Source organism: Klebsiella sp. 10982 (assembly GCF_048589245.1).
Taxonomy (GTDB): domain Bacteria; phylum Pseudomonadota; class Gammaproteobacteria; order Enterobacterales; family Enterobacteriaceae; genus Klebsiella; species Klebsiella quasivariicola.
On sequence record NZ_JBMAXV010000001.1, the window covers coordinates 56,376 to 287,061 of the forward strand.

The following is a 230,686-nucleotide window of genomic DNA, read 5'->3' on the forward strand; positions in this document are numbered from 1 at the left end:
GGCGGTGATGCTGGTCGGCCTGCTCGCCGGCGATCGGCGGCCTGTTAGTCCAGGCATTCAGCTGGCGCTGGGTCTTTTTCGCCAGTCTGCCTGTCGCTCTGCTAACCTTTGCGCTGGCAGTGCGATGGCTAAACGACAGCCCCGGTCCGGTTCGCCCGACTCGCTTTCTCCCGCTGTCGCTGCTGGCCGATCCCCTGCTACGCTTCGCGATGCTGATCTACCTCTGCGTACCGGGGATGTTTATTGGTGTCAATGTGGTGGGGATGTTCTACCTGCAACGCGTCACCGGGATGGCGCCGGGGGCAATCGGTGCCCTGATGGCGCCATGGTCGCTGGCCTCGTTTGCCGCCATCACCTTTACCGGCAGGTATTTCAACCGCTTCGGGCCACGGCCGCTGGTAGTCATCGGCTGCCTGCTTCAGGCGGCGGGGATCCTGTTGCTGCTGAAGATCGATGCGCACAGCCCGCTGACGCTGTTAATTCTCGCCTTTACGCTGATGGGCGGCGGCGGCAGCTTATGCAGCAGCACCGCACAAAGCAGTGCCTTCCTGCATACGCCTGCCGAAGAGATGCCTGACGCCAGCGCGCTGTGGAATCTTAACCGCCAGCTCAGCTTCTTTGCCGGCAGCGCGCTGCTCGCCCTGCTGCTGAAGGTATACCCGCCGGCCTGTGCCTGGCAGGCGGTATTTATCAGCGCCGCCGTCATTACCCTGTTGCCGCTGCCGTTTTGCCTGCGGCTGAATAATCGGGCGATTGTCCATCGCCTGCACACTACGCTGGAGAAATCATGAATCCTTATCTGCAGGAAGTCCTTGATGCCCATGTTCTTATCGAACGCTGGTTAGGTCAGGGAGAAGGAAGCGCGCAGGCGCTGATGACACGTTTTGCCGCCGAATTCACCATGATCCCCCTGAGCGGCGAGAAGATGGATCACCCGACGGTGAGCCACTTTTTCCACCACGCCGGCGGCAGCCGTCCGGGGTTACACATCGTCGTGGATCGGATGGCAATCATCAGCGAGTGGCACGACGGCGCCGCAGTGCTGTACCGTGAAAGCCAAACGCTGGCGGATGGTAGTAAAAATGTACGCTGGTCGACGGCGGTTTTTCAGCAAGCGGAAGGGAAAATTGTCTGGCGCCATCTGCAGGAGACCCGCCTCGGCTAGCGCAAAGAAAAAGGCCCCGACTTTCGAGGGGGCCTTTTTGAGAGAAAACGTCTTATTCGCGGAAGAGCGCTTCGATATTCAGCCCCTGCCCCTGCAGAATTTCCCGCAGGCGACGCAGGCCTTCCACCTGGATCTGACGCACGCGCTCGCGGGTCAGGCCAATTTCACGGCCCACATCCTCCAGCGTAGCTGCTTCATAACCCAGCAGACCAAAACGACGCGCCAGAACTTCACGCTGCTTGGCGTTCAGTTCGAACAGCCATTTAACGATGCTTTGCTTCATATCATCGTCCTGCGTGGTATCTTCCGGGCCGTTCTCTTTCTCATCGGCCAGAATGTCCAGCAGCGCTTTTTCTGAATCGCCACCCAGCGGCGTATCCACAGAGGTGATGCGTTCGTTCAGACGCAGCATACGGCTGACGTCATCGACCGGTTTGTCCAGCTGTTCGGCAATCTCTTCCGCGCTAGGCTCGTGGTCCAGCTTATGGGACAACTCGCGCGCGGTACGCAGATAGACGTTCAGCTCTTTAACAATATGGATAGGCAAACGAATGGTACGGGTTTGGTTCATAATTGCCCGTTCAATCGTCTGGCGGATCCACCAGGTCGCATAGGTCGAAAAACGGAACCCACGTTCCGGGTCAAACTTCTCAACGGCGCGGATCAGGCCGAGGTTACCTTCTTCAATCAGATCCAGCAGAGCCAGACCGCGATTGCTGTAACGACGGGCAATCTTCACCACCAGACGCAGGTTACTTTCAATCATGCGACGGCGTGAAGCGACATCACCACGCAGTGCGCGACGCGCGAAATAGACTTCCTCTTCCGCGGTCAGCAGTGGGGAATAACCAATCTCTCCAAGATAAAGCTGAGTGGCGTCAAGTACGCGTTGTGTTGCGCCTTGCGACAGTAGCTCTTCCTCAGCCAGATCGCTATCACTGGGTTCCTCTTCTACTAAGGCCTTCTCGTCGAAAACCTCAATTCCGTTCTCATCAAATTCCGCGTCTTCATTTAAATCATGAACTTTCAGCGTATTCTGACTCATAAAGGTGGCTCCTACCCGTGATCCCTGAGCAAAGCACCTTCCACGGCACATCAACAAAAGACGCCTGGACGATTTCCCCTACTCCTCTCGGTGAGAGGCGCATAGACACCGCCCTGGCGCCTGTTAGCTGATGCTTCGCTTATCCGTACTTTGCCAAATTATCGCTGCGGTAAGTACTGCAGCGGGTTGACGGATTTCCCCTTGTAACGAATTTCAAAATGTAATCTTGTTGAGCTGGTTCCGGTGCTACCCATGGTAGCGATTTTCTGCCCCGCTTTGACTTCCTGTTGCTCCCGAACCAGCATGGTATCGTTATGAGCGTAGGCACTCAGGTAATCATCGTTGTGTTTGATGATAATAAGATTACCGTAGCCGCGCAGTGCGTTACCGGCATAGACGACGCGCCCATCGGCGGTCGCGACAATAGCCTGTCCCTTACTGCCTGCAATGTCGATACCTTTATTGCCGCCTTCCGCGCCACTAAAGTTCTCGATAACTTTGCCATCAGTCGGCCAGCGCCATGATGAGATCGGCGAACTGGTTGACGTACTGCTTGCAGTCGGCTGGGTTGTGCTCACCGTTGTGGGTGCCGTTACCGGCGCGACAACCGTTGTGGTTGTGGTCGCTGGTTTATTATTAGGCAACATCTTGGTAGCACTCTGTTCACCTGAAGATTCAGAATACGTAATAGTCGGTTGTGAAGCAACCACCGCGGTGGATTTTTGTGCAGAAGTTGTGCTGGCCGTCGCACCGCCGCTCGCTCTTGCGCTGGCCTGAGAAACGGCGTTTTCACCGGTGATCGGCTGACCTGCCGCATTGCCGACCTGCAGCACCTGACCGACGTTCAACGCGTACGGGGCCGGGACGTTGTTGCGTTGCGCCAGATCGCGGAAATCGTTGCCAGTGACCCAGGCGATATAGAACAGTGTGTCACCGCGTTTTACCGTATAGGTACTGCCGCCGGTATAGCTACCTTTCGGAATATCGCCATATTTGCGGTTGTAAACAATCCGGCCATTTACCGTCTGCACGGGCTCCTGGGCCATCGGCGTCGGCTGCGGCTGAATGGTCTGGGTCTGCACCGGCTGGATCGGCTGTGCCTGTGGAGCGGACTTCACGCCGGAGGATGGCGGCGTAATCAACATGCCGGAGTTGGTGCTGGAAGAGGCGGCACCGCCGGCAGAGCTGACCGGCGCCGGCGGATTATTGGTATTGCTACATCCGGCCAGCCAGAGTGAAACCAGTGAAAGAGCCGCAATACGGCTAACGGTAAATTTGGTGCTTCCCGCGCTCATTTATCCCCCAGGAATATGTTAACTGCCAATATCTTGCTTACCGGGCGGCGCCCGGCCAGGACACTGAAAAATGTGTCCACCCTACGCCTAAAGTCAGGCAAAAAAAACCTGGAATAATCCGGGTCTCAGGCCAGCTCCCCCTTCACCAGAGGAACAAAGCGAACGGCCTCGACGGTATCAATGATAAATTCGTTGCCCCGGCGACGGATCCGTTTGAGAAACTGATGCTCTTCGCCGACCGGCAGCACCAGCACGCCGTCATCATCCAGCTGCGCCAGCAGCGCGGTCGGTATTTCCGGCGGCGCCGCCGTCACAATAATGGCATCAAACGGCGCCCGCGCCTGCCAACCCTGCCACCCATCGCCATGACGGGTTGAAACATTATGTAAATCAAGTTGTTTCAGGCGACGACGCGCCTGCCACTGTAAACTCTTAATTCGCTCTACCGAGCAAACGTGATGCACCAGGTGCGCCAGAATTGCCGTCTGGTAGCCGGAACCGGTGCCGATCTCCAGTACGCGCGATTCCGGCGTCAGCGTCAGCAGCTCGGTCATCCGCGCCACCATGTACGGCTGGGAGATGGTCTGCCCCTGGCCAATCGGCAGCGCGGTGTTTTCCCACGCTTTATGTTCAAAGGCTTCATCAACAAACTTTTCGCGCGGGACAAGCGCGATCGCCTCGAGGACACGCTCATCGACGATGCCCTGCGTGCGCAGTTGATTCAACAAACTTTCAACACGTTTACTTACCATTGCCCGTCAACCCCGACACGTTCCAACCAATCGGTGACCACCTCATGCGCCTGATGGGCGGTTAAATCGACGTGCAATGGCGTCACGGAAACATAGCCTTCATCCACTGCCGCAAAATCGGTACCCGGCCCGGCATCACGCTTATCGCCCGGCGGGCCAATCCAGTACAGGGTATTGCCGCGCGGATCTTTTTGCGGGATCACCTGGTCCGCCGGGTGACGGTTGCCGCAGCGGGTCACGCGGATGCCTTTGATCTGATCAAGGGGCAAGTCCGGGACATTGACGTTGAGGATCCGCCCGGTACGTAGCGGTTCGCGGCTGAGGCCGCGCAGGAGAGTGCAGGTTACCGCCGCCGCGGTGTCATAATGTTGGTAGCCGTTGAGCGACACGGCCAGCGCAGGGAACCCCAGATGACGCCCCTCCATCGCCGCGGCCACGGTACCGGAATAGATGACGTCATCGCCCAGGTTGGGGCCGGCATTAATTCCGGAAACGACGATGTCCGGACGCGGGCGCATCAGCGCGTTCACGCCCAGGTAGACGCAGTCCGTCGGTGTCCCCATCTGCACGGCGATGTCGCCATTTTCATAGGTAAATGTACGCAGGGATGATTCCAGCGTCAGCGAATTTGAGGCCCCGCTGCGGTTACGATCGGGTGCAACCACCTGGACCTCGGCAAACTCCCTTAAGGCCTTCGCCAGGGTCTGTATCCCCGGCGCATGGATCCCGTCATCGTTACTCAGCAATATTCGCATAGTCACCCGTTGTATTGATAAGCTCCCTGACCACGCTGGTGGCGAAGCTGCCCGCCGGCAGCCAGAAACGCAGTTCAACGGTTACGTCATCCCACCAGTTCCAGCTAAGCTGCTGTGGATAGAGGAGCATCGCCCGGCGCGCCGCCTCGACTTTCTCCCGTACCAGCAGCGCCTGCAACGCGGTTTCCTCGGCGATAGCGGCCTGCTCGAAAGCCAGCGCATCGCGCTGGCTGCCCCAGTCGCCGCTGCCCGGCAGCGCAGCCGTGATCATCAGCTCGCGGTTATGCACCCGCGCCTGCGAAACCTCTCGTTCTTCCGGTGTGACGACAAACCAGCTCCCACGCCCCGCTAATTGTAGCGCATCGCCATCAACAACCTGATTAAATTCCGTTTTTTTTAATCTAATACTGACTTGCTGATTAAACAACGCGCTGCGGGCCGCCGACAACCAAAAACTGCGCTTATTGCGATCGCGCACCGGCGCGCCGCTCTCCGCCCAGCCCAGCGCGCCCTGCAGGTTGCTGCCGCCAATGCCGAAGCGCTGCGCGCCAAAATAGTTCGGCACGCCCCGTTCAGCGATGGCCTGCAGACGCGTCTCCACGTCCTGCCGATCGCTAATCTCGCGCAGGATCACGGTAAACTGGTTGCCTTTCAGCGCGCCTAAACGCAGCTTACGCTTATGGCGGGCATATTCCAGTACCTGGCAGCCCTCGAGCTGAAATTTGCTCAGGTCCGGCATCTCTTTGCCGGGCACCCGGGCGCACAGCCACTGCTCGGTGACCGCGTGCTTATCTTTCTGCCCGGCGAAGCTCACTTCCCGCGCGTGGATCTTGAGGAATTTCGCCAGCGCGTCGGCGACAAAGCGCGTGTTGCAGCCGTTTTTCAGGATCCGCACTAGCACATGTTCGCCTTCGCCATCCGGGGCGAAGCCCAAATCTTCCACCACCAGAAAATCTTCCGGGTTGGCTTTCAGCAACCCGCTGCTCTGCGGCTTGCCGTGCAGCCAGGTCAGTTGGTCAAAAGCGATCATTTGTCGGCCTTACGCAGCAGCGCGACCGCTTCGCAGGCGATCCCTTCCCCGCGACCGGTGAAGCCGAGCTTCTCGGTGGTGGTCGCTTTTACGTTGACGTCGTCCATATGGCAGCCGAGATCTTCAGCGATAAAGACGCGCATCTGCGGAATATGCGGCAACATCTTCGGCGCCTGGGCGATAATGGTGACGTCGACGTTGCCGAGCGTATAGCCTTTGGCCTGAATGCGGCGCCATGCTTCGCGCAGCAGTTCGCGGCTATCAGCGCCTTTAAACGCCGGGTCGGTATCGGGGAACAGTTTGCCGATATCGCCGAGCGCCGCGGCGCCCAGCAGCGCGTCGGTCAGCGCATGCAGCGCGACGTCGCCGTCGGAGTGGGCCAGCAGCCCTTTTTCATAAGGAATGCGTACCCCGCCAATAATGATTGGGCCTTCACCGCCAAAAGCGTGTACGTCAAAACCATGTCCAATTCGCATTAAGCTTTCTCCTGGTGTCGGGAACGGGTGAGGTAAAATTCTGCCAGCGCCAGGTCTTCCGGGCGCGTCACTTTAATATTATCCGCGCGACCGGCGACCAACTGCGGATGGAAGCCGCAGTACTCCAGCGCCGAGGCTTCATCGGTGATGGTCGCCCCCTCGTTCAGCGCGCGGGTGAGGCAATCCACCAGCAGCTCACGAGGGAAAAACTGCGGGGTGAGCGCATGCCACAGGTCATTGCGATCGACGGTATGGGCGATGGCGGTTTTACCCGGCTCGGCGCGCTTCATGGTGTCGCGCACCGGCGCCGCGAGGATGCCGCCGACGCGGCTGGTTTCGCAGAGCGCCAGCAGGCGGCTGAGATCGTCCTGATGCAGGCAGGGGCGCGCGGCGTCATGCACCAGCACCCACTGCGCCTCCGGCAACGCCTGCAGGCCCGCGAGCACGGAATCGGCGCGCTCGGCGCCGCCATCGACGACGGTAATTTGCGGGTGCTGCGCCAGCGGTAGCTGGCTGAAGCGCCGATCGCCGGGGCTGACGGCAATGACCACGCGCTGGACGCGCGCATCCGCCAGCAGCGCGGCAACCGCGTGTTCGAGAATCGTTTTGTTACCGATTGAGAGATATTGTTTCGGGCATTCCGTTTGCATGCGGCGGCCAAAACCGGCTGCCGGCACCACGGCGCAAACGCCCGGAAAAGTGGCTGCCATGTTGTAATCCTGGGCCTGGTTATCGATTGTTCTGCTGTTGCCCCGATGCCTGATTGCGTTTAGACGCATCCGGTACCAGACGATAGAAGGTTTCGCCCGGGCGGGTCATGCTGAGTTCATTGCGCGCACGCTCCTCGATCGCCTCCTGCCCGCCGTTGAGGTCGTCAATTTCGGCAAACAGCTGATCGTTGCGTGCTTTTAGTTTGGCGTTAGTCGCCTGCTGGGCGGTGACGTCGTCGTTAACCCGCGTGTAGTCATGCAGGCCGTTTTTACCGAACCACAGCGAATACTGTAGCCAGACCAGCAAAGCTAATAATAGCAGCGTTAGTTTACCCATCCTGCCCCCTGAAAAACGGCATCATCATCCCAAAACTCGCCCGGGTACACTACCGGGGCGCGCGGACGATGCCGCGTAACGCGGGGACTGTACCATATTTTTGCTGCCGATACCCATGCTTGATTCATACCAGAAACGGGTTATCCCAACAGCCAGAGGAAGAGTAGCGCAAACATCAGCCCGACGGTCAGGATAGTCGCGCCGGCGCTGTAAAGCAGTTTGCCATTGAGCAGAGAGTGCAGCGCAATACCAACCACCACCGCCACCGGCATCAACGCGAGGAAGAATGGCCAGGTGTAAAGGAGGAAGAAGAGTGTATTACTGCCATAGAGAAGGAAGGGAATACCCAGCGCCAGCAGCCACGAAATAAAGCCCACGGCAGCGCCCGACAAAGACCAGGTGGTCTCGTCGCCGATCGCCGGAGGCGGTTCTGAACGAATAATACTGAGGTTCTGGGTATTGCGCATATCGAATCCTGTAGACCGGGCAACCGGCACCCCTCGATGCCGCTGCCGTTTCAGGATCTGATAATATCGCTCTGTTGCAGCAGGTCTAATAGTTGGTGCACCAAATTTGTTACCAATTGTTCACCATCCAGATGAATTTCCGCCTTTTCCGGAGCCTCATAGACCGAGTCTATGCCGGTGAAATTGCGTAATTCCCCTGCCCGCGCCTTCTTGTACAATCCTTTCGGATCCCGCGCCTCGCAGATGGCCAGCGGGGTATCGACGAACACTTCGATAAAGCGACCTTCCCCGAGGCGCTCGCGCACCATCTGCCGTTCCGCACGGTGCGGAGATATAAATGCCGTCAATACAACCAGCCCGGCATCGACCATCAGTCTGGCCACTTCACCAACGCGGCGAATGTTCTCTTTGCGATCCTCATCGCTGAATCCCAGGTCGCTGCACAGGCCATGGCGCACGTTGTCGCCATCCAGCAGATAGGTGCTGACGCCGCGATCATGCAGCGCCTCCTCCAGCGCCCCGGCGACGGTGGATTTACCCGACCCCGAAAGGCCGGTAAACCACAGCACCACGCCGCGATGGCCGTGATGCTGCTCCCGCTGCTGCTGGGTCACAGGGTGGGCATGCCAGACGACGTTTTCGTCATGCTGGGCCATTATTTGCCTCCCAGCAGGTCGCGGGCGTCCCAGTGCGGGAAGTGTTTGCGGATCAGCTGATTCAGCTCCAGCTCGAAGGCACTGTACTGCGATGTCGACGTCGGCGCCTGCAGGTGCGGCTCGTTGACCATCCCGGCGCCCACGGTGACGTTGGTCAGGCGATCGATAAAGATAAGCCCGCCGGTCACCGGGTTTTGCTGATACGGATCCAGCACTAAAGGTTCGTCAAAGGTTAGATCCACCAGCCCAATGCCGTTCAGCGGCAGAGACTCGACTTCACGCTGGGTCAGGTTGTTAATATCGACCTGGTAGCGGATAGCGTCGACGCGAGCGCGAGTCTTCTTGCCGGCAATTTTAATGTCGTAGCTCTGGCCCGGGGTCAGCGGCTGCTCGGCCATCCACACCACGTCGATGCTGGCGCTTTGTACCGCCGGCAGCGAGGCTTGCGCGTCAACCAGCAGGTCGCCGCGGCTGATGTCGATTTCATCTTTCAGCACAAGGGTAATGGCTTCGCCGGCAGCGGCTTCCTGCAGGTCGCCGTCGAAGGTAACGATACGCGCCACGCTCGATTCGACGCCCGACGGCAGCACCTTCAGACGCTGGCCAACGGTAACCGTACCGGAGGCGACCGTGCCGGAGAAGCCGCGGAAATCGAGGTTCGGACGGTTAACATACTGCACCGGGAAGCGCAGCGGCTGGCTCTCGACCACCCGCTGGATCTCCACGGTTTCGAGAACTTCCAGCAGCGTCGGGCCGCTGTACCACGGCATATTCTCGCTCTGGCTGGCGACGTTATCGCCTTCCAGCGCCGACAACGGCACAAAGCGGATATCAAGGTTGCCCGGCAGCTGCTCGGCGAAGGTCAGATAATCTTCCCGGATCTCGTTGAAGCGCGCTTCGCTAAACTCGACGAGATCCATTTTGTTGACCGCCACCACCAGGTGCTTAATGCCCAGCAGCGTAGAGATAAAGCTGTGACGGCGGGTCTGGTCGAGCACGCCTTTGCGCGCATCGATCAGCAGGATCGCCAGGTCGCAGGTGGACGCGCCGGTGGCCATATTGCGCGTGTACTGCTCGTGCCCCGGGGTGTCGGCGATGATAAATTTGCGTTTTTCCGTTGAGAAATAGCGGTAGGCGACATCGATAGTGATGCCCTGCTCGCGCTCGGCCTGCAGGCCGTCCACCAGCAGCGCCAGGTCCAGCTTTTCGCCCTGGGTGCCGTGACGCTTGCTGTCGTTGTGCAGCGAAGAGAGCTGATCTTCATAGATCTGACGGGTATCGTGCAGCAGGCGGCCAATTAAGGTGCTTTTGCCGTCATCGACGCTGCCGCAGGTCAGAAAACGCAGCAGGCTCTTGTGCTGTTGCGCGTGCAGGTAAGCTTCTACGCCGCCTTCGTTGGCAATTTGTTGGGCAATTGTGGTGTTCATGGCGGCTCCTTAGAAATACCCCTGACGTTTCTTCAGCTCCATCGAGCCGGCCTGGTCGCGGTCAATGACGCGCCCCTGACGTTCGCTGGTGGTCGATACCAGCATCTCTTCAATAATTTCCGGCAGCGTCTGCGCTTCAGACTCCACCGCGCCGGTCAGCGGCCAGCAGCCGAGGGTACGGAAACGCACCATCCGTTTTTCAATCACCTCGCCCGGCTGCAGATCGATACGGTCGTCATCGATCATCATCAGCATGCCGTCGCGCTCCAGCACCGGACGCTCAGCGGCCAGATACAGCGGCACGATTTCAATATTTTCCAGATAGATGTACTGCCAGATATCCAGCTCGGTCCAGTTGGAGAGCGGGAAGACGCGGATGCTTTCGCCTTTGTTAATCTGGCCGTTGTAGTTGTGCCACAGCTCCGGACGCTGATTTTTCGGGTCCCAGCGGTGGAAGCGGTCGCGGAAGGAGTAGATGCGCTCTTTCGCGCGGGATTTCTCTTCGTCGCGACGCGCGCCGCCGAACGCGGCGTCAAAGCCGTATTTGTTCAGCGCCTGCTTCAGGCCTTCGGTTTTCATGATATCGGTATGCTTGGCGCTGCCGTGAACGAACGGGTTGATGCCCATCGCCACCCCTTCCGGGTTTTTATGCACCAGCAGCTCACAGCCGTAGGCTTTGGCGGTACGGTCGCGGAACTCGTACATCTCACGGAATTTCCAGCCGGTATCGACGTGTAGCAGCGGGAACGGCAGGGTTCCCGGATAAAACGCTTTGCGCGCCAGATGCAGCATTACGCTGGAATCTTTCCCGATGGAGTACATCATCACCGGGTTAGAAAATTCGGCGGCCACCTCACGAATAATATGGATGCTTTCCGCCTCCAGTTGCCGCAGGTGAGTGAGTCGTTTTTGGTCCATAACCGTTCCTTAAGCCAGATTGACCACCGAAGCGTTAAACCCCTCGGCGGATGATGTATGTTGAAACCAGGCGAGCTGCTGATGCAGCTGCACCACTTCGCCTACCACCAGCAGGGCAGGCATGGGGGCGTCTTTCGCCAGGTGTTCGAGTTGTTGCAATGTGCCGGTTATCGTCTGCTGATCGTCGCGGGTACCGCGGGAAATCACCGCCACCGGCGTGATGCTGTCGCGGCCGTGGGCGATCAGCTGGGCGCTGATTTCCGCCGCCTTCATGGTGCCCATGTAGATCGCCAGCGTTTGTTGGCTCTTCGCCAGCAGCGCCCAGTCGAACGGCGCACTGTCGGGCTTATAGTGGCCGGTGACAAAGACGGCGCTTTGCGCATAATCGCGGTGGGTCAGCGGAATACCGGCGTAGGCCGTCGCTCCGGCGGCGGCGGTGACGCCCGGCACCACCTGAAACGGGATCCCCGCCTCGGCGGCAGCCTGCAGCTCTTCTGCGCCGCGGCCAAAAATAAACGGATCCCCGCCCTTCAGACGCACGACGGTTTTCCCCGCTTTGGCGGCATCCACCAGCAGCTGATTAGTTTCATGCTGCGGCACCGAGTGCTCGCCGGCGCGTTTGCCGACGCAGATAAGCTCGGCATCACGGCGCACCAGCTCGAGAACCGGCTGAGTCACCAGATGGTCGTGGAAAACCACGTCCGCCTGCTGGAGCGCCTGCAGACCGCGAAGGGTCAGCAGCCCGGCATCGCCCGGCCCGGCGCCGACCAGAATAATCTCTCCTGTCTCACGTTCGGGCTTATCCAGCTCATCCTGCAGCGCCTTTTCCGCCTCCGCATGATTGCCCGCCACCATCAGGCTGGCGAAGCGGCCGGTAAAGACGCGCTCCCAGAAGCGGCGACGCGCTTCGGTGGTCGTCAGGCGGGTTTTCAGATGGTTACGCCAGTAGCTCGCCGATTCCGCCAGCCGTCCGAGGTTCGTCGGCAGCAGCGCTTCGATTTTTTCGCGCAGTATGCGCGACAGTACCGGCGCTTTACCGCTGGAGGAGATCGCCACCAGCAGCGGCGAACGGTCGACGATAGAAGGGAAAACAAACGAGCACAGCGCCTGGTTATCCACCACGTTGACCAGCCGGTAGCGCGCATTAGCCGCCGCAAACACCCGCTGGTTAAGCGCCTCATCCTCCGTGGCCGCAATCACCAGAAAGACATCATCCACCAGCGAGTCGCTAAATTCCGTCGCTCGCCAGCTGAGCGCCTGGCGCGCCGCCAGGTCGGCCAGCGCCGGAGACAGCGTCCCGGCGACCACCTGCACCTGCGCCTGGGCGCGCAGCAGGAACTTAATCTTGCGTTCCGCAATCTCGCCGCCGCCGATCACCAGCACGGGCCTTTGTTTCAGTTCGGCAAAAAGAGGCAAGTAATCCACGGTGCAACAACTCTCTTACAATCAGCGATAATGCGACTATAGGGTGCGCCTTAGAGCAAATGAAATTACGAAATGGAATGAGTTGTGACGCAAAGGAATAACGCTGCGAAAATACAAATATCAAAAAGTGCTTAACGCGCTATTTTTCCGCTATTTAAGAGCGATTGAAATTGTTTAACCGCGGTCACAGTTTCATACTGTAGCCGTCAAATTGTCTCGTTCGTGTAAGGACCCGTTATGTTTTCCGCGTTGTGCCGCCGCCTGCTTCCGCTGGCGCTCGGCACCGGTTTTGTTTTCGCCGCCGCCCCCGCATTCAGCGCGCTGGGCGATACCGCCAGTAGCCAGGCCCGCCATATCGCCACCGTCTTTCCGGGAAGAATGACCGGAACGCCGCCGGAAATGCTCTCAGCTGACTATCTGCGTCAGCAGTTTGCCCAGATGGGCTATCAGAGCGACGTGCGCAGCTTCAATACCCGCTACATCTATACCGATAGCAATCAGCGTAAGAACTGGCATAACGCCACCGGCAGTACGGTGATCGCCGCCCATGAAGGCAAGGTGCGCCAGCAGATTATTATCATGGCTCACCTCGACACCTATGCGCCGCAGAGCGATAAAGACGTGGAAAACAACCTCGGCGGCCTGACGCTGCAGGGTATCGATGACAACGCGATGGGGCTCGGCGTATTGCTGGAGCTGGCGGAGCATTTACAGAACGTCCCCACCCGCTATGGCATTCGCTTTATCGCCACCAGCGGCGAAGAGGAAGGCCGTCTCGGGGCGCAAAATTTGCTGCAGCGCATGAGCGAGGCGGAAAAGAAAAATACGCTGCTGGTGATCAACCTCGATAATCTGGTGGTCGGCGATAAGCTTTACTTCAACAGCGGCCGCCGCACGCCGGCCTCGGTGCGCAAGCTGACCCGCGACCGCGCGCTGGCTATTGCCCGCAGCAAGGGCATTGCCGCCTATACCAATCCAGGACTGAATCCGGATTACCCGAAAGGCACCAGCTGCTGCAATGACGCCAGCGTCTTTGACAACGCCGGGATCCCGGTGCTGTCGGTCGAGGCGACTAACTGGTCACTCGGCAAAAAAGATGGCTATCAACAGCGGCAGAAATCCCGCGCCTTCCCGGACGGTACCAGCTGGCACAACGTGCAGCTTGATAATCAGCAGTATCTCGACAACGCGCTGCCGGGGCGCATCGAACACCGCGGACGCGAGGTAGTGAAAGTGATGCTGCCGCTGGTGAAAGAGCTGGCGAAGGTGGAGAAGCCATCGTCATTAAAATAATCGGCTAGTCAACATCGGCAACAAGGACTGTCGCCATGATCAATTTACGCTGTTCAGGCATTTTTTTTCTGCTGCTGGCTGTCTGCGCGGGCGCCCTCGCCGACAGCCAGGTCTATATCTGGCAGCGGGTCTGGAATGACCAGCATAAGACCGCGCTACAGCAAAGCCAGGCGCTGTTTTCCACCTTGCGCGTTCTGGGGATCCAGTTTCATCCTCAGGAAGGCGTCCGCCTGGCCCGCGTTAACACTTCATTATTACAGCAGGACGGCCGTCCGGTGTGGCTGGTCGTCCGTCTCGATGGCAGCCTGACGCAGCTTGATGCCGCCACAATACTGCCGCCGATCCAGCGCCTGGTGGCCCACTGGCGCGCGGCGGGCGTTAATCTCAGCGCCATTGAAATCGATTATGATGCTCCCACAGGGCGGCTCTCCGATTATCAACGTCTCCTGATGGCCATGCGCCAGGCGCTGCCTTCAGACATCACGCTCAGCATCACGGCGCTCCCGACCTGGCTCACCTCCCCCGGACTGCGTCCTCTGTTGAAAGCGGTAGATAGCTCCGTATTGCAACTTCATAGCGTGCAATCCCCGGGAACCGGCTTGTTCGACCCGACACTGGCCCGGCGCTGGAGCAGGCAATATGCGCTTATCGCTCCTCATCCTTTTTACCTTGCGCTCCCGGCCTATGGTTCCGCGCTCATCACTGCCCCGGGACAGCCCGCCAGCGTTGAAAGCGAGTCACCGCTGTGGATTGCGGCTGAAAAACAAGAACTGAGCGTTTCACCGCAGCAAATCGACACGTTTATTCGCGAACTGGAACAACAGCAGCCGCATCATTTTTCAGGTATCGTCTGGTTTCGTCTGCCTCTGGATAACGATACCCGCGCCTGGTCGCTCAGCACGCTGTCGGCCGTCATCCGCCATCAGCCGTTAACCTCCCGCTGGCAGTGGCTGGCGCTTCCCGATAAGGCCAGCGCCAGCGTAGAGTCTACGCTCTACGAACTGGCGATTAAAAACACAGGCAATATTGACTCCCCACTCCCGGCGAAAATTACGCTAACCACGGAAGATTGTCTGGCCGCCGACGGCGTCGGAAGCTACCGCTTTAGCGAACAAACGTTTTCCCTCACCGCCCCTGCGCTGTTGCGCGCCGGGCGGACGCAAGCCATTGGTTGGGCAAGATGCTCAACGCCACCACAAGGAAAGTTTCATGTTAACCCGTAAATTACCTCTGGCCGCCTTCCTGGCGGCGACGTTTGTCGCTGCCAGCAGCCACGCCTGTGGGCCGTTTTTCCCCAACTACTTGTTAGCAGATCGCCAGGCCAATCTGCTGTACCTGCCGGAGGGGAGCTTTGCTTTAGAGAGCAGCCGCCTGGTGCCTGCCGACCCACGACTTCCACAATGGCGTGATACTTCTGCCGACAAGCCTGCAGCCCCTACTGTGCGGGACCTTTTGCTCAAAGAGATCCGCGCCAGCGGTTCGTTAGCCGCCGCGGAAAAAATGGCCGCCGATCTTCCGACCGCCAGCCGCCTGTACGTGCTCGGCGCAGTGGCATTTACTGAACGCGATAGCCGGGCGCGCGACTATTTTCGCCAGCTTTTGGCCTTGCCCGTGGAACAACAGGGCGAGTGGGGGCTTAAGGCGCGTTATTCGCTCGCACGCGATTTGATGCGTGATTATCCGCTTGCTGACAGTCGTTCTTCTCACGGTAGTGAGCAGGAGTTGCGCGAAGCCTTTGACCTCTACCAGCAGATCATTGACGCCGTTCGTGAAGGTCAGCAGGATCCGGAGCTGCTCTCGCTGGCAAGTCTTGGCCAGCAGGGACGTATCAAACACTGGCAAAGCGACCCCATTGCCGCGGCCCATCTTTATGCCCGGCAAGCGGCGCAGGGCTCACCCAGTGGTAGCCTCTCCTTACGCTACACTGTCGACGTCCTCAACCACCCGGAAAACGAACAGTTCCTGCAACCCGGCCTGGACGATCCGGTTATTCAGCAACTGCTGATTGCGAGCTTTTTTACTCGTTCGTCCAATTCCTTGTACGAGCCGGAACCGCGGCCCTTTGATCCGACAGAGATCAAAAATTACCATAATGAGTTAATAGCGAAGCTGGCGCAGAAAGTCGATCGCGATATGCCCGGTAGCGACCGCCTGATCGCCCTCGCCTATCGTAACGGCCAATATCCGCTGGTGACGCTGATGTTGAAAAACGCCAAAGAAAATGGGCTCACCGCCTGGGTAAGGGCCAAAATGGCGCTGCGGGCCGGTGATGTCAACGCGGCAGCGGCATGGTACGCCAAAGCCGCGGCGTCATTCCCGCCAAATGAAACCTGGGGTTTCCAGTCCTATAGTGATGACATTGTCGGCGAGGAGTTTGTTACGCCGGTCTGCCGTATTCACGCCGAGCAGGCGATACTCGCGCTCAACCGCGACGACTATCTGCAGGCAATGCGGCTGATGTATCAGGCGAAAGAAAATTACTGGCCAGATGTGGCGCACATTGCCGAACGAGTGCTCACGCTCAATGAACTCCTTGCTTTCGTGGATAAATATGTCCCGGCACCTTCTCCTTCAGCCCCTACTACGCCGAAAAATGCCGGGCGCGATAGCGCTGACGCCAGGCTACGCAACCTGCTCGCCCGACGCCTAATGTGCACGGGCCAGTATCAAAAAGCGCTGGCCTATTTTGCGCTGAACGCGGATCGAGACGCCGCCCGGGCGTTTATCGATGCCTTGCCGACAACGGGTAACAAAACCGCCCGGGCGCAGGGCTGGTGGCGAGCAGCGCTTATCCTGCGTCATCAGGGAATGGAATTGTCTGGCTATGAGATGGCGCCCGATTTTACGCTGTATGGTGGCGGGTATTCATGGCCCTATTACAACCGGGGGCCTGAAGATGATTCGGCCGTGACATCGTGGATAAGTGATGGCGAACGACAACGCGTTCAGCGATCCCTGCCAAAACAGGACAGTCATTTCTTACACTATCGCTGGCAGGCGGTGACGCTGGCGGAAAAAGCGGCCGACCTGTTGCCATATAAATCACAGGCCTATGCTGCCGTGCTGTGTAATGCAACAGGATGGGTATGGGGGCGGGATGCTCAATTAACCAAACGCCTGTATCAGCGCTATGTTAAATACGGCGCCCCATACCCATGGGCCGAAAATTTTGGTCGGGATTGCCCGGAGCCGGATTTTAGCGCGCTCCAGGAGACGGTGAAAAAGCAGTGATATCGGCTAATTAAGGGGGCATTCCGTTAAAGAGCGGCAGGTAGTGATACTTATTTTCAGTCGTCTTTCGTCCTCACCATAAGGCTCGATGAAGTTAGTGGCAGGCTTATCCCCGCTGGCGCGGGGAACACTCGGACTACGTTGAGCAACGTCTGTCCGTTAACGGTTTATCCCCGCTGGCGCGGGGAACACTCGGACTACGTTGAGCAACGTCTGTCCGTTAACGGTTTATCCCCGCTGGCGCGGGGAACACAGCGCCAGCACCCCCTTGAATTGTGACCATTCCGGTTTATCCCCGCTGGCGCGGGGAACACACTGTGCAAGCAACACCGGGGCGAATGGAAATCGGTTTATCCCCGCTGGCGCGGGGAACACGTTAACGGTCGTGTTGGAGCCGTTGATGATTTCGGTTTATCCCCGCTGGCGCGGGGAACACTTATCGAGGAAGCCGACAAAGAGATCGTGAACCGGTTTATCCCCGCTGGCGCGGGGAACACACATCATATCCAGAAGCCCAAAATTTAGAGCGCGGTTTATCCCCGCTGGCGCGGGGAACACAAAAGGAGCAAAAGCAGCTTCAAATGTATTGACGGTTTATCCCCGCTGGCGCGGGGAACACACACTTGGCCGCATGGGTGCAACGTTTACTAACGGTTTATCCCCGCTGGCGCGGGGAACACAATTTCCTCCACGATTGGATAACAGTGCGAACCGGTTTATCCCCGCTGGCGCGGGGAACACAGATTAAAACAAATATCCTTCTGGTACGGCGACGGTTTATCCCCGCTGGCGCGGGGAACACTTTCGGGTCAAGCCCTTCAAGACCAGTTTTTTCGGTTTATCCCCGCTGGCGCGGGGAACACCGGGCTGCAACTTTAGTCGCGCGAATCATTTGCGGTTTATCCCCGCTGGCGCGGGGAACACAGATCGTCCTGGTACATTTTCTGCAGCGCCTGCGGTTTATCCCCGCTGGCGCGGGGAACACTTCTGAAACCCCGGTAATGCGTCGTTTGATTACGGTTTATCCCCGCTGGCGCGGGGAACACATATGAAAAGTGGTGCGCACCTAAATTTCATCCGGTTTATCCCCGCTGGCGCGGGGAACACGGGGGACAGTTGGCCGGCACGTGTCAGCCCCTCGGTTTATCCCCGCTGGCGCGGGGAACACTTTCAGGGAGATATCCAGCACAACGTAACCGCCGGTTTATCCCCGCTGGCGCGGGGAACACTCAGGATATCCGCCGCGGTACCGGTCTTGACTCGGTTTATCCCCGCTGGCGCGGGGAACACCATCCCCAACTGAAGATGGGGTACATCTGATCCGGTTTATCCCCGCTGACGCGGGGAACACCAACTTCAACGAGCAGCCGGTTGGAGACGAGGCGGTTTATCCCCGCTGGCGCGGGGAACACCAGAAATCGGCAGCTGAGCGGCTGGTTACTGCAGGTTTATCCCCGCTGGCGCGGGGAACACTTGTTTCACCACCGCACCGTAAACGTTGGTGCCGGTTTATCCCCGCTGGCGCGGGGAACACGGCGCGGTGCGACCGGCACGAGAGATGCCCGCCGGTTTATCCCCGCTGGCGCGGGGAACACAACTGGCCCGGCTACGGCGACAAGATCCAAACCGGTTTATCCCCGCTGGCGCGGGGAACACTCCGGCGCGCTGCGTCGAGGTTGCCCCGCCTGCGGTTTATCCCCGCTGGCGCGGGGAACACTCTGGAAGATGGCCTGTAGGCTGGTGATCTGCCGGTTTATCCCCGCTGGCGCGGGGAACACGCGTGAGAACCTGGTATCCTGGCTGATAACGGTGGTTTATCCCCGCTGGCGCGGGGAACACACCTCGCGCACCAGCACCTCGGCCGGCGCATTCGGTTTATCCCCGCTGGCGCGGGGAACACAACGTTCACGCCATTAATGCGACGAACAAACTCGGTTTATCCCCGCTGGCGCGGGGAACACCTGTCATTGCAGGTTATTGCTACTAAAAATGGCGGTTTATCCCCGCTGGCGCGGGGAACACCGTTAATTAAGGCGCAGGCCATTGCTATTGCTCGGTTTATCCCCGCTGGCGCGGGGAACACTCCGACCATTTCCCCGCGGGAGATGATCACGGCGGTTTATCCCCGCTGGCGCGGGGAACACACAGCCCCGTCGACTGCTATATCTTCAGCTTCCGGTTTATCCCCGCTGGCGCGGGGAACACCGGGTTCAATGGGCCGGAACTTGTCATCCCGGCGGTTTATCCCCGCTGGCGCGGGGAACACATAGCGTCGATATCGCCATTCGGGCTTTCGACCGGTTTATCCCCGCTGGCGCGGGGAACACGATATTCGCGAAAACGGGCTTGACGCGGTACACGGTTTATCCCCGCTGGCGCGGGGAACACGCGGGCGACGGGGGTGGCCTGGTCCGCCCGATACGGTTTATCCCCGCTGGCGCGGGGAACACGCAGCGTCGGCGCCCCGCACAAAAGAGATCGCCGGTTTATCCCCGCTGGCGCGGGGAACACAGCTTACCCCCGGAAATAGCGCGGCCAGTGACCGGTTTATCCCCGCTGGCGCGGGGAACACTGACGTCTGCGATACTATAATATTTAGAGGCGCGGTTTATCCCCGCTGGCGCGGGGAACACTGCAGCTCCGTGTCAATGCGCGGATGAAACAGCGGTTTATCCCCGCTGGCGCGGGGAACACAAGCTGCCGGAGTTGCGCCAGCACATCGCTACCGGTTTATCCCCGCTGGCGCGGGGAACACTCCCCATTAACAAAAGGTGTTTCTATCACAACCGGTTTATCCCCGCTGGCGCGGGGAACACCCGACGAGGACCTGGACGACGACCCGGTTACCCGGTTTATCCCCGCTGGCGCGGGGAACACTCAGAGTGGGACATCACACCGGAAGGGCTGGACGGTTTATCCCCGCTGGCGCGGGGAACACTGCTGGGGTATCGAGATCCCGGTAAAAAATATCGGTTTATCCCCGCTGGCGCGGGGAACACCCCGCAAGATTTACGACCAGATGGAGGCTACGCGGTTTATCCCCGCTGGCGCGGGGAACACATTCCCGCTAATAGCCTTCGGCGTCTTTATACCGGTTTATCCCCGCTGGCGCGGGGAACACATTCTTTTTCGTCTTCTCGACGAATGCCCGGACGGTTTATCCCCGCTGGCGCGGGGAACACGTGGATGGATATCGCACGCCGGGAGGCGAACACCGGTTTATCCCCGCTGGCGCGGGGAACACTCTGTAAATGTTGGTTGCAATATGAGTGGAGACGGTTTATCCCCGCTGGCGCGGGGAACACCTTTGAGGATTTAACGAAAGCGTTCGACGTTGCGGTTTATCCCCGCTGGCGCGGGGAACACAGCGACGAATCAATCCGCGCGTTTCGCGGCAACGGTTTATCCCCGCTGGCGCGGGGAACACGGCCGCAGAGAGGCCGGAAAACGTAAATCACTCGGTTTATCCCCGCTGGCGCGGGGAACACACTAAACATATATTACTGTTTTTTAATGCCTTTTTAAGGCGACAACAATCCACCAACTTTATTCCAACAATTTCACATTATTAAAGAACATCCAACTCATTGATTTTCAATGGGAAGAAATGAAACCAGTCGTAGGCCATCTAAATCTACCGGTATACGGCGGTTCTCACCCCAGGTTTGGAACTCGAAACCTGATTCACTGTTTGTCGCCCAGGCCATCACGACATTTCCACCGTCACTTAGCTGTATCACCTGCTGCCAGATCATTTCCCGGATCCGCTTTGAGGTATCGCCAACGTAGACTCCCGCTCGAACCTCCAGCAGCCAGATGGCGAGCCGCCCCCGCAGACGAGGAGGGACATTTTCCGTCACCACCATAAGCATACTCATCAGCCATGCCCTCGATGCCCGCTATCCCCCATTGATTCAGGCTCAGGGATCGCCGGCGGCAGCATATCCGGCGGTGGTTGAGGCGGTTCGATTTCGCCTGCCGACAACACCTCTTCAATCAACGGAATCAATTTTCCTGTCAGCTTTGTGCTGCGGAAAATATCGCGACAGGCCAGCCTGACTTCTTTATCCGGTTCAGCAGGATGACGCGCGGCTATCTCAAATGCCTTTGGCACCACGGCATCGAATTTAATAATGTCAGCAATATCATAAACGAACGAAAGCGGCTTACCGCTGTGGATAAAACCGATGGCGGGCGCATAGCCTGCCGCCAGTATCGCCGCCTCTGAAATGCCATACAGACACGACGTCGCCACGCTGATGCACTGGTTGACGATATCCCCTTTGGCCCAGTCTTTCGGATCATAATTGCGCCCGTGCCATTTCACGCCGTAGCGTTTCGCCAACAGAGCGTAGGTTTGGCGAACGCGGGATCCTTCAATGCCGCGCAGCTGCTCCACAGAACGACGCGCGGGCGGCGCCTCGCGAAAACGCAGTTCATACATTTTGCGCACCACCTTCAGCCGCAAATCGTCATCCAGCGCCAGCTTAGCCTGGTACAACAGTTTGTCGGCCCGCGCGCCGCCGGGCTGGCCAGAGGAGTAAACCCGCACGCCCGCTTCCCCCACCCACACCAGCAGCGTTCCGACGGTCGAGGCCAGACGCACTGCCGCATGAGAAACCCGCGTTCCCGGCTCCAGCATAATGCAGGCTACCGACCCTACCGGGATATGGGTACGGATCCCGGTTTTGTCGATCAACACAAATGCGCCATCCAGCACATCGATCTGCCCGTACTGGAGAAAGATCATCGACGTGCGATCTTTTAGCGGGATGGGATTTAGCGGCACAAAGGTCACTCGCCGTCTCCGGGTTTGATCATCATCATTCCACAGCCAAAAGCCCGGCTTTTACCGTATCCCGACGCCAGACGCTGCAAAAACAGCGCGGGATCGTTCACCACCAACATGCCGGTGTAATCCACACTGCTGAACTGAATGGTCTGGCGCGATTTTTCGCGCCGTATCTGCTGCTGACGATAAGCATCCACCACGGTCTCCGCTAAAGAAAACCCGCTTTGTTCACCTTGCCGCGTTAACCAGGCCAGCGCAGCCTGCTGCTGATGCGCCCAGATATCCCGAGGTTCAACATGCTCTTTAACCTGGCGCTTAGCATCCATCAGCAGATCGTGGCGCTTGCCGGCTTTACAAATCGTTGGATTTGCCCGCAGGCTAAAACATAATCTCTGGCCAGCCCGCAGTTCGGGATTAAACGAACGGCTTTGGATCTCAAAAGTCTCGCTCTCAGCAGGCAGCTGTGGTGACAAAACGAAAAAGCGAAATGCGCCCTGCAGCGCTTCGCGCCGATAGAGAAACTGCCGCTGTTGCCCGCCTGGAAAAAGCTGCCACAACCACTGATGCATGACATATTCACCGCGTTCCACCAGGTGCAAGAGCCGTAATGGCGAAAGCTGCGCGGTATACAACGTTATTCTTGAGAGGTACACGTTTCCTCCTTACTGAGCCAGGTTCCCTGATTCATGGAGCGCTCGCCAAACAGCCAATGCTGGCGGTTAAGCGGACAGTCGCGGCGCCGCAGTATTTTATTGGCGAATAAACCAGCATGCTCACCCTCCCACCAGCATTGATCCTGCAGCTGTCGCAGAGAAAGCCTCAGCAGGTTAAATTTATCCTGATACTGGCGATAAGCCTGGCGAAGTACCTCTGCGGCGTGGCCTTCAAGCAGCAGCGGCATTAACGGCAGCGCCAGCGGATGACTTTTGCGTCCCAGATACAGCGGAAATACCGGGTAACGTAGCGCCTCGTGCAACTGCTCCAGCGAGTAAGGCGCATCAGGCGTGACCGCCACCGCCACCATCCACCAGGCATCGGTATAATAATCGCGCCGGGAGATCAGCGCGCTGAGTAGCTCAGGATCCTGTAACTCTTCGCGGCGACTGAAATAGCGCGCCTTACGCACTTCTTTCGGCATCTGTACAGTATGATAATCCCTCGCCCAGCGCGGTTCGCTGCTGGCGCAGAGCAAAAAGGAGTAATGCTGGTTGAAGGCGTTTAACCGCTGTTCTTCTTCACGGCGGATCCCTAATGCCGCCGCCAGCAGCCCCAGCAATGCTGAACGGGAGGGTAGCTCATGGCTATGACGGACCTCGCCGGGGGCGTCCACGCCCCACGACGCCATCGGACCATGAAGCTGAAAAACCAGATATTGGCTCATAAGCCGCCCCTTACGCGCAGATGAAATCAAGCACGTCATTCATGCTTCCCTGCTTATTCATCACGTCAAAGTGCTGAAATGCCGTCTGCTGCCCGTAGACGGTATTCATATTTTCCCGCAGCGCAGTAATCCGCTGTACCGCGACATCCAGCTGATCGCCGCCATTAATGGGCTGATAAAATGCCGCCGCCAGTGAGCGCGGTTGATCGGTGCCTTTTTCCGCCAGCGCCCAGGACGCGTAGGCGCGGCTGGCGAAGCTGTTCTGTTTGCCGGTTGGAGAGACTTTTAGCGCCGCTTCGGCGAACGCGCGCAGCGTTTTGTTCGCCAGTTCTTCATTACCGTTGAGGTTGTTCACCAGCAGATCTTTATCAATGCAGATATAGGTATAAAACAGCGCCGAGCCAAAACCCGTTTCCCCTAAGTGGCCTGCGCCAGCGTCTTCAGAGGCTGCGCGTAAGTCATCCACCGCCGTGAAGAAATCGTCCTCAACAAGGGTTTCGCTAACGCCAAAAGCGTGCGCCACCTGGCAGGCAGCTTCAACGTTATAGGTCGGTTGGTCCGCCAGCATGCGGCCAAACATCGCGATATCTACCGCCATGCGGTCGTGGCGCAGCAGCGCTGCTTCTTCTTTCGTGGCCGCACGTTTTTCTTCCGCCAGGCGGTGCGCCAGCGCTTTCACGGCGTCAAACTCTGCGGGGCTAATGTGCGCCAGCTGTTCCGTTTCCGAACACTTCAGCGGATCGTTTTGATCCGCTTTAGTTTTAACTTTGCCAAAGCATTCGCCAATAGCTTTGACGTAATCCACCGCTTTCTTTGGTTCAATCCCGCTCTTCACCAGAATTTCCGCGGCTTCGCGGGCGATGCGGCCGCTGCGGATGCCAATATGGCCGGCCAGCGCTTGCTCAAAAAGTTCGGAAGTACGCCATGCGCGTTTCAGGCTCTGCGAAGAGATGCGCAAACGGGTCGCCCCTCCAAGCATCACCGTTTTCGGCGCGCCGGTATCGTCACGGTTGAGGTTAGCGGCAGGGTAAGCAGTCAGTAAGTGAAGCTGAATAAAAGTCGTCATTTGAAATTCCTTTTAACATCATTCGGCATCGCCGGCCTGGTAATAGTCCAGCGCCCAGCGGATACGGATAAATTCGATTGGCCGCTGCTGACGGCGGCGGTGATTCAGTAAATCGTCTTGCTCACGACACCAGCGAAAGATATCTTCCGCCAGCGACAAGAGATTCACTGAACCGTGGAGCAGGCTTATTGCTCGACGCAGCTGGCGCAGCAGCTCATCGGGGGTTTTGACCGCCGAAAGCCGGGCAAACCTCAGTCTCGACATCACCGGGGTATCGCCCGTTTTCTGCCCCAGCTGAGCGGCGAACGTCTGGCGGTCATCAATCGTTTTCACCTGCGCCGCCAGCGCCGCTACCAGCGCCAGCGCGGTAAAACGCCACGCCTTCCCCTGGGTGTTCCACAGAGAATGTGTTTGCACCATCAGGGAGTGAAAGCCTTCCGACAGGCAGACATCGTTCAGCGTCGCGCTACGCCGGAGGCTGGCCCGCAGACCACGCTTCTCCTGCAGCTCTTCATGCCATTGGCGCAGCGTGGCCTTATGTTCATCACTTACAACATTCATTGCGCAGCCTCCTGCTTTTTAGCCCTGGCGGCTTTTGCACTCTGCTTTTCCGCCGACGTGGCGAAATATTTTTTACGCGCGGCCATGCAGCGCGCCAGGTCGTTGTTTTCATAGGGATTGGTAAAGACACGATCGTCAAAGCAGTGACGAACGAATAACCACAACTCGCTTTGCCATTTGTCCAGCCGTTCCTGCGCGGGTTGGCCATTCTCCAGCTCGTGGATGAGGTTCAAAAAACGCGGCTGGGTCTGGTTCCAGAAATCGATATCAATAAAGCTAAAGTCGCCGCGCGCGCCTTTGGGATCGTCAAACCATGCCTCTTTTAGCGCGCTGCGCAGCAGGCTCAGCAGGCGTACGGCGGTTTGCGCGGCTTTGCGTAAATCGGGGATCGTGCTTTCATCCGTCAACAGGGGGAAATGATGTTCGTACCAGCAGCGAATCTTCATATTGTCGAAGTCGGCGCCAAATCCCCACAGCCCGGCTTTGATGTTCCTGGGACCGCGTGCGTTGAACACCTTCACGACCTGGGCCGGGTATTCGCTGTTGCTTTCCGTCTGATTATCCTGGCTTAACCCCAGCCAGTCGCGCCAGATAAGGCCGCCGGGCTGGGGTTTGACGGAAAAGAAGCCGCCGTCACCTTTCAGCGCCAGACGATACGGCGTGAGCGGGTGGCGCCAGCCGTCGTAGTTTATGCCGTAGTTTTTGACCGCCATCTGGCTAAGTAGCCCATCGCTTTCGCTGGCGCAGATGTCGCAGGTCCCTTGCTGAGTGGCGGCAAAATCCAGGCGGATACGGCGGGGCATTCCCCAGTACGCCTGCAGCTTATCCACCTGCTCCGGGGTAGTGATGGCGCTGGCTTGCTCGCTGGTGCGCGTCGGAGCAAGCCACGGGAAAACGGACTCGTCGTAAGCGGCAGGTAACGGCATATCCGCGGCATCCTGCGGCAGCACGTTGAGCCACAGCTTGCGCCATAGCGGCGTGAGGCGGTCCCCCTCATACTCCTGCAGTTCAATCAGCGTGGTCAGCGGCCCACCGCCGCGCAGTCCGGTGCGGTAGCCTTTGCCGCCTGATGGCGCATTCAGCTGTAAAGAAAACAACGCCAGCGCAGCGCAGTGCGGGCAAAAAGAGTTGGTCACGCCACGTTTGATAAAATGATCTTTATTGAATTTAGTGGTCTGCGCGCCGGGGACTTCCGGTAACAGGGAAGCAATCGACACCTTATCGCCCGCTAACGAATCGAAATCCTGCATAAACGACGGTGTATCCGGGCCAAACTGAAAGGCAGCCTCCAGCGGCGCGAATGCCGTAACGAGCGTCTCTGCGCTTAGCCCCGCGTCCCAGGTATCTTCCCAGCCATTGCGGTTTTTGGGGGCAACAGCGCACTGCAACAGCCCAATCAGAAATTGCCAGGCGGCACCCTGTAAATCTGCTCGCGTGGCGGCAATATCCACCACGTCCTCATCCGTCAGCCCAACCGGCGCCAGCTTGCCCGTTGTACCATCGCGGTAACGGACCGGAAGCCAGGCAGTAGTTAAAAGAGAGAAAGTATTCATGTAGTTAGCTGCTAGACCTCCATTGTTCCGATTAATCCTTCACTGGCCGAATAACCGCAGTCCGGCGAATCTGTAACAATAATCACCACGGCGAAATCCGGGTTTTGATGCTGTTGTACACACCACTGCTGCAGCGGCTTTTCAGCCAGAAGCGTGAATTCAGCTTTGTGTTTACGCCACCAGCTTTCCCGCACCCGCAGCATGCTCATTTCCCACGGATGCGCGCCGCTGGCGTAAGGCAGCAGCTGCCCATCGACGCTTTTCGCCAGCCACAGCGTGACCGACTCCTCTGCCAGGCGAGTAGAGAGCTTGTCAGCCAGGAAATCACTGCTATCGGGGCTATATCCCGGCTTAAAGTTCAGGAGCATTTGGTGGGCAAACGCGCGATCGCAGTAATATTTTGCCAACTGCGCTTGCTCGGCTTTGGCTAACCCATCGGGAATAGCGATATCTTCCCCGTAGACGGATTCAATCAATAATCGGGCAGATTGCGGCATCCGGATGGCCCCCTGCTGTCGCAAAACGCGCTGCGTCAGCCACAGACGGCCGTGATCGGGATAGACGTAAGCGCTGTTGTGCATTGTGCTGGTCAGCCACTCTTCTTGTGGCGCCTCATCCCATTCCGGGGCAAGGATCATTAACTGTGGCGCCGCCCGCTCGTCCTCTCCGCCGACGTTCAGCCGACCGTGACGATCGCGGATATGGCGTTGAAGCCGACCTGTGCGCTGAATCAACAGGTCGATAGGCGCTAAATCAGAGATCATGTTGTCCATATCGATATCGAGGCTCTGCTCTATGACCTGAGTGGCAATCAGCACCCTACCCGCCCGCTGCGTGCTGTCGTCCTTGCCAAAGTGCGACAGGGTTTCTTTCTCAATTCGCTGACGGTCATAAAAGGCGAAGCGGCTATGGAATAACGAAATTTTTTCGGCGGGGATCGCGCCTCGGGACAGTAGTTGGCGATAGATACGCACGGCATCGTCAATGGAATTGCGTATCCAGGCGATACAGCGCCCTTCGCTGGCGGATTGTTCGATACGGGCGAGGCAGGCTTCTTCGTTATCCAGCCAGCCGATGTTCACGCTGCGCTCGACCTCTTTGCGGGTGGCGACATAGCGGGAGATAACCTCTCGTCCCGCCACCTGCGTCAGCCAGGGGTAGTCGTCATTACCCAGAAGCGGCGCCGCAAGCGCGCAGCCGCTACCGCGACTAAAGGAAGCAACCAACTTATCGCGCTGCTGCTGCGAGAGCGTAGCGGAAAGCAAGATAACGCTGTTGCCGCTGCGCGCCTGTTGCTCAATCAGGCTTTCCAGAATCCGCGACATATAGGCATCGTAGGCGTGGATCTCATCGGCCAGCAGCACTTTATTGTCGAGTCCCAGCAACCGCAGGTTGTTATGTTTAAAGGGCATGACTGCCATCAGCGCCTGATCAAGCGTGCCCACCCCCACCTCGGCCAGCAGCGCTTTTTTATTGCTGTCGGCAAACCATGCCGCGCAGCCCTGGCTGAATGGCTGTTCGTCATCAGGCTCTTCCGAACCGGAGACAGCGCCGGGCCAGATACGCTGATTAAAACCCTCCATCAACCCGCGAGCGCTGTGCGCCAGCACCAGGCTGGGGCGCGCATCAGCCTGGTATAAAGCGAGCCATGATTGCGCCAGCCGGTCGAACATGGCATTGGCCGTCGCCATCGTCGGCAGACCAAAAAACAGCCCTTGCGCCTTTCGGGCGGACATCAAGCGGTGGGTCAGGATTAACGCCGCCTCCGTTTTGCCTGCTCCGGTAACATCTTCAAGGATAAACAGCTGCGGTCCCGGCTGGCTGATATCCAGCTCAAGTACCGCCTTCTGAAGCGGCGTTGGGTGCTGGATAAAAGGAAACAATGTCTCTATTCCCGTAAATGGCGCAACAGCCGCAGCAGGAGGAAAAACATTCACTGCCTGTTCTGCCAGCACGTTTGCCTGCCGCCAGTAGACATCAAGCGGCATTCGTTGGGCGACTCGGGGAAAAAAGCGGGTCGATGAGCCTGTCCAGTCGGCCAGTACCACCGCAGCCGAAATAAACCACGACAGCTGATTGAACAGCTCAACGCCTTCATCGTCATCCCAGCAAGCCGGGATTTCAATGTCTGAAAATAACGGTTTAATAGCCAACAGAAAATCATGCGCCGCGTTGATATCTGATGGATGAAAATTACCCACATCGCGCATCCCCACCGGTGGACGTCCGTGATGACCAGTGGTTAAGGGCATCCACATCGCAATAGTCCGTTTAAGATTACGCACTGGCAAAGATGAGGCTGGAAATAATTCAGTACAATCTCTTAAGTGGGTATTCCACAGCCAATAACCGAGCGTTGAGTGCGCTATTTTTTCATAATCTTTTCGATTATCAACAGGCGCAATAAGATCTTCATGAATATAAAGTTGTTGAAACGAACGAGAGAACTTACCAATATCATGCCAGCATAATAGCCAGGCAAAGAATTGCGCGGCGTTTTCAATATCATTAATCCCTAAACGCCTGAAATGCCCCGCCAGACCATAGATATCTCGCTTTACCATACAGTAGCCCATGGCGGCGACATCAAGGGAGTGCCAGCACAGCAGATGGTAATCATCACCCCCACCGGCTTCTCCCTGGCGAGTTTTACCCCAGTAGTTATAAATTGACACAGCATGTCCAGCGCAGAATCGACAGTGAACAGATAATCTACGCCTTTAAGATAATTTAAAAATGATATACCTCAAGACAGGTATTTATTATTAGTACATATAGAATAATGAACTTCATTCACTGAATTAATAAAGATAATGATGTGGATGTTAACTATAAAAAATCCCGGAATAACCGGGATTCAATAAGAGAGGAGACAACCGCGCTTAACCCTCGTGCAACCCGCACTCGCGTTTAAGGCCAAAGAACCGGGTCTCTTCTTCTGCCATGCCTGGCTCCCATTTGCGGGTGGTGTGGGTATCGCCTACCGACAGATAGCCCTGATCCCACAGCGGATGGTACTTCAGCCCGTGTTTTTGCAGATACTGATACACCGTCCGGTTGTCCCAGTCGATGATCGGCAGCACCTTGAACACCCCGCGCTGGACCGCCAGCACCGGAAGCGTAGCCCGGCTGCCTGACTGCTCGCGGCGCAGACCGGCGAACCAGGTCTGGGTGTTGAGCTCTTTCAGCGCCCGGTTCATCGGCTCGACTTTGTTGATCTCATTGTATTTCTCAATGCCCTCAACGCCCTGCTCCCACAGCTTGCCGTAGCGCGCCTCCTGCCAGGCCGCGCTTTCCGCCGCGCGGTAGACTTTCAGGTTCAGTTTGAGCTTGTCCGTCAGCTCGTCAATAAACTGATAGGTTTCCGGAAACAGATAGCCGGTATCGGTGAGGATCACCGGAATATCCGGGCGCAGCTGGTTGACCAGGTGCAGACTCACCGCCGCCTGAATGCCAAAGCTGGAAGATAAAGCATACTCGCCAGGCAGATTTTCCAGTGCCCACGCGACGCGTTCTTCGGCGCTGAGCTTCTCCAGCGTCGCATTGGTCTCCGCCAGCGCCAGGATGCGTTCAACTTTCGGCAATGCATTAAGCGCGTTTAGATCGAGTACGGACATATGAACCTCGTTTGCCAGTTTTGCCGGGCGGCACTACGTTTGCCCGGCCTACGGGTTTTGTCGACCCGGTTAGCGAAGCGCCACCGGGCACCAGGATGTTATTCCCAGAAATCGCGGGCTGGGTCGAGCACCGGGCGAATGATGCCCGCACGCACCGTAAAGTCGCCGAAGCCTTCACCCGCTTCACGCTCTTTCGCCCAGCGCCCTACCAGTTCGTCCAGCGAGTCGAGAATTTCCGACTCGGTAATATTCTCACGGTACATCCGCGGGATGCGGGTGCCGCTGCGGTTACCGCCAAGGTGCAGGTTGTAGCGACCCGGCGCTTTGCCCACCAGCCCCACTTCCGCCAGCATCGCGCGGCCGCAGCCGTTCGGGCAGCCGGTGACGCGGGTGACGATATGCTCATCGCTCACGCCGTGCTTGCTCATTACCTCTTCCACTTTGTCGATAAACGACGGCAGGAAACGCTCGGCTTCCGCCATCGCCAGCGGGCAGGTCGGGAAGGAGACGCAGGCCATTGAGTTTTCACGCTGCGGGGTGACGGCATTCATCAGGCCATGATCCCGCGCCAGCTTCTCGATCCGCGCCTTCTGATCTTCCGGTACGCTGGCGACGATCAGGTTCTGGTTGGCGGTGATGCGGAATTCGCCTTGATGGATCTTAGCAATCTCCAGCAGGCCAGTCTTCAGCGGGCGGCCCGGATAATCGAGGATGCGGCCGTTTTCAATAAACAGCGTCAGGTGCCATTTATCATCAATGCCCTTCACCCAACCGATGCGGTCGCCGCGGCCGGTGAATTCGTACGGGCGGATTGGCTCAAACTTAATCCCTGCCCGACGCTCCACTTCCGCCTTGAAGGTTTCGACACCGACACGCTCAAGGGTGTACTTGGTTTTCGCATTCTTACGGTCGGTACGGTTGCCCCAGTCACGCTGAGTAGTCACGACCGCTTCTGCCACCGCCAGCGTATGCTCCAGCGGCAGATAACCAAATTCGCTCGCCGTGCGGGCGTAGGTTTTCTTGTTGCCGTGTTCGATAGAGAGGCCGCCGCCCACCAGCAGGTTAAAGCCCACCAGCTTGCCGTTTTCGGCGATCGCCACAAAGTTCATGTCGTTGGCGTGCAGATCGATATCGTTCTGCGGCGGGATCACCACCGTGGTTTTAAACTTACGCGGCAGATAGGTCTGACCGAGGATCGGCTCTTCGTCGGTAGTAGCGACCTTTTTCTGATCCAGCCAGATCTCGGCATAAGCGCGGGTACGCGGCAGCAGATGCTCGGAGATCTTTTTCGCCCACTCGTAGGCCTCAGCGTGCAGCTGCGATTCGTACGGGTTGGAGGTGCACAGCACGTTACGGTTCATATCGTTGGCGGTGGCCAGCGCGTCCAGCCCCACCGAGTGCAGCATCTGATGTACCGGCTTCACGTTCTTTTTCAGAATACCGTGGAACTGGAAGGTCTGCCGGTTAGTCAGGCGAATACTGCCGTAAATGGTGTTGTCCGCGGCAAACTTATCGATCGCCTTCCACTGGGTGGTGGTGATCACTCCGCCCGGCAGACGGCAGCGCAGCAGCATCGCATGACGCGGCTCCAGCTTCTGGGCGGCGCGCTCCGCGCGGATATCGCGATCGTCCTGCTGGTACATGCCGTGGAAACGGATCAGCAGGAAGTTGTCGCCTTTAAAACCGCCGGTCAGACCGTCGTTTAAATCTTCCGCAATGGTGCCGCGCAGGTAGTTGCTCTCAAGCTTCATGCGCTCGGCATCGGTCAGTTTACCTTCGACCACTAAAGGCCCCGGATGTTTTTCGCTCATTAGTAGACATCTCGCTGATAACGGCGCTCAACGCGCAGCTCACTTAAAAATTCGTCCGCCGCTTCGGCGTCCATCGCGCCGTATTCGGCAATCACTTCCAATAACGTATGCTCCACGTCTTTCGCCATACGATTGGCGTCGCCGCAGACATAAATGTGGGCGCCATCATTAATCCAGCGCCAGAGCTCGGCCCCCTGCTCGCGCAGTTTGTCCTGTACATAGACTTTTTGTTGTTGATCGCGGGACCAGGCCAGGTCAATACGGGTCAGCAGACCTTCCTTCACATAGCTCTGCCACTCTACCTGATAGAGGAAATCTTCAGTGAAGTGCGGGTTGCCGAAGAACAACCAGTTCTTGCCTTGCGCCCCGTCCGCTGCGCGCTGCTGCATAAAGGCGCGGAACGGCGCAATGCCGGTGCCCGGGCCAATCATGATCACCGGCGTCTCCGGGTTAGCCGGCAGACGGAAGTTGTCATTGTGTTCAATAAAGACGCGGACTTCGCCATCCTCTTCCACGCGATCGGCGAGGAAGCTGGAGGCGCCGCCAGCCCGGGCGCGGCCTTCTATTTCATAGCGCACCACGCCCACGGTGACATGCACTTCGCTCTCCACTTCCGCCTGTGAGGAGGCAATGGAGTACAGGCGCGGCGTCAGCGGACGCAGCAGACCGATTAACGCCTCGGCGTCCAGCTGTGCCGGCGAGAAACGGACCATATCGACGATCGGCGTCGCGGCGGCATACTGCTGCAGCTGAGCTTTATCGCCCACCAGCGGCAGCAGCGACTCGCTGCGGGTCAGGGTGGCGTAGTTTTCGACGATAGTCGCGGTGTTAACCGTCAGCTCAAAATGCCACTCCAGCGCTTCCGCCAGCGGCAGGGTTTTGCCATCAACGGTTACCGGCTCGTCACCTTTCAGCCACAGCAGCTCCACCAGCTCTTTGACCAGCTGAGGATCGTTCTGGTACCAGACGCCCAGCGCGTCGCCCGGCTGGTAGCGCAGACCGGAATCACCAAGGTCAATCTCGATATGGCGTACATCTTTTTCTGAATCACGGCCGGTGATTTTCTGGTTGACCGACAGGGTCGCCGTCAGGGGCGCTTCTTTGGTATATGGGCTGGTGTGAATATCATTCACTGCGCCGCTGGTGGCCAGCTGCGCAGGTGCCGCAACCGGCGCACGCGCCTTCAGCACCTCAACCACGCGCGCGCGCCATTCCGCGGCCGCGGCCTGATATTCAACGTCGGCGTCGACGCGATCGAGCAGGCGTTCCGCGCCGAGCTCGGCCAGCTTGTTGTCGAAATCTTTGCCGGACTGGCAGAAGAATTCATAAGAAGTATCGCCGAGGCCAAAGACGGCGAACGCGGTCCCGTCCAGTTTCGGCGCTTTTTTCGAGAACAGGAACTTATGCAATGCGACGGCTTCTTCCGGCGGCTCGCCTTCCCCCTGAGTGGAGGTCACCACCACCAGCAGTTTTTCAGCAGCAATTTGTTTGAATTTATAATCGCCTGCATTCACCAGCTTCACGTTCAGCTTCGCTGCCAGCAGATCGTCACGCAACGCTTCGGCGACGCGGCGGGCGTTACCGGTTTGCGAGGCGGAAATCAGCGTGATCGTCGGCACTTCGGCGGCCGGGGCGGAAGCGGCTACTGCCGCGCCGGACTGCTGATTCAGCACGCCCCAGAAATAACCAGACACCCAGGCGAGCTGAGTGGGCGTGAAGTCAGTGGTGGCCGCCTGTAGGCGCGCCAGTTGCTCCGGGTTGAGCGGCAGCAAATTGGAAGGTGGGGCCTGTGTCGTCATGCGTCGTTTGTTCCAGTAAGCAAAGCTGTTATTCGCACCCTGTCAGCGCGACAAAAACAGAAGAGAATAGAAGGTTAACGGCGGGCATAGTAACAATTAAAGAAGGGATGGAAATAATAAATAACCAAATGGACTAACCTGTTTTAGTTGTAGTTATTAACAACAAAATCGATTAAATAACCATATGAAATATAAGAAGTTAATTCTCATAACCCGGATAAATGTGTCCATTTTCTGTTCAGGGCCGTTTTAGTTAATGCGAAAAAATGTACTTTCCGGTACCCTACGGCGGTTTTTTCGTCCTGTTGAGAGTCAATGATGTCCACCACGCTGTTTAAAGATTTCACCTTCGAAGCCGCCCACCACCTGCCGCACGTCCCGCAGGGACACAAATGCGGTCGCCTGCATGGCCACTCCTTTATGGTGCGTCTGGAGATCACCGGTGAAGTCGATCCCCATACCGGGTGGATCATGGATTTCGCCGAGCTGAAAGCCGCGTTTAAACCGACCTACGATCGTTTAGACCACTATTACCTGAACGATATTCCAGGACTGGAGAACCCTACCAGCGAAGTGCTGGCCAAATGGATTTGGGATCAAATGAAACCGCAGGTGCCGCTGCTGAGCGCGGTGATGGTCAAAGAGACCTGCACCGCCGGCTGCGTCTATCGCGGCGAGTGATTAAAGCGTTTGTGTTGGCGGTCAATATTCCTTAAATAACGATATGTTAGCTTATGCGTTCTGGATATCTGGGACGCAAAATGGCAGACGATTTTGATATTATAATTATCGGTGCAGGAATAGCGGGCACCGCCTGTGCTTTACGCTGCGCGCGGGCCGGGCTTTCCGTTCTGCTGCTTGAACGCGGCGAACTTCCCGGCAGTAAAAATCTATCGGGAGGGCGGCTGTATTGCCATGCGCTCGCCGAACTCCTTCCTCATTTTCAACGCTCCGCACCGCTTGAACGCCGCATCACCCACGAAAGTCTGGCCCTGTTAACCGACCATGGCGCCACGATGTACTCCAGCCTGCAGCCCAACGGCGATTCCTGGAGTGTACTACGCGCCCGCTTTGACCCATGGTTTGTCAGCCAGGCCGAAGCCGAAGGCGTCCAGTGTATTACCGGCGCGACGGTGGAGGCGCTGCATCGTGAAAATAACCGTGTTTGCGGTGTGATTTGCGATAAAGACATCCTGCGCGCCCGCTACGTGGTGGTGGCTGAAGGGGCGAACAGCGTGCTGGCCGAGCGTGAGGGTTTACTTCCCCGTCCGTCCCCCTCCGCCATGGCGTTGGGCATTAAAGCGGTCCTGTCGCTGGAGCAAAAAACGCTGGAGGATCGCTTCCATCTTACGGATAACGAAGGTGCCGCGATGCTTTTCACCGGCGGCGTTTGCGGAGATCTCCCCGGCGGCGCATTCCTCTATACCAATCAGGATACCCTCTCATTCGGTATCGTTTGCCCGCTCGCGTCGCTGGGAAAAGGGCCCATCCCGGCCGCCGATCTGCTGGAACATCTCAAAGCACACCCGGCCCTGCGGCCACTGCTGCGCGGCAGTGAAACCCTGGAGTATGGCGCACATCTGGTGCCTGAAGGCGGCCTGCATAGCATGCCCGAACAGTATGCAGGAGAAGGCTGGCTGCTGGTTGGCGACGCCCTGCGTACCTGTATAAATACCGGTTTTACCGTGCGCGGCATGGATATGGCGCTAATCGGCGCGCAGTCGGCGGCGCAAACCTTGATTCGGGCCTGCCAGCAAAGCGCGCCGCAAGACTTGTTTCCACAGTATCGCCAGGAGATTGAGCGCAGTCTGCTGTGGGAGGTTCTTCAGCGCTACCAGCACATACCCGCGCTATTACAACGCCCCGGCTGGTATCGCCGTTGGCCGGCGTTGATGGCGGATATCTCCCGCGAACTGTGGCAACAGGGTGAGCGCCCCGTTCCACCCCTGCGCCAGGTAGTCTGGCGTCATCTTCGCCGTCACGGCCTGCGCCCTCTGGCAGGCGATCTGCTCAGGAGTTTACGATGTCTGTAGCCCGCAACGTCTGGCGCCCTGCCGACAGCGCACATATTGTTCCGTCCACATCGCCGAACGAGGAAATCGCTGAACTCCTCGTCAAAGCCTGCCCCGCCGGGCTCTTTACGCGAACAGCCGAAGGCGAGTTGCGTGTCGACTACCGCGGCTGTCTGGAGTGTGGCACCTGTCGACTGCTCTGTGATGAAGCAACGCTGAAAGAATGGCGCTATCCTGAGTCTGGATTTGGTATTACATTCCGCTTTGGGTAATAAAACGACGAAGGATACACCATGCCCCTGCTCCACCTGCTAAAACAAAATCCGGTTATTGCCGCCGTGAAAGATAACGCCAGCCTGCAATTAGCCATCGATTCCGAGTGCCAGTTTATCTCCGTGCTGTATGGCAATATCTGCACCATCAGCAACATCGTAAAAAAAATCAAAAATGCCGGTAAGTACGCGTTTATTCACGTCGACCTGCTGGAGGGAGCGTCCAATAAAGAGATCGTCATTCAGTTTTTAAAGCTGGTTACCGAAGCGGACGGCATCATCAGCACCAAAGCGCCGATGCTCAAAGCGGCCAGAGCGGAAGGGTTTTTCTGCATTCATCGCCTGTTTATCGTCGACTCCATCTCTTTTCACAATATTGACAAGCAGGTGGCGCAATCGAATCCAGACTGCGTTGAAATCCTTCCCGGCTGTATGCCGAAGGTACTGGGCTGGGTCACGGAGAAAATTCGCCAGCCGCTGATCGCCGGTGGGCTGGTCTGTGACGAAGAAGATGCGCGCAATGCAATGAACGCCGGCGTGGCGGCACTGTCGACCACCAACACCGCAGTCTGGAAATTAGCGAAGCAGCTTAGTTGAGCTATACAGCGTTCTGCCCGGTGGCGGCTAACGCCTTACCGGGCCTACAAATCGCCCCCCCCCCCCGCAGGCCGGCCGCCATCCGAAATTATGTCTCTGCACAGGCGACCAGCGCTTCAAGTACTGTCGGCCAGTCATCGACAATGCCGACATCCGCCTGGGCAAATACCGGTGCGCTGGCGTCACGATTAATCGCCACAATAAACCGGCTATCTCTGACTCCCGTCATCAGCGCCGCCGCGCCTGATGCTCCCGCCACGATGCAGACATCCGGCGCCAGCAGATGACCTGATATACCAATCAGACGTTCCACATCATAACCGCCATTCATCACTCGCGCGCGGCTATAGCCAACCTCCATCCCGAGACGTCGCGCCAGCGCCGCGATGCCGTCAGCATTGATATGCGGTTCCCCCTGCCCGACAACCAGCACCTGAGTTGCTGTCTGCAGAGGATGGCCGCCAGAATGTTCGAGGTTTTCAACGCTGGCCAGCCAGTCAGGCCGGGCTGCCGGTATGAGGAGGTAGCGTACCGGCAGTTTGTTCGGAAGAGCGGCGGAGATAGTAACCCTTGGCTGGCGCGCCAGGGACAGGCAAAGTGGCCTGGCCGCCACGTCCAGCGTCGCTATTAACGCATTCCCCCAATGCGACTTTGTGACCCAACCTTCCTGCGTATTCACTGACAGCACCTGACATACGCTCCCTCCCTGCAGACGCCAGGCCAGCCGTGTCGCCAGCTCATCACCGGCCATTCCCGGAGAAAACAGCAACATATCAACCGGTGTTTGCTGCCACTGGGTGGCCAGCGCAGCAAGGACCGGTTCAGCCACCGCCGGTTCGCCATCGATAATCCAGCACTCCAGCTCTGCCGCTGCGAGGTTGGCGCTCATCAGCCAGTGATACATCGCTGCGCTATCGCCGCTCGCCATTACCATTGCTATCTTCATGGCTGCATCCTCTCCCGCAGATAGTTCTCCCATAGCGCCCTCGCTTTCGCCTGCGCCGTTGCCCCGTCGATGATCACCGCATTGCGCCGCTGTTCAGGGCGGGTCAGACGCACGCACTTGATGGCCGGCGTCGCGTCTAAAGCCACCTCCTGGCGTACTATTTCCGCCTTTGCCGCCGCCAGACGCTGGCGCATACCGGGAACCGGCAGCGCGACGTCGCCACACTGCCTGACCGCGATCACCGCCGGTAACCGAACCCGACAGCGCCGGATACCCGATGTCGTCCGCTGCTCGACAACAACAAAAGGTGGCTCAAGAGTGAATCGTTCAACCTGAGTAAAACAAGGCCAGTTCAGCATTTCCGCCAGCAAAAACGGTGTCTGGCTATTCTGTCCTTCAGCACTCTGACAGCCGGTTACAATCAGTTCATGAGCGTATTGACGCTGCCAGTCGACAATGTGTCGGGCAATAAACGCCGGTGCAAAACGTAAATCCCCCGCGGCTTCCAGCAGAACCGGCTGCTCAAACCCTAACGCGGCAAAGTAGCGTAGCCAGTGCAGCGCGCGTTCATCGCCAATGCTTAATGCGGTCAACGTCATCTCACAGCCCGCATTACGCTGGGCCAGCAGCAGCGCGGCGGCGGCCTGCTCATCGGCACCGATGGCGCAGCGCAATAGCGAAACATCTGGCCCGCAGAGATCCTGCGTAGCGGCCTGCCAGTCCTTTTCCGCCAGCATGCCAGCGTCCGGCTCGGCTTTAAACGCCAATAGAATGTTCATTGGTACCTCCTTGTCTTTTATCTCCACTTCCGGCCGCCACCAGCGGCAGCGCTTTAGTCTCTGGCGCCCATAGCCAGGTCACCGTGAAGCCCATCAGTAATATGCCCGACAAAAGCAGTAGGGTGACGGTCATCCCCCACTGCGCAAGGATCCAGGGCAGCAGGCCAGTGCTGATCGCGGCGCCGAGACGGCTCATGGCAGTGGCAAATCCCACGCCCAGCGAACGAATGTCGGTGGGGAAGCTTTCCGCCGGTAAGATCCCCACCAGATTGCTGACGGCCGAAATCGTGGTGCTGAACAGAACAAAAAGCAGCAGCGTCCAGTGACTACCAGGAGGTAAGCAAGCCATCACGAGTAAAGTCGCCGCAAGCAGCAGAAAGCTGCCTAATAAGAAATGGCGATGGGCCAGCAGATGAGTTAAAACCAGGCCCAACAGCGCACCCACGATCAGTAGCGCGTTCAGCAGCAGGCTGGCGGTAAGCGCGTCTTCGAGGCCAATGGTCTCAGCGATAGTCGGAAGCCAGGTGTAAATAACAAACCAGGGAATGACCAGACAGACAAAAAAGATGCTATTAAATGCGGTGCGCCGCCAGTAGCGCGATGAGAACAGGGTGCTGATCTGTTTATTCGTTTCTTTTGTTACTTCATCACCCAATTGTACGTGCATACCAAAACAGCGATGCACCACGGCATGCGCTTCGGCAAACCTTCCCTGACGCATTAGCCAGCGCGGCGATTCAGGCGTTCCCCAGCGCAGCAGTGTGATCAGTAGCGCCGGCAAAGCCGACGAGGCCAGCAACCATCGCCAGGCATCCGGGTTTTCGCTAATAAAATGATGACCAGCCAGACTTGCCAGCACATAACCAACGGTCCACACCACGCTGAATGCGCCGAGCAAAATCCCTCTATGTCGGCGTGGTGCAAATTCAGCCAGCAGCGTGTGGCCCACGGAGTAATCGCCCCCCAGGCCAATCCCTATCAGTATGCGTAAGCCAATGAGCTGTTCGGGTGTGGTAGCGAAAAACTGCAGAAATGAAGCGACGGTAATCAACATAAAACTAAAATTGAAAATTTTCTGCCGACCAATGTGATCCGAAACCCAGCCCAGAATGAGGCTGCCGATAAAAAGCCCCAGCAGCGCCGCACCGCCAATCATGCCCGCCATTAACGGCGTCAGCTGCATGGCGGGGGTCAGTTGAATGATGGCGTAACCAATAACGCCGAGGACATAACCATCAACCAGATGCGCGCCGAAAGTCAGCGCGGCAATACGGCAGTGAAAACCGTTGAGCGGTAAATCATCCATTCGCACCGGTGAAGTGTTCATTTCTTCCCCTTCATGGTCCGGTAAAAGAGTGGCTTCCCAATTGAGAAGCCGCTTATACGCGTCATCCTTCACGCTGCCTCTTCGTTGGCTACGTTCATAAGCCCCAGTAACGTACTTTTGTACGATCCTGGAGACTTATTCACTTGCCGCCTTGATACAACGCGAATGATTTTGCGTATAACTAGCTACTTCTCAATCGGGTAAATCGTTCCGGTATTCATGATACCGTTGGGATCGAACTGCTTTTTGAGCCCTTCCAGCAGCGGCCACGCGCTACCGTGTTCCAGCTTGCTCCAGTGAACGCGATGTTTACCAATTCCGTGGTGATGTACCATGGAGCCGCCGAGGCGAATCGTCTCTTCGCAGATGATCTTGTTCAGCGGGTTGTGATACTTATCAATTTCCTCTTCCGGCTTGCACCCGACCACGTTGTAGTCATACACAAAGTACATGTTGGTACCATTGATATAGCTGTGAGAGGAGTGGCCGCCCAGCATGGTAATGTCGTCAGCGTGCGGGAATTCGCTACGAATACGGCGGATCACACTTTCATAGATTTCGTGGATGCAGCTCCAGCAGCCCGACACTTCTGTCGTAAAGCCCATATTGCCGGTTTTCAGGATCTGCACGCGCTCGGCGGCCACTTTTTCCGGGCCCCAGTTCAGGTGATTAAACCAGTTCTCGATCAGCTTGCTGTCCACGCGCTGGCATTGGGGGTAACGCGCCACGATTTCCGCAATACCCTCCCCGGTCGCTTTGGCGATCAGCGGATTGCCCTCCGCCATAAAGATCAGTACGCATTTGCCGTCGGCAAAATGCGTAAAGTGCTGAGTGCCATCTTCTGCATCATACAGACGGGCAATTGACGGACGATACCCTTCCACCATCACTTCACGCAGGATGTTGAACCCGACCTTCATGTCGTCGAGGATATAGCCGTAGAACAGGTTATTCTCCGGGGTATATTTAAAGATTTTCACTGTCACTTCAGTGATATAGCACAGTGCGCCTTCGTTGCCGATGATGATGTGGCGAATGTCCGGCCCGGCGGCACGACGCGGGACGTTTTTGATGCGGGTGACGGTACCATCCGCCAGCACGGCCTCAAGCCCTACAACCATGTCTTCAATTGCGCCATATAGCGTGGAGAATTGACCAATGCTGCGGGTGGCCACCAGCCCCCCCATTTGCGCCAGCGGTTTGGACTGCGGCGAATGCCCGGTGGTGTAACCTTTCGCCCGCAGCGCATTTTCCAGCACTTCCAGCGGTACGCCGCACTGCGCGGTTGCCTGCATGTTTTCAATATCGATATTCAGGATTTGATTCATCCCGGCACCGTCCAGCACCACGGAATTCTCAACCACGGTTTCCAGGCCACCTTCGGTTGCCGATGCGCCAGTGCGAGGAACCCCATTGATCTTATGCTGGTTCATAAACGCCAACACGTTAGAAACGTCTTCGGTGGAACCTAACTTAACGACCGCTGCAGGCAACGGCAAAGTAAAGACGCCATGAATATCAGCATATTTACGAAAGCGGTCGATGCTGTTTCGTTTTAAAACTGTTTCATCAGTAATAACGCGGTCAACACCGACAATTTCTTTTAACTGGTCAACAATTGCTTCACGGGATAAAGACATAGTCATTCCTTCCTGATAATTAATTCGGAATAATAAAAACAGAAACCACCGGTTATAAATTAACGCACCAGATAACCACCATCGACAACTAACAGATGACCGTTAACATAATTTGATGCCTGACTGGCTAAAAATATTGCAGCCCCCATTAAGTCCTGTGTATCACCCCAACGATTAGCCGGAATATGGTCCAGCACCCGCTGATTCGTCTCAGGATTACTGCGGGTCGCTAACGTAATATCCGTTGCGTAATACCCCGGAGCAATACCATTAACCTGAATATTATATTGCCCTAACTCATCGCAATAGGCTTTGGTGAAACCGGCAAGCGCATGTTTGGTTGCTGAATAAGCCGGAGACCATTGCCCGCCGAGAAATGAAAACAAAGAACAAATGTTAATAATCTTCCCGCTCTTTTGCGGGATCATAATTTTAGCTGCTTCATAACTGAGTTCGAAAGCTGCCGTCAGGTTAACATCAATCATCGGATCCCAGTCCGCACGACCGAAGTCCAGTACTTTATTCAGTTTACAAATCCCGGCGTTATTGACCAGAATATCCACCGTACCGAAACGCTCGCAGCAGGCAGCGATAATCTTTCCAGGCGCACCTTTTTCGGTGATATCCACCTGCATGAATTCAACCTCAACACCCTGCTTTTCAATGAGTTCCCTGGTTTCTCCGTTATCCTTAACAAAACTTGGGATAAATAAGTTGGCACCTGCTTTTGCCAGCGCCATTGCAAAGGCTTGCCCTAATCCACTATTCCCCCCGGTGACTATCGCCGTTTTACCTTGTAGTGAGAAGAAATTCATTGAGAATGCATCAAGAGATTCGATCGACATAGTTTGGCTCCAAATTCCTTTAGGCAAAAAAAAAGAAAGGCAACTTCCCCTGCGAGAGGGAAGTCACCTTTCTCATTGTCTCTGGTAACTGGAGTAATTTTTAGCATAGTGCTTAAGCCTCTAATGTGATCGCAATCACAGATGACTATTTCACATCACAAATGCGCTTAAAATTATGAATCGTGATTACTCTCACACTAAAATCCACGCCGCCATGCTATTTCTAATCTCAATTACTAGAGACCAGAGAAAAGTAATCCACCTGAACAAGGCGGTTTACTTTTCTCTTTTTTTCGTCTATACCCCAAATAATTCGAGTTGCAGGACGGCGGCAAGTTAACGAATCCCAATGAGCTTACTGTAGTAAGTGATTCGGGTGAGTAAACGCAGCCAACGCATCAGCAACGTGAAGTATCAAGGGTATATTTAAAATGAGATTACGATATGCAACAGACTTCATATCGCCGTTGGATAACCCTTGCCATTATTAGCTTTAGCGGTGGTGTCAGCTTTGATCTTGCCTATTTAAGATACATCTACCAGATTCCCATGGCTAAATTTATGGGATTCAGCAATACCGAAATTGGCTTAATTATGAGCACATTTGGCATTGCCGCCATTATTCTTTACGCGCCCAGCGGCGTTATTGCTGATAAATTTTCCCATCGCAAAATGATTACTTCGGCCATGGTTATTACCGGTCTTCTCGGTTTCTTAATGGCAACTTATCCGCCGCTGTGGGTCATGCTTTGCATTCAAGTCGCCTTCGCTATCACCACGATTCTGATGCTGTGGTCGGTGTCAATTAAAGCCGCTTCGCTACTTGGCGACCATAGCGAACAGGGAAAAATCATGGGCTGGATGGAAGGACTCCGCGGCGTGGGTGTGATGTCGTTGGCGGTATTTACCATGTGGATATTTTCCCGCTTCATCCCCGACGACAGTAATAGCCTGAAGGCGGTAATCATTATCTACAGCGTGGTTTATATTCTGTTGGGAATACTGTGCTGGTTCTTCGTCAGCGATGCCCCTCAGCACAGCGACGCCGCGAAAGAAGAGAAAAAAGCGTTTCAGCTAAGCGACATTCTCGCCGTCCTGCGCATCAGTACGACCTGGTACTGCAGCATGGTGATTTTTGGCGTCTTTACCATCTATGCCATCCTCAGCTACTCCACCAACTATCTGACCGAAATGTACGGTATGTCGCTGGTGGCCGCGAGCTATATGGGGATTGTCATTAATAAAATCTTCCGTGCCATCTGTGGCCCGCTGGGCGGCATTATCACGACGTATAGCAAAGTGAAATCACCAACCCGCGTCATTCAGCTGCTGTCTATCGTTGGGGTGTTGGCGCTTATCGCGCTGCTGGCGACCAACTCTCATCCGCAATCCGTCGCTATGGGGATCGGCCTGATCCTGCTGCTGGGCTTTACCTGCTACGCCTCGCGCGGGCTTTACTGGGCGTGCCCCGGCGAAGCAAGAACCCCTAACTACATTATGGGAACCACCGTTGGTATTTGCTCGGTCATTGGTTTTCTACCCGACGTCTTTGTCTATCCGATTGTTGGCCACTGGCAGGATACCCTCCCTGCCGAAGACGCCTATCGCAATATGTGGCTGATGGGCCTGGCCGCGCTGTGCATGGTGATCCTCTTTACCTTCCTGCTGTTCAGGAAAATACGCAGCGCCGATGCCGCACCAGAAAACAAAACCTCGCTGGCCGCGGAAACGACTGGCGAGTGATGGGTAAAATTTAAAGGAGAATAACAATGTCAAATAAATACATCATTGGTATTGATGGCGGGAGCCAAAGCACCAAAGTCGTGATGTACGATCTGCAGGGCAATATAGTTTGTGAGGGAAAAGGCCTGTTGCAACCAATGCACACCCCGGATGCTAATACAGCCGAACATCCTGACGATGACTTATGGACTTCTTTATGTTTTGCCGGAAAAGATCTGATGAGTCAGTTTGCGGGCAACAGAGAAGATATTGTCGGTATCGGGCTCGGCTCCATCCGCTGCTGCCGCGCGTTGCTTAAAGCCGATGGCACGCCAGCAGAGCCGTTAATCAGCTGGCAGGACGCCCGCGTTACCCGGCCTTATGAACATACCAACCCCGATGTCGCCTGGGTCACCTCATTTTCAGGCTATCTGTCGCACCGCTTAACCGGCGAGTTTAAAGACAATATCGCCAACTACTTTGGTCAGTGGCCCGTTGATTATAAAACCTGGTCATGGAGTGACGATGACGAGGTAATGAAGAAGTTTAATATCCCGCGTCACATGCTTTTTGATGTACAGATGCCGGGAACAATCTTAGGCCATCTTACCGAACAAGCCGCTCTCGCCACCGGTTTCCCGGCTGGGTTGCCCGTGGTCTGCACCACCAGTGATAAGCCGGTCGAAGCGCTGGGCGCTGGGCTTCTGGATGACGATACAGCGGTTATCTCATTAGGCACCTATATCGCCCTGATGATGAACGATAAGCATCTGCCGAAGGATCCCGTGGCGTACTGGCCTATTATGTCCTCTATTCCGGAAACGCTGCTGTATGAAGGATACGGCATTCGTAAGGGGATGTGGACGGTCAGCTGGCTGCGGGACATGCTGGGTGAATCCCTGCTTCAGGATGCTAAAACGCAGGGGCTCTCAGCGGAAGATTTGCTCAATAAAAAAGCCTCAACGGTACCGCCGGGCTGTAACGGCCTGATGACCGTGCTGGACTGGCTAACCAACCCGTGGGAACCCTACAAGCGCGGTATTATGATCGGTTTTGATTCCAGTATGGACTATGCCTGGATTTACCGCTCCATTCTGGAGAGCGTCGCCCTGACGTTGAAAAACAACTACGACAACATGTGCAATGAAATGAACCACTTCGCTAAACACATCATCATTACCGGCGGAGGGTCGAACAGTGACCTGTTTATGCAAATCTTTGCCGATGTGTTCAACCTTCCGGCGCGGCGCAACGCTATTAACGGCTGCGCAAGTCTGGGGGCCGCGATCAACACCGCGGTAGGATTGGGTCTGTATCCTTCCTACGAGGTGGCCATCAAAAATATGGTCCGGGTAAAAGATGTATTTATGCCTGTTGCACAAAACGCAATGCGCTATGAGGCCTTAAATAAGGGGATTTTCAGAGAGTTAACGCAATATACCGATGTCATTTTGAAGAAATCATATCAAGTCATCCACGGGAATCTGGAAAACACTGATGCGATTCAAAGCTGGTCGAACGCGTAACCGCTACGCCGGGTGGCGATTGACCACCCGGCGAAACAGCTAAGCAATATTCAGATACTTGTGCGTCTGCATAGACAGGCGCCAGTTGCGAGCGATACAGGTGTCGATACACAGACGCGTCGCGTCTTCTTTCTGGCTGATCGGCTGCAGGGCGATGATCCGCGGTTTGTCATCGCTCAGCGTTTCCAATAGTTCGTCCAGCGCTTCGATGTCGCGAACGCGTCCTACCGGATGTTTGATCTCATCCGCACGCTGCAGGGCCTGAGACAGCACATCATATCCGCCGCGCATGTTGACCTTCGGGGAAACCGTCACCCAGGTGTTGTGGCTGCAAAGCACTTCATGGGTGCCGCTGGTTTCAATCTGACAGCTAAAACCGTTTTGTTCCAGAAGCGAAGTTAACGGCGTTAAATCGTGAATGCAGGGTTCACCGCCGGTGATGACCACGTGACGGGCAGTCCACCCCTGACGCCCAATAATCGCCAGTAGATCCTCGCTGCTCGCCGGGCCCCACTTGTCGCTCTCTTTGGTTTTCGCCAGGATACTGAACAACGACACTTCCCGATCGGCCAGTTTGTCCCAGGTATGCTTGGTGTCGCACCACGCGCATCCTACCGGGCATCCCTGCAGACGAATAAAAATGGCAGGCACGCCGGTGAAGTAACCCTCGCCTTGCAGGGTCTGGAACATCTCGTTAATCGGGTACTGCATAGTCATCTCTGTTTAGGGTGATAAACGCCCATTATTGCAGATTTTGCTGCCCAGGTCTTGTCATGTGCTGCGATCCGGCTTTTCCTCGCCGCCAATACCCAAGTCACAATATGATGGATTAATAGCGCCGATTTTACAGTCAGGAATATTTATTAGCGTGGTAAGCATTGAAATACTTTATCTCTGCATCGCCGTTGGAAAATATGTAACAGGAAGTGTTATTTGCGGCATTGAAATTAAAACAACAGAAATAATAGCAAAATTAAAAATGGTTAAAATTCATAGTTATACAAATTGATACACGAAAGAATGAATTATCCCCCTGGTCCTGAAGTCGAAATCAATTCGCCCGCGATAATAAGCTTAAACTGGCCTTAATAAAGGGCGAATGGCGCCCCTTTTTTATTTAATCGTTGTTTACTTTAGCCCTCCTAGAATCCCGCAGACCAACCATAATGAGATAGCGTTAATGACCACATTATTCATTACCGGCGTTACCGGGTTTCTGGGTGGCGCGGCGTTAGAGAAAATACTCCCTCAGCAAAGCCAGTCAGATCTGCTGTTGCTGGTGCGTGCCGATAGCCCCGAAGCAGGCCTTGAGCGGGTCAAAGAGAACATGCGAAAGTTCAACATTGCCGAAGAGAAACTGGCAATGCTGGGCCCGCAGCATATCCTGCTGGGCGATCTCGCCTCTCCGCAATCATTTCTAAACGATCCGCGCCTCGAGCAGGTGACGCACGTCCTCAACTGCGCCGCTGTCGCCTCGTTTGGCAATAACCCGCTCATCTGGAAGGTCAATGTTGAAGGAACGCTGCGCCTGGCGCAACGCATGGCGCAGGTGAAGGGTTTACAGCGTTTTCTACACGTCGGCACGGCGATGTCCTGCTCGCCTGAGCCCGATTCACTGGTCGCCGAAAGCGCGGAATTCCGGCAACGCGCTGAGCACCTGGTGGAATACACCCACTCGAAATCAACCATCGAGCAGTTGATGCAGCAGCACTGCCCTACGCTGCCGCTGGTCATTGCCCGCCCTTCTATCGTGGTGGGCCATACTCATCATGGCTGCCGGCCTTCCAGCAGTATTTTCTGGGTATTCAGCATGGGCCTGATGCTGCAGAAATTTTTATGTTCCATGGAGGACCGCATCGATGTCATCCCGGTGGACTACTGCGCCGACGCCCTGCTGATGCTGCTTAACCAGCCGCTGGCCCACGGCGAGGTGGTGCATATCTCTGCCGGCGAGGAGAATAGCGTGAAGTTTGCCGAAATCGATCGGGCGATGGCCCAGGCCCTGGAGCAGGCGCCGGTAGGGGATAAGTACGCTCAGGTGAGCTATGAGGCGCTGGTCAAAATGCGTCGTGAACTGAAAGGAATTTTTGGCCCCTGCAACGAACGTCTGATGCTGAAAGCCATGCGTTTATATGGCGCCTTCGCCACGCTGAATGTGCGCTTTAGCAACGACAAGCTGCTGAGTATGGGAATGCCAAAACCACCGCGTTTTACGGATTACATTGACCGCTGCGTGGAAACCACTCGCGGGCTGTCGATCCCCCAGCAAATGGCCGTCGATTTCAAATAATGGCCAACGAGGTAAAAAAAATGCCAGCCCTGAGGCTGGCATTATTATTTCACAAAGACAGGATTACGCCTGGCCTTTGATCTCTTTACGACCGTTGAACGGCGCTTGCTCACCCAGCGCTTCTTCGATACGAATCAGCTGGTTGTATTTAGCAACGCGGTCAGAACGGCTCATAGAACCAGTTTTGATCTGGCCTGCAGCGGTACCAACAGCCAGGTCAGCGATGGTTGCGTCTTCAGTTTCGCCAGAACGGTGAGAGATGACAGCGGTGTAGCCAGCGTCTTTCGCCATCTTGATTGCAGCCAGAGTTTCGGTCAGAGAACCGATCTGGTTGAATTTGATCAGGATGGAGTTAGCGATGCCTTTTTCGATGCCTTCTTTCAGGATCTTGGTGTTGGTTACGAACAGGTCGTCACCAACCAGCTGGATTTTGTCGCCCAGGACTTTGGTCTGGTATGCGAAACCGTCCCAGTCAGATTCGTCCAGGCCATCTTCGATGGAAACGATCGGATACTGTTTGGTCAGCTCTTCCAGGAAGTGAGTGAATTCTTCGGAGGTGAACGCTTTGTTGCCTTCGCCAGCCAGAACGTATTTACCGTCTTTGTAGAATTCAGATGCTGCACAGTCCATCGCCAGGGTGATGTCTTTGCCCAGCTCGTAGCCAGCAGCTTTCACCGCTTCAGCGATAACAGCCAGTGCTTCGGCGTTAGAACCCAGGTTCGGCGCGTAGCCGCCTTCGTCACCCACAGCAGTGTTCATGCCTTTGGACTTCAGCACTTTCGCCAGGTGATGGAACACTTCAGAACCCATACGTACTGCTTCTTTCAGGGTCGGCGCGCCAACCGGCTGAATCATGAATTCCTGGATGTCGACGTTGTTGTCAGCGTGCTCACCGCCGTTGATGATGTTCATCATCGGAACCGGCATGGAGTATTTGCCCGGAGTGCCGTTCAGTTCCGCGATGTGCGCGTACAGCGGCAGGCCTTTGGACGCTGCAGCTGCTTTGGCGTTCGCCAGAGAAACAGCCAGGATAGCGTTCGCACCGAAGTTAGATTTGTTTTCAGTACCGTCCAGGTCGATCATGATCTTGTCGATGCCAGCCTGATCTTTGGCATCTTTGCCCAGGATTGCCTGAGCGATCGGGCCGTTTACCGCAGCAACAGCTTTGGTTACGCCTTTACCCAGGAAACGGGATTTGTCGCCATCGCGCAGTTCCAGCGCTTCGCGGGAACCAGTAGAAGCACCTGACGGAGCAGCTGCCATACCGACGAAACCACCTTCCAGGTGTACTTCGGCTTCAACAGTCGGGTTACCACGGGAGTCGATGATTTCACGACCGATGACTTTAACGATTTTGGACATTAGGTTTTCCTCAGTACAAGTTAAACTAAAACTCCAGACAAACAATGCACCCAAATGGGTGCATTGCCGTTCTAACTCTTTTTACTTCGCCTGGCGTTTCTGGTACTCGCTCGCGGCTTTCACAAAGCCGGCAAACAGCGGGTGTCCATCACGCGGCGTCGAAGTAAACTCCGGGTGGAACTGGCAGGCCACAAACCACGGATGGTTCGGCACTTCGATGATCTCGACCAACTGATCATCCCCGGAACGGCCCGCAACGCGCAGACCGGCAGCTTCAATCGGTTTCAACAACATGTTGTTGACTTCGTAGCGGTGACGATGGCGCTCGGTGATAGTCGGCTCGCCGTACAGCTGGCGTACCAGAGAATCATCATCCAGCTGGCACTGCTGTGCGCCCAGGCGCATGGTGCCGCCCAGATCGCTCTTCTCGGAGCGGACTTCAACATTGCCATCTTCGTCACGCCATTCGGTAATCAGGGCCACAACCGGGTATTTACAGTCTGGCACAAATTCCGTCGAGTTGGCGTTTTCCATACCCGCTACGTTGCGCGCAAACTCAATCAGCGCAACCTGCATACCCAGGCAAATGCCCAGATAAGGAATATTGTTTTCACGCGCATAGCGCGCGGTGGCGATCTTACCTTCCACACCGCGGTAGCCGAAGCCGCCCGGGATAAGGATAGCATCTAAATCCTTAAGGATTTCGACGCCGCGCGTTTCCACATCTTGCGAATCGATCAGCTTGATGTTGACAGTCACGCGGTTTTTCAGACCACCGTGTTTCAGCGCTTCAATCACCGACTTGTAGGCATCCGGCAGTTCAATGTACTTACCGACCATACCGATGGTGACTTCGCCTGCCGGATTGGCTTCTTCATAGATTACCTGTTCCCATTCGGCCAGGTTTGCTTCCGGACAAGTTAAGCTGAATCGTTTACAAATATAATCGTCCAGCCCCTGAGATTTCAACAGGCCCGGAATTTTATAAATGGAATCGACGTCTTTCAGAGAAATAACAGCCTTTTCCGGAACGTTACAGAACAAAGCAATTTTCGCTCGTTCGTTGGCCGGAACCGCACGATCGGAGCGGCAGATCAGGATGTCAGGCTGGATACCGATGGAGAGCAGCTCTTTTACGGAGTGCTGAGTCGGCTTGGTTTTGACTTCGCCCGCGGCGGCCATGTACGGCACCAGCGTCAGGTGCATAAACAGAGTATGCTCACGGCCGATCTCTACCGCCATCTGACGAATGGCTTCAAGGAACGGCAGGGATTCGATATCGCCTACGGTACCGCCGATTTCCACCAGTACGACGTCATGGCCTTCGCCGCCCGCCAGTACGCGCTCTTTGATCGCGTTGGTGATGTGCGGGATAACCTGAACGGTCGCGCCCAGGTAGTCGCCACGGCGCTCTTTGCGCAGTACGTCGGAGTAGATACGGCCGGTGGTAAAGTTATTGCGGCGCGTCATCTTGGTGCGGATGAAACGCTCATAGTGGCCCAGGTCCAGATCGGTTTCTGCGCCGTCTTCAGTAACGAACACTTCCCCATGCTGGATTGGGCTCATGGTACCCGGATCGACGTTGATATACGGATCCAGTTTCATGATGGTCACGTTGAGACCACGGGCTTCAAGAATGGCTGCCAGGGAGGCTGCGGCAATGCCTTTACCCAGAGAGGATACGACCCCGCCGGTCACAAAAATATAGTTCGTTGTCATGCTGAACCTGAGAAGTTAGGGTAAAACGATGGAATAACCAGGACGGGAAAGTAGTATACCCGAACATGCGTGACGCCACAAACTTTCATTCTCCCCTCCCCTTCGTTCTTCAAGTTGCACCTGTGTTGCGACTCGAACAACTCGAAGAGGCAGGCTACATGGTGTTTCAACGACATAACGGAAAGAGAAAATAGACGCTTTTGGCGAAATGTTTTTGACGTAAATCAAGCGCTTGTTATTTATAAAATCACACAAATCGCGCTTGATCACGAAAACTCGTTAGAGATCAGTTTCCTGGCGTTTTACTTCCTGCCACACTTCTTCCATGGTATCGAGGTCGACGCCGGTCATTTCCAGGCCGCGGGCGGCGACAATGCGCTCGACTTCACGGAAGCGGCGCTCAAATTTAAGGTTCGCTTTCTGCAGCGCCACCTCGGCTTTAACGCCTAAATGGCGGGATAAATTAACCGTGGCAAACAGCAGATCGCCCACTTCCTCTTCCAGTTTTGCTTCATCCACCACCGCCTGCTGCGCCTCATGCATCACTTCATCAATTTCTTCATGCACTTTGTCGAGCACCGGTCCCAGCGAGGTCCAGTCGAAACCGACCGCCGAGCAGCGGCGCTGGATTTTATGCGCGCGCATCAGCGCCGGCAGGCTATGGGGAATATCGTCCAGTGCCGAATGCTGGGCTTTTTCCGCCCGCTCGGCGCTTTTGATTTGCTCCCAGCGCGCCAGGACTTCACTGCTGTTGCCTGCGGTAGCATCAGCGAAAATATGGGGATGGCGACGCTCCAGCTTGTCGCTGATGGCGGCGCAGATATCGTCAAAGTTAAAGCGTCCCTCTTCCTGCGCCATTTGCGCATAGAACACCACCTGGAACAGCAGATCGCCCAGCTCACCGCGCAGGTCATCAAAATCCTCTCGCGAAATGGCGTCCAGCACTTCATAGGTTTCTTCGAGGGTATACGGGGCAATGGTGGCGAAAGTCTGCTCTTTATCCCACGGGCAGCCGTTTTCCGGGTCGCGCAGGCGGCGCATGATGCCGAGCAAGCGGTCGATTTGGGTCATGTGAGGATCCTGGAAATGTAAAAAATAGTCGGCCGGATAAGGCGTTTCGACCTTATCCGACGTTGCGAAATTGCCGGATGGCGGCTTCGCCTTATCCGGCCTACAGACGAATTAACCGCCGTGCAGACGGCGCGCGTCGATCACATCCGGCACCTGGTTAAGCTTACCGAGCACCCGGCCCAGCACCTGCAGGTTGTAAATCTCGATGGTCATATCGATGGTTGCCAGCTGCTGACGGGTATCGCTGCGGCTGGCGACGCCCAGCACGTTCACCTTCTCATTGGCGAGGATAGTGGTGATATCGCGCAATAAACCGCTGCGATCGTTCGCCTCCACTCTGACCACCAGCGAGTAGCCTGCCGAGTAGCTTTCGCCCCATACCGCATCGACGATGCGCTCCGGGGCATGCGACTGCAGTTCAGCCAGCTGATCGCAGTCGGCGCGATGCACGGAAATCCCGCGCCCCTGGGTGATAAAGCCGACGATTTCGTCGCCCGGGATCGGCTGGCAGCAGCGGGCAATATGGTGCATCAGGTTGCCCACCCCTTCCACCACCACCCGGCCATTGTCCTTGGTGCGGCTCTGCGGCGCGTAGGTTTTCTGCTGCAGTTGCTTCAGCGCGGCCGCATCCTGCTCGGCGGCGCTCGGCTTGTTGAACTGCGCCTGCAGGAAATTGACCATTTGGTTGAGACGGATATCGCCGCCGCCGATGGCCGCCAGCAGTTCATCAAGCTCGTTGAAGTTATAGCGCGGCAGCAGGTGCTTTTCCGCATCCTTCAGGCTGATGCCCAGATGCTCCAGCTCGTCGTCGAGGATCTGCCGACCGGCGAGAATATTCTTGTCGCGGTCCTGTTTACGGAACCAGGCGTGGATCTTCGAGCGTCCGCGGCTGGTGGTTACGTAGCCGAGGTTAGGGTTCAGCCAGTCACGGCTCGGGTTCGGCTGCTTCTGGGTAATAATTTCGATCTGATCGCCCATCTGCAGCTGGTAGGTGAACGGCACGATGCGGCCGCCAATTTTGGCGCCAATGCAGCGATGCCCAACGTCGCTGTGAATATGGTAGGCAAAGTCGAGCGGCGTCGACCCTGCCGGCAGGTCCACCACGTCGCCTTTCGGCGTAAAGACATACACCCGGTCGTCGAAAACCTGGCTGCGCACTTCGTCGAGCATTTCGCCGGAGTCGGCCATCTCTTCCTGCCAGGCAATCAGCTTGCGCAGCCAGGCGATACGGTCCTCATAGCCGCGGCCACCGCCGGTGCCCGCTCCCGCGCCCTCTTTGTACTTCCAGTGCGCGGCCACGCCCAGCTCGGCATCTTCATGCATCTGCCGGGTGCGGATTTGAATCTCCACCGTCTTGCCGCTCGGCCCCAGCACCACGGTATGGATAGACTGGTAACCGTTAGGTTTCGGGTTGGCCACGTAGTCGTCGAACTCATCCGGCAGATGGCGGTAGTGGGTATGGACGATCCCCAGCGCGGCATAGCAATCCTGCAAACGCTCAGCCACAATACGCACCGCGCGAACGTCAAACAGTTCGTCGAAAGCGAGGTGTTTTTTCTGCATTTTGCGCCAGATGCTGTAGATGTGCTTCGGCCGGCCATAGACCTCCGCCTTGACCCCTTCGGCTTTCATCTCTGAACGCAGGTGGCCGACGAACTCGTCGATGTAATGCTCGCGGTCGATACGGCGTTCGTGGAGTAGTTTGGCGATGCGCTTATATTCCGCCGGGTGCAAATAGCGGAAGCAGTAGTCTTCCAGCTCCCACTTCAGCTGGCCAATACCTAAGCGGTTCGCCAGGGGGGCATAGATATTGGTGCACTCTTTCGCCGCCAGCACGCGCTCATCTTCCGGCGCATCCTTGACCTCGCGCAGATGCGCGATACGCTCAGCGAGTTTGATGACCACGCAGCGGAAATCGTCAACCATCGCCAGCAGCATGCGGCGAATATTATCCACCTGCTCGGAAGAGACCGAGTCGGTATGGGTGGCTTTCAGCTGGCGGATTGCGGCCATGTCCCGCACCCCGTGAATCAGGGTCACCACCGATTTCCCCACGGTATCCTGCATGACCTCTTCGCTGACGACTTCGCCGTCGGCCAGCGGGAACAGCAGCGCCGCGCGCAGCGTATCGATGTCCATACTCAGGGTGGACAGGATCTCCACCATTTCGACGCCCCGCCACAGCAGCAGGTCCGCCTGCGGGTGTCCTTGCGTTTTTTCGCGACAATAATCCCAGGTTTCGGCTAAGCGCTCACACGACTGCTGGCTGGAAATTCCCAGACTCGCGATCCATTTCTTCGGGTCAAATTCACCAGCTTTATTAAGATGTGCACTTCTTACCGCAACCATTGTCCTCTCCTTAAGGGACCGGCCTGCCGAAGTCGGCAAGCCTCAACTTTCTACATGTCATCCTGCAGGTCGCGTCAGCATTCATGGCCAGGGTGGCTCTTCTGCGACGTTGTGAATGACCTTATGTAAGCCTGCGCTCAAACAACACTATTGATTCCAGATGACCGGTATGCGGGAACATATCCAGCATCGCCAGGCGTTGAATCTGATATCCAGCCTGCAACAGGGTTTCGCTGTCTCGCGCCAGCGTCGCCGGGTTGCAGGAAACATACACCACCCGTCGCGGTGCCATTTTTATAATATGCGGCATTACGCCCGGCGCGCCGGCGCGGGCCGGGTCCAGCAGCACTTTATCAAAGCCGTGCTTCGCCCAGGCCTGACGGGTGACGTCTTCTTCCAGATTTTCATGGAAGAAGGTGACATTTGATAAACCATTGAGGGCGGCGTTTTCCCGCCCCTTTGCCACCAGCGCCGGGACCCCTTCCACCCCCACCACATGGGCGGCGCGGGTCGCCAGAGGCAGGGTAAAATTCCCCATCCCGCAGAACAGATCCAGGACCCGGTCTTCCGGCTGCAGATCCAGCCACTCCAGCGCAGTACGCACCATCTGCTGATTCACGCCGTCGTTGACCTGGATAAAATCCCGCGGACTGAACACTAAGCGTAGTCCGTCTGAGGTATACCATGGCGCTTCACCGTGAATATGTTCAAGTATCTCGCTTTGCGGCGCGAGGTACAGAGAAAGACCGTGAGTTTGCGAAAAGCGTTCCAGTTTTTCCCTGTCTGCCGCCGGCAGCACAGCGGTATGACGCAGCACCATCAGTGGGCCGTTATCCGCCTGCACCAGCTCGACGTGGCCGAGGTGGCGTAATGCGCTCAGCGCGCTTAAGCACTCGCGCACCGCGGGCAGCAATGCCTCAAGTTGGGGCGCCAAAACAGGGCATTGCACCACATCGACGATCGCTTTGGCGTTAGCCTGGCGAAAACCCATCTGCAATTGTTGGGTCTTTGGCTGATAATTCAAGCTCAAGCGCGCGCGACGGCGGTAGCCCCACGGCGCGCCGGCGATGACGTCATCCACCTCGCGCTTCATCAGTCGCGCCAGCGCAGCGCGTTTACTTTGCTGCTGAAGCGAAACGCTGGCGTGCTGCTGTTGGCAGCCGCCGCAGACGCCAAAATGCGGGCAGCGCGGCGCCTGGCGCTCGGGGCTGTCGGTTAGACGGCGTTTTACCTCGGCGCGGGCGTACTGTTTTTTGTCTTCCACCAGCACCACCTCGGCCTGCTCCTGCGGCAGCACGCCGCCGACAAACAGCGCTTTTCCCTGGTGGCGGGCAACGCCCTGACCAAAGGGATCGAGGTCATTGACTGTAACGGTTATGATCTGGCGCGTCGTCACACGCCGTTTTGCAGAGTAGAATTGCGCCATCGTAGAGAGTTGTCTCAATCAAATAAAACGAGCTCGTTCAGAGCGACAGCGCCGCGAGGCGCACCGACGCGCACCGAACGATGATGTCTATATTCTCCCATAATGGAACCGCATGACCAACTACAGCCTGCGTGCTCGCATGATGATTCTGATTCTGGCGCCAACCGTCCTGATAGGGCTGTTGCTCAGTATTTTCTTTGTTGCTCATCGTTACAACGACCTGCAACGCCAGCTGGAGGACGCCGGCGCCAGTATTATCGAACCACTGGCGGTCTCCAGCGAATATGGCATGAATTTGCAAAACCGCGAATCCATCGGCCAGCTGATCAGCGTTCTGCATCGTCGTCACTCGGAGATCGTGCGGGCCATCTCGGTGTACGATTCGCATAACCGCTTATTTGTCACCTCCAATTACCATCTGAATCCCAGCGAACTCCAGATCCCGAAAGGCGAGGCGTTCCCCCGTCATCTCAGCGTCATCCGCGATGGCGACATGATGATCCTGCGCACGCCGATCGTCTCGGAAAGCTATTCGCCGGATGAATCCCCCGAATCTGACGCCAAAATGCCGGGCAATATGCTGGGCTATGTCGCGCTGGAGCTGGATCTGAAATCGGTCCGTCTCCAGCAGTACAAAGAAATTTTCATCTCCAGTGTGATGATGCTGTTCTGCATCGGCATCGCGCTGATCTTCGGCTGGCGCCTGATGCGCGACGTCACCGGCCCTATCCGCAATATGGTCAATACCGTTGACCGCATCCGCCGCGGACAGCTGGACAGCCGCGTCGAGGGCTTTATGCTCGGCGAACTGGATATGCTGAAAAATGGCATTAACTCGATGGCCATGTCGCTGGCGGCCTACCATGAAGAGATGCAGCACAACGTCGACCAGGCGACCTCCGATCTGCGGGAAACGCTTGAGCAGATGGAGATCCAGAACGTCGAGCTGGACCTCGCGAAAAAGCGCGCCCAGGAGGCGGCGCGCATTAAATCGGAGTTCCTGGCCAATATGTCCCACGAACTGCGTACTCCGCTCAACGGGGTGATTGGCTTTACCCGTCTGACGCTGAAAACCGATCTCAACGCCACACAGCGTGACCACCTGACCACCATCGAACGTTCGGCCAACAATCTGCTGGCGATCATCAACGATGTGCTCGACTTTTCCAAACTGGAGGCCGGGAAGCTGATCCTGGAGAGCATTCCGTTCCTGCTGCGCACCTCGCTTGATGAAGTGGTCACCCTGCTGGCGCATTCCGCACACGATAAGGGGCTGGAGCTAACGCTGAACATTAAGAACAATGTGCCGGATAACGTCATCGGCGATCCGCTGCGTCTGCAGCAGATTGTGACCAACCTGGTGGGCAACGCCATCAAATTTACCGAGCACGGCAATATCGACGTGCTGGTGGAGCAGCGGGCCATCAGTAACTCGCGGGTGCAGATCGAAATTCAGATCCACGATACCGGTATCGGTATCCCCGAGCGCGACCAGTCCCGCCTGTTCCAGGCCTTCCGTCAGGCCGATGCCAGCATTTCACGCCGCCACGGCGGCACCGGACTTGGGCTGGTGATCACCCAGCGTCTGGTCAAAGAGATGGGCGGCGATATCTCATTCCACAGCCAGCCAAACCGTGGTTCCACCTTCTGGTTCCATATCAGCCTCGATCTCAACCCGAACGCCATTCCGGATATGCTGAACACCGACGGGCTGGCGGGCAAGCGTCTGGCCTATGTGGAGGCCAACGCGACGGCGGCCCAGTGTACGCTGGAAATGCTGGCCGCCACGCCGCTGGAGGTGGTTTATAGCCCTACCTTCTCCTCGCTGGCGGAAGCGCAGTACGACATTTTGCTGGTCGGTATTCCGGTCTCAATGCGCGATTTATCGCCGCACCGGGAAAAATTAGTCAAAGCCTGCGCGATGTCTGACAACGTGCTGCTCGCTCTGCCATGTCATGCCCAGGTCAGCGCGGAAGCCCTGAAGCGCGATGGCGTCGCCGCCTGCCTGTTGAAACCACTCACCACCACCCGTCTGCTACCAGCGCTGGTGGCCACCAATCATGCGCCCGCTTCCGCACCGTTGACGCAGGCCGACAGCCATAAGCTGCCGATGACCGTCATGGCCGTGGACGATAATCCGGCTAACCTGAAGCTAATTGGCGCCCTGCTGGACGACCTCGTGCAGCAGGTGATCCTCTGCGACAGCGGCCAGCAGGCCGTGGACCAGGCCAAGCGGCTGCAGATGGATCTGATCCTGATGGATATTCAGATGCCGGATATGGACGGCATCCGCGCCTGCGAGCTGATTCATCATCTGTCGCATCATCAGCAAACCCCGGTTATTGCAGTCACCGCGCACGCTCTGGAGGGCCAGCGCGAGAAGTTACTGAGCGCCGGCATGAACGATTATCTGGCGAAGCCGATTGAAGAAGAGAAACTGCACGCACTGCTGCTGCGCTATCAGCCCGGCCTGCATAACGTCATCCCGGCGACGCTACCGCCTGCCGAGCCGGTTATCGACCATAACCAGACGCTCGACTGGCAACTGGCGCTGCGTCAGGCGGCCATGAAGCCGGATCTGGCGCGGGAGATGCTGCAGATGCTGATCGCCTTTATGCCGGAGGTGCGAAATAAAGTAGAAGAGCAGCTGGTTGGCGAACAGCCGGAAGGTCTGGTGGATCTGATCCACAAACTGCACGGCAGTTGCAGCTATAGCGGCGTGCCGCGGCTGAAAAAGCTGTGCCACACTCTGGAGAGTCAGCTGCGGTCGGGCACCGCCGCCGAGGATCTGGAGCCGGAGCTGCTTGAGCTGTTAGATGAGATGGATAATGTGGCTCGCGAAGCGTGCCGAATGGGTGTGTAAACCCCGGATAGCGGCGCTACGCGCCTCATCCGGGCTACGCCCTACGGTCCGGTACTCGGTTGGTAGCCCCGGTAAGCGTAAGCGCCACCGGGGACGGTTCCCGGATCGCGGTGCTACGGTCCAGTACTCGGTTGGTAGCCCCGGCAAGCGTAAGCGCCACCGGGGAGATGGTTCCCGGATCGTAGTGTTACGGTCCGGAACTCGGTTGGTAGCCCCGGTAAGCGCAAGCGCCACCGGGGACGGTTCCCAGATCGCAGTGTTACGGTCCTGTACTCGGTTGGTAGCCCCGGTAAGCGTAAGCGCACCGGGGACGGTTCCCGGATCGCGGTGCTACGGTCCGGTACTCGGTTGGTAGCCCCGGTAAGCGCAAGCGCCACCGGGGAGATGGTTCCCGGATCGCGGTGTTACGGTCCGGAACTCGGCTGGTAGCCCCGGTAAGCGTAAGCGCCACCGGGGACGGTTCCCGGATCGCGGTGCTACGCACCTTATCCGGACTACAAATACCACTGCGCCAGCCGGGTTACCGCTTACCGCCCATCTGCAAAACCGCGGCGACGTTACGTGCCGTCATCCGCAGGTTGGCGGCGGCATTGGCCAGCGCTTCATCGAGAGTACAAATGGTATACAACACGCTAAATACCGCATCCAGCCCGTGCTGATGCACGACGCCAACATCGGCGGTAAGGCTGCCGGCAATCCCGATCACCGGAACATTAAAACGCTTCGCCACCTTCGCCACCCCCACCGGCACCTTGCCGTGGATCGTCTGGCTATCGATACGCCCTTCGCCGGTGATCACTAAATCAGCATCCGCTACCCGCGCGGCCAGCTGCAACGCATCGGTGACGATCTCAATACCCGGGCGCAGCTGAGCACCGCAAAAGGCGTACAGCGCAGCCCCCATGCCCCCCGCCGCGCCGCCGCCCTCAAGGCCCAGCACGTCGATATCCAAATCACGGGCGATGATCCGGGCATAATGCTGTAGACCGCTGTCGAGGCGGTCGATCATCTGCGTCGTCGCCCCTTTTTGCGGGCCGAACACCGCGCTGGCCCCCTGCGGGCCGGTCAACGGGTTGGTGACATCGCAGGCGACGTCAATCTGGCAATCTGTCAGCCGCGGATCGAGTTCGCTAAGGTCGATACGCGCCAGCGTCTCCAGCGCGCCGCCTCCGGAGGCGATTTGCTGCCCGTCAGCGGTCAACAGTTTCGCTCCCAGCGCCTGCACCATGCCAGCGCCGCCGTCATTCGTGGCGCTGCCGCCGATGCCAATAATGATCTGTCTTACCCCGGCGTCCAGCGCATGGCGGATCAGCTCCCCGGTGCCCCAGGAAGTAGTCAGCAACGGGTTGCGCTGCGCCGGGGGAACGCTCTCCAGCCCGCTGGCTGCCGCCATTTCGATAAAGGCGCACTGGCGATCGCCGGACAGCCCATAAAATGCCTCAACCGGCTCACCCAGCGGCCCGGTAACCGTCAGCGGAACCTGATGCCCGCCGGTCGCCGCCACCATGGCTTCCACCGTTCCTTCACCACCGTCGGCAACCGGCAGCTTGACGTATTCCGCGTCAGGATAAATCTCGCGAAAGCCTTGTTCTATGGCACTGGCCACTTCCAGCGCGCTCAGGCTCTCCTTCCAGGAATCCGGTGCGATCACTATCTTCATGTGCTGTCCTTACTCTGAGCTAACCCCTGGTGCTGTCGCGCAATGCCGGCCCCCGCAGAGGCCGGCGGCCATTTAGCGCACCATGCAGGGACGCTTGTTGTCAAAGGTCCAGCCCGGGATCAGGTACTGCATCGCCATCGCATCGTCGCGGGCGCCAAGACCATGTTTCTTATATAGCTCATTTGCCTGCATTACGCGGTCCATATCCAGCTCAACCCCCAGGCCCGGCGTGCTCGGAACCTGCACCATACCGCCTTTGATTTCAAAAGGCTGTTTGGTCAGACGCTGGTTACCCTCCTGCCAGATCCAGTGGGTATCGATAGCGGTGATCTTGCCCGGCGCCGCTGCCGCGACGTGGGTGAACATTGCCAGCGACACGTCGAAGTGGTTATTGGAGTGTGAGCCCCAGGTCAGGCCGAACTCATGGCACATCTGCGCCACACACACCGACCCCTGCATGGTCCAGAAATGCGGGTCCGCCAGCGGGATATCCACCGACTGCAGGGATAAGGTATGACCCATCTGCCGCCAGTCGGTGGCGATCATATTGGTCGCGGTCGGCAGGCCTGTCGCGCGACGGAACTCCGCCATCACTTCACGCCCGGAGAACCCCTGTTCAGCGCCGCACGGATCCTCCGCATAGGCCAGCACGCCTTTGAGCTGTTTACCAATCTGAATGGCTTCCTCCAGCAACCAGGCGCCGTTCGGGTCGAGGGTCACGCGGGCATTCGGGAAGCGCTTCGCCAGGGCGCTGATCGCCTCTGCTTCTTCAAAACCCGCCAGCACGCCGCCCTTCAGCTTAAAGTCATTGAAGCCGTATTTTTCATACGCCGCTTCCGCGAGGCGGACCACCGCATCCGGCGTCATCGCCTCTTCATGGCGCAGGCGATACCACTCACACTGCTCGTCCGGCTGGCTCTGGTAGGCCAGTGGCGTCGCGTGGCGATTACCGATAAAGAACAGATAGCCCAGCATTTCGACTTCGCTGCGCTGCTGGCCATCACCGAGCAGCGAGGCGACATTGACGCCAAGGTGCTGGCCCAGCAGGTCCAGCAGCGCGGCTTCAATCCCGGTTACCACGTGAATGGTGGTACGCAGGTCAAAGGTCTGCAGGCCGCGGCCGCCGGCGTCGCGGTCGGCAAACTGGTTGCGTACCGCGCCGAGCACGTTTTTATACTCACCCAGCGTTTTACCCACCACCAGCGGAATCGCGTCTTCCAGCGTCTGGCGAATTTTTTCGCCTCCCGGAATTTCACCGACGCCGGTATGGCCGGCGTTATCTTTGATAATTACGATATTGCGGGTGAAGTACGGCGCGTGCGCCCCGCTCAGGTTCATCAGCATGCTGTCATGGCCGGCAACCGGGATCACCTGCATAGCGGTGACAACAGGCGTTGAAGTAAAAGTCGTCATAGCATCATCCTTTTTTAATTAGTGACGGCCGAAAACGGGACGTTTGCGGTCGAAAGTCCAGCCGGGGATCAGGTACTGCATCGGGCCCGCGTCGTTGCGCGCGCCGCCCGGCAGCGCTTTATAGGCCTCATGGGCTTTACGCACCTGCTCCCAGTCAAGTTCCACGCCGAGTCCCGGCGCGTCGGGTACGGCGATATTACCGTTCACAATCTGCAGCGGATTTTTGGTCAGGCGCGCGTCGCCCTCCTGCCAGATCCAGTGGGTATCAATGGCGGTGGGGTTACCCGGCGCGGCAGCGCCGACATGGGTAAACATCGCCAGGGAAATATCAAAGTGGTTGTTGGAATGGCAGCCCCAGGTCAGCCCCCAGTCATCGCACAGCTGCGCGACCCGTACCGCCCCGGAGAGCGTCCAGAAGTGCGGGTCCGCCAGCGGGATATCGACGGCGTTGAGCATCACCGCATGGCCCATTTCGCGCCAGTTGGTGGCGATCATATTGGTGGCGACCGGCAGCCCGGTGGCGCGGCGGAACTCGGCCATCACTTCCCGACCGGAAAATCCCTGCTCGGCGCCGCACGGATCTTCGGCGTAAGTCAAAACATCCTGCAACCCTTTGCACAGCGCGATGGCCTCATCCAGCAGCCAGGCGCCGTTAGGGTCGACGGTGATACGCGCGTCCGGAAAGCGCTTTTTCAGCGCCCGGGCGGTATCGATCTCCTGCTCGCCGGGCAGCACGCCGCCCTTGAGCTTAAAATCTTTGAAGCCATAGCGATCCTGCGCGGCTTCCGCCAGACGCACCACCGCCTCGCTGCTCAGCGCCTGCTGATGGCGCAGGCGGTACCATTCATGATCGCCCGGCGTGTGGTCCAGATAGCCAAGGTCGGTTTTCTGTCGATCGCCAATATAGAACAGATAGCCCAGCACGGTGACGGCATCACGCTGCTTACCCGGCCCCAGCAGCTCGCAGACCGGCACCTTCAGCACCTGGCCGAGCAGGTCGAGCAGCGCCGCTTCCAGCGCCGCCACGGCGTTAACCTTCAGTTCGAAGGTCCACGCCCCTTTGCCAAAGGTGTCGAAATCCGCCGCCTGATTGCCTTTGTGCACCTGCTGCACCACGCGATTGAGTCGGGCAACTTCCTGCCCCACCACCTGCGGGATCGCCGCCAGCAGCGTCTGGTAAATAACCTCTCCGCCGGGGGCTTCGCCAACGCCGGTGTGACCGGCGTTATCGGTCAATACCACGATATTGCGGGTAAACCAGGCGTTATGGGCCCCACCGATGTTCAGCAGCATACTGTCCTGGCCGGCCACCGGAATGACCTTCATCTCAGTAATAATCGGGCTGGATTGGGTAGTCATGATTAACGTTCCGCTACAGGTTTCAGTTCGATACGCTTGATATCGCCCACCAGCACCAGGTAGCTCAGTACTGCCACCAGGGCATGAATGCCGACGTAAATCAGCGCGCCGTTGAACGAGCCGGTGGTGCCAACGATATAGCCGATGGCGATCGGGGTGACGATACCGGAGATATTGCCAAACATGTTGAACAGACCGCCGGACAGGCCGCTAATCTCTTTCGGCGCGGTATCCGCCATCACCGCCCAGCCGAGCGCGCCGATGCCTTTACCAAAGAAGGCCATCGCCATAAAGCCGATGATCATCCATTCCACATTCACGTAATTACACATCAGCATGGTCATGGACAACAGCATGCCCAGCACGATCGGCGTTTTGCGCGCAATATTCAGCGAGCCGGTACGGCGCATTAACCAGTCGGAAATGACCCCCCCCAACACCCCGCCGACAAAACCGCACACTGCCGGAATGGATGCGACAAAGCCCGCTTTGAGGATCGACATGCCGCGCGCCTGCACCAGGTAAACCGGGAACCAGGTGATAAAGAAGTAGGTTAAGGCGTTGATACAGTACTGACCGATATAGATCCCAACCATCATCCGCGATCCGATCAGTTGCTTGATCTGACCCATTTTGACGCTGAACGGTACTTTCTGCGCGCTACCTTTTTGATCCATGTTGATCAGCGCCCCGCCCTGGGCAATATATTCCAGCTCCTTCTTGTTCACGCCCGGATGGTTGTTCGGATCGTGGATCACCTTCAACCACACCAGGCTAATCACAATCCCCAGCCCGCCCATAAAGAAGAAGACGTGTGACCAGCCCACCTCATGCGTCAGCCAGCCCATGATCGGGGCGAAGATAACGGTGGCAAAGTACTGAGCGGAGTTAAAAATCGATACCGCCGTTCCCCTCTCCTGTGCCGGGAACCAGGCGGCGACGATCCGACTGTTGCCGGGGAATGACGGCGATTCGGCAAGGCCGACGAGGAAGCGCAGGGTAAACAGCGCAACGATAATGCCAAAGCCGCTAAAGATGTCGACGAAGCCCTGCAGCAGAGTAAACACCGACCAGATGAAGATCGACCAGAAATAGACGCGCTTGGAGCCGAAGCGGTCAAGCAACCACCCGCCCGGGATCTGGCCGATGACATAAGCCCATGAGAAGGCAGAGAACACATAACCCATGCCAACAGGATCGAGGCCAATATCTTTGGCCATTTCCGAACCGGCGATCGACAGCGTCGCCCGGTCGCCATAGTTAAAAGAGGTGACGATAAACAGCATCACCACTATCCAGTAGCGGGCGTTGGTGCGCTTTTCAGCCGCCGTCGCCGCCTGACTTAATGAACTCATTGTTGTACTCCTGAATCATAGCGTTTAGCTACGTTCATTCTGAACAGCACAACCTGTAGGGTAATCAGAATGACGTGGTCGTGTTTTGATAGTTGTCGTTATATCTGGCACTGCATTTATCACTGGCTGGAGCAGTATATGAAGAGGCACTTCGCGGCTCACCGTGCATCTACACAGCTTTTTTGCCGCCATAGCAGGCGGTTTATGGCGTATGCCTGAAAGAATGGGGGGAAGTTCACGGAAATGAAAAACCAGCGCCGCCTGCGGCCAAAAGCGCGGTAAAAAGGGCCGGAGTGTGAAATGCCTCTCTTGACCCGGTGAAACTGGCTGGCTTAGCCCATGATATTGCTAAGGATATTGTGGCGTTTGCCTAAAGGCGTGGTGCGCGGAAAGCGCTACAATTTCTGCGTCTGCGTATCTGGCCGCGACGTGTGGAAAGGGCGCCCTCTGCGTAGGGAGAGGGCAGCGCTTTTATTCAAGCAGGGTGGCCCACTGCTCAACCCATGGATTGGAAACGCCTTCCGGCTCCGGATCTTCGCTGGCGTCAATCTGCAGCATCTCGCCGATGCGTTTCGCGCCCTGCTCCTGCAGCAGTTGATCGAACTTCAGGCCACCGCCGCAAAAGTTAGCATAGGTGCTGTCGCCCAGCGCGATAATGCCGTAGCGCAGATGGGGTTGATACATATCTTTGATCCCCTCATACAGGGGAACGATGCTGTCCGGCAGGTCGCCCTGCCCGGTCGTGGAGGTGACCACCAGCACATATTTCCCCGTATAAGATTCCCAGTCTTTCACTTCCGGGTCTTCAAATACTGTCGCTTTATGCCCCAGCCCGCTCAGAATGGTTTCTGCTTCTTCCGCGACCAGCAGCGAGTTGCCATACATGGTGCCGACAAAAATTCCGACTTCCGCCATGCTATTATCTCCCTGGATTGACCTTATTCTCTTCATCCTGACCGCAGTCGTCGGCAAACTCAACCCTTTCATTTAGCGGGAGAAGCCCGCGCCAGCCAAACTGCGACAGCGCGCGCATCCAGACATCGTCAAAACCGGCGCGCAACGTCAGCGGCTCGCCGGTAAAAGGGTGGGTTAACGACAGTTCGCTGGCGTGCAGCATCAGGCGGTGACAGCCGAAATGTTCCGCGGCGCTGCGGTTTTGCCGCAGATCGCCGTGCTTGCTGTCGCCGAGGATCGGGTGCCGCAGGTGGGCCAGATGGCGGCGCAGCTGGTGCTTGCGGCCGGTTTTCGGCTCCAGTTCCACCAGCCCGTAGCGCGTGGTGGGATAACGCCCGGTCGCCACCGGCATCTCCACCGTCGCCAGGCCACGGTAGTGGGTCACCGCCGGCTGCGGATCTTTGTTCTCACGAGCAAATTTATCGGCGATTTTATCCAGCTCTTCCACCAGCGGGTAATCCAGCAGCGCTTCTTCCATCAACCAGCCGCGGACGATCGCATGGTAGCGCTTCTGGATCTGGTGCTGTTCAAACTGCTGCGCCAGCAGGCGGCCCGCCTCGCTCGACAGCCCCATCAGCAGCACGCCGGAGGTGGGCCGGTCGAGGCGGTGAGCGGTAAAAACGTGCTGGCCAATCTGGTCGCGCACAGTCTGCATCACCACCACTTTCTCGTCGCGATCGAGCCAGCTGCGATGGACCAGCCAGCCCGACGGTTTGTTGACCGCCACCAGCCAGTCGTCCTGGTAGATAATCTCCAGCATCAGGCCTGCTCACCGGCAAACAGCGCATCTAACAGCAGAAGTTCTGCCAGCATGGATTCGCGAACCGGGTGCGCCTGATCCAGCGCCATCTCGTAATAAGGCGCAACGGCAAAATTTTGCGGCAATGGCTGACCGCTCTCCAGCAGCTGGTGCATACGCGGGATCAGGACCCACTGCAGCCACTCCAGCGGCTCCAGGGTATCCAGGCAAAACGGCTTATCGCTGGCGAAGGCGCTGTTGTCCGGCGCCGTCTCCTGCCAGTGCTCTGTTTCGCGCAGCAGGGCTTCAATGGCGCGCAGACGATCGCGCACGCTATCGTGAAGAGTCATGGGGAAAACCTCGATGAGTTAAAAACCGCGCGCAGGATAGCAAATCCGCAGGAGAAATAAAAAAAGGGAGCACTGTATAAACAGTGCTCCCGGTTCGTTTTGCAGCAGTCCCGCTACATTGGTGCTCCCTGCTCGTCCTTGAAAACTTTTCCTAAGGTCTCCTGACTACGTTCATCCTTAAACAAGTGCATCCTGCTTTCACACCACCCCGATGCGAAATGACTTATCCTTAAGTTTGTCCCGATCTTCCTGATCCACCGTTCATCCTGAGCGGCTCTCTTTCTCCATCCTGGAGGTGTCCATTACGCGATCCTGCGTTATCCTTGCTTCATCCTGAAGCCTGTCCTTGCAACGCCATCCTGGCGGGTCCTGCAGAAGCGCCATCATCCTGATGTTCGCTTCATTTCGCGACTCCCTGTCGACAGACATAGGATCACTGATTCTGCCTCGTCTTACAACCCTTCTTGAGACAATCTCTTAAGATTAGTCCCCACTCAAAAGGACGAAAAAATTAAGATCTAATTCAATACCAATAACTTACTAAAAAAAGGGTGGATTAAATTTGCCTTAAATGATGACGATCTCTTACAGGTTTTGTAAGAGATCTCTCACAAATGACTAAGCAGACTGGCTTACAGAACCGGCTCAAGCTGGTTGAGGAAACTCGCAAGCGAGGGAGAAAGGGTAATGCGTTTGGCGGTGCCGAGGGTCTCTTTGATCACCTCGCCGCTGAGATTACAGACGGAAATCACATCCAGTTCACTCTCGAGGGTCGCGATAAACAGCGTCGGCGCCAGCTTCAGCCGCTTCTGTACCACCAGGTGCCCGATTAAGTTTTCCTGCACCCGCTGGAAATCCTCTTCACTCCAGGTCTGCAACAGCGTCAGCGTTTCGCCGGCAAACCGGCCGGTCATATCGCCGGCAAACTGAGTGGTATAATAAGAATGAAGCGGCTGTTGTACCACAATATCCAGGGCGCGTTCAACTGCGCTGATATTTTGCGCCAGCGTAAACGGCTGCGGCTGCCAGAAAACAGCCTCAGCCTCGGTATCGACGACGCAAGGCGACGGGATGCCGTAAAGCTCTTCGCTGCGCGGCAGACTGTTACGCTGCTGTTGCCAGGCGGCGCAATAACGTTGGGTAAAAGCGCGCAGCGCTTCTGCGGTCTGATGGTCCACCGGTTTCTCTCTTCACGTTAGACAGGATACACTGGGAAGATAGTGTACCCGCTTTACTATGGTGAAACATGTCTTCTTACGATAATCATCAGGCGCTCGCCGGCCTGACGCTCGGTAAATCAACCGATTACCGCGATACCTATGACGCCTCGCTGTTGCAGGGCGTCCCGCGTAGCCTCAATCGCGACCCGCTGGGCCTGCATGCCGATAACCTGCCCTTTCACGGCGCCGATATCTGGACGCTGTACGAACTCTCCTGGCTCAACGCCAAAGGTCTGCCGCAGGTGGCCGTCGGCCACGTCGAGCTGCCTGATACCAGCGTTAATCTGGTGGAGTCGAAAAGCTTTAAGCTCTATCTCAACAGCTTTAACCAGACCCGTTTCGCCAGCTGGCAGGACGTTGCAGAGACGCTGACTCGCGATCTGAGCGCCTGCGCGCAGGGTGAAGTCAAGGTGTCGCTGTATCGACTGGATGAACTGGAAGGCCAGCCGATCGCCCATCTGCACGGCACCTGCATCGACGATCAGGATATCGAGATCGATAACTATCAGTTCAGCGCCGACTACCTGCAGGGCGCCGCCAGCGGCAAAATCGTGGAAGAGACGCTGGTCAGCCACCTGCTGAAATCCAATTGTCTTATCACCCATCAGCCGGACTGGGGCTCGGTGCAGATCCAGTATCGAGGGGCAAAAATCGACCGCGAGCAGCTGCTGCGCTATCTGGTCTCATTCCGCCACCATAACGAATTCCATGAGCAGTGCGTCGAACGCATCTTTAACGATATTCTTCGTTTCTGCCAGCCGGAATCGCTTTCCGTTTACGCGCGCTACACGCGACGCGGCGGGCTGGATATTAACCCCTGGCGCAGCAACGGCGACTTTTCCCCTGCCACCGGCCGCCTCGCCCGACAATAATAAACAATTTCACAATTTGCGTGCGTTTAGACGCGCGCAAGGTTGTGGAAACGCGGTTCACAGGGCTATTGTAATCTCAGGAAGACGATAAGCGTCCTGTAAGGAGTTCACTTGATTACACATGTTAGCCCGCTTGGTTCAATGGATATGCTGTCGCAGCTGGAAGTGGATATGCTTAAGCGCACCGCCAGCAGTGACCTGTATCAACTCTTTCGCAACTGCTCGCTTGCGGTGCTCAACTCGGGGAGCCTGACCGATAACAGCAAGGAGCTGCTCTCCCGTTTTGAAAATTTCGATATTAACGTGCTGCGTCGCGAACGCGGCGTGAAGCTGGAACTGATCAACCCGCCGGAGGAGGCCTTCGTTGACGGGCGCATCATCCGTTCCCTGCAGGCCAACCTGTTCGCCGTGCTGCGCGATATCCTGTTCGTTTACGGCCAGATCCACAATACGGTTCGCTTCCCGAACCTCGATCTGGAAAGCTCGGTCCATATTACCAACCTGGTATTCTCGATCCTGCGCAACGCCCGCGCGCTGCACGTCGGCGAAGCGCCGAACATGATCGTCTGCTGGGGCGGCCACTCGATCAACGAGAACGAGTACCTCTACGCCCGCCGTGTCGGTACGCAGCTGGGTCTGCGGGAACTGAACATCTGCACCGGCTGCGGGCCTGGCGCGATGGAAGCGCCGATGAAAGGCGCCGCCGTTGGCCATGCGCAGCAGCGCTACAAAGACAGCCGCTTTATCGGCATGACCGAGCCGTCCATTATCGCCGCGGAACCGCCAAACCCGCTGGTCAATGAGCTGATCATCATGCCGGATATCGAAAAGCGTCTGGAAGCCTTCGTGCGCATCGCCCACGGGATCATTATCTTCCCGGGCGGCGTCGGCACCGCCGAAGAGCTGCTCTATCTGCTGGGCATTCTGATGCATCCGGAGAATAAAGCGCAGGTGCTGCCGCTGATCCTCACCGGACCGAAAGAGAGTGCCGACTATTTCCGCGTACTGGACGAGTTTATCACCCATACTCTGGGCGAATCCGCTCGTCGCCACTACCGGATCATCATCGACGATCCGGCGGAAGTGGCGCGGCAGATGAAAAAAGCGATGCCGCTGGTGAAAGAGAGCCGTCGCGAGACCGATGACGCCTACAGCTTCAACTGGTCGATTCGCATTTCGCCGGACCTGCAGATGCCGTTTGATCCGACCCACGAGAACATGGCCAATCTCAAACTCTCTCCGGACCAGCCGGTGGAAGTGCTGGCCGCCGACCTGCGTCGCGCCTTCTCCGGCATTGTCGCGGGGAACGTCAAAGAGGTGGGTATCCAGGCCATTGAGCAGTACGGTCCTTACAAACTCCACGGCGATCCGGAGATGATGCGCCGTATGGACGATCTGCTGCAGGGCTTCGTCGCCCAGCACCGCATGAAGCTCCCGGGCGGCACCGCCTATATTCCCTGCTACGAAATCATCGCCTGATCTTCTGCTTTCCCGCCGGGGCATCGCCTGATGTCTGCCCCGGCGGGCCCTCCTCCTCTGGCTTCCAGAACGCGCCAAAAAGCTTTCTGTTACCCATCAAATACCTGGAATTTTTTTACATAGCCAAACGTTTGCGTTTGTAAAAACTGCGACAATTATCACTGTAAAAAATGGTTTTAAGCGCAAAAACGTCGACTGCTTCTCTTTTTTACAGTAAATCCCTCGTTATTACGCCGCTACGCTTTTATCTCATATGCTGCAAATGGTAGCCTGCGCGCCACAAATCGCTGGCTGATCACCAAAAACAGGCTGTTGGACTAAAAATACGCACATTGAAAGTGGATTATTGCATTTGAGATCGCGATCACTGATGCATAAACCATATAAATGTATCTTTCCGGCCCAATTATTACGGAGAAAATTTCTAAAAAGACCGTAATTAAACGAATTTCGTGTTACGCAATTGTATTTATTCATTAGATTTTGTTGATTCCTCCAGGAGATACAGATGGAAACCACTCAAACCAGCACCATCGTTTCGGGCGAAACCCGCAGCGGATGGCGTAAAACCGACACCATGTGGATGCTGGGCCTGTACGGTACAGCGATTGGCGCGGGCGTCTTGTTCCTGCCGATCAACGCCGGCGTCGGCGGCATGATCCCCCTGATTATCATGGCGATTCTGGCCTTCCCGATGACCTTCTTCGCTCACCGCGGCATGACCCGTTTCGTCCTCTCCGGGAAAAACCCGGGCGAAGACATCACCGAAGTGGTGGAAGAACACTTCGGCGTGGGCGCAGGTAAGCTGATTACCCTGCTCTACTTCTTCGCTATCTACCCGATCCTGCTGGTTTACAGCGTGGCGATCACTAACACCGTCGAAACCTTCATGGCGCATCAGCTGCACATGACGCCGCCGCCGCGCGCCATTCTGTCGTTGATCCTGATCGTCGGCATGATGACCATCGTGCGTTTCGGTGAGCAGATGATTGTGAAAGCGATGAGCGTGCTGGTGTTCCCGTTCGTTATCGCGCTGATGGTGCTGGCTCTGTATCTGATCCCGCAGTGGAACGGCGCGGCGCTGGAGACGCTCTCCCTGAGCGGCGCTTCCGTTACCGGCAACGGCCTGCTGATGACCCTGTGGCTGGCGATCCCGGTGATGGTCTTCTCCTTCAACCACTCGCCGATCATCTCTTCCTTCGCGGTAGCCAAACGTGAAGAGTACGGCGAAGGCGCTGAGAAGAAATGCTCCAGCATCCTCGCTCGCGCGCACATCATGATGGTGCTGACCGTGATGTTCTTCGTCTTCAGCTGCGTCCTGAGCCTCTCTCCGGCTGACCTCGCCGCAGCGAAAGAACAGAACATCTCGATTCTGTCTTACCTGGCAAACCACTTTAACGCGCCGGTTATCGCCTGGATGGCACCGATCATCGCGATGATCGCCATCACTAAATCCTTCCTCGGCCACTATCTGGGTGCCCGCGAAGGCTTTAACGGCATGGTGATTAAATCCCTGCGCAGTAAAGGCAAATCGATTGAAATCAACAAACTGAACAAGCTGACCGCGCTGTTCATGCTGATCACCACCTGGATTGTGGCAACCCTGAACCCGAGCATCCTCGGGATGATCGAGACACTGGGCGGCCCGATTATCGCGATGATCCTGTTCCTGATGCCGATGTACGCGATTCAGAAAGTGCCGGCGATGCGTAAATACAGCGGCCATATCAGCAACGTCTTCGTGGTGATTATGGGCCTGATTGCCATCTCCGCGATTTTCTACTCGCTGTTCAGCTAATTCATTCAACGCCTCCCCCCGCGCCGCTTTACGGCGGCGCGCTTTCCGACAGCACGGGAATACATATGATCAGCGTATTCGATATCTTTAAAATCGGCATTGGCCCTTCCAGCTCCCATACCGTTGGACCGATGAAAGCGGGCAAACAATTCACTGACGACCTGATCGCGCGCGGCCTGCTGGCCGACGTCAGCAAAGTCGTCGTCGACGTCTACGGCTCCCTCTCCCTGACCGGTAAAGGCCACCATACCGATATCGCGATTATCATGGGACTCGCTGGCAACCTGCCGGATACCGTCGACATCGACGCCATTCCGGGCTTTATTCAGGACGTTAATACCCATGGCCGCCTGATGCTGGCCAACGGTCAGCACGAAGTGGACTTCCCGGTGGATCAGTGCATGAATTTCCATGCCGACAATCTGTCGCTGCATGAGAATGGCATGCGCATCACCGCCCTGGCCGGCGACAAAGTGCTCTACAGCCAGACGTATTACTCTATCGGCGGCGGCTTTATCGTCGATGAGGAGCACTTTGGCCAGACTACCGAGGCGCCGGTTGCCGTTCCTTACCCTTACAAAAACGCCGCCGACCTGCAGCGTCACTGCCGTGAAACCGGGCTGTCGCTCTCCGGCCTGATGATGCAGAACGAACTGGCGCTGCACAGCAAAGAAGCCCTTGAGCAACACTTCGCCGCAGTATGGGAAGTGATGAGCGCCGGTATTGAGCGCGGCATCACCACCGAAGGGGTCCTGCCGGGCAAACTCCGCGTCCCGCGCCGCGCCGCCGCGCTGCGCCGCATGCTGGTGAGCCAGGACACCACCAACAGCGATCCCATGGCGGTGGTCGACTGGATCAATATGTTCGCCCTGGCGGTGAATGAAGAGAACGCCGCCGGTGGCCGGGTGGTAACCGCGCCGACCAACGGCGCCTGCGGTATCGTGCCGGCGGTGCTGGCCTACTACGACAAGTTTATCCGCAAGGTGAACAGCAACTCCCTGGCCCGCTATATGCTGGTCGCCAGCGCCATCGGTTCGCTGTATAAGATGAACGCCTCCATCTCCGGTGCCGAAGTCGGCTGCCAGGGTGAAGTGGGTGTCGCCTGCTCGATGGCGGCAGCCGGTCTGGCGGAACTGCTGGGCGGTAGCCCGGGTCAGGTGTGCATCGCGGCAGAGATCGCCATGGAGCATAACCTCGGCCTGACCTGCGACCCGGTTGCCGGCCAGGTGCAGGTGCCCTGCATCGAACGCAACGCTATCGCCGCCGTGAAAGCGGTCAACGCCGCACGAATGGCGCTGCGCCGGACCAGCGAGCCGCGCGTCTGCCTCGATAAAGTGATCGAGACCATGTACGAAACCGGTAAAGACATGAACGCCAAGTACCGGGAAACCTCTCGCGGTGGCCTGGCGATGAAGATCGTCGCCTGCGATTAATCCTCGTACCCGGCACGCCTCGGCGTGTCGGGTCATCGCCCTGAACCACCACTTTGGTTATATCAATAAAATTTTAGTTATTTAATGGTTATAAGCGCTGTTTGTTACCTTACGCAAAACGCTAAGGAGAACAGACAATGTCCAACCGATTCCGCCCCGCCTGGCTGCTGGTCCTCGCCGCCCTCTCTACCTCTGCGCTGGCCAAAGCGCCGGAAACCGTCAACATCGGCTATCAAAAGGCGAATATCTTCGCGCTGCTGAAGTATCGCGGCACCCTGGATGAGAGCCTGAAAAAACAGGGCATTGCCGTACGCTGGGTCGAATTCCCCGCCGGGCCGCAAATGCTGGAGGGGCTGAACGTCGGTAGTATCGATCTGGCCGCCACCGGCGATGCGCCTCCGGCCTTTGCCCAGGCGGCGCAAGCCGATCTGGTCTACCTTGCCCATTCCCCCGCCAACCCGAAAACGGAAGCGATTGTGGTGCCTGAACAGTCGGCAATCCGCAGCGTGGCCGACCTGAAAGGCAAGCGCGTGGGATTGAACAAGGGGTCTGACGTCAACTACCTGCTGGTTGCCGCACTGGAAAAAGCGGGCCTCAGCTATAAAGACATCACCCCGGTCTACCTGCCGCCGGCGGACGCCCGCGCCGCGTTCCAGCGCGGGGCGATTGATGCATGGGTGATCTGGGATCCGTTCCTCGCAGAAGTGGAAACCAACGCGAAAGCCCGGCAGATCCGCAATGCCGAGGGGCTGGTGCCGCACTACACCTTCTATCTCGCCAGCCGTAAGTTTGCGGATACTTATCCGGAGACAGCAAAGCAGGTGGTGGATGAGCTGGGTAAACTCAGCGCGTGGGCGAACAGCCATCAGGACGAAGCCGCCGGGCTGCTGTCAACCTCAACCGGGCTGGATAAAGCCATCTGGCTGAAGACCCTGGCCAGCCTGCCCTATGGTGCCGAACGCATGACGCCGGCGGTGTATAACGAACAGCAGGCGCTGGCGGATACCTTTACGCGCATCGGCCTGCTGCCGGTAAAAGTCGACGTGCGCAGCGCCACCTGGTCGCTGGATAAACCTTAATTTTCCCGGCGGCGGGAGGCATTGCGCCCCCGCCGCCGATGGGCTTACCCCGCCGTTTTCTCACCATTGCCAATCTGCCAGATAAAGGTGGGCGCTTCACCGTTCACCAACCAGTTTCCGATATTGCGTGCCTTATAGATCACCGGATTATGCGAGGCGACCGTCCGCGCATTGCGCCAGTGGCGATCCAGCGCCAGGCGGGTTCGCGTATCCGACGCTCCGAGGGCATTAAACAGCTCCGTCGCCGCCCGCGGGATCCAGTCGCTGGCGATCACCTGCGCCTGCGCCGCTTCCACTTCCGCCAGCTGGTTACGCCGGGCGATCAGCGCGTCGTCGTCGCTGGCGTGCACTATATAGGCCTGCTGCAGCGATTCCGCGGCCTGCAGGACCGCGGCCCGGGTCGCCCATGCCCAGCTGCTGATCTGCCCAACGACCTGCAGCACCTGAGCGTCATCGCGCGGCACGGCGGCGTTACCGTGGCTGTACATCCGGGAGCGCTGTTTGACGCCCTGCGCCGCATCCCGCTCAACCGCCAGGCCAATGCCCGCGAGGGTCGCCAGCAGCACATGCTGGTAGAAGGCGGTCTGATAGCGAAAACGCCGGGCAAAATCATAAACATGTTCGGTTTCCACCCGGGCGCCGGTAAAGCGGGTGGTTCCGCTGCCGGTCAGCCGCTGGCCAAAGCCATCCCAGTCATCTTCCCGCACCACGCCGGTCTGCTGGGTGCTGACCAGGGCTATCACGTCGCCGGCGGTATCACTGCGCCGGGCAAACACATCGATCCAGTCGGCGTACAGCGCGCCGGTGCTGTAAAACTTCTCGCCATCGAGACGCCAGCCCTCCTCTGCCGGCGTCACCCGGGTGTTCACCTCTCCCAGCTTAACCGCGCCGATCTCCGTCCAGCCGCTGCCCACCAGCTCGCCGTCGAGGAAGCGACGAAACCAGCGGTCGCGCCCGGCGGAATCCGGCTGATTAAGCTGATCTTCCACAAAAGCAAAGTGCGCGCGCAGGGCCTGCGGCAGGTTAGAGTCCGCTTGCGCCAGCTCGATCAGCAGCGCGCTGAGCTGCGGCAGCGAAGCGCCCCAGCCGCCCTTCTCGCGCGGGATACGCAGCGTGCCGAAGCCCGCTTCCTTCAGCCAGCGGATCGGCTCATCGGGCAGAATGCGCTGCTGTTCGCGCTCCGCAGCGCCCTGGGCGATACGGGTGAATATCGGGCGGAAGGCGGCCGCCAGCGCGTCATAATCGGTGCCTGTGGAGAGTAAGGTCATCTTTGGTTCCTTATTCATGGATTGCGTCGATATCTTCTCGCGTCGGTTCATGACGGACCGCCAGCAGGAAGAAAATGGGAATAATGGCGGCAAGCGAGACCACCCAGAACATCTGCGTGCCAAGCGAGGCCTGCAGCAGCGGCAGAATAAACAGCGCCAGCGCGCTGCCGATCCCGGAGAGCGCCCGGCTGAAGCCGACTCCGGTGGCACGGATGGCGGTGGGATAGGAGAGCGCCGGGTAGATCATCAGCTGCGCCCCCGGGCCAAACCCTTCGGCGAACAGCCACAGCCCCAGCATCGCGATAGCCAGCACGATACCTGCCGTCGCGTGCGGTTGCCCCACCAGCGCCAGCACAATCAGCGCCACAAACTGCAGGGCGAAGCCGGCTATCGCCACATGACGCGAAGGATATTTCCACGCCAGATGCATACCGAGCAGCCCGCCGGTAAAAGCAAACAGGGCGTTCAGCCCCAGCGATGCCGAAATGGTTTCGAAGACGCCAGCCCCAAGGAACTGGGCAAGAATTGACGGCAGGAAAAAGGCAATCGCCGTGTACTCGAAGGAGATACAGATATTCATCACCCCGGCGACGATAGTCCGCTCGCGGTAGGGTTTTTCGAACAGCACGCGGAAGCTCACTTTCGGCGCTGGCGCCGGCTTCGCCGCCGGAACCTCATGGGCATGGATCCCCCAGGAGTCGCGTAAAATACGTACCGCAGAGGTCAGATCGCCCTGGTTGGCCGCCCACAGCGGGGATTCGTTCATAAACCGGCTGCGGACGGCAATAATCAGCAGTGCCGGTACGGCGCCGAACAGCAGGGAGGCGCGCCACAGCCAGTCCAGGTGCTCCTGCGGCAGCAGGAAATAGAGGCCGAAGATAATGAGAAAGCAGACGGTTGAGGCGGCGTACCACATTGGGCACCATGCCGCGAGGCGAGCCGCTTTGTTGCCTTTGCCGGCAAAGCGGGAAAACTCGGCCAGATAGGACATCGCCACCGGCAGGTCGATGCCGACGCCGATGCCCATCAGGAAGCGGGCGCCAATCAACACCCAGACGTTTGGCGCCAGCCCGGCGGCGATAGCCGAAATCACGAAAAAGAACATATCAGCCATAAAGACCGAATAGCGACCATATTTATCGGTCAGCCAGCCGCCGATAATATTGCCGACGATGGTCCCGACCATAATGGAAGAGGTTACCAGGCCGGTCAGCAGCGGTGAGAGCTGAAATTCACGCACAACGTCATCAATACCGTAGGAGAGCGTAGTTAAGTCATACGCGTCGAGAAAAACGCCCCCCAGCGCGAGGAAGACAATCATCCGCGCATATTTCGCTTGTTCCTTGCCGGAATTAATTAGCCGCGCCACATCCCCGACGCTACTGACCGGTACCGAAGCGATACCGGGATTATCCACTGGTAATGTACTCATTTTTTCACCTTATTATTTTTTGCAGGTCATTAGCGGTTATAGACCGCGCGCGGCGAGAATCAAAACAACAAATCATTCTATAAAAATCAACATAATCAATAAGTTAATAAATATTACCAGCACAAAAAGGACGCGCTTTCGCGCATCCTCAAGGGAAATAAATAACAACGAAAAGAGACGTCGTGCAGGACGCTTATTCCGCGGACACTGGAACTAACACGTCTTTTACCAGCGGGTCATCGGTGGTTTTTAACCACGTCTGGATCCGCGGGTCAGAAAAAGCCTGTTTTAATTTGACGATATTTTCCTGCGATAAATACGGTGTACCAATCACTAATTGCGAAGCAAAGGTGCGCGGCGCCGGCGGGAATAATATGCCTTTCTCACGCGGCACTTTCCCGGCGTCAAATTGCGAGACATAGCCGATGGCGGCATCCACCGAATTTAACGCCCGCGGCATGGTCAGCAGATCCAGCTCTTTAAAGACAAACTGATGCGGGTTACCGACAATATTTTTCAGCTTCGCCGTGCGCGGCTCCACCGCCGGGTCGAGCGAGATCAACCCAATGCGCTGGAGCAGCCACAGGGCCTGCCCCTGATTGGCGCCATCGTCAGGCACGACAATGGTCGCGCCGCTGGGCAACGCCTGTACCGACGAGTAGCGGTCGGAATAGATGCCAAACGCCCACTGGAACACCGGCACCGTGGTCGACAACGCAAAGCCGTTAGCGTCCACCACCTGTTTAAGCCACCACTGATGCTGATAGATCGTCCCGGCATACTGTCCTTCCGCTACCGCGCGGTCAGCCTGGACCGGATCCTGCACCCCCACCGCCTCCAGTTTCAGACCGTAATCGGGCGCAATATGCTGATTAATATACTCAATGATCCGCTGCTCGCCAGCCATCGCCGGCTCGTAGTGAATTTTTAACGTGCTGCCGAAGACCACCTGCTGGCTTTGGGTATGTCCCCGCCACCACCAGAAGGCGATGGCGAGCAGGATAATCACCGCCAGCGCCGCCAGCCAGGGCCAGCGCCGCGCTTTACGTAACTCAAATTGCTCTGTTGTCATACAAGGTTCCCCTGCGTGTGGCGTAAACGGTTGACCAGACGGTCACCCAAAAATTGAATCAACTGGATCGTGGCGATCAGGGCAACGATTGTCGCGATCATGATGTGGTTGTCGAAGCGCTGATAGCCGTACACCACGGCCAGGTAGCCGATGCCGCCGGCGCCGATGGTCCCGGCGATAGCCGAATACTCAATCATCGAGACCAGGTTCAGCGTCACCGCCGCCACCAGCGCGGGCAAGGCTTCACTGAGCTGCGCGCTGGCAATGATTTGCCAGCGCGACCCGCCGCAGACGACCCCCACTGCGGTGACCTCCGCCGGCAACTCGCGCAGCGCGTTCTCCACCAGACGGCCAAAGAACGGGACGCCGGCGGCGATCATCGGCACTACCGCGGCGGGGATGCCAATCGTGGTGCCGGTCAGCCAGTAAGTGAACGGGATAATAGCGGCCATCAGCACCAGAAACGGCAGCGAACGTCCCATATTGACCACCCAGTTCAGCAGCCGGTACAGCAGTGCGTGCGGAAATAAGCCCCGCGGCGAGGCGTTAAACAACACCACCCCCACCAGCCCCCCCAGCGTGACGACAAACAGCATCACAATGGCCACCATAAGCCAGGTTTCGCCATAGGCGGGGAGCAGCAGCGAAGGGATTTCGCCCCAGGGGGTATCCTGGCTGATGACTGTCGGTTTCATACCACCTCCCTGAGCAACGGCGCGCTGTCGAGGATCTCCGCCGTTATGCCGAGCTGCGCCAGCAGGCCCTGCAGTCGCGCGGGCGACAGGCGTTCGCCCTGAAAGCGCACTCCGGCCTGCAGGCGACCGGCCAGCCGACCATTAATCACCTCGACGTGACCGCCAAGGAGATCGATCTGCAGCGCCCACTGCTGGCTCAGGCGGCTGATCCAGTCGGTGGCCACCGGCACATCCCAGCGGTAGCTCAGACGCAGCAGCAGATCGCTGTGGGCCGCTGCCGCCGGCGTCAGCGGCAACAGCTGCTGGCCGAGCAGAGAATCGGGACGCGCCAGCAGATCTTCGATCCGCCCGTACTGGACGATCGTCCCGTCGCGGATCTCCGCTACCGCATCCGCCGCCGTGCGCACCGCGTCCATTTCATGGGTGATCAGGACGATCGCCAGCTGGTACTCGTCACGCAGCCGCTTGAGCAAAGCCAGCACCGAGGCCGTGGCCTGAGGATCGAGGCCGGAGGTGGCTTCATCCGCCAGCAGAACGGACGGGCGCAGCGCCAGCGCGCGGGCAATGCCGATCCGCTGGCGCTGGCCGCCTGAGAGCTGGGCCGGCCAGGCATCGGCTTTGTGGCTCAGGCCGACGCTCTCCAGCAGCTCGCCAACCCGCGCCTTGATATCGCGCTCCACCACACCCAGCCACGCCAGCGGCAGGGCGACATTCTCCCAGGCGGTCCTGCGGCTCAACAGCGCCGAAGACTGGAAAACGGTGCCAATCGCCCGCCGTTCCCGGCGCAGCGCCTCGCCGGACAGCGCCGACAGATCCTGGCCATTGATACGAATGCTGCCGCTGTCCGGTTGCTCCAGCAGGCTGATGCAGCGCGCCAGGGTTGATTTACCGGCGCCGCTCGGCCCCACCACCGCGGTGATGGAGCGCTCAGGCACCTGCAGCGACAGCCCTTTCAGCACCGCGCTGAGCCGGCCATCCGCCGTGCGGTAACTTTTATGCAGGTCATCGATAGCGATCATGTCACCTTCTCCTCTACCGATGCCGCCGTGCGCGCATCGCGGCGGTAGCTGGCGCCCGGGTGAGGCGCGGCCAGACGCGGGCCGGCGCCGAACAGTTTTTCGCGCAGGGTCCCCTCGCGGTACTCCTGCTTAAAGACGCCGCGCTTTTGCAGCTCAGGCACCAGCAGCTCGACGACGTCGCGGAAGGTTTCGTGAGTGACGGCATAGGCGAGGTTAAAGCCATCGACGTCCGTCTCTTCGACCCAGGACTGCAGTTCGTCCGCCACGGTTTGCGCGCTGCCGACCACCAGCGGTCCGAAGCCGCCGATCCCGGCCCAATCGGCCAGGGCCTGCACCGTCCACTGCCGGTTCGGGTCCGCAGTGGAAAAGGCCTCCACCGCCGACTGAATGGCGTTGGTGTGCAGATACTTCAGCACCTGATCCGGCTGATACTGGCCGAAATCGATCCCCGTCCAGCCGGAGAGCAGCGCCAGCGCGCCTTCATAGCTGACGTACTGCTTATATTCCTGCCACTTCGCCTGCGCCTCGCGGTCGGTGTCGCCGACGATCACCGTCTGCAGGTTGAAGATCAGGATGCTGTGCGGATCGCGCCCCGCCTCAGCCGCCCGGCGGCGAATATCCGCCACCGTCTTCTTCAGCAGCACCTTCGACGGCGCAGCGACGAAGACGCATTCGGCATGGCCGGCGGCGAACTGTTTGCCGCGGCTGGACGCCCCCGCCTGATACAGCACCGGCGTGCGCTGCGGGGATGGCTCGCAGAGGTGGATCCCCGGCACGGAAAAGAACTGGCCCTGATGGTTAATGGGATGGATTTTCCGCGGATCGCTGAAGATCTTCCGCTCTCTGTCGCGCAGCACCGCCCCGTCCTCCCAGCTTCCCTCCAGCAGTTTGTAGATCACCTGCAAATACTCATCGGCATAGTCATAGCGGGTGTCATGGTCGGTCTGGGTTTGCTGGCCGATATTGCGCGCCCCGCTCTCCAGATAGGAGGTGACGATATTCCAGCCCACCCGCCCTTTGGTCAGATGATCGAGCGTCGACAGACGACGAGCGAAGGGGTAAGGATGCTCAAACGACAACGAGGCGGTCAGGCCGAAGCCCAGATGCTCCGTCACCAGCGCCATCGGGGTGATCAGGGCCAGCGGATCGTTGACCGGGACCTGCGTCGCCTGGCGGATCGCCGCGTCGCCGCTGCCGTTCAGCACGTCGTAGATCCCCAGCACGTCGGCGATAAACAGCCCGTCGAACTTGCCGCGCTCCAGCAGCCGCGCCAGATCCACCCAGTACTCCAGATCTTTATACTGCCAGGAGCGATCCCGGGGATGCGCCCACAGGCCCGGCGACTGATGGCCGACGCAGTTCATATCGAAAGCGTTAAGACGAATTTCACGTTGTGATGACATAGCAATCTCCATAGCGCGGCCCGTCGCCGGGGTGCACGCGGCAAAATGAATCAGGGAAAATAAAGGGAGGTATTCAGTACGCTGGACATCGGGAGTCCTGCGGGATCCCGAGCGTGAGTAATGCTTGCGCAGCCACGTCAGCGGCATGGTCGGCTACCTGCGGCAGGCCCATCAGTTCGCCAAAACGCCCGCGGGCGGCCGGACCGGCCACCAGCACCGGCAGCGCTTTAACGTGCGCTTCAGCCACTGCCCGGGAACGGCTGTCCACCTCCAGGCCCATGCCGAGGGCATCGGCGCGAATCAGGCCGCGGCGGGCGAGGTCCTGTAAAAATGGCTGGCTGTCGGTCAGGGCGCGGTGTGCGGGTCCGGTGGTCAGGATCAGGTGATCGACACTCAGCGTCTGCACACCGCCGCCGCGCCGCGCCAGCGTCAGATGCAGCGTTTCGCCTTCACCGCTCATCGAAAGTAGCCTGGCCGCCTGCACCTGCAGACTGCCCGTGCGCTGGCGCGCCTCCAGCACCTCGGCAACCTGCGGCGCCACGCGGTAGCGGTGGACATCCCAGTAATGGCGCAGATGACGCAGAAAACGCTGGCGATCGGCGACGCTGAGCGCCTGCCAGATCTGCTGCCCCTGCTGACGAACCGCATCCAGCACCACCTGCCAGCTCAGCCCCTGCTGCGCCGCACAGGCGACGTCGAGGCGGATCTGACGCAGGCGCTGGCGCAGGCTGCCCTGCTGATAGTCGCCGGTCCAGGTTGCCCCCGCGCCGCTAAGGTTGCCGCGCGACAGCAGGCCGTGGCGCGAAAAGGCGACGATACTGCCGCGGTGGCCCAGCCGGTCCAGCGTCGCCACCGTATCGGCCATGGTTAATCCGGTGCCCATCACCGCCACCCGGGCATGCGGGGCGATGGCGTCGAGCGCGCCGGGCTGCCACGGGTTGGCAATCAGCGCCGGATGATGACGCCAGGCTTCGGCCTGGGCCGGCAGCGAAGGCGGTGGATGGCTGATCGCCAGCACCAGCAGGTCGGCCTTCAGCTGCAGGCCGCCGTCGGTGGTCACCGTCCCCTGATGAAAAGCGAGCGCCCGATCGCGCAGGTGGCGAAGCCGTCCGCCGCTGGACGCCGCGGCGTCGGCGAAACGTTGTGCCACATAGCGACCAAACTGGCCGCGCTGGGGATAGACGGACCCGTCCGGACGCAGGGCCTGAGCATCAGCGGCAAAAGCCGGCTGATGGCGGTACCAATGATCGAAGGCGCCCTCTTCGTCGCCGGCCAGCTGCATGCGGGCGGCCGGGACGTTAATCCGGTGCGTCGGCTCCGCGGTGGAGTAGGCCACCCCGGCGCCGGGGAACTGGCGCGGCTCCAGCAGCGTCACGCGCACCCCGTTCGGCGCCAGGCGCAGCAGCTCAATCGCCACCGCCGCGCCGCTGAAGCCGCCGCCGATAATCACGATATGCGATTCTGCACTCATCGCAGCCCTCCTCCGGTATGCTGTCTCATGGTCGCGCTCCGGGCCATCAGCTGGCGCTGACCTGGCGCACCGGGCGCTTATCGCCGCCGATGGTTTCGCCAAACGGACCGGTGTTCACGCTGCGCGCCTTCGACGAGGCCGCGTTTTCCAGCGGCAGCAGAGGCATCACCAGCTCGGCAAAGCGGTGCGCTTCTTCCAGATGCGGGTAGCCGGAGAAGATAAAGTTGCTGATGCCGAGCGCCTGATATTCGCGGATGCGTTCCGCCACCTGCTGCGGATTACCCACCAGCGCGGTCCCCGCGCCGCCGCGCACCAGCCCGACGCCAGCCCACAGATTGGGCGCAATGCGCAGATTATCGCGCGACCCCTGATGCAGGGCGCTCATTCGCGCCTGGCCGGCCGAGTCCATGCGGGCGAAGATCTTTTGCGCCTGAGCGATGGTATCGTCGTCAAGATGGGCGATCAGCCGGTCGGCGGCGGCCCATGCCTCCTCTTCCGTTTCGCGCACAATCACATGCAGACGAATGCCGTACTGCAGAGTACGTCCGCGGGCCGCGGCGCGCTCGCGCACCACCGCCAGCTTCTCCGCCACCAGTTCCGGGGGTTCGCCCCAGGTCAGATAGCTGTCGATCTGCTCGGCCGCCACATCGATGGCCGCCTCAGAAGAGCCGCCGAAATAGAGCGGCGGGCCATTCTCCTGTACCGGCGGGAACAGCACCTCAGCGCCTTCCACGTGAATATGCTCGCCGTGATAGTCCACTTTTTCCCCACGCAGCAGGCGGGTGTAAACATCGAGAAATTCGCGGGTCACCTGATAGCGCTCGCTGTGGCTGAGGAAGATACCGTCGCCTTTGTTTTCCACCGGGTCGCCGCCGGTGACGACGTTGATCAGCAGCCGACCTTCCGATAAACGGTCGAGGGTGGCCGCCATCCGCGCCGCCAGCGTCGGCGGCTGCAGGCCCGGCCTGACCGCCACCAGATAGCGCAGACGACGGGTCAACGGCGCCAGCGCCGAGGCCACCAGCCACGAATCTTCACAGCTTTTACCGGTGGGGATCAGCACGCCGTAGTAGCCCAGGCTGTCGGCCGCCAGCGCCACCTGCTGCAGATAAGGTAAATCGACCGGGCGTCCGCCCTCGGTGGTGCCCAGATAGCGGCCATCGCCATGGGTAGGTAAGAACCAGAAGACATTGATCTTGTCGGGAGCTTGCTGCGTCATTATCTATTTCCTATATAACCATATCCGATATTTATCGAAGAGATGTTTTAATTTGGTTATATGAGTGTTAGCGATATTCATGCCAATGGTGAATAAAAAATTACTCTTTTTAAATCAGGGCATTGGAAATATTCCCGTCGCGCCGCGCTGTTGCAAATCGCGCAGCCGCCGCGCATCCGCTGGCGCATTTGCAACAGCTGCGGGTCTTCCCCCTCTGGCTTCCGTCGCCGCCGCAGGATAAGTTCAGGGCGTCAATGACCGGAGGCCCGCTATGCTGAACCCAGAATCCCCATCCACCGCTCCTGCGCTGATCGACCCGGCGTCGAAGGCTTTTCAGAGCCTGCTGGACAAACTTGCGCCGACGGAGGCCACCGTCTTGATCGTGGGCGAAACCGGCACCGGCAAAGAGGTGGTGGCCCGCTATCTCCATCACCACAGCGCCCGCCGCCAGCAGCCGTTTCTGGCAGTCAACTGCGGCGCGCTAACCGAGAGCCTCGCCGAGGCTGAACTGTTCGGTCACGAGAAAGGCGCCTTCACCGGCGCGCAGCAAGGACAGCCCGGCTGGTTTGAAGCCGCGGAAGGGGGAACGCTGCTGCTGGACGAGATCGGCGAATTAAGCCTGCCGCTGCAGGTCAAGCTGCTGCGAGTGCTGCAGGAGCGTGAAATTACCCGCGTCGGCTCACGCAAAGCGATTAAAGTGAATGTCCGGGTCATTGCCGCCACCCACGTCGACCTGGCCCAGGCGATCCGCGAGCGCCGCTTTCGCGAGGATCTCTACTATCGGCTGAATATCGCGGTGGTGCCGCTGCCGCCGCTGCGCCAGCGTCGGCAGGATATCCCGCTGCTGGCGCACCACTTTTTATCGCTCTACGCCCGGCGCCTCGGGCGGCCAACCCTGCGTCTGGCGCCGGAATCACTGGCCCGGCTGATGGACTATTCGTGGCCGGGCAATATTCGCGAGCTGGAAAACACCCTGCACAACGCGGTGCTCCTCAGTAAAGAAGAGGAGATAAGCCCCGCCCAGTTGCGTCTGGCGACGCTCAATGACGCCCCGGCGCCGGCGAGCGACCACGAGCTGGACGACTTTATCCGCCACCAGCTGGCACTTCCCGGCGAGCCGGTATGGCAGCGGGTAACCAGCGCCCTGATTCGTCACGCCATGACGCATTGCGACGATAACCAGAGCCAGGCGGCCGCGCTGCTGGGGATCAGTCGGCATACCTTGCGCACCCAGCTCGCTAACCTCGGGCTGATCAAAAGCCGCCGCCGTCCCCCTTCCCCGCCGCGGGCGTTCGCCAGCGCGGCCGGGGCCGATCGCGAACTGCGCATTGGCTACCAGCGCTTCGGCAGCCTCGGGATCCTGAAAGCCCGCCAGAGTCTGGAAACCGCCTTCGCCAGCCTCGGCGTCAACGTGCTGTGGAGTGAGTTTCCTGCCGGACCGCAGCTCCTCCACGCCCTCGCCTGCAACGAAATCGACTTTGGCACCACCGGGGAAGCGCCGCCGGTGTTCGCCCAGGCCAGCAACAGCGAACTGATGTACGTGGCGTGGGAGCCGCCGGCGCCGCGCAGCGTGGCGATGGTCGTCCCGCAGGAGAGCGACATCCGCCAGCTCAGCGATCTGCGCGGCAAACGCATCGCCCTCAATAAAGGGTCGAATGTCCACTGGCTGCTGCTGCAGATCCTCGAGGACGCCGGTCTGGGGCTGAACGACGTGCGGGTGGTCTATACCCCGCCGAAATACCCGCTGACCGCCAGCGACTACCTGGCGGTTGACGCCTGGATGATGTGGGATCCGCTGCTCAGCGACGCCGAACACACTGGCGAGCTGCGGGTGGTCGCCAGCGGCGAAGGCCGGGTCAACAACCATCAGTTTTATCTCTCGCGACGGGACTATCTCGCTCAGCATGGCGATATCATGCGCCGCCTGCTGACGGAGCTGACCCACACCGGGCAGTTTATCGACTCGCATCGCGGCGAAGCGGCCCGCTTACTCTCGGCAGAGCTGGGGATCGACGCCCGGTCGCTGAGCATGGCCCTCGCCCGCCGCAGCCATCGCCCGCGGCCGATGGATCTGTCGGTGATCCGCGCCCAGCAGACCATCGCCGATCGCTTTTACGCCCTTGGACTTATCGCCAAACCGGTCCCGGTGCGCGAAGCGGTGTGGTATGGCGAACCCGCGCCGGGGGTTGTCAGCCCGCTGATGGCGGTCAGTTAGCGAAATTTGCGCGTTATCTTCCTGATTGTTCAGGCGCAGATAGCCTCGATCCGATGGCGATGTTACCCTAAAGGCGCTGAGAATAAGGGGGTATCTGTGGCTGTTCATCTGTTAATCGTCGACGCGTTAAATCTGATCCGCCGCATCCACGCGGTGCAGGGTTCGCCCTGCGTCGATACCTGCCTGCATGCGCTGGAGCAGCTGATCGTCCACAGTCAGCCCACCCATGCGGTGGCGGTGTTCGATGATGAGGATCGCGCCCACGGCTGGCGTCACCAGCGCCTGCCGGAGTACAAAGCCGGCCGCGCGCCGATGCCGGAGACGCTGGTGGCCGAGATGCCAGCGCTGCGGGTCGCTTTCGAACAGCGGGGGATCCGCTGCTGGGCCTCGCCGGGCAGCGAAGCGGACGACCTCGCCGCCACCCTGGCGGTGAAGGTGGCCCAGGCGGGCCATCAGGCCACCATCGTCTCTACCGACAAAGGCTACTGTCAGCTGCTGTCGCCCACCATCCGTATCCGCGACTACTTTCAGAAACGCTGGCTGGACGCGCCCTTCATCGCCAGCGAGTTCGGCGTCACCCCGGAGCAGCTGGCGGATTACTGGGGGCTGGCGGGGATCAGCAGCTCGAAAGTGCCGGGCGTGGCGGGCATTGGCCCCAAAAGCGCCGCCCAGCTGTTGAACGAGTTTCAGGACCTGGAAGGACTGTACGCCCGTCTGGCCGAGGTCCCGGAGAAGTGGCGCAAAAAGCTGGCCGCGCATCAGGAGATGGCGTTCACCTGCCGGGAAGTGGCCCGCCTGCAGACCGATTTACAGCTGGATGGCAATCTGCAGCAGCTGCGGCTGACGCGCTAACCCTCGCCAGGAGGTGCGCCGCTAAAGGCTAACGGCTCCGGCACTGCCTGCTTTACCCGGGCCAGGCAATCACCAGGCCGCCTGATATAACCCGACGATATCGGCCAGGCTCGCCTCGCGCGGGTTGCCGCCGGTACACACATCCTCCAGCGCCGCCTGCGCCAGCGCCGGAATATCCTCTTTCCTGACGCCCACCTCGCGCAGATGGCCGGGAATACCGACGTCCCGGTTTAGCTGGCAGACCGCCTCCACTGCCGCCTGGCGCGCGGCAGTCAGGCTTAACGCTTCCACCCTGACGCCCATCGCCCGGGCGATGTCGCGATATTTTTCCCCCGTCGCCTCAGCATTAAAGCGCATCACGTGTGGCAGCAGGATGGCATTCGCCACGCCGTGCGGCGTGTTGTAAAAAGCGCCGAGCGGATGCGCCATGCCGTGTACCAGCCCGAGGCCGACGTTGGAAAATCCCATCCCCGCCACATACTGGCCGAGCGCCATGGCTTCGCCCGCCCCGGGGTCTCCGGCAACCGAGCCGCGCAGCGCCCCGGCAATGATCTCGATGGCCTTGAGGTGCAGCGCATCGGTCAAAGCCCAGGCGCCGCGGGTGAGATAGCCTTCGATAGCGTGCGTCAGGGCGTCCACGCCGGTGGCCGCCTTCAGCGCCGGCGGCATGGCGTCCATCATATCGGCATCGATAAAGGCCACCTGCGGAATGTCATGCGGGTCGACACAGACGAACTTGCGCCGCTGTTCTTCATCGGTGATGACATAGTTAATCGTCACCTCCGCCGCGGTACCCGCGGTGGTCGGCACCGCGAAGATCGGCACGCTGGGCTGACGGGTGGGCGACAGTCCCTCGAGGCTACGGACATCGGCGAATTCCGGGTTACGCTGAATAATACCGATCGCCTTACAGGTATCCTGCGGCGAACCGCCGCCGATGGCGATCAGGTAATCCGCCCCGCTGCGCTGAAAGGCCTGCAGCCCCTGCTGGACCACGGCAATGGTCGGGTTAGGGATAACGTCGCTGAACATATCCCATGCCAGCCCGGCGGCATCCAGTTTGTCAGTGACTTTCGCCACCACGCCGCACCGGGCGAGGGTGCTGTCGGTGACGATCAATGCCTTGCGATAGCCGCGCCGCGCCACTTCATCGGTTAATGCGTTTATCGCCCCCCGGCCAAACCATGCCGTTTCGTTGAGGATCATTCTGTTTGCCATCACGTCTCTCCTGTTAGCGTTGCGGCATCACTCTTCAATACGTAATCCGTAGGTTTTGAACTTCTCCAGCACGATGGCGATCGCCTCGTCATCCAGCACCGGCACCGGGTCGCTAATCGCCAGGGTGCTGAGGTAGAGCTGGGCCAGGACTTCCACTTCGTGCGCCAGCCACAGCGCTTTTTCCAGGCTGGCCTCGCAGGCGATCAGGCCGTGATGCTGCAACAGCGTGGCTTTGCGGTGCTTCAGCGCCACCGCGACATGCTCAGACAGTTCGCGGGTGCCGAAGGTGGCATAGGGCGCGCAGGGGATCGAATTCCCGCCGGCCGCGGCGATCATATAGTGGATGGCCGGGATCGGCCGGTTGAGGATCGACACCGCGGTACAATGAACGGCGTGATTATGGACCACCGCCTGGGCATCGGGTCGCGTCTGGTAGGCCGCCTGATGAAAACGCCATTCGCTGGAGGGCAGTTTTCCCTGCTCATGCTGGCCGTCGGCATCAATAAAGACGATCTTGTCTTCCGTCAGTTTTTCATACGGGATGCCGGTAGGGGTGATCAGCATCCCCCCCTGATAGCGCACGCTGACATTGCCGGCGGTCCCCTGATTTAACCCCAGGCGGGTCATTTCCAGGCAGGTATCGATAATCTGCCGGGCCAGTCTGTTTCTTTCCATTGTTTTCCTCTTTTGGCGACTCATCATCCGTCAACGGCAGGGCAATCAAAATAGCGGCGGCTACCGTGGGATAGGTTGAATAATGCTCTCCATCTTCAGCCGGAATACTCACAGGGGAATTCTCATAGCGACAATTTGTGAACCACGTCAATAATTCCGTCATGGAAAGTTGAATTACGTCCGTTAAGAGAGCGTTTAAAATGCCCGTTCTTAATAATATTTCATCAAGCGGGCATTTTATTTTCTGGTAACATTTGCCCGTTTTCCGCGATATATATTCATTCGGTCATTAGCGTTGTGGTTTTGTGAATTTATTTACTCAAACGGTCAGTATTTTTGAAAAATTAAAGTGACAATTATCACATAAAATGGTCCACAGCACGTTAAGTGTGACCATCATCATATTAACAGGCATTTTTTATTTGAAAATGAAGCCATGAGTTCCGCCGTGACTTTCATTTCACTCACTGGCGCGTCACCTGAGCTCACTTAATTTTGCGGTCTGCTGCAGCACCAGACTGCGCCCTGCATGCTGTTGTAAATGCTTATGAACTGATGAGGACGCTATGGGAAACACAACGATACCAACGCAAAGTTACCGCGCGATGGAGAGCGGGCAGAGTAAGAGCTACATTATTCCGTTTGCTCTGCTATGCTCTCTCTTTTTCCTGTGGGCCGTGGCTAATAATCTGAATGATATTTTATTACCACAATTTCAACAGGCCTTTACCCTGACTAATTTTCAGGCTGGATTAATCCAGTCAGCTTTTTATTTTGGCTATTTTATAATTCCCATCCCCGCCGGGATGCTGATGAAGAAATTCAGCTATAAAGCCGGCATTCTTACCGGCCTGTTTTTATATGCCTGCGGCGCCGCGCTGTTCTGGCCTGCCGCCGAAGTGATGAATTACACCTTATTTCTGATTGGATTGTTTATTATCGCCGCCGGGCTTGGCTGTCTGGAAACGGCGGCCAACCCGTTTGTCACCGTCCTCGGTCCGGAAAGCGGCGGTCACTTCCGCCTTAATCTGGCCCAGACCTTTAACTCGTTTGGCGCCATTATTGCCGTGGTATTTGGCCAGAGTCTTATTTTGTCTAACGTCCCGCATCAGCCGCAGGAGGTGCTGGATAAAATGACGCCGGAACAGCTCAGCGCCTGGAAACACAGTCTGGTCCTGTCGGTACAAACCCCCTATATGATTATCGTGGCTATCGTCCTGCTGGTCGCCTTGCTGATCGTCTGCACCCGTTTCCCGTCCCTGCAAAGTGATGACCACAGCGATAGCGCGCAGAGTACTTTTTTCGCCTCGCTGACGCGCCTGATGCGCATCCGTCACTGGCGCTGGGCGGTGCTGGCCCAGTTCTGCTACGTCGGCGCGCAAACCGCCTGCTGGAGCTATCTGATTCGCTACGCTATCGAAGAGATCCCGGGCATGACGGCCGGTTTCGCCGCCAACTACCTGACCGGCACCATGGTCTGCTTCTTTATCGGCCGTTTTACCGGCACCTGGCTTATCCGCCGCTTTGCGCCGCATAACGTGCTCGCTATCTATGCGCTTATCGCCATGCTGCTCTGCTTGCTCTCCGCCTTCAGCGGCGGCCACGTCGGCCTGCTGGCCCTGACCCTGTGCAGCGCCTTTATGTCCATTCAGTACCCCACCATCTTCTCGCTGGGGATTAAGCATCTGGGCCAGGACACCAAATATGGCTCGTCATTTATCGTCATGACCATTATCGGCGGCGGGATCGTCACCCCGGTGATGGGCTTTGTCAGCGACGCCGCCGGCAATATTCCGACCGCCGAACTGGTCCCGGCGCTGTGCTTCGCCATCATCTTTATTTTTGCCCGTTTCCGTTCACAAGCGGCGACGAACTAAACCTGTTATCCGCATAACCTGAGGGATCTGTAATGAAAAAAATCAGCTTACCGAAGATCGGTATTCGTCCGGTAATCGATGGTCGTCGCATGGGAGTCCGCGAGTCGCTGGAAGCGCAAACCATGAACATGGCGAAAGCCACCGCCGCGCTTATTAGCGAGAAACTGCGCCACGCCTGCGGCGCCCGGGTGGAGTGTGTGATTGCCGATACCTGTATCGCCGGCATGGCCGAGTCGGCTGCCTGTGAAGAGAAATTCAGCAGCCAGAACGTCGGCGTCACCATCACCGTCACCCCCTGCTGGTGCTACGGCAGCGAAACCATCGACATGGATCCGCTGCGCCCGAAGGCCATCTGGGGCTTTAACGGCACCGAGCGTCCGGGGGCGGTCTATCTGGCCGCCGCGCTGGCGGCCCATAGCCAGAAAGGGATCCCGGCGTTCTCCATCTACGGGCATGACGTGCAGGATGCCGATGACACCTCGATCCCGGCGGACGTCGAAGAGAAGCTGTTGCGCTTCGCGCGCGCCGGCCTGGCGGTCGCCAGCATGAAAGGGAAAAGCTATCTGTCGCTGGGCGGCGTCTCAATGGGCATCGCCGGCTCCATCGTCGACCACAATTTCTTTGAATCCTGGCTCGGCATGAAGGTGCAGGCTGTCGACATGACGGAGCTGCGCCGGCGAATCGATCAGAAAATCTATGATGAAACCGAGCTGGAGATGGCGCTGGCGTGGGCGGATAAACACTTCCGCTATGGTGAAGATCAGAACGCCGAGCAGTATAAGCGCAATGAAACGCAGAGCCGCGCGGTGCTCAAAGAGAGCCTGCTGATGGCGATGTGCATCCGCGACATGATGCAGGGCAACCCGAAGCTGGCGGAAAAAGGGCTGGTGGAGGAGTCGCTGGGCTATAACGCCATCGCCGCCGGTTTCCAGGGTCAGCGCCACTGGACCGATCAATACCCCAATGGCGATACCGCCGAAGCGTTGCTCAACAGCTCTTTTGACTGGAACGGGGTGCGCGAGCCGTTTGTCGTCGCTACCGAAAACGACAGCCTCAACGGCGTGGCCATGCTGATGGGTCACCAGCTCACCGGCACCGCCCAGGTGTTTGCCGACGTGCGCACCTACTGGTCGCCGGATGCCGTGGAGCGGGTCACCGGGCAGCCGCTCACCGGGCGGGCGGAGCACGGCATCATTCACCTGATTAACTCTGGCTCTGCGGCGCTGGACGGCTCCTGCCAGCAGCGCGACGCGCAGGGCAACCCGACGATGAAACCTCACTGGGAGATTGAGCAGAACGAGGCGGATGCCTGCCTCGCAGCGACCGAATGGTGCCCGGCGATCCACGAATACTTCCGCGGCGGCGGCTTCTCTTCCCGCTTCCTGACCGAAGGCGGCGTGCCGTTCACCATGACCCGGGTGAACATCATCAAAGGTCTGGGGCCGGTGCTGCAAATTGCCGAAGGCTGGAGCGTGGCGCTGCCCAAAGCGATGCACGACCAGCTCGACGCCCGCACCAACTCCACCTGGCCCACCACCTGGTTTGCCCCACGCCTGACCGGCGAGGGCCCGTTCAGCGATGTGTACTCGGTGATGGCCAACTGGGGCGCCAACCACGGTGTGCTGACCATCGGCCACGTTGGCGCGGATTTCATTACCCTCGCCGCCATGCTGCGCATTCCGGTCTGCATGCACAACGTGGAAGCGGCGAAAATCTACCGCCCTTCCGCCTGGGCCGCGCACGGCATGGATATCGAAGGCCAGGACTACCGCGCCTGCCAGAACTACGGGCCGCTGTATAAGCGTTAACAGGTTGGTTTTGCCCGGAGGCGCAGGCTTACCGGTCCTACAGATGCGCGCGGTCTGTAGGCCGGATAAGCGCTGCGCCATCCGGCAATGTTGTTTCGGGAGTCACTATGAAGCAAGACGTTATCCTGGTCCTCGACTGCGGCGCCACCAACGTGCGGGCGATGGCCGTTGACCGACAGGGAAACATTATCGCCCGCGCCGCAACGGCGAACGCCAGCGACATCCCGGCGGAGAACAGCGACTGGCACCAGTGGTCGCTGGAGGCCATTATGCAGCGCTTTGCCGACTGCTGTCGGCAGATCCACGACCAGCTGGCCTCCTGCACGGTGCGCGGTATTACCGTCACGACCTTTGGCGTCGATGGCGCGCTGGTGGATGAGCAGGGTGCCCTGCTGTATCCAATCATCAGCTGGAAATGCCCGCGCACCGCGGCGGTGATGGAGAATATCCGCCAGTATATGCCCGCGCGCCAGCTGCAGCAGATTGCCGGCGTCGGCGCCTTTGCGTTCAACACCCTGTATAAGCTGATCTGGCTGAAAGAGAACCACCCGCAGCTGCTGGCGCAGGCCCATGCCTGGCTGTTTATTTCATCGCTGATCAACCACCGGCTGACCGGGGAGTTCACCACCGACCTCACCATGGCGGGCACCAGCCAGATGCTCGATCTCCGGCAGCGCGATTTCAGCGCGCCAATCCTGCAGGCGACCGGCCTGCCGCGCCGCCTGTTTCCGCGGCTGGTTGAAGCAGGCCAGCCGATCGGCGCCCTGCTGCCGGAGGCCGCTGCGCTGCTGGGCCTTCCCGTCGGGATCCCGGTTATCTCGGCCGGGCATGATACCCAGTTCGCCCTGTTTGGCGCCGGCGCCGGGCAGGATGAGCCGGTGCTCTCCTCCGGGACCTGGGAGATCCTGATGGTGCGCAGCGCGCAGGTCGACACCTCGCTGCTCTGTGACTACAGCGGCTCCACCTGCGAACTGGACAGCCAGCCGGGCCGCTATAACCCGGGGATGCAGTGGCTGGCCTCCGGCGTGCTCGAATGGGTGCGCAAACTGCTGTGGAGCGCTGACACCCCGTGGCAGACGCTGATTAACGAAGCGCAGGCGATCCCGCCCGGCGCCCAGGGCGTCAGGATGCAGTGCGACCTGCTCGCCAGCCAGCACGCCGGCTGGCAGGGCGTCACGCTCAACACCACCCGCGGCCATTTTTACCGCGCCGCGCTGGAGGGGTTAAGCGATCAGCTGGCGCAGCATCTGCAAACCCTGGAAAAAATCGGCCGTTTCCGGGCGCAAGAGCTACTGCTGGTCGGCGGCGGCAGCCGCAACGCGCTGTGGAACCAGATCAAGGCCAACCGACTCGGGATACCTGTCAAAGTCCTCGACGACGCCGAAACCACGGTAGCCGGCGCGGCGATGTTTGGCTGGTATGGCGTGGGCGAGTTCTCTTCCCCGGAACAGGCCAGAGCGCAGGTCGCGTACCGCTACCGCTATTTCTGGCCGCAAACTGAACCTGAATTAACAGAGGAAACCTGAGATGCTTAAAACCATTTCCCCGTTGATATCGCCGGAACTGCTGAAAGTGTTGGCCGAAATGGGCCATGGGGATGAAATCATTTTTTCCGATGCCCATTTCCCGGCGCACAGCATGGGGCCGCAGGTGATCCGCGCCGATGGCCTGCGGGTCAGCGATCTGCTGCAGGCGATTATCCCGCTGTTCGAGTTAGACAGCTACGCGCCGCCGCTGGTGATGATGGCCGCCGTCGAAGGCGATGCGCTCGACCCGACGGTGGAACAGCGCTATCGGCAGGCGCTCTCGGTGCAGGCGCCCTGCCCGGATATCGTGCGGATTGACCGCTTTGCCTTCTACGACCGGGCGCAAAAAGCCTTTGCGATCGTTATCACAGGAGAGTGCGCTAAGTACGGAAATATCCTTTTAAAAAAAGGAGTCACGCCGTAATCTCATGCCGGAGCGTCTGCCTGATGCAGACGCTCAATTAATGATGGGATGAGAATAAATGAAAGCAGCCCGCCAGCAGGCGATCGTCGATCTCCTGATCACCCACAGCAGCCTGACCACCGAAACCTTGTCAAAACAGCTCAACGTCAGCAGGGAAACCATTCGCCGCGATCTGAGCGAGCTGCAGGCACAGGGCAAAGTGCTGCGCAACCACGGCCGGGCCAAAGTGATCCACCAGCGCAGCCAGGACAGCGGTGACCCTTTCCACATGCGCCTGAAAAGCCATTACGCGCATAAAGCCGATATCGCCCGTGAAGCGCTGGCCTGGATTGACGAAGGGATGGTGATCGCCCTCGATGCCAGCTCCACCTGCTGGTATCTCGCCCGCCAGCTGCCGGACCGCCCGCTGCACGTCTTTACCAACAGCCAGCCCATCTGCCAGGAGCTGGCCAAACGCGACCAGATCGCGCTCACCTGCTCTGGCGGCACTCTGCAGCGGAAATATGGCTGCTACGTTAACCCGGCGCTGATTTCCCAGCTGAAATCGCTGGAGATCGATCTGTTTATTTTTTCCTGCGAAGGCATCGATTCACAGGGCGCACTGTGGGACTCCAATGCGTTCAATGCCGACTTTAAATCGATCCTGCTTAAGCGCGCGGCGCAGTCGCTGCTGCTGATCGACAAAAGCAAATTCAACCGCTCCGGCGAGGCGAGGATTGGTCATCTGGATGACGTGACGCATATTGTGTCGGATGCGCCGCAGCCTTAAGCACGCGGCGGGAAGGCCGGAGGACGCGCATGCGTCTCCGGCCTGAGGGGGGAGGGATTAGCGCTCGTCGCGACGTCCGCCGACGGCGGCCCACAGGCGACGCACGTGAACGGTCACCTCTTCACGATCGTGATACAGCTGACGCGCCTGGATCTGGGCGTTGATGCCGTGCTCGTCCAGCTGGGCCTGAATATAGGCCAGATTCTGCGACACCTCTTCATAGCGCTTTTTCATCGGCAGCTTGAGGTTGAAGATGGTCTCCCGGCACCAGCCGTTGACCAGCCACTGCGCCATCAGCGCCGCCACCTTCGCCGGTTTCTCCACCATATCGCAGACCATCCACGAGATGTTGTTGCGGTTCGGACGATAGCGGAAGCCGTCTTCGCGCAGCCAGGTCACCTGGCCGGTGTCCATCAGGCTCTGGGCCATCGGGCCGTTATCGACCGAAGAGACCCACATGTTGCGCTTCACCAGCTGATAGGTCCAGCCGCCCGGGCAGGCGCCGAGATCGACGGCATACATGCCGTTCGCCAGGCGTTCGTCCCACTCGTCCGCCGGGATAAAGACGTGGAACGCCTCTTCCAGCTTGAGGGTGGAACGGCTCGGGGCGTCGGACGGAAACTTCAGCCGCGGAATGCCCATATAGAACGGCGAGTTGTTGTTGCTATAGGAGTAGCCGGTATAGCAGCAGCCCGGGGCAATAAAGAACACATGCACCACCGGACGCTTCGGCGTTTCATAGCGGGTCAGGACGCCCGCGTCGCGCAGCGCCGCACGCAGCGGCACCGTAAACTTGCGGCAGAACTTCATCAGCTCTTTGCTTTCGTTGGTGTCCGCCACCTCGACGCGCAGATCGCCGCCCTTCTCCACCACGCCCTGCAGCATGCCGACGATCGGCGTGATGCGATCCTCCGGCGGCAGATCGCGCAGCAGTTCGCCGACCACGAACATCTGGCGGGCAAAAATCAGCGAGCTGAACGGCAGATCGCGCACCAGTTTCTCGCCGTCGTCCTGCTGGTAACCTTCAAAAATCACATAGCCAGAGTCTTCTTTGACCCGGGCAAAACCAAACACCTCAAGGCGGGCCGCCTTTTCGGTAATTTCTGCTGCGCACTCTTTCTCAAACCCAGGGCGACAATAGAGGACAACCTTATTCATGAACAACGCCCTTACGTTTCAGACGAATTGCACCAATTAACATTAAAACCCAACCGGCGAGGAAGCTTACGCCGCCCACCGGGGTCACGAACGCCCACAGGCGTAAATGAGACAGCGCCAGACAGTAGAGGCTGCCGCTGAACAGCACGGTCCCTAACGCCAGAAACACGCTGCTCCAGTAGAACCAGATACTGATCCGACGCTGCATCGCCACCGCCAGACCAAAAATCGCCAGGGTATGGAAGGCCTGATATTCCAGGCCGGTATGGATCCAGGCCATCTCCGCCGCGCCAAGCGATTGACTTAATACATGCGCGCCAAAGGCGCCCAGAGCCACAAAGATAAAGCCGCTAATCGCGGCGAATATCAGCATAAAACGGCTGGTCATGTTGTTACCCTACAAGTAATTATTGTTCATAACGAAAGCGGAATTTTTCTTGTTCACTTGCCGCTTTCGCCAGGATCCACTGCCGGAAAGCGGCTATTTTACCCAGTTCTGCCTGACTGTCATGGCAAACAAGGTAAAACGCATTCTTACTGACCAGAACATCATTAAACGGACACACCAGGCGACCGGCTTCAATTTCGGACTGCGCCATCACGTTGTTGGCCAGCGCCACGCCCTGCCCGTGAATGGCCGCCTGCAGCACCATCGCGCTGTGGCTGAAAATCGGCCCCTGCTGCACATTAATATGGCTTAGACCAAGCTGACGGGTATAAGTTTGCCAGTCGCGGCGGGACGCATCGTGAAGCAGGGTATGTTGCGCCAGATCGGCAGGCGTTTTCAATGCCTTGTCGCCGGTGAGCAGTAGCGGGGAACAGACCGGCAGCAGATATTCGGCGTACAATTTTTCCACACGCAGGCCCGGCCAGTTGCCGCGACCGTAAAAAATCGCCACATCGACATCGTCCGCCAGCTTATCCTCCTGACGGTCCACTGCCTGGATCCTGACGTCGATTCCCGGATAAGCTGAGTTAAAGCTTGTGAGTCTTGGCACCAGCCACTGAATAGCGAAACTTGGCAATAAACTGACCGTTAATGCCCCTTTGGCGCTGCGCGCCTGCAGTTTACGCGTCGCTTCCGTCAGTTGCGAAAAAATCTCTTTAATATCCTGAAAATAGCTCTGCCCTTCTTCCGTTAACAGCAGCGAACGATTGCGCCGACGGAACAGCTTAAGACCCAGAAAATCCTCGAGAGACTTGATTTGATGGCTGACTGCGGCCTGCGTCACAAAAAGCTCATCGGCTGCCCGAGTGAAGCTGAGATGACGTGCGGCTGCATCAAAAACACGTAATGCATTCAGAGGTGGTAATCGCTTCGACATGGTTATTCTGGCTTAGATGTTAACTCAATTTAACAAATAGGAAACAATGATTAACCTATTAGTTTTTTTTATCTGAGCCATTATAAATTGTCCGTTGAGGTTCTACCAGCAAATACCTATAGTGGCGGCACTTCCTGAGCCGGAACGAGAAGCTTTTTTTGGAATGCGTGTTCCATCAAGCTTTTGGCTTACGGTTGTGATGTTGTGTTGTTGTGTTTGCAATTGGTCTGTCTTTGCAGACCCTGGTAGCAAGGCTACCCCTTTTCACTTCCTGTACATTTACCCTGTCTGTCCATAGTGATTTAATGTAGCACCGCAACATGCGGTGCTTTTTTTTTGCCTTTTTACTGCCTTACTCGTCCAGCTCACCCAGCTGTTTCACGTCAGAGCGATTGATCTGCTGTTTGTTGCCCCACGCGTCTTTATACGAGATCATGCCCGTGTCATTATCGGTTTGCGGTTTCCCGTCGGTAACGATGGTGCGCCCGTCATTGGTATGCATCACATAGTTAGAGGAACAGGCGCTCAGGCCCAAAGTCAGCATACAGGCAGAGATAATCGCAGCGGCCTTAGTCATTTTCATTCTTCTCTCCTTACGGCTATTTATACTATTCGTAACTCGTTAAGTAATAGGTTAAAACACAAACCCAACACTTTTCAGCATAACCCTCTTTGACCCACCTGGAGTGACATTCGGACAATTCCACAGGGTGTAGAGACCTTGTCACGCCCGGCAAATTGCGCGACGATCGCAATATTGATACGAGGAATTCCATGAACGCATTCAACCCGGCGCACTTCCGCGCGCAGTTTCCGGCTCTGGCCGATGCCGGCGTCTATCTCGACAGCGCGGCGACAGCGCTCAAACCGCTGGCGGTAATCGACGCCAGCGACCAGTTTTATCGCCTGAGCGCCGGCAACGTCCACCGCAGCCAGTTTGCCGCCGCCCAGCGGCTGACCGAGCGCTATGAGGCGGCCCGCGAGCGTGTAGCGGCGTGGCTTAACGCCCCGTCCGGCAAAGATATCGTCTGGACGCGGGGGACCACCGAGGCCATCAATATGGTGGCGCAGAGCTACGTCCGGCCGCGCCTGCAGCCGGGGGATGAAATTATCGTTAGCGAAGCCGAGCATCATGCCAACCTCGTCCCCTGGCTGATGGTAGCCGGGCAGACCGGGGCCAGCGTGGTCAAACTGCCGCTGGGCGCCGACCGTCTGCCGGATATCGCCAGCCTCAGCGCGCTGATCACCCCGCGCAGCCGGGTGCTGGCCATCGGCCAGATGTCCAACGTTACCGGCGGCTGCCCGGACCTGGCCCAGGCTATCCGCCTTGCCCACGCCGCCGGAATGGTGGTGATGGTCGATGGCGCCCAGGGGGCGGTGCATTTCCCCGCGGACGTACAGGCGCTGGATATCGATTTTTACGCTTTCTCCGGCCATAAGCTGTATGGCCCGACCGGGATCGGCGCCCTGTACGGCAAAAGCGAGCTGCTGGCGGCGATGTCGCCCTGGCTCGGCGGCGGGAAAATGATCGCCGAGGTCAGCTTTGACGGCTTTACGCCGCAGCCGGCCCCCTATGGCCTCGAGGCCGGTACGCCGAATGTCGCCGGGGTGATCGGCCTCAGCGCCGCGCTGGAGTGGCTGGCGCTGAGCGATATCGGCCAGGCGGAAAACTGGAGCCGCAGCCTGGCAAGCCTGGCGGAAGAGGAACTGGCAAAGCGCCCGGGCTTCCGCGCTTTCCGCTGCCAGCAGTCAAGCCTGCTGGCCTTTGAATTTGAGGGTGTTCATCACAGCGATCTGGTGACGCTGCTGGCGGAGTCCGGCATTGCCCTGCGCGCCGGGCAACACTGCGCCCAGCCGCTGCTGGCGGCCTTAGGGGTCAGCGGTACCCTGCGGGCCTCTTTCGCCCCTTACAATACCCAAGACGATGTTGCGGCGCTGGTCCACGCGGTGGATCGCGCTCTGGAAATTCTGGTGGATTAATGACAACCCTGCACCCTTTCGGCACGACCATTACCGACGCTACGCTGCGTCAGACCTTCGCCCCGCTGAACCAGTGGGAGGATAAATATCGTCAGCTGATTTTATTGGGCAAAAAGCTGCCGACGCTGACCGACGAGCGCAAAGCGCAGGCCCGGGAGATTGCCGGGTGTGAGAACCGCGTCTGGCTGGGCTATGAGGAGGATGCCGGGGGCAGGCTGCACTTCTTTGGCGACAGCGAAGGACGGATTGTGCGCGGTCTGCTGGCGGTACTTTTAACCGCCGTGGAAGGAAAAACCCGCGCCGGGATCCTGGCGCAGGATCCGTTAGCGCTGTTCGACGAGCTGGGACTGCGCGGCCAGCTCAGCGCCTCGCGCAGCCAGGGCCTGAATGCGCTGAGCGAGGCGGTGCTTGCCGCCGCCCGCGAGGTTGAGGTTTAAGCTCATCCCGGGGGCGGCGTTTGACGCGCCTTGCCCGGGCTACGGGCTCATGCAGTTTTGTCGCCCGGACAGGTGCGCAGCGCCGCCTCCGGGGAATTGTTCTGTAGACCGGGTAAGGCGCCTGCGCCGCGACCCGGGAATTTACGTCGTCTGCCGCTCCGCCTTCGCCAGCATCTTCTTCAGAGCATGCGATACCGCGACGAAGCCAAAGGTCGCGGTCACCATCGTCGCCGCGCCAAAACCGGAAGCGCAGTCCATCCGCTTCGGCCCTTCCGCCGTGCTCTTCATTGCGCAGACGCTGCCGTCCGCCTGCGGGTAGACCAGCGCTTCGGTAGAGAAGACGCAGTCCACGCCGAGCTTGCCTTTGCTGTTTTTCACCACCCCAAACTGGCTTTTCAGCCGCTCGCGCAGTTTGGCCGCCAGCGGATCCTGGATGGTCTTCGCCAGGTCGGCGACCTGGATCTGCGTTGGGTCAGTCTGGCCACCCGCCCCGCCGGTAGTCACCAGCGGCACCTTGTAGCGGCGACACCAGGCGATAAGCGCCGCTTTCGGCCGGACGCTATCGATCGCGTCGATAACATAGCTAAAGCCGACGCCAAGATATTCGGCCACGTTTTCCGGGGTCACGAAATCATCCACCACCGTCACCCGACACTCCGGGTTGATAAGACGAATACGTTCCGCCATCACTTCCGCTTTCGCCAGCCCGACGTTGCCGCTGAGGGCGTGGATCTGACGATTGGTGTTGGTGACGCAGACATCGTCCATATCGATAAGGGTGATCGCCCCGATGCCGGTTCGCGCCAGCGCTTCCGCCGCCCACGAGCCGACCCCGCCGATCCCGACCACGCAGACGTGGGCGTCGGCAAAACATTGCAGCGCTTTTTCACCATATAAACGTGCCGTACCGCCAAAACGCTGGCGCCAGGCATCGCTGATTACAACAGACATAGAACCTCAGAACAAAATGACAGCGCCCGGAGGCCGCCGCAAGCGGCGTCATCCGGGCGCCCTGGTCAACAGGCACGGCCAGGGGTGTTAGCCGCTAAAAACATTCCCCGCGCCCGGGGCGTTTTTCAGCACCCAGACGCGGCCGTAGTGGTTATACCAGCCGGCACGGTGGCCTGCGTCAGGCCCAATGCCCTGATAGATGTCGAAATGCTGGCCTTTGATGGCCCCGCCGACGTCGAGGGCGACCATCAGGCGCAGCTCGTACTGGCCGTTAAACTTGCCGTTATTATCCAGCAGAGGCACCTCGGCCAGCAAGGTGGTTCCCGGCGGAATAATCGATCGGTCGGAGGCCACCGAGGCGCGGCCGATCAGCGGCACGGCGCTGGCGCCTTTCACCGGCGCGAAAGACTGCGGTTTAAAGAATACGAACGACGGGTTCTGCTCCAGCAGCTCACGCACTTCCGCTTCGCTGTGTTTTTCACCCCACTCGCGGATCGCCTGCATCGACATATCTTCTTTCTTCACTTCCCCGCGGTCGATCAGCACTTTGCCGATGCTGCGATAAGGCCAGCCGTTTTTCCCGGCATAGCTAAAGAAGTTGAGCGGCGAACCATCGCCAAAGTCGATATAACCGCTGCCCTGCACGTCCATGATAAAGTTATCCATCAGCGAATTGCTGTACGCCAGCACATAGTTATCGCTCAGCGCGCCGGCATAAATGCTGGCGCGGGACGGTAGCTTACCGCGCTTCGGCGGCATCCGGTAAATGGGGTACTGGAATTCGCCCTGACGGGTGTGGCGCGCCTGCACTACCGGCGTGTAGTAGCCGGTAAACTGGACGTTGCCATAGTTGTCGGTGCCCTGCATCTGCCAGGCGTCAATACCAAACTGGCGCAGCGTGCGCGTGTCGCCGCCGGCGCGCAGCCACTCCTGCAGCGCGTTATAGACGTTGCTCTGGCTGTTATAGAGGCGCGGCGAGGCGTTACGAATTTGATTGACCTGCTCGGAGAAGTCGCCGGCGTTGATCGGCGCTCCGACGGCATCCGGCTGGTTTACCAGTGAAAACGGCTGGGTGAACTTGCCATCGCTATATTGCTGACCGCGGTCGGTCGGTTTTGAGGAACAGGCGGCGAGCATGGCCAGCATTGCCCCCGTCGCTACATATTTTGCCCAACGTCCTTTCATGGTGTCTCATCTTTTGCTGCGAAGCCTTAGTGCGTGTTGAAGATAACAAAGCGCCGGGGCTATTGAAATGCGCGATCTCATCGATGGCACAGATCTGTGTAAAAAAACACCACAACGTGGCGTTTTATAAGCCAATTCTTACAAAAATGTCGATTTGGTCGAAAAAAGGTTGCATCATCTCGCTAGCGGAGTATAGTGCGCTTCCACGGACGCGGGGTGGAGCAGCCTGGTAGCTCGTCGGGCTCATAACCCGAAGGTCGTCGGTTCAAATCCGGCCCCCGCAACCAATTAAAATTTGATGAAGTAAAGCAGTACGGTGACGCGGGGTGGAGCAGCCTGGTAGCTCGTCGGGCTCATAACCCGAAGGTCGTCGGTTCAAATCCGGCCCCCGCAACCAATCAAATTTGACAATGTGAAGCAGTACGGTGACGCGGGGTGGAGCAGCCTGGTAGCTCGTCGGGCTCATAACCCGAAGGTCGTCGGTTCAAATCCGGCCCCCGCAACCAACATCATAAACACCCTCAAGGGTGTTTTTTTGTTTCTGTCGCCGACAAAACCTCTGCCGAAAACGGGAACGGCCATTGCCGCCCCCTCGCCGATTTGCTTTATGTCATCCGTAACAGCCCCTGAAATACAAGAAACCGCAATTTATCAACGTCTTTTTATACTTCCCTGTATCTCTCAGGAGATCCACAGATAATGCGTGGACAAATGAGTGTACGGCTAAAAGCCACTTGCTTAATCCACTCATTTTGAATTTTGCGCAATAAAAGGACTAAATTCCCGGAACTACCGTTAGCTTTGCGTTTGTAATCGGCCTCTGGCAACAAGAATGAAGATAGCAGACTTGATATAATTATTATATTTCGGTGGTTATCTTGCCAGACAGGGCACTGCAACAAACAGGATTTAATTGAGATAATGTATCTATGATAGCTTTCATTATAAGTCAACATCATACTTTCATTACTGAACAAATCATGATAATTGATGCAAATGTTATATTTTTGATACCAGAACTTCTTCTGATTGTTTTAAATTATGGTATTAATTCCATCTTTTCCCCTTCTGTACTTCACTAATCTCGCAGTAGATGGTCGAACTTTTTGCCACCAAATCATTCACAGCAAAAATATCATTTATTAAAGAAGCTTTTATTTATTCCGAAAAAGTGGCGTTGCGATATTATTACGCGATCGTTTATCGGTATTTTATGCTTATACTTATCCATAACCAAGCAGATTGCCCTTGATGGTCAATAAATTGAGAAACTTCATATAAATAAAACCATCTTAGGATACGAGCCAAAGTATTTATAGTAGTAATAATAACGATCTTTCAGACACTGGCCACATTGCACCCCGCTTTATTTAACTGTTAAATTGGATCAAGGTCAGATACTTAAACAGGGGTTAGTTAGACAGGGAGAAGCAACATGGCTAAAAAATTTCTAAACGATGTTCCAGAAACTCGCTTTAACATAAAGCCGGGCCTGAAAACAGGAAGTGCCATGAATGTGAAGTTACCTCTACATCTTCTCTCCGCCAGGGATTGTAGTGTCCACCAGACATTTATTAACTATAGCCCCAATAATTGGCCTTAATTTAAACCAAAACGACTTCACTAACGCCATGACTGAACCTGGAGCGATGGAAGAATTAACAAGAATGTCGTTACAGGAGAGGGGTTAACCTGCACGCCTGGGAAAGTCATTGGGCAAAACCGGATAAAAGTTTCAAAAGGGAAATTTTGATGTCTGCAAAGGAACATATTTCTTCATCTGCGGCTATGTCAACAATGATGGGATCAGACGGTATTTATCAGTCGTTGTTTAGAAAAATACATCTGACGGTAGCTATCCATACTCCACTTTCCTGTCTGGCGAAATCTGCGGAGGATGTGGTTATGCATCAGCCAGACGTCCAGCACGTTAAGTCACGCTGGCACGGTCTCAGGTTTCTCAAATGCCAAAAGCAAAAACCTGACCGGGCGGTGGTGTAGTATGAAAATTCATCGACCACTATGGGCTGAGGGAACGTTCCTGTCCTCACAACAGTTTCAGCAGCAGGCCCGCTGGGAAACGTACAGTAACAACAGCATTGCACAGCTGGGTATCCGTCATCCATGGGGTGTGGCGAGAGTCGAGTTTGACAGAGAAGCGCTGGCGTTAGGGAAGTTAAAATTACGTACCCTGTGCCTGCGTTTTTCCGATGGCTCGTTGATCGACTCCGACGTTTCCGATGCGCTGCCTCTGGCTTGTGATTTACATACTCTGGCGGTGGAAAATACGGCAATAGTTGTCCTGGCGTTACCGCTGGAACATGCGAATGGCGGTAATCTGGGACAGGAAAAGCATACTGAAAGACCCCTGCGTTATCGTCAGGAATGGCATAAAGTACAGGATATTTATGGCAGCGACAGTGAAGAAATGGCCGTTGAATGCCATGCGCTGTCATTGCGTTTCGCCCATGATAACAATCAGGATTACATCACCTGCCCGCTTGCACGTCTGACGCGGAATGGTCAGGGTAACTGGTCTCAGGATGAAAGCTACATCCCGCCGCTGCTTGCCCTCAGCGCACATACTGGTCTGGTGGAGCGACTGGATACGTTGCTGTTGCAGCTACAGGCGAAGTGCCGGCGTCTGATGGCCCTGCGCCGGGAAAGCAATCAGCGTATGGCGGACTTCGCGGTAGCGGATGTGTCCCTGTTCTGGTTACTCAATGCGTTGAACAGCGCTGAACCGGTTCTAAGTGATTTTTTACGGTATCCGAGCATCCATCCTGAACTCGTCTGGCGCGAACTGGCTCGTCTGGCCGGCGCGTTGCTGACCTTTTCCCTTGAACACAACGTGAGCGCCATTCCCGCATATGTCCATGATGCTCCATCCTCCGTTTTTCCGCCGCTTTTTACCCTGCTCAGCGAACTGCTCGAAGCCAGCCTGCCGTCGCGGGTGATTGCGCTCGAGCTGGAATCCCTTCCCGGCAACCGCTGGAAAGCCGAACTTCACGATCCACGCCTGCGGGAAGAGGCGGATTTTTACCTTTCTGTTCGCTCCTCGCTGCCGACGCACGTCGTTCTGCAACAGTTACCACGGCTCTGCAAAATCGGGGCGCCGGATGACGTTACGTTGTTGGTTAATGTTGCGCTGAACGGTGTGCCTGTTGTTCCGCTGACGCAGGTTCCGGCTGCATTGCCATTACGGCTGGAGAATCAGTATTTTGCGCTGGATATGCAGAGCGCTCCGGCTAAAGCCATGCTGGATGCCGGGTGCTGCATGATTTACGCGCCGGGTACGCTGGGCGATCTGAAACCCGAGCTTTTTGCGGTACTGCGGTCATGACACAGGAACGGAAAATCGACATTGACGTACTACTTCGCGACACCTTTCTGACGGTGGTGGAACTGCGTCAGGGCACTTCTGCAAGACACGGACAGGAACTATATCGCCATTGTCTGCAGCAGGTGGAAGGGGTACGCGAGCGTCTGACAGCGGCCGGATTCAGCCAGCAGGACATAGAACATATCACTTACGCTCAGTGCGCGCTGCTGGACGAAACCGTTCTCAGCCGGGACGGGATGGATGATGGCCAGATGGTCTGGCTAAAAAACCCTCTCCAGTCGCATTTTTTCAATACCCTTCAGGCCGGCGAACTACTGTATGAGCGTATGAAGCGGGTTTTACAGGAGCCAGCCCCCACGTCGGCGGTCCTGACCTGTTTTCATCGCGTGCTGTTGCTGGGGTTTCGCGGGCGCTATCAGGACCCCGAATCTGATGAACGGCAGCATCTCATTGCGATGTTCAGCAAGCGGGTTGAGCCATTCAGGGTGCAAGAAGATTCGGCAGTGCTGAATGTGCCTTTGACCAGGCGTCAGCATTACCTGTGGCAGTCTCCTTTTTGCTGGCTGCTACTGCTAATGCTTGTGCTGGTTGGCGTCTGGTGGGGGTTGCATAGCTGGCTGAATGTACTGGTGGATGAACTGCTGCCAACAGGCAAGTCTTGAAGATGAGCCGGGTGAGTAACACGCTGAAACAGGCGCTTTTGCTGTGGAGCATGCTGCTGGTGCTGGCGCTATGGCTGGGATTCAATCAGGCCTCTACGGCGATGAAATTTGGCGTGACAGTGGCGCTTATCGTCATCGCAGTAGGCCTGCTGGCGTGCTGGCGCGGAAAAAAAAGACAGACTGAGGCCGACAGCGCATGGCTGTCCCGATTGCCGCCCAAAACATATCGGCAGCCCGTAGTGCTGGTGTGCGGCGACGCGGCAGCATCGTTATTCACAGAAAACCCGCTGCGGCAGGTCGCGGGAGGGCTGTACCTGCACGTTGCGGATGAAGAGCAACTTATCAGACAGGCTGAAGTGCTGCTGGCTGACCGCCCCGCATGGGCTTCTCAGTTGTGTGTGGCCTGCACGGTCGTGCCGGTTGTTCATCTGGATATGGCTGTTCTGGCGGGACAATTGCGACGCTTTGTCGGCGGTCTGGCGACAGTGCGCCGCAGGGCGGGCATAAAAGTGCCGCTGCTGCTGTGGAGCTGGCTGCCCGGCACAGGGCGAGAGGATGATCTACCGTGGTTTATCTGCGCCGGCGGCAAGGTTCAGGTGGTGACGCCCGCCGGAGAAAGCTCTCCGACGGCATGGGCGGCACAGCCCGGAACCGATGGGAGCAGCCTGCGGCTTTGCCATCTTCTGCGGATGGAAAGCCTGATGCAGTGGCTCAATCAGATGGTGTTACCAGAGCTGAACGGGTATCCGCCGCTGGCGGCGGGCATGGGGCAGGCGCCATCGCTGCCTGCGCTGGAAGGCAATCTGTGGCAGACATGGACAACGGCAAAAACGGGACTGACGCCGGAGGCGATACCGAAGATCGGCGCATCTCCCCTGCCGTTCCCGGACATGATGCTGCCGCTGTTACCACGTCAATCAGGATTTACGCCAGTGCGCCGCGCCTGCGTGGCGGCGCTGCTGATGACCACCGTGGCAGGAGTGGCTGCGCTCTGTCTGTCAGCAACCGCAAACCGCAGCCTGCTGCTGCAGGTGAGCGACGATCTACATAAATATGATGCCGTTCCGGCAGACAACGACGCCGCTAAAGCCCACCACCTGTCGGTCCTGAAGGACGATGCAAATATTCTGGATAGCTATTTTCGCGAAGGGGAGCCATTACGTCTCAGTCTGGGCTTATATCCCGGCGAACGGCTACGCCAGCCGGTATGGCGGGTTATTCGCGATTACCGTCCACCTGAGAAAAAAAGGGATGTAGCAGACGCATTACCGGTACAGAGCGTGCGTCTCGACAGCATGGCGTTGTTTGACGTCGGACAGGCCCGTCTGAAAGACGGCTCGACAAAAGTGCTGATTAACGCGCTGGTAAATATCAGGGCAAGGCCGGGCTGGCTGATTGTGGTCACCGGATATACCGATACCACCGGCAATAAAAAAGCCAATCAGCAATTGTCGCTGCGACGCGCGGAAGCCGTGCGCGACTGGATGCTACAGACCAGCGACATTCCGGCCACCTGTTTTGCCGTACAGGGGCTGGGCGAAAGCCATCCTGCGGCAACTAACGATACGCCGGAAGGCAGGGCCGCTAACCGGCGCGTCGAAATCAGTCTGGTTCCCCGCACTGACGCCTGTCAGGACGTGAAACAGAACATGCTGCCAGAACCGGCGTTATCTCAGTTAAATCCACAAGGAGTTTCAGCCAGCTAACCATGGCTGGCAGGAAGCCTTCTGCTTTTTTGGCACGGGTTCGATATGCGGCTCGCTGAATATCGGTGGTACCGGTACCGAGCAACCGCTATTCACAATTTAGCCTGATGTAAACCTGATGGGCACGAGGTCATGGCTATGGGCGGTAGCGTGCCTGAACAGGGCCCCGCAAGAGGAAATTCTGTGGAATTTGTTACGAAATAAGGAAGCCCACGATGGATGTACAGAACTTCGACCACTCACACCACGCGTTAAAAATCCGCGGCCTGAGCAGCGGCGTGGACGTACTGTCCTTTGAAGGCAAGGAGCAATTAAGCGCCCCGTTCCGCTATGACATTCAGTTTACCAGCAGCGATAAGTCTATTGCGCCGGAGTCGGTGCTGATGCAGGACGGGGCATTCAGCCTGACCGCCCCGCCGGTGCAAGGGATACCGACGCAGACTCCCCTGCGTACGTTGTACGGGGTGATCACAGGATTTAAGCAATTGTCTTCCTCACGGGACGAGGCGCGGTATGAGGTGCGGCTGGAGCCCCGTCTGGCGCTACTGTCCCGCAGCCATCAGAACGCGATTTATCAGAACCAGACGGTGCCGCAAATCGTGGAGAAAATACTCCGCGAGCGGCATGAGATGCGCGGTCAGGACTTTGTGTTTAACCTGAAAAGCGACTACCCGTCACGCGAGCAGGTCATGCAGTACGACGAAGACGATCTGACATTCATCTCACGGTTGCTGTCGGAGGTGGGTATCTGGTTCCGGTTCAGTACCGACGCCCGACTGAAAATCGGGGTTATCGAGTTTTACGACGACCAGAGTGGCTATGAGCGCGGCCTGACGCTGCCGCTGCGTCACCCTTCGGGGATGAGCGACAGCGGAACCGAAGCAGTGTGGGGTCTGAACACGGCCTACAGCGTGGTATCGAGGTCCGTCACGACGCGGGATTACAACTACCGTGAAGCGATGGCGGAGATGACAACAGGCCAGTTTGACGTAACAGGCGGGGATAACACCACCTACGGTGAAGCCTATCATTACGCTGACAATTTTCTGAAAACGGGTGACAAAGCGACGCCGGAGAGTGGTGCATTCTATGCGCGTATCCGCCACGAACGCTACCTGAACGGACGCGCCATCCTGAAGGGACAGAGCACCAGTTCTCTGCTGATGCCGGGACTGGAGATAAAGGTCGAGGGTAATGATGCGCCAGAGGTATTCCGCAAGGGCATTCTGATAACCGGGATTACCGCCAGCGCAGCACGAGACCGCAGCTACGAACTGACATTCACCGCCATCCCCTATTCCGAACGCTACGGCTACCGCCCTCCTCTCATCCGCAGGCCTGTGATGGCAGGGACACTCCCGGCGCGGGTGACCAGCACCACGGCAAATGATATCTACGCTCATATCGACAAAGACGGGCGCTATCGAGTGAACCTGGACTTTGACCGGGATACGTGGAAGCCGGGTTTCGAGAGCCTGTGGGTACGGCAGTCACGCCCCTATGCGGGAGATACTTACGGTCTGCACCTGCCGCTGCTGGCGGGAACCGAGGTTAGCATCGCGTTTGAGGATGGCAACCCGGACAGGCCATATATCGCCGGGGTGAAACACGACTCGGCGCACACCGACCATGTGACCATCCAGAACTATAAGCGCAACGTGCTGCGCACCCCGGCGAATAACAAAATCCGGCTGGACGATGAGCGGGGTAAGGAGCACATCAAGGTTAGCACAGAGTACGGCGGAAAGAGCCAGCTGAACCTGGGACATCTGGTGGATGCTGGGAAGCAGCAGCGCGGTGAGGGTTTCGAACTGCGCACCGATATGTGGGGTGCGATAAGAGCGAAAAAAGGTGTCTTTATCAGCGCCGATGCGCAGGAAAAGGCGCAGGGGCAGGTACTGGATATGCAGGCAGCAATAACGCAACTGGAAAATGCGTTATCGATAGCAAAAAGTCTGTCACAGGCGGCGGAGGTGGCGAATGCGCATGGTGCGGATCTTGATGGGCATACGTCGCTGAACGGCGCGCTGTCGGAGCTTGTAAAGGCAGGGATAGTGCTGAGCGCGCCGGAAGGCGTGGGGATTGTAAGTCCAAAGGGCGTCAGACTGGGTTCAAGAGAGAGCAGTATAGGGCTGATGGCGGGAACAAATATTGATGCAGGGGCGATGGAGAAGGTGACTGTCTCGGCGGGAGACGCGGTGAGTGTATTTGCGCGCAAGGGAGGGATGAAGCTGTACGCAAACCAGGGAAAAGTTGAAGTGGAGGCTCAGAACGAGAGAATGCGGCTGACATCGCGCCATGGGATGAAGATAAGCAGTACGGAAGATGTGGTGGAGATAGAGGCAGAGAAGGAACTTGTGCTGAAATGCGGCAAGGCGTACATCAGGCTGAGCGGCGGCGGGGTGGAGGTAGGAGGACCGAAGAATATCCTGTTGAAATCAGCGAATGTACAGAAGATGAGTAAAGCGCAGTTGCCGGTTGAGATGCCTGTGCTGCCGGGAAAAGGTAATTACGATCTGTCGCTGGATCTGCGGGACTGGGATGGTATTCCCATTGGTGGCGCGAAGTACAAAATCGCTTTTGAGTCAGGGGCTGTATTGTCGGGCATGTTAGATGATAAAGGGTACGCACTGCATACAAATGTTCCCCCCGAATCAGCAACGGTGGAATACGAATTTCCAGAGCCGGAACCGGACAAACCTTGGGATCCCTATTCGTCCCTGCTTGCCGCAGTAGATGCTGAATTAGGGACGGATGGACAGGGAGCATAATAATGGATACAGACACTGATTTAGACAGAGCGCTGGCTTTTTATCAGCCGCCACCAGAAAGCTGGTATTCTGGCATACAGAAGAAAATTGAAGCGACCGGGCAGTGGATTTGGGAAACCATTCAGGGAGATTTTAACGATAACCAGAGTACCGGGCAGGTAGTAACAGGTACTGTTATTTCTATGATCCCTCTGGTGGATCAGATTTGCGATGTCCGTGATCTGGTTGCTAACTGCATGAAAATAAAGGAAGGAAACGATAAAAAAACAGATACCACCTGGGCATGGGTGGCAATGATCCTCACTCTGGTTGGTCTTATTCCAGTTGCGGGTTCCCTGATTAAAGGGATTTTCAAAGTGCTATTTAATTCGATAAGAAAAGCTGCTCTTTCTGGGAAGATAACCTTAAAAGCTATTGATGCTGCTGTCTCGTTATTTAACAGATTCATTGATATGACCGTAGTGCAGGCCACAATGAAATATATGAAGATTTATAACCCCTACCAATATGCCGAGAAGCAGGTCAGAGAGCTGATTGCGCAGCTAAATGTGTCCGTGCTGTTGACGAAATTTGATGAATTAATGGAAGTCACTGGAAGCCTGCTGGATAAAGCCAAATCTTGGGGGCCGGAATCTATTCGCCAGCCGATTGAGACGACCTGGAAATTGCTGGTTTCTATTCGTAGTCAGGCCAATACTATGCTGGAGAAGGCACTGGCTCCGCTGAATGAGACACTGGAAAAGCTGGCCTCGCGTCTACGACAGGAAGGCGATAATTATTATAAGGCTCATACTGGCGCTAATCCGCATCGCCCGGCTCGTCTTAAAGATGCAGAAGAGGCTGAGTTATTGGTTCATAATAAGCCGGACTGGGTGGATGTGGGGGTAACTGAGAAATATCCAGGGCTGAAACAGGCGAGCGCAGAGCAGAAGAGTCTGATGCGACTGGAAAAGGATAAGGAAGGCTGGCCTGCTTTATCGGAAGATAATATAAAAAGCTTTCATCAAATGCGTTATGTTGAGCTGCCACAGAATGAAAAATTGTACCGTGTATTGGATCCTGCCAGTAGTGATAACAGTTTTTGCTGGATGCGTGAGGCTGAGTTTATGGCTCTGAAAAGCAAATCGCAGTGGCGGCGACGTTTTGCGGTATGGAAGAGCTGGAATGAAAATGGCGAATATGTGGTGTATACCGTCCCGCCAGGCACCACAATGAAAGTCTGGGAAGGTCCCGCTGCCTCACAGTCGCGTAGAGTGACTGATAATGGTAAAAATGTGGACATAGTGTTGGAAGGTGGGGGAATTCAGATAGTGATAGACCCGGCCGATCTGAATCTGAATTATCTGGGGAAACGTCAGCACACAGGGTGGGGATATAGGGATTTTTCTGATGAAGTAGATATGTATATCGGCATTCCCCAGTTGCAAACTAAAATTTTCGTGCCTGAAGAGTGATAACCACAGGAAAGATTGATAAATAAAGAAGGAGGTAATATGGCGATATTGCACCCCCAAGAGTGCTGGCTGCTAGAGCGAGCAATGTCGGTGGAATATTATCGGAAGCGTTATGAGGCGTGGCGGACATTGGTTGAGTTATGTGAGTATCAGGTGGCTGAATGGGCAAAAAGCATGCCTCTGGATATCCGTCGGCGCCCGCTGTATGAACAGATTGATGCTGTCTGGGGGGGGCGGGTACTGCCCAATATTCGCGGTACATTAAAGTCGGTACATTATGATTTTCTACAGCGTCAGCAAAACGATCCAAATGCACTGCATTCTGGGGGAAATATCAGTAGTGATCGGCGGGGGTTGATAGATTATTTCCCGAACTGGATGCCTGATGTAGCTCAGAAGCAATATCAGAAACTACTCTGGCGGGCGGGGTTCTATGATGATCTGATAAAAGACACTTCGACGGGTTATTGGTACGAAGGTTCGCTGACTTATTACTATGAAGAGAGTCTTTATGGTCCACTGGCGCTACCTATGCAACTGCCACTCTATGAACTGGATCACAGCGTGTATCTCCGGGAAGGCGATCCGGTGACGATTGACGGTTTGTACCTGCCGGATCTACTTGATGCGGGGGCGCGCCTGATGTATCTGAGGGAGAATATTCCTGATGCATGGCAGGGACGTATGCGAACTCAGTATGTCAATGATGTTGGTCAGCAGGAGTATTACTGGGAGGAAGGGGCATGGACAAAAACCAACTGGATACGGATACGGCGGGTGAAAAACCGGTTTATCAACGTGCCGCTGGAAGGCTTTTTCCCGCGGGGAACCCCGGAGGAGCTTTACAACTGGCCGCAACGCCAGCAACAGTACATCACGGAACAGCAGCGGATAAGCGCGTCCAGCGGCGAACCCTGTCCACACGGCGGTGAATGGTCGATTTTTGTGGAGGACAAACCGGTCACGGTAACGCTGGAGCAGGGGGAACTGATGCCGGAATGGGAAGACAGAATAATGGAGGAGGAGCATAAACAAGGCGAAAAGTTTCATGTTTTGTGGTCCCTGATGGCGCGACACGACGGCGGCCCGGTGTGGGTTTCTGAAGCGGGATAACGTCCGTCAGAAAGAAATGGCAGGCGGGGATAAAAACGCAGAAAGAAATAATGTCCCCTACATTCACTGGGGACATAAAAGGGATTTTATTCTGACAGGAGAAAGCGTAATGCTGAAATCATTATTGACAGGACTGTTCTTTATATATTTTCTAGCAGGCAATGCATATGCTGAGGATTATAATGATATTTTCTGGGGCATGTTAAAAAAAGAAAATCAGGAGATTTTTTTGTCCGTTGCGACAGCCCGCCATTAAAAATGAAAATAGTCAGGACCGCAGATGCTAATCAAGAAAATATAGAAAAAGCGTACCAGACGTTTAATCAGAGTAAAAGCCAGTCGATGTATTTTGCGTTTATCGGAAACGTCAAAGATACCGGAAATGGCAATTATGTATTTAATATGTATGACGTGATGGAGACGAAAACGGGGCGCTGTAATCTGACAGATGCGCTCAATAACTGGAATGTGTCACAGTGACATTTAGCGTAACGTATTTTTCCGTTTAATCACGCCACCTGATAAAGATAAAATCATGTTCAAACGGTGGTGAAGCTGTTTATTTCGAGTTGAATGAAGTTGGCTTTAATGAATTCATTTTCAAAAATCATACTTCAGGCGCTATCAATAATGAAAGATGGAAGATACATGTGGGCGGAAACTGGTTTTTATAGATCGCAAGGTAAATATGACTGGTGAAGGTGAGCATATTTACATTCTTAAATAGCTCACTGCCAATACCTTCCACCGATTGATGACTTATTTTTATTAAATGGATAAACTTTATGGCATGGAAAAGAAAACATATTGAAGAGCCAGATAGCCCAGTGAAAATACCTCTTTATAAATGGCTTCTCACCTTCCTTATTCTTAGTGCGTTTTTATTGCTACTCTTTTATCTCTTTCGTGATGAAATCATTAGAGATAATGTTACTTTATTAATCTTATTTTCTCCTCTAATCCTGTGTCTTTTCCTCTTCTGTTTACAAATATATTTTTATGCCAGAGCCATGCAAAATTATACGGTAATAATGCATAACATCAATAATATCAACACAGAATGGGAAAAATGGGGAGGCCGTTATGTCTCTGTGCTGGGCAGTAAACTTTTCCTTCCCGGCGAAGTGGATGGATCGTCACTATCAGACAATCAGTCAGAGGTAATGTATGGTTTATCCGTGAGGATTGATTATTTTACATGGAAAACTAATGACTGGTTTTCTTTCTTTACTCTTCTTATTGATGAAAATGATATTTTTAATCTTCCCGTTCGGATTGCAAAAGAGTTTATTATCCTTACGGACTGTAATGAAAGAGAATATACCCGTATGGAGGCCGATTTTTCCAGAGTGCTGGAGGAGATGAACATCATGTTGCCGTCCGGATCTGTCCGTCTTGTTCCTTCTCTTTTATTTGAACAACTTGACGTCTGGCTGAAAGTGACAGAAGAAAAAATATATATTGTTCTGGTTTTACAGCTTAACGGCAAAGAAAATTATTCAGATGGCATAGTTTCCTTTTTATTCGCAGCAGATGATGTAGTAAAAAAATATCAACTGGATGAAAAAGCCAGAATTTTTCGTCCGATGGTTGTGGTAGCCGATCGTTTTGATAAAGATCTGGATATTTTTATTGATACGCAAAAAATAGCCGGAAATGCCACAGGACTGACAGGGGACTGCGCTGGTCTGTTACCCGTCAGCGGCAGTATTCTTCAATGCTTCAACGAAAAAGAAGGGAAATTACAAGTTGATAATATCCACGTAATGGAAAGCCTCAGTGGTCTACCCGGATTGAATTCGGTCTGGTTAACTGCGGCGTTAGCAGTCTCGGCGGCGTCTTATCAAAAATCAGATTATCTGATGATGGCCAGATATGAAGACGACTGGATAATTACTACTGTCCACCCGGTGGAGGCTTCATGAAATCTGCAAACAATAAGTTAACGATTATTGCAGACGTATTGCTGCTCCTGCTTTTTGCGGCTGTATTGGGTTTTATTATCTGGCGTTTTGGTGATCTTTTTGGATTAACCGGGGATAAAAATAAGTTTTATATATGGCTGGCTGGCATAATGTCGTTTATTTTTCTGCGGGCATCCTGGTATTTTTCCCGTTTATACAGGGTTCGCAGGGAACGGCGGCAGTCTGAGGAACAGGGGGAATACCCGGAAAAAGAAATTCGTTATGAACCTGGGCAAAGAACATCTTTGTATTCTGAACTATTTTTTCATCTTCGCGACCGTTACGGTCTGTTCTGGCAGCGTCAGGTCCGTCTGCTGCTGGTGACGGGCGAGCCTGAGCAGGTGGAAGCCATCGCGCCGGGGCTGACAGAGCAGCGCTGGCAGGAAGGCGACCATACGGTGTTGATATATGGCGGCAAGGCGTCGGCAGAGCCGGATACCACCCTGCTGGCCTCCCTGAAAAAACTGCGCCGCTTCCGCCCGCTGGACGGTATTATCTGGCCGCTGACGGAGAAACAGAGTTGCCAGACGGCGCAACTGGATAAGGGCTGGCGCGAACTGGGTAATGGTGGAAAATTGCTTGGCTTTCAGGCTCCGCTGTATCTGTGGCTGGTCTGTGATGACGGAGGTTATCAGGCCGGGCGCACACTACAAAGCGTCGGCTGCCTGCTGCCGGAGCGAAGCACACCGGAACAACTGGCTACACAACTGGAAGCACAAACCCCGCAACTGACGGAACAGGGAATGTCGCAGTTGCTGACCAATAACCGGCACGATTTTCTGTTGCGTCTTGCCCACACTCTTACAGAGCGCGGCATCGTTCACTGGCAAACCGTCCTGAAGCCCTTGCTGGCAGGCGGCGCATTCCCTTCTCTGCACCTGCGCGGCCTGATGTTCAGCCCTCCACTGGCCGCCGTGCCGGAAGCGGCTCCCCACGCGTGGCTGTCATCGCTGGTGTGGGCGGGCGTTACTGGCGACAATGCAAAAGGCCGCACCGTGGGCTTTCCGTGGCTGCGCACCGCGCTGATGGCCTGCTTCTGCGTGCTGGCGATATGGTGGACCGGAATGATGACCTCGTTTTTTGCCAACCGCGCCCTGATTCAGGAAACCGGGACGCACACAGCGCGGGCCATCAATACCCGACTGCCGCTGGCAGAGCAACTGGTTGCGCTGCACACCTTGCAGGGCGAGCTTGAGCGTCTGCAGTATCGTATCCGCCACGGTACGCCGTGGTATCAGAGTTTCGGTTTGGAGCGTAATGCTCAGATGCTGAACGCGGCGTTCCCCGGCTATGCGCAGGCGGCAAACCGACTGGTACGCGATGTAGCGGTCGCCCACCTGCAGCAGCAACTGAACGCCTTTGTCGCCCTGCCGCCGAACAGTCCGCAACGCACCGCAACGGCAGAACAGCGTTATAAACAGCTTAAGGCGCTGCTGATGATGTCCCGCCCGGAAAAATCTGACGCCACCTTTTTCAGCACCACGCTGATGGCAGAGCATCTGCGCTATGCAGATGTACCGGAAGGCACCCAGCAAAGCGTACTGCCGTCGCTGCTGACCTTCTGGATGGCGAATCTGCCGGAGCATCAACAGTGGAAAATCGCCCCGCAGCCGCAACTGACCGGTGAGGTACGCAAAATTCTGCTGCGCCAGATTGGGGTGCGCAATGCGGAAAACACCCTCTATCAGAACGTCCTGAAACAGGTCTCCCGTAACTACGCCGATATCACGCTGGCAGACATGACCGGCGACACGCTGACAGACCCGCTTTTCAGTACCGAACAGACCGTACCGGGAATGTTTACCCGTCAGGCATGGGAAGGACAGGTAAAAGAGGCAATAGAACAGGTGGTCACCGCCCGGCGCGAGGAAATCGACTGGGTGCTCAGCGACCGTCGCCAGGACGCATCCGCCGTTATCTCGCCTGAGGTGCTGCGCGCCCGCCTGACGGAACGCTACTTTACCGACTTCGCCGGAAGCTGGCTGGCGTTTCTTAACAGTCTCCGCTGGAAGCACGAAGATTCACTTTCCGGCGTGCTGGACCAGTTGACGCTGATGGCTGATGCCCGCCAGTCGCCGCTGATTGCGCTCACAGATACGGTGGCATGGCAGGCGGCGGCAGGAAGGGAAAGCCGTAGTCTGTCAGACTCGCTGACACAATCAGCAAAAGAGTTGTTTAACGGTAAAGAAAAAACACTGCAGAACACCCGTGCCGCCCGTGAAGAAGCACCAACAGGACCGATGGACAAAACCTTTGCCCCGCTGCTGCGGCTGACCGGTGATAAAGCCGTGGGCACTGGCGACAGCCAGCTCAGCCTGCAAACTTATCTCACCCGCGTGACCCGCGTGCGCCTCAAGCTCCAACAGGTCACCAACGCCCCGGACCCGCAGGAGATGATGCAGCAGCTGGCGCAGACGGTATTGCAGGGCAAAACCGTCGACCTCACCGATACCCGCGATTATGGCCGTCTGATAGCCGCCAGCCTGGGTGAAGAATGGAGTGGTTTTGGCCAGTCGTTGTTTGTTAGCCCGGTGGAGCAGGCATGGCGACAGGTGCTGACGCCCGCAGCGGATAGCCTTAACCGGCAGTGGCAGCGCGCTATTGTCAACCTCTGGGAGCAGGATTTTGCCGGGCGCTACCCGTTCAAAGACACAGCGAATGACGCCTCACTTCCCCTGCTGGCGCAGTACCTGCGTGACGACGGGCGGATAAATCAGTTTATTGCCTCCAACCTCACCGGAATGTTGAAACGCGAAGGCCGGTACTGGGTGGCTGACACCATGAACACGCAAGGACTGGCGATCAACCCGGCGTTTTTACGCGCCCTGAATCGCCTGCGCGATGTGGCCGACACAGTCTTTGCCAGCGGCGATGCCGGGGTACATTTTGAACTGCGGGCAAAACCGGCGCGCGACGTAATGAAAACGCATCTGGTGATTGATGGGCAGGAACTGGAATATTTCAACCAGAAAGAACGCTGGCAGCGTTTCAACTGGCCGGATGAACAGTGGCAGCCCGGTGCGTCGCTGAGCTGGACCAGCACGCAGAATATGGAACGAATTCTGGCCGACCACCGGGGAAGCTGGAGCTTTATCCGTCTGCTGGAGCAGGCGCAGGTGATGCAACTGGACAGCAGTAACTTTAAGCTGCAGTGGAAAGCACCGGACGGCCTGCCGCTGCATTACCTGATGCGCGTCGAACAGGGTAAAGGGCCGTTGGCGCTGCTGGCGTTGAAAAACTTCCGCCTGCCGGGACAGGTGTTTCTGACCGGGAAAGCCATAAGTGATGCAGAAGAATACAGGGACAACGCAGATGAGTGAGTTACTGCAACAGTTAACCCGGAATTGTTTCTCTGACCGGGATGCGACGACCGTCGCACAGGAGCAGGCTGCACTGTGGCAGAGCTGGCTGCTGCCGGTGACGGAGGATTCGCCGGTGGGTGAAGACCCCTGCTATCACGACGTTTTTTTGCTGATGCGCGACGAAATGAACAAATCCACCGCGCAGGGGCTGACGCTGACGCAGTGGGAATCGGAACTGCTGTTTGAGGTAAAAACGCGGCAACTGAAGCTGTTGCGCCTGCGGGCGCACCGCCACGCGGACAAAGCGGCGCTTGCCCGGAAAATGGGAAACCTGCTGGGAACGCTGGTGGTAATGGATCCGGCACGGGCGGCGGTACTGCGCGACACGCAGCATAAGGACTGATGGCGTTTATCAGAAGGACTAATACCTGCTGTCTGTGATCAAGGGCATAGGGGGACTAAGAGGGAAGGAGTTATGGCGCGAAGGCTGGCAAGACTGGGAGATAAAACGACATACGGCTATGTGGCAAGCGCTACGTCATCGATCATAGACGGCAAAAAACTGGCGCTGAATGGCGACAGGGCGTGGTGTAACAAGTGCAAAGGGATGTTCGGGATTGTCGGCACGGCGCGTGGGTGGTCTGAGGATTCGCTCTTTGTCGGTAACGGCGACCGTGTGGCGTGTAAATGCGCGAACAATCAGGTGATTGCCACTTCGGATTTGTTTGATGAATGTGGTGGCACGGAAAACCATACCACATCAGGCAAGACGAATAATCTTACCGCAGCAAGTACAAAGCCGCAGAATAAAAAATACAGCCATCAGATAAAACTTTTAACGAAAGAGGATGACGTTGGTTTAGAGGGTATCCCTTATGTATTCATTCTGAGTGATAGTACCTTCAGAAAAGGGAAAACGAATCCGAACGGGGAAACGGAGCGAATTTATACGGATGCGCCGGAGAAGGTTACGGTGTTAGTTGGTAAGCTGGCGTATTCTTGGGAAAAAAGAGGCGGCAACTTCGGTTCATTAAAGGAGATAAATGAAAGAAAAATTGAACTGATGACAGCTGAGCAGGAGCCGGTTGAAAATGTTCAGTGGATTACTGGCCGGGATTATATTGTGGTGGTGGCCGCAAGAACGAAATTTAAAGATTCTATGGGGAATCAGTATCGTTTTGTAAACTGCGGATTGAGACAGCTACGGCTTTTTCCTGAAGTGAATAAAGATAATTATTCTATACAGCGTATTTTCCTGATGTTTCAGCAGGGATATGTGGAGAAAGACATTGAATTAATTAATGAATATGTTGAAGCATTAAGTGGTCGCGTGGTTTATGTGAAAGACAAGGCTGAATTTATTAAATTCCTGAACAGCAGAAAAGACAAGAACAGAGTAATTAAGGAGATGGTTATTCTGTGTCACGGAATTATCGACACTGCATCATTCCATTATCATCATGAAAATAAAGGAAAGGAAAAGACCGGTGAGTTTAAATCCAGAGATGTCGTTGACGTTCAGGAGGCTGTCTTTGATTATGATGCCGTTGTCACAACCTATGCCTGCCGGGCCGGTATTTCTGTTGATGGAAAAGACCTGACCGGAATGGATGCCGGACAGGAAAACAGTCCGGCACAAAAGATGGCGGATTGCTGGGACGTGAGTGTCAGAGCGTTTGAAATGCGGTCGGATTATTCATCGATTTACGGAACGAAAAAAGAAATACGTGCAGCAGAAAATTATGAAGATGTTATTGAAGAATACGAGGAAAGCCTGAGTGGATATAATAAGAAAAAGGCGAATAGTGATGTCGATATTACGCCGCCCCAGAAACCCGAAAATTATGATGAGATGTCAAAACGCTATGATGATGTCACAGCGAGAGATGCTAACGCTAAACGCGGTGCTGGTCCAATTGCGCCAAATGGTGCGTGGCGTATGCCGGGAACCGGGGATAGCCCAGAGGGGCTGAAAGAAGGATTACAGACCTATCAACCCGGAGAGTGGACATTGTGAACTCTTTAAAAATGAAGGGATATTACTTTCTGGTTGTTCTTTTGCTGACAGCCTTATGTGGTGGAGGATATGTTATGTATCAACAGCAATACAGAATGGCGGTGCATGTGACACCGGAGAGTGAAAACGATCCGGAGTGGCCGTCGAAAAAGAAGTGGTTTGATGCCAGTGAATGGTTAAGTACTCCACAGTATATAAAAATCAATGATTTTTATGTGATAAATACCCGCTATGTTCCAATTGGTGATCTTAACAGCGATCAGATAATATTTTATCTGAAGAAAGGTATTAATGGTTCAGAAAAAAGATTTTCAGAGTTATCTGTATTATCTGATCTGGATAATCAAGAGTTTCGGGAACTAATGAAAGATAAGCTATCCTCTGAATATCTCGAAACCCAGTTTGACAAAGAGACCTTAACGCCAACTATTGATTTCTTTCTTATCTATTTTATCTACAATAATAAGAGGTATGAGGTGCCGATCCGTAGGGAGTATTCGGGGAATAAATATCATTATTGGGTATTCGAGGGTTCGGTGAAAAAAGCCGGATACTGGCATGAAAGATTTCCCGCCTCATATTCATACAGAAAGTATCTGAATAAGGAAAAAATTAAATAAACGCAACCGTAAAAAACATGATTTAATTATTATATATTGATAATTGCTCGCGATATATTTTTCGTAAAATAATATCAACATCTGTTTTACATCTGAAGACTTGCACTATATTTACTTTTAATGAAAGGAGAATAACTCCTGCTTATGGACGACCTGACCCAACGCTATTACGAAGCCGAAATGCGCTACCTGCGTGAAGCGGGTAAAGAGTTTGCGCAAGCGTATCCTGATCGCGCCGCTATGCTCAATCTCGATAAGCCCGGCGCGCGCGACCCTTATGTCGAACGTCTCTTCGAAGGTTTCGCCTTCCTGATGGGCCGCCTGCGGGAAAAACTGGATGACGATCTACCTGAACTGACTGAGGGGCTGGTGAGCCTCCTGTGGCCTCATTATCTGCGTACAATCCCGTCGCTGTCGGTGGTGGAACTGTTAACCGATCATCGGCAAATGAAGCAGAGCGAAACACTGAGGGATTTTCAGGTGCTCTCGAGGCCCGTCGGCGAACACCGGGCACGTTGCTGCTACAGCGCCACGCGGGATATCACCCTGCTTCCGCTGGCTTTACCAGAGGTGTCGTTACAGTACGAACAGGATGGACGCTCGGTTATCCGTCTGCGCTTTGAGTGCAGCCCGCTGGCTGGCGACGGGTCACAGATTGATTTATCGAGACTGCCGCTCTATCTCAATGCGGACAGTCCGCTGGCTTGTGCATTACACCGGGCGCTGACGCTGGGGGTGCAGCAAATCTGGTTTCGCCTGCCGGGGGAGGAACGTCGGACACTGGACGGTTATTTTTCCCCGATGGGGTTCGGTAAGGACGATCCGCTCTGGCCAAAAGGCGAATCGGCCTTCAGCGGCTACCAACTACTACTGGAGTATTTCACCTTCCGCGAGAAGTTTATGTTTGTCGCCCTCAACGGGCTGGAGAATGTGGTCTGGCCGGCAGGAATGAGTGGATTCGAAATTGACGTGGTGCTCGCGGAAAGCTGGTCTCACGATCTGCCGTTCAGCACCGAAAATATCCGCCTGCACTGCGTACCGGTGATCAACCTGTTCCCCCTGGAAGCCGATCCACTGCATCTTTCTCCGCTGGAAAATGAATACTTGCTGCGCCCCATGCGTATTCAGGACGGGCATACGGAAATTTACTCCGTCGATAATATTATTTCTTCGCGACACACCGGCAGTCAGGCATATGTGCCCTTTTCCAGTTTTCGCCACCGGGGCGGGATGTTGCGTCATGATTCGCCGGAACGTTATTACCATACGCGGATAAAACGCGGCCCTTCCGGTTTGCATGATACCTGGCTGATCCTTGGGGGCGACGCATTCGATATCGACCGCCTGCTGGAAGACGAAACCCTGTCCCTGAGTCTGACCGGCACCAACGGTCAGCTTCCGCGTAAAGCGCTGCAGAGCACGGTGCTGGACACCCCCGTCTACGCCACGCAGCATACACTGCGGGTGCGCAACCTGTGCGCGCCGACGCAGCCCTGTTATCCCCCGGCGCGTGACCGTTTCCACTGGCGGGTTCTCAGCCACTTAGGCTCCAACTTCCTGTCAATGATGGACAACGCCGAAATCTTGCGCGGCACGCTGGCGCTGTACGACTCGACGGAAAGCGAAATGAACCGACGCCGTCTGGAGGCAATCGTTGACGTTCAGCATCACCTGATTCAGCGTTTTGAAAAAGGTTTTCTACTGCGCGGCGTGGATATTCAGGTCACGCTGGACAGCAACGGTTTCGCCGGCGAAGGCGATATCACCCTGTTTGGCGAACTGCTGCACCGCTTTTTCGCCCTGTATGCCGACATCCACTTATTTACTCAGTTGACGCTGATTCTGCAACCTACAGGAAAATGTTTGCAATGGACAGAACACCACAGCCAGCGCGTACCGGGCTGACGGAAAGGCTTGCTCCGGACATTAACCGAATTAACTTTTACCGTTTCTGCCAGCTTCTTGAACAAAGCCAACCACAGACGCCACTGCTGGGGAGCACAACCAATCCGGCAGACGATCCCGTCCGTTTTCGCCCACATCCGGGGATGGGGTTCCCGGTAAGCGAACTAAAAAGCGTCGAACAGGATTTGGATCATCCTGACGCGCCACCCACGGTGCGCACCATGTTTCTGGGGCTGTACGGTGTGGATTCACCGCTGCCGACAGCCTATCTCGACTACATCGCGCAGCGCCGGGACGGCCATGAAGCGATGATGGCGTTTCTGGACATTTTTAACCATCGCTTTATCACTCAGTACTATCGTATCTGGCGCAAATATAATTACCCTACGTCGTTTGAACCGGGAGCCGTGGATAATATTTCCCGCTGCCTGCTGGGGTTGATTGGTTTGGGCATTCCCGGCAGCGAAAATCATATCGCCACGCCGGTCTCGCGTTTTCTGGCATTACTCAGCGTGATGCGTCTGCCGACGCGTACAGCAGAAGGCATAACGGCGCTGGTCAGATTACTGGCCCCCCAGACGAAAGCGACAGTTATCCCGCACGATCCACAACAGATTGTCCTGCCTGAACCTGCGGGTTTATCAAAAAGATCGCGTATTTGCCTGAAAACTCGGGCACTGCTGGGCAACACCGGCACTGACGTTAACAGCCAGTTACTGCTGAAGCTATATACCGAAGACGACGGAGAGGCACGCGGCTGGCTGCCGGGCGGGCAACTACATACCGACCTGCTGGTGCTGTTGCGTGTCTATCTGGGCTGGCGCTACCAGGCCCGCCTGCAACTGACCTTGCCCGTCAGTCTGCTGCCTCCGGCACAGTTGGGAAAACAGCGCGTTCAGGTAAGCCGAACGGGCGTGCTGCGGGCATCTTTTGCTGCCCCAGTCGCCGGTACGGTCACGGTCAGTCTCGGGCGTTATCAGGGACTCATGCCCACATCATCCACCCGCAACAGGGAGAGTGTTACTCATGTTTCTTACACCCTATAAACGACATGCTGTCAGCGTACTTGCCGCCGCGACGCTGCTGAGCGGCTGCGGTCTGACCCAGAGAGTGACTGACGGCACTAAAGAAGTAGCATCGGCGATTTTCTACAAGCAGATCAAAACGCTGCATCTCGATTTTGTATCGCGCAGCGCGCTGAATACAGATGCACAAGACACACCGCTTTCCACGATGATCCATGTCTGGCAACTGAAAACACGTGAGCGTTTTGACGAGGCCAACTATGACATGCTGCTTATGCAGGAAGAAAAAACGCTGAAATCAAATGTACTGGCCAAACATACCGTCTGGATGAAGCCGGCAGGTGCGGTTTCCCTGAATGTCCCTCTGGATAAAGAGACCCAGTTTGTCGCCATCGTTGGTCAGTTTTATCACCCCGATGAACAAAGCAACAGTTGGCGACTGGTACTCAAAAGGGATGAACTGGAAGCTGACAGGCCCCGCACCATAGAGCTGATGAGAAGCGATCTCCGCCTGCTCCCCCTTCAGGATAAGTAACCGATGGCAGCATCTTCTTTATTTGAAATGCTGACTTTCAGCTTCAGTGGTGAGCTGCCGCTGGAGCAGGTCAGCGAGCGGGATCAGCTTATTCTTTCCGTTATGGACAACATGCAGCGCATCATCAACTGCCGGGCAGGAACGCTGGCGCATTTACCGGATTATGGTTTGCCGGATCTCAGCATGATTCATCAGGGAATGACCGCGGGTATTCATGGTTTGATACACCAGATAGAAGAGACGTTACTGCGCTATGAACCCCGCCTGAGCCAGTTGCGTGTGGAGTTGCAGCCGCAGCCCCGTCCGGGTCACCTTAATTACCTTATTCATGCCCAACTTCCCGATACCGGCTGGATACGCTTTGATGGTATATTTTCTGCGGAAGGCCGGATTGTGCTGCGTCATCTCAAACAGCAGGAGCGCGCGTGACTTATGTCAGGTCGCGCACCTTGATTGAGCTTGCTGATTGCGCCAGAAAAGTAACAAGGAAAATCAATTTATTGATTTTCGGCTGATAACCACAAAGGAGGAAAAACCACGCTTTTTCCTTTTTTGCCGAAAACGGGAACGGCTATTGCCGCCCCCTCACCGGCTTATCCCTTCGGTAACTCAATATTACTTGCCGCCAGCATGCCCATGCGATGGTACATCGCGCAGGCCGCCTCGACGATCGGCATCGCCAGCGCCGCGCCGCTGCCTTCGCCCAGTCGCATACCCATATTGAGATACGGTTCGAGTCCCAGGTGCGCCAGCGCGATACGCGCCCCCTTCTCCGCCGAATAGTGGGACGGGATCAGATACGGTTTTACCTCCGGCGCGATCTGGCACGCCGCCAGCGCTGCGGCGTAGGAAAGAAAGCCATCCAGCACCACCGGCAGCCCGCAGGTCGCCGCTCCCAGCATCACGCCCGCCATCCCCAGCAGATCGAAACCGCCGACTTTGCTCAGCACATCGAGGCCATCATTCGGGTCGGGCTGATTGACGGCGATAGCCCGCCGCACCACCTCAACCTTGTTGCCGACCTTCGCCAACGGCAGATTGGCGCCAATTCCGACCACCTCCTGCGCATCGCTGCCGGTCAGGACGCTGACGATCGCCGCCGCCGGCGTGGTATTGGCCATCCCCAGCTCGCCGACGCCAAACAGCGTGACGCCTTCCTGTGCCAGGACGCGGGTATAACGCATCACCTCCAGCAACAGCTCCTGCCCCTGCTCGCGGGTCATGGCCGGACCGCGGGCAATATTGCCGCAGCCCCGCGCCACCCGCATATTCACCACCCCGGGCAGCGGTTCGCTATCGATACCGACATCAATTACATGCACTTTCGCTCCGGCCTGCGCTGCGAGCACGCAGACGCCAGTGGTGCCGCGGGTCATATTTGCCGCCTGGATAGCGGTGACCGCTTTCGGCGAAATCGCCACCCCTTCGTCCCACACCCCATGGTCGGCGCACATCACCAGCAGGGCTTTTTTCGCCACCTGCGGCTGACCGCCCAGGCCGGGCATTCCCGCCAGCTGCACCGCCAGCGCCTCCAGACGCCCGAGGCTGCCGGGGGGCTTGAGTAAGCCGTCGATATGGTGTTGTGCCCGCGCCATGGCGTCGACGTCCGGTGCGGGGATCGCCCGCAGAACCGTGTTTAAATTTTGCATACAGAATCCCTGTAGGGCTGGCCGGTCGGCCAGCGGTAATGTTATTTGATTTTGACGCCGATGCCGGAGACCACCAGCCAGACCGCATCCGCCGCTGCCGCCAGGCGCTGATTGACCCGCCCGGCGATATCGCGAAAATGCCGCGCCAGGCGGTTCTCCGGCACAATGCCCATCCCCACCTCGTTGGTCACCAGCACCACGTGCGCCGGACAGCGCTGACAGGCGGCAATCAGCACGCCAATTTCGTCATCAATAGCCCGTTCCATGGCGGCGTAATTCCAGCCGTCGGGGTCGCTGTCGCCGCCGAGCGCGAACAGCAGGTTGGTAACCATGGTGGTGATACACTCCAGCAGAATGGCCTCCTCTGGGGCGATAGCCGGGGTGATCAGTTCATCAAGCTGCTGCCACCGCTCGGCGGTGCGCCAGTGGGCGGGCCTGCCGTCGCGATGATGCTGGATCCTTGCGGCCATCTCGTCGTCAAAGATTTGCGAGGTGGCGATATATAACACCTGCGGCGCATCGGCAATCAGCGCCTCGGCATGGCGGCTTTTACCGCTGCGCGCGCCGCCGGTAACCAGAGTCAGCATAGGGGCTCCTGATGTTGGCGCATGATGGCGTAAATTTTATCGATGGCGATATGTTCGCGCATGGCCTCCGCCAGCCGATCAAACTGCCGGGTTTTATAGCGGGCATACTCCAGCGCGCTGTCCAGCGGCGCCAGCCCTTTGCGCTGGCGCAGGCCGTTGAGCAGCGCCCGGGTAAAAGCATCGCTGTCGAACAGGCCGTGGAGATAGGTGCCGAACGCCAGGCCGTCGTCGCTTATCGCCCCGTCGTCCACTGACTGTCCCGCTTTATGCAGCTGCAGCAGCGGCGGGCAGCCTGCCTCACGGCGCGTCTCGCCCATATGAATTTCGTAGCCACTGACGCGCAGACCCGCCGCGTCGGCTAACCATTCCGGAAGGTTAGCTCCCAGGGTCGCCTGCACCTGGGTGGTGGTTTTGTGCTGGGCGAAGTGGGTCACAGTCTTCAGCACCCCCAGTCCGGGCTGGGTGCCAAGGCCAGACTCCACCTCATCGATAATGGTTTCGCCCAGCATCTGATAGCCGCCGCAGATCCCCAGCAGCGGCACCTTGCGCTGCCGGGCCTGCTCGACTGCATGCGCCATACCGCTCTCGCGCAGCCAGCACAGATCGCCGAGGGTATTTTTACTGCCCGGGAGAATGACCAGGTCGGCGTCGGCCAGCGCCTGCGGATCGCGGACATAGCGCACCCGGACGTCTGGCTGCGCCGCCAGGGCGTTAAAATCGGTAAAATTGGCGATATGCGGCAGGTGAACGACGGCGATGTCGATATCGCGCCGGTCGGTGCGATGGTATTTCCCGGCCTGCAGCGCGACGCCGTCCTCATCCTCAAGATCCACGTCAAGCCACGGCATAACGCCCAGCACCGGCACCCCGGTCAACGCCTCGATTTGCTCGATTCCCGAGCGCAGGAGCGCCACATCGCCGCGGAATTTATTGATGATCACCCCTTTCACCCGCGCCCGCTCCTGAGGCTGCAGCAGCGCCAGCGTGCCGTAAATCGCGGCAAACACCCCGCCGCGGTCGATATCGGCCACCAGGATCACCGGACATTGCGCCATCTCGGCCATGCCCATATTGACGATATCGCGGTCGCGCAGGTTAATCTCCGCCGGACTGCCGGCGCCTTCCAGCACCAGCGCCTCATACTCTCCGGCCAGGCTCTGGTAAACCGCGAGGATCTGTTCGCGCAGGCGCGGCTTGTACTGGTGATAGCTCACCGCGTCCATGCTGGTCGCCACCTGCCCCATCAGCACCACCTGCGCCTGACGGTCGCTGGTGGGCTTGAGCAAAACCGGGTTCATGCGGACATCCGGCGCGATCCCGGCCGCTTCGGCCTGAAAAATCTGCGCCCGGCCCATCTCTTTGCCATCCGGCGTAATGCCGGAGTTCAGCGCCATATTCTGGGATTTAAACGGCGCGGTACGCAGCCCGTCCTGATGAAAAATGCGGCACAGTCCCGCCACCAGCACGCTTTTTCCGACATCGGAAGCCGTGCCCTGTAACATCACTGCCAGCGTCATGATGCCTCCTTTATCGCGCCTATTGCGTTGTTGTGCATCCGCTGAAAAAACTCCGCCTCGGTTTTACACAGCGGCAGCCCCAGTTCGCTATGAAGTTTCACCAGCCACGGCTGGGTCAATCCTGCCCGGTCCATGATCTCCGCGCAGGCAAAGACCTCGCCGGGATCCCCCTCGGCCAGCACTTCGCCGTGACGCAGAACGTAAACGGTGTCGCTCACCTCATAGATCAGATCGATATCGTGGCTGGAGATCACCACATGCCGGCCCTGTTCGACAATGCGCCGGATGATGGCGATCATCTGCGCCCGTCCGCGAGGATCGAGGCCCGCGGTGGGCTCGTCAAGCAGCAGGTAGCGGGCCTGCAGCACCAGCGCCCCGGCGATCGCCACCCGTTTTTTCTGCCCATGGCTGAGGCACTGGATCGGCTGCTGGCGAAACCCCTGGGCATCAACGAGGGTCAATGCTTGATCCACCCGGCGGACGATCTCCTCTTCCGCCATCCCGAGGTTACGCAGACTAAAAGCGATATCGCTGTCGATATCGGTATAGAAGATTTGCTGATCCGGATCCTGAAACACCGTCGCCACCTGCTGGCGCAGCGCCAGCAGACCGCGCTTGCTGTAATTCAGCGCCTCTCCCTGCCACAGCACCGCCCCCTGCTGCGGGCGCAGCAGGCCGCTCAGGTTCATAAACAGCGTCGACTTTCCGCAGCCGTTGGCCCCCACCAGGCCGGTCACCGCGTGGCGGGAAAAATCCAGCGTCAGCCCTTTAAGCACCGGCTCATCCTGATAGCGAAACCAGAGATCGGTTGTGGCAAGCATACTTATCCTTAGAGGTGAAAATCACCCTGGTACAATTTGATATCCAGCGCCGTGCTCATCTGCTGATAGCGCAGGAGGACGCGGGTGAACAGCAGTCCCACCAGCATCGCCAGCGAGCGATAGCCCTGCGGCACGCTACCATAGCCAAAACGCAGGGTTTGCGCGCGGTGAATCGCCATCGCCTCGTCCAACAGAATAAAAATGAAGCGCCAGGTCAGCAGGATCTGCTCCGTCAACAGTCGCGGTACGCGACCGCGCTTGAGCAAGATAATCAGCTGTGGGAAAGGCAGATTAAGCACCAGCCAGAGCGTGGCCGCCATCGCTGCCAGGCTGCGCCAGAAGGTCTCCCCGGCCACGGCCAGCCCCGGAGTGGACACTCCTATAGAGAAAGCGCCCAGCCGGATGCTGGCTAACAGCATCTGCGGGTCGCGGCTGACGCTGAACACAATGGTCAGCACGCCGACCAGCAAAAAGCCAAAGGGCAGCGCCATCCAGCGGCACCAGCGCCAGAATGAGACCCGCAGCAGCCAGCAGGTCAGCGCGGCGGTCAGCGCCAGCGTCAGCGCCTGCCCCCACGCCGGCAGCGTAAAGGCCAGCACCATCAGCAGCAGCCAGAGCAGAAACTTACGCTCCGGCGCCACGTGCAACCAGCGGCTCTGGTAGCTAAGTCGGTCAAACCCGGTCATCACGGCGCTGTCTGCCCCTCGCATACCCGAGAATGTAAAAAATCACCGCTGCGCCCAGCGAGCCCTGCAGGGTAAACAGCAGGCTCTCAATCTCGCCGCTCGCCGGTTCGTACAGCGGCTGGAACCAGGGTTGATAATCCGGCGCCACCACCTGGATCTGGCTCTCCGCTTCGCCGTCCGAGCCGCCAAACTCACCGCCATGATTAATAAAAAAGGGCAGGATCATCAGGGCGACCACCATCGCCAACAGGATCAGGGTCTTTTTCATATTAATGTCCCTCCGCGACGATCAGCCGCCGTTTGGTCAGTTGATCGTAGATCATCACAGTTAGCAATCCTTCCGCGATGGCGATCGGGATCTGCGTCAGGCAGAAGATCCCCATAAACTTCAGGATCGATCCACCTGCCCCGGTGGCCGGATCGGGAAAGGCCACCCCGAGCTGGACGGAGGTGACAAAATAGGTCATCAGATCCGCCAGCATCGCGCAGAGAAAGACCCCGACATCGCGACGGATCCCCGCCCGGCAGGCCAGTTTCCACACCAGATAGCCGACCATCGGGCCGATCACCGCCATCGACATCCCGTTAGCGCCAAGGGTGGTCAGGCCGCCATGCGCCAGCAGCAGCGCCTGAAACAGCAGAACGATCGCCCCCAGTACCGCCACCACGCCCGGCCCGAAGAGGATCACCGCCAGACCGACGCCGGTCGGGTGCGAACAGCTGCCGGTCACCGACGGGATCTTCAGCGCCGAAAGGACAAAAATAAACGCCCCGCACAGAGCCAGCAGCACTTTCTGATTGCTCTCCTCCTGGACGATACGCCGCAGGCGCACCAGGCCGTACCACAGGCAGGGTAAAAACAGCAGCCACCACGCCAGCGCCCACATCGGCGGCAAAAAGCCCTCCATGATATGCATGGCGAACGCTTCCTGCGGGACGATGATCAGCAGAACAGCCGCCGCCAGCCCCCCATACGAAAGCTGCTTCAGCGATTTCACCTGATTCATTACGCCTCCTCCCACTGTTTATTCACCAGAATGGTCGAGAAATAGGGCAGCGGCTGGTCATCGCTGACCTCGCGCAGACGACGCCAGCACTGCTCGCCCGGCAGGGTGGCCTCTGACATCATCAGCGCCGCATCCAGCAGCCCCGCCTGCGCCAGCAGCGCCTTAATGCGGGCGAAGCGGCCGTAGACTTTCATCAGCACCAGGCTGTCGTGCTGGCGCAGCGCCGCGGCAATGTCCGCTTCCGGCGCGGTACAGGAGATCACCGCCAGCGACTGCTGCTCCATGGCCAGCGGGGTTTTCGCCCGCGCGGCAATGGCGGCAAAAGAGGTGACGCCGGGGACAATCTCCAGCCAGTCCGGGCAGCCAATTCGCTGCAGCAGAAAGACCCAGGTGCTGAACAGCATGGCGTCGCCGAGGGTGATAAACCCGACCTGCCTGCCCGCCGCCACCTCCTGGGCCAGGGCCGCGGCGACATCGTTCCACACCGCCTCTTTTTCCGCGCTGTCGGCGCTCATCGGAAAATGGCAGCAGCGGACTTCTGTCTGTTCGCCGAGGTACTCGCGCACGATGGAAAGCGCGAGGCTGTCGCCGCCTTTGCGGCCGGCTGGCGCGTACAGCACATCCAGCTGGCCAAGGATCCGCGCCGCACGCACGGTGATCAGATCGGCCGCCCCCGGCCCGGTGCTCAGGGCATATAGTTTGCCGCTCATGCTGCTTTCTCCATCGCGTCGTTCAGCGCCTGCTGCAGATGGGCGACAAACATCGCCCGCACCGCCGGATTTTCCCCTAACCCGTTCAGCCACGGGGTAGCGGGGATGCCGGCGGCATTGAAGCGGGTTTTCCACGAATCGTCTTCGTCGGAGGCCATATCATTAATGGCATGATCGCCGGCCACCAGCATCAGGGGCATCAGATGCACGCCGGTCACGCCCTGGCGGGAGAGTTCGTTAATCACGATGTCCACTTCGGGATAGCTTTCCACCGCCCCCACTCGCGCCGGAAAACCCTGCACTGCCATCATATGATCCAGACAGGCGTAGGCGGCGAAGGCGTGGTGGCTGGCGCCGTGGCCCATAAACACCACTCGCTCCGTCGCCGCCAGCGGCGGCATCTGCTGGCGCAGGGCCTGCATCAGCTGCACATAATCGCCATGCCCGCTCAGCAGCGGCACGCCCAGCGTCAGACGCTGAAAGCGCGGGCGCATGCTCTGCACTTCGCGAACAATCTTCTCGTACTCGTCGCCGTTGATAATGTGCAGGGACTGGATCGCCACATCCTGGTACCCCTGCTCGGCCAGCTTTTGCAGCGCCTGCAGCGGGGTATCGATATGGATACCGTCGCGCTGCTGCAGTTTGCGAATAATCATCCCCGAGGTGAAGGCGCGGAACAGCGTGCGGTCCGGGCAGCTGGCGGCCAAATCGCGCTCGCAGGCGGTAATGTTCTTCTCGCGGGTGTCGTGATAGCTGGTGCCGAAGCTCACCACCAGAAGTGCTTTTTTCATATCCTGTTCCTCAAGTCGCCGACAGCCAGCGCGTCAGCCGCGCGGTGAAATCGGCCTGGCTTTGCAGTAATTCATCGCCCTTCACCAGCGGCGCCGGGCGGGTAATGACGATGCAGGGGATCCCCGCATCGAGACAGGGTTGTACTTTTTCCTGATAGCCTCCTTCCGCGCCCGAGGCTTTCGTCACCACGACATCGGCCCGGCACTGGCGATAAAAGGCGGCGTTAAATTCGGCGCTGAACGGCCCGCAGAGGGCAAAGATCTCCCCAACGCCAAACCCCAGATCGCTGCAGTGCTGAACCACTTCCGGCACCGGCAGCACCCGGGCGAGCAGCGTTTTCTCCGCCAGTCCCGCCCGCCAGGCCGCCAGATCTTTACTGCCGGTGGTCAGCAGGATCCGCTCCCCGAGGCGACGGGCCAGCGCGCAGGCCTCGTTCAGGTCGCCGACCACGTGAAGTAACGGATGGCGCAGATCGCTCAACTGCTCCGGCCTTTGATAGCGGCTGAGCAGGACCCCGACGCTGGCGCAGGCGCGCACAATATTCTGGCTGACCACCTCGGCGTAGGGGTGAGAGGCGTCGATCACCCAGCGGGTGCGCTGTGCCCTGAGCCACGTCGCCATCTGCTGCCACTCCATACGCCCGCAGCGTATCCGCCCGCCGATATCGCCGGCCAGCCGCTCGCCGGTGGTGGTCGCCACCGACAGGGTGTAGCGCACGCCGGCGGCGTCCAGCTGCTGGCAGATCGCCCGCGCATCGCTGGTGCCCCCGATAACCAGCACGTCGCCGTGATTCACAGCGCGTAGCCTCGCGGGGTGATCATCAGACCGTTGTCGATGTAAGTCGCTTTGTTGCCGACGATGACCAGACTGGTCATATCCACCGGGGCAAAATCCATCTCTCCGAGGGTGGTCAGCCATTTCTCCTGCTTTTTGCGCCCGGCGGATTTGACTACGCCAACCGGCGTATCCGGGCTTTTGCTGGCCGCCAGCAGCGCAAAGGCGCGCGCCAGATGCCCTTCGCGGCCGCGGCTGCGGGGGTTGTAAAAACAGATAACGAAGTCCGCTTCCCCTGCGGCGACTATGCGTTTTTCAATCACCGGCCACGGCGTCAGCAGATCGCTGAGGCTGATATGGCAGAAATCATGCATCAGCGGCGCGCCGAGCAGTGAGGCGGCGGCGATACTGGCCGTCATCCCCGGGATCAGACGGACCTCAATGTCCAGCTGCTGCTTATTAACCAGCTCAAGCACCAGCCCCGCCATGCCGTAGATACCAGCGTCGCCGCTGCTGATAAGCGCAACGTTGTGCCCGGCCTGCGCCAGCTCAATGGCGGCCTGGCAGCGTTCAATCTCTTTGCACATGCCGGTTTTGATCACCTGCTTGTCGCCGGTGAAGGCTTTTACCAGGTGGGTGTAGGTCTTGTAGCCCACCACGATCTCTGCCGCCTGCAGGGCTTCCACGGCTTCCATGGTCATCATCGCCTGCGAGCCAGGGCCAATTCCGATTACGCTTAACATCAGTGTGTTACTCCCAAAGTAATAGTCACGCCCTGCTCGCGCAGGGTTTCGCCGGACAGGTTTCCCTGACTCAGCAGCCAGGCCACCGGGCCGGAGACGCTGCCGACCCCGACCGTCTCCCGGACAAAAGACGAGGCCGGAAAGCGGTGCTCGTGCTCGCGCAGCGCCTCGGCGCTGAAGGTTTCGAACGGCACCCGGCAGCGGTGAGCCAGCTGGCGCAACCCCGGCTCGTTTGCCTTCAGGCTCACGCTGCCAATCGCTTTCAGCGCCAGCGGGTCAAGACGCTGAGCGGCAAGCTGGCGCTCCAGCAGCGTACAGAGCAGGGAACAAGGGGTGTCGCGCCGACAGCCGATCCCCGCCACCACCCGCTGGGGCACCAGCTTCCAGTGAGGCACCGGCAGCGGCGGCAGCGACCGGCGCAGGGTGACGCAGATCAGGGCGTCAATCGTCGGCAAGCGCGCCAGGTCGCTCACCGGGATAAAGCCGCGCCGGTCGCAGCGGCTTAGCGCCTCGGTGAATTCAGCGTCGCACCACAGCCCCACCCGCTTACCGCTCACCAGCATCTGGTTGACGGTTTTCACCGCCGCGCGAAAATCGCTCATCCGGGCGTTCAGCTGAAAGGCCAGCGTGTCAAGGGCGGCCAGCTCGTTGACGTCAGTCGCCGTGGTGATTACCGGATCGGCATCGAGCATCCCGGCGAGATAGCGGGTCAGCGCATTGGCGCCCCCGGCATGGCCGGAGAGCAGGCCGATGACGTGCCGGGCGCGCTCATCAATCACCACCACCGCCGGGTCGCTGAGCTTGTCGTTCACCAGCGGCGCCAGCACCCGCACGGCGATCCCGGTGGCGCCGATAAAAATCAGCGCCGAGAAGCTGCTGAACGCCTCGCGGGCAGCGTTGGCAAAGCCGCCGTTGAAGGGGATAAACCCCTCTTCCAGCAGCGCCTCGCTGGTGTAACAGGTGAGCGGCAGCATGGCCGCCAGCCGTTTTGCCAGCCGCACGCCGCCGGGCGTCAGGCAAAACAGGGCAATGGATTCAGGCTTTACGGTATTCATGGCTAAAATCCGCTGCGTACAGTTTTGAATAGTGATACTCATCGCCGAGGAAGGGACCGACGAGGATCAGCGCCGTTTTGCGGATCCCGGCGTCGCGTACTTTGTCGCCGATGTCCGCGAGGGTACCGCGGACGGTCTGGCTTTCCGGCCAGGTGGCCTTGTAGATCACCGCGACCGGAGTGGTCGCCGGGTAGCCGCCCTCAACCAGCCGCTCCGCCACCCGGTGAATACGCTGCACCGACAGGTAAATCGCCATCGAGGTTTGATGGCTGGCAAAGGCCTCCAGCTGTTCGCGTGCGGGTACCGGCGTGCGCCCTTCCAGACGGGTAATAATCAGACTTTGCGACACCTCGGGCACCGTGTACTCCACCCCCAGCTCCGCTGCGGCGCCGAGAAAAGCGCTGACGCCCGGCACCACCTGCCAGCGGATCCCGCGGCGGGTCAGCTCTTCGCCCTGTTCGCGCACCGAGCCGTACAGCGAGACGTCGCCTGTCTGCAGACGCACCACCGTTTTTCCCGCCTTCACCCCCGCCTCCATCAGGTCGAGGATCTGCTCCAGATGCAGCGCGGCGCTGTCGTGACACTCTGCCTGTGGCGGACAGTAGTCCAGCAGCTCGGTGTTGATCAGCGACCCGGCGTAGATCACCACCTGCGCCTGCTGCAGCAGACGGTAGCCTTTGAGAGTAATCAGTTCACGATCGCCAGGACCAGCGCCGACGAACCACACACAATGGGGATCAAAAGTCTCAGCCATGGTTTTCTTCCTTCTGACAGGCGATAACAAAAACGGGATTATGGGGTTTGAAATAGTGGCCGCTGCCCAGGGTAGCCAGGGTGGAGACCGCGAGCTGCTGGCAGTCCACCTTGTGAATGCCGCACTGCTGCAGATGCCCCAGGGCGCTATGAAGGTTTTCCTGCAAAATAAAAGTCATCACCAGCCGGCCGCCGGGATGTAGCTGCGCCAGCGACCAGTCGATCAGCGCCGTCAGGTGGCCGCCGCTGCCGCCCATGAAGATCGCGTCGGCTTTGTCGGCGACCGCCAGCGGCGCGATGCCCGCCACGATAGCGATGTTGTCGCAGCCAAAACGCTGGCGGTTATCCGCCAGCAGGCGCAACGCGTCGGCCTGACGCTCAATCGCCGTCACCCGCAGCGCCGGATTCTGCAGGGCGGCCTCAATGCTGACGCTGCCGGTGCCCGCGCCAATATCAATCAGGTGGCGCGCCCGGTGCAGCTCCAGTTTCGCCAGCGCCAGCGCGCGCACGGCCTCTTTGGTCATCGGCACCTGGGCGCCGCGCAAAAACAGCTCATCTTTCATCGAGGATCACCACCGCATTCATCTCATATTCGTCCTCCACTGCGCTGACCGGCAGCCAGTGGATCCGCTCGTTTTCCATCGCCAGGTTCTCGCCAATCACCATCCAGCGATGGCCTTTGCCGCGGGCCGTCAGCTGGGCGGCAATCTCCCGCGGACCACAGCGACCGTCGGTCACCATGGCGACTTTCCGGTGGGCGGCCAGCGCATCGACGCTCACCGCCCGGCCATGGCTGCTGGTCAGCCACATGTCGTTCATGTCGATGCCCGCCCGGGCGCAGAGGTACTGCACCGCGCTGATGCCGGGGATCACCTGCACTCGTTCCCGGCCAAAATGGGCAATCAGCCGGGTGCCAATGCCATAGAACAGCGGGTCGCCAGAGGCCAGCACCACGACGTGGCGCCCGGCGCGGGCCTCGATCCACGCCAGCAGCGCCGGAATATCAGCCCCCAGCGCGTAGCGCTCGCCGGCGAAAGCGGGAAACTGCTGGAGATGGCGGCTGCCGCCCACCAGCGCCTCGGCGGCGGCGATCGCCTCGCGCGCGGCCGGGGTCAGCCACTGCAGCCCCGCCGGGCCCATCCCCACGACCGTCAACATGCCAGCTCCCGGGCAATCGTCTCCAGGGGACGACTGCTGCCCAGCACCTGGTTATCAAAAGAAAAGAGAACCGCGTCGCAGGTAGGCGGGTGCTGAGTGAAGCGCAGCATCTCGAGAACGCGCTGGCAGATACGCTCAGCCAGATGGTTATAGAGGCGCTGGTATCCCCAGGCGTCGATATGCTCCATTGCCGCTTCGGTGGTGTCGCACTCGCTGACCAGCTTCAGCAGCGGCAGCGGCGCGCCAAGCAGCGCCAGATGGGCGACGAGGGTTTCCATCCGCGCATCGGCGATATGGCTGTGGGTATGAAAGATCCCGGCGGCGATTTTGATCAGTTTGCCGGGGTGGCCGATGAGCACAATCTGGCGAAAACCGAGCCGAACCGCCTCTTCAATCATGTAGCCGACGAAGTTGCTCATGGTGACCACTATCTGCGGGTCGATGCCCATCTGCTCGCGGACAAAGCGCTCACCGTGGTTGCCCGGCACCAGCACCACGCGCTCCAGCCCGGCGGCGCGTTTTATCTCCAGCTCGAGGGAGAGCGAGCGTTTCCAGCTCTCTTCCGACATCGGGGTGACGATCCCGGTGGTGCCGATAATCGAGATGCCGCCGAGGATCCCCAGCCGGGCGTTATAGGTTTTTTGCGCGCGGCTTGCGCCTTCCGGGGCAAAGATCTCCACCTGCGCGCCGCGGGATGGACCAATCGCTTCGCGCACGGCGGTCTCGATGGTGTGCCGCGGAGTGCGGTTTATCGCCGGGCTGCCTGTCGGCAGGCCGATCCCTTTGCGGGTCACCGTGCCGATGCCCTCGCCGCCCAACAGGCTAATTTCTCCGCTGTCATTGAGGGTCACCCGGGCAAAAATCAGCATGCCGTGGGTGGCGTCGACATCATCGCCGCCGTCTTTACGGATCGCGGCGACCGCCTGCTGTCCTTCGACGTGCGGGGACTCGACGTTCAGGCACAGGGTGACGCCGGAGGGGGTGACGATCGAGACCTGGTGGATCAGATGCTGGCGCATCACCATCAGCGCCGCCACTTTTGCCGCCGCCGTGGCGCAGGAGCCGGTGGTGTAGCCCTTGCGCAGCGCCTTGCCGTGATGCCACACCGGGGCGTCAAAGGTCTGGTCGCTCATTGCGCCTCCCGCAGGTGGTAAAGCAGAGCATTCACAATCGCCGCCGCCACGTTGCTTCCCCCTTTGCGGCCGAGCGCAGCGATAGCCGGCAGGCCGCTCTCGCTGAGCGCCGCTTTCGACTCCGCGGCGCCGACGAAGCCGACCGGCACCCCCACCACGCCGCCGATGGCCGTCTCGCGATGTTCCAGCAGGCGAAACAGCGCGGTAGGCGCATTGCCGAAGACAAACACTTTCTCTCCGGGCTCCTGCACCGCAATATCCACCGCCGCCATCGAGCGGGTCATCCCCCGGCTCTGTGCCTCGCGCACCACCCGCGGGTCGCTGATATAACAGCGGCATTCGCCGCCAAAGCGGGCCAGCAGGGTTTTGTTGATCCCGGACAGCGCCATGGTGGTATCGGTATACAGCGTGCAGGGCCGGCTCAACGCCTCGCTCAGCGCGATCAGGGCATCCGGAGAAAACCACAGAATATCCAGCCAGTCGAAGTCAGCGGTGGTGTGGATCACCCGCTTGATAATCGCCTCGTGCAGTGGGCTGGCAAAATGGTAGTCCGGCCGCGTTTCGGCGATGATCTCGCTGATGATGTCGAAGCTTTTTGCCTCGATCGCCTGCGGTTGTTGTATGTACTGCATCAGGTTCTCCTCAGGCTGCGCCGACCAGCCAGTAGCGCACGCCGATAAACAGCGCCAGCGCCAGGGTTGACGCCACCCACATCAATCGAATGGTTCGGGAAATATCGCCCACCGCGATGTCGCGGACGGCGTCGCCTATCCAGGGCTTTTCAACGCGCTGGCCGAAGTAATCGTTCGGGCCGCCAAGGCGGATCCCCAGCGCGCCGGCGACGGTCGCTTCCGGCCAGGCACAGTTAGGACTGCTGTGCTGATAGCGATCGCGCCAGCCCGTGCGCAGCGCCCGGGCGCCATCTTCCCGACATAGCACCGCGGCAAGGCTGAACAGCAGCCAGCTCAGCCGGGCGGGAAGGAAGTTGGCCACATCATCAAGACGGGCGCTGACCATGCCGATCGCCCGGTATTTTTCGTGTTTGTAGCCGACCATGGAATCGAGGGTGTTGACCGCTTTATAGGCCATGGCCAGCGGCGCACCGCCAAGGAGCAGAAAAAAGAGCGGCGCGATAATGCCATCCACCGTGTTTTCCGCCACGGTCTCCACCACCGCACGGTTGATCTGCGCAGGCTGGAGCTGAGAGGTGTCGCGCCCGACAATCCAGGAGAGCTTATGCCGGCTTTCGGCGAGATCCCCGGCCTGCAGCGGCCGGGCCACCGCCATCGCCGACTGCGCCAGGCAGCGCCCCGCCAGCGCAGTGAAGATCATCCACACCTCCACCAGCCATCCGAGCCAGGGATGGATCCCCCGCGCCAGCGCCAGTGCGCCCCAGGCCACACCCCATGTCAGCCCGGTCACCACCAGCCACATCACCCCGCCGCCGATACGCAGCGCCCGATCGCTATGGCAGACACGCCGCACCACGCGCTGGCTGACGGTAATCAGGCGGCCTATCCAGCGCACCGGGTGCGGCCAGTGCGGCGGATCGCCAATGACGACATCAAGTATCCAGGCCACACACCAGGCGAGAAGGGTCATTGCGCCCTCCTTGCTGCCCGCAGCCAGTGGTTGAGCATGGTGGGACGCTGGGCAAAGTGGACATGGAGATAGCTGGCAAAGGCGCTGCCGGACTGCCATCCTCCCTGCCACTGCTGGAGCGTCTTACCATCACGCTGTTTACGGCAGGCCAGTACGGCAGCGGTGGCGGGAGAAAAATCGGAGTAATGAAATTCATGGCCACGCAGCCACTCGCCGGGCGCGGCCAGCAGCGTCTGCTGCTGTGCCTGCGCTTCGCAGTAGCCGAACCGGGTCAGACGCGTCCCCATTCGGCTGTGTCCGGGAATAATATCCGCCATCGCGTAGCGCTCGCCACCGGTGACCTCCAGGGTCGTGCCCAGATACATCAGGCCGCCGCACTCGGCGTAGATTGCCACTCCGCGCCGGTGCGCCGCGCGAAGCTGCGCCAGCATCTCGTGGTTGGCAGACAGCCCGGCCGCGTGCAGCTCCGGGTAGCCGCCGCCGAGCCAGATCATCTGGCAGGCCGGAAGCTGGCGATCGCGCAGTGGGCTAAAGCGCACAATCTTCACGCCGCAGCGCGCCAGCAGCGCCAGGTTATCAGGGTAATAAAAATTGAAGGCCTCATCGTCGGCGAGGGCCAGCGTCAGTCCTTCGCCGGCATCGGCGGCAAGCGTCTCCCCCCACTCGCCCACCGGCAAGGTCGCTAGTTCGCTGATGGCCAGCAGCCGGTCTATGTCGAGGGTGCGCCCCAGCTGGCTGGCAAAATCCCGCCATGCCTGCTGATTGACCACCGACTCGCGGGCGGTGACCAGCCCCAGATGCCGCTCGGGCAGCGCTACGCCTTCCACGCGCGGCACATAGCCGAGCACTGGCACCTGACAGTAGCGCTCAATGGCGCTTTTCAATAGCTGGAAGTGCGCGTCGCTGTTAACGCGATTGACGATAACGCCGGCAATGTTGAGGGCAGGATCAAAGTGCTGAAAGCCCATCACCGTGGCGGCGATGGAGGTCGACACCGCTTTGCCATCGACCAGCAAAATCACCGGGCAGCCAAGCTGCTTAGCCATCGCCGCGCTGCTGCAATAGTTGGGGTCGGTGCCGTAGCCGTCATACAGGCCCATCACCCCCTCGATAACCGCGATGTCGGCCTGCTGCAGCTGTTCGGTAAACAGCGCGTTGAGTATCGGGGTGGGAAGCATAAAGCTGTCGAGATTGCGGGAGGCGACGCCGCTGATGGCGGTGTGCCAGGCGGTGTCCAGGTAATCAGGCCCTACTTTACAGGGTTGCACCCGCATACCGCGCTGTTGGAGCAAGCTGAGCAGGCCGAGCGTAACGGTGGTTTTGCCACAACCGCTGCCGGTACCCGCAAGAATGAACGCACGCCTGGTTACCATACCCTGTCCTGTCCAGGTGGTCAGGGTATAGCTGCACGCATGCCTGGTCCTGCGACCACGCACCGCTAAGCCACCCACTTCCCACCGAAGTTGTTGGTCAGTTACCGGCAGGCAGGTCTTCTGGCTTAGCCTCGTTCTCGCCCGCCCTTCCCAATCTTTCGATCAGTGGTTTTTGCGGGGTCGTCAGCATCACAGCAGCGGGGGCTGCGGGGGATTTACACCCCCTTCCCTGACACCTGGTTGGTGTCGAACCTGTCGGTTTTTTTCGCCGATGCGCCCTGCATCGACGGCTAATGCTTTATGTTTTGTTTTACCGTTTCATCACTCGTCACAATGACGTCAGTGAGGGAAACCGGTTTGTAATAATCAGTAGTCTCGAATTAACGGACACTCTATCCCATCACAAAAATAAAAACTGGTGTAGTTTATCCCTCGAATATCACTATTTTGTTGCGCTATGACAATTTATTGCTCTACTGTCGTTGTTTTCATTTTATAATGATGAAGATACGCCGGGATATCAAAAATCGGCAATAACAAAATATTGCCATTTAAAATGACTCAGTTTGTGATCCCGCATTAATTTGCTGACGAAATGCCTGCGGCGTGACCTGATAGGTCTGGCGAAACACTTTGCAAAAATAGCTGGTTTGCGAAAAACCTAAATTCCGCGCGATGCTGGCAATGCTCCAGTCGCTGTGGCATAGCAGCTCTTTTGCGCTCGCCATTCGCTGCTGATTGATCCAGGCGTTAAAGCCGATCCCCTGATATTTTTTAAACAATTTACTGAAATAGTATGGGCTAAGATAGACGTGCGCCGCCACATCCTCCAGACGCAGTTCATCGGAGAGATGCGCGTCGATATAGCGCAGCGCCTTCTTCATTTTGCCGTCGTGCGGCGAGGGCGCCCGGTTGCTTTGCGCCGGGTCGTTCTGTGACGGATTATCTTTGATGACCACGAAATTAAGCTGTTTTTTCAGACAATTTTCCACAATCAACTTTAGCAAATCCGCCGAGGCGATAACCCGGGAATAGTCCATCTCAGGCACATTGCGGAACGCCTGAACCAGCGCCGGATCGTTCTGCCAGCGGTCATCAACGTTCAGGATATCAACCAGTTCAACATCATTGCTCAGACGAACCTGACCACAGAGCACGAAGCCGACCAGGTGGCCGGCGATCACCAGCGGTATGGAAAAATCGGTTAAGCCCGCGTGGCAGCGGTAGATGCACAGTTGGTCATTTTTCGAGGCTTCCAGTCCGCCGCAGCGGTCGCTCATGCGACAGCGTCCGCTGTGCTCCGGGTGCTGACGCATCAGCTGGCAAAACGGCGTGAAATTAAACAGTTCAGAAATCTCATCACCGTGAATATTGACGACCACAACCGCCAGACTGGTGGCTTGCGCAAAATCCTGTGCGATTTTATTGATGAGTTCTGAGTTCAGGGTACTCGCAGAAATCATGATAAAACCCCTCAGTTAATTTTTTGTTATAAATAAAACATATTTTTCATATTTACCTTTTTTAGCATCAGATCCCGTCGACGATAAAAAAGTGCATTGACAATAACAAAAGTCTCCCAACCCGGGGAGACTTTTTGAGCGGTTCGTGATATCGGTTCATGAAAATAGCCTGGCTATTTCACTGATACATTCCTTCTATGACGTTAACGCGTATTTTCTTCCTCCACACAGGTATGACAGGGCAGATTATTGGCAATGAGAAAACGATAAATTGCAGCGCCGAGGCAGGCCCCCAACAACGGCGCGATGACAGGCACGATAAAATAGGGAATATCTCTTCCCCCGGTCATGGCGATATTGCCCCACCCGGCAAGCCAGGTGAACAATTTCGGACCAAAATCGCGCGCTGGATTCATCGCGAAGCCGGTAAGTGGCCCGGTCGAGGCACCGATCACCGCCACCAGTATACCAATCAACAGCGGCGCCAGTGGCCCCTTGGGTACGCCGTTACCATCATCGGTGAGCGCCATGATCATTCCCATCAGCATCGAGGTGATTACCACCTCCACCAGCGCCGCATGCCAGACGCTCAGCTCAGGCGCTGGATAAGTACTGAAAATGCTGGCCAGCTGCAGGCTTTCCAGGCTGCCGCGCACCATATGATGCACCGTTTCAAAGTGCGTAAACAGGGTGCTGTAAAGTATCCAGGCCAGTACAGCGCCGCCAAACGCGCCGGCGACCTGAGCCACGATATAAGGCACCACTTTTCTGCCCGGGAAGCAGGCAAACAGCCACAGCGCCACGGTGACCGCGGGGTTAAGGTGCCCCCCCGAAATGCCGGCGGTCAGATATACCGCCAGAGAAATACCCAGTCCCCAGATAATACAGATCTCCCACAGCCCCAGGCTGGCGCCGGTCAGTTTCAGGGCGCTCAGGCAGCAGATACCAAAAAACAGAAACAGCCCGGTGCCTAAAAACTCGGCAATGCATTGCGCGCGTAAAGAACCATTCATTGTGACACCTCGTGACGAAGTTCGTGTCCAGGCCAGCCAACCATCCGCTGGCTCGTTGGGTACGGCGAGGCCCACTATAGAAACCGGCGGCGGCAAAGTGTTGGCATCCTGCTAAAAACAGGCGGCGTAAAGTCGCCGAAGAAGAATAATTTATTGCTCTTAACTGATCTTTCTTTTCAGCATTGACAAGCCATGAAGGGATATTTCAATGCCCTTTTCAATAATAAAAAATTGCGAAATCAACATGTTTATTTTCCAACAAATATCACATCACGCCTAAACTCGCATAACAAAAAAAATTAAAAAAAGCATTCATAAAAATGTAAATACGGAGTAAGCAGTGCAAAATAATCACATTAATAATGAAGTTAAAATCATTTAAAAACAAATACATAAAATAAATAACTTTAATTTTATACTATCAGAAAACCACTATTTTTTTACTCTTCACCATCAACTCAGCCATTCTTTTTCGCCGCCGCGCCATATAGTTTCCCCACTGGAACATACCCTGCGAGGTCTTTATGCAACAAGAAGCATTAGGAATGGTAGAAACCAAAGGCTTAACCGCAGCCATAGAGGCCGCTGACGCAATGGTTAAGTCGGCTAACGTCTTATTAGTTGGCTATGAAAGGATCGGTTCAGGCCTGGTGACCGTCATCGTTCGTGGCGACGTGGGGGCCGTAAAAGCCGCCACCGACGCCGGTGCCGCCACAGCCCGCCATGTGGGCGAGGTGAAAGCCGTACACGTTATTCCCCGCCCCCATACCGATGTTGAAAAAATCTTACCGAAGGGGAATAGCCAATGAGCAGCAATGAGCTGGTTGAACAGATCATGGCGCAAGTAATAGCCCGTGCGGCAACGCCAGAGCAGCAGGCGCTTCCCGATACCCCCCATCCCACAGGAGAGACGGCTATGGCAGAGAAAAGCTGCAGCTTAACGGAATTTGTCGGGACCGCCATTGGCGACACCCTCGGACTGGTCATCGCCAGCGTGGATGCCGCGTTGCTGGAAGCGATGAAGCTTGAAAAACGCTATCGCTCTATCGGCATCCTCGGCGCCCGCACCGGCGCCGGCCCGCACATTATGGCCGCTGATGAAGCGGTAAAAGCTACCAATACCGAAGTGGTCAGCATTGAGCTTCCTCGCGACACCAAAGGCGGCGCCGGCCATGGCTCGCTGATTGTGTTGGGCGGGAACGATGTTTCCGACGTCAAACGCGGTATTGAGGTCGCACTGAAAGAGCTGGACCGTACTTTCGGCGATGTCTACGGCAACGAGGCGGGTCATATCGAGCTGCAGTATACCGCGCGCGCCAGTTATGCCCTTGAAAAAGCCTTCGGCGCTCCGCTGGGCCGCGCCTGCGGCATTATCGTCGGCGCCCCGGCGTCTGTCGGCGTGCTGATGGCTGATACTGCGCTGAAATCAGCCAACGTCGAGGTGGTGGCTTACAGCTCACCGGCGCACGGCACCAGCTTCAGCAACGAAGCCATCCTGGTGATTTCCGGCGACTCCGGCGCGGTGCGCCAGGCGGTGATCTCCGCCAGAGAGATCGGCAAAACCGTACTAGCGACGCTGGGCGCGGAACCGAAAAACGATCGCCCCTCCTACATTTAATACCCGCGAGGCTGATTCATGAGATCGAAAAGATTTGAAGCACTGGCGAAACGCCCTGTGAATCAGGATGGTTTCGTTAAGGAGTGGATCGAAGAGGGTTTTATCGCGATGGAAAGCCCTAACGATCCCAAACCCTCTATTCGCATTGTCAATGGCGCAGTGACCGAACTCGACGGCAAACCGGTTGCCCAGTTCGACCTGATTGACCACTTTATCGCACGCTACGGCATTAATCTCGCCCGGGCCGAAGAGGTCATGGCGATGGATTCGGTCAAGCTCGCCAACATGCTCTGCGATCCGAACGTTAAACGCAGCGACATCGTCCCGCTCACCACCGCGATGACCCCGGCGAAAATCGTCGAAGTGGTGTCGCATATGAACGTGGTAGAGATGATGATGGCGATGCAAAAAATGCGCGCCCGCCGCACGCCATCCCAGCAGGCGCATGTCACCAATATCAAAGATAATCCGGTACAGATAGCTGCCGATGCCGCCGAAGGCGCATGGCGCGGCTTTGACGAGCAGGAGACCACCGTCGCCGTGGCGCGCTACGCGCCGTTCAACGCCATCGCCCTGCTGGTCGGTTCACAGGTAGGCCGCCCCGGCGTGCTCACCCAATGTTCGCTGGAAGAAGCCACCGAGCTGAAACTGGGCATGCTGGGCCACACCTGCTATGCCGAAACCATTTCGGTCTACGGCACGGAGCCGGTATTTACCGATGGCGATGACACTCCGTGGTCAAAAGGCTTCCTCGCCTCCTCCTACGCTTCACGCGGCCTGAAAATGCGCTTTACCTCCGGCTCCGGCTCTGAAGTGCAGATGGGCTATGCCGAAGGTAAGTCCATGCTTTATCTCGAAGCGCGCTGCATCTACATCACCAAAGCCGCCGGGGTACAAGGCCTGCAGAATGGCTCCGTCAGCTGCATCGGCGTGCCGTCCGCCGTGCCGTCGGGGATCCGCGCCGTACTGGCGGAAAACCTGATTTGCTCGGCACTGGATCTGGAGTGTGCCTCCAGCAACGATCAAACCTTTACCCACTCGGATATGCGACGTACCGCGCGCCTGCTGATGCAGTTCCTGCCTGGTACCGACTTTATCTCCTCTGGTTACTCAGCGGTGCCGAACTACGACAACATGTTCGCCGGTTCCAATGAAGATGCCGAAGACTTCGACGACTACAACGTGATCCAGCGCGACCTGAAGGTCGATGGCGGCCTGCGGCCGGTGCGTGAAGAGGACGTGATCGCCATTCGTAATAAAGCCGCCCGTGCGCTGCAAGCGGTATTTGCCGGCATGGGTTTGCCACCAATTACGGATGAAGAAGTGGAGGCCGCCACTTACGCCCACGGTTCAAAAGATATGCCTGAGCGCAATATCGTCGAGGACATCAAGTTCGCCCAGGAGATCATCAACAAGAACCGCAACGGCCTGGAAGTGGTGAAAGCCCTGGCGAAAGGCGGCTTCCCCGATGTCGCCCAGGACATGCTCAATATTCAGAAAGCCAAGCTCACCGGCGACTACCTGCACACCTCCGCCATCATCGTCGGCAAGGGCCAGGTGCTCTCGGCCGTGAATGACGTGAACGATTATGCCGGTCCGGCAACAGGCTACCGCCTGCAAGGCGAGCGCTGGGAAGAGATTAAAAATATCCCGGGCGCGCTCGATCCCAATGAACTTGGCTAAGGGGTGAAAAATGGAAATTAACGAAAAGCTGCTGCGCCAGATTATCGAAGAGGTGCTGGTGGAGATGAAAACAGGCGCTGATAAGCCGGTCTCCTTTAACGCGCCTGCGGCTTCTGTCGCCTCTACCGCGTCGGTCGCCGTTGCGCCTGTGTCCGGCGACAGCTTCCTGACGGAAATCGGCGAAGCCAAACCCGGCACACAGCAGGATGAAGTCATTATTGCCGTCGGGCCGGCGTTTGGTCTGGCGCAGACCACCAATATCGTCGGCATTCCGCATAAAAATATCCTGCGCGAACTGATCGCCGGTATTGAGGAAGAAGGCATCAAAGCGCGGGTGATCCGCTGCTTTAAGTCTTCTGATGTTGCCTTCGTGGCGGTGGAAGGCAACCGCCTGAGCGGTTCCGGCATCTCTATCGGTATTCAGTCGAAAGGCACCACCGTCATCCACCAGCGCGGCCTGCCGCCGCTCTCCAATCTGGAACTCTTCCCGCAGGCACCGCTGCTGACGCTGGAAACCTACCGCCAGATTGGCAAAAACGCCGCCCGCTACGCCAAACGCGAGTCGCCGCAGCCGGTGCCGACGCTTAACGATCAGATGGCTCGTCCCAAATACCAGGCGAAGTCGGCCATTTTGCACATTAAAGAGACCAAATACGTGGTGACGGGCAAAAACCCGCAGGAACTGCGCGTGGCGCTTTAACAAAGGAAAACCCGATGAATACCGACGCAATTGAATCCATGGTACGCGACGTGCTGAGCCGGATGAACAGTCTGCAGGACGAGACGACGGTCGCACCAGCCGCGCCGACAAACGACGCCGCTCGGCAGCCTAAAGTCAGCGACTACCCGTTAGCCACCCGCCATCCGGAGTGGGTCAAAACCGCCACTAACAAAACGCTCGATGACCTGACGCTGGAGAACGTATTAAGCGATCGCGTTACGGCGCAGGACATGCGCATTACCCCGGAAACGCTGCGCATGCAGGCGGCAATCGCTCAGGATGCCGGACGCGATCGGCTGGCGATGAACTTTGAGCGGGCCGCAGAGCTGACCGCGGTTCCTGACGACCGGATCCTTGAGATCTACAACGCCCTACGCCCATACCGTTCCACCCAGGCGGAGCTACTGGCGATCGCTGATGACCTCGAGCAGCGCTACCAGGCTCGACTCTGCGCCGCCTTTGTTAGGGAAGCGGCCGGGCTGTACGTCGAGCGTAAAAAACTGAAAGGCGACGATTAACAGGGGGCAAGCATGCGCTATATCGCTGGCATTGATATTGGCAACTCATCGACAGAGGTCGCCCTGGCGACGGTTGATGACGCAGGTGTGCTGAACATCCGCCACAGCGCGCTGGCTGAAACCACCGGAATTAAAGGCACATTACGTAATGTGTTCGGTATTCAGGAGGCGCTAACCCAGGCGGCAAAAGCGGCAGGCATTCAGGTCAGCGATATCTCGCTTATTCGCATTAACGAAGCCACGCCGGTCATTGGCGATGTGGCGATGGAGACCATTACGGAAACCATCATCACCGAGTCCACCATGATCGGCCACAACCCGAAGACACCCGGCGGCGTCGGACTGGGGGTCGGTATCACCATAACGCCAGAGGCGTTGCTGTCCTGCTCCGCGGACACGCCCTATATTCTGGTGGTCTCCTCGGCCTTTGACTTTGCCGATGTCGCTGCGATGGTCAATGCGGCGACGGCAGCGGGCTATCAGATTACCGGCATTATTTTGCAGCAGGATGACGGCGTGCTGGTTAATAACCGGCTACAGCAACCGCTGCCGGTGATCGACGAAGTTCAGCATATCGACCGCATTCCACTTGGCATGCTGGCGGCCGTCGAGGTCGCTTTACCCGGTAAGATCATCGAAACACTCTCGAACCCCTACGGTATTGCCACCGTTTTCGATCTCAACGCCGAAGAGACCAAAAATATCGTGCCAATGGCGCGGGCGCTGATTGGCAATCGCTCGGCCGTGGTGGTGAAAACCCCCTCCGGCGACGTCAAGGCGCGGACTATTCCGGCAGGTAATTTGCTGCTTATGGCTCAGGGGCGCAGCGTACAGGTTGATGTTGCCGCCGGTGCGGAAGCCATCATGAAGGCGATCGACGGCTGCGGCAAACTGGACAACGTCGCGGGGGAAGCGGGCACCAATATCGGCGGCATGCTTGAGCACGTGCGCCAGACCATGGCGGAGCTCACCAATAAGCCAGCTCAGGAGATCCGCATTCAGGATCTGCTGGCCGTTGATACGGCGGTGCCGGTCAGCGTGACCGGCGGCCTGGCAGGTGAGTTCTCGCTGGAGCAGGCGGTGGGTATCGCCTCCATGGTTAAGTCGGATCGCCTGCAGATGGCCCTGATCGCCCGTGAAATTGAGCACAAACTGCAAATCACGGTTCAGGTGGGCGGCGCCGAGGCAGAAGCGGCCATTCTTGGGGCGCTCACCACTCCCGGCACTACGCGCCCGCTGGCAATCCTCGATCTCGGCGCCGGGTCGACCGACGCCTCAATTATCAATGCGCAGGGAGAGATCATCGCTACTCACCTGGCCGGCGCCGGCGATATGGTCACGATGATCATTGCCCGCGAGCTGGGGCTTGAGGACCGCTATCTGGCGGAAGAGATCAAAAAATACCCGTTGGCAAAAGTCGAAAGTCTGTTTCATCTGCGTCATGAAGACGGCAGCGTACAGTTTTTTCCGTCGGCCTTACCGCCGGCTGTATTTGCCCGCGTCTGCGTGGTGAAACCGGATGAACTGGTTCCCCTGCCTGGCGATCTGCCGCTGGAGAAAGTGCGCGCCATTCGTCGTAGCGCCAAATCACGCGTCTTTGTCACCAACGCCCTGCGGGCGTTACGCCAGGTGAGCCCTACCGGCAATATTCGCGACATCCCGTTCGTGGTGCTGGTGGGCGGCTCGTCCCTCGATTTTGAAATCCCCCAGCTGGTCACCGATGCGCTGGCGCACTACCGGCTGGTTGCCGGGCGCGGCAACATCCGCGGCTGTGAAGGGCCGCGCAATGCGGTCGCCAGCGGATTGCTCCTTTCCTGGCAAAACGGAGGCATACATGGAGAGTAGCGTACTCGCCCCCGCCATCGTCATTGCCGTCACTGGCGAATGCAGCGAACAGTGGCGAGATGTCCTGCTGGGCATTGAAGAGGAAGGCATTCCTTTTGTTCTGCAGCCACAGACCGACGGCGATCTTGTCCATCACGCCTGGCAGGCGGCGCAGCGTTCGCCGCTGCAGGTGGGGATCGCCTGCGACCGGGAGCGGCTCATCGTGCACTACAAAAATTTACCCGCATCAACTCCGCTGTTTTCGCTGATGTATCACCAGGACAGGCTGGACCGGCGAAACACTGGCAACAATGCGGCTCGTCTCGTCAAAGGGATCCCATTTCGGGATCGCAATGCTTAATCCACAGGAGAACGCAGTATGAATAACGCACTAGGACTGGTTGAAACGAAAGGCCTGGTTGGCGCCATTGAAGCCGCTGATGCAATGGTGAAATCCGCCAACGTGCAGTTGATTGGTTACGAAAAAATTGGCTCCGGTCTGATTACCGTAATGGTTCGCGGAGACGTCGGCGCGGTCAAAGCCGCCGTTGACGCCGGGAGCGCGGCGGCCAGCGTGGTCGGCGAGGTCAAGTCCAGCCATGTGATCCCGCGCCCACATAGCGATGTTGAGGCCATTCTGCCGAAATCTGTCTGACCCTGAAAAAAGGAGCACCGCGTGAAGCAATCACTGGGATTACTTGAGGTCAGCGGCCTGGCTCTGGCCATCACCTGCGCCGACGCCATGGCGAAATCGGCCGCCATCACGCTGCTCGCCCTGGAAAAGACCAACGGTTCCGGCTGGATGGTGGTGAAGATCGCCGGTGATGTGGCCTCTGTCCAGGCGGCGGTGATGACCGGGGCCGAACTCGCCGAACGGCAGCAGGGGCTGGTGGCACAGAAGGTTATTGCCAGGCCTGGTGAAGGCCTGCTGCCAGCCCGCGTCCAGGCGCCTTCACCCGCGCCTGACATCGCCGTGACGGAGGAGAACACGGCCCCCACAGATACCCCCTCCCACTCTACGGAGCTGGTGACCTGCAACCTGTGCCTGGACCCGCACTGCCCGCGACAAAAAGGCGATCCCCGCTCGCAGTGCCTGCACGCCGGTAAACGAGGTGACGCGTAATGGATAAACAACAGCTGGCTTCGACAGTCAACAAAGTTCTGGATGAGATGCGCCAGCGTCCCATCCCCATTGGTATCTCCAGTCGCCATATCCATTTATCGGCGGCGGACTACGCCAGGCTTTTTCCCGCGCAGCCCATCCAGCCGAAAAAAGCGCTGCTGCAGCCAGGACAATATGCTGCAGAGCAGACGGTGACTTTGGTTGGCCCCAAAGGGCGATTAAATAACGTGCGCCTGCTCGGCCCTTTGCGCCAGACCAGCCAGGTGGAAATCTCACGCACCGACGCCCGGACCCTCGGTATCGCCGCGCCGCTACGCATGTCCGGCAATCTGCAGGACACGCCGGGGATCCGCCTGATTAGCCCGTTTGCCGAACTGGAATTGCGTAGCGGGACGATCGTCGCCCAGCGACATATTCATATGTCGCCGCTTGATGCGTTGATCCTGCGCGTCGCCCATGGCGATAGCGTCGCGGTGGCGATCGAAGGCAGCGACAGGCGGCTTATCTTCGACAACGTGGCGGTCCGCGTAGCCCCGGATATGCGCCTTGAGATGCATATTGATACTGACGAAGCTAATGCGGCAGGCGCTGACGCTGCGCAGGCATGGGCCAGGCTGGTGACGAAGCCATGAACCACGAGATGCTGCAGCGTATCGTCGAGGAGGTCGCCGCCCGCCTGCGCCGTCGCGCCCTCAGTACGGCCACGCTCAGCGTGGCCCAGCTCGGCGAAGCGGATATCCACAGCCTGCTGTGCCAGCACGCTTCGCTGCGCATCGTGCAGGTGGATTTACCGCTGCTGGAGCAGCTTGCCGGCCAGCGTGCGCTGACGGCAGCCGGTTGCGCGTTGCATGAGGCCATGGCCTGGGGCGTTCGGGTACAGCTAACGCTGCTTCCCGCACTGCTCCCCGCGCTGGCGGTGAAAAAACTCGCCCGCTTGCCGCTGACGCTCAGCGACCCGCTTGGCCAGCCCGTCAGGCTTCACGCCGCATCGGTGGTCACCTACGCCGATGTAGCCCGCCTCCACGGAGGTTATCTGGTACTGCGCCGCCGCCCCATTATTACCGCCCTCGCCCGCGAAGCGGCCGTCGCGCGGCATGTTCAATTAATTAAGCAGGAGTGAACTATGCATCTGGCACGCGTGACCGGCGCCGTCGTCTCGACGCAAAAGTCCCCCTCACTGAACGGCAAAAAACTGCTGCTGGTTCGCCGGGTAAGCGCGGACGACGACCATCCGATTCTAGCCACAAGCGGTGATGAAGTGGCGGTAGATTCGGTTGGCGCTGGCGTCGGCGAGCTGGTGCTGCTCTGCAGCGGCTCGAGCGCACGCCACGTCTTCAGTGGCCCGAATGAAGCCATCGATCTTGCCGTCGTGGGCATTGTTGACTCACTTTCACGCTAAGGGGGCGCCTGTGGCTATCTATACCCGAACCGGCGATGCCGGCAGTACATCACTCTTTACCGGCCAGCGGGTTAGCAAGACGCATCCGCGCGTCGAAGCTTACGGCACGCTGGATGAACTGAACGCCATACTGAGCCTGTGCGTCTGCGCCGTCGCTGAAGAGAAACATCGCACCCTGCTCGAAGCCCTGCAGCAGCACATTTTCTGGTTCAGCGCAGAACTTGCCAGCGACAGCGAACAGCCATCACCCGACCAGCGCTATATCAGCAGCGAAGAGATTGCCCTGCTGGAGCAGACGATCGATCGCGAGATGGCCTGCGTGCCGGCGCTGCACCAGTTTGTGTTGCCCGGACGCTGCGAAGCCGCCAGTCGCCTGCACCTGGCCCGCACCGTTGCCCGTCGGGCGGAACGCCGGCTGGTAGAGCTGGCGGCAGAGGTCACCATCCGTCAGATTCTGCTTCGTTATCTGAATCGCTTATCTGACTGTCTGTATGCGCTGGCGCGCGGCGAGGATCATGCCGATCACCAGCGTCGGCTCGTCGCGGAGATTGCGGCCCGCTATCTGACCGCCAGCGGGTCGCTTTCGCCCGACGCGCCCGAAGCACAACCCGGCTCGCTCTCCTTCCACGAGCTGCATCAGCTTATACGGCAGGCCATCGAACACGCCCGCCAGCTACAGGTGCCGGTGGTGGTGAGCATCGTTGACGCACACGGCACCGAAACCGTGACCTGGCGAATGCCCGATGCGCTGCTGGTCAGTAGCGAGCTGGCGCCGAAGAAAGCCTGGACCGCCGTCGCCATGAAAACCGCGACCCACGAACTCGCGGCGACCGTACAGCCAGGCGCTGCGGTGTACGGTCTGGAGAGCCATCTACAGGGAAAAGTCGTCACCTTTGGCGGCGGTTATCCGCTGTGGCGCGATGGCCAGCTGATAGCCGGCCTCGGTATTAGCGGCGGCAGCGTCGAGCAGGATATGGCTATTGCACAGGCTGCCATGGCGGCCATTAACGTGAGAACACATCAATGAATACAGCAGAACTGGAAACCCTTATCCGCACCATCCTCAGCGAAAAGCTCGCTCCTGCAATCGCCTCTCAGGATCAGCAGGGCATTTTCCGTGACGTCGGCAGCGCCATCGACGCCGCTCATCAGGCTTTTATCCGCTATCAGCAGTGTCCGCTAAAAACCCGTAGCGCCATTATCAGCGCCCTGCGGGAGACGCTGGCTCCTGAGCTGGCGACACTGGCGGAAGAGAGCGCCACAGAGACGGGCATGGGCAACAAAGAAGATAAGTATCTGAAAAATAAAGCTGCCCTTGAGAACACACCGGGCATTGAAGATCTCACAACCAACGCCCTAACCGGCGATGGCGGGATGGTGCTGTTTGAGTACTCACCGTTTGGCGTCATTGGCGCCGTGGCGCCCAGCACCAACCCAACAGAAACCATTATCAATAACAGTATCAGCATGCTGGCGGCAGGTAATAGCGTCTATTTCAGCCCTCATCCCGGCGCGAAAAAGGTCTCGTTAAAGCTTATCGCCAGGATCGAAGAGATCGCCTACCGCTGCAGCGGCATCCGTAACCTGGTGGTAACCGTTGCCGAACCGACCTTTGAAGCCACCCAGCAGATGATGTCCCACCCGCGGATTGCCGTTCTGGCTATCACCGGCGGTCCTGGGATTGTGGCGATGGGTATGAAAAGCGGTAAAAAAGTGATCGGCGCTGGCGCTGGCAATCCGCCGTGCATTGTTGATGAAACCGCCGATCTCGTCAAAGCCGCGGAAGATATCATCAGCGGCGCCTCCTTCGATTACAACCTGCCCTGTATCGCCGAAAAAAGCCTGATCGTCGTCGCCGCGGTCGCTGACCGCCTGATCCAGCAAATGCAGGATTTTGACGCGCTGCTGCTGAGCCGACAGGAGACCGATACCCTGCGCGCCGTCTGCCTGCCCGACGGCGCGGCGAATAAAAAACTGGTCGGTAAAAGCCCGGCTGCGCTGCTGGCGGCGGCCGGTCTCGCCGTTCCGTCGCGCGCCCCTCGCCTGCTGATAGCCGAGGTGGAGGCGAACGACCCCTGGGTGACCTGCGAGCAGCTGATGCCGGTGCTGCCGATCGTTCGGGTCGCTGACTTTGACAGCGCCCTGGCGCTGGCCCTGCACGTCGAGGAGGGTCTGCACCACACCGCCACCATGCATTCGCAGAATGTCTCGCGGCTCAATCTGGCGGCACGCACGCTACAGACCTCCATCTTTGTCAAAAATGGCCCGTCTTACGCAGGAATCGGCGTCGGGGGCGAAGGGTTTACCACCTTCACCATCGCCACACCAACCGGAGAAGGCACCACCTCCGCACGGACGTTCGCCCGCCTGCGGCGCTGCGTGTTAACTAACGGTTTTTCCATTCGCTAACCGGGGGCGCCATGCACACCTTTTCTCTGCAAACGCGCCTCTACAGCGGCCCGGGCAGCCTGGCCGCGCTGCAGCGCTTTAGCCATCAGCACATCTGGATCGTCTGCGACGGCTTCCTGGCTCGCTCACCGCTGCTTGACCGGCTGCGCGCCGCGCTGCCCGCCAGCAACCGCGTCAGCGTGTTCAGCGATATTACGCCGGATCCGACCATTCACACCGTAGCGAAAGGGATAGCGCAGATGCATTCCCTGCGTCCACAGGTGGTGATCGGCTTCGGCGGCGGCTCAGCAATGGACGCCGCCAAGGCTATCGTCTGGTTCAGTCAGCAGGGCGGGCTGCCTGTCGACACCTGCGTGGCGATCCCCACCACCAGCGGTACCGGTTCGGAAGTAACCAGCGCCTGCGTCATCAGCGACCCGGAAAAAGGGATCAAGTACCCGCTGTTCCATGAGGCACTCTGTCCCGACATGGCGATCCTCGACCCGACGCTGGTGGTCAGCGTACCGCCCACGATCACAGCCCATACCGGGCTGGACGTGCTAACCCACGCGCTTGAGGCATGGGTATCGCCGCAGGCCACCGACTTTACCGATGCGCTGGCGGAAAAAGCCGCCAGGCTGGTGTTTCGCGCCCTGCCCGTTGCGGTTCGCCATGGCGACTGCGTCGCGACCCGCAGTAAAATGCACAATGCCTCAACCCTTGCCGGCATGGCCTTTAGCCAGGCTGGCCTTGGGCTCAATCATGCTATCGCCCATCAGCTTGGCGGCCAGTTTCACCTCCCCCATGGCCTGGCCAACGCGCTGCTGCTGACCGCAGTGATCCGCTTCAACGCCGGCGAGCCGCGAGCGGCGAAGCGCTATGCGCGCCTGGCCAGGGCCTGCCGGTTCTGCCCGCCCGAAGCTGGCGAGCAGGAGGCTTTCCAGGCGCTGATCGCCGCGGTGGAAATGCTGAAACAACAGTGTGCCATTCCCACCCTCAAGGGCGCCTTGCAGGAAAAATATCCCCTGTTCTTATCGCGAATTCCCGCCATGGTGCCGGCCGCGCTGGCCGACGCCACCCTGCGCACCAACCCGCGCCCGGCCGATGGCGCGGCCATTGCGCAACTGCTGGAGAGCCTGCAATGAGTGAAGCGATAGTGCCACTACCAGACATGGACGCGGCGGAGATCCGCGAGCGCGTCCGGGCTGCCGGCGTCGTGGGAGCCGGTGGCGCAGGCTTTCCGACCCACATCAAACTGCAGGCCCAGGTGGACACCGTGCTGGTGAACGCCGCCGAATGCGAACCGATGCTGAAGGTTGATCAACAGCTGATGGCGCAACAGGCTGACCGACTGATTCGCGGCCTGGGTTACGCGATGACCGCCACCGGTGCCCGGGAAGGGATCATTGCCCTGAAGGCGAAATATGCTGCGGCGATTGCGGCCTTAACCCCGCGGCTCCCGGAATGGGCCCGGCTGCATATTCTGCCTGACGTCTATCCGGCCGGGGATGAGGTGCTCACTATCTGGCTGGCAACGGGGCGCCGCGTGCCGCCTGCCGCGCTGCCGGTCAGCGTCGGCGTGGTGGTCAATAACGTGCAGACGGTACTCAATATCGCCAGAGCCGTGGAGCAGGGCTATCCGGTGACTCGCCGGACGTTGACCGTCAATGGCGCCGTCGCCCGTCCGCTGACGCTGACCGTACCGCTGGGCATGTCGCTGCGCGAGGTGCTGGATCTGGCCGGCGGCGCGACGGTTGACGATCCAGGGTTTATCAACGGCGGACCGATGATGGGCTCGCTTATTACCTCCCTGGAGACACCGGTCACCAAAACCACCGGTGGGCTGCTGGTACTCCCGGGCAATCATCCACTGATCCAGCGACGGCGGCAGGATGAGCGAACGCTGCTCGCCATCGCCCGCACCGTCTGTGAACAGTGCCGTTTATGCACAGATTTATGCCCCCGGCACCTGATCGGTCATGAGCTTTCCCCTCATCTGCTGGTGCGGGCGGTGAACTATCGCCAGGCGGCCACCCCATCGCTGCTGCTCAGCGCCCTGACCTGTTCGGAGTGCAACGTTTGCGAGAGCGTCGCCTGCCCGGTGGGTATTTCACCCATGCGCATCAACCGTCTGTTGAAACGTGAACTGAGGGCGAAAAATCTGCGCTACGAAGGACCGTTGCGTCCGGCGGACGAGATGGCGAAGCATCGCCTGGTGCCGGTCAAACGGCTCATTAGCAAGCTGGGGCTTGATCCCTGGTATCAGGAGGCGCCGCTAACGGCGGTCGAACCGGGGGTGACCTGCGTCACCCTGCCCCTGCGCCAGCATATCGGCATCAGCGCCGTGCCCTGCGTCGCGCCGGGAGAACAGGTGACGCGTGGCCAGCTGCTGGCAGATATCCCTGCCGACGCCCTCGGCGCGCCGGTACACGCCAGTATTGACGGCCTGGTCTCCGCCATCACGGAGCAGGCCATTACGCTTGTAAGAGGTTAATCATGACCCAGGCTATCGGAATTTTAGAACTGACCAGCATCGCCAGGGGCATAGAGTTAGGCGACGTCATGCTGAAAAGTGCGAACGTACAGCTCCTGCTCTGCAGAACCCTTTGTCCCGGAAAATACCTGCTGATGCTCGGCGGCGACGTCGGCGCCGTGCAGCAGGCAATCGCCGCCGGTACCGCGCGCGCCGGGGAAATGCTGGTGGACAGCCTGGTGCTGGCCAACATTCACCCCAGCGTACTGCCGGCGATCAGCGGCCTCAACGTGGTCGAGCAGCGTCAGGCGGCGGGGATCGTCGAAACCTGGAGCGTGGCGGCGTGCATCAGCGCCGCCGACCGCGCGGTGAAAGCGGCCAACGTCACCCTGGTGCGCGTCCATATGGCGTTCGGTATCGGCGGCAAGTGTTACATGGTGGTAGCTGGCGATATCGCTGATGTCGACAACGCCGTCACGGTGGCCAGCGACAGCGCAGGCGAGAAAGGATTACTGGTTTACCGGGCAGTGCTCCCGCGACCACACGACGCGCTGTGGCAACAGCTGATGGAGGGATAATGGAACCGCAAACCCCTACCGAACGCATGATCCAGGAGTATGTCCCGGGTAAACAGGTCACTCTGGCGCATCTCATCGCCAATCCGGGCAAAGATCTGTTCAAAAAGCTGGGCCTGCCGGACGCGGTCTCCGCTATCGGCATCCTTACTATTACCCCCAGTGAGGCATCAATTATCGCCTGCGACATCGCCACCAAATCCGGCGCGGTGGAGATCGGCTTTCTCGATCGCTTCACCGGCGCGGTGGTGTTGACCGGCGATGTCTCCGCGGTGGAGTACGCGCTCAGGCAGGTCACACGCACCCTTGGTGAGCTGATGCGCTTCACCGCCTGCCCAATTACCCGGACCTGAGCCCATGAAACGCCTGATGCTTATCGGACCCAGCCAGTGCGGCAAAACCTCGTTGACCCAGGTATTGCGTGGCGAAACGCTGCGTTATCAAAAAACGCAGGCCATCGTCTGGACGCCGGCCGCAATCGACACCCCCGGGGAATATCTGGAAAACCGCTGCCTGTACAGCGCGCTGTTAACCAGCGCCTGCGAGGCCGATGTCATCGCGCTGGTGCTGAATGCCGATGCGCCCTGGTCACCCTTTTCTCCGGGGTTTACCGCCCCAATGAACCGCCCGGTTATCGGGGTGATCACCAAAGCCGATTTGGCCGCTCCGCCCCGTCTGGAACAGGTCCGGGCATGGCTCGAGGCGGCAGGAGCCGAACATATCTTTATCACCAGCGCGTTAACCGGTGACGGGCTTGATGACCTGCTCGCCTGCCTGAATACAGAGGAATATCAATGTCATATAAAATAATGGCGATTAACGCCGGCAGCTCTTCCCTGAAGTTTCAGTTGCTTAACATGCCGCAGGGGGCGTTGATCTGTCAGGGATTGATCGAACGTATCGGCCTGCCCGAGGCCCGCTTTACGCTGAAAACGCCGGCGCAGAAATGGCAGGAGACGCTGCCCATCGCCGATCACCACGAGGCAGTGACGCTGCTGCTGGAGGCGCTGACCGGCCGCGGGATCCTGAGCAGCCTGCAGGAGATAGACGGTGTTGGCCACCGCGTCGCCCACGGCGGCGAACGCTTCAAAGACGCCGCGCTGGTCTGCGACGACACCCTGCGGGAGATCGAACGCCTGGCGGAGCTGGCGCCATTGCATAACCCGGTCAATGCGCTGGGCATTCGTCTCTTTCGCCAGCTGCTGCCGGCGGTACCGGCGGTGGCGGTTTTTGATACCGCTTTTCACCAGACCCTGGCGCCGGAGTCCTGGCTCTATCCCCTGCCCTGGCGCTATTACGCCGAGCTGGGCATTCGCCGCTACGGTTTTCACGGCACCAGCCATCACTATGTCAGCAGCACGCTGGCGGAAAAGCTGGGCGTACCGCTGAGCGCCCTGCGGGTAGTGAGCTGCCATCTGGGCAATGGCTGCAGCGTCTGCGCCATCAAAGGCGGGCAGTCGGTGAATACCTCAATGGGCTTTACCCCGCAGTCCGGAGTGATGATGGGCACCCGCAGCGGCGATATCGATCCGTCGATTCTTCCCTGGCTGGTGGAGAAAGAAGGGAAATCCGCCCAGCAGCTCAACCAGCTGCTGAATAATGAATCTGGGCTGCTTGGCGTCTCCGGCGTGTCCTCTGATTACCGCGACGTTGAACAGGCAGCCGACGCCGGCAACGAACGGGCGGCACTGGCGCTGTCGTTGTTTGCCGAACGCATTCGCGCGACTATCGGCAGCTATATCATGCAGATGGGAGGTCTGGACGCGCTGATTTTTACCGGCGGCATAGGCGAGAATTCCGCCCGGGCGCGGGCGACGATCTGCCGCAATTTGCACTTTCTCGGCCTCGCGCTGGACGACGAGAAAAACCAGCGGAGCGCGACCTTTATTCAGGCGGATAATGCGCTGGTCAAAGTCGCGGTGATCAACACCAATGAAGAGCTAATGATTGCCCGCGACGTCATGCGTCTTGCATTGCCGCAGGCGCGCGAGCTGGCGGTGTCGGCATAAACGACGTACCTCCTCTTGCGGAGAATCATGGTAACCGGCGGGTCGCCATGCCACTATGCGCCCTGGCGAAGGTAAGCGGAAAGGTGAAAACGTGGCAGTTGCACAATGTCCCGCCTCGTGCGGAGAACTTATCCAGGGCTGGATCCTCGGCAGCGAAAAGCTGGTCTCCTGCCCGGTGGACTGGTACAGCACCGTCGAGGTCGAGACCGGGGTGCCGCGAAAGGATGAGCGGCCGCTGTCGCGAGCAATGGTCGACCAGCTGCTGGCCCACTGGGGCTATCCTCCAGGGCTGAGCCAGCAGATCCGCATTACCCTGCACTCGACGATCCCGGTGGCCAAAGGGATGGCCAGCAGCACCGCCGATATCGCTGCCACCGCCGTCGCCACCGCCCATCATCTGGGCCATCTACTGGATGAGCCGACGCTGGCGCGCCTGTGCGTCGCGCTGGAGCCTACCGACAGCACCCTGTTTCGCCAGCTGACGCTGTTCGACCATAATACCGCCGCCACGCAAATCGCCTGTCCCCCTCCGCCAGCGCTCGACCTGTTAGTACTGGAGAGCCCGCTGACGCTGCGCACCACCGACTACCACCAGCTGCCGCGCGAGGCGGGTCTGTTGGCTAACGCCTCCCGGCTGCAGCTGGCGTGGGAGAAAGTACAGCAGGCCTGCCATTGCGGCAGCCCACAGCTGCTGGGCGAAGCGGCGACCATCAGCGCCGTCGCCAGCCAGCAGCTGTTGCCCAAACCGGGGTTTGACGCGCTACTGCAACTGGTGGAAAGCGCAGGATTGTATGGCCTTAATGTAGCGCACAGCGGCAGCGTCGTCGGCCTGCTGCTGGACCGCCGTCGTCATGACGTCGAATTTCTCCAATGGCGGCTGGCAGAGAGCGACATCGCCGCCCACTGGCCGCAGCAGCATCTGCTGGCGATGGTGCCCGGGGGCGTCACCCTGCAGTAGGCCTCAGGCCAGCGCCCGGCGCAGCGCCGCCAGCAGCTGGTCGTTTTCGCTGGCGCTACGGATCGCCACCCGGAAATAACGGCTATCCAACCCCGGGTAGTTGGCGCAGCTGCGGATCAGCACATGCTGGCGCAACAGGGCGTATTGCAGGTCAAGCCCTTGCCTGTCGCAGCGCGAGAACAGGTAGTTAGCACGCCCGGGCCACACGGTCAGCCCGGTAATCTCTTTCAGTCGTGAACAGAAACGCGCCCCCTCCTCCTGCAGCCATTGCCAGGTGGCCCGCTGATACGCCCGGTCCTGGAGGATGATCTCTCCGGCCAGGGCGGCATAGGCATTGATGGACCACGGCATTTGTCGCTCGCGCAGTCGGGCCACTGCCTGCGCGTCAGCGTTGAGCAGATAGCCGAGACGCAGCCCCGGAATAGCATAAAATTTGGTGAGCGAGCGCAGAACCCAGACGTGCGGGTACTGCGCCAGCAGGGGAATAAATCCCGGCTGGTCGGGCATAAAATCAAGAAAGGCCTCATCGAGGATCAGGCTGATATTCAGGGCCCGGCAGCGCTGCGCAATGGCTTCCAGCAGGCCCCGCTCCGGCAGCAGGCCGGTGGGGTTGTTCGGGGTGCAAAGAAACAGGCAGTCCAGCGCCGGAGTCAGGGCATCGAGGATGGCGTCAGTCAGCTGCCAGCCATCGCACTCCCGCAGGGCATACTCCACTACTTCGCAGTCCACCGTCTGCAGCGCCCGCCGGTACTCCGCGAAACCAGGAATGACGATCATCGCCCGTCGCGGCTTAAGGCCGTGGACGAGGGTGAAGATCGATTCAGTTTCGCCGTTGCCGGCGAGGATCTGCGCCGCCGGCAGCTGATGGTGGGCAGCCAGCGCCTGATGCAGCTGTTGATACTCGACGTCAGGGTAGCGTTCGGCGCAGCCTGGGTTGTCGATGATCGCCTGCCTGAGCGAGGCGGGCATCCCCAGCGGATTGATGTTGGCGCTAAAATCCAGCAGCTCGCCGGGCGCAATGCCCAGCAGGGCGGCGGCCTCGCGGGTGTTACCGCCATGGGCGCTTTTCAGTAAGGCCATGTCCCTTTCCTGTGTGGTTATCCGCGGCGGGCCAGCGTCGCGCCGTCGGCAAAGTAGGCTTTAATCCCGGCGAGGATCGACTCGGCCACCTCCTGCTGGAATTTGGCCGTTTTCAGTTTCCGCTCTTCTTCCACGTTACTGATAAACGCCGTCTCCACCAGAATCGAGGGGATGTCAGGCGCCTTCAGCACCGCAAAGCCCGCCTGTTCTACCCGGTTCTTGTGCAGGTTATTGATATTGCCCATTTTCTCCAGCACCGCCTTGCCAAATTTGAGGCTGTCAGCGATGGTGAGGGACTGCACCATGTCGAACATGGTGTGATCGACATAGCGGTCGCCGCTCTTGCTGACCCCACCGATCAGATCCGAGGCGTTCTGCGTCTGGGCGAGATATTTTGCCGCGGTACTGGTGGCCCCCTTGGTGGAGAGGGCAAACACTGAGGAGCCGCTGGGCTGGCGGCTGGTAAAGGCATCGGCGTGAATCGACACGAACAGGTCGGCGCGCTGCTTCTGCGCCTTCGCGACACGCACTTTCAACGGGATGAACACATCTTCGTTGCGGGTCATATAGGCCTTCATATTGCCTTCTTTGTCGATTAACGCCCGCAGGCGGCGGGCAATCTGCAGCACCACGTCTTTTTCGCGGGTGCGATACTTTCCCACGGCGCCGGAGTCTTCGCCGCCGTGTCCGGGATCGAGCATAATGACAATCGGCCGGTCACGCCCGGCTTTGCCCGGCTGTGGTCCGCTTTGCGCCGGCGGCACCTGACGCTCCAGGTCGCCTTTGTTGTAATCCTCGAGCAGCGCCAGCAGCGGATCCTGAACATCGGTGGCGTTGGCGGGGTAGAGGTCCATCACCAGACGCTCTTTAAAGCCGGCCACCGGCGCGAGGGCAAACAGCTGCGGCTTGACGTTCTGCTTGAGCTCAAAGACCATGCGCACGGTTTGTGGATCAAACTGGCCCACGCGGGCGGACTTAATAAAGGGATCGTCAGCGCGGATCTGGCCGCCCATGCCTTTCAGCACAGAGTTCAGGTTAACCCCTTCCAGATCCACTACCACTCGTTCCGGATTACTGAGGGCAAACTGCCGGTATTTCAGCACATGATTCGATTCTACCGTGACGCGCGTGTAGGTCGATGCTGGCCAGACGCGAACGGCGACCACTCGCGCATCGGCAGCCAGCCCTACAGGGCTCACGCTCATTAACCACATGGCGCCCGCGCCCTGCAACAGACGGCGACGGCTTAATCCTGAGTTGTTTCCCGACATGCCACTCCCAAGCAATAAAAACGCATTTGTACCCAAAACAAACAGATTGACCAGAAACTTTAACGAAAGGCATATAACCTGTCATCTATAAAAGGGTAAACATTCATTGACACCCTGCGCCGGGTCACATGTTTTTCGCGAATTAGCCTAAAATTGGCACTTGCGTTTAACGGCAAAACAGAATAAAAATACAATAATTACGAATAATCATGCATTGAGGGTTTGTCATGGTGAAGGAACGTCGCACTGAACTGGTAGAAGGATTCCGCCATTCTGTTCCCTATATTAATGCCCATCGGGGAAAAACGTTTGTCATCATGCTGGGCGGCGAAGCCATTGAGCATGAGAATTTTTCTAATATTGTCAATGATATAGGGTTATTGCATAGCCTGGGCATTCGCCTGGTGGTGGTCTATGGCGCCCGCCCGCAGATTGACGCGAACCTCGCCGAGCACCATCACGAGCCGATCTATCACAAGCAGACGCGAGTGACTGACGCCAAAACGCTGGAGCTGGTGAAGCAGGCGGCGGGCATGCTGCAGCTGGAGATCACCGCCCGTCTGTCGATGAGCCTCAACAACACCCCGCTGCAGGGAGCCCATATCAACGTCGTCAGCGGCAACTTTATCATTGCCCAGCCGCTGGGCGTCGATGACGGCGTCGATTATTGCCACAGTGGGCGTATTCGCCGCATTGATGAAGAGGCGATTCATCGTCAGCTCGACAGCGGCGCCATTGTGCTGATGGGGCCGGTCGCGGTGTCGGTCACCGGCGAGAGCTTTAACCTGACTTCGGAAGAGATCGCCACCCAGCTGGCTATCAAACTGAAGGCGGAGAAAATGATCGGTTTCTGTTCGTCGCAGGGAGTGTACAACCAGGCGGGAGAAATTGTCTCCGAACTGTTCCCTAATGAGGCGCAGGCCCGCGTCGAAGAGCTGGAGGCAGATGAAGATTATAACTCCGGTACCGTGCGCTTCCTGCGCGGGGCGGTGAAGGCCTGCCGCAGCGGCGTGCGGCGCTGCCACCTGATCAGCTATCAGGAAAATGGCGCACTGCTGCAGGAACTGTTTTCACGCGACGGCATCGGCACTCAGATCGTCATGGAGAGCGCGGAGCAAATCCGTCGGGCAACCATCAATGATATCGGCGGTATTCTTGAGCTGATAAGCCCGCTTGAGCAGCAGGGCATCCTGGTGCGCCGCTCTCGCGAGCAGCTGGAAATGGAAATCGACAAATTCACCATTATTCAGCGCGATAACACCACTATTGCCTGCGCCGCCCTCTATCCTTTCCCGGAAGAGAAGATCGGCGAAATGGCCTGCGTGGCGGTGCATCCGGATTACCGGAGTTCGTCACGGGGTGAGGTGCTGCTGGAGCGTATTGCCGCCCAGGCCAGGCAGATGGGGCTGAGCAAGCTGTTCGTACTAACCACCCGCAGCATTCACTGGTTCCAGGAGCGCGGCTTCACGCCGGTGGATATTGACCTGCTGCCGGAGAGTAAAAAGCAGATGTATAACTATCAGCGCCGGTCGAAGGTGCTGATGGCCGACCTCGCCTAAGCCCTTCCCTACCCTTTTTAACGGCCCGGGAAAAAGCGGCGTTTATCGCCTTATTCCCGGCCGCTCTCCAGCATCGCTTCGCGCGGGCACAGTGTGCGGCACGCGGGCGAAATTCCTGGTTTCCACGCAGACCATTCCTTTAACGCTGGCCCAACGATATGCTACAGGCTGTCGACAGGAGGTCGACTGGCGCAACGGCCGCTACCCACCCTGCAAGGATCGCTTAAAGAATGGAAACCAAACCGAACTGGCTGGTCAGACATATCAACCTCATCACCACCGCGGTCGCCCTCTATCCGTGGTTGCTGTTGATTTTGCTGCTCTGGGATAACCAGCGCCATCATCAGCACGGCTATGCCGCGCTCGGCGCCGCCATCGCGATATTATTTCTGCTGGCCCTGACATCCGGCATTAATTTCCTCATCTCCTCGCTGGTCATTTTTTGTGCCCGCTGTTCCACTCCACCGCTGGCCGGCGGCGCGACAGTCCGCTTTTTCGCGATGAATTCGATATCACTATGGTGGCTCGGACTGCTGGCCATATGACCTTAAAGCGCCCCTCCGTCATCATGATTCAGGCGAAACACACGATAAATCATTCATTACGCTAAGGACTGATAATGGCTAAGAAAAAGCAGCCCAACTGGGTGATCAGAAACATCAAAAACATCGTGCTGGTCATTTCCCTCTATCCCTGGGCGCTGTTGCTGATAATGATTATGGCGGGTAGCGGAGGCCCCTCATCCGGCGCCATGGCGGCCGGGCTGATGGTGGTGTTGCTGTTCATCGTCATGTCGATAGCCAATCTGCTAATTTCACTGGTTGTTATCGTTATTGCCGATCTCTCAACGACATCACTCCCCATGCGCTATGGGGCCTATTTTTGTGCCATGAACTCGATATCGGTGTTCTGGCTCATCCCCCTGTTCTTCAGCTACTGATCCTTCGCCAGTCCGAGACGGGGGTCACCCTTGTCCCTATCGCCCGGACGCGGCGTCTCAGGGGGCTTCGCGCCCGGCAAAGATCTCCGCCAGACCGCTGCGCCGTTCGGTTCGCGTCACAATGGCCTGGGAGAGTACCTGCTCGTCGGCATAGAGCGACAAGCGCTGTTTCGCGCGGGTGATGGCGGTATAGACCAGTTCGCGCGTCACCAGCGGGACGCTGCGCGCCGGCAGGATCAGCGCCGCATGTTCGAACTCCGAGCCCTGCGATTTATGCACGGTCATCGCCCAGGCGGTATCATGCTCCGGCAGGCGGCTCGGCTGTACCGACTTGATGGCGCCGTCGGGCATCAGGAACCACACCCGCAGCTCGCCGTTGCGCTCCAGCGCAATGCCGATATCGCCGTTAAACAGCCCCAGCGCGCTGTCGTTGCGCGATATCATGATCGGTCGGCCGTCATACCAGCGGGAGTGGCGCGGCAGGGCGATCGCCCGCTGGCGGTTGAGCCGCTGCTCCAGCCGCTCATTGACGCCGCTCACGCCGTACGGCCCTTCGCGCAGCGCGCACAGCAGCTGGAATTCGCTGAAAGCGGCCAGCATGGCCTGCGGTTCGGCCCGCTCGCGGCGCAGCTGCAGGTAGCGCTCATAGCCCTGCTGGGCCGCGCCGAGCATGGCCTCGTACTCGTCAGTCGTGCTGAGGGGATGAAGCGCGATATCGTCAAACGGCTGGCGCAGCGTGGCCTTCACCTCCGCGCGCGCACCAGCGTTCACCGCCCGCGCCAGGCTCCCGATACCGGAGTGACTGCCGAAGCGATAGCTCTTTTGCAGCAGGCACAAGCTGTCTCTCAGCGCGCCGGCGATAGTCCCCTCGCCCGCAGGCACCGGCGAACCGGTCAGCCGGGTCAGCTCCTGCGCCCGTGCGGCGGTGTAACCCGAGCTTGCCCAGGCGCAGATGTCGCCCAGTACCGCCCCGGCTTCCACGGAGGCCAGCTGGTCGCGATCGCCAAGGAAAATCACCCGCCCGTGAGCCGGCAGCGCGTCGATAAGCCGCGACATCATCGGCAGGTCAATCATCGAGGCTTCATCCACCACCAGCACGTCCAGATGCAGCGGGTTGCCGGCATGATAGCGCATGCGCTGGCTGCCGGGCTGGGCGCCGAGCAGACGATGCAGCGTGCTGGCCTCGGTGGGAATTAACGCTTTCTGCGCGTCGGTCAGCGGCAGCTTTCTCAGTGCCGCCCCCAGCGATTCGGTCAGGCGCGCTGCCGCTTTACCGGTCGGCGCTGCGAGGCGAATACGACAGCGTGGACTGTCGTCAATCTGGATCAGCGCCGCCAGAAGCTTCGCCACGGTGGTGGTCTTCCCGGTCCCGGGACCGCCGGAGATCACCGATATGCGGCGGGTCAGCGCCACCGCCGCGGCCACTTTTTGCCAGTCGGTTTCGCCAGTGGCGGGAAACAGCGCATTCAGGGTGGCCGCCAGCCGCGCCTCATCCATCTCCAGCACCCGGTTGGCGTCATTGAAGAAGCGGGCGACGGTCAGCTCGTTGCGCCACATCCGGTTCAGGTAGAGCCGGTCGCCGCACAAAATCATCGGCGCCGGGGCATCGCCGCAGCTTACCGCCGACGACGCGAGCAGCAGCGCGGGCCAGTCCTCCGGCGCGCCGGCTTCGGCCAGCAGCCGATCGCGGATCTCCCCCGCTTTTCCGCTCAGCGCCTCGTCGCCGCTCAGCCGCGAGAGCGGCAGGCAGACGTGCCCCTCGCCGGCATCCCGGCTCAGTAACGCCGCTGCCAGCTTGACCGCCGGCGGGTCGTTTTGCGCCACCATCAGGGCAAACTGGACGTCCAGCGGCCGCAGCAGACGCTGCTCCACCGCGGCCAGCAGTAGTTGTTCGAAAGTCATGAGGCCTCCTCCTGCGTTTCTCCGGCAAAAAGCTGATCCAGACCGTCAATCAGCGGTCTCACCGGCCGGGTGGTGAAGATCCCCTGCCCCCCCTCCTGCCCGTCCATGCCGCGCAGGAAGAGATAAATCACGCCACCGAAGTGGCGGTCATAGTCATAATCGGCCAGCCGGTGGCGCAGATAGCGGTGCAGCGCCAGGCTATACAGCTGATACTGTAGATCGTAGCGGTGGGCACGCATCGCCTGCTCCATCGCCGGCCGGGTATAGGCCTCGCGATCTTCCCCCAGCCAGTTGGATTTGTAATCCAGCAGGTAATAGCGGCCTTCGTGGCGGAAGACCAGATCGATAAAGCCCTTCAGCATGCCGCGCACCTGGCGGAAATCCAGCGGCGGCGTGTCGGCGGAGAGGGGATCGTACTGGCGGATAAGCGCGTCAAGGCGCTCCGCCGTCAGCAGCTGGGCGATGGGCAGGTAAAACGCCATCTCCACCTGTTTATCCCGCGCCGCAAGCTGATTGAGCGCGATATCCGGCCCCGGCAGGCGGGTCTTCAGCACGCCCCCCAGCCAGTCGGTCAGCACCGGCGCCCACTGCGCGTCAAACCCGCTCAGCTGCAGCTTCTCCGCCATCCATCCGTCCGGCACCGGCTGGGTGAAGTCCAGCTCCTCAAACAAGCTGTGCAGGAAGGTCCCCGGCGCGGCGCCGCGCGGGAACTGGTGCGGAGTCAACTGCGGCTCTTCCACCACTTCACCGACGCCGGCGGCATCGACATCCAGACGCGGCAGCAGATCCTGCCCGCCGCTGAAACCATGCTGCTGCAGCCCGGAGTAGCTGGTCACCCGCCAGTCGTCGGCGATACGGCGCTGTAGCTCACGCGCCGACAGCGGGGGGATGGTCGCCGCGGGCGCCTGCCACGGGGTGAGATCCAGCTCGCCCGGTCTCTGTAATGCAATCTCGCCCTGACAGAAGTCTGCCAGCTGCGCAGCCAGCCCGGCGGCGTCCATGGCTTCACCTGCCTGCAGCAAACGCCCCAGCGCGCTGAGATGAAAATCGCTGTTGCCGGATTTCCGGCTGCTGAGCGGCGCCACACCGAGGCTGCAGTGCCAGACCGCGCGGGTCAGGGCGACGTACAACAAGCGCAGATCTTCCGCCAGCCGTTCCGCCTCCGCCAGCTCGAGGCTGGATTCATCCTGGCCCAGATCCAGCACCGCCGCGAACGTCTCGCGATCGTGGTAAAACGCCTGGTCCTGTTTACGAAACCGGGCGATAAACGGCAGCCAGACCAGGGGGTATTCCAGCCCTTTTGACTTGTGAATGGTGACAATTTGCACCAGGTGCTTATCACTTTCGAGACGCATCTGCTGGCTGGCGGCGTTGCTGTCCGGCTCGGCGATGTGCTGCGCCAGCCAGCGCACCAGGGCATGCTCGCTTTCCAGCTGGCTGGCCGCCTCCTGCAGCAATTCGCTGATGTGCAGAATGTCGGTTAAGCGCCGCTCGCCGCCGCGGGTCGCCAGCAGATTCTCGGCGATATGCCGGGCCGTCATCAACGCCCGCAGCATCGGCATCACCCCTCGCTGCCGCCAGATCTGGCGGTATTCGCTGAACTCCTCTACCAGCGCGTCCCATGCCTGCTCGTCCTGGTTCAGGTTTTCAATATCCAGCGCGGTCAGGCCAAACATGGAGGTCGCCAGCGCGCTGCGCAGGGTATTTTCCCGCTCCGGGGCCAGCACCGCCTGCAGCAGCCAGAGCAGCTCCTGGGCCTCCAGCGTCTCAAAAACGCTGTCGCGGTTGGAGAGGTAGACCGAGGGGATGCCCAGCGTCTGCAGCGCTTCACGCACCTGTGCCGCCTCCAGCCGGTTGCGCACCAGCACCGTGATATCCGAAGCCTGCACCGGGCGCGAGGTTTCCCCACGCCACAGCAGCGCGCGCCCCTGCTGGCCGGCGCTCAGCCAGTCGCGGATCTGCGTGGCGCAGAGCTGCGCCATAAACGTCTGATAATCGCCAGACCCGACGGTGTCGCCGGGCATCAGCCAGACGTTCATCGCAGGTACGTCCGCCGCGTCAACGCTAAAGCGCAGTCCCTGGTTCTTTGCCGCTGCCTTCACCGGCAGGAAGGGGATCTCGCGAAACATAAAGGGGTTATCGCTGAGGCTGAACAAGCGGTTGACGCTGCCGACCATGCCCGGCGAGGAGCGCCAGTTGGTATCGAGGGTGTAGTGCGCGGCAACGTCGCCGCGCGCCTTCATATAGGTAAAGATATCGGCGCCGCGAAAAGCGTAGATGGCTTGTTTTGGGTCGCCGATCAGCAGCAGCGCCGTCTCCGGCTGCTGGCGCCAGATACGGCGAAAAATTCGGTACTGCTGGGGGTCGGTGTCCTGAAATTCATCGATCATCGCCACCGGAAAACGCTGGCGAATGGCGCTGGCCAGCGCCTCGCCGCTGTCGCCGCGCAGCGCCTCGTCAAGCCGGCTGAGCATATCGTCAAACCCCAGCTCGCCGCGGCGGCGCTTTTCGCGCGCGACCGCATCGCGGATCTCGACCATTGCTCTCGCCAGCACCAGATCGGTGAGCGTGAGCGACGAGGACAGCAGCGTCTCAACGGCGCTAAACAACGGATGTACCGGCGGTTCGCCGCCGGCTTTAGTGCGCTCGTACAGAAACGACTGGGCAAATTTCTCCAGCGCGTCGGGCAGCTGGTAGCTCAACGTCTCTTCCTGCGCCCAGGCGTTCACTTTCTCAATCCACTTGCCCTGATTGCCGCGATTGAACTTCCGCCGGTCAAGGCCGGAATTTTCCAGCACGCCTTCGATCTCACCCACCTGCTCACGCCACTGCTGCTTAAGCGAGTCAATGCGGCTGATGATCTGCTGATGGCGCTCGGCCAGCGTCTCGTTAGCGGCTGGCGGTGACTTGAGCTGCGGCGCTTCGCCCTGCAGCCAGCGGTCAAGGGACTTCAGCAGATCGCGCGGCCCTTTCCAGACATCGTGGATCACCGCCGCGATATCGCGGGTCAGGGGATAGCAGTGGCGACGCCAGAAGTCGGCGCAGGCCTGATAGCGCAGGCGGGATTCATCCTCAATCAGCTGCTGCTCGAACAGCATGCCCGACTGGAAGGCGTTGAGGCTCAGCATCCGCTGGCAAAAGCCGTGGATGGTGAATACCGCCGCCTCGTCCATTTGCCGCTCGGCCAGCAGCAGGGTCTTCGCGGCGTCGTCTTTGTCGGCGATCTCCGCCAGCAGCGCGCTGTAGAGCGGGTTGTCAGATTCGCCGCGCAGGCAGGCGATGCGCAGTTCGTGGATGTTGCTGCGGATACGCCCACGCAGCTCTTCGGTCGCCGCTTCGGTAAAGGTCACCACCAGCAGCTCTTCAACGCTGATGGCGCGGGGATAGGCGGACTCGCCGCCCAGCCCCAGCAGCAGCCGCAGATACAGCGCGGCGATGGTAAAGGTTTTTCCGGTGCCCGCAGAGGCTTCTATCAGGCGCTCGCCCGTCAGGGGCAAGCGCAGGGGATCCAAAGACTCAGCGGTGTCGGTCATTCATTCTCTCGCATCAGGGGTAGGGATTGCTGCAATGCGCTGACATTTTCCCACACTTTGCCGCCTTTCGGCTGGGCATAGTCCGCTTTGCCATTCTGGCTACCGGAAATCTGGGACAGTATCGTCATGCCCTGCGGATCCACCACCGTCTGATGGAAGAAGTCGGCAAGTTTTTGCGGCGTCAGCAGTTTAATCTGAGCCACTACTTTATCACGTGAATCAAAACGCATATTACCGCGATCGAAATCTTTGCTCAGTTTCGAGGCTTCATCGCCCAGCGTCTGCGGCGCCTGCAGCATCTGGCTTATCACCGCCTGCTGGAGCTGGGCAAACTCTTCCGGCTTCATCGCCCGCAGCTTCGCCTCCGCGGTGGGGAAGAAGGCCTGGAACCGCTGCCAGAGGAAGGCTGGCTGCTTATCGCTGCTCTGCAGCAGGAAGCCCATACCCCACTGGCGCCCCACGTTCATCGGGAAGGCAAAGACCGCGTAGCCAAGCTGCTCTTCAGTACGCAGCTGGTTGTAGAACCATGGCTGAACGATCTGCCCCAGCAGAGTGCTGGCGGCGGTGCTGCTGAACTCATCGACATTGGGCGGCGCGAACACTGCGGCCAGCGCGGAGTCGGTGCTGTTGCCCGCTTTGTTGAAGATCGCCAGCTGCTGCCGGTTCACCACCACATCTTTGTTACGGCACCATTCGTTGCCGTCAGCGCCCAGCTGCTGTTGGATCTGGCGGGCCAGCGTCGTGGCGGCATCGGCGGTCATATTGCCGATCACCATCAGTTCAGGACGCCCCTTGGTTTTCAGGTTGGCGCGGTAGTCGAGCACTTCTTTAAGGGTAATGGAGGGCAGCAGCGCCCGGCGTTCTTCGCGCTGGAAGTACGGTACCTGGGAGACCATCTGGATCGGCATTATCGCCTGATCGTAGGCTTTGCCTTTCTCGGCGGAGTCCATCATCTGCGCATACCAGGATTTGGCCTGCTCCAGCTGCTCTTCGGTCGGCGTATAGCTGAAGTATCCCTGCAACAGATCGCTGAACAGCGCCGGAAGGTGCTGGGTATAGCCGTTGGCATTGACCATTAATCCGTTATTAGCGCCGGTGGAGAACGAAATGCCGCCGACTGCCGCCTGGTTACTGAGCTGATCGAGGGCGATGCCGGCGAGATAATCGTTGAGGGCAAACATCACCTGCCGGCGAGCGCTGTCCATCGCCTGGGGATTACGCAGCACCAGGGAGATATCCGCCTTCGGTTCGCTGGCAAAATACTGGCTCGGGGCATACACCACCCGCAGCGTTGGTTCATCCAGGATCAGCTGCGGATGCGGCCAGGCTTTATCGCTTTTGATGAGGGTGAAATCATCCGGAATATAGGGGTTGAGCACCGGCAGCTGCAGCTGGATGGCCTGCGATTTTTGCTGCCAGTCAGCGAACGTCTGCTCGCTAATCTTATCCACCTGATACGGCGCATCGACAAAATAGGCCGTCTTGTTATGCGGCTCCTGGGGACTGATATACCAGATGCGGGCGTTCTGCGGGGTCATCATCGCCAGCCGGTCTTTGATCGCCTGCGGGTCGTACTGGTCGGCAATGTTGACTACGTCCAGCGCATGCTCGACCGGCACCCGGATCATGGTGTCTGCCAGCCATTCCACGTAATCCATGTCGCGGTTGATTGACGGATAGCGGAAATCCAGCGCCAGCACATGCGCCAGTTCGTCGAAATAGCGTTTGTCGATGCCCTGAGTACGCAGGAGGTCGAGGTAGCTGAAAATGGCCGCCGTCACTTCATCGCGGTGCGCCAGGCCTTTATCGGTGAGGGTGGCAGAGATCGCCAGTACGCCGCTGTTGCCGTTTACCACCGGATCGGAATCGGCGCGGATACCTTCCGCCAGCCCCTGCTTTTGCAGCCAGTCAGAGAGCGTGCCCGGGCTGCGGTTGCCGATGAGATAGGTGACCAGCTCATCGGTTTTACTGCGGAAGCGATCGCTGTTGTTGTCGATGCGAAACTCGACGCGCAGCACTTTGCGCGGCATCGCCGGCACATAGTGAATAATGATGCCTTTTTGCGCATCCGTGACCACCGGGACGGTAATTTGCGGCCTGCTGATCTGACGATTCGGCACGCGGCCAAAGGTGTCAGCAGCCATCCGCGCCAGCGCCGGCAACGGCTTGTTGCTGTAGATCACCGCTTTCATCAGGTTGGCGGAGTACCAGCTATCGCGGAAGGTATGCAACGCATCAAGTACCGGGCTGCCGGGCTTATCGCTGAGCGTCTCGAGGTTGCCACCGGAGAAGTGGGCCGCCGGGTGAGCCGGGTTGATGGTCTCCGCGCTGACCTGGGCCATACGCATCCCGTCTCGCGTCCGGGCCATCGTCAGCTCGGCGTTGACCGCGTTACGTTCGCGGTCGGCATATTTCTTATCCAGCAGCGGCGCGGCGATGGCGTCGGCCAGGCGGTCTACGGCCCCGTCCAGCGCATCATTCTCCACTTCAAGATAAAACGCGGTGCGGTAGGGCGCGGTGCTGGCGTTATGGCTGCCGCCGTGTAGCTTAAGAAACTCTGCAAGGCTGTCAGGCTGGGGATATTTTTGCGACCCCATCAGCGTCATATGTTCCAGAAAATGCGCCAGCCCCTGATGATCGGCCGGATCCTGCAGGGATCCCACCGGCACCACCAGCGCCGACAGCGATTTCACCGCCTGCGGATCGGAAACCAGCAGCACGACCATGTCGTTATCAAGGCGGATCGCCTGATACTGACGCGTGTCTTTTTCGCTTTTGCGGATCGTCTCCTGAATCGGCTGCCATCCGGTGTCGGCCTGACTAAACGGCGCCCAGAGGGCGGCCAGCACAACAAAAACCTTGAACCATAAACTGCGGGGCATTCACGAACCTCATCATTAACAAACTTGCGCTGCACAGCGTGCAGCCTTTTATGTCCATCAGTCCGTGATACGTTGCGCATAATAAATGAACCGCCATTCACTGCGCAATTTTTATACTATTTAAATTTGTGTGGACTGATGGTAACGATATAGCGGTAACAGATAACGCTGCGTCTGGGCAATGATTTCTTCGTAATGCGCCGGCTCCAGCGAACGCCAGAGGCGTTGATACCAGATATCGGCACCCTCCCCGCTGACCACCATGTTACCTTCGTAGGTCTGCAGGAATTTGCTCCGCGCTTTCTGCTGCGTCTCTTCGTCCATTAAGATGACATCCTTTTCGGCGTCGTAACAGGCTTTCAGCCAGGCGCCACCGCTTTCCGGCAGCAGTAGCAGCGGTTGAGACATCCCCAGCAAATAGCCATCCACCAGCGCATTAAGGTACGCCTGCGCCTCGGCGGGCGCCAGCGACGGAAAACGCCATTCCCCCTCTTTACGCACAAACAGCCGGCTCTCGCCAGTACCGCCGCTGGCACAGTAGACAAGGTGTTCCAGCCAAAGTTGCATTCCCTGAGAGACGCTCAGCAGCGAAGGTCGCCAGCGCAGCAGACCGTCCGGCTGCACCTGCTGCAGCCAGCCGGTCAGGTTCACGCCACCGCACTGGAGATCGATCTCCATGCTCTGCGCCTGCTGGCGCTCGGCCATCACCCGCTCGGCCAGGGTCTGCATCTCCAGGCGCTGCGTCTCCCAGACCAGTTCGCCAAAGGCGCCATATGGCAGCTCGCCGGCGGCGCGAAAGCGGCGGAACATAGCCGAGACGTCCTGCTCCTCGATAAGCGTATTGAGCAACTGCTGATTCAGTTGATAACGGCTCAGCCCTTCAAGAGTGAAGGGCTCGTCGTCAGGTATATCGTCCTCTTCGGCGCGGAAATTGACCCGCAAACGCTGCTGAAAGAACGCGCGTACCGGGTGCTGCCAGAAGCGTAAGAGCTGCTCGAACGGCAGGCTGTCAATCGGCGGCGCGGTGAGCGGCTGAATGAAGTCGCTATGCGCTTCCCCCTGCTGACCGGCAGCGGCCAGCCATTCGCGGGCGTAACTTTTGTTCTCGTCCTCCTGGAAATTGGCGACGTCGAACGGCATGCGCGTATGCAGATGGGTGATATGGGCTTTGACCCGGGCTTCGCTGGCGTCGCAGTCAAGCTCTTCGTCGCCAGCAAGACAGTGGCTCTGGCCAATGTAATCCACCAGCTCCTGCACCAGCACCGAAGGAAAGCGCTCGCTGTTGTCCTGGATCGAACGTCCGATATAGCTGATATACAGCGTCTGTTCGGCGGACATCAGCGCCTCGAGGAACAGATAGCGGTCATCATCGCGCCGGCTGCGGTCGCCACGCTGCGGCTTCTGGCTCATCAAATCAAAGCCCAGCGGCGGCAGCGTTCGCGGATAGACTCCGTCATTCATCCCCAGCAGGCAAACCACTTTGAAAGGAATAGAGCGCATCGGCATCAGGGTGCAGATGTTGACCGGGCCGGCAAGAAAGCGCTGACTGATCCGCTGCTGATCGAGACGCTGGGCCAGTTCGTCGCGCAGCAGCGTCAGTGGCACCTGGTCGCCATACTGTGCTTCCAGACCGCTATCAATAACCGCCAGCCACTGTTGCTCAATTAACGCCAGCGCCGCTTCGGTCTCGCTGTCCGGCAGGAAAAAGTCATTCAGCAGATCGCGACAGACAGGCAGCCACTCCGCCAGCGGCCGCTGCTGGGCCAGGCCGCGTCGCCACAGATTAAGCTGCATCAGCAGCGACGCGAGGTTGCCCACCAGTTCGGCGATCAAACCGCTGGATTCATCATACGGCAGCACCGACTGCCACTCTCCCTCGCGGCTGTCCATCGCGTAGCCCAACAGCATGCGGGTGAGGCCGAACCGCCAGGTATGCTGCCCGGTCGCCGGCAGGTCCAGCTCGCGGACGTTGTCGTCATCCATTCCCCAGCGCACCCCGGACTCGTTCACCCACTGGCGCAGGTAGCGCAGCCCTTCTTCCGTGATATTAAAGCGCGCCGCCAGCACCGGGACATCCAGCAGCGCCAGCACATCTTCGCTGGCGAAGCGGCTGTCGGGCAGCGAGAGCAACGTAATAAACGCCTGCAGCACCGGGTGCGACTCGCGGGCGCGACGGTCGGAGATCGCCCACGGCAGCCAGCGGTCACCGCTGGCCGCGCCAAACACCGCCTGAATATAGGGACTGTAACTGTCGATATCCGCCACCATGACGATGATATCCCGCGGCGTGAGCGTCGGATCCGCCTCCAGCATCGCCAGCAGCCTATCGTGCAGAACTTCCACTTCGCGCTGCGGACTGTGGCAGACGTGAATGCTCAGACTGCGGTCATTCAGCGCCAGCGGACGTTTGTCGCGACTGTGGGCGAACGCCTCTGCGCTCTGACCGGCCACCGCCGCGTTGCGCAGTTCAAGGATATCCGACTGCAGGTTATGCAACAGGTTATCGGGAGTGATATCGACAAAGGCGTCCAGCTCCTCATAGCGCTCCAGCCCTGCCAGCAGGTAGATATAGTCGCGCCCCAGCTTGCCCCAGGAAGCGAGCAGCGGGTTGCCGACATCCTGTTCCCCGGCGTCATTAAACAACCCCGGCGCCTGCTCGGTGTCGCGGAACAGGGGCAGCGCGCGCGCCTCGCGATGATGGCGCCGCTGGCGCGATAGCAGCTTCGCCAGGAATGCCGGATCCTTAATATCTCCCCAGTAGTAGCGGCAGGGGTTGGTAAACAATACGTAGACATCGACATGCCTACCCAACGCCTGCAGCGCCTGCAGATAGACCGGCGGCAGCGCGGAAATCCCGCAAATAAAGACGCGCGACGGCAGCCCGGCAGGCGGTTCATCCGCCTTTTCCAGGGTGCTGATAAAGCGCTGATAGAGATTGGCGCGGTGCCACTGCGGCTGCCCCAGCTCGGCGGTGTAGCTCACCAGCGCTTTCCACAGCGGCGCCTGCCACTGCTGGGCGTCGCCGAGGCCATCAACCCGCTGGTCGGCTTCCCAGCGCATCAGCCACTCCGGGCGATAGACCAGGTACTGGTCATAAAGGTCCGCGACCCGGGCGGCCAGCTGAAACAGCTTGCGCTTGTCGCCGTCATCGCTCAGATACTGGCGCAGCAAGATAAAATCGTCTTCATCGAGGTGCTGCGGCAGGAGGGTCATCAGCTTCCAGCTCATGCTCTGCTTGCTGAAGGCGCTTTCGCCGGGAATATCTTTCAGGACGCGTACGAACATGTCCCAGATAAAGCTCGCCGGCAGCGGGAATTCGATATTGGCGGCAATCCCGAAGCGCGAGGCCAGGGTCATCTGCAGCCACTGCGCCATGCCGGTACTCTGCACCAGCACCATTTCGGCCTGAAAAGGGTCATCCAGCCGCTGGCGCTCGACGATAAACTCCATCAACGCCTCGAGAACATCCAGCCGGTTTGAGTGGTATACCCTTAACATAATAGCTCCTGACTACTGGCTGACCGGGCAATGCAGCCGGGTCATCTGCACCCGCTTTGCAACGGGCATACTGATCGTTACCGTGATGCTGACACATCTTTGCGTCGATGTCTGCATACGGCTTACCTGCGCGCGTGCCGGCAATGGCGGCGCAGAAAGCTGGCTAAAGCGCCACGCGTCGCGCCACAGTTGACGCGTCTGATTCATCTGAACAATCCCTTGCGCCATCCCGCGCTGATAGCCGCCCAGCGCGGCAACCGTCAGCACCATCAGCGCCATCGCCAGCACGGTCTCCGGCAAACTAAAACCCCGCTGACGCTTCAGGGCATTTGACATAAGCTCACCTCCCTGAGCGGGCAAAAATCGCTCCAACCGTGGGCGAAGAAATACACCTGCCCGCCGCGCACCTCGCCGGACTGCCAGACCTGCACCTCGCCGCTGGCGCTACTGAGCAACAGCGAGCCGTCGCCGAAGATGCGCAGACAAGTGTGCCAGCCCTGCTGTGGCTCGGTACGGCAGGCCAGTGGCTCCTGCGCCGACCAGACCTGCTGTTTTCCCCACTGCAGCGCCGAATGGGCGATGGCCGTATCGCGGATCGCCTGCGTTTCGCTGGCAGTTTGCGCCAGCAGCGCCCGCTGCTGCAGGTTAAGCCCCTCGAGTAACAGGCTGCCGAGGGTCAGCAGCAGGAGCACCATCAGCAGCGACGACATCCCACGCTGGCGGATCACAGGTTATACCCCGTCACCCGCTGCTCCACCTCACTCACCAGCCCCGCCCACCGGGCAGAGCGCGCCGCCAGCGTCACGCTCAGCTCCGGCGCGAAGCGGGTGGTGACCAGTCGCTGTACCGAGAAGCGCGTCACCACGATGGCGGCCGGATTGGTGATTTTCTCCCATCCGCTGCCGCGGCAGTCACTGGCCCCGCGCAAGGTCTCCAGCGCGCCGTCGCGCAGGCGAAAGCCGGTGCTCTCCGCCGCTGCCGCAGGGGAGGTTTCCCATCTCCCGTTGCTGTTCGCGTCCCAGCGCACAATCAGACACTCGCCGCCAGCGGCTAGCTCCAGCCCGGCGCCGCCGCACGCTCCCCGGCAGTACCCGGCGCGCTGGAGATGTTTTCCCACGGCATGCACGCGCTGCCACAGCTCGTTCTCCAGGGCCAGCTGTTCGCCCTGGCGCAGAATATGACGCTGCAGGGCAGGCAGAAAACGGCAGGCCCCCATCAGCAGCAGCGAGCCGATGGCCATGGCGATAAGCGCCTCCGCCAGGGAAAATCCGCGACTGTTCACTGACATCCCCCTGCGCTGTCGCTGGGGCATAAACGAATCCGCCCCCAGTGTGAGATCACGATGCTCCAGCTGCCGGCCGCGCTCTGCAGCCGCAGATTCCCCGCCCAGGCGGTGCTGCGCAGACCATAAAACCCCAGACCAGGCGTAACACCGACCAGCGTGATCCCCGGCCAGCGCGGACGCAGCGTGAAGGCCGACCCGGCGGTGCAGTCCGACCCTTCCCCCTGCGCACTCAGGCACCAGCCCGCCTCGTCCTGGCCGATGCGAAGCACACGGTCACGGTTGTACGCGTTGGCGTCATCGCGCAGAAAGACCAGAAAATCCCGCACCTGGGCGGCGGTTTGCCACAGTCGTTGCTGTTGCTGCCAGCGCTGCCAGCCGTACAGGCCGCCGACGCTGAGGATCATCATTAACGTCAGCGTTACCAGGGTTTCCATCAGGGTGTAGCCATGTTCTCTGTTCATGGCGTTGAGTATGCCGCGGCGATTGCCCCTGACGCGATGATGGAAAATAGCTTTCCCGGCCAGATACGCAAAAAAGGTTTGTATTACCACCAGCAGAACATTTTTTTGCGAACGTCTACCCAACTTCGCCCACCGCAACCGCCTGTGACCTGGGGCGGGTGGAAACGACCTTGTCCCTGTGGCAAGGGAGATCCCCCCATCGGGATGGGGTGTAAAGGGCATAAAAAAACCGGCGCCATCGGGCGCCGGTTGGTCATATCAGCAGGGGGTTAAATCGCCACCGGCGCTTTAATGCCCGGATGCGGATCGTAACCTTCAATCTCGAAGTCTTCAAAGCGGTAGTCGAAAATCGACGCCGGCTTGCGCTTGATGACCAGCTTCGGCAGCGGACGCGGTTCGCGGCTCAACTGCAGGTTGGTCTGCTCGAGATGGTTGCTGTACAGGTGGGTGTCGCCGCCGGTCCAGACGAAATCACCGACCTGCAGATCGCACTGCTGCGCCACCATATGCACCAGCAGCGCGTAGCTGGCGATATTGAACGGCAGGCCGAGGAATACGTCGCAGGAGCGCTGATACAGCTGGCAGGAGAGCTTGCCATCGGCGACGTAGAACTGGAAGAAGGCGTGGCACGGCGCCAGCGCCATTTTATCCAGCTCGCCGACGTTCCACGCCGAGACGATGATCCGGCGGGAGTCCGGGTCGTTTTTCAGCTGGTTCATCACCGTGGTGATCTGGTCGATATGACGACCATCCGGCGCAGGCCAGGAACGCCACTGTTTGCCGTAAACCGGCCCCAGGTCGCCGTTTTCATCTGCCCACTCGTCCCAGATGGTGACGTTGTTCTCGTGCAGATAGGCGATGTTGGTATCGCCCTGCAGGAACCACAGCAGTTCATGGATGATGGAGCGTAAATGACAGCGCTTGGTGGTCACCAGCGGGAAGCCTTCCTGCAGGTTAAAACGCATCTGATGGCCGAAAATAGAGATCGTGCCAGTGCCGGTGCGGTCATTTTTTGGCGTGCCCTCGGTGAGCACTTTCTGCATCAAATCAAGATACTGTTTCATGGTTCCTCAAGAATTCTGTGGCTGCGGACGGTGGCGGTAAGCCCAAACCATCATAATGATACCCGCAAGCACCATCGGGATCGAAAGAATCTGCCCCATGCTGATGTACTGCACCCAACCGCCGGTGAACTGGGCGTCGGGCTGGCGGAAGAATTCCACGATAATGCGGAACAGGCCGTAGCCAATCAGGAACAGGCCGGAAACGGAGCCGGTTGGGCGCGGTTTACGGATAAACAGGTTCAGGATCAGGAACAACACCACGCCTTCCAGCGCCAGCTCGTACAGCTGCGACGCGTGACGCGGCAGCGCGCCGTAGGTATCGAACAGCGATTGCCATTCCGGATGCGTCGGCAGCAGCGCCAGGTCTTCGGCACGGGAGCCCGGGAAAATCATCGTGTAGTGGAAGCTTGGGTCCACGCGGCCCCACAGTTCACCGTTGATAAAGTTGCCCAGACGCCCGGCGCCAAGGCCAAACGGGATCAGCGGGGCGATAAAATCGGAGACCTGGAAGAAGGTGCGTTTGGTGCGTCTGGCGAAGATAATCATTACCAGGATCACACCGATCAGGCCGCCGTGGAACGACATGCCGCCGTCCCAGACGCGGAACAGATACAGCGGATCGGCAAGAAATACCGGCAGGTTGTAAAACAGCACGTAGCCGATACGGCCGCCCAGGAAGACGCCGAGAAAGCCCGCGTAAAGCAGGTTTTCCACTTCATTTTTCGTCCAGCCGCTGCCCGGACGATTCGCCCGACGGGTGGCCAGCCACATCGCAAAGACAAAGCCCACCAGGTACATCAAACCGTACCAGTGGAGGGAGACCGGGCCTAGAGAAAAAATGACCGGATCGAACTCCGGAAAATGCAGGTAGCCACTATTCATCTGTCACCATAAAGACTTGTTATTCCGCCGAAAGTGGACAGCGGTGATGATCCATGCCCGCATAAAATGGGCACGCCGAAGGAGGCGAATCATAGCATAAGCCACAAAAGCGATCCGCGCCGAACGTGTAAAAGATATGTATACGGATGCTAACAGAATGCCGTTTTCCCGACGAAGCCCTATTTTGCCGGATGGCGCGAACAGGGGATCCCCGGGTTACGGCTTACACCTCACCCGGGCTGCCGCTACCGCCCGCCGCGGATCAGACCGCCAAGACCGCGACGCTCCATAAAGGCCGCCACCTGATGGCGCACCTCGGCGGTCATCTGGGCATCGAGGCTACGACGCGACAGCTCCTGCGCCTCTTCGATATCGATGCGGCGCAGCAGATATTTCACCCTCGCCACCGAGCGGCCGTTCATCGACAGATGACGATAACCGAGGCCGATAAGGATCGTTACGCACATCGGGTCGCCCGCCATCTCGCCGCACAGTCGCAGATCGATACCAAAGCGCTCGGCGTCATGGGCGATCATCGCCAGCGCCCGTAATACCGCCGGATGCAGGCTGTCATACATGCTGGCGACCCGGGTATTGTTGCGATCGACGGCCAGCAGGTACTGGGTCAGGTCGTTCGTCCCTACCGAGATAAAATCGATCCGGCTGGCCAGCTGCGGCAGCATAAAGACCATCGACGGGACCTCCAGCATCACCCCCAGGCGTGGCCGTGGGATGGCGTAGCCGATCATCTCTTCCACTTCCCGGCTGGCGCGGTCGATCAGCCGACGGGCCTCATCCACCTCCTCCAGACTGGTCACCATCGGCAGCAAAATGCTGAGGTTGCCGGTGGCGGCGTTGGCGCGCAGCATCGCCCGCACCTGGATCAAAAAGATCTCCGGCTGATCGAGGGTAATGCGGATCCCGCGCCAGCCCAGGCACGGGTTCTCTTCACTGATCGGCATATACGGCAGCTGTTTATCGGCGCCGATGTCCAGGGTACGCAGGGTCACCGGTTTGCTGTTAAACATCTGCAGCATGCCCTGATATTGAGCGACCTGCTCCTCTTCCGACGGGAAGCCGCTCTGCAGCATAAAAGGAATTTCAGTACGGTAGAGGCCAATACCGTCAACAAAGCTGCCAAGCTTCTCTTCGTGCTCCGGGCTTAAGCCGGCGTTGAGCATGACTTTCACCCGCTCACCGCTTTTCAGCTCCGACGCGCGCTGGAGATCGTCCTCCGCCAGGCGGCTGAGCTCGTTCTCTTCGCTGATAAGGCGCTGATATTCCTGCAACAGGACAGGTTCTGGATCCACCAACAGCTCACCGCGATAGCCATCAACAATCAGGGTATGGCCATGCAGCAGAGAGGGCTGGATATCGGCGCCCATCACCGTCGGGATCCCGAGGGCTCGCACCATAATGGCGGCATGGGAGTTGGCGGCGCCATCGCGCACCACCACGCCAGCCAGACGATCCTGCGGCACTTCGGCGAGGGTGGTGGCCGACAGCTCGTCCGCCACCAGAATAATGCGCGCCGGCCAGGTGTTGGGCCCCTGAATGCTGTCGTCGAGATGGAACAGCAGACGCTGGCCCAAAGTACGCAGATCGCCGGCCCGCTCTTTCAGATAGCCGTCGCTCAGCGCGGCAAACTGTTCGGCGAACTTCTCGATGATCTTTTTGACCGCCCACTCGGCCACCGCGCCTTTATCGACTTCGGCAAACAGCTCGCGACGCAGGCGGGCGTCGGAGAGCAGGTGCGAGTAGAGATCGAAGATTGCCGCCGTCTCTTTTTGCGCGCCGGCGGCGTAGCGTTTGCTGTAGCGACGAAACTCGTTGGCCGCCTCTTCCAGCGCGCCGGTCAGGCGTTCGCGTTCCGAGGCGGTATCCAGCGTCGAGGCCTCATACACCTGCTCCATCAGCGGCAGGCTGACGTCCATCCAGCCTTCGGCGATCGCCACCCCGGACGAGGCCGGCAGGGCGCGAATACGCGTCTGACGATACTGGCCGAACAGGGCGTTCAGCTGGGACTGGGAGAGGATCGCCGCCATCTGGGTGGCGAGGGTGACGAGGAAAGACTCTTCGCTTTCATCAAACTGACGCAGCTCGCGCTGCTGGACCACCAGCACGCCCAACAGCTGGCGGCGCTGAATGATCGGCACGCCAAGGAAGGCGCGGAAGCGGTCCTCTTTGACGGCAGGGATATATTTGAAGCTGGGGTGTTTTTGCGCATCGGCGAGGTTGATGGGCTCCGCCAGGCGGCCAACCAGCCCCACCAGGCCTTCATCGAACGCCAGCGCAACGGTGCGCCCGCGAGGTTTTTTTAACCCGCGGGTGGCCATCAGGTAATAGCAGCGTCGGTCATTGTCAGCCAGGTAAACCGAGCAGACTTCCGTCTCCATCGCCTGGCAGACATCCGTCACCAGAATATCCAGCGCCTCGTTTAAACGCGGCGCACTCGCGACCTTCTCGACTATTTCTCGCAACCGAGTGAGCATAATGTGCGTGGCTTAACCTCTTTTACGTCGATAAGCAGGCGCGCTTTGCGGCTTAGGTGCACTCTCCGCCAGCGACATGGTCACGCTGGCGAACTCTTTCATCACCCGGCGGTAGACGTCGCGCTTGAACGACACCACCTGGCGAACCGGGTACCAGTAACTCACCCAGCGCCAACCATCAAATTCAGGTGTACTGCTGGTTTGCATATTGATGTCCGCATCGTTGCCGATCAACTGCAAAAGAAACCACTTTTGTTTCTGGCCGATACAAACCGGCTTTGTGTCCCAACGCACCAAACGTTTAGGCAACTTGTAACGCAGCCAGTTACGGGTCGAGGCCAGGATCCGCACATCTTTACGGCTTAGCCCGACCTCTTCAAATAACTCCCGATACATCGCCTGCTCTGCGGATTCTCCTGGATTTATGCCCCCTTGCGGGAACTGCCACGAGTGCTGACCATAGCGTCGGGCCCACATCACCTGGCCCTGACGATTACAGATTACAATACCGACATTTGGGCGGTAGCCATCGTCATCAATCACCGGACTACCTCAAGATAAGCTTCAATGTGAATGATTGTTTCACACTCGCCGGAAACGGTAAACCACTCTGTTCGCACACTGAGAACGGATAACATTTGAATAACTCACAGTAATTGCCAGAGTTATAAACAATGAAAGTGCGTGACGCCCCATTTTATTCACTTTTTCTGTGGATAGAGTTGTGAAGAAGTACGGAATTAACCCGGGAAAACCCGGAGTAATCCGAACATCGCACCGCTAGCACCTTAAAATAATGATAGCATATTCATTAAGTTAGAATATATTCCTTTCACTTATTACAGCATAACGTGACGATCATCACATATGCGATCCGGCGACTGATGAAAGATCGAGCAATGTCGATTTTATCCACAGATTACGCGCAGGCCGCGGGCAGATTTTCTCTAAAATTTCGATTTTCGTCGCACGTCAAGGCTGTAAATCGAACCAGTAGTGGGGCTTTTCCCCAGTTATCCCACTTTTCTGTGGATAACATGGTGTAAGATCCTGTTTATTGTCAGTGACCAGTTCTGGAAAACCCATTTTCACGGTTTTCATCAGCGGCCTGATAAGTTTAAAAAGTCATATAAATCATGTGATTGGTATAGTTACTCAGAAAACGGTAAACTCTATCCACAACGCGCGAAATTAGCGCTCACTTTTTAACCAAAGGTATTGCCCTATGCCCGCTATCGCTCCCCTCTCCTCACCGCCGCAAAGTCAGGAACAGCTGCTGGCCCAGGCCCGCCAGCTGGCCGGCTATTCGCTGGGCGAGCTGGCGGCGCTGGCGGGGATCCCCATTCCCCGCGATCTGAAGCGTGATAAAGGCTGGACGGGCATTCTGCTGGAGCTATGGCTGGGGGCCAGCGCGGGCAGTAAACCCGAGCAGGACTTCGCCGCGCTGGGGGTGGAGCTCAAAACGATCCCCATCGACAGCCGGGGACGCCCGCTGGAGACCACCTTTGTCTGCGTCGCCCCGTTAACCGGCAATAGCGGCGTCACCTGGGAGAGCAGCCATGTACGACATAAGCTGCAGCGTGTCCTGTGGATCCCGGTGGAGGGTGAACGCACCATCCCGCTGGCGGCGCGGCGCGTCGGCGCACCGCTGTTATGGAGCCCGGACGAAGATGAGGAGCGCCAGCTGCGCATGGACTGGGAAGAACTGATGGATCTCATTGTCCTCGGTGAGGTAGAGCGCATAACCGCCCGCCACGGCGAGGTGCTGCAGTTAAGACCGAAAGCCGCCAACAGCAAGGCGCTGACCGAAGCCATCGGCGCCCGCGGCGAGACGATCCTCACGTTGCCGCGCGGTTTCTATCTGAAAAAGAATTTTACCGCCGCCCTGCTCGCCCGCCATTTCTTGTTACAACACGATTAATTTTTTGTTCTGCGTTGGGGTTGCATATAATTGCTGCTTTCTATTTTGCAGGACTTTGAACAATGTTATTTGCATGGATAACCGATCCTAACGCCTGGCTGGCGCTGGGCACGTTGACGCTGCTGGAGATCGTGCTCGGGATCGATAATATTATTTTTCTCTCTCTGGTCGTGGCCAAGCTACCTACCGCCCAGCGCGCCCATGCGCGGCGGATCGGTCTGATGGGGGCGATGGTCATGCGTCTGGCGCTGCTGGCCTCTATCGCCTGGGTCGTTAAGCTGACCAATCCGCTCTTCACCGTCCTCGGTCAGGAGATTTCGTTTCGCGATCTGATCTTGCTGCTCGGCGGACTGTTCCTTATCTGGAAAGCCAGTAAAGAGATCCATGAATCTATCGAAGGTGAAGAGGAGGGGCTGAAAACTAACGTTCACTCCTTCCTCGGCGCCATCGTGCAGATCATGCTGCTGGATATCATCTTCAGCCTCGACTCCGTCATCACCGCCGTCGGCCTGTCAGATCATCTGTTCATTATGATGGCGGCGGTGGTGATCGCGGTGGGGGTGATGATGTTCGCCGCGCGACCTATCGGCGATTTTGTTGACCGTCATCCTTCCGTGAAAATGCTGGCGCTGTCGTTTCTGATCCTCGTCGGCTTTACCCTGATGCTGGAAAGTTTCGACGTTCATGTGCCGAAGGGATACATCTATTTCGCCATGTTCTTCTCTATCGCGGTGGAGAGCCTTAACCTGCTGCGTAATAAGAAAAACCCGCTGTAAACCACAAAATTGCAGCCTGGTCACAGGCTGCAACCCTTTTTCAGACTTTACTGCTTTTTATGTCTCACAAATCAGGCTATTAATAGACGGGTATGGGGTGCAGCTACTGAAGAGGTGATGACGATGAAAAAATGGGCAGTATTGATTTCCGCCGTAGGACTGGCGTTCTCGGTTTCCGGTTGCAGCAGCGATTACGTCATGGCGACCAAAGATGGGCGAATGATCCTGACCGACGGTAAACCTACCGTGGATGACGATACCGGTCTTATCAGTTACGAAGATCAGCAGGGTAATAAAATGCAGATCAATCGTGACGACGTTTCGCAAATCATTAAGCGTTAATCTTTCCCTGTCGGCCCCAGCTTCTGTTGACGCTGCGCTTACCGACCACCAGTCTTTTGAGAAGAGTCGGGATATACCAGGACGCCGCGGGTTTCACCCACCGCCCCTCCTCGTCACCCGGCTTTTTTGATTTTTTACTTCCTCTTTTTCTCACCCTCTGCCATGTTGATACTCCTTTGTCGGGGAATGCCTGACCTTATAAATAAAAAGGAAGCTGGCTATGCAGTATCACCGTATCCCACACAGTTCTCTTGAAATCAGCACCCTCGGGCTGGGAACCATGACTTTTGGCGAACAGAACAGCGAGGCCGATGCCCATCAGCAGCTCGACTATGCGGTTGCCAATGGCATCAACCTGATCGATGTCGCCGAAATGTACCCGGTCCCGCCGCGCCCGGAAACCCAGGGACTGACCGAAACCTACGTCGGCAACTGGCTGGCGAAACGCGGCAATCGCGAAAAGCTGGTGCTCGCCTCGAAAGTCAGCGGGCCCGCGCGCAATAACGACAGCAGCATTCGGCCCAACCACGTCCTGGACCGTAAAAATATCCGCGAGGCGCTGCATGCCAGCCTGAAGCGGCTGCAGACCGATTACCTCGACCTGTACCAGGTACACTGGCCGCAGCGCCCAACCAACTGCTTTGGCAAGCTGGGCTACACCTGGGCTGACGCCGCGCCCGCCGTGACCCTGCTGGATACTCTCGAAGCGCTGACCGAGTTCCAGCGCGCCGGGAAGATCCGCTACATTGGCGTGTCGAACGAAACCGCCTTCGGCGTGATGCGTTATCTGCACCTGGCGGATAAGCACGACCTGCCGCGGATCGTGACCATTCAGAACCCTTACAGCCTGCTGAACCGCAGCTTTGAAGTCGGCCTCGCGGAAGTGAGCCAGTTTGAAGGCGTGGAGCTGCTGGCCTACTCCTGCCTTGCCTTCGGCACACTGACCGGCAAGTATCTCAACGGTGCGAAGCCGGCGGGGGCGCGCAATACGCTGTTCAGCCGCTTTACGCGCTACAGCAGCGAGCAGTCGCAGAAAGCGGTTGCGGCCTATGTGGATATCGCCAAACGCCATGGCCTCGATCCGGCGCAAATGGCGCTGGCCTTTGTGCGTCGGCAGCCGTTTGTCGCCAGCACCCTGCTGGGGGCGACGACCATGGCGCAGCTGCAGGCCAACGTGGAAAGTTTGCAGCTTGAGCTGAGTGAAGAGGTATTAGCGGAGATTGAAGCGGTGCATCAGGTTTATACCTACCCGGCACCGTAAGAAAGTAAAGCCCCGGGTGACGGCGTATACGCCTTACCCGGGCTATCGAAGAGCAGATATTGGTGAACCCGTCGCCCGGTTAAGCGCAGCGCAAGCCAGGAGGTTATTTACGCCGGCCCCAGATCCACAGCGCGGCGATGGCCACGGCAAACACCGCGCCAAATCCTGTGCCGACGGCGACCGGCGGAACGCCCACGCTCACCGCCAGGGAATAGAGCCCCAGCATCAGCAACATCGCCACGTTTTCGCCCAGGTTCTGTACCGCAATGGCGTTACCCGCCCCGACCGAATGTTTCCCACGCTCCTGCAGCAGCGCGTTCAACGGTACGATAAAGAACCCGCCGAACACCCCGAGCAGTAACAGCAGACCGAACGCCGGCAGCAGCGACTGCTGCACCGCAAAGGCCATCACCGCGATACCGATCAATATTCCCGCCGGCATACAGCGCGATACCGTCTCCAGAGTCACCAGCTTCGCCGCCGCCCCGGCCCCCAGCACAATCCCCACCGCCACCATCGCATTAAGATAGGTAGGCATGGCGTTGCTGGTAATGCCCAGCGCCACCGGCACCCAGATCACCAGCAGGAAGCGCAGGGTCACGCCAGCGCCCCAGAACAGGCTGGTCCCCATCAGCGAAAAGCGGGTTTCGCCGTTGCGCCACAGCGTGCGGCAGGCGCTGAAGAAGCTGTGCGTCATTGGCTTAAAACGCCACGACTGCCCCGGGCGCGCCGCCGGCAGCTTGGGTATCCATAGGTTTGCCACCACCGCCCCGCCGTAGACCAGCGCGCAGACGATCAGCGCCGCCAGCACGTGCCAGTCGGCGAGGATCCCGCCGGCCATGGAGCCCAGCAGGATCGCCGCGATGGTCGAGGACTCCATCAGTCCGTTAGCCTTCACTAACTTATCGCCGGTAGTCAGTTCGCCGAGAATGCCATACTTGGCCGGCGAGTAGGCGGCGGCGCCAATCCCCACCAGCGTATAGCCGATAAACGGATTGACGCCGAAGCAGATGCAGCCGGCGCCGAGCAGCTTCAGGCCGTTGGCCACCATCATCACCCGGCCTTTGGCAAAGCTATCGGCAAACTGGCCGACAAAGGGGGCAAAAAGAATGTAAGCGCCCACAAACAACATCTGCAGGACCGGCTGGCTCCATTCTGGATAATAGAGCTGTTTCATCAGCGCCAGGGTGGCGAAGAGAAGCGCGTTGTCGCCGAAGGCCGACAGGAACTGGGCGCAGATCACCGCCAGCATCCCTTTCGAGTACAGCGAAGGGTTAGTATGTACTGACTCACTCATGGGTTGTTTCCGCCTCGTCGACCATGTTTTTCAGGGTGACATAGTCTGGCTTGCCGCTGCCGAGCACCGGCAGTTGCTTCAGCCAGCGTATATCTCGCGGTACCGCCAGCTCCGGCACCCCGTGCTGGCGAGCATAGCGCAGCAGGGCTTCGCGAGTCAGTTCATTATCGGTGGTAAACAGCACCAGCGCCTCGCCTTTACTGGCGTCCTGTTTAATCGCTGTGGCGTGCATCTTGTCCGGCGACGCGCCAAGGGCCACCTGCTCCACCATCTCGAGGGAGATCATCTCGCCGGCGATTTTGGCGAAACGCTTCGCGCGGCCCTGGATGCGGACATAGCCCTGCTCGTCGAAGGTGACGATATCCCCGGTGTCATACCAGCCCGCTTCCATTTCGCCGTGCTGGTTTTCCGCCGCTGGCGCTTCCAGCACCCCGGGGTTTTCCACCCGCAGGTAGCCTTTCATGATGTTCGGCCCTTTCAGCTGCAGCCGTCCCCCTTGCTCAATGCCGGGCATCGCCAGCAGGCGGGCGTCCATCCCCGGCAGAATGCGGCCCACGGTGCCGACCTTCGCCGCCATCGGCACGTTAATTGATACCACCGGCGCGCACTCGGTCACGCCATAGCCTTCGAGGATGCGCAGGCCGAATTTATCCTGCCACAGCTGTTTGGTGCTCTCCTGCAGCTTCTCCGCCCCGGCGACCACGTAGCGCAGGCGGTAGAAATCATAGGGGTTAGCGAAGCGGGCATAGTTGGCGAGGAAGGTCGAGGTACCGAACAAAACGGTACAGTTACGATCGTAGACCAGCTCCGGCACCACGCGATAGTGCAGCGGGCTGGGATAGAGAAACACTTCCGCCCCGGTAAACAGCGGCGTCAACAGGCCGACGGTGAGGCCAAAGGAGTGGAACAGCGGCAGCGCCGACATAAAGCGGTCGTTGGCGGTAAAGTCGGCGATAGTTTTGATCTGCTCGACGTTGGCCAGCAGACTCTTGTGGCTGTGCACCACCCCTTTCGGATTGCCCTCCGAGCCGGAGGTGAAGAGGATCATCGCTGCGTCTTCCGGCTGCTGCTTAACCTGCGCCAGACGCGGCGCCAGCAGATGACCGAAAATCCACAGTTTGTCCGCGAGGGTGATATCGCCTTTAAGATCTTCGAGGAATACCCAGCGCACCTGGGTCAGCTGCTCCGGCAGATGCCAGAGTTTGCCTTTATCGAGGAAGGTGCGCGAGGTGAAAATGGTGTTGATCTCCGCGGCGGCTATCGCGCTGCTGAGCCCTTTCACCCCGGCGGTATAGTTCATCATCGCCGGAATACGCCCGCGGGCGATAGCGCCGAAAATCACCGCCGCGCTGATGCCGGCGTTAGGCAGCATCAGGCCGATCTTCTCACCCGGCTGGCTGTATTTTTCCAGAATGCGGGCAACAAACAGGGTCTTGGTCAGCAGCTTGCGATAGGTATCCGGCTGGAAGTTGATATCCTCCACGCAGGGTTTGCGCGCGCCGAAACGGTCCTGCGCCGCCAGCAGCGACTCATACAGGGTTTCCCGCGGACGCACCGCCATCCGGGCTTCCATCATGATCTGATGCAGCATTTCCCCGGCAATTTTGCGCCGGTCGCGGGCGCGCGGTGCCTCGGGCATCGGCAGATGGGTGGGCGGCAGCAGGTGCAGTTGAATACGCGGGAACAGGCGACGCTTCACCAGCCCCTTCAGCCGGCTGAACGGCGTCAGTTCGGCGCCTTCAATGCGCAGCGGCACGATGGTCGCCTGCGATTTAGCGGCGACAAAGGCGGCGCCGTCATAAATTTTCATCAGCGAGCCGCTGACCGAAATTCGCCCCTCCGGGAAGATGACCACCGGCCGCCCCTGCTCAATCAGGCGCACCAGATGTTTGATCGACATCGGTTTGGTCGGGTCCAGCGGCACAAAATCGATAATTGGCGTCAGCGCGCGCATAAACCAGCGCTGGCTGATCGAGGTATAGACCGCGAAAACCGGTCGGACCGGCAAAAACAGCGCCAGCAGAATGCCGTCGAGGAAAGAGACGTGGTTCGGGGTAATTAAGACCTTTTGCTGGTATAAAGCCTGCGTGTCGCCGGTCAGTCTGACCCGGTATAACCCCTTGAACAGCAGTCTGAAAAATCCCAAAAGCATAACAACTCCATGTGACCGGTTGATGAGTCAAAGCAGGTTACACGAGAAGGCATGGGAAAGCAGTGCAGCGGGGAGATTTTCGGAATAAAAAAAACCTGCGCATCCGCGCAGGTTGGTGTAAGACATTCAGTACGAAGAGCGTACCTAAGAAACTCACCTATCAATACCTCTGGGATCTCGATTGTCGCGTTTTTCGCCCGTAACGGACCAGCGGGAAAACGCAAGGGAGTGAGCCTAAGTGCAACCAGGTATTACGATTTTCGCTATCTGTAACACCGTCGACGACGGGCAAAAAAAAACCTGCGCATCTGCGCAGGCTGGTGTAAGTAAAGTGGTCAACGTGACGTTGACTCCACCTATCAATACCTCTGGGATAGCCAGAATATCAACCGGGTCCGCGAACAAACCAGCGAACATTCGCAACAGCGCATCGCAAAGTGTAAGCAAAGGTTTGTATTTCCCTGCGCCGGTTTCAATTAGCGATGGCGTCAATGTAAACAAGTTACCCATTAGCCCGGTCTGAATCACATTTGCGCCATTCCTTCGCCGCTGTGCCTTGAATCTGCCGCTCTTTCCCGTAACATAGCAGTATGTAAACGCTTACCCTATAAAAGGCATGGTATGGCGACAATTAAGGATGTAGCCCGACTCGCAGGAGTCTCCGTCGCTACCGTCTCCCGCGTCATCAACAACTCTCCCAAAGCCAGCGAAGCCTCACGCCAGTCCGTAGGCGCGGCGATGGAAACCCTCAATTATCATCCCAACGCAAACGCCCGGGCGCTGGCCCAGCAGTCCACGGAAACCGTCGGTCTGGTGGTGGGCGATGTCTCCGACCCCTTTTTCGGCGCGATGGTCAAAGCCGTTGAACAGGTGGCCTACCGTACCGGCAATTTTTTGCTGATTGGTAATGGCTACCACAACGTGCAGAAGGAGCGCCAGGCGATAGAGCAGTTAATTCGCCATCGCTGCGCGGCGCTGGTGGTGCACGCCAAAATGATCCCCGATGAGGAACTCGCCGGGCTGATGCAGCAGATCCCCGGCATGGTGCTGATCAACCGCATCCTGCCCGGGTATGAAACCCGCTGCGTGGCGCTGGACGACCGCTACGGCGCCTGGCTGGCGACCCGCCATCTGATCCAGCAGGGGCACACGCGTATCGGCTATCTGTGCTCAAACCATGATATCTCCGATGCGGAAGATCGGCTGCAGGGGTACTACGCGGCGCTGGAAGAGAGCGGCCTGCCGTGCAACGACCGGCTGGTCACCTTTGCCGAGCCGGATGAAAGCGGTGGCGAACAGGCGATGACCGAACTGCTTGGCCGCGGCCGCCACTTTAGCGCCGTCGCCTGCTATAACGACTCGATGGCCGCCGGCGCGATGGGGGTGCTGAATGACAACGGCATCGACGTTCCGCGGGAGATTTCGCTGATTGGCTTCGACGATGTCCTGATTTCGCGCTATGTCCGCCCGCGGTTGACTACCGTCCGCTACCCGATCGTCACCATGGCGACCCAGGCGGCCGAGCTGGCCTTAGCGCTGGCGGAGCAGCGCCCGGCGCCGGAGATCACCCATCTGTTCAGCCCGACGCTGGTGCGCCGTCACTCGGTGGTCGCCCCGCAGGAAGGCGATAAGTCGTAGCGATAGAGATGCACGGCGGTGGCCGGGTAATCCAGCCCCTCGCCGAGGTAGCGCCAGCCGTAGCGTTCATAGAAATCCCGGCAGGCGGAATAGAGATAGAGCTCCCGAAAGCCCGCGCGGCGGGCATAATCGATCACATGCCGCTGCAGTTTCCCGGCCAGCCCCTGACCGCGGGCGGCAGGCGCGACGTACAGCGCCGCCAGCCAGGGAAACAGATCCTGGCGGCTGATTAAATCGCAGCGCCAGAGGCCAATCGTTCCGAGCAACTGCTCGCCTTCCACGGCAATAAAGGTCAATGGCAGCGCCTCCGCCGTCTGGCTATGCTGCACAATGCTGGCGAAGAATTCCCGCGGCAGCGTCTCGCCGCCAAAGGCGTGCCACAGCCAGTCGGTCACCTGCGGGGCGAACTGCGGCGCAGCGTACAGCGGCAGGATCGTCATACCAGCTTCCCCTGGAAAATCGGCACCGAGTCGAACAGATAGCCATCAAAATCCGGGGCGTCTTCATCGGACAGCTCCAGCAGACTGTTTTTAACGTTTTCCAGATGCTGCCACATCGCCTGCCAGGCGCCCATCACATCGCGACGCCGCAGCGCGGCAAGCAGCGTCTGCCGGTCGCCGAGCCATTTCAGCCGCCAGGCGCGGCTGGCAATATGCACATTGAACTGCTGCCACAGCGGGCTGCTGTCCATCTGCAGCCAGATCCGCTCTACCGTCGCCAGCAGCATCTGGTTCTGCGTCGCCCCGGCCAGCACCAGATGGAACAGACGGGCGTTATCCTGAGCAGTGTCGTTGAGGGCGATAGCCCGCTGCTCCTGTTCGATAATCCGCTTCAGATTGTCGATATCGGCGCGGGTAGCCATTTTCGCGGCAAAGGCGGCGATGTTGCTCTCCAGCAGCTGGCGCGCCTGCAGAATTTCAAACGGACCGACGTCGCTGCTGAGCAGTTGCTCCTCTTCGCTGTCGTTCTCGTGGGGAATGCGCATGACGTACACCCCGGATCCCTGACGAATATCCACCGTCCCCTGCAGCTCCAGCATCAGCAGCGCTTCGCGCACGATGGTCCGGCTGACGCCATAGGTTTCGGCAATATGGCGTTCCGGCGGCAAACGCGACCCGACCGGGTAGCGCCCCTGCGCGATCTGGGCGCGCAGGTCATCACCAATCTCCTGATAGGGCTTCTTTTCCGGCGGAATTATCGCTTTTTCCACAAAATCACCTGTGCCTTACATGCCTGGGAGTCAAATACGCCGCTATCTTAGCAAAGATTCCCCCCGGCTAGCGGTATTCATCATCGATATCCAGCACCAGTTCACGCCGTTCGCCCAGTTGACGAAACCAGTGCGCCGAGGCTTTGGGTCGCCGGGCGCGATGGTTTTGCAGGTCGATTTCGATAAGCCCGTAGCGGTTTTTAAAGGCGTTCATCGGCGATACGTTGTCGGTAAACGCCCACAGCATATAACCCTGGCAGTTGGCCCCTGCCTCGCGGGCGCGCAGGGTGTGCCACAGATGTTCGCTGATAAAACGGATGCGGTAGCTGTCATCGATGACGCCTTCGCGGTTACGGAACTGGCCTTCGTTTTCCACGCCCATCCCGCTCTCCGCCACGAACCAGGGGATGTTGCGATAGTCATTTTTTATACGCATCGCCATATCAAAGATGATTTGCGGGTAGATTTCCCAGCCGCGGGAGGCGTTCATTCGCCGGCCGGGCAGCTCGAACGGCTCATAATACCAGGCCGGATGGAACGGAGTATGCGGGTGCCAGGCCCGCGATGGGGCTTTGACCCGGTGCGGATAGTAAAGGTTAATCCCCAGCTCATCGACGGTGTGCTCGCGGATAATCGCCAGATCCTCCGCGCTGGCGTCCCATGTCACCTGATGCTGCTCAAGCAGTGCAAGAAGCTCCGGCGGCCAGACCCCGTGCACCAGCGGGTCGAGGAACATGCGGTTGTAGAACAGATCGTAGATCTCCGCCGCGCGCAGGTCATGGGGGGCACGGGAGCGCGGATAGGTCACCTCCGGATTGAGGATGCAGCCGACGGTTCCGGGATAACCTAGCTCGCGAAACCGCTTCACGACGCTGGCGGTCGCCAGCACCTTATGGTAGTTCCACTGCATCCAGGTGCTGGTGTTCTGCTCATAGGGCCAGCGAAGGGCATCCAGATAGACCCGGGTCTGCACCACGATCGGCTCATTAAAGGTAAACCAGCGGGTCACCTTCGAGTGATAGCGGGCAAAGACCTGCTCCGCGTAGCGCACAAACAGCTCAACCACTTTTTTCGACCCCCAGCCGCCATACTTTTCCAGCAGATAGCCGGGCAATTCATAATGCTCAAGGCAGATCATCGGCGTGATGCCGTTGGCCAGCAGCGCGTCGAACAGCTGGTCGTAATAGGCCGCATACTCCTCATCCACCGTGATGTTTTCATAGTCGGTCAGAAAGCGCGACCAGTTGATTGAGGTGCGGTAGTGGGTCAGCCCGGCCAGCTTCATCAACTGCACATCTTCCTGAAAGCGGTTAATAAAATCGGTGGCCACCGCCGGGCCATAGCCGTTATGCCAGACGTGGCGGTCGTTTTTGTACCAGAGATCGGGCCAGGAGTCCTGCCCCGGTTTTTTTCCGCTCCAGCCCTCGGTCTGCCAGGCGGAAGCCGCCGCGCCAAGGATAAAATCATCGGGAATGGTCATCCGTACGGTAGTCATAAGCTCCTCAGACAGGGTTGGCGGTCTGTTGATTGTCGGCCTGACGCTGCGCGGCATCGGCACGGCGGGAGGCGATTTTGACGAAAGGCAGATAGATAAGCACCGCGACGACGATGCAGATAAGCTGGGTCACCACCGCCCCCATTGAGCCAGCGGTGGAGAGCCAGGCGTTGATCAGCGGCGGCGTGGTCCAGGGCACCATCACCACCGCCTTGCCGGCGAAGCCGGTCAGCGTAGCGAAATAGCCAATGCTGCCGGTCACCAGCGGGGTAAGGATAAACGGGATGGCGAGGATCGGGTTGAGCATGATCGGCATCCCGAAGATCACCGGTTCGTTAATATTGAACAGCCCCGGGCCTATCGACAGCTTGGCAATCTCTTTCATCTCTTTACGCTTCGTGGCGATCATCACCGCAATCAGCAGGCCGATGGTCAGCCCCGAGCCGCCAATGCTCATGTAAACGTCCCAGAAAGGCATCGTGATGATGTTCGGTACCTCTTTCCCCTGCTCAAAAGCGCTCATGTTGACGGTGATCGCCCCCAGCAGCAGCGGCTCGCGGATCGGCTTGATCATCTGGTTGCCGTGAATGCCGATCACCCAGAACAGCTGGGCGACGAACATCAGCAGCAGGATCCCCGGCAGGCTCTGCACCACCCGCTCCAGCGGCTTCTGCACCACCTGGTAGACCGCATCGTAGAGATACATCCCTGTCAGCTGGTGAAAGAGAAAACCCAGGGTGGCGATCGCGGTGGTGGTGATGATCGCCGGGATCAGCGCGGAAAAAGAGGCGGAAACGTTCGGCGGCACGGTATCAGGCATTTTGATCTTTAGTCCCTTGCGCCCCTCCAGCCAGCAGTAAATCTCCACTGACAGAATGGCGATGAACATCCCGAGGAACAGGCTGCGGGTATCGGAGAACTGGCGCAGCAGGACATCTTTCACCACGTGCATCTGGCCATCGACCATCATCTCGACCGTGGTCGGCGTCACGCAGATAAAGCAGATCACCGCCAGCAGGCCGGGAAACAGGCTTTTGATGCCGTTGATCCGCCCCAGCTCAATGCCGATCAGAAATACAGCGCCGATATTGAGGAAGTTGAGCGTGGCGTAGTTCAGCGCGCTGGTGATGGGCTTCAGCGTTGCAAGAAAGGAGAGCGAGGAAAAGCTGGCGAGCCCGTTCTTCGGATCCAGCACCATGTTGGAGATCAGTACCGAAAAGGCCCCGACGATGATCACCGGCATCAGGGTAATAAACGCCGATTTGATCGCCATAATGTAGCGATAGCTGTTGAATGTCGTCGCGAAACGCCCCAGCGCGTCGATCAGTTTGTCCTGTAATGCCATAAAAGAGTACCTCAGAGTAAAGGGCTTATTGCGGCCAGGTGGACAGCCAGAGACTTTTGGCATACCAAAACATAGTCGCCAGGCAAAAATAGTTCTGTGACAGCGCTCGCAACGCACGGTGTGGTATCCCAAATATTCGATAAAATTGACATTGGCATACCAGACTATGCCGGCTCGTCAGTTCCTGCCAAAAGCGTGATCGCGATGGTTTTTCCGCCCCGCCCCGTCGATATGTCCCTTTTCGGTCTGTGATAAACTGCGCCTTACCACGTGAAATCAGGAATCGATGAATGGCTACAATGCTGGATGTCTCAATTCGCGCAGGCGTCTCGAAAGCGACGGTTTCCCGCGTGTTGAACGGCACAGGTCAGGTGAAAGAAAGCACCCGCCAACAGGTCTTTAAAGCGATGGAAGAGCTGGGCTACCGGCCCAATTTCCTTGCCCGCTCGCTGGCCAATCAGACCAGCAACAGTATCGGGCTGGTCGTCTCCACCTTCGACGGCTTCTACTTTGGCCGTCTGCTGCAGCAGGCGTCACGCCAGACGGAGGCCTGGGGAAAGCAGCTTATCGTCACCGACGGCCATGACACGCCGGAGCGCGAAGAGGAAGCGGTACAGATGCTCGCCGACCGGCAGTGCGATGCGATCATCCTCTATACCCGACACATGAGCGAAAAGGCGATTATGTCGCTGATTAATTCGATCGCCATGCCGCTGGTGGTAATTAACCGCGATGTGGCGCAGGCCCGCGAACGCTGTGTGTTCTTCGAACAGCAGGAAGCCGCCTTCCAGGCCGTGGAGTATCTGATTACCCAGGGCCACCGCGATATCGCCTGCATCACCGTCCCGATGCATACCCCTACCGGCCAGGCGCGCCTGCAGGGCTACCGCAACGCGCTGATAAAACATGGTATTGAGTGGGATCCGAGCCGGGTGAAATACGGAGACTCGACGATGACCCGCGGCTATGAACTGTGCCGGGAACTGCTTGAGGAGAAGGCCCGCTTCAGCGCGCTGTTTTCCTGTAACGATGATATGGCGCTGGGGGCGTCAAAGGCGCTGCATCAGGCGGGGCTGCGTATTCCGCAGGATGTGTCGCTGTTTGGCTTCGACGATGCGCCGAGCGCGAAATGGCTGGAGCCGGGACTGTCGACGGTCTATCTGCCGATCGACAACATGATCACCACGGCTATCGATCAGGCGATCAAGCTCGCCAATCAGCAGCCGATCGAAACGATCCCGCCGTTTACCGGCACGCTGGTGCTGCGCGAGTCGGTAACGACGGGGCCTTTTTTTAAATAAGCTCTAAGGCCAGCAGCTCCTGGATGGTCTGGCGACGGCGGATCAGCCGCGCCTTGCCGCCATCAAACAGCACCTCCGGCAGCAGCGGGCGGCTGTTGTAGTTGGATGACATCGAAGCCCCGTAGGCGCCGGTGTCATGGAGCACCAAATAATCCCCAGGCACCACCGCTGGCAGCAGGCGGGTCTCAACTTTGCCCCCTTCCTGCTGGGTAAAGACGTCCCCGGACTCGCACAGCGGCCCGGCCACCACGGTTTCCACCTGCGGCGCGGCGCTGAGATCCCGGCCATCCGCCGCCAGAGCGGTGATATGGTGATAGCTGCCGTACATCGCCGGGCGCATCAGGTCATTAAAGCCAGCGTCAATCAGCACGAAGTGACGGCTGCCCATCTCTTTCACGCTGCGCACCTGCGACACCAGCACGCCGGACTCGGCCACCAGGAAGCGTCCTGGCTCAATCTCCAGCTTCACCGGATGCCCCAGATGGGCCGCGATCTGCTCCCGGGCACGGTTCCACAGGCCATAATAGTGGGCGGTGTCGATGGCCTCTTCACCTTCGCGGTAAGGAATCGACAGACCGCCGCCGGCGGAGATGGCCTGCAGATCCTGGCCAAAGTCGACGACCTGACGCACCATCGCGCCGCACACCTGCTCCAGGTGACCATAGTCAACGCCAGAGCCGATATGCATATGGATCCCGACCAGCTGCAGCTGATAGCGACGCATCACTTCCAGCGCCGCCGGCAAATGGCTGTACCAGATGCCATGCTTACTGTTCTCACCGCCGGTATTGGTTTTCTGGCTGTGGCCGTGGCCAAAGCCCGGATTGACGCGCAGCCAGACGCGATGGCCCGGCGACACCTCGCCCAGCTGGCTCAGCATGTCGATCGAGCCGGCGTTCACCGGGATCTGTAACGCCTTCACCCGATCGAGGGTGGCGTCGTCAATCAGATCGGCGGTAAAGACAATATCCTCTGGATCCTGCTGCGGATCGTAGCCCGCCGCCAGCGCCCGCTCGATCTCCCCCAGCGATACCGAGTCCACCTTCACCCCCTGCTCACGCATCAGACGCAGAATGTGGATGTTAGAGCAGGCTTTTTGCGCAAAACGCACCACGTCAAACTGACTGAGCTGGGCAATCTGGCGGCGAATAATCTGCGCATCATAGACCCAGACCGGGCAGCCAAATTCCGCGGGCAGGCGCAGCAGGTTGTCCGCGGTCAGGTCAGTATCGGTGGCGTAAAGCGAGTGTGGCATAGGAACTCCGGTGCAGTGCGTGTGTTGGTCGCTGTTTTTTCTGATTACGCCACAGTGCCTGACGAATAAAAAATATCGTTTTATCGCGACTCTATGCAAAAATGATATGGTTTCAGCCGAGCCTCATGGAGACCGCATGCCAGCCGTCAATTTGCGTCATATCGAAATCTTCCACGCGGTGATGACCACCGGCAATCTGACCGAAGCGGCGCGGATGCTGCACACCTCGCAACCCACCGTCAGCCGTGAACTGGCGCGCTTTGAGAAGGTGCTCGGCCTGCAGCTGTTTGAGCGGACCCGCGGTCGCCTGCAGCCGACGGTGCAGGGCCTGCGTTTGTTTGAGGAGGTTCAGCGATCCTGGTACGGCCTGGACCGCATCGTCAGCGCCGCCGAGAGCCTGCGCGAGTTTCGCCAGGGGGAGCTGTCGATCGCCTGCCTGCCGGTCTTTTCCCAGTCCTTTCTGCCGCTGCTGTTGCCGCCGTTTCTCGCTCGCTACCCGGAGGTCAGCCTGCAGATCGTCCCCCAGGAGTCGCCGCTGCTGGAGGAGTGGCTCTCCGCCCAGCGCCATGACCTTGGCCTGACGGAGACCCTGCATACCCCGGCGGGCACCGAACGCACCCCGCTGCTGACGCTGAATGAAGTCTGCGTGCTGCCCGCCGGCCATCCGCTGGCGGCACAGACGACGCTGACCCCCGCCGATTTTCAGGGCGAAAACTACATCAGCCTGTCGCGCACCGACAGCTATCGCCAGCTGCTCGACGCCCTGTTTCTTGAGCATCAGGTTAAACGGCGGATGGTGGTGGAAACCCACAGCGCGGCCTCGATCTGCGCCATGGTGCGCGCCGGCGCCGGGATCTCGGTGGTGAATCCCTTGACCGCTCTGGACTATGCCGATAGCGGCGTGGTGGTGCGCCGCTTTAGCGTCGAGGTGCCGTTTACCGTCAGCCTGATCCGCCCGCTCCACCGCCCGCGATCGGCGCTGGTCGACGCCTTTGTTGCACACCTGCAGGAGAGTCTGCCGCAGATCCTCACGCCGCTGGCGTCGGTCCTGCAGAGAGCATAAAGTTGACCGCGTCTTCCGCATGGATCGCCGCGGTGTCAAAGACCGGCAGCGGGCTGAGTTCGGCAGGCACCAGCAGGCCAATCTCGGTACAGCCGAAAATCACCCCTTCCGCCCCCTGCTCCGCCAGGGCGGCGATCGCCTGCAGATAATAATCCCGCGACGCCTCGCTGAAGGTGCCGAGGCAGAGTTCGTCGAAGATGATCTGATTGATCCGCGCCCGATCGTCGGCCTCGGGGATCAGCGTCTCGATGGCAAACTGCGCCTGCAGACGGCCGCGGTAAAAGGTCTGCTCCATGGTATATCGGGTGCCCAGCAGCGCGACCCGGCGCTGGCCTTTGGCGGCAATCGCCCGCCCGGTGGCATCGGCGATATGCAGGAAGGGAACCTGGCAGCGGGCGGCGATGGCATCCGCTACTTTATGCATGGTGTTGGTGCACAGGACAATGCCTTCGGCCCCCGCCTGCTGCAGCCCGACCGCGGCGTCGGCAAGGATCGTCCCGGCGCGCTCCCAGTCGCCGGCGGACTGGCAGGCTTCGATATCGTGGAAATCGACGCTGTGCAGCACCAGGCTAGCGGAGTGCAGCCCACCCAGCCGCGCCTTAATCCCTTCATTGATCAACCGATAATAGGGGATCGTGGACTCCCAGCTCATGCCGCCTAACAGGCCAATGGTTTTCATCTTCTGCTCCTTATGTCGTTTCTGCCAGTGAAGCAAACTTGTGATCAACTTTCCACTTCTCTGGCCGGACATTTCTTTTTGCCGAAGAGTAAGATAAGTTAATTGAAACAACGTTTCACTTTAACAACAGGATCGCCAGATGTTTATTTTGCATAAAGACACCACTCTTGAAGACCTCGGTAACGGCGTGACCCGCCGCATTCTGGCCCATGACGGCAAAATGATGGCTGTGGAGGTAAATTTTGCCGCCGGCGCCATTGGCCCGATGCATAACCATCCCCATGAACAGCTCACCTATGTACTTTCCGGTGAGTTTGAGTTCACCATCGGCGAGGAGACGCGCGTCGTCAGCGCCGGCGATACGCTGTATAAGCGGCCGGGGATCATGCACGGCTGCGTCTGCCTGCAGCCTGGCACGCTGCTCGATACCTTTACTCCCATCCGCGAAGATTTTCTTGAAGCCTAATCCATAACGGGGGCGATCGCCGTCCCCGGTTACCGCCCTGCGCCCTCTAATAAAAAGATGCTGTCCCAATCATTATCCTGGTAATAATATTTCCCGCTCAGTTAAGCCTAATTTTTCATTCCTTTCAGGCCGCCTTTTACGAGCAAAATGCTTACCACCTCACCTTTTTGAAACATCGTTTCGACTTTGATCACATTTCCATTCAGATCTGCATGACGCAGAAATAAATCGCAATAAAATGAAATTAAAACGGTGTTTTATAAAAAATAGAGCAGCATAAAAGCGAGCCTGTGAGTCTCTCTTCCGCGGGCCAAATTCACTCTAACTATTTAATTAACAAGGATATGTTAATCAAAGGAAACGTTCAGACATTTTGCGTTGTTGGTGGCACAAAGCCAACCGTGCCGCGTCAGCGGATCCGTATTACAACTCGTAAGCCAGGTAGGTATGTATGAATGAAAACAAGCTGCTGGGATTGGCATGGATATCGCCCTATATCATCGGGCTGATTGTCTTTACCGCTTTTCCTTTTGTTTCATCTTTCTTTCTCAGTTTTACTGAGTACGACTTGATGAGCCCGCCGGTATTTAACGGCATCGAAAACTATCGCTATATGTTGACCGAGGATAGCCTGTTCTGGAAATCGATGGGGGTGACCTTTGCCTACGTCTTTTTAACCATTCCTTTAAAACTGGCTTTCGCCCTCGGCATTGCCTTCGTGCTCAATTTCAAACTGCGCGGCATCGGCTTTTTCCGTACCGCCTACTACATTCCGTCGATCCTCGGCAGCTCGGTGGCGATTGCCGTGCTGTGGCGCGCCCTGTTCGCTATTGACGGCCTGCTGAACAGCTTTCTCGCCGTCTTTGGCGTTGATGCCGTCAACTGGCTGGGGGAACCGTCGCTGGCGCTGATGTCGGTCACCCTGCTGCGCGTCTGGCAGTTTGGCTCCGCGATGGTCATCTTCCTCGCCGCGCTGCAGAACGTGCCGCAGTCGCAGTATGAAGCCGCGATGATCGACGGCGCCTCGAAGTGGCAGATGTTCATGAAGGTCACCGTGCCGCTGATCACCCCGGTGATTTTCTTCAACTTTATTATGCAGACTACCCAGGCGTTCCAGGAGTTTACCGGCCCGTACGTGATAACCGGCGGCGGCCCAACCTACTACACCTACCTGTTCTCACTCTACATCTACGACACCGCCTTTAAGTACTTCGACATGGGCTATGGCGCCGCGCTGGCGTGGGTGCTGTTCCTCGTGGTCGCCGTCTTTGCGTCGATAGCCTTTAAGTCATCGAAATACTGGGTCTTCTACTCCGCCGATAAGGGAGGCAAAAATGGCTGATATTCAACAGATGGCGCCGGTAATGAGCGACGCCGATCGTGAGGTCGCTCGTACGCTGCGTCGGGAAAAGGTGAGTCGGGTGGTACGCTACGTCGTGTTGATATTCGTCGGCCTGCTGATGCTCTACCCGCTGGCGTGGATGTTCTCCGCCTCGTTCAAGCCGAACCATGAGATCTTCATCACCCTCGGACTGTGGCCTGCCCACGCGACCTGGGACGGGTTTATTAATGGCTGGAAAACCGGCACCGAATACCATTTCGGCCACTATATGCTGAACACCTTTAAGTATGTGATCCCGAAGGTGGTGTTAACGATCATCTCCTCCACCATCGTGGCGTACGGCTTTGCACGCTTTGAGATCCCGTGGAAGAAGTTCTGGTTCGCGACGCTCATCACCACCATGCTGCTGCCGAGCACCGTCCTGCTGATCCCGCAGTACCTGATGTTCCGTGAAATGGGGATGCTGAACAGCTATCTGCCGCTGTACCTGCCGCTGGCCTTCGCCACCCAGGGATTCTTTGTCTTCATGCTGATCCAGTTTCTGCGCGGCGTCCCACGCGATATGGAAGAGGCGGCGCAGATCGACGGCTGCAACTCCATCCAGGTGCTGTGGTACGTGGTCGTGCCGATCCTCAAGCCGGCCATTATCTCGGTGGCGCTGTTCCAGTTCATGTGGTCGATGAACGACTTTATCGGCCCGCTGATCTACGTCTACAGCGTCGATAAGTATCCCATCGCGCTGGCGCTAAAAATGTCCATCGACGTCACGGAAGGCGCGCCGTGGAACGAAATTCTGGCAATGGCGAGTATCTCCATTCTGCCGTCCATCATTGTCTTCTTCCTGGCTCAACGCTACTTCGTGCAGGGCGTGACCAGCAGCGGAATCAAAGGTTAAGAGGGAAATATCATGGCTGAAGTCATTTTCAACAAACTGGAAAAAGTTTACTCCAACGGGTTTAAAGCGGTGCATGGTATCGACCTGAAGATTGCCGATGGCGAATTTATGGTGATCGTCGGCCCCTCCGGCTGCGCCAAATCGACCACCCTGCGCATGCTGGCGGGTCTGGAAACCATCAGCGGCGGCGAGGTGCGGATTGGGGACAAAATCGTCAACAACCTGGCGCCAAAATCACGTGGCATCGCGATGGTGTTCCAGAACTACGCCCTCTATCCGCATATGACGGTGCGCGAAAACCTCGCCTTCGGCCTGAAGCTGAGCAAGCTGCCGAAGGCGCAAATCGACAGACAGGTGGAAGAAGCGGCGAAAATTCTCGAACTGGAAGAACTGCTCGATCGCCTGCCGCGCCAGCTCTCCGGCGGCCAGGCGCAGCGCGTGGCGGTGGGTCGGGCGATCGTCAAAAAACCGGACGTTTTCCTGTTCGACGAACCGCTCTCCAACCTTGACGCCAAACTGCGCGCCTCGATGCGGATCCGCATTTCCGATCTGCATAAGCAGTTGAAAAAATCCGGCAAACCGGCGACCACCGTCTACGTCACCCACGATCAGACGGAAGCGATGACCATGGGCGACCGCATCTGCGTAATGAAGCTTGGCCACATTATGCAGGTTGATACCCCGGACAATCTCTACCACCAGCCGAAAAATATGTTTGTCGCCGGGTTTATCGGCGCGCCGGAGATGAATATTCGCCCCAGCCAGCTGGTTGAGCACAACGGTCGTCTGCATCTGACGCTGGGCGATCAGCGGCTGCCGCTCAACGATCGGCTGCAAAGCAAAGTTGAGACCCATAAGAATCAGCAGGTGTTCTTTGGCGTGCGCCCGGAGTTTGTCTCTCTCTCCGATGAACCGTTTGCCGAAGGCGGCTGCATGGGCGAGATGGTGCGGGTGGAAAACATGGGGCATGAGTTCTTTGTCTATCTGCAGGTCGCGGGCTACGAGCTGACCGCTCGCGTGCCGTCGGACGATGCGAAGCCAATGATTGCTAAAGGACTGAATCGAAAAGTCTATTTCACCTTTGATCTCAACAAGTGTCACATCTTTGACGCCAAAACCGAACAGAACCTCTCTCTGTGAACCCTGGAGCATAACAATGAAAAACGTGCTGATAAGCGCTACTCTCTCCGCCACTCTGGGCCTTAGCGCCTTCTCCTCGCTGGCGCAGGATGTCGACCTGCGCATGTCCTGGTGGGGGGGCAATGGCCGCCATCAGGTGACCCTCAAGGCGCTGGAGGAATTCCACAAACAACATCCCGACATCAACGTTAAAGCAGAATACACCGGCTGGGACGGCCATCTTTCGCGCCTGACCACCCAGATTGCCGGCGGTACCGAGCCTGACGTGATGCAGACTAACTGGAACTGGCTGCCGATCTTTTCGAAAAATGGCGATGGCTTTTACGATCTGAATACCCTGAAAGACGAGATCGACCTCAGCCAGTTCGACGCCAAAGAACTGCAGTCCACCACGGTCAACGGCAAGCTTAACGGTATTCCAATTTCCGTCACCGCCCGCGTCTTCTACTTTAACGACGAAGCATGGAAAAAGGCGGGCATCCCCTTCCCGAAAACCTGGGATGAACTCATGGCGGCGGGAAAAACTTTCGAAAGCAAGCTCGGGAAACAGTACTACCCGGTGGTGCTCGAACACCAGGACGTGCTGGCCCTGCTCAACTCTTATATGGTGCAAAAATACAATCAGCCGGCCATCGATGAGAAAGGGCGTAAATTCTCCTACAGCAAAGCGCAGTGGGCGGATTTCTTCGGGATGTATAAGAAGCTTATCGACAGCCATGTGATGCCGGACACCCGCTACTATGCCTCCTTCGGCAAGAGCAACATGTACGAAATGAAGCCGTGGATCCAGGGGGAATGGGGCGGGACCTACATGTGGAACTCCACCATCAACAAATATTCCGATAACCTGAAGCCGCCGGCGAAGCTGGTGCTGGGGGAATACCCGATGCTGCCGGGCGCCACCGACGCCGGACTGTTCTTCAAGCCCGCGCAAATGTTGTCGATTGGCAAATCGACGAAAAACCCGCAGGCGGCGGCGAAAGTGATTAACTTCCTGCTGAACAGCAAAGAAGGGGTGGATATTCTTGGACTGGAGCGCGGGGTGCCGCTGAGTAAAGCGGCGGTTAACTACCTGACCGAGGACGGGGTAATCAAAGCCGACGATCCGGCGGTGTCCGGCCTGAAGCTGGCGCAATCCCTGCCGACCACGCTGTCGGTCTCGCCGTACTTCGACGATCCGCAGATCGTCGCCCAGTTCGGCACCACCCTGCAGTACATCGACTACGGTAAAAAGTCGGTGGAAGAAGCGGCCGAGGACTTCCAGCGCCAGACCGACCGCATTCTGCGCCGCGCAATGCGCTAACCTGCCCGTCTGAACGCTCCCGCGGCGTCCGCCGCGGGAGAGCCTGCCTGAGTAGCCTGTCAGAAGAAATATTTAAAGCGCACCCGGGCGCCATAGCGTTCATCGGGATTCCCGCTCTTCGCCGCCGTGGAATCGAGCCACGAAGCGTAGGCGCCAAGGTAAATATTGAAGTTCGGCATCGCCATCATATTCGGCAACTGCCAGGAGGTGTGCAGGGTATGGATGTCATAGCGTCCCGGCGCGAGGATAGCGCAGTCGCCATCGCATTCGCTGCTCACCCCGGCCATATTGAACTGGTCGATTTTGTTATGCGCGTAGATATAGCCCAGCTCCACGTGATGCCACAGGGCGTTGATCCCGGCGCTGAAGTCGGTTTCGTCCTCGGCGTCCAGCAGGGCGCTGCTCAGATTGACCACCGCCCCATCCTGCGGATCGCTTTTCAGGGTGTTCCAGCTCATGGTCAGCCCGTAGCCGGTGCGATTAGACTGGTCGACCCAGCGTCCGCTCTGGTTCTCATAGCCGTAAGCATTGTTGACGAGGTTGCTCTCTATCGCTGCCGCCGCCGACCAGGCACCGGACTGCCACGCCGCCACCGGCCGCACGTACACCACATTTTTGCGGTTTTCCAGCGCGTTACCGTGATAGTTCTGATCGACAAACAGCGAACTGCCGTCCTCCACCAGGGTGTTAACCTCGAAATACCAGTTATCCACCGTTTTGCTGAACAGAAGGTTGCCGCCGCTGCTGCTGCGCCCGCGTCCCTCTTTCATCATGTAAATATAGCCATAGCCGTCGGAATAGAGATCGTTGGCGGTATTGCCTGAATATTCAATAAAGGTGTCCTGATTCAGGGGGAACATATCCCAGGCTTCAAAGCGGCCTATTTTTATTTTCCAGTCATCCTGCTGGCCAAAGAAAAATACCGCATCATCAAGATTCATTTTGCCATCCATATCCGCCAGCGGCTGTACGCTGAAACCGGCATATTGCCCGTCGGCGCCATTTCGCCTGCCATCGAAACCCAGCAGAATACGACCGTTAATATCCCAGCGCTCTTTATCGCCGGGCGCCCAGCTTTTATTCGCGCTGGTTTTGACCGACGTCAGACTGCCGGTGCGGCTGGCGCCATCGAGGTTAAATTCGACATCGCCATAAAATTTTAATTCGCCATTGTCGTTTAGCTGCAGGCGCGGCGTAGCCGGCGCCGCGCGGGCGACCGTCGTGGCCTGCTGCTGGCCTTTCAGCGTCTTAATTTCCGCCTCTGCGCTGGCGGCGCGCGCCTCCGTTGCCTTTAGCCGCTGCTCCATTTGCGCCAGTCGATCCTCCAGCGATAACGGCGCCTGCGCCATAACGGATGGCAGATACAGCGACGTGAGAAAACACCCGACCCAGATTTTATTCATCGGTAAACCCTTTTATTATGGAATGAACTAAATTTGTTATTAATGGGTAACGCACGACGATGCAGGCAATAATAACCCGCCCATCGTCAAAGACGGGTTATTAACGACAACAGCCTTATTATTATTCGAGCTGCCAGGCACCGGCTTCAGTTAATGCCGCCGAGCCGCTCCAGGCAAATAACGCTAATTCGCGGCAAGGGGCCTGCGGATAGATACGGCTGCTCAGGCAGGCTTCGCCATCATTGACGAAAACCTCAACCGAAGAGCTATCGAAAAATATCCTCAGGTTGAGATCCGCCCCGGCGGCCAACGGCACGCTGCGCGTCCCGCACAGGCCAAACTGCGGATAATGCCGCTCCACCACCAGACGCTGCTGTTGGGCATCCACGTAGAGGCGCAGGCCATCGCCAAAGCGCAGACCATACTGCTCGGCGCTGCTGCGGGCGCAGTCCCAGCGCAGGTGCACCTCCATCGCCTCGCAGTTGTCGACCATCGTGGTCTGCTGGTTGTTCAGGGTGCTGACCGGCCACGGGAACCAGGCGCCGCGCAGGCTCTCCACTTCTTTCGCCGGGCGCATCTGCAGGCGGTTATCGGCGCTGAGGCTCAGCTCCCGCGGCAGGGAGAGCATGCCCGCCCAGCCGTCCTGCTGCTCCGGCAGCGGCGACTCCCACATATCCAGCCAGCCAATCACGATCCGTCGGCCATCGGGGGTGGCGAAGCTTTGCGGAGCATAGAAATCGTGGCCGTGGTCCATCTCCCGGAAGTCGCCGTGGCGAATAAAACGCTGCCCCGGCTGCCACTCACCGATCAGATAGCCGCTCTGGAACAGATTGCGGTTGCGGAACCCTTCGGCCTGCATCCCCTGCGGAGAAAACATCAGGACGCGCTTACCGTTGAGAGTGAAGAAGTCCGGGCATTCCCACATGTAGCCCATGGTGCTTTCCGCTTCATCCAGCACGCCCGCATCCTGCCACTGGCGCAGATCCGCTGAACGGTACAGCCGCACCTGGCCGGTATCGCCTTCGCGCGCGCCGACGATCATGTACCAGCTATCCCCTTCCCGCCAGACCTTCGGGTCACGGAAGTGGTGCATGCCCGGCGGGGTGTCGACCACCATCCCCTGGCGCTCAAAATGGATCCCGTCGCGGCTGGTGGCCAGACACTGCACCTGATACAGATTGGCTTCGTCGCCAGGATCGCCGTGGAACTTATGCCCGGTGTAAATCAGCGCCAGGGTATCGCCATCGACCACCGCCGAACCGGAGAAGCAGCCGTCTTTATCTTCCGGCCCCTCCGGCGCCAGCGCCACCGGCAGGTGCTCCCAGTGCACCAGATCCTTACTGCGCGCATGCCCCCAGTGCATCGGCCCCCACTGGGTGGAGTACGGGTGATGTTGATAAAAGGCATGGTACCAGCCGTCGAACCACACCAGACCGTTAGGGTCGTTGATCCACCCGGCGCGGGCCGCCAGGTGATAGTGTGGATACCAGCGCAGATTGAGCGCCTGGCGTTGTGTCTGCAGTACCTGTTCAGCCCGGGAGATTGTGTAAGTCATCATTTTCACTCTTTTTGATTCAGATAGCGGTAGGTTGCGACACCAGCGGATCGGCGGAGGATTTGCCGGAACGCAACAAGAAGATGGAGATAAAGGTGGTGCAGAACACCAGCAGGCCCATGATCAGATAGGACTGAGCGAAGCCATATTTTTCATAGCTGTAGCCCGCCAGCGGCGACAAAATGCTGGCAATGATCGAGCTGGTGCAGGCGAAACCCACCAGATAGAGGGTGGAAGAGAGGCGTTTATCGAAGTTGAGGCTGTTGTACTTAAAGATAGCCACCAGCAGTATCGGCAGCTCCACCGCGTGCAGCAGCTTAGTAATAGAGATCAGTAGCGGCCCCTCCACCAGGCCGGAAGCCACCATGCGCATAGCCATCACCATCCCGGCGAAAATCAGGCCGTTTTTGGCGCCGATGCGGTTCACCAGCCACGGCGCGCAGAACATGCCGGCCGCCTCGAGGAACACCTGGAAGGAGTTGAGATAACCATACATCTCATTGCCTTGCTGCAGGGTCGCGAACTGCGATGAGAAATAGACCGGGAACTGCTGATCATAGACGCCGTAGATGCAGGTGCCGATGACGAAAAAGACCAGCGCCCAGAACCGCGGCAGCGTCAGCAGGCGCAGCGCATCTTCCAGCGTCACCTTACCGCCCGATACCGCCTCCTGCATCGCATGCGGCGCCGAGGAGACCCGCAGCCGCGCCAGCAGGATAAAGAATACCAGCCCGGAACAACTGGCGACGAGGAAGTTAAGCTGCGGGTTAATGTTAAACAGCAGACCGGCGAAGAAAGTAGCCACCGCCCAGCCCAGCGATCCCCACATCCGCGCCCTGCCGAATTCAAACTGGCTCTGACGCGCCACGCGCTCGGTATAGGATTCCAGCACGCCGATACCGCCGTTAAAGGTCAGGCCGATGTAGATCCCACCGAATACACTGCCCAGCAGGACGTTGATTTTCAGCAGGTAGCCGAACAGCAGATACGCCGGACCGGAGAGGATCAGCAGCGCGGTGATATACCAGAGCAGATGTTTGCGCAGCCCCAGCTTGTCCTGGATAAAGCCATAGCAAACTTGCGCAAACAGCGCGGAAACCGACAAGACGGCGTAAATGAAGCCGGTATCGCCCGCTTTCAGCCCTACCTCCTGGTGAAGCCAGATGGAGAGCAGGGAGCCGGATGACGACCAGGTCACGAAAAAGAAAAACAGTAAGGCACTGAGCAAGGGATAGCTGTGTGAGTGATGCGCTTTCATCATGACATTCTCGTGTTAGAGGAATGCGATTATGGTAACGTTAACAAAAAACAAAACGCAGGGGATTTGCTGCGATACATGATGTTAATCACAAAAGTTAACGTTAACATAATGAAGATGCGATCGCGATCAAAAATTAACCGCGACAACGCTCTCGACGGCGATAACAGAAAATCGTTTCACTCTTTTACATCAGCGACTTAGTTGTATAGCCTGTACGCTGCAGCAACGGCGGAGGAAAAAATGGCGTCCCTGAAAGATGTAGCAAAACTGGCGAATGTATCTCTGATGACCGTCTCGCGGGCGCTGAACACCCCTGAGCGGCTCAAGCCGGAGACGCTGGCCCGCGTGCAGGCCGCCATCGCCGAGACCAACTACGTTCCCGACCTGTCGGCGAAGAAGATCCGCGGCGCGCGTGCTACCCCCAGCACCATCGGCGTGCTGGCGCTGGATACCGTCACCACGCCCTTTTCGGTGGAGATCACCCTCTCGATCGAAGAGACCGCCCGCGCCCACGGCTGGAACAGCTTTGTGGTCAACATGTTTTCGGACGATAGTCCGGAAGCGGTGGTCGACCTGCTCCTCTCCCACCGTCCGGACGGCATTATCTTTACCACCATGGGGCTGCGCCAGGTGCCGCTGCCGGACAAACTGCTGACTCTGCCCTGCGTGCTGGCCAACTGCGAAAGCCTCAGCCAGCCGGTGGCCAGCTATATCCCGGACGATGAACAGGGCCAGTACGACGCGGTGAAAGCCCTGCTTGCCGCTGGCTATCGTCATCCGCTGTGCCTGCACTTACCCGCCAGCCAGCTGGCGACGATCCGCCGCCGCCAGGGGCTGGAGCGCGCCTGCCGGGAGGCGGGTATCGAACCGGACCATCTGATCCATTCGTATATGGGCCAGGGCGATGAGCATTACCACGATATCCCGGCGGTGGTGCTGGCGCATATCCGCGAGGGTAAACCTGGCTTTGACTCGGTGATCTGCGGCAACGATCGCATCGCGTTTATGGTCTATCAGACGCTGCTGGGTCAGGGGTTACGCATTCCCCAGGACGTGGCGGTGGTGGGATACGACAATATGGTGGGCATTGGCGATCTGTTTCTGCCGCCGCTTTCCACGGTGCAGCTGCCGCACTACGACATCGGGCGCCTGAGCGCCCTGCATATCATTCACGGCGACAACCATCGGGAGACGCGCAAAGTCGCCAGCCCGTGGTTGCCGCGCGCCTCACATTAACGGTTACCGATGTTGCGCAGCTTCTCGCCCGCCATCAGGTTGCGCTCAATGTGCTCGAGGGTGACATTCTTGGTTTCCGGGATCAGCCAGAAGGTGACGCCGATAAAGGCCACGTTGAGCACCGTGTAGAGCCAGAAGGTACCGGCGGCGCCAATCGCGTCAAGCAGCGTCAGGAAGGTGGCGCCGATGATCATGTTCGACACCCAGTTGGTGGTGGTCGAGCAGGTGATACCGAAGTCGCGGCATTTCAGCGGCTGGATCTCGGAGCAGAGGATCCACACCACCGGCGCCGCGCTCATCGCATACCCGGCAATACACATCATGGTCATGCCGACCGAAAGCCAGGAGAGGCCGCTGGAGGCAGTGCCATTGTCGAACTGCATCAGGCAGTAGCCCAGCACCAGGGTGCCCAGCGCCATCACGCTAAAGCCGATTTTCAGCGCCGGCTTACGGCCTGCTTTATCCACCGTGAACACCGCGATAAAGGTGGCAAACATAAAGGTCAGGCCCACCACCAGGGTGGCGATCATCTGCTGTTCAGTCGTCGTGAAGCCCGCCATTTTAAAGATTCGCGGCGCGTAGTACATGATGATATTCATGCCGGTGAACTGTTGCATCGCCTGCAGCAGCATGCCCAGGAACACCGCCCGGCGCACGTTGCGATTGACCTTAAACAACGCCCAGCCGCCCTGCTTCAGCTTCAGGCTTTCGCGGATCTCGTTAAGCTCGTCGCGCGCCTTTTCCGAGGTATCGCGCAGCATCCGCAGCACCTCTTCCGCTTCGATATGGCGCCCCTTCTCCGCCAGCCAGCGCGGGCTGTTCGGCAAAAAGACGACCAGAATAATCAGGATCACCGCCGGCAGCGCCAGCACGCCCAACATGGCGCGCCAGTTACCGCTGTAGCTAAAGGCGGTATCGGAAAGAAACGCCAGCACAATGCCGAGGGTCACCATCAGCTGGTACATACTGATCATTTTCCCGCGCACGTTCTCGCTGGCCATCTCGGAGAGATACAGCGGCGCGGTATAGGAAGCAATCCCGACGGCTACCCCCAACACCACGCGGGCTACCAGCAGCACTTCCACGCTGGCGGCGAAAGCGGAGCCGATAGAGCCGGCAACGAACAGCACGGCCCCTGCCATCAGGCTGTATTTACGGCCGAGGCGGAACGACAGCCAGCCGTTAAACAGCGCGCCTATCGCCGCCCCCAGCATCATGCTGCTGACCACCCACTCCTGAAGCTGGCTGGATAAGGTGAAGTGATCGGTAATAAAGGGCAGCGCCCCGGCGATCACGCCGATATCCAGGCCAAAGAGCAACCCCGCCACCGCCGCGGCGATAATGTAGAGTCGTTACTGATTGAAGTCATTTTTTTCCTGCCACACAGAGTAAGACATAAGACGAAAGTACGTGACTGGTGGATAAATTAGTCAGGCAGGATAAGCCAAAGATATGGACTATATTGCTGGCAGGAGGGGTTTTGTGATAGACATTAAACTTTCAAAGTAACAAAAAATGCGTTTCCCATAGTTTATAACCCTGCTCATACAGGGCGCTAACATTAATCAGGCGGTCATGGATATGGACGATCCGAATTTTGCGGTATGGACAATTATTACTCAAACGGCCGGAGCGTGACTCACCGCCCCGGCCATTGCAACGGGTCAGCGCGCCAGCCAACCGCCGTCCACCGCCACCGTGTAGCCATTGATGTAGTCGGAGGCTGAGGAGGACAGGAACACCACTGGCCCCATCAAATCGGCCGGCAGTCCCCAGCGCCCGGCGGGAATACGGTCGAGAATTTCGCTGCTACGCTGCTCATCGGCGCGCAGCTGCTGGGTATTGTTGGTCGCCATATACCCCGGGGCGATGGCGTTGACGTTGATATTGTGTTGGGCCCATTCGTTCGCCAGCAGGCGGGTCACGCCCATGACTGCGCTTTTGGATGCCGTATAGGACGGCACGCGGATCCCGCCCTGGAATGACAGCATGGAGGCGATGTTAATGATCTTTCCGCCGCTGCCCTGGGAAATAAAGTGCTTCGCCGCCGCCTGGGACATAAAAAATACACTCTTGATGTTGAGGTTCATCACGTCGTCCCAGTCCTTTTCGCTAAACGCCAGCGCGTCTTCGCGGCGGATCAGGCCAGCGTTGTTAACCAGAATATCAATATGGCCGAACTCCGCCACCGCACGCTCCAGCAGCCGGGGAATACCGTCGATCTGACGCAGGTCGGCGGTCAGGCTGAGAAAGCGGCGTCCCAGGGCCGTTACCCGTTCAATGGTTTCCACCGGTTCGACGATATTGATACCGACAATATCGCAACCCGCTTCCGCCAGCCCAAGGGCCATGCCCTGACCCAGACCGGTATCGCATCCGCTCACGACGGCCACTTTTCCCTGCAGGGAGAATGCATCAAGAATCATAATGTGTTCCTTTGTCGTTCAGAGCCTGCAGCTTGCAGGCAAGGTTCTGTCGGCCCGGGCCGCGCCAGCGGCGAGGCTGAGCATAGGGAGAACTCTCGGGCATCGCCCTGCTAAAAAAATAAAACAGAGTTCCGTTTTGCTGATGGTTGCCATCTTAGTCCCGACCAAGGTCATTTACAACAATATTTAAAACGATGTTTCATTTTTTATGATGAACATTACAAAAAAAGCAAAAACGTACATAATCACGCGTATCCGCCGAGCGCCACGACAGATTAAAAACTAAATTATTCAATATCTTACAGATAAACATGGCGAGAAGGCAGGCAAAACCGCTACGGCAGAGAAGGAATTATGCTGAACTGCGTGAGCCATCACAGATAATGAAACAGTGTTTTGATAAATTAACACCTATCTTTTAAAACACATCACACAGCGATACGCCTCTGGTCCAGCGGCATCGCAGGAAAGAAAGGAGCACGACATGGCTAAAGGCATGCGGGTCAAACTGAAGTATCACGTCAGCCACGATCCGGATACCGGGGCGGAAGTTACCCGCTTAACCCCTCCGGAGGTCACCTGTCATCGCAACTACTTCTATCAGAAGTGCTTTTTTAACGATGGCAGCCATTTACTGTTCGCCGGCGAGTTTGACGGCCACTGGAACTATTATCTGCTGAATATCGCCAGCGCCGAAGCCATCCAGCTGACGGAAGGCGCAGGGGATAACACCTTCGGCGGCTTCCTCTCTCCGGACGATAAGTCGCTCTATTACGTGAAAAATGACCGCACGCTGCTGGAGGTAAACCTCACCACCCTCGCCGAGCGTGAAGTGTATCGCGTCAGCGATGACTGGGTCGGGTATGGCACCTGGGTAGCAAACAGCGATTGCAGCAAACTGGTAGGCATTGAGATTGCGAAACGCGACTGGACGCCGCTCAACGACTGGCAGATTTTCCACGACTTCTTTCACAAAGGACCACACTGCCGCCTGCTGCGCGTCGACCTGCACAGCGGGGAGAGCCAGGTGATACATGAGGAAAAAATCTGGCTGGGACACCCGATCTATCGTCCCTTCGACGACCACACCGTCGCCTTCTGCCATGAGGGGCCGCACGATCTGGTGGACGCCCGCATGTGGCTGGTCAATGAAGATGGCAGCCACGTCCGCAAAGTTAAAGCGCACGCCCCGGGCGAAAGCTGCACCCATGAATTCTGGGTGCCGGACGGTTCGGCGCTGATCTATGTCTCCTATCTGAAAGGCCAGCAGGGGCGAACCATCTATCGCTTCGATCCTGAAAGCGGCGTTAACGAAGCCCTGATGACCATGCCGGCCTGCTCGCATCTGATGAGCAATTTCGACGGCACGCTGCTGGTGGGCGATGGCTCAGGCACGCCGGTGGATGTCAAAGACACCGGCAGCTATTCCATTGATAACGATCCCTGGCTGTATGTCTTTAACGTGGCGCAAAAGCGCTATTTCCGCGTCGCGCGCCATGATACCTCGTGGGCGACGGTGGCCAACAGCCGCCAGGTGACGCACCCGCACCCCTCGTTTACCCCGGACGACAGCGCCATTTTGTTCAGCTCCGATAAAGACGGTAAGCCGGCCATCTATATCGCGAAATTACCCGAGCATCCGTCAATGCTGAACGCCTGATCCACGCCACACTTATTTCTGTAACTGGCCTTGCCCTCCTTCGCGGAGGGCTTTTTTGTTCCTGCACTTTTTCGCCCATAAAAAACCCCGGCTGACCGCGCCGGGGAAAACAAACGATGAGGGTCGGGTGATTTATCAGAATGAGTAGGCCACCCCGACGCGGAAGCGGGTCTGGCGATCGCTGCGGTCATTCACGCCGACGTTGCCAATCTCACCATATGGCGACCAGTTGTTATCCAGCTTATAGGCCACCTTCACGTTATATTCCTGCGAGTAAGGTTTGTTATCGTTGCGGCTCACCCCTTCCGAGCTGCGGGCATAGACATAGTTCAGCTCTGTGCGCCAGTCGCCGAGGGCAAACCCGGCCCACGCATCACCGCGGTTCACTTTGTCGTCATCTTTGCCGGCGTTGTTCGGGTAGCGGGTGTATTCATAGCGATAGCGAGCGGCAACATAGAAGCCACTGTCGAAGCTGTACTGCACGTGCAGGTGCGGCTTGTAGATCGAGCGGCTGTCGTTGCTCTCAATGGTAAAACCGGGGGTGAGGAACAGGTTCGACGTCGCTTTCCAGCGCCAGCTGATGGTGTCTTCATGACCATTCCCCACCACGTCCGAATAGGGTTGCGACCCGTTGTCGCCACCCGAACGCCATTTGGCTTCGACGGTAAAGCCTAAGCCGTTGGCAAAGCGGTGGGAAACGGCGACGCGGTCGGCATTGCTTTTATCGCTTTTTCCGCCATCAATAAATTCATGACGTAAATCTATCGTTACCGCAGTTGCCGCAAAAGACATACCGCAGAGGGCGGCAAGCACCAGAGATCGTTTTAACATAGGGTACCCTTACAATAAATAAAATGTCATTTCGTTTTTATGAAACATTATTTTATTTTTTAAGTACCGTCGTTTTAGTGACCGAGATCGTAGTTATTTGTTTCAAAAAAGGTGGCACAACAAGACGTGACGAAGCTCAATAAATCCGCAGGTGGGAGAGTGAAATCCAGGAGAAAGAAGAAGGGTTCGGCAAAGCGCAGCGCATAAAAAAGGCCTCCCGCAGGAGGCCATGGAGATCAAGACAGAGCGTCAGGCGCGCTCTACCGCCAGCGCCACGCCCTGGCCGCCGCCGATACACAGCGTCGCCAGTCCTTTACGCGCATCGCGCTTGATCATTTCGTGTACCAGAGAGACCAGGATCCGGCAGCCGGAGGCGCCGATGGGATGGCCGAGGGCGATCGCGCCGCCGTTGACGTTGACCCGGCGCTCATCCCACTCCAGAACCCGGCCCACCGAGATAGCCTGAGCGGCGAAGGCCTCATTGGCTTCGATCAGATCGACGTCGTCCAGCCGCCAGCCGGCCCGCTCCAGACAGCGGCGGGTGGCGTGCACCGGGGCGATGCCCATCAGCGCCGGATCGACCCCGACGCTGGCGAAGGCGCGGATCCGCGCGAGGATCGGCAGCCCCAGCTCAAGGGCTTTGGATTCACTCATCATCATCACCGCCGCCGCGCCGTCATTGATGCTGGAGGCGTTGCCAGCGGTCACCGACCCGAGGCGATCGAAGGTGGGCTGCAGGCTGGCCAGCCCTTCCGCGCTGGCATCCACCCGCGGTTGTTCATCAGTATCCACGGTGCGTGGCGTACCGTTATACTCGGTGACCACCGGGACAATCTCGTCGCGAAAGCGTCCGGAATCAATCGCCTTGCGCGCCTTATGCTGCGAGCTGAGCGCCCAGGCATCCTGCAGCTCACGGCTGATGCCATATTCCCGGGCCAGGTTTTCCGCCGTGACGCCCATATGATAATCGTTGAAGGCGTCCCACAGGCCGTCATGCACCAGACTGTCAATCAGCTGGCTGTTGCCCAGCTGGGCGCCGGTGCGGCTATCGGTAAGGACATGCGGAGCGCGGCTCATGTTCTCCTGACCGCCAGCGATCACCACGTCCGCTTCCCCGCACTGGATCGCCTGGGTGGCGAGGTGCAGGGCTTTCAGGCCGGAACCGCAGACGTCGTTAATGGTGATAGCCGATACGGTGTTAGGCAGCCCACCGCGAATAGCGGACTGACGCGCCGGGTTTTGTCCGGTTCCCGCGGTCAGCACCTGGCCGAGGATCACCTCATCCACACTGTGCGGATCGATCCCCGTCTGCTCAACCAGCGCCTTCACCACCACGCTCCCCAGCTCGACGGCTGAATGGCGCGATAACGCGCCCTGAAAGCAGCCAATCGGCGTTCGCAGCGCGCCGACGATCACGACATCCTTCATCCTCTACCCCTGCCCATGCTTTTGCGCAAAGAAACAGCGATATACTAGATAATTGTTATCAAAAAACTTTGTAATTGTTTAAAAAAAGTGAAGCCAATCACAAAGAAACATCCTTTCATTAACCTTAGCGCCGCTGCAGATGCTCACGTAGCCAGCTGCCGGCCGCTCCCGGCGGCGCTTTCTTATTCCACAGCAGGTCGACCGAAATCGAGCGCGGCCAGCCGGGAATATCAAGCGCCACCAGCCTGCCCTGCGGTGCAAACTCCGCCACCAGCGCGCAAGGCAAAATGCACCAGCCGAATCCCTGCGCCGCCATACTGAGCAACAGCAGGTAGTTCGGCGCCGACCAGACCTGACCGCCTGCCGGCTCCGTGGCGCTGGCCAGGAAGGTGCTTAAACGCAGCTCGCGCCAGCTCTGCAGCTCATCCCAGGCGACCTTGCCCTGCGTCGCCAGCGGATGCTCAGGGGCCACATAAATGCCCATTGCCGTCTGCAGCGGCAGGCGGGTGCTGCCGATATCGGTCGGATAGCGGTCCCGCGCCTCAATCAGCCCGACCTGAGCGCGGGCTTTTTGCAGGAGATCGATGACATCTTCATCTTCGCCAATCAAACACTCAAACTCGGTGTGGGGGAAGCGGCGGTCAAACTGCACCAGCAGATCTTCCAGCACGTCCGGGTGAAGGGTATCCGAGAGCACAAAGGTCAGCCGCGGCTCCGTCTCGCCGGACAGCGACACCGCCAGCTCATCCAGCCGCTCGCTGGCGGCGAGGATCGCTTTAACATAGCTCAGCACTTGCTCTCCCTGCGCCGTCAGCGTCGGCTGGCGCGTTGCCCGATCGAAGAGAGTCACGCCGAGGTCAGCCTCCAGGTTGGCGATGGCGGTACTGATCGTCGACTGGCTTTTGCGCAGGCGGCGGGCGGCGGCGGAGAACGATCCGCTGTCGACCGCCTCCACAAAGGCGGTTAAGGCTTCCGGTGAATAACGCATGAAGTATCTACTTTATCGATGGATTCTATCTTTTGTTTATCATATTTTTCCATAAAATGCCGGGTAATTTCCTGTTCAGGCTAAAACTGGAGGTAGCTCGCCATGCAACAGACCCCACATCAGCGCAAGACGCTCATGGAACGTATTATCCACGCCATCACCTTCGAAGGGCTGGCGACGCTGATCCTCGCCCCCACCGCCGCCTGGCTGATGCAACGCTCGGTGGTCGAGATGGGTGGGCTGAGCATTCTGCTCGCTACTCTGGCGATGGTATGGAACATTATTTACAACGCGGTTTTCGATCGCCTGTGGCCGGTCTCCCGCTTTCCCCGCCAGCTGAAAGTGCGTGCGCTGCATGCGCTGGGCTTCGAGACCGGATTCGTCATTATCGGCGTCACCATGGTAGCGATCGTGCTGGGCGTGTCGCTGCTGCAGGCGTTTATGCTGGAGATCGGCTTTATGCTCTTCTTCCTGCCCTACACCATGGTCTTTAACTGGCTCTGGGACACGCTGCGCGAGCGCGTTATCCGTCATCGCCGCCCGCGCCAGGCTGCGCGCGGGTAATCCCGGAGCGGATCCTGCGCGATCCGCCGCGACTTTATCACCAAAAACTATCGCAACAGGCAAACCATAAATATGGTAAATTGCACTCCTTTTTTTTGGTTTGACGGTTGATAAAGTCGCATAATGTCTAAAATTTGGTCTAAAGAAGAAACTCTTTGGAGTTTTGCCTTATATGGCACTGCAGTAGGCGCTGGGACGCTATTTCTACCGATCCAACTGGGTTCGGCTGGCGCCATTGTCCTTTTCATCACCGCGCTGGTCGCGTGGCCGCTCACTTACTGGCCCCATAAAGCGTTAAGCCAGTTTATTCTGTCGGCTAATATCGCGCCGGGTACCGGGATCACCGGCGCGGTCAATCACTACTATGGTAAGAAAATAGGCAACCTGATCACCGGTCTCTATTTTCTCGCCTTCTTTGTGGTGGTGCTCATCTATGCCGTGGCCATCACCAACTCGCTGGCCGAGCAGGTGGCGCATCACACCCCGATAACGCCTGCGCTGCGCGCGCTGCTGAGTCTGGGGGTTGTGCTGGTTCTCAATCTGATCTTTCTCATGGGACGGCAGGTCACCATCAAGGTGATGGGCTTTCTGGTTTTCCCGCTTATTGCCTGCTTTCTGTTCCTCTCCCTCTATTTAATCCGCGACTGGCATCCGGAGCATCTCACCAGCCAGATGCAGTTCAGCACTCAGACGCTCCACCAGATCTGGATCTCCATTCCCGTGATGGTTTTCGCTTTTAGCCATACGCCGATCATCTCGACTTTTGCTATCGACCAGCAGGAGAAACACGGCGACCTGGCCATGGGTAAATGCAAAAAAATCATGAAGGTGGCCTACACCATCATCTGCGCCAGCGTGCTGTTTTTTGTTTTCAGCTGCCTGCTGGCGATCCCGGCAACGTATATTGAGACCGCCCGCGATCAGGGGGTGACCATCCTCTCCGCCCTGTCGATGGTGCCGGGCGCACCGGGCTGGCTGGCGGTAACCGGCATCATCGTCGCTGTGGTCGCCATGTCGAAATCGTTTCTCGGCACCTACTTCGGGGTGATTGAAGGCGCCAGCGAAATCGTCAAAAGCTCGCTGGGCCTGCTGGGCGTGCGCAAGAGCCGCGCCTTCAACCGGGCAATGTCGATCCTGCTGGTTTCCGCCTTCACCTTTGCGGTGTGCTTCATCAACCCGAATGCCATCTCCATGATCTACGCCATCAGCGGGCCGCTTATCGCCATGATCCTGTTTATCATGCCCACGCTGTCGACCTGGCTTATTCCGGCGCTGAAGCCGTACCGCTCGGTGGGTAACGCCATTACGCTGGCGGTCGGCCTGCTCTGCGTCTCCGTGATGTTCTTCGGCTAATCGCCTCTGGCGACAGCGGCTTGCCTGAGCCGCTGTCGCACATTCTGACAATATTCTCGCCCTTCCCTGTCCCCTGAGCGGATTACACTTACGGCTTAGCCACCGTGAGGAGAGTTCGTATGTCCAGTGTCACCTTATCCGGTCGCGGCACGCTCGGCGATCGCCAGGTTTATCGGTTGGGTTATGGCGCGATGCAGCTGGCCGGCCCCGGCGTCTTCGGCCCGCCGAAAGATCCTGAGGAGGCAGTTCGCGTGCTGCAGGCTGCCGTCGAGGCCGGAGTCAACCATATCGATACCTCTGATTTTTACGGCCCGCATATTACCAATCAGCTGATCCGCAAAGCGCTCCATCCTTACCCGGACGATCTGTGCATTGTCACCAAGGTCAGCGCGCGCCGCGACGAGAAGGGCAACTGGCTGCCGGCGATGTCCCCTGGCGAACTGACCCAGGCCGTCGAGGATAATTTGCGCCATCTGGGGCTCGACGTGCTGGAGGTGGTAAACCTGCGCAGTATGTTCAGCCCCCACGGCCCGGTGGAGGGATCGCTGGAGGCGCCGCTCGCCACGCTGCTGGAGCTGAAAGAGCGGGGATTGATCCGTCACATCGGCCTGAGCAACGTGACGGCGAAACAGGTCGCCGATGCGCAGAAAATGACCCCCATCGTCTGCGTGCAAAACCTGTATAACATCGCCCATCGCGCCGACGACGCGCTGGTGGACGCGCTCGCCGCCCAGCACATCGCCTGGGTGCCCTTCTTCCCGCTGGGCGGTTTTACGCCACTGCAGGCGCAGGAGCTGAACGACGTCGCGGCTTCGCTTGAGGCGACGCCAATGCAGGTCGCGCTGGCGTGGCTGCTCCAGCGCGCGCCAAATATATTGCTGATCCCCGGCACCTCATCCCGGGCGCACCTGGCGGAAAATATTGCCGCCGCCGAGCTGGCCCTGCCGGCGGAGGCTCTGCGCACTCTGGATAATATTGCCGCCAGTCCGCGCCCCTGACCCGCCAGGCGAAACGGAGGGACCGCATCCCTCCTTAATATTTGCCTGGAAAAACCCCAACACTGCTGGCACTATAGATCCTACAAATGGGGCGTGATCGACGATCTTTTCTCATCCTCCCCGATAATCAATCTAAAGTTTTTATCCTTCGACCGGTCTCCAGCTTGGAGGCCGTTGTCGTTTTTGTCATGACCAAAATTGGAAACTCTTGATTACAGGAAACACAATATCGAATTCCAAGTTTATACAAATCAATCTGGCTGCAAAGATAGTCAATAACATCAAACGCTCATAAAAACATCTGATCAACCCCATCAGAATGTTGCTATTGCTATAAGAAAAATTCAAACGCTTCATCACAACTATTTACAAGGGATGCACATGACAGAGGGAACGATAAAGACCAGTAAGTATGAAATTATTGCTATTTTCCGCGAGGAGTTGCGCAAACGTACTGAAATTGAAATATTTTTTAACAACACCAGTATCATTACCCAACTGACGCGCGTGGATTTTGCCGAGTTTCATATTCAGACCCATCGCAAAATCCCGTCAGGCCATAAAACTCGCTTTCTCCTGCATAGCGATTCAGGGAAAATAGAGTTTAATGCAACCCTGACAAAACATGACAATAGCGGTGTAGATAAAGGTATCCGCTACGCTTTTTCATTGCCTGAATGCCTGCAGGTGGTACAGCGTCGTCGGGATCCCCGCTTTCGTTTACGCCATGAGCATGACTTTTATTGTCGCGGCCGCCATAAGAATGGCGAAAACTATCTTTTCGATATCAAAGACATTTCTGACGGCGGTTGCGCATTGATAACCAAGACGCCAAATCTGAAATTTCTCAGCCATAACGCGTTACTGAAAAACGCCGTACTGATGCGGGCGGAATATGGCGAGATCACCATCGACCTGGTGGTGAAGAATGTCATTGTTATCACCCTGGATAACACGCAGGAAGAGAGCGAAAGTTACTATCAGATATCCTGTCAGTTTAAGTTTCGTCATCTCGACGACCAACGCAGAATAGAGAAGATACTGCTGGACTTGATCTTAGAAGCCAAGCGCAAAAAGAGAATGTGATAACCTTGGAAAGTATATTGTTGTACACCAATGATAATCTCATTGGTCACTCAATCTATCACTACCTTATTGATAGCTATGAAAATGCCTCCCGCCTGGGTTATGAGGATTTTCTACACGGGAATCATACTCCGGTCGCACAGACGGTTATTTTCAATTTAATCAATAAGGATATTTCTGTCATCAGACTGGTGGGCTTGTTGAATACGCTGCGCTTTTCCCTGCTGCGCTGCCAGCAGCCGGTGCTGGTGGTAAAAAGCGAGATTGCCGGGCTGTGCAGGGAATTGATAAAGATTGATAATGCGATGATTATTAGTGAAAAATCACCACTCACTCTGTTTTCCTCTATCATCCAGCGCGCGAGCGGCGTCAATCAACTGCCGCCGCAGCGATTGCGCAAACAGCTGTCGCAACGCGAATGTCAGATCCTGGAACTCTTGATTGCCAACAATAATAATAAACGGATTGCGGCCCTGCTTGGTATTGCCCATAAAACGGTTCATAGCCACCGAATCCATATCATGCAAAAGTTAGGCATCGAGAATTCCCGTACCATGAATCAGCGTATTGCCGCTCTGCATCAATGTTAATGTTGATAAAGTAAATCAGTCGCGGAGCAAGCGTTCTTATTCGCTGCTGATTTACATTTTCCGGCATTCCCATTAATCCTCAGGTAGCCTATAATTAATGTATCCTTTGCCTATTGTCTGACTAACCTCTTGATGAGGGATAATGAACACTAAAATATCCGAAGACAACATTTTATCTCGTAATGATATCGCTGTACGCTACGTCTTTCAGAAAATGTTTTCCCCGCAAGGTACCCTGGTCGCGGTTGAATGTTTAAGCCGCTTTGATAATCTTTCTGTTTCTCCCGAAGATTTTTTCCGCCATGCCACTGCCGCCGTTCGTGAACGTATTTTTCTCGAACAACTGGCGCTGATTGAAAAGCATAAAGCATGGTTTTTACGTAACCATATTTCCGCAACAATTAACGTTGATGACCATATCCTGAACCTGTTGCGGCAGCAGGAAATAAAAGCCAAAGTCGCCGGCCTGACCTGCGTCCATTTTGAGGTGACCGAAAACGCCGAGAATCTGCTACATAATTCTCTTGCCGCCTGGCAGAATCCACAGGATACCTCCCTGTGGCTCGACGACTTCGGCTCCGGCTACGCGGGGATTAATGCTATTCGCGGTTATCATTTTGACTATGTGAAAATTGATAAGGATTTTTTCTGGCACCTGATGCGTAAAGAATCCGGCCGTCAGTTGATGGATGCGCTGGTAACCTTTTTATCGCGCAACCAGCATAATGTGATTATTGAAGGTGTCGAAAGCGAAGCCCATAAAGAATGGCTGCAGGGAATGGAGTGGTTTGCTATTCAGGGACATTACTGGCAGGAAGTCAGTATTGAACAACTGGTCGCAGACGATATTGCCATGTAACAAAGCCGGGAATTCCCGGCTTTTTAACGTCACTTAATTATAAACTAATTCCCACGTTGCCCAGCTGGTAATCGGCCCGCTGGTGGCGCTTTTTGGCGTGGGCGAAACATAGCCAACATAATAGGTAAACAGGCCGCCGCTGACCGCGCTTTCCTGCAAACGCACCTGATTTTGCTGCGGGTCCGCCGGGACAATTTTATTACTCTTATCCAGCGTATTATTATCGTTGGTCGATAGCGCCAGATAAATATTCTGCGCACCATCAGGCAAGGTATTGGCCAGATAGCCCGCATTCTCGTTGCCGACCGCCGTCAGTAAAAAACCGTCAATCCAGCGCACGCTGACCCGGCGCACTTCATCCTGCGAGGCGGCGCCCCCATCATGGCGCAACTGGCAATTTGACAGCGCCAGGGTAAACGACTGCGGCTTCATAAATGCCCCGGCCCCGCGATCGTGCACTTCCGCCAGGCTGACCGGGGCCAGCCAGACATTGCCGCTGCCGGCATACTGACCGCCATTCAGCGCGACGCTACAGGAGATATCCGTTACCCGACCGGCAAAATCGACACGTCCGCGGTCATAGTTGGTCTCAAAACCCCACGCCGAGGGGGCGGCGAGGCTGCCACAAAACAGCAGCCACGCGATAGTGTGTTTCGGCAATCCCTTCATTCCCCCTCCCGTATTAATCGTACGTCAGGTTAAAGATCATATGCGACTCCACCTCACCAGTACTGGTCGTCGGGCCATACTGATAAAAACGCGCATGCAGCGGTATGGTGATGTAGCGTGTTTCCTGGTTATTCAGGCGGCCGACGGTATATTTCTTATTGAACTGCAAGGGCGATCCATCCTTCAGCACCTGGATACCGACACCTTTCGCCATGCCGCTACCGGCCTTTTCATTCAGCAAGGCGCCCATGGTCGCCGTCGTGCTGGTAGCCAAAGTGCCGGAGAACGAGGTGCTGATGTTGGCATACCCGGTTTCACTCAGGCCGCCGCTGCACTGCAGATCGATATTAAAATCTTTCCCGCCCGCGGTGGTTCCCACGCCTTTCAGATCGCTGCGCCGGATGGAGCCCACATCGACATTCATATTCTTGCCGCTCATCACCGTACAGGAGGGCGAGACCACGGTGATGGCGTTGGCGCTCAGGTAGGTTTCGAGGATCGGGTTACCGCCGCTCTCCCAGTCATAGGAGGTGTATTTTCCCGTCGCCAGGGTGCCGCTGCCGGTGGTTGCCGCGGTTTTGATTATCTCCAGCGTAAAGCGCGACCCCTCCAGCGAATAGCTGGTAGTACCCGATACCCGTGACGAAAAGACGTCGGGATAGACGATATTGACCGTCGCGCCGCCGCGGCTGAAACGCATGCCGATACCCGGCACGTTGGTGGAATAGATTTTATTGCCGAGGTCCGTGGCCCCTGGCGCAACAATCTTCGCCGCAAAGCGGTTGGTGCCGGAGGTACAGCGATAGCTCGCGCCGCCGGGGGCGCTCATCGTCCAGTCGCGGGTGAGGATCACCGATCCCACCGGCAGATCCGGGGGCACCACCACCCTGCCCACCACCATGTCCAGCATCACCGTTGGCGAAGAGAGACGCGTACAGACGGCCCAGGACGAGGTGGTTCCCAGCGCCATTAAGACGATAAAAAGCGTTAGTAATTTCCTCAGCGACATACGCTATCCTTTGTTGTTTGCGGTCCCAGATCCACCGAACACTGCCCGCCGCTCCACTTCACAATCGCGCGTTTGGCGTTCGCATCGCTGATAAACATCATGCTGCCCTGGCCAACGACGCCGATCTCTTTGCCCTCAGGAGAGAAAATACTCGCGGCGAACGGCAGCGGTTCATGGTTTGCCTGACGCGCCTGCAGAGTAAGGTTGTTCTGCACCGTGGTACCAAACGCCACCTTCACTACGCTGCCTTCCCACGGCACTACCTGCGCCACGGTGCGATCGAATGCCACATCGTCATGGCTGCCTTTCGGGTCGATTTCCACGGCGTTAATCCGGTACGGGCGCAGATACGGCAGGATGGCGTAGCCATTGCTGTCCACGCGGGTGCCCGGCGAACCAGGGAGCATCGCGCCGGCCGCGTCTTTGGCCTCAATCAGCGCCATCGTCGAACCGCTTTCCGGCGAGAGCACCACGCCGCCGCTGTGGGCAATCATTGTCCCGCTGGCGCCGATACCGCTCTGACGATAGCCTTCGCCCTGGCTGTAACTGCCGTTGAGCGTGGTCCATGGCGTACGGTAGCTGCCGTTGAGCGCCACATCGTGCTGACCACCGGTGGCGGTCGTGGTGGACACGCCGTAGTTGAGGTTGTTTTCACGGTCCAGCGAACCGTTGATGCCGATCTGCGAACTGGCAAAACGCGAGTTGTTGAACGAAGTATTCGATGTCAGGTTGGCAGTGCGGTTGTCACCAAACCACAGCGGGTAGCTGAAGTTGAGTGAAATACGATCGTCGCGACGATGACCGGAGCTATCCGGCGTATAGACGCGCTGGGCGCTCGCCGACCAGGAGAGACGACCAAACGAATTGTTGTAGCTGACCTGGTACTGCTTCTCGGTTCCGGAACGGTTCCAGTAATCGGAGACGCGACCGCTGAGATAAAACCCGCCCCAGCCGTCCGGCAGGTTCTGGTTCACGGTGAAGGTCATGCCGTTTTTCTGCCGCCACAGGGTGTAGTTGCTGCGGCTGTTTTTTTCCTGATCGACGGCATACAGCGCGTCGTTGAGGTTGTAATAGCCTTTCGTCGAGTAGCGATACGCCGCCAGCACGATGCTGGTCTGGGTATCGGTAAACATGCGGTTAAAGGTCGCGCGATAGCTCTGGCCCGATTCATCATAGGTATCGCTTTTCAGCCGCGAATGGGTTACGTCAAAGGAGAGCGCACCGATGCCGGTGTTCATCCCGGTCCCCACCAGGAAGGCCTGATAATCGTCGAAGCCGGTAACCCCGGTGTAGCCGGTCAGCAGGTTGTTGAGACCATGCTGCCAGGTGGCCTGGTAGAGCATTGGTTTGTTGCGCAGAGCGCTGTCGTCCACTTTACCGGCAGAGAGGGCGTAGCGGGTCATTCCCGGGCGCAGCAGCTGGGCAACGGAAGCGTAAGGTACGCTAAACACTTCCACCGAGCCATCCGCCTCTTTTACCGAGACCTCAAGGTCACTGCCATAGCCGGATGGATAGACATCCTGCAGGGTGAATGGCCCTGGCGGGACGGTGGTCTGATAGATGATGTTGCTGCCCTGGCGCACGGTGACGAGGGCGTTGCTCTGCGCCACGCCGCGAATTTCCGGGGCATAGGAGCGCATGCCGTCCGGGAACATATTGTCATCGGTAGAAAGGTTGACCCCGCGCAGACCGATAGTGTCGAAAAATTCACCATTGGTAAAAATCTGCCCGCCGCTGACGATGGAGTTGATCTGCGGAATGGGGCGCTGGAGATAGGTCTGGTTGCTGTTCCAGTGCGCTTTACCCTGCTGCTGCTGCCAGTTCAGGTTACCGATGTGCTTTAGCAGCCAGCCGTCCCACGACAGACCCGCGTTAACGCCCAGATAGGCGCTGCTGTTATCCGATCCGCCGACCGAAGAGGTGTGGCTATTCCAGGCGTTGGCCATCCAGCCAAGATTAAGCGCGGTAATGCCTTTATCCCAGAACTCCGGGCTGACATAGTTTTTCAGTCGTTGATCTTCATAGATCTGCGGCACCGAGATGTTCAGGCGCAAAGAGGACTGAACCAGGTTGTCTTTGACGTTTTCTTCGTTGCGCCAGGATTTGAGGCTACCGCAGTAGCCTTCCTGCTCGCTGAGCTGTGGATTGAGCTTTTCCGCTGCGATGCCGTACTGCGCCAGCATGGCTTTGGTGTAGCAGACGCCGAGTTGACCGTCTTTGTCGCGCGCGATGCGCAGATCGTAGCGCCCTTTCCACTCGTCGTTGGTGTAGACATCAAGGGAGTATGTGCCTTCGCTAATTGCGCTGGTCGAAAAGCGCGACAGGTCGACCTTTTCGCGACTGCCGACAATAAAGCCGTCGTTAAATTGATATACCGTTCCCGGGTTTTCCTGTCCGCTGGAAAATGGCGGAAAGCAGCACAGCGCGAGGGCGATCGCGGTACTTAATCTTCCCGGGCAGAATGACCTCTGCTTCATTAGCGTTTCCCTTATTTAACGGCCACTTTCACTGCGACATCGGCGCCATAGTCATTAATGTTGTTAACGGTCAAGGTTTCACCGCGGTTGACAGCGGACGACAGCGCTACCGTCTGGCTGGACTGCGGCGCCAGCATCACGGTTTTGCTGTTCAGGGCTTTGCCGCCGTTGCGGGAGATACGGCTGACGGTAATGTAGAACGGCGACGGGTTATTGATGGCGAGACTACTGCCGTTGGCGGTCAGAACCAGCTTCTCAGCCGCCGCATCGCGGTTGCCTAACCCGGCAGGCCGGTAGATAAATTTAAAGCGGGAACGGATCGCCAGCTGTAGCACGTTCTGGCCTTCATTTTTCTGATCGGCCACCACCGGTGGGATTTCCAGCAAGTTCAGCCACCACAGCGTCTCTTTATCTTTTGCCAGGCCGGCATTGCTGCCGAGTTTAATACGCAACGTCTGGCCACTTTTGGCGTCAACGCGCGAGATCGGCGGAGTGATAATAAACGGGGTGGTAATGGTATCCGGCGTCGCGTCGGCATCGCCATTATCCAGCCAGGCCTGCGCCAGCGCCGGACGGTCGGCGTTATTTGAAAGCTGTACCGTTATTTCTTTTTCATTTCCTGGATAAATAAAGCGGGTACCGTTAACAATAATATTGTTGGCATGGGCCGCAAAACTAAAAATGAAACAGAAAAAAAGGGCAATACGCTTCATGCTGACCTCAGAATAAAAATAGAAGCGGCGGTCATCGCCGCTTTATTATTGTTATTAACTGCCCCGTGGCGGGGCAGTTTTATTTTCTGGCGGAATTACTGGTAAGTAATTTCGTAAGTCGCGTAGCTGTTGACCACACCGGTGGTTACAGTGTTCGGCGTGCTGGTGGCATAACCAACGTAGTAGGTGAAGCGTGCGCCATCGGCTACAGCAGAAGCATCGCCAACCGCTTTCGGCTGAGTGCTGTCGCCCGGGATGATTTTGTTGGTCAGCGCGGTAGCGTCGTCAGTGGACAGCACCAGCTGGATGTTCTGCGCGCCGGCAGCTTCGGTGTTCGCCAGGTAGCCCAGCTGCTTGCCGCTTGCGCTAGCCAGCAGGTTACCACCGGTCCAGTTCACGCCCAGTTTGCTTAGGTCATCCTGTTTGTCACCGTTTGCAGCCTGGCAGTTAGAGACATCAATGGTGAAGGATTTCGGTTTCAGGTAAGTGTCCGCTGTTGCCGCTTTAACTTCCGTCAGGGTTACCGGAGACAGGTACACATTCGCATCGCTACCCTGGCCGTTAACGGAAACAGTACAAGATACGTCGGTAACTTTACCGAAGAAATTAACCTGGCCGCCGCCAACATTGGTATCAGCTGCATGAGCAGCAGTCATGCCAAAAAACGCGGTTGCCATTGCTGCAGAGAGAAGAACCTTTTTCATTGCCATTTCCTTGTCAGAGTGAATTACGAATCAATGAGCACACTGTGAATTCGCATAGAACCAGAAACATCAGGCGATGCTGATTTATGCCACTGCTAATAGAATCTTCGACTGACCGCGGGAGCCGCAATATTTAAGGCGTCAGGTAACGAACCTAAAAAATATAAGTTCGCTGGAACTATCGGCGTCAAAGAATGCTATTCATTCGCCGATAAATATACATTTGTTCACGTTTCATTAAGATATATAACAAACAACCTTAGGCTATTAATAAATAATTATTGATAGATGAAAACGAGACAGCGGTTGTTTACAGCGCAGGATGCCTAACGCCGGCGTAAGGGAGGAATGTAGCGGATCATGCTGCCGAAAAGGCCGCCCGGGCGCCATCGCGATAAGTCCGAATCCGCCCTGACGGCGCGGAAAATAACATCAATAAATTCACTCAATGAATGATATAGGGGTAAATGAGGCGCATTCCTTCCCGTGAACGCGAGCAAACCGCGTGATATCTTTTTCACAACATCATCAGTAATTCATTGTTTTTAAATCAAAAAACATAACGACACATCTATCCTCATCATCCACCTGCCATAAAAACGTGAT

202 protein-coding genes, 3 tRNA genes, 4 pseudogenes, 1 CRISPR repeat array and 1 riboswitch (1 of these 211 running past the window's edge) are annotated in these 230,686 nt (G+C 58.1%); of the genes and pseudogenes, 92 read left to right on the top strand and 117 right to left on the bottom strand.

Annotation, left to right across the window (positions count from 1 at the left end):
* Together ACKLKD_RS00280 and ACKLKD_RS00285 are read left to right on the top strand one after the other, a co-directional pair.
* Positions 1 to 791, top strand: a pseudogene (locus ACKLKD_RS00280) (MFS transporter); it begins 398 nt to the left of the window's first position.
* The gene (locus tag ACKLKD_RS00285; protein ID WP_025712817.1) at positions 788 to 1,165 is read left to right on the top strand and encodes a hypothetical protein; all 378 of its coding nucleotides are present in this window, start codon (positions 788 to 790) and stop codon (positions 1,163 to 1,165) included. Before ACKLKD_RS00280 ends, ACKLKD_RS00285 begins: the two are co-directional and overlap by 4 nt.
* Positions 1,166 to 1,217: 52 nt before the next feature.
* Here the strand turns inward: ACKLKD_RS00285 and rpoS are convergent, their stop codons facing one another.
* From rpoS to cysG, 13 genes are all read right to left on the bottom strand, one after another.
* Positions 1,218 to 2,210, bottom strand: a complete 993-nt coding sequence (rpoS, locus tag ACKLKD_RS00290; protein ID WP_002915106.1) for an RNA polymerase sigma factor RpoS — start codon at positions 2,208 to 2,210, stop codon at positions 1,218 to 1,220.
* A gap of 158 nt (positions 2,211 to 2,368) precedes the next feature.
* Positions 2,369 to 3,505 (bottom strand): murein hydrolase activator NlpD, encoded by a 1,137-nt coding sequence (gene nlpD / locus ACKLKD_RS00295; RefSeq protein WP_025712818.1) that lies wholly within the window; start codon positions 3,503 to 3,505, stop codon positions 2,369 to 2,371.
* A 125-nt stretch (positions 3,506 to 3,630) separates the two neighbouring features.
* Positions 3,631 to 4,257, bottom strand: a complete 627-nt coding sequence (locus tag ACKLKD_RS00300; RefSeq protein ID WP_002915108.1) for a protein-L-isoaspartate(D-aspartate) O-methyltransferase — start codon at positions 4,255 to 4,257, stop codon at positions 3,631 to 3,633.
* Positions 4,251 to 5,012, bottom strand: a complete 762-nt coding sequence (gene surE, locus ACKLKD_RS00305; protein ID WP_080924666.1) for a 5'/3'-nucleotidase SurE — start codon at positions 5,010 to 5,012, stop codon at positions 4,251 to 4,253. The genes ACKLKD_RS00300 and surE overlap by 7 nt, the downstream gene beginning before the upstream one ends.
* On the bottom strand, positions 4,993 to 6,042 hold the full coding sequence (gene truD, locus ACKLKD_RS00310; RefSeq protein ID WP_087804575.1) for a tRNA pseudouridine(13) synthase TruD: 1,050 nt from the start codon (positions 6,040 to 6,042) through the stop codon (positions 4,993 to 4,995). Before truD ends, surE begins: the two co-directional genes overlap by 20 nt.
* Positions 6,039 to 6,518, bottom strand: a complete 480-nt coding sequence (ispF, locus tag ACKLKD_RS00315; protein ID WP_004181093.1) for a 2-C-methyl-D-erythritol 2,4-cyclodiphosphate synthase — start codon at positions 6,516 to 6,518, stop codon at positions 6,039 to 6,041. The genes truD and ispF overlap by 4 nt, the downstream gene beginning before the upstream one ends.
* Entirely contained in the window at positions 6,518 to 7,228 is a 711-nt protein-coding gene (gene ispD / locus ACKLKD_RS00320; RefSeq protein WP_025712820.1) for a 2-C-methyl-D-erythritol 4-phosphate cytidylyltransferase, read from the bottom strand. Before ispD ends, ispF begins: the two co-directional genes overlap by 1 nt.
* A 19-nt stretch (positions 7,229 to 7,247) precedes the next feature.
* Positions 7,248 to 7,565: a cell division protein FtsB gene (gene ftsB / locus ACKLKD_RS00325; protein WP_002915156.1), complete on the bottom strand. Its 318-nt coding sequence runs from the start codon at positions 7,563 to 7,565 to the stop codon at positions 7,248 to 7,250.
* Between the two features lie 140 nt (positions 7,566 to 7,705).
* Positions 7,706 to 8,032, bottom strand: coding sequence for a DUF3561 family protein (locus tag ACKLKD_RS00330; protein WP_080897113.1), 327 nt, complete (start codon positions 8,030 to 8,032; stop codon positions 7,706 to 7,708).
* A 50-nt stretch (positions 8,033 to 8,082) separates the two neighbouring features.
* Positions 8,083 to 8,688 (bottom strand): adenylyl-sulfate kinase, encoded by a 606-nt coding sequence (gene cysC / locus ACKLKD_RS00335; RefSeq protein WP_080897112.1) that lies wholly within the window; start codon positions 8,686 to 8,688, stop codon positions 8,083 to 8,085.
* Positions 8,688 to 10,115, bottom strand: a complete 1,428-nt coding sequence (cysN, locus tag ACKLKD_RS00340; RefSeq protein WP_080897111.1) for a sulfate adenylyltransferase subunit CysN — start codon at positions 10,113 to 10,115, stop codon at positions 8,688 to 8,690. The genes cysC and cysN overlap by 1 nt, the downstream gene beginning before the upstream one ends.
* Before the next feature lie 9 nt (positions 10,116 to 10,124).
* Positions 10,125 to 11,033, bottom strand: a complete 909-nt coding sequence (gene cysD / locus ACKLKD_RS00345) for a sulfate adenylyltransferase subunit CysD (RefSeq protein ID WP_002915160.1) — start codon at positions 11,031 to 11,033, stop codon at positions 10,125 to 10,127.
* A gap of 9 nt (positions 11,034 to 11,042) precedes the next feature.
* Entirely contained in the window at positions 11,043 to 12,449 is a 1,407-nt protein-coding gene (cysG, locus tag ACKLKD_RS00350; protein ID WP_165931856.1) for a siroheme synthase CysG, read from the bottom strand.
* 246 nt (positions 12,450 to 12,695) lie between these two features.
* Here cysG and ACKLKD_RS00355 point away from each other — a divergent pair, with 246 nt between their 5' ends.
* The 3 genes from ACKLKD_RS00355 to ACKLKD_RS00365 are packed head-to-tail and all read left to right on the top strand — an operon-like array spanning position 12,696 to position 16,982.
* Positions 12,696 to 13,751, top strand: a complete 1,056-nt coding sequence (locus tag ACKLKD_RS00355; RefSeq protein WP_080897109.1) for an aminopeptidase — start codon at positions 12,696 to 12,698, stop codon at positions 13,749 to 13,751.
* Between the two features lie 35 nt (positions 13,752 to 13,786).
* Positions 13,787 to 14,974 (top strand): DUF3142 domain-containing protein, encoded by a 1,188-nt coding sequence (locus tag ACKLKD_RS00360; RefSeq protein WP_087804578.1) that lies wholly within the window; start codon positions 13,787 to 13,789, stop codon positions 14,972 to 14,974.
* Positions 14,961 to 16,982, top strand: a complete 2,022-nt coding sequence (locus tag ACKLKD_RS00365) for a hypothetical protein (RefSeq protein ID WP_087804581.1) — start codon at positions 14,961 to 14,963, stop codon at positions 16,980 to 16,982. The genes ACKLKD_RS00360 and ACKLKD_RS00365 overlap by 14 nt, the downstream gene beginning before the upstream one ends.
* A gap of 102 nt (positions 16,983 to 17,084) precedes the next feature.
* A CRISPR array of direct repeats spans positions 17,085 to 20,470; the repeat unit is 29 nt; unit sequence CGGTTTATCCCCGCTGGCGCGGGGAACAC.
* 96 nt (positions 20,471 to 20,566) lie between these two features.
* Here the strand turns inward: ACKLKD_RS00365 and cas2e are convergent.
* The 11 genes from cas2e to cysJ all read right to left on the bottom strand — a co-directional run bounded on the left by cas2e (position 20,567) and on the right by cysJ (position 33,562).
* Positions 20,567 to 20,860 (bottom strand): type I-E CRISPR-associated endoribonuclease Cas2e, encoded by a 294-nt coding sequence (gene cas2e, locus ACKLKD_RS00370; protein WP_025712827.1) that lies wholly within the window; start codon positions 20,858 to 20,860, stop codon positions 20,567 to 20,569.
* Complete coding sequence (cas1e, locus tag ACKLKD_RS00375; protein ID WP_025712828.1) at positions 20,860 to 21,780, bottom strand: type I-E CRISPR-associated endonuclease Cas1e; 921 nt, start codon at positions 21,778 to 21,780, stop codon at positions 20,860 to 20,862. Before cas1e ends, cas2e begins: the two co-directional genes overlap by 1 nt.
* Positions 21,777 to 22,427, bottom strand: coding sequence for a type I-E CRISPR-associated protein Cas6/Cse3/CasE (gene cas6e / locus ACKLKD_RS00380; RefSeq protein WP_025712829.1), 651 nt, complete (start codon positions 22,425 to 22,427; stop codon positions 21,777 to 21,779). The genes cas1e and cas6e overlap by 4 nt, the downstream gene beginning before the upstream one ends.
* A complete protein-coding gene (gene cas5e, locus ACKLKD_RS00385) occupies positions 22,409 to 23,155 on the bottom strand; it encodes a type I-E CRISPR-associated protein Cas5/CasD (protein WP_080897106.1) in 747 nt (248 codons plus the stop codon). Before cas5e ends, cas6e begins: the two co-directional genes overlap by 19 nt.
* Before the next feature lie 10 nt (positions 23,156 to 23,165).
* Positions 23,166 to 24,221 carry a type I-E CRISPR-associated protein Cas7/Cse4/CasC gene (gene cas7e / locus ACKLKD_RS00390; RefSeq protein WP_025712831.1) on the bottom strand — a complete coding sequence of 352 codons (1,056 nt, stop codon included), beginning with the start codon at positions 24,219 to 24,221 and terminating at the stop codon, positions 23,166 to 23,168.
* An 18-nt stretch (positions 24,222 to 24,239) separates the two neighbouring features.
* Positions 24,240 to 24,782: a type I-E CRISPR-associated protein Cse2/CasB gene (gene casB, locus ACKLKD_RS00395; RefSeq protein WP_004142782.1), complete on the bottom strand. Its 543-nt coding sequence runs from the start codon at positions 24,780 to 24,782 to the stop codon at positions 24,240 to 24,242.
* A complete protein-coding gene (gene casA, locus ACKLKD_RS00400; RefSeq protein ID WP_080897105.1) occupies positions 24,779 to 26,335 on the bottom strand; it encodes a type I-E CRISPR-associated protein Cse1/CasA in 1,557 nt (518 codons plus the stop codon). Before casA ends, casB begins: the two co-directional genes overlap by 4 nt.
* 11 nt (positions 26,336 to 26,346) lie before the next feature.
* Positions 26,347 to 29,010 carry a CRISPR-associated helicase/endonuclease Cas3 gene (locus ACKLKD_RS00405; RefSeq protein WP_087804584.1) on the bottom strand — a complete coding sequence of 888 codons (2,664 nt, stop codon included), beginning with the start codon at positions 29,008 to 29,010 and terminating at the stop codon, positions 26,347 to 26,349.
* Positions 29,011 to 29,217: 207 nt separating this feature from the next.
* On the bottom strand, positions 29,218 to 29,952 hold the full coding sequence (gene cysH / locus ACKLKD_RS00410) for a phosphoadenosine phosphosulfate reductase (protein ID WP_080897103.1): 735 nt from the start codon (positions 29,950 to 29,952) through the stop codon (positions 29,218 to 29,220).
* 98 nt (positions 29,953 to 30,050) lie between these two features.
* Positions 30,051 to 31,763: an assimilatory sulfite reductase (NADPH) hemoprotein subunit gene (gene cysI / locus ACKLKD_RS00415; RefSeq protein WP_087804587.1), complete on the bottom strand. Its 1,713-nt coding sequence runs from the start codon at positions 31,761 to 31,763 to the stop codon at positions 30,051 to 30,053.
* Positions 31,763 to 33,562 (bottom strand): NADPH-dependent assimilatory sulfite reductase flavoprotein subunit, encoded by a 1,800-nt coding sequence (gene cysJ / locus ACKLKD_RS00420; RefSeq protein ID WP_087804591.1) that lies wholly within the window; start codon positions 33,560 to 33,562, stop codon positions 31,763 to 31,765. The genes cysI and cysJ overlap by 1 nt, the downstream gene beginning before the upstream one ends.
* 315 nt (positions 33,563 to 33,877) lie before the next feature.
* Here cysJ and queD point away from each other — a divergent pair, with 315 nt between their 5' ends.
* The 4 genes from queD to ACKLKD_RS00440 all read left to right on the top strand — a co-directional run bounded on the left by queD (position 33,878) and on the right by ACKLKD_RS00440 (position 36,443).
* Positions 33,878 to 34,243 carry a 6-carboxytetrahydropterin synthase QueD gene (gene queD, locus ACKLKD_RS00425; RefSeq protein WP_165931770.1) on the top strand — a complete coding sequence of 122 codons (366 nt, stop codon included), beginning with the start codon at positions 33,878 to 33,880 and terminating at the stop codon, positions 34,241 to 34,243.
* A gap of 80 nt (positions 34,244 to 34,323) precedes the next feature.
* The gene (locus ACKLKD_RS00430; protein ID WP_087804593.1) at positions 34,324 to 35,595 is read left to right on the top strand and encodes an FAD-dependent oxidoreductase; all 1,272 of its coding nucleotides are present in this window, start codon (positions 34,324 to 34,326) and stop codon (positions 35,593 to 35,595) included.
* Positions 35,586 to 35,846: a ferredoxin gene (locus ACKLKD_RS00435; RefSeq protein WP_025712840.1), complete on the top strand. Its 261-nt coding sequence runs from the start codon at positions 35,586 to 35,588 to the stop codon at positions 35,844 to 35,846. The genes ACKLKD_RS00430 and ACKLKD_RS00435 overlap by 10 nt, the downstream gene beginning before the upstream one ends.
* Positions 35,847 to 35,867: 21 nt before the next feature.
* Positions 35,868 to 36,443, top strand: coding sequence for a glycerol-3-phosphate responsive antiterminator (locus ACKLKD_RS00440; protein ID WP_025712841.1), 576 nt, complete (start codon positions 35,868 to 35,870; stop codon positions 36,441 to 36,443).
* Between the two features lie 88 nt (positions 36,444 to 36,531).
* Here the strand turns inward: ACKLKD_RS00440 and ACKLKD_RS00445 are convergent, their stop codons facing one another.
* The 5 genes from ACKLKD_RS00445 to ACKLKD_RS00465 form a co-directional block, all read right to left on the bottom strand.
* Positions 36,532 to 37,389 (bottom strand): electron transfer flavoprotein subunit alpha/FixB family protein, encoded by an 858-nt coding sequence (locus ACKLKD_RS00445; protein WP_087804596.1) that lies wholly within the window; start codon positions 37,387 to 37,389, stop codon positions 36,532 to 36,534.
* A complete protein-coding gene (locus ACKLKD_RS00450; protein WP_025712843.1) occupies positions 37,386 to 38,168 on the bottom strand; it encodes an electron transfer flavoprotein subunit beta/FixA family protein in 783 nt (260 codons plus the stop codon). The genes ACKLKD_RS00445 and ACKLKD_RS00450 overlap by 4 nt, the downstream gene beginning before the upstream one ends.
* Complete coding sequence (locus ACKLKD_RS00455; RefSeq protein WP_080897101.1) at positions 38,146 to 39,567, bottom strand: MFS transporter; 1,422 nt, start codon at positions 39,565 to 39,567, stop codon at positions 38,146 to 38,148. The genes ACKLKD_RS00450 and ACKLKD_RS00455 overlap by 23 nt, the downstream gene beginning before the upstream one ends.
* Positions 39,568 to 39,680: 113 nt before the next feature.
* The gene (locus ACKLKD_RS00460) at positions 39,681 to 41,135 is read right to left on the bottom strand and encodes an FAD-binding oxidoreductase (RefSeq protein ID WP_080897100.1); all 1,455 of its coding nucleotides are present in this window, start codon (positions 41,133 to 41,135) and stop codon (positions 39,681 to 39,683) included.
* A gap of 59 nt (positions 41,136 to 41,194) precedes the next feature.
* Positions 41,195 to 41,980, bottom strand: a complete 786-nt coding sequence (locus tag ACKLKD_RS00465; protein ID WP_025712846.1) for an SDR family oxidoreductase — start codon at positions 41,978 to 41,980, stop codon at positions 41,195 to 41,197.
* 444 nt (positions 41,981 to 42,424) lie between these two features.
* Here ACKLKD_RS00465 and ACKLKD_RS00470 point away from each other — a divergent pair, with 444 nt between their 5' ends.
* Positions 42,425 to 43,723, top strand: coding sequence for an MFS transporter (locus ACKLKD_RS00470; protein ID WP_025712847.1), 1,299 nt, complete (start codon positions 42,425 to 42,427; stop codon positions 43,721 to 43,723).
* 26 nt (positions 43,724 to 43,749) lie between these two features.
* Positions 43,750 to 45,228, top strand: a complete 1,479-nt coding sequence (locus ACKLKD_RS00475) for an FGGY-family carbohydrate kinase (RefSeq protein WP_080924671.1) — start codon at positions 43,750 to 43,752, stop codon at positions 45,226 to 45,228.
* Between the two features lie 39 nt (positions 45,229 to 45,267).
* Here the strand turns inward: ACKLKD_RS00475 and queE are convergent, their stop codons facing one another.
* On the bottom strand, positions 45,268 to 45,939 hold the full coding sequence (gene queE, locus ACKLKD_RS00480) for a 7-carboxy-7-deazaguanine synthase QueE (protein ID WP_004205582.1): 672 nt from the start codon (positions 45,937 to 45,939) through the stop codon (positions 45,268 to 45,270).
* A 469-nt stretch (positions 45,940 to 46,408) separates the two neighbouring features.
* Between queE and ACKLKD_RS00485 the strand changes: the two genes are divergently transcribed.
* The gene (locus tag ACKLKD_RS00485) at positions 46,409 to 47,518 is read left to right on the top strand and encodes an SDR family oxidoreductase (RefSeq protein ID WP_025712850.1); all 1,110 of its coding nucleotides are present in this window, start codon (positions 46,409 to 46,411) and stop codon (positions 47,516 to 47,518) included.
* Between the two features lie 63 nt (positions 47,519 to 47,581).
* Here ACKLKD_RS00485 and eno read toward each other — a convergent pair whose 3' ends face one another.
* The 5 genes from eno to rlmD all read right to left on the bottom strand — a co-directional run bounded on the left by eno (position 47,582) and on the right by rlmD (position 55,445).
* Positions 47,582 to 48,880 carry a phosphopyruvate hydratase gene (gene eno, locus ACKLKD_RS00490; protein ID WP_025713721.1) on the bottom strand — a complete coding sequence of 433 codons (1,299 nt, stop codon included), beginning with the start codon at positions 48,878 to 48,880 and terminating at the stop codon, positions 47,582 to 47,584.
* 81 nt (positions 48,881 to 48,961) lie between these two features.
* Complete coding sequence (gene pyrG / locus ACKLKD_RS00495; RefSeq protein WP_023290827.1) at positions 48,962 to 50,599, bottom strand: glutamine hydrolyzing CTP synthase; 1,638 nt, start codon at positions 50,597 to 50,599, stop codon at positions 48,962 to 48,964.
* A 279-nt stretch (positions 50,600 to 50,878) separates the two neighbouring features.
* A complete protein-coding gene (gene mazG / locus ACKLKD_RS00500) occupies positions 50,879 to 51,670 on the bottom strand; it encodes a nucleoside triphosphate pyrophosphohydrolase (protein ID WP_025713720.1) in 792 nt (263 codons plus the stop codon).
* Positions 51,671 to 51,781: 111 nt separating this feature from the next.
* Positions 51,782 to 54,019: a GTP diphosphokinase gene (gene relA, locus ACKLKD_RS00505; protein WP_025713719.1), complete on the bottom strand. Its 2,238-nt coding sequence runs from the start codon at positions 54,017 to 54,019 to the stop codon at positions 51,782 to 51,784.
* A 121-nt stretch (positions 54,020 to 54,140) separates the two neighbouring features.
* Positions 54,141 to 55,445: a 23S rRNA (uracil(1939)-C(5))-methyltransferase RlmD gene (gene rlmD / locus ACKLKD_RS00510; protein ID WP_087804599.1), complete on the bottom strand. Its 1,305-nt coding sequence runs from the start codon at positions 55,443 to 55,445 to the stop codon at positions 54,141 to 54,143.
* 112 nt (positions 55,446 to 55,557) lie between these two features.
* Here rlmD and barA point away from each other — a divergent pair, with 112 nt between their 5' ends.
* A complete protein-coding gene (gene barA, locus ACKLKD_RS00515) occupies positions 55,558 to 58,308 on the top strand; it encodes a two-component sensor histidine kinase BarA (protein ID WP_025713717.1) in 2,751 nt (916 codons plus the stop codon).
* Between the two features lie 520 nt (positions 58,309 to 58,828).
* Here barA and ACKLKD_RS00520 read toward each other — a convergent pair.
* From ACKLKD_RS00520 to syd, 8 genes are all read right to left on the bottom strand, one after another.
* Entirely contained in the window at positions 58,829 to 59,968 is a 1,140-nt protein-coding gene (locus tag ACKLKD_RS00520; protein ID WP_080897097.1) for a glycerate kinase, read from the bottom strand.
* A 72-nt stretch (positions 59,969 to 60,040) separates the two neighbouring features.
* The gene (gene gudD / locus ACKLKD_RS00525; RefSeq protein WP_080897096.1) at positions 60,041 to 61,381 is read right to left on the bottom strand and encodes a glucarate dehydratase; all 1,341 of its coding nucleotides are present in this window, start codon (positions 61,379 to 61,381) and stop codon (positions 60,041 to 60,043) included.
* Between the two features lie 18 nt (positions 61,382 to 61,399).
* The gene (locus ACKLKD_RS00530) at positions 61,400 to 62,740 is read right to left on the bottom strand and encodes an enolase C-terminal domain-like protein (RefSeq protein WP_025713714.1); all 1,341 of its coding nucleotides are present in this window, start codon (positions 62,738 to 62,740) and stop codon (positions 61,400 to 61,402) included.
* A gap of 2 nt (positions 62,741 to 62,742) precedes the next feature.
* Entirely contained in the window at positions 62,743 to 64,095 is a 1,353-nt protein-coding gene (locus ACKLKD_RS00535) for an MFS transporter (RefSeq protein ID WP_025713713.1), read from the bottom strand.
* A 471-nt stretch (positions 64,096 to 64,566) separates the two neighbouring features.
* Positions 64,567 to 65,010 (bottom strand): flavodoxin, encoded by a 444-nt coding sequence (locus ACKLKD_RS00540; protein ID WP_025713712.1) that lies wholly within the window; start codon positions 65,008 to 65,010, stop codon positions 64,567 to 64,569.
* Between the two features lie 4 nt (positions 65,011 to 65,014).
* On the bottom strand, positions 65,015 to 65,809 hold the full coding sequence (truC, locus tag ACKLKD_RS00545) for a tRNA pseudouridine(65) synthase TruC (RefSeq protein ID WP_025713711.1): 795 nt from the start codon (positions 65,807 to 65,809) through the stop codon (positions 65,015 to 65,017).
* Positions 65,809 to 66,138 (bottom strand): YqcC family protein, encoded by a 330-nt coding sequence (locus ACKLKD_RS00550; RefSeq protein WP_025713710.1) that lies wholly within the window; start codon positions 66,136 to 66,138, stop codon positions 65,809 to 65,811. Before ACKLKD_RS00550 ends, truC begins: the two co-directional genes overlap by 1 nt.
* A 632-nt stretch (positions 66,139 to 66,770) precedes the next feature.
* Positions 66,771 to 67,316 (bottom strand): SecY-interacting protein, encoded by a 546-nt coding sequence (syd, locus tag ACKLKD_RS00555; RefSeq protein ID WP_025713709.1) that lies wholly within the window; start codon positions 67,314 to 67,316, stop codon positions 66,771 to 66,773.
* A 68-nt stretch (positions 67,317 to 67,384) separates the two neighbouring features.
* Here syd and queF point away from each other — a divergent pair, with 68 nt between their 5' ends.
* From queF to ACKLKD_RS00580, 5 genes are all read left to right on the top strand, one after another.
* Positions 67,385 to 68,230, top strand: a complete 846-nt coding sequence (queF, locus tag ACKLKD_RS00560) for an NADPH-dependent 7-cyano-7-deazaguanine reductase QueF (RefSeq protein ID WP_025713708.1) — start codon at positions 67,385 to 67,387, stop codon at positions 68,228 to 68,230.
* A 111-nt stretch (positions 68,231 to 68,341) separates the two neighbouring features.
* Positions 68,342 to 69,709: a nucleotide 5'-monophosphate nucleosidase PpnN gene (gene ppnN, locus ACKLKD_RS00565; protein ID WP_008806258.1), complete on the top strand. Its 1,368-nt coding sequence runs from the start codon at positions 68,342 to 68,344 to the stop codon at positions 69,707 to 69,709.
* Between the two features lie 508 nt (positions 69,710 to 70,217).
* Positions 70,218 to 71,507, top strand: coding sequence for an HAAAP family serine/threonine permease (locus ACKLKD_RS00570; RefSeq protein WP_025713707.1), 1,290 nt, complete (start codon positions 70,218 to 70,220; stop codon positions 71,505 to 71,507).
* A 65-nt stretch (positions 71,508 to 71,572) separates the two neighbouring features.
* Positions 71,573 to 72,940 carry an L-serine ammonia-lyase gene (locus ACKLKD_RS00575; protein WP_025714652.1) on the top strand — a complete coding sequence of 456 codons (1,368 nt, stop codon included), beginning with the start codon at positions 71,573 to 71,575 and terminating at the stop codon, positions 72,938 to 72,940.
* Positions 72,941 to 73,077: 137 nt separating this feature from the next.
* The gene (locus ACKLKD_RS00580; RefSeq protein ID WP_087804602.1) at positions 73,078 to 74,019 is read left to right on the top strand and encodes an aliphatic sulfonate ABC transporter substrate-binding protein; all 942 of its coding nucleotides are present in this window, start codon (positions 73,078 to 73,080) and stop codon (positions 74,017 to 74,019) included.
* Positions 74,020 to 74,063: 44 nt separating this feature from the next.
* On the opposite strand, the gene ACKLKD_RS00585 is transcribed toward ACKLKD_RS00580, so the two are convergent.
* From ACKLKD_RS00585 to ACKLKD_RS00625, 9 genes are all read right to left on the bottom strand, one after another.
* Complete coding sequence (locus tag ACKLKD_RS00585) at positions 74,064 to 75,287, bottom strand: acyl-CoA dehydrogenase family protein (protein WP_025714655.1); 1,224 nt, start codon at positions 75,285 to 75,287, stop codon at positions 74,064 to 74,066.
* Between the two features lie 10 nt (positions 75,288 to 75,297).
* Positions 75,298 to 76,719, bottom strand: coding sequence for an MFS transporter (locus tag ACKLKD_RS00590; protein ID WP_004181124.1), 1,422 nt, complete (start codon positions 76,717 to 76,719; stop codon positions 75,298 to 75,300).
* 193 nt (positions 76,720 to 76,912) lie between these two features.
* On the bottom strand, positions 76,913 to 77,791 hold the full coding sequence (locus tag ACKLKD_RS00595; RefSeq protein WP_025714656.1) for a MetQ/NlpA family ABC transporter substrate-binding protein: 879 nt from the start codon (positions 77,789 to 77,791) through the stop codon (positions 76,913 to 76,915).
* Entirely contained in the window at positions 77,788 to 78,486 is a 699-nt protein-coding gene (locus tag ACKLKD_RS00600; RefSeq protein WP_008806263.1) for a methionine ABC transporter permease, read from the bottom strand. The genes ACKLKD_RS00595 and ACKLKD_RS00600 overlap by 4 nt, the downstream gene beginning before the upstream one ends.
* Positions 78,483 to 79,505: a methionine ABC transporter ATP-binding protein gene (locus ACKLKD_RS00605; RefSeq protein ID WP_008806264.1), complete on the bottom strand. Its 1,023-nt coding sequence runs from the start codon at positions 79,503 to 79,505 to the stop codon at positions 78,483 to 78,485. The genes ACKLKD_RS00600 and ACKLKD_RS00605 overlap by 4 nt, the downstream gene beginning before the upstream one ends.
* The gene (locus ACKLKD_RS00610; protein WP_004890067.1) at positions 79,502 to 80,908 is read right to left on the bottom strand and encodes an LLM class flavin-dependent oxidoreductase; all 1,407 of its coding nucleotides are present in this window, start codon (positions 80,906 to 80,908) and stop codon (positions 79,502 to 79,504) included. The genes ACKLKD_RS00605 and ACKLKD_RS00610 overlap by 4 nt, the downstream gene beginning before the upstream one ends.
* 73 nt (positions 80,909 to 80,981) lie before the next feature.
* Positions 80,982 to 82,379: an FAD/NAD(P)-binding protein gene (locus tag ACKLKD_RS00615; RefSeq protein ID WP_087804605.1), complete on the bottom strand. Its 1,398-nt coding sequence runs from the start codon at positions 82,377 to 82,379 to the stop codon at positions 80,982 to 80,984.
* A gap of 46 nt (positions 82,380 to 82,425) precedes the next feature.
* A complete protein-coding gene (gene ssuD, locus ACKLKD_RS00620; RefSeq protein WP_008806267.1) occupies positions 82,426 to 83,598 on the bottom strand; it encodes an FMNH2-dependent alkanesulfonate monooxygenase in 1,173 nt (390 codons plus the stop codon).
* Positions 83,599 to 83,675: 77 nt separating this feature from the next.
* Entirely contained in the window at positions 83,676 to 83,792 is a 117-nt protein-coding gene (locus tag ACKLKD_RS00625) for a hypothetical protein (RefSeq protein ID WP_042929536.1), read from the bottom strand.
* A gap of 77 nt (positions 83,793 to 83,869) precedes the next feature.
* Between ACKLKD_RS00625 and ACKLKD_RS00630 the strand changes: the two genes are divergently transcribed.
* Together ACKLKD_RS00630 and xni are read left to right on the top strand one after the other, a co-directional pair.
* A complete protein-coding gene (locus tag ACKLKD_RS00630) occupies positions 83,870 to 85,813 on the top strand; it encodes a sigma-54-dependent Fis family transcriptional regulator (protein WP_025713282.1) in 1,944 nt (647 codons plus the stop codon).
* Positions 85,814 to 85,909: 96 nt separating this feature from the next.
* Positions 85,910 to 86,665 carry a flap endonuclease Xni gene (gene xni, locus ACKLKD_RS00635; protein ID WP_025713283.1) on the top strand — a complete coding sequence of 252 codons (756 nt, stop codon included), beginning with the start codon at positions 85,910 to 85,912 and terminating at the stop codon, positions 86,663 to 86,665.
* 69 nt (positions 86,666 to 86,734) lie between these two features.
* Here the strand turns inward: xni and fucO are convergent, their stop codons facing one another.
* Complete coding sequence (fucO, locus tag ACKLKD_RS00640; protein WP_025713284.1) at positions 86,735 to 87,883, bottom strand: lactaldehyde reductase; 1,149 nt, start codon at positions 87,881 to 87,883, stop codon at positions 86,735 to 86,737.
* A 27-nt stretch (positions 87,884 to 87,910) separates the two neighbouring features.
* Positions 87,911 to 88,558, bottom strand: a complete 648-nt coding sequence (gene fucA, locus ACKLKD_RS00645) for an L-fuculose-phosphate aldolase (protein ID WP_080924677.1) — start codon at positions 88,556 to 88,558, stop codon at positions 87,911 to 87,913.
* Positions 88,559 to 89,124: 566 nt separating this feature from the next.
* Here fucA and fucP point away from each other — a divergent pair.
* From fucP to fucR, 5 genes are all read left to right on the top strand, one after another.
* Positions 89,125 to 90,435 carry an L-fucose:H+ symporter permease gene (fucP, locus tag ACKLKD_RS00650; protein WP_080897084.1) on the top strand — a complete coding sequence of 437 codons (1,311 nt, stop codon included), beginning with the start codon at positions 89,125 to 89,127 and terminating at the stop codon, positions 90,433 to 90,435.
* Between the two features lie 32 nt (positions 90,436 to 90,467).
* On the top strand, positions 90,468 to 92,243 hold the full coding sequence (gene fucI, locus ACKLKD_RS00655) for an L-fucose isomerase (protein WP_087804608.1): 1,776 nt from the start codon (positions 90,468 to 90,470) through the stop codon (positions 92,241 to 92,243).
* Between the two features lie 107 nt (positions 92,244 to 92,350).
* The gene (gene fucK, locus ACKLKD_RS00660) at positions 92,351 to 93,769 is read left to right on the top strand and encodes an L-fuculokinase (protein WP_087804611.1); all 1,419 of its coding nucleotides are present in this window, start codon (positions 92,351 to 92,353) and stop codon (positions 93,767 to 93,769) included.
* A 1-nt stretch (position 93,770) separates the two neighbouring features.
* Complete coding sequence (gene fucU / locus ACKLKD_RS00665) at positions 93,771 to 94,193, top strand: L-fucose mutarotase (protein ID WP_025713288.1); 423 nt, start codon at positions 93,771 to 93,773, stop codon at positions 94,191 to 94,193.
* Between the two features lie 58 nt (positions 94,194 to 94,251).
* Positions 94,252 to 94,962 (top strand): L-fucose operon activator, encoded by a 711-nt coding sequence (gene fucR, locus ACKLKD_RS00670; protein WP_025713289.1) that lies wholly within the window; start codon positions 94,252 to 94,254, stop codon positions 94,960 to 94,962.
* Positions 94,963 to 95,019: 57 nt separating this feature from the next.
* Here fucR and rlmM read toward each other — a convergent pair whose 3' ends face one another.
* The 4 genes from rlmM to ACKLKD_RS00690 all read right to left on the bottom strand — a co-directional run bounded on the left by rlmM (position 95,020) and on the right by ACKLKD_RS00690 (position 98,022).
* Positions 95,020 to 96,120 (bottom strand): 23S rRNA (cytidine(2498)-2'-O)-methyltransferase RlmM, encoded by a 1,101-nt coding sequence (gene rlmM / locus ACKLKD_RS00675; RefSeq protein WP_080924679.1) that lies wholly within the window; start codon positions 96,118 to 96,120, stop codon positions 95,020 to 95,022.
* A complete protein-coding gene (locus ACKLKD_RS00680) occupies positions 96,113 to 96,508 on the bottom strand; it encodes a DUF423 domain-containing protein (RefSeq protein WP_002915543.1) in 396 nt (131 codons plus the stop codon). Before ACKLKD_RS00680 ends, rlmM begins: the two co-directional genes overlap by 8 nt.
* 19 nt (positions 96,509 to 96,527) lie before the next feature.
* Positions 96,528 to 97,445 carry a glycine cleavage system transcriptional regulator GcvA gene (gcvA, locus tag ACKLKD_RS00685; RefSeq protein ID WP_002915545.1) on the bottom strand — a complete coding sequence of 306 codons (918 nt, stop codon included), beginning with the start codon at positions 97,443 to 97,445 and terminating at the stop codon, positions 96,528 to 96,530.
* 352 nt (positions 97,446 to 97,797) lie between these two features.
* On the bottom strand, positions 97,798 to 98,022 hold the full coding sequence (locus tag ACKLKD_RS00690; protein ID WP_002915549.1) for a YgdI/YgdR family lipoprotein: 225 nt from the start codon (positions 98,020 to 98,022) through the stop codon (positions 97,798 to 97,800).
* Between the two features lie 197 nt (positions 98,023 to 98,219).
* On the opposite strand from ACKLKD_RS00690, the gene csdA reads away from it, so the two are divergent.
* The gene (csdA, locus tag ACKLKD_RS00695; RefSeq protein WP_025713291.1) at positions 98,220 to 99,425 is read left to right on the top strand and encodes a cysteine desulfurase CsdA; all 1,206 of its coding nucleotides are present in this window, start codon (positions 98,220 to 98,222) and stop codon (positions 99,423 to 99,425) included.
* Positions 99,425 to 99,862 carry a cysteine desulfurase sulfur acceptor subunit CsdE gene (gene csdE, locus ACKLKD_RS00700; RefSeq protein WP_025713292.1) on the top strand — a complete coding sequence of 146 codons (438 nt, stop codon included), beginning with the start codon at positions 99,425 to 99,427 and terminating at the stop codon, positions 99,860 to 99,862. Before csdA ends, csdE begins: the two co-directional genes overlap by 1 nt.
* Positions 99,863 to 100,003: 141 nt before the next feature.
* Here the strand turns inward: csdE and tcdA are convergent, their stop codons facing one another.
* Both tcdA and mltA read right to left on the bottom strand, forming a co-directional pair.
* A complete protein-coding gene (tcdA, locus tag ACKLKD_RS00705) occupies positions 100,004 to 100,813 on the bottom strand; it encodes a tRNA cyclic N6-threonylcarbamoyladenosine(37) synthase TcdA (RefSeq protein WP_025713293.1) in 810 nt (269 codons plus the stop codon).
* A gap of 87 nt (positions 100,814 to 100,900) precedes the next feature.
* Positions 100,901 to 101,998, bottom strand: a complete 1,098-nt coding sequence (mltA, locus tag ACKLKD_RS00710; protein WP_008806279.1) for a murein transglycosylase A — start codon at positions 101,996 to 101,998, stop codon at positions 100,901 to 100,903.
* Positions 101,999 to 102,208: 210 nt separating this feature from the next.
* Between mltA and ACKLKD_RS00715 the strand changes: the two genes are divergently transcribed.
* The 20 genes and pseudogenes from ACKLKD_RS00715 to tssE all read left to right on the top strand — a co-directional run bounded on the left by ACKLKD_RS00715 (position 102,209) and on the right by tssE (position 124,844).
* Positions 102,209 to 102,285: transfer RNA gene (locus tag ACKLKD_RS00715), tRNA-Met, on the top strand.
* A 33-nt stretch (positions 102,286 to 102,318) separates the two neighbouring features.
* Positions 102,319 to 102,395, top strand: a tRNA-Met gene (locus tag ACKLKD_RS00720).
* A gap of 32 nt (positions 102,396 to 102,427) precedes the next feature.
* Positions 102,428 to 102,504: transfer RNA gene (locus tag ACKLKD_RS00725), tRNA-Met, on the top strand.
* Positions 102,505 to 103,750: 1,246 nt separating this feature from the next.
* Positions 103,751 to 103,999, top strand: a complete 249-nt coding sequence (locus ACKLKD_RS00730; protein WP_020325078.1) for a hypothetical protein — start codon at positions 103,751 to 103,753, stop codon at positions 103,997 to 103,999.
* Between the two features lies 1 nt (position 104,000).
* On the top strand, positions 104,001 to 105,341 hold the full coding sequence (gene tssK, locus ACKLKD_RS00735; protein WP_025713295.1) for a type VI secretion system baseplate subunit TssK: 1,341 nt from the start codon (positions 104,001 to 104,003) through the stop codon (positions 105,339 to 105,341).
* Positions 105,338 to 106,003 carry a type VI secretion system protein TssL, short form gene (tssL, locus tag ACKLKD_RS00740; protein WP_025713296.1) on the top strand — a complete coding sequence of 222 codons (666 nt, stop codon included), beginning with the start codon at positions 105,338 to 105,340 and terminating at the stop codon, positions 106,001 to 106,003. Before tssK ends, tssL begins: the two co-directional genes overlap by 4 nt.
* Positions 106,004 to 106,005: 2 nt before the next feature.
* A complete protein-coding gene (locus ACKLKD_RS00745; protein ID WP_080897078.1) occupies positions 106,006 to 107,709 on the top strand; it encodes an OmpA family protein in 1,704 nt (567 codons plus the stop codon).
* A gap of 215 nt (positions 107,710 to 107,924) precedes the next feature.
* On the top strand, positions 107,925 to 110,480 hold the full coding sequence (locus ACKLKD_RS00750) for a DUF2345 domain-containing protein (RefSeq protein WP_087804614.1): 2,556 nt from the start codon (positions 107,925 to 107,927) through the stop codon (positions 110,478 to 110,480).
* Positions 110,481 to 110,482: 2 nt separating this feature from the next.
* Entirely contained in the window at positions 110,483 to 111,934 is a 1,452-nt protein-coding gene (locus ACKLKD_RS00755; RefSeq protein ID WP_025713299.1) for a hypothetical protein, read from the top strand.
* Positions 111,935 to 111,973: 39 nt separating this feature from the next.
* Complete coding sequence (locus ACKLKD_RS00760) at positions 111,974 to 113,047, top strand: hypothetical protein (protein ID WP_025713300.1); 1,074 nt, start codon at positions 111,974 to 111,976, stop codon at positions 113,045 to 113,047.
* Between the two features lie 109 nt (positions 113,048 to 113,156).
* Entirely contained in the window at positions 113,157 to 113,303 is a 147-nt protein-coding gene (locus ACKLKD_RS00765) for a hypothetical protein (protein WP_227673365.1), read from the top strand.
* A 529-nt stretch (positions 113,304 to 113,832) separates the two neighbouring features.
* Positions 113,833 to 114,972, top strand: coding sequence for a hypothetical protein (locus ACKLKD_RS00770; protein ID WP_025713301.1), 1,140 nt, complete (start codon positions 113,833 to 113,835; stop codon positions 114,970 to 114,972).
* Positions 114,969 to 118,331 (top strand): ImcF-related family protein, encoded by a 3,363-nt coding sequence (locus tag ACKLKD_RS00775; protein WP_080897075.1) that lies wholly within the window; start codon positions 114,969 to 114,971, stop codon positions 118,329 to 118,331. The genes ACKLKD_RS00770 and ACKLKD_RS00775 overlap by 4 nt, the downstream gene beginning before the upstream one ends.
* A gap of 178 nt (positions 118,332 to 118,509) precedes the next feature.
* Positions 118,510 to 118,716, top strand: a pseudogene (locus ACKLKD_RS00780) (ImpA domain protein); the annotation flags it as partial.
* Positions 118,717 to 118,788: 72 nt separating this feature from the next.
* A complete protein-coding gene (locus tag ACKLKD_RS00785; RefSeq protein WP_025713303.1) occupies positions 118,789 to 120,330 on the top strand; it encodes a PAAR domain-containing protein in 1,542 nt (513 codons plus the stop codon).
* Positions 120,327 to 120,950 (top strand): hypothetical protein, encoded by a 624-nt coding sequence (locus tag ACKLKD_RS00790; RefSeq protein WP_223862124.1) that lies wholly within the window; start codon positions 120,327 to 120,329, stop codon positions 120,948 to 120,950. Before ACKLKD_RS00785 ends, ACKLKD_RS00790 begins: the two co-directional genes overlap by 4 nt.
* Before the next feature lie 144 nt (positions 120,951 to 121,094).
* A complete protein-coding gene (tssF, locus tag ACKLKD_RS00795; RefSeq protein ID WP_087804616.1) occupies positions 121,095 to 122,855 on the top strand; it encodes a type VI secretion system baseplate subunit TssF in 1,761 nt (586 codons plus the stop codon).
* Positions 122,819 to 123,901, top strand: coding sequence for a type VI secretion system baseplate subunit TssG (tssG, locus tag ACKLKD_RS00800; protein ID WP_080897074.1), 1,083 nt, complete (start codon positions 122,819 to 122,821; stop codon positions 123,899 to 123,901). Before tssF ends, tssG begins: the two co-directional genes overlap by 37 nt.
* The gene (tssJ, locus tag ACKLKD_RS00805) at positions 123,882 to 124,415 is read left to right on the top strand and encodes a type VI secretion system lipoprotein TssJ (protein ID WP_025713307.1); all 534 of its coding nucleotides are present in this window, start codon (positions 123,882 to 123,884) and stop codon (positions 124,413 to 124,415) included. Before tssG ends, tssJ begins: the two co-directional genes overlap by 20 nt.
* Positions 124,416 to 124,418: 3 nt before the next feature.
* Positions 124,419 to 124,844, top strand: a complete 426-nt coding sequence (gene tssE, locus ACKLKD_RS00810) for a type VI secretion system baseplate subunit TssE (protein WP_025713308.1) — start codon at positions 124,419 to 124,421, stop codon at positions 124,842 to 124,844.
* A gap of 164 nt (positions 124,845 to 125,008) precedes the next feature.
* Here the strand turns inward: tssE and cobT are convergent, their stop codons facing one another.
* The 21 genes from cobT to pduF all read right to left on the bottom strand — a co-directional run bounded on the left by cobT (position 125,009) and on the right by pduF (position 143,251).
* The gene (gene cobT, locus ACKLKD_RS00815) at positions 125,009 to 126,064 is read right to left on the bottom strand and encodes a nicotinate-nucleotide--dimethylbenzimidazole phosphoribosyltransferase (protein ID WP_025713309.1); all 1,056 of its coding nucleotides are present in this window, start codon (positions 126,062 to 126,064) and stop codon (positions 125,009 to 125,011) included.
* A 41-nt stretch (positions 126,065 to 126,105) separates the two neighbouring features.
* Positions 126,106 to 126,651, bottom strand: a complete 546-nt coding sequence (gene cobU / locus ACKLKD_RS00820; protein ID WP_025713310.1) for a bifunctional adenosylcobinamide kinase/adenosylcobinamide-phosphate guanylyltransferase — start codon at positions 126,649 to 126,651, stop codon at positions 126,106 to 126,108.
* Positions 126,645 to 128,168: a cobyric acid synthase gene (locus ACKLKD_RS00825; RefSeq protein WP_080897073.1), complete on the bottom strand. Its 1,524-nt coding sequence runs from the start codon at positions 128,166 to 128,168 to the stop codon at positions 126,645 to 126,647. The genes cobU and ACKLKD_RS00825 overlap by 7 nt, the downstream gene beginning before the upstream one ends.
* On the bottom strand, positions 128,165 to 128,989 hold the full coding sequence (locus ACKLKD_RS00830; protein ID WP_025713312.1) for an energy-coupling factor ABC transporter ATP-binding protein: 825 nt from the start codon (positions 128,987 to 128,989) through the stop codon (positions 128,165 to 128,167). The genes ACKLKD_RS00825 and ACKLKD_RS00830 overlap by 4 nt, the downstream gene beginning before the upstream one ends.
* Before the next feature lie 8 nt (positions 128,990 to 128,997).
* Positions 128,998 to 129,675, bottom strand: a complete 678-nt coding sequence (locus ACKLKD_RS00835) for an energy-coupling factor ABC transporter transmembrane protein (protein ID WP_080897072.1) — start codon at positions 129,673 to 129,675, stop codon at positions 128,998 to 129,000.
* Positions 129,662 to 129,943 carry an energy-coupling factor ABC transporter substrate-binding protein gene (locus ACKLKD_RS00840; RefSeq protein ID WP_012967312.1) on the bottom strand — a complete coding sequence of 94 codons (282 nt, stop codon included), beginning with the start codon at positions 129,941 to 129,943 and terminating at the stop codon, positions 129,662 to 129,664. Before ACKLKD_RS00840 ends, ACKLKD_RS00835 begins: the two co-directional genes overlap by 14 nt.
* Before the next feature lies 1 nt (position 129,944).
* Complete coding sequence (gene cbiM / locus ACKLKD_RS00845) at positions 129,945 to 130,682, bottom strand: cobalt ECF transporter S component CbiM (protein ID WP_023323213.1); 738 nt, start codon at positions 130,680 to 130,682, stop codon at positions 129,945 to 129,947.
* Positions 130,682 to 131,392 carry a cobalt-factor II C(20)-methyltransferase gene (locus tag ACKLKD_RS00850; RefSeq protein ID WP_025713314.1) on the bottom strand — a complete coding sequence of 237 codons (711 nt, stop codon included), beginning with the start codon at positions 131,390 to 131,392 and terminating at the stop codon, positions 130,682 to 130,684. The genes cbiM and ACKLKD_RS00850 overlap by 1 nt, the downstream gene beginning before the upstream one ends.
* Positions 131,389 to 132,183: a sirohydrochlorin cobaltochelatase gene (gene cbiK, locus ACKLKD_RS00855; RefSeq protein ID WP_025713315.1), complete on the bottom strand. Its 795-nt coding sequence runs from the start codon at positions 132,181 to 132,183 to the stop codon at positions 131,389 to 131,391. Before cbiK ends, ACKLKD_RS00850 begins: the two co-directional genes overlap by 4 nt.
* 10 nt (positions 132,184 to 132,193) lie before the next feature.
* Entirely contained in the window at positions 132,194 to 132,979 is a 786-nt protein-coding gene (locus ACKLKD_RS00860; protein ID WP_025713316.1) for a cobalt-precorrin-6A reductase, read from the bottom strand.
* On the bottom strand, positions 132,976 to 133,701 hold the full coding sequence (locus tag ACKLKD_RS00865; protein ID WP_025713317.1) for a precorrin-3B C(17)-methyltransferase: 726 nt from the start codon (positions 133,699 to 133,701) through the stop codon (positions 132,976 to 132,978). Before ACKLKD_RS00865 ends, ACKLKD_RS00860 begins: the two co-directional genes overlap by 4 nt.
* Positions 133,701 to 134,756, bottom strand: coding sequence for a cobalt-precorrin 5A hydrolase (cbiG, locus tag ACKLKD_RS00870; RefSeq protein WP_087804618.1), 1,056 nt, complete (start codon positions 134,754 to 134,756; stop codon positions 133,701 to 133,703). Before cbiG ends, ACKLKD_RS00865 begins: the two co-directional genes overlap by 1 nt.
* On the bottom strand, positions 134,737 to 135,510 hold the full coding sequence (locus tag ACKLKD_RS00875; protein ID WP_025713319.1) for a cobalt-precorrin-4 methyltransferase: 774 nt from the start codon (positions 135,508 to 135,510) through the stop codon (positions 134,737 to 134,739). The genes cbiG and ACKLKD_RS00875 overlap by 20 nt, the downstream gene beginning before the upstream one ends.
* Positions 135,503 to 136,072 (bottom strand): decarboxylating cobalt-precorrin-6B (C(15))-methyltransferase, encoded by a 570-nt coding sequence (locus tag ACKLKD_RS00880; protein WP_025713320.1) that lies wholly within the window; start codon positions 136,070 to 136,072, stop codon positions 135,503 to 135,505. Before ACKLKD_RS00880 ends, ACKLKD_RS00875 begins: the two co-directional genes overlap by 8 nt.
* On the bottom strand, positions 136,062 to 136,667 hold the full coding sequence (locus ACKLKD_RS00885; RefSeq protein WP_029884385.1) for a cobalt-precorrin-7 (C(5))-methyltransferase: 606 nt from the start codon (positions 136,665 to 136,667) through the stop codon (positions 136,062 to 136,064). The genes ACKLKD_RS00880 and ACKLKD_RS00885 overlap by 11 nt, the downstream gene beginning before the upstream one ends.
* On the bottom strand, positions 136,661 to 137,800 hold the full coding sequence (gene cbiD, locus ACKLKD_RS00890) for a cobalt-precorrin-5B (C(1))-methyltransferase CbiD (protein ID WP_087804620.1): 1,140 nt from the start codon (positions 137,798 to 137,800) through the stop codon (positions 136,661 to 136,663). Before cbiD ends, ACKLKD_RS00885 begins: the two co-directional genes overlap by 7 nt.
* A complete protein-coding gene (locus ACKLKD_RS00895; RefSeq protein WP_025713323.1) occupies positions 137,797 to 138,432 on the bottom strand; it encodes a cobalt-precorrin-8 methylmutase in 636 nt (211 codons plus the stop codon). The genes cbiD and ACKLKD_RS00895 overlap by 4 nt, the downstream gene beginning before the upstream one ends.
* A gap of 10 nt (positions 138,433 to 138,442) precedes the next feature.
* A complete protein-coding gene (gene cbiB, locus ACKLKD_RS00900; RefSeq protein WP_087804622.1) occupies positions 138,443 to 139,402 on the bottom strand; it encodes an adenosylcobinamide-phosphate synthase CbiB in 960 nt (319 codons plus the stop codon).
* Positions 139,399 to 140,775: a cobyrinate a,c-diamide synthase gene (locus ACKLKD_RS00905; RefSeq protein ID WP_025713325.1), complete on the bottom strand. Its 1,377-nt coding sequence runs from the start codon at positions 140,773 to 140,775 to the stop codon at positions 139,399 to 139,401. The genes cbiB and ACKLKD_RS00905 overlap by 4 nt, the downstream gene beginning before the upstream one ends.
* Positions 140,776 to 140,867: 92 nt before the next feature.
* A riboswitch (cobalamin riboswitch) is annotated at positions 140,868 to 141,046 on the bottom strand.
* Positions 141,047 to 141,326: 280 nt separating this feature from the next.
* A complete protein-coding gene (gene pocR, locus ACKLKD_RS00910; RefSeq protein ID WP_080897069.1) occupies positions 141,327 to 142,238 on the bottom strand; it encodes a transcriptional regulator PocR in 912 nt (303 codons plus the stop codon).
* 203 nt (positions 142,239 to 142,441) lie between these two features.
* Positions 142,442 to 143,251 carry a propanediol diffusion facilitator PduF gene (pduF, locus tag ACKLKD_RS00915; protein ID WP_025711335.1) on the bottom strand — a complete coding sequence of 270 codons (810 nt, stop codon included), beginning with the start codon at positions 143,249 to 143,251 and terminating at the stop codon, positions 142,442 to 142,444.
* A gap of 524 nt (positions 143,252 to 143,775) precedes the next feature.
* On the opposite strand from pduF, the gene pduA reads away from it, so the two are divergent.
* The 21 genes from pduA to ACKLKD_RS01020 all read left to right on the top strand — a co-directional run bounded on the left by pduA (position 143,776) and on the right by ACKLKD_RS01020 (position 160,540).
* On the top strand, positions 143,776 to 144,060 hold the full coding sequence (gene pduA, locus ACKLKD_RS00920; RefSeq protein ID WP_025711334.1) for a propanediol utilization microcompartment protein PduA: 285 nt from the start codon (positions 143,776 to 143,778) through the stop codon (positions 144,058 to 144,060).
* Positions 144,057 to 144,869 (top strand): propanediol utilization microcompartment protein PduB, encoded by an 813-nt coding sequence (pduB, locus tag ACKLKD_RS00925; RefSeq protein ID WP_087804624.1) that lies wholly within the window; start codon positions 144,057 to 144,059, stop codon positions 144,867 to 144,869. Before pduA ends, pduB begins: the two co-directional genes overlap by 4 nt.
* 18 nt (positions 144,870 to 144,887) lie before the next feature.
* The gene (pduC, locus tag ACKLKD_RS00930) at positions 144,888 to 146,552 is read left to right on the top strand and encodes a propanediol dehydratase large subunit PduC (protein ID WP_080924644.1); all 1,665 of its coding nucleotides are present in this window, start codon (positions 144,888 to 144,890) and stop codon (positions 146,550 to 146,552) included.
* Positions 146,553 to 146,562: 10 nt separating this feature from the next.
* Entirely contained in the window at positions 146,563 to 147,252 is a 690-nt protein-coding gene (gene pduD / locus ACKLKD_RS00935) for a propanediol dehydratase medium subunit PduD (protein ID WP_025711331.1), read from the top strand.
* A gap of 14 nt (positions 147,253 to 147,266) precedes the next feature.
* A complete protein-coding gene (pduE, locus tag ACKLKD_RS00940) occupies positions 147,267 to 147,791 on the top strand; it encodes a propanediol dehydratase small subunit PduE (protein WP_025711330.1) in 525 nt (174 codons plus the stop codon).
* 12 nt (positions 147,792 to 147,803) lie between these two features.
* The gene (locus tag ACKLKD_RS00945; RefSeq protein ID WP_087804626.1) at positions 147,804 to 149,636 is read left to right on the top strand and encodes a diol dehydratase reactivase subunit alpha; all 1,833 of its coding nucleotides are present in this window, start codon (positions 147,804 to 147,806) and stop codon (positions 149,634 to 149,636) included.
* Positions 149,626 to 149,976: a glycerol dehydratase reactivase beta/small subunit family protein gene (locus ACKLKD_RS00950; RefSeq protein ID WP_087804628.1), complete on the top strand. Its 351-nt coding sequence runs from the start codon at positions 149,626 to 149,628 to the stop codon at positions 149,974 to 149,976. Before ACKLKD_RS00945 ends, ACKLKD_RS00950 begins: the two co-directional genes overlap by 11 nt.
* 18 nt (positions 149,977 to 149,994) lie before the next feature.
* On the top strand, positions 149,995 to 150,270 hold the full coding sequence (gene pduJ / locus ACKLKD_RS00955) for a propanediol utilization microcompartment protein PduJ (RefSeq protein ID WP_002915806.1): 276 nt from the start codon (positions 149,995 to 149,997) through the stop codon (positions 150,268 to 150,270).
* A gap of 21 nt (positions 150,271 to 150,291) precedes the next feature.
* A complete protein-coding gene (locus ACKLKD_RS00960; RefSeq protein ID WP_087804630.1) occupies positions 150,292 to 150,738 on the top strand; it encodes a BMC domain-containing protein in 447 nt (148 codons plus the stop codon).
* Positions 150,738 to 151,370, top strand: coding sequence for a phosphate propanoyltransferase (locus ACKLKD_RS00965; protein WP_025711325.1), 633 nt, complete (start codon positions 150,738 to 150,740; stop codon positions 151,368 to 151,370). Before ACKLKD_RS00960 ends, ACKLKD_RS00965 begins: the two co-directional genes overlap by 1 nt.
* Positions 151,367 to 151,858 carry a microcompartment protein PduM gene (pduM, locus tag ACKLKD_RS00970; RefSeq protein ID WP_087804688.1) on the top strand — a complete coding sequence of 164 codons (492 nt, stop codon included), beginning with the start codon at positions 151,367 to 151,369 and terminating at the stop codon, positions 151,856 to 151,858. Before ACKLKD_RS00965 ends, pduM begins: the two co-directional genes overlap by 4 nt.
* A 3-nt stretch (positions 151,859 to 151,861) precedes the next feature.
* Positions 151,862 to 152,137 carry a EutN/CcmL family microcompartment protein gene (locus tag ACKLKD_RS00975; protein ID WP_025711323.1) on the top strand — a complete coding sequence of 92 codons (276 nt, stop codon included), beginning with the start codon at positions 151,862 to 151,864 and terminating at the stop codon, positions 152,135 to 152,137.
* A 10-nt stretch (positions 152,138 to 152,147) separates the two neighbouring features.
* Positions 152,148 to 153,164 carry a two-domain cob(I)yrinic acid a,c-diamide adenosyltransferase PduO gene (pduO, locus tag ACKLKD_RS00980; RefSeq protein WP_087804632.1) on the top strand — a complete coding sequence of 339 codons (1,017 nt, stop codon included), beginning with the start codon at positions 152,148 to 152,150 and terminating at the stop codon, positions 153,162 to 153,164.
* Positions 153,161 to 154,546 carry a CoA-acylating propionaldehyde dehydrogenase PduP gene (gene pduP, locus ACKLKD_RS00985; RefSeq protein WP_087804634.1) on the top strand — a complete coding sequence of 462 codons (1,386 nt, stop codon included), beginning with the start codon at positions 153,161 to 153,163 and terminating at the stop codon, positions 154,544 to 154,546. Before pduO ends, pduP begins: the two co-directional genes overlap by 4 nt.
* A gap of 11 nt (positions 154,547 to 154,557) precedes the next feature.
* A complete protein-coding gene (gene pduQ / locus ACKLKD_RS00990; RefSeq protein ID WP_087804636.1) occupies positions 154,558 to 155,670 on the top strand; it encodes a 1-propanol dehydrogenase PduQ in 1,113 nt (370 codons plus the stop codon).
* Positions 155,667 to 157,019 carry a 4Fe-4S dicluster domain-containing protein gene (locus ACKLKD_RS00995; RefSeq protein WP_025711319.1) on the top strand — a complete coding sequence of 451 codons (1,353 nt, stop codon included), beginning with the start codon at positions 155,667 to 155,669 and terminating at the stop codon, positions 157,017 to 157,019. Before pduQ ends, ACKLKD_RS00995 begins: the two co-directional genes overlap by 4 nt.
* A gap of 2 nt (positions 157,020 to 157,021) precedes the next feature.
* Positions 157,022 to 157,576: a propanediol utilization microcompartment protein PduT gene (gene pduT, locus ACKLKD_RS01000; RefSeq protein WP_087804639.1), complete on the top strand. Its 555-nt coding sequence runs from the start codon at positions 157,022 to 157,024 to the stop codon at positions 157,574 to 157,576.
* Positions 157,576 to 157,926: a propanediol utilization microcompartment protein PduU gene (gene pduU, locus ACKLKD_RS01005; RefSeq protein WP_002915850.1), complete on the top strand. Its 351-nt coding sequence runs from the start codon at positions 157,576 to 157,578 to the stop codon at positions 157,924 to 157,926. Before pduT ends, pduU begins: the two co-directional genes overlap by 1 nt.
* Before the next feature lie 4 nt (positions 157,927 to 157,930).
* Positions 157,931 to 158,383, top strand: coding sequence for a propanediol utilization protein PduV (pduV, locus tag ACKLKD_RS01010; RefSeq protein WP_025711315.1), 453 nt, complete (start codon positions 157,931 to 157,933; stop codon positions 158,381 to 158,383).
* Positions 158,368 to 159,582 carry an acetate/propionate family kinase gene (locus tag ACKLKD_RS01015; RefSeq protein ID WP_025711314.1) on the top strand — a complete coding sequence of 405 codons (1,215 nt, stop codon included), beginning with the start codon at positions 158,368 to 158,370 and terminating at the stop codon, positions 159,580 to 159,582. Before pduV ends, ACKLKD_RS01015 begins: the two co-directional genes overlap by 16 nt.
* Positions 159,583 to 159,673: 91 nt before the next feature.
* Positions 159,674 to 160,540, top strand: a complete 867-nt coding sequence (locus tag ACKLKD_RS01020; RefSeq protein ID WP_132312320.1) for an L-threonine kinase — start codon at positions 159,674 to 159,676, stop codon at positions 160,538 to 160,540.
* Positions 160,541 to 160,543: 3 nt separating this feature from the next.
* Here ACKLKD_RS01020 and cobD read toward each other — a convergent pair whose 3' ends face one another.
* Entirely contained in the window at positions 160,544 to 161,620 is a 1,077-nt protein-coding gene (gene cobD / locus ACKLKD_RS01025) for a threonine-phosphate decarboxylase CobD (RefSeq protein ID WP_087804643.1), read from the bottom strand.
* A gap of 17 nt (positions 161,621 to 161,637) precedes the next feature.
* Positions 161,638 to 162,891: an N-acetylmuramoyl-L-alanine amidase AmiC gene (gene amiC / locus ACKLKD_RS01030; RefSeq protein WP_087804645.1), complete on the bottom strand. Its 1,254-nt coding sequence runs from the start codon at positions 162,889 to 162,891 to the stop codon at positions 161,638 to 161,640.
* 227 nt (positions 162,892 to 163,118) lie between these two features.
* Here amiC and argA point away from each other — a divergent pair, with 227 nt between their 5' ends.
* The 3 genes from argA to ACKLKD_RS01045 all read left to right on the top strand — a co-directional run bounded on the left by argA (position 163,119) and on the right by ACKLKD_RS01045 (position 165,390).
* Complete coding sequence (gene argA / locus ACKLKD_RS01035; RefSeq protein WP_009308565.1) at positions 163,119 to 164,450, top strand: amino-acid N-acetyltransferase; 1,332 nt, start codon at positions 163,119 to 163,121, stop codon at positions 164,448 to 164,450.
* A gap of 230 nt (positions 164,451 to 164,680) precedes the next feature.
* On the top strand, positions 164,681 to 164,995 hold the full coding sequence (locus ACKLKD_RS01040) for a hypothetical protein (RefSeq protein WP_025711310.1): 315 nt from the start codon (positions 164,681 to 164,683) through the stop codon (positions 164,993 to 164,995).
* Positions 164,996 to 165,069: 74 nt separating this feature from the next.
* A complete protein-coding gene (locus tag ACKLKD_RS01045) occupies positions 165,070 to 165,390 on the top strand; it encodes a hypothetical protein (RefSeq protein WP_087804647.1) in 321 nt (106 codons plus the stop codon).
* A 57-nt stretch (positions 165,391 to 165,447) separates the two neighbouring features.
* Here ACKLKD_RS01045 and recD read toward each other — a convergent pair whose 3' ends face one another.
* The 12 genes from recD to rppH form a co-directional block, all read right to left on the bottom strand.
* A complete protein-coding gene (gene recD, locus ACKLKD_RS01050) occupies positions 165,448 to 167,292 on the bottom strand; it encodes an exodeoxyribonuclease V subunit alpha (RefSeq protein WP_087804649.1) in 1,845 nt (614 codons plus the stop codon).
* On the bottom strand, positions 167,289 to 170,825 hold the full coding sequence (gene recB, locus ACKLKD_RS01055) for an exodeoxyribonuclease V subunit beta (protein ID WP_087804651.1): 3,537 nt from the start codon (positions 170,823 to 170,825) through the stop codon (positions 167,289 to 167,291). Before recB ends, recD begins: the two co-directional genes overlap by 4 nt.
* A complete protein-coding gene (gene ptrA, locus ACKLKD_RS01060) occupies positions 170,822 to 173,707 on the bottom strand; it encodes a pitrilysin (protein ID WP_087804653.1) in 2,886 nt (961 codons plus the stop codon). Before ptrA ends, recB begins: the two co-directional genes overlap by 4 nt.
* 120 nt (positions 173,708 to 173,827) lie before the next feature.
* Entirely contained in the window at positions 173,828 to 177,205 is a 3,378-nt protein-coding gene (gene recC, locus ACKLKD_RS01065) for an exodeoxyribonuclease V subunit gamma (RefSeq protein ID WP_025711305.1), read from the bottom strand.
* Positions 177,206 to 177,217: 12 nt separating this feature from the next.
* Positions 177,218 to 177,541 carry a prepilin-type N-terminal cleavage/methylation domain-containing protein gene (locus tag ACKLKD_RS01070; RefSeq protein WP_025711304.1) on the bottom strand — a complete coding sequence of 108 codons (324 nt, stop codon included), beginning with the start codon at positions 177,539 to 177,541 and terminating at the stop codon, positions 177,218 to 177,220.
* Positions 177,526 to 177,933: a DUF2509 family protein gene (locus ACKLKD_RS01075; protein WP_025711303.1), complete on the bottom strand. Its 408-nt coding sequence runs from the start codon at positions 177,931 to 177,933 to the stop codon at positions 177,526 to 177,528. The genes ACKLKD_RS01070 and ACKLKD_RS01075 overlap by 16 nt, the downstream gene beginning before the upstream one ends.
* Positions 177,930 to 178,487, bottom strand: a complete 558-nt coding sequence (locus ACKLKD_RS01080) for a prepilin peptidase-dependent protein (protein ID WP_025711302.1) — start codon at positions 178,485 to 178,487, stop codon at positions 177,930 to 177,932. The genes ACKLKD_RS01075 and ACKLKD_RS01080 overlap by 4 nt, the downstream gene beginning before the upstream one ends.
* Positions 178,484 to 179,035: a prepilin peptidase-dependent protein gene (locus tag ACKLKD_RS01085; protein WP_025711301.1), complete on the bottom strand. Its 552-nt coding sequence runs from the start codon at positions 179,033 to 179,035 to the stop codon at positions 178,484 to 178,486. The genes ACKLKD_RS01080 and ACKLKD_RS01085 overlap by 4 nt, the downstream gene beginning before the upstream one ends.
* A 185-nt stretch (positions 179,036 to 179,220) precedes the next feature.
* The gene (gene thyA, locus ACKLKD_RS01090) at positions 179,221 to 180,015 is read right to left on the bottom strand and encodes a thymidylate synthase (protein ID WP_015958927.1); all 795 of its coding nucleotides are present in this window, start codon (positions 180,013 to 180,015) and stop codon (positions 179,221 to 179,223) included.
* 6 nt (positions 180,016 to 180,021) lie between these two features.
* The gene (gene lgt, locus ACKLKD_RS01095) at positions 180,022 to 180,897 is read right to left on the bottom strand and encodes a prolipoprotein diacylglyceryl transferase (protein WP_004174524.1); all 876 of its coding nucleotides are present in this window, start codon (positions 180,895 to 180,897) and stop codon (positions 180,022 to 180,024) included.
* Between the two features lie 245 nt (positions 180,898 to 181,142).
* Positions 181,143 to 183,389, bottom strand: a complete 2,247-nt coding sequence (gene ptsP, locus ACKLKD_RS01100) for a phosphoenolpyruvate--protein phosphotransferase (protein ID WP_002915935.1) — start codon at positions 183,387 to 183,389, stop codon at positions 181,143 to 181,145.
* Between the two features lie 12 nt (positions 183,390 to 183,401).
* Positions 183,402 to 183,932 carry an RNA pyrophosphohydrolase gene (rppH, locus tag ACKLKD_RS01105; RefSeq protein ID WP_004205443.1) on the bottom strand — a complete coding sequence of 177 codons (531 nt, stop codon included), beginning with the start codon at positions 183,930 to 183,932 and terminating at the stop codon, positions 183,402 to 183,404.
* Between the two features lie 453 nt (positions 183,933 to 184,385).
* Here rppH and ACKLKD_RS01110 point away from each other — a divergent pair.
* The 5 genes and pseudogenes from ACKLKD_RS01110 to ACKLKD_RS01130 form a co-directional block, all read left to right on the top strand.
* Positions 184,386 to 184,526: pseudogene (locus tag ACKLKD_RS01110) on the top strand (hypothetical protein); the annotation flags it as partial.
* Between the two features lie 88 nt (positions 184,527 to 184,614).
* Positions 184,615 to 185,310: a DNA mismatch repair endonuclease MutH gene (gene mutH / locus ACKLKD_RS01115; RefSeq protein ID WP_025711299.1), complete on the top strand. Its 696-nt coding sequence runs from the start codon at positions 184,615 to 184,617 to the stop codon at positions 185,308 to 185,310.
* 62 nt (positions 185,311 to 185,372) lie between these two features.
* Complete coding sequence (locus tag ACKLKD_RS01120) at positions 185,373 to 186,086, top strand: TerC family protein (RefSeq protein WP_004205441.1); 714 nt, start codon at positions 185,373 to 185,375, stop codon at positions 186,084 to 186,086.
* Between the two features lie 123 nt (positions 186,087 to 186,209).
* Positions 186,210 to 186,428, top strand: a complete 219-nt coding sequence (locus tag ACKLKD_RS01125) for a YgdI/YgdR family lipoprotein (RefSeq protein ID WP_002915974.1) — start codon at positions 186,210 to 186,212, stop codon at positions 186,426 to 186,428.
* A 220-nt stretch (positions 186,429 to 186,648) separates the two neighbouring features.
* A complete protein-coding gene (locus ACKLKD_RS01130; RefSeq protein ID WP_008806332.1) occupies positions 186,649 to 187,689 on the top strand; it encodes an NADP(H)-dependent aldo-keto reductase in 1,041 nt (346 codons plus the stop codon).
* A 103-nt stretch (positions 187,690 to 187,792) separates the two neighbouring features.
* On the opposite strand, the gene lplT is transcribed toward ACKLKD_RS01130, so the two are convergent.
* Entirely contained in the window at positions 187,793 to 188,986 is a 1,194-nt protein-coding gene (gene lplT, locus ACKLKD_RS01135) for a lysophospholipid transporter LplT (protein ID WP_087804655.1), read from the bottom strand.
* Entirely contained in the window at positions 188,979 to 191,138 is a 2,160-nt protein-coding gene (gene aas, locus ACKLKD_RS01140; RefSeq protein ID WP_087804657.1) for a bifunctional acyl-ACP--phospholipid O-acyltransferase/long-chain-fatty-acid--ACP ligase, read from the bottom strand. The genes lplT and aas overlap by 8 nt, the downstream gene beginning before the upstream one ends.
* 621 nt (positions 191,139 to 191,759) lie before the next feature.
* Between aas and galR the strand changes: the two genes are divergently transcribed.
* A complete protein-coding gene (gene galR, locus ACKLKD_RS01145; protein WP_025711293.1) occupies positions 191,760 to 192,776 on the top strand; it encodes an HTH-type transcriptional regulator GalR in 1,017 nt (338 codons plus the stop codon).
* Here galR and ACKLKD_RS01150 read toward each other — a convergent pair.
* From ACKLKD_RS01150 to ACKLKD_RS01165, 4 genes are all read right to left on the bottom strand, one after another.
* Complete coding sequence (locus ACKLKD_RS01150) at positions 192,737 to 193,216, bottom strand: GNAT family N-acetyltransferase (RefSeq protein WP_025711292.1); 480 nt, start codon at positions 193,214 to 193,216, stop codon at positions 192,737 to 192,739. The genes galR and ACKLKD_RS01150 overlap by 40 nt on opposite strands.
* Positions 193,213 to 193,986: a GntR family transcriptional regulator gene (locus tag ACKLKD_RS01155; RefSeq protein ID WP_004205433.1), complete on the bottom strand. Its 774-nt coding sequence runs from the start codon at positions 193,984 to 193,986 to the stop codon at positions 193,213 to 193,215. Before ACKLKD_RS01155 ends, ACKLKD_RS01150 begins: the two co-directional genes overlap by 4 nt.
* Positions 193,987 to 194,053: 67 nt before the next feature.
* Complete coding sequence (locus ACKLKD_RS01160; protein ID WP_025711291.1) at positions 194,054 to 195,481, bottom strand: glycoside hydrolase family 1 protein; 1,428 nt, start codon at positions 195,479 to 195,481, stop codon at positions 194,054 to 194,056.
* Between the two features lie 7 nt (positions 195,482 to 195,488).
* Entirely contained in the window at positions 195,489 to 196,826 is a 1,338-nt protein-coding gene (locus ACKLKD_RS01165) for a PTS sugar transporter subunit IIC (RefSeq protein WP_087804659.1), read from the bottom strand.
* 299 nt (positions 196,827 to 197,125) lie between these two features.
* Between ACKLKD_RS01165 and ACKLKD_RS01170 the strand changes: the two genes are divergently transcribed.
* Positions 197,126 to 198,127, top strand: coding sequence for a LacI family DNA-binding transcriptional regulator (locus ACKLKD_RS01170; RefSeq protein WP_165931855.1), 1,002 nt, complete (start codon positions 197,126 to 197,128; stop codon positions 198,125 to 198,127).
* On the opposite strand, the gene lysA is transcribed toward ACKLKD_RS01170, so the two are convergent.
* A complete protein-coding gene (gene lysA, locus ACKLKD_RS01175) occupies positions 198,120 to 199,382 on the bottom strand; it encodes a diaminopimelate decarboxylase (protein WP_025711288.1) in 1,263 nt (420 codons plus the stop codon). The genes ACKLKD_RS01170 and lysA overlap by 8 nt on opposite strands.
* 136 nt (positions 199,383 to 199,518) lie before the next feature.
* On the opposite strand from lysA, the gene ACKLKD_RS01180 reads away from it, so the two are divergent.
* The gene (locus tag ACKLKD_RS01180) at positions 199,519 to 200,445 is read left to right on the top strand and encodes a LysR family transcriptional regulator (RefSeq protein WP_025711287.1); all 927 of its coding nucleotides are present in this window, start codon (positions 199,519 to 199,521) and stop codon (positions 200,443 to 200,445) included.
* Here the strand turns inward: ACKLKD_RS01180 and ACKLKD_RS01185 are convergent.
* Positions 200,411 to 201,124: an aspartate/glutamate racemase gene (locus tag ACKLKD_RS01185; RefSeq protein WP_025711286.1), complete on the bottom strand. Its 714-nt coding sequence runs from the start codon at positions 201,122 to 201,124 to the stop codon at positions 200,411 to 200,413. The genes ACKLKD_RS01180 and ACKLKD_RS01185 overlap by 35 nt on opposite strands.
* A gap of 139 nt (positions 201,125 to 201,263) precedes the next feature.
* Here ACKLKD_RS01185 and ACKLKD_RS01190 point away from each other — a divergent pair, with 139 nt between their 5' ends.
* The 5 genes from ACKLKD_RS01190 to ACKLKD_RS01210 all read left to right on the top strand — a co-directional run bounded on the left by ACKLKD_RS01190 (position 201,264) and on the right by ACKLKD_RS01210 (position 206,270).
* Positions 201,264 to 201,590, top strand: a complete 327-nt coding sequence (locus ACKLKD_RS01190; protein WP_025711285.1) for a cupin domain-containing protein — start codon at positions 201,264 to 201,266, stop codon at positions 201,588 to 201,590.
* Positions 201,591 to 202,041: 451 nt separating this feature from the next.
* A complete protein-coding gene (locus ACKLKD_RS01195; RefSeq protein ID WP_080897057.1) occupies positions 202,042 to 202,932 on the top strand; it encodes a carbohydrate ABC transporter permease in 891 nt (296 codons plus the stop codon).
* The gene (locus ACKLKD_RS01200; RefSeq protein WP_087804661.1) at positions 202,925 to 203,827 is read left to right on the top strand and encodes a carbohydrate ABC transporter permease; all 903 of its coding nucleotides are present in this window, start codon (positions 202,925 to 202,927) and stop codon (positions 203,825 to 203,827) included. Before ACKLKD_RS01195 ends, ACKLKD_RS01200 begins: the two co-directional genes overlap by 8 nt.
* 12 nt (positions 203,828 to 203,839) lie before the next feature.
* Complete coding sequence (locus ACKLKD_RS01205) at positions 203,840 to 204,967, top strand: ABC transporter ATP-binding protein (RefSeq protein ID WP_025711282.1); 1,128 nt, start codon at positions 203,840 to 203,842, stop codon at positions 204,965 to 204,967.
* A gap of 16 nt (positions 204,968 to 204,983) precedes the next feature.
* Positions 204,984 to 206,270 (top strand): ABC transporter substrate-binding protein, encoded by a 1,287-nt coding sequence (locus ACKLKD_RS01210; RefSeq protein ID WP_025711281.1) that lies wholly within the window; start codon positions 204,984 to 204,986, stop codon positions 206,268 to 206,270.
* Between the two features lie 59 nt (positions 206,271 to 206,329).
* On the opposite strand, the gene ACKLKD_RS01215 is transcribed toward ACKLKD_RS01210, so the two are convergent.
* The 4 genes and pseudogenes from ACKLKD_RS01215 to ACKLKD_RS01230 all read right to left on the bottom strand — a co-directional run bounded on the left by ACKLKD_RS01215 (position 206,330) and on the right by ACKLKD_RS01230 (position 210,635).
* Positions 206,330 to 207,673, bottom strand: coding sequence for a carbohydrate porin (locus tag ACKLKD_RS01215; RefSeq protein WP_025711280.1), 1,344 nt, complete (start codon positions 207,671 to 207,673; stop codon positions 206,330 to 206,332).
* 121 nt (positions 207,674 to 207,794) lie between these two features.
* Positions 207,795 to 209,228, bottom strand: coding sequence for a glycoside hydrolase family 32 protein (locus tag ACKLKD_RS01220; RefSeq protein ID WP_025711279.1), 1,434 nt, complete (start codon positions 209,226 to 209,228; stop codon positions 207,795 to 207,797).
* A gap of 19 nt (positions 209,229 to 209,247) precedes the next feature.
* A complete protein-coding gene (locus ACKLKD_RS01225; RefSeq protein WP_025711278.1) occupies positions 209,248 to 210,489 on the bottom strand; it encodes an MFS transporter in 1,242 nt (413 codons plus the stop codon).
* Positions 210,490 to 210,501: 12 nt separating this feature from the next.
* A pseudogene (locus ACKLKD_RS01230) lies at positions 210,502 to 210,635 on the bottom strand (hypothetical protein).
* A gap of 94 nt (positions 210,636 to 210,729) precedes the next feature.
* Between ACKLKD_RS01230 and ACKLKD_RS01235 the strand changes: the two are divergent.
* Positions 210,730 to 211,725: a LacI family DNA-binding transcriptional regulator gene (locus ACKLKD_RS01235; RefSeq protein ID WP_008806352.1), complete on the top strand. Its 996-nt coding sequence runs from the start codon at positions 210,730 to 210,732 to the stop codon at positions 211,723 to 211,725.
* Here the strand turns inward: ACKLKD_RS01235 and araE are convergent.
* The gene (gene araE / locus ACKLKD_RS01240) at positions 211,722 to 213,068 is read right to left on the bottom strand and encodes an arabinose-proton symporter AraE (protein WP_042929083.1); all 1,347 of its coding nucleotides are present in this window, start codon (positions 213,066 to 213,068) and stop codon (positions 211,722 to 211,724) included. The two genes, ACKLKD_RS01235 and araE, sit on opposite strands and share 4 nt — an antisense overlap.
* A gap of 321 nt (positions 213,069 to 213,389) precedes the next feature.
* Positions 213,390 to 214,151 carry a 2-dehydro-3-deoxy-D-gluconate 5-dehydrogenase KduD gene (gene kduD, locus ACKLKD_RS01245; RefSeq protein ID WP_087804663.1) on the bottom strand — a complete coding sequence of 254 codons (762 nt, stop codon included), beginning with the start codon at positions 214,149 to 214,151 and terminating at the stop codon, positions 213,390 to 213,392.
* A 484-nt stretch (positions 214,152 to 214,635) separates the two neighbouring features.
* Here kduD and ACKLKD_RS01250 point away from each other — a divergent pair, with 484 nt between their 5' ends.
* Positions 214,636 to 215,811: an oligogalacturonate lyase family protein gene (locus ACKLKD_RS01250; protein ID WP_025711275.1), complete on the top strand. Its 1,176-nt coding sequence runs from the start codon at positions 214,636 to 214,638 to the stop codon at positions 215,809 to 215,811.
* Between the two features lie 135 nt (positions 215,812 to 215,946).
* On the opposite strand, the gene ompK26 is transcribed toward ACKLKD_RS01250, so the two are convergent.
* The 3 genes from ompK26 to ACKLKD_RS01265 form a co-directional block, all read right to left on the bottom strand.
* Complete coding sequence (gene ompK26 / locus ACKLKD_RS01255) at positions 215,947 to 216,642, bottom strand: KdgM family porin OmpK26 (RefSeq protein ID WP_025711274.1); 696 nt, start codon at positions 216,640 to 216,642, stop codon at positions 215,947 to 215,949.
* A gap of 249 nt (positions 216,643 to 216,891) precedes the next feature.
* Complete coding sequence (locus ACKLKD_RS01260) at positions 216,892 to 218,070, bottom strand: acetyl-CoA C-acetyltransferase (protein ID WP_025711273.1); 1,179 nt, start codon at positions 218,068 to 218,070, stop codon at positions 216,892 to 216,894.
* Positions 218,071 to 218,194: 124 nt separating this feature from the next.
* Positions 218,195 to 219,058 carry a LysR family transcriptional regulator gene (locus tag ACKLKD_RS01265; protein WP_025711272.1) on the bottom strand — a complete coding sequence of 288 codons (864 nt, stop codon included), beginning with the start codon at positions 219,056 to 219,058 and terminating at the stop codon, positions 218,195 to 218,197.
* Between the two features lie 102 nt (positions 219,059 to 219,160).
* Here ACKLKD_RS01265 and ACKLKD_RS01270 point away from each other — a divergent pair, with 102 nt between their 5' ends.
* The 6 genes from ACKLKD_RS01270 to mkrJ all read left to right on the top strand — a co-directional run bounded on the left by ACKLKD_RS01270 (position 219,161) and on the right by mkrJ (position 224,508).
* Positions 219,161 to 219,622 (top strand): multidrug/biocide efflux PACE transporter, encoded by a 462-nt coding sequence (locus ACKLKD_RS01270; RefSeq protein ID WP_025711271.1) that lies wholly within the window; start codon positions 219,161 to 219,163, stop codon positions 219,620 to 219,622.
* A gap of 123 nt (positions 219,623 to 219,745) precedes the next feature.
* On the top strand, positions 219,746 to 220,975 hold the full coding sequence (locus ACKLKD_RS01275; RefSeq protein ID WP_025711270.1) for an amino acid permease: 1,230 nt from the start codon (positions 219,746 to 219,748) through the stop codon (positions 220,973 to 220,975).
* 119 nt (positions 220,976 to 221,094) lie between these two features.
* Positions 221,095 to 221,973: an aldo/keto reductase family oxidoreductase gene (locus ACKLKD_RS01280; RefSeq protein ID WP_087804665.1), complete on the top strand. Its 879-nt coding sequence runs from the start codon at positions 221,095 to 221,097 to the stop codon at positions 221,971 to 221,973.
* 381 nt (positions 221,974 to 222,354) lie between these two features.
* Positions 222,355 to 223,059, top strand: coding sequence for a transcriptional activator MrkH (gene mrkH, locus ACKLKD_RS01285; RefSeq protein ID WP_087804667.1), 705 nt, complete (start codon positions 222,355 to 222,357; stop codon positions 223,057 to 223,059).
* Positions 223,060 to 223,076: 17 nt separating this feature from the next.
* Positions 223,077 to 223,649: a LuxR C-terminal-related transcriptional regulator gene (locus tag ACKLKD_RS01290; RefSeq protein WP_165931854.1), complete on the top strand. Its 573-nt coding sequence runs from the start codon at positions 223,077 to 223,079 to the stop codon at positions 223,647 to 223,649.
* A 142-nt stretch (positions 223,650 to 223,791) separates the two neighbouring features.
* A complete protein-coding gene (mkrJ, locus tag ACKLKD_RS01295) occupies positions 223,792 to 224,508 on the top strand; it encodes a phosphodiesterase MrkJ (protein ID WP_080897052.1) in 717 nt (238 codons plus the stop codon).
* Between the two features lie 33 nt (positions 224,509 to 224,541).
* Here mkrJ and mrkF read toward each other — a convergent pair whose 3' ends face one another.
* The 5 genes from mrkF to ACKLKD_RS01320 all read right to left on the bottom strand — a co-directional run bounded on the left by mrkF (position 224,542) and on the right by ACKLKD_RS01320 (position 230,080).
* The gene (mrkF, locus tag ACKLKD_RS01300; protein ID WP_025711265.1) at positions 224,542 to 225,177 is read right to left on the bottom strand and encodes a type 3 fimbria minor subunit MrkF; all 636 of its coding nucleotides are present in this window, start codon (positions 225,175 to 225,177) and stop codon (positions 224,542 to 224,544) included.
* Between the two features lie 13 nt (positions 225,178 to 225,190).
* On the bottom strand, positions 225,191 to 226,186 hold the full coding sequence (gene mrkD / locus ACKLKD_RS01305; protein ID WP_080924653.1) for a type 3 fimbria adhesin subunit MrkD: 996 nt from the start codon (positions 226,184 to 226,186) through the stop codon (positions 225,191 to 225,193).
* The gene (gene mrkC, locus ACKLKD_RS01310; protein WP_080897050.1) at positions 226,177 to 228,663 is read right to left on the bottom strand and encodes a type 3 fimbria usher protein MrkC; all 2,487 of its coding nucleotides are present in this window, start codon (positions 228,661 to 228,663) and stop codon (positions 226,177 to 226,179) included. Before mrkC ends, mrkD begins: the two co-directional genes overlap by 10 nt.
* An 11-nt stretch (positions 228,664 to 228,674) precedes the next feature.
* Positions 228,675 to 229,376, bottom strand: coding sequence for a type 3 fimbria chaperone MrkB (gene mrkB / locus ACKLKD_RS01315; protein ID WP_025711262.1), 702 nt, complete (start codon positions 229,374 to 229,376; stop codon positions 228,675 to 228,677).
* Between the two features lie 95 nt (positions 229,377 to 229,471).
* A complete protein-coding gene (locus ACKLKD_RS01320) occupies positions 229,472 to 230,080 on the bottom strand; it encodes a fimbrial protein (RefSeq protein ID WP_025714825.1) in 609 nt (202 codons plus the stop codon).
* Positions 230,081 to 230,686: the final 606 nt, after the last annotated feature.

What these genes read in the sequence shown, in the direction of transcription:
- ACKLKD_RS00610 (WP_004890067.1), bottom strand. Translation starts at nt 80,908, where the DNA reads ATGTCATCACAACGTGAAATTCGTCTTAACGCTTTCGATATGAACTGC.
- ACKLKD_RS01220 (WP_025711279.1), bottom strand. Translation starts at nt 209,228, where the DNA reads ATGACTTACACAATCTCCCGGGCTGAACAGGTACTGCAGACACAACGC.
- truD (WP_087804575.1), bottom strand. Translation starts at nt 6,042, where the DNA reads ATGATCGCTTTTGACCAACTGACCTGGCTGCACGGCAAGCCGCAGAGC.
- tssJ (WP_025713307.1), top strand. Translation starts at nt 123,882, where the DNA reads ATGTTTCTTACACCCTATAAACGACATGCTGTCAGCGTACTTGCCGCC.
- tcdA (WP_025713293.1), bottom strand. Translation starts at nt 100,813, where the DNA reads ATGTCTGTTGTAATCAGCGATGCCTGGCGCCAGCGTTTTGGCGGTACG.
- ACKLKD_RS01070 (WP_025711304.1), bottom strand. Translation starts at nt 177,541, where the DNA reads ATGTCAAATGCCCTGAAGCGTCAGCGGGGTTTTAGTTTGCCGGAGACC.
- ACKLKD_RS00885 (WP_029884385.1), bottom strand. Translation starts at nt 136,667, where the DNA reads ATGTTGACGGTCGTGGGGATGGGCCCGGCGGGGCTGCAGTGGCTGACC.
- ACKLKD_RS01320 (WP_025714825.1), bottom strand. Translation starts at nt 230,080, where the DNA reads ATGAAAAAGGTTCTTCTCTCTGCAGCAATGGCAACCGCGTTTTTTGGC.
- kduD (WP_087804663.1), bottom strand. Translation starts at nt 214,151, where the DNA reads ATGATTCTTGATGCATTCTCCCTGCAGGGAAAAGTGGCCGTCGTGAGC.
- ACKLKD_RS00520 (WP_080897097.1), bottom strand. Translation starts at nt 59,968, where the DNA reads ATGAAGATAGTGATCGCACCGGATTCCTGGAAGGAGAGCCTGAGCGCG.
- cysC (WP_080897112.1), bottom strand. Translation starts at nt 8,688, where the DNA reads ATGGCCCAGCATGACGAAAACGTCGTCTGGCATGCCCACCCTGTGACC.
- ACKLKD_RS00475 (WP_080924671.1), top strand. Translation starts at nt 43,750, where the DNA reads ATGTCAAATAAATACATCATTGGTATTGATGGCGGGAGCCAAAGCACC.
- ACKLKD_RS01280 (WP_087804665.1), top strand. Translation starts at nt 221,095, where the DNA reads ATGTCCAGTGTCACCTTATCCGGTCGCGGCACGCTCGGCGATCGCCAG.
- ACKLKD_RS00550 (WP_025713710.1), bottom strand. Translation starts at nt 66,138, where the DNA reads ATGACTCTTCACGATAGCGTGCGCGATCGTCTGCGCGCCATTGAAGCC.
- ACKLKD_RS01185 (WP_025711286.1), bottom strand. Translation starts at nt 201,124, where the DNA reads ATGAAAACCATTGGCCTGTTAGGCGGCATGAGCTGGGAGTCCACGATC.
- cobD (WP_087804643.1), bottom strand. Translation starts at nt 161,620, where the DNA reads ATGGCCTTACTGAAAAGCGCCCATGGCGGTAACACCCGCGAGGCCGCC.
- ACKLKD_RS00895 (WP_025713323.1), bottom strand. Translation starts at nt 138,432, where the DNA reads ATGCAGTACATACAACAACCGCAGGCGATCGAGGCAAAAAGCTTCGAC.
- mrkD (WP_080924653.1), bottom strand. Translation starts at nt 226,186, where the DNA reads ATGTCGCTGAGGAAATTACTAACGCTTTTTATCGTCTTAATGGCGCTG.
- ACKLKD_RS01120 (WP_004205441.1), top strand. Translation starts at nt 185,373, where the DNA reads ATGTTATTTGCATGGATAACCGATCCTAACGCCTGGCTGGCGCTGGGC.
- tssG (WP_080897074.1), top strand. Translation starts at nt 122,819, where the DNA reads ATGGACAGAACACCACAGCCAGCGCGTACCGGGCTGACGGAAAGGCTT.
- ACKLKD_RS00755 (WP_025713299.1), top strand. Translation starts at nt 110,483, where the DNA reads ATGGATACAGACACTGATTTAGACAGAGCGCTGGCTTTTTATCAGCCG.
- lysA (WP_025711288.1), bottom strand. Translation starts at nt 199,382, where the DNA reads ATGCCACACTCGCTTTACGCCACCGATACTGACCTGACCGCGGACAAC.
- pduT (WP_087804639.1), top strand. Translation starts at nt 157,022, where the DNA reads ATGACCCAGGCTATCGGAATTTTAGAACTGACCAGCATCGCCAGGGGC.
- ACKLKD_RS00830 (WP_025713312.1), bottom strand. Translation starts at nt 128,989, where the DNA reads ATGCTTGCCACAACCGATCTCTGGTTTCGCTATCAGGATGAGCCGGTG.
- cbiD (WP_087804620.1), bottom strand. Translation starts at nt 137,800, where the DNA reads ATGAGCGACCAGACCTTTGACGCCCCGGTGTGGCATCACGGCAAGGCG.
- ACKLKD_RS00570 (WP_025713707.1), top strand. Translation starts at nt 70,218, where the DNA reads ATGGAAACCACTCAAACCAGCACCATCGTTTCGGGCGAAACCCGCAGC.
- ACKLKD_RS00905 (WP_025713325.1), bottom strand. Translation starts at nt 140,775, where the DNA reads ATGGTAACCAGGCGTGCGTTCATTCTTGCGGGTACCGGCAGCGGTTGT.
- ptsP (WP_002915935.1), bottom strand. Translation starts at nt 183,389, where the DNA reads ATGCTCACTCGGTTGCGAGAAATAGTCGAGAAGGTCGCGAGTGCGCCG.
- nlpD (WP_025712818.1), bottom strand. Translation starts at nt 3,505, where the DNA reads ATGAGCGCGGGAAGCACCAAATTTACCGTTAGCCGTATTGCGGCTCTT.
- ACKLKD_RS00825 (WP_080897073.1), bottom strand. Translation starts at nt 128,168, where the DNA reads ATGACGCTGGCAGTGATGTTACAGGGCACGGCTTCCGATGTCGGAAAA.
- mrkB (WP_025711262.1), bottom strand. Translation starts at nt 229,376, where the DNA reads ATGAAGCGTATTGCCCTTTTTTTCTGTTTCATTTTTAGTTTTGCGGCC.
- ACKLKD_RS00760 (WP_025713300.1), top strand. Translation starts at nt 111,974, where the DNA reads ATGGCGATATTGCACCCCCAAGAGTGCTGGCTGCTAGAGCGAGCAATG.
- ACKLKD_RS00775 (WP_080897075.1), top strand. Translation starts at nt 114,969, where the DNA reads ATGAAATCTGCAAACAATAAGTTAACGATTATTGCAGACGTATTGCTG.
- ACKLKD_RS00485 (WP_025712850.1), top strand. Translation starts at nt 46,409, where the DNA reads ATGACCACATTATTCATTACCGGCGTTACCGGGTTTCTGGGTGGCGCG.
- ACKLKD_RS00785 (WP_025713303.1), top strand. Translation starts at nt 118,789, where the DNA reads ATGGCGCGAAGGCTGGCAAGACTGGGAGATAAAACGACATACGGCTAT.
- cysI (WP_087804587.1), bottom strand. Translation starts at nt 31,763, where the DNA reads ATGAGCGAAAAACATCCGGGGCCTTTAGTGGTCGAAGGTAAACTGACC.
- fucO (WP_025713284.1), bottom strand. Translation starts at nt 87,883, where the DNA reads ATGGCAAACAGAATGATCCTCAACGAAACGGCATGGTTTGGCCGGGGG.
- ACKLKD_RS00865 (WP_025713317.1), bottom strand. Translation starts at nt 133,701, where the DNA reads ATGTTAAGCGTAATCGGAATTGGCCCTGGCTCGCAGGCGATGATGACC.
- ACKLKD_RS01225 (WP_025711278.1), bottom strand. Translation starts at nt 210,489, where the DNA reads ATGATGAAAGCGCATCACTCACACAGCTATCCCTTGCTCAGTGCCTTA.
- ACKLKD_RS00530 (WP_025713714.1), bottom strand. Translation starts at nt 62,740, where the DNA reads ATGACTACCCAATCCAGCCCGATTATTACTGAGATGAAGGTCATTCCG.
- cysH (WP_080897103.1), bottom strand. Translation starts at nt 29,952, where the DNA reads ATGTCCGTACTCGATCTAAACGCGCTTAATGCATTGCCGAAAGTTGAA.
- pduF (WP_025711335.1), bottom strand. Translation starts at nt 143,251, where the DNA reads ATGAATGGTTCTTTACGCGCGCAATGCATTGCCGAGTTTTTAGGCACC.
- ACKLKD_RS00600 (WP_008806263.1), bottom strand. Translation starts at nt 78,486, where the DNA reads ATGAAACCGACAGTCATCAGCCAGGATACCCCCTGGGGCGAAATCCCT.
- ACKLKD_RS01015 (WP_025711314.1), top strand. Translation starts at nt 158,368, where the DNA reads ATGTCATATAAAATAATGGCGATTAACGCCGGCAGCTCTTCCCTGAAG.
- ispD (WP_025712820.1), bottom strand. Translation starts at nt 7,228, where the DNA reads ATGGCAGCCACTTTTCCGGGCGTTTGCGCCGTGGTGCCGGCAGCCGGT.
- lplT (WP_087804655.1), bottom strand. Translation starts at nt 188,986, where the DNA reads ATGAGTGAGTCAGTACATACTAACCCTTCGCTGTACTCGAAAGGGATG.
- csdE (WP_025713292.1), top strand. Translation starts at nt 99,425, where the DNA reads ATGACAACCCTGCACCCTTTCGGCACGACCATTACCGACGCTACGCTG.
- ACKLKD_RS00300 (WP_002915108.1), bottom strand. Translation starts at nt 4,257, where the DNA reads ATGGTAAGTAAACGTGTTGAAAGTTTGTTGAATCAACTGCGCACGCAG.
- pduP (WP_087804634.1), top strand. Translation starts at nt 153,161, where the DNA reads ATGAATACAGCAGAACTGGAAACCCTTATCCGCACCATCCTCAGCGAA.
- ACKLKD_RS00355 (WP_080897109.1), top strand. Translation starts at nt 12,696, where the DNA reads ATGTTTTCCGCGTTGTGCCGCCGCCTGCTTCCGCTGGCGCTCGGCACC.
- ACKLKD_RS00595 (WP_025714656.1), bottom strand. Translation starts at nt 77,791, where the DNA reads ATGACAACAGAGCAATTTGAGTTACGTAAAGCGCGGCGCTGGCCCTGG.
- casA (WP_080897105.1), bottom strand. Translation starts at nt 26,335, where the DNA reads ATGAATACTTTCTCTCTTTTAACTACTGCCTGGCTTCCGGTCCGTTAC.
- recD (WP_087804649.1), bottom strand. Translation starts at nt 167,292, where the DNA reads ATGACTTTCGAACAACTACTGCTGGCCGCGGTGGAGCAGCGTCTGCTG.
- tssL (WP_025713296.1), top strand. Translation starts at nt 105,338, where the DNA reads ATGACACAGGAACGGAAAATCGACATTGACGTACTACTTCGCGACACC.
- ACKLKD_RS00965 (WP_025711325.1), top strand. Translation starts at nt 150,738, where the DNA reads ATGGATAAACAACAGCTGGCTTCGACAGTCAACAAAGTTCTGGATGAG.
- cas5e (WP_080897106.1), bottom strand. Translation starts at nt 23,155, where the DNA reads ATGAGCCAATATCTGGTTTTTCAGCTTCATGGTCCGATGGCGTCGTGG.
- surE (WP_080924666.1), bottom strand. Translation starts at nt 5,012, where the DNA reads ATGCGAATATTGCTGAGTAACGATGACGGGATCCATGCGCCGGGGATA.
- ACKLKD_RS01215 (WP_025711280.1), bottom strand. Translation starts at nt 207,673, where the DNA reads ATGAATAAAATCTGGGTCGGGTGTTTTCTCACGTCGCTGTATCTGCCA.
- fucR (WP_025713289.1), top strand. Translation starts at nt 94,252, where the DNA reads ATGAAAGCAGCCCGCCAGCAGGCGATCGTCGATCTCCTGATCACCCAC.
- fucP (WP_080897084.1), top strand. Translation starts at nt 89,125, where the DNA reads ATGGGAAACACAACGATACCAACGCAAAGTTACCGCGCGATGGAGAGC.
- ptrA (WP_087804653.1), bottom strand. Translation starts at nt 173,707, where the DNA reads ATGCCCCGCAGTTTATGGTTCAAGGTTTTTGTTGTGCTGGCCGCCCTC.
- rlmD (WP_087804599.1), bottom strand. Translation starts at nt 55,445, where the DNA reads ATGGCGCAATTCTACTCTGCAAAACGGCGTGTGACGACGCGCCAGATC.
- ACKLKD_RS01190 (WP_025711285.1), top strand. Translation starts at nt 201,264, where the DNA reads ATGTTTATTTTGCATAAAGACACCACTCTTGAAGACCTCGGTAACGGC.
- ACKLKD_RS00765 (WP_227673365.1), top strand. Translation starts at nt 113,157, where the DNA reads ATGCTGAAATCATTATTGACAGGACTGTTCTTTATATATTTTCTAGCA.
- recB (WP_087804651.1), bottom strand. Translation starts at nt 170,825, where the DNA reads ATGACCGACACCGCTGAGTCTTTGGATCCCCTGCGCTTGCCCCTGACG.
- mazG (WP_025713720.1), bottom strand. Translation starts at nt 51,670, where the DNA reads ATGACCCAAATCGACCGCTTGCTCGGCATCATGCGCCGCCTGCGCGAC.
- rpoS (WP_002915106.1), bottom strand. Translation starts at nt 2,210, where the DNA reads ATGAGTCAGAATACGCTGAAAGTTCATGATTTAAATGAAGACGCGGAA.
- ACKLKD_RS00435 (WP_025712840.1), top strand. Translation starts at nt 35,586, where the DNA reads ATGTCTGTAGCCCGCAACGTCTGGCGCCCTGCCGACAGCGCACATATT.
- ACKLKD_RS01045 (WP_087804647.1), top strand. Translation starts at nt 165,070, where the DNA reads ATGGCTAAGAAAAAGCAGCCCAACTGGGTGATCAGAAACATCAAAAAC.
- ACKLKD_RS00840 (WP_012967312.1), bottom strand. Translation starts at nt 129,943, where the DNA reads ATGAAAAAGACCCTGATCCTGTTGGCGATGGTGGTCGCCCTGATGATC.
- ACKLKD_RS01260 (WP_025711273.1), bottom strand. Translation starts at nt 218,070, where the DNA reads ATGAAGGATGTCGTGATCGTCGGCGCGCTGCGAACGCCGATTGGCTGC.
- ACKLKD_RS00605 (WP_008806264.1), bottom strand. Translation starts at nt 79,505, where the DNA reads ATGATCGCTATCGATGACCTGCATAAAAGTTACCGCACGGCGGATGGC.
- truC (WP_025713711.1), bottom strand. Translation starts at nt 65,809, where the DNA reads ATGCTGGAGATTATCTACCAGGACGACTGGCTGGTGGCGGTCAACAAA.
- ACKLKD_RS00680 (WP_002915543.1), bottom strand. Translation starts at nt 96,508, where the DNA reads ATGACCAGCCGTTTTATGCTGATATTCGCCGCGATTAGCGGCTTTATC.
- lgt (WP_004174524.1), bottom strand. Translation starts at nt 180,897, where the DNA reads ATGAATAGTGGCTACCTGCATTTTCCGGAGTTCGATCCGGTCATTTTT.
- ACKLKD_RS01200 (WP_087804661.1), top strand. Translation starts at nt 202,925, where the DNA reads ATGGCTGATATTCAACAGATGGCGCCGGTAATGAGCGACGCCGATCGT.
- ssuD (WP_008806267.1), bottom strand. Translation starts at nt 83,598, where the DNA reads ATGACGCAGCAAGCTCCCGACAAGATCAATGTCTTCTGGTTCTTACCT.
- cas7e (WP_025712831.1), bottom strand. Translation starts at nt 24,221, where the DNA reads ATGACGACTTTTATTCAGCTTCACTTACTGACTGCTTACCCTGCCGCT.
- cas2e (WP_025712827.1), bottom strand. Translation starts at nt 20,860, where the DNA reads ATGAGTATGCTTATGGTGGTGACGGAAAATGTCCCTCCTCGTCTGCGG.
- ACKLKD_RS01210 (WP_025711281.1), top strand. Translation starts at nt 204,984, where the DNA reads ATGAAAAACGTGCTGATAAGCGCTACTCTCTCCGCCACTCTGGGCCTT.
- ACKLKD_RS00360 (WP_087804578.1), top strand. Translation starts at nt 13,787, where the DNA reads ATGATCAATTTACGCTGTTCAGGCATTTTTTTTCTGCTGCTGGCTGTC.
- tssK (WP_025713295.1), top strand. Translation starts at nt 104,001, where the DNA reads ATGAAAATTCATCGACCACTATGGGCTGAGGGAACGTTCCTGTCCTCA.
- ACKLKD_RS00615 (WP_087804605.1), bottom strand. Translation starts at nt 82,379, where the DNA reads ATGAGTGCAGAATCGCATATCGTGATTATCGGCGGCGGCTTCAGCGGC.
- ftsB (WP_002915156.1), bottom strand. Translation starts at nt 7,565, where the DNA reads ATGGGTAAACTAACGCTGCTATTATTAGCTTTGCTGGTCTGGCTACAG.
- ACKLKD_RS00875 (WP_025713319.1), bottom strand. Translation starts at nt 135,510, where the DNA reads ATGGCTGAGACTTTTGATCCCCATTGTGTGTGGTTCGTCGGCGCTGGT.
- ACKLKD_RS00450 (WP_025712843.1), bottom strand. Translation starts at nt 38,168, where the DNA reads ATGAACATTCTATTGGCGTTTAAAGCCGAGCCGGACGCTGGCATGCTG.
- mrkF (WP_025711265.1), bottom strand. Translation starts at nt 225,177, where the DNA reads ATGAAGGGATTGCCGAAACACACTATCGCGTGGCTGCTGTTTTGTGGC.
- ACKLKD_RS00770 (WP_025713301.1), top strand. Translation starts at nt 113,833, where the DNA reads ATGGCATGGAAAAGAAAACATATTGAAGAGCCAGATAGCCCAGTGAAA.
- ACKLKD_RS00880 (WP_025713320.1), bottom strand. Translation starts at nt 136,072, where the DNA reads ATGAAAGATGAGCTGTTTTTGCGCGGCGCCCAGGTGCCGATGACCAAA.
- aas (WP_087804657.1), bottom strand. Translation starts at nt 191,138, where the DNA reads ATGCTTTTGGGATTTTTCAGACTGCTGTTCAAGGGGTTATACCGGGTC.
- mkrJ (WP_080897052.1), top strand. Translation starts at nt 223,792, where the DNA reads ATGAACACTAAAATATCCGAAGACAACATTTTATCTCGTAATGATATC.
- pduB (WP_087804624.1), top strand. Translation starts at nt 144,057, where the DNA reads ATGAGCAGCAATGAGCTGGTTGAACAGATCATGGCGCAAGTAATAGCC.
- cobU (WP_025713310.1), bottom strand. Translation starts at nt 126,651, where the DNA reads ATGCTGACTCTGGTTACCGGCGGCGCGCGCAGCGGTAAAAGCCGCCAT.
- csdA (WP_025713291.1), top strand. Translation starts at nt 98,220, where the DNA reads ATGAACGCATTCAACCCGGCGCACTTCCGCGCGCAGTTTCCGGCTCTG.
- ACKLKD_RS00630 (WP_025713282.1), top strand. Translation starts at nt 83,870, where the DNA reads ATGCTGAACCCAGAATCCCCATCCACCGCTCCTGCGCTGATCGACCCG.
- pduD (WP_025711331.1), top strand. Translation starts at nt 146,563, where the DNA reads ATGGAAATTAACGAAAAGCTGCTGCGCCAGATTATCGAAGAGGTGCTG.
- ACKLKD_RS00460 (WP_080897100.1), bottom strand. Translation starts at nt 41,135, where the DNA reads ATGTCTTTATCCCGTGAAGCAATTGTTGACCAGTTAAAAGAAATTGTC.
- galR (WP_025711293.1), top strand. Translation starts at nt 191,760, where the DNA reads ATGGCGACAATTAAGGATGTAGCCCGACTCGCAGGAGTCTCCGTCGCT.
- gcvA (WP_002915545.1), bottom strand. Translation starts at nt 97,445, where the DNA reads ATGTCGAAGCGATTACCACCTCTGAATGCATTACGTGTTTTTGATGCA.
- ACKLKD_RS00945 (WP_087804626.1), top strand. Translation starts at nt 147,804, where the DNA reads ATGCGCTATATCGCTGGCATTGATATTGGCAACTCATCGACAGAGGTC.
- pocR (WP_080897069.1), bottom strand. Translation starts at nt 142,238, where the DNA reads ATGATTTCTGCGAGTACCCTGAACTCAGAACTCATCAATAAAATCGCA.
- thyA (WP_015958927.1), bottom strand. Translation starts at nt 180,015, where the DNA reads ATGAAACAGTATCTTGATTTGATGCAGAAAGTGCTCACCGAGGGCACG.
- ACKLKD_RS00575 (WP_025714652.1), top strand. Translation starts at nt 71,573, where the DNA reads ATGATCAGCGTATTCGATATCTTTAAAATCGGCATTGGCCCTTCCAGC.
- pduV (WP_025711315.1), top strand. Translation starts at nt 157,931, where the DNA reads ATGAAACGCCTGATGCTTATCGGACCCAGCCAGTGCGGCAAAACCTCG.
- ispF (WP_004181093.1), bottom strand. Translation starts at nt 6,518, where the DNA reads ATGCGAATTGGACATGGTTTTGACGTACACGCTTTTGGCGGTGAAGGC.
- ACKLKD_RS00975 (WP_025711323.1), top strand. Translation starts at nt 151,862, where the DNA reads ATGCATCTGGCACGCGTGACCGGCGCCGTCGTCTCGACGCAAAAGTCC.
- ACKLKD_RS00585 (WP_025714655.1), bottom strand. Translation starts at nt 75,287, where the DNA reads ATGACCTTACTCTCCACAGGCACCGATTATGACGCGCTGGCGGCCGCC.
- pduQ (WP_087804636.1), top strand. Translation starts at nt 154,558, where the DNA reads ATGCACACCTTTTCTCTGCAAACGCGCCTCTACAGCGGCCCGGGCAGC.
- ACKLKD_RS01040 (WP_025711310.1), top strand. Translation starts at nt 164,681, where the DNA reads ATGGAAACCAAACCGAACTGGCTGGTCAGACATATCAACCTCATCACC.
- fucK (WP_087804611.1), top strand. Translation starts at nt 92,351, where the DNA reads ATGAAGCAAGACGTTATCCTGGTCCTCGACTGCGGCGCCACCAACGTG.
- argA (WP_009308565.1), top strand. Translation starts at nt 163,119, where the DNA reads ATGGTGAAGGAACGTCGCACTGAACTGGTAGAAGGATTCCGCCATTCT.
- ACKLKD_RS00730 (WP_020325078.1), top strand. Translation starts at nt 103,751, where the DNA reads ATGTCTGCAAAGGAACATATTTCTTCATCTGCGGCTATGTCAACAATG.
- cbiM (WP_023323213.1), bottom strand. Translation starts at nt 130,682, where the DNA reads ATGAATCAGGTGAAATCGCTGAAGCAGCTTTCGTATGGGGGGCTGGCG.
- fucI (WP_087804608.1), top strand. Translation starts at nt 90,468, where the DNA reads ATGAAAAAAATCAGCTTACCGAAGATCGGTATTCGTCCGGTAATCGAT.
- ACKLKD_RS01130 (WP_008806332.1), top strand. Translation starts at nt 186,649, where the DNA reads ATGCAGTATCACCGTATCCCACACAGTTCTCTTGAAATCAGCACCCTC.
- ACKLKD_RS01150 (WP_025711292.1), bottom strand. Translation starts at nt 193,216, where the DNA reads ATGACGATCCTGCCGCTGTACGCTGCGCCGCAGTTCGCCCCGCAGGTG.
- ACKLKD_RS01170 (WP_165931855.1), top strand. Translation starts at nt 197,126, where the DNA reads ATGCTGGATGTCTCAATTCGCGCAGGCGTCTCGAAAGCGACGGTTTCC.
- ACKLKD_RS00465 (WP_025712846.1), bottom strand. Translation starts at nt 41,980, where the DNA reads ATGTCGATCGAATCTCTTGATGCATTCTCAATGAATTTCTTCTCACTA.
- cbiG (WP_087804618.1), bottom strand. Translation starts at nt 134,756, where the DNA reads ATGAATACCGTAAAGCCTGAATCCATTGCCCTGTTTTGCCTGACGCCC.
- ACKLKD_RS01165 (WP_087804659.1), bottom strand. Translation starts at nt 196,826, where the DNA reads ATGGCATTACAGGACAAACTGATCGACGCGCTGGGGCGTTTCGCGACG.
- tssE (WP_025713308.1), top strand. Translation starts at nt 124,419, where the DNA reads ATGGCAGCATCTTCTTTATTTGAAATGCTGACTTTCAGCTTCAGTGGT.
- ACKLKD_RS00750 (WP_087804614.1), top strand. Translation starts at nt 107,925, where the DNA reads ATGGATGTACAGAACTTCGACCACTCACACCACGCGTTAAAAATCCGC.
- ACKLKD_RS01180 (WP_025711287.1), top strand. Translation starts at nt 199,519, where the DNA reads ATGCCAGCCGTCAATTTGCGTCATATCGAAATCTTCCACGCGGTGATG.
- ACKLKD_RS01195 (WP_080897057.1), top strand. Translation starts at nt 202,042, where the DNA reads ATGAATGAAAACAAGCTGCTGGGATTGGCATGGATATCGCCCTATATC.
- mltA (WP_008806279.1), bottom strand. Translation starts at nt 101,998, where the DNA reads ATGAAAGGACGTTGGGCAAAATATGTAGCGACGGGGGCAATGCTGGCC.
- tssF (WP_087804616.1), top strand. Translation starts at nt 121,095, where the DNA reads ATGGACGACCTGACCCAACGCTATTACGAAGCCGAAATGCGCTACCTG.
- ACKLKD_RS01250 (WP_025711275.1), top strand. Translation starts at nt 214,636, where the DNA reads ATGGCTAAAGGCATGCGGGTCAAACTGAAGTATCACGTCAGCCACGAT.
- pduC (WP_080924644.1), top strand. Translation starts at nt 144,888, where the DNA reads ATGAGATCGAAAAGATTTGAAGCACTGGCGAAACGCCCTGTGAATCAG.
- rlmM (WP_080924679.1), bottom strand. Translation starts at nt 96,120, where the DNA reads ATGAATAAGGTTGTCCTCTATTGTCGCCCTGGGTTTGAGAAAGAGTGC.
- mrkH (WP_087804667.1), top strand. Translation starts at nt 222,355, where the DNA reads ATGACAGAGGGAACGATAAAGACCAGTAAGTATGAAATTATTGCTATT.
- fucA (WP_080924677.1), bottom strand. Translation starts at nt 88,558, where the DNA reads ATGGAAAGAAACAGACTGGCCCGGCAGATTATCGATACCTGCCTGGAA.
- ACKLKD_RS00835 (WP_080897072.1), bottom strand. Translation starts at nt 129,675, where the DNA reads ATGACCGGGTTTGACCGACTTAGCTACCAGAGCCGCTGGTTGCACGTG.
- cysD (WP_002915160.1), bottom strand. Translation starts at nt 11,033, where the DNA reads ATGGACCAAAAACGACTCACTCACCTGCGGCAACTGGAGGCGGAAAGC.
- ACKLKD_RS00745 (WP_080897078.1), top strand. Translation starts at nt 106,006, where the DNA reads ATGAGCCGGGTGAGTAACACGCTGAAACAGGCGCTTTTGCTGTGGAGC.
- ACKLKD_RS01205 (WP_025711282.1), top strand. Translation starts at nt 203,840, where the DNA reads ATGGCTGAAGTCATTTTCAACAAACTGGAAAAAGTTTACTCCAACGGG.
- pduM (WP_087804688.1), top strand. Translation starts at nt 151,367, where the DNA reads ATGAACCACGAGATGCTGCAGCGTATCGTCGAGGAGGTCGCCGCCCGC.
- ACKLKD_RS00430 (WP_087804593.1), top strand. Translation starts at nt 34,324, where the DNA reads ATGGCAGACGATTTTGATATTATAATTATCGGTGCAGGAATAGCGGGC.
- ACKLKD_RS01275 (WP_025711270.1), top strand. Translation starts at nt 219,746, where the DNA reads ATGTCTAAAATTTGGTCTAAAGAAGAAACTCTTTGGAGTTTTGCCTTA.
- queD (WP_165931770.1), top strand. Translation starts at nt 33,878, where the DNA reads ATGATGTCCACCACGCTGTTTAAAGATTTCACCTTCGAAGCCGCCCAC.
- pduA (WP_025711334.1), top strand. Translation starts at nt 143,776, where the DNA reads ATGCAACAAGAAGCATTAGGAATGGTAGAAACCAAAGGCTTAACCGCA.
- ACKLKD_RS00590 (WP_004181124.1), bottom strand. Translation starts at nt 76,719, where the DNA reads ATGAGTACATTACCAGTGGATAATCCCGGTATCGCTTCGGTACCGGTC.
- ACKLKD_RS00470 (WP_025712847.1), top strand. Translation starts at nt 42,425, where the DNA reads ATGCAACAGACTTCATATCGCCGTTGGATAACCCTTGCCATTATTAGC.
- ACKLKD_RS00580 (WP_087804602.1), top strand. Translation starts at nt 73,078, where the DNA reads ATGTCCAACCGATTCCGCCCCGCCTGGCTGCTGGTCCTCGCCGCCCTC.
- gudD (WP_080897096.1), bottom strand. Translation starts at nt 61,381, where the DNA reads ATGACGACTTTTACTTCAACGCCTGTTGTCACCGCTATGCAGGTGATC.
- ACKLKD_RS01270 (WP_025711271.1), top strand. Translation starts at nt 219,161, where the DNA reads ATGCAACAGACCCCACATCAGCGCAAGACGCTCATGGAACGTATTATC.
- cobT (WP_025713309.1), bottom strand. Translation starts at nt 126,064, where the DNA reads ATGCAAAATTTAAACACGGTTCTGCGGGCGATCCCCGCACCGGACGTC.
- eno (WP_025713721.1), bottom strand. Translation starts at nt 48,880, where the DNA reads ATGTCCAAAATCGTTAAAGTCATCGGTCGTGAAATCATCGACTCCCGT.
- mutH (WP_025711299.1), top strand. Translation starts at nt 184,615, where the DNA reads ATGCCCGCTATCGCTCCCCTCTCCTCACCGCCGCAAAGTCAGGAACAG.
- ACKLKD_RS00540 (WP_025713712.1), bottom strand. Translation starts at nt 65,010, where the DNA reads ATGGCGGAAGTCGGAATTTTTGTCGGCACCATGTATGGCAACTCGCTG.
- pduU (WP_002915850.1), top strand. Translation starts at nt 157,576, where the DNA reads ATGGAACCGCAAACCCCTACCGAACGCATGATCCAGGAGTATGTCCCG.
- ACKLKD_RS00995 (WP_025711319.1), top strand. Translation starts at nt 155,667, where the DNA reads ATGAGTGAAGCGATAGTGCCACTACCAGACATGGACGCGGCGGAGATC.
- ACKLKD_RS00445 (WP_087804596.1), bottom strand. Translation starts at nt 37,389, where the DNA reads ATGAAGATAGCAATGGTAATGGCGAGCGGCGATAGCGCAGCGATGTAT.
- ACKLKD_RS01125 (WP_002915974.1), top strand. Translation starts at nt 186,210, where the DNA reads ATGAAAAAATGGGCAGTATTGATTTCCGCCGTAGGACTGGCGTTCTCG.
- recC (WP_025711305.1), bottom strand. Translation starts at nt 177,205, where the DNA reads ATGTTAAGGGTATACCACTCAAACCGGCTGGATGTTCTCGAGGCGTTG.
- amiC (WP_087804645.1), bottom strand. Translation starts at nt 162,891, where the DNA reads ATGTCGGGAAACAACTCAGGATTAAGCCGTCGCCGTCTGTTGCAGGGC.
- ACKLKD_RS00365 (WP_087804581.1), top strand. Translation starts at nt 14,961, where the DNA reads ATGTTAACCCGTAAATTACCTCTGGCCGCCTTCCTGGCGGCGACGTTT.
- ACKLKD_RS01235 (WP_008806352.1), top strand. Translation starts at nt 210,730, where the DNA reads ATGGCGTCCCTGAAAGATGTAGCAAAACTGGCGAATGTATCTCTGATG.
- ACKLKD_RS00950 (WP_087804628.1), top strand. Translation starts at nt 149,626, where the DNA reads ATGGAGAGTAGCGTACTCGCCCCCGCCATCGTCATTGCCGTCACTGGC.
- mrkC (WP_080897050.1), bottom strand. Translation starts at nt 228,663, where the DNA reads ATGAAGCAGAGGTCATTCTGCCCGGGAAGATTAAGTACCGCGATCGCC.
- cbiB (WP_087804622.1), bottom strand. Translation starts at nt 139,402, where the DNA reads ATGACCCTTCTCGCCTGGTGTGTGGCCTGGATACTTGATGTCGTCATT.
- pyrG (WP_023290827.1), bottom strand. Translation starts at nt 50,599, where the DNA reads ATGACAACGAACTATATTTTTGTGACCGGCGGGGTCGTATCCTCTCTG.
- ompK26 (WP_025711274.1), bottom strand. Translation starts at nt 216,642, where the DNA reads ATGTTAAAACGATCTCTGGTGCTTGCCGCCCTCTGCGGTATGTCTTTT.
- ACKLKD_RS01265 (WP_025711272.1), bottom strand. Translation starts at nt 219,058, where the DNA reads ATGCGTTATTCACCGGAAGCCTTAACCGCCTTTGTGGAGGCGGTCGAC.
- cysN (WP_080897111.1), bottom strand. Translation starts at nt 10,115, where the DNA reads ATGAACACCACAATTGCCCAACAAATTGCCAACGAAGGCGGCGTAGAA.
- barA (WP_025713717.1), top strand. Translation starts at nt 55,558, where the DNA reads ATGACCAACTACAGCCTGCGTGCTCGCATGATGATTCTGATTCTGGCG.
- cysJ (WP_087804591.1), bottom strand. Translation starts at nt 33,562, where the DNA reads ATGACGACACAGGCCCCACCTTCCAATTTGCTGCCGCTCAACCCGGAG.
- queF (WP_025713708.1), top strand. Translation starts at nt 67,385, where the DNA reads ATGTCTTCTTACGATAATCATCAGGCGCTCGCCGGCCTGACGCTCGGT.
- casB (WP_004142782.1), bottom strand. Translation starts at nt 24,782, where the DNA reads ATGAATGTTGTAAGTGATGAACATAAGGCCACGCTGCGCCAATGGCAT.
- queE (WP_004205582.1), bottom strand. Translation starts at nt 45,939, where the DNA reads ATGCAGTACCCGATTAACGAGATGTTCCAGACCCTGCAAGGCGAGGGT.
- cbiK (WP_025713315.1), bottom strand. Translation starts at nt 132,183, where the DNA reads ATGAAAAAAGCACTTCTGGTGGTGAGCTTCGGCACCAGCTATCACGAC.
- ACKLKD_RS00440 (WP_025712841.1), top strand. Translation starts at nt 35,868, where the DNA reads ATGCCCCTGCTCCACCTGCTAAAACAAAATCCGGTTATTGCCGCCGTG.
- ACKLKD_RS00690 (WP_002915549.1), bottom strand. Translation starts at nt 98,022, where the DNA reads ATGACTAAGGCCGCTGCGATTATCTCTGCCTGTATGCTGACTTTGGGC.
- ACKLKD_RS00330 (WP_080897113.1), bottom strand. Translation starts at nt 8,032, where the DNA reads ATGCGCAATACCCAGAACCTCAGTATTATTCGTTCAGAACCGCCTCCG.
- relA (WP_025713719.1), bottom strand. Translation starts at nt 54,019, where the DNA reads ATGGTTGCGGTAAGAAGTGCACATCTTAATAAAGCTGGTGAATTTGAC.
- fucU (WP_025713288.1), top strand. Translation starts at nt 93,771, where the DNA reads ATGCTTAAAACCATTTCCCCGTTGATATCGCCGGAACTGCTGAAAGTG.
- pduJ (WP_002915806.1), top strand. Translation starts at nt 149,995, where the DNA reads ATGAATAACGCACTAGGACTGGTTGAAACGAAAGGCCTGGTTGGCGCC.
- ACKLKD_RS00850 (WP_025713314.1), bottom strand. Translation starts at nt 131,392, where the DNA reads ATGAGCGGCAAACTATATGCCCTGAGCACCGGGCCGGGGGCGGCCGAT.
- ACKLKD_RS00535 (WP_025713713.1), bottom strand. Translation starts at nt 64,095, where the DNA reads ATGAGTTCATTAAGTCAGGCGGCGACGGCGGCTGAAAAGCGCACCAAC.
- pduE (WP_025711330.1), top strand. Translation starts at nt 147,267, where the DNA reads ATGAATACCGACGCAATTGAATCCATGGTACGCGACGTGCTGAGCCGG.
- ACKLKD_RS00285 (WP_025712817.1), top strand. Translation starts at nt 788, where the DNA reads ATGAATCCTTATCTGCAGGAAGTCCTTGATGCCCATGTTCTTATCGAA.
- ACKLKD_RS01160 (WP_025711291.1), bottom strand. Translation starts at nt 195,481, where the DNA reads ATGACTACCGTACGGATGACCATTCCCGATGATTTTATCCTTGGCGCG.